This window comes from Sinorhizobium glycinis (assembly GCF_001651865.1).
In the GTDB taxonomy this organism is placed as follows: Bacteria; Pseudomonadota; Alphaproteobacteria; order Rhizobiales; family Rhizobiaceae; genus Sinorhizobium; species Sinorhizobium glycinis.
Window position 1 is genome coordinate 1 of record NZ_LPUX01000050.1, and the last position, 227983, is coordinate 227983.

At 62.3% G+C, this 227983-nt stretch carries 207 protein-coding genes, 6 tRNA genes, 4 pseudogenes and 1 riboswitch (1 of these 218 cut by a window edge); of the genes and pseudogenes, 115 read left to right on the forward strand and 102 right to left on the reverse strand.

What is annotated here, in order from left to right:
- Positions 1–490, forward strand: a 490-nt coding sequence (locus AU381_RS02635; protein ID WP_156528538.1) for a thioredoxin domain-containing protein, incomplete at both ends; no start/stop codon positions are given.
- Position 491: 1 nt separating this feature from the next.
- Here the strand turns inward: AU381_RS02635 and AU381_RS31190 are convergent.
- The 3 genes and pseudogenes from AU381_RS31190 to AU381_RS02645 all read right to left on the reverse strand — a co-directional run.
- A pseudogene (locus AU381_RS31190) lies at positions 492–958 on the reverse strand (Arm DNA-binding domain-containing protein); the annotation flags it as partial.
- A 461-nt stretch (positions 959–1419) separates the two neighbouring features.
- Complete coding sequence (gene chrA / locus AU381_RS02640) at positions 1420–2829, reverse strand: chromate efflux transporter (RefSeq protein WP_064240275.1); 1410 nt, start codon at positions 2827–2829, stop codon at positions 1420–1422.
- Positions 2830–3651, reverse strand: a complete 822-nt coding sequence (locus AU381_RS02645; protein WP_064240276.1) for a chromate resistance protein ChrB domain-containing protein — start codon at positions 3649–3651, stop codon at positions 2830–2832.
- A 304-nt stretch (positions 3652–3955) separates the two neighbouring features.
- On the opposite strand from AU381_RS02645, the gene AU381_RS02650 reads away from it, so the two are divergent.
- The gene (locus tag AU381_RS02650; protein ID WP_064240277.1) at positions 3956–5182 is read left to right on the forward strand and encodes an MFS transporter; all 1227 of its coding nucleotides are present in this window, start codon (positions 3956–3958) and stop codon (positions 5180–5182) included.
- 279 nt (positions 5183–5461) lie between these two features.
- Here AU381_RS02650 and AU381_RS02655 read toward each other — a convergent pair whose 3' ends face one another.
- Together AU381_RS02655 and AU381_RS02660 are read right to left on the reverse strand one after the other, a co-directional pair.
- Entirely contained in the window at positions 5462–6784 is a 1323-nt protein-coding gene (locus AU381_RS02655; protein WP_064240278.1) for an MFS transporter, read from the reverse strand.
- A gap of 300 nt (positions 6785–7084) precedes the next feature.
- The gene (locus AU381_RS02660; protein WP_064240279.1) at positions 7085–7897 is read right to left on the reverse strand and encodes an alpha/beta hydrolase; all 813 of its coding nucleotides are present in this window, start codon (positions 7895–7897) and stop codon (positions 7085–7087) included.
- Positions 7898–8038: 141 nt separating this feature from the next.
- On the opposite strand from AU381_RS02660, the gene AU381_RS02665 reads away from it, so the two are divergent.
- Both AU381_RS02665 and AU381_RS02670 read left to right on the forward strand, forming a co-directional pair.
- A complete protein-coding gene (locus AU381_RS02665) occupies positions 8039–8272 on the forward strand; it encodes a hypothetical protein (RefSeq protein WP_064240280.1) in 234 nt (77 codons plus the stop codon).
- Complete coding sequence (locus tag AU381_RS02670) at positions 8254–8454, forward strand: hypothetical protein (protein ID WP_064240281.1); 201 nt, start codon at positions 8254–8256, stop codon at positions 8452–8454. The genes AU381_RS02665 and AU381_RS02670 overlap by 19 nt, the downstream gene beginning before the upstream one ends.
- Before the next feature lie 134 nt (positions 8455–8588).
- Here the strand turns inward: AU381_RS02670 and AU381_RS02675 are convergent, their stop codons facing one another.
- The 3 genes from AU381_RS02675 to AU381_RS02685 all read right to left on the reverse strand — a co-directional run bounded on the left by AU381_RS02675 (position 8589) and on the right by AU381_RS02685 (position 9980).
- Complete coding sequence (locus tag AU381_RS02675) at positions 8589–8771, reverse strand: hypothetical protein (protein ID WP_064240282.1); 183 nt, start codon at positions 8769–8771, stop codon at positions 8589–8591.
- A 51-nt stretch (positions 8772–8822) separates the two neighbouring features.
- The gene (locus AU381_RS02680; RefSeq protein WP_064240283.1) at positions 8823–9098 is read right to left on the reverse strand and encodes a hypothetical protein; all 276 of its coding nucleotides are present in this window, start codon (positions 9096–9098) and stop codon (positions 8823–8825) included.
- A gap of 231 nt (positions 9099–9329) precedes the next feature.
- On the reverse strand, positions 9330–9980 hold the full coding sequence (locus AU381_RS02685; protein ID WP_064240284.1) for an outer membrane protein: 651 nt from the start codon (positions 9978–9980) through the stop codon (positions 9330–9332).
- Positions 9981–10230: 250 nt separating this feature from the next.
- Between AU381_RS02685 and AU381_RS02690 the strand changes: the two genes are divergently transcribed.
- On the forward strand, positions 10231–11247 hold the full coding sequence (locus tag AU381_RS02690) for a GlxA family transcriptional regulator (RefSeq protein ID WP_082909649.1): 1017 nt from the start codon (positions 10231–10233) through the stop codon (positions 11245–11247).
- On the opposite strand, the gene AU381_RS02695 is transcribed toward AU381_RS02690, so the two are convergent.
- Positions 11244–11549 (reverse strand): hypothetical protein, encoded by a 306-nt coding sequence (locus AU381_RS02695; protein WP_064240285.1) that lies wholly within the window; start codon positions 11547–11549, stop codon positions 11244–11246. The two genes, AU381_RS02690 and AU381_RS02695, sit on opposite strands and share 4 nt — an antisense overlap.
- Positions 11550–11776: 227 nt before the next feature.
- Positions 11777–12184 (reverse strand): DUF1236 domain-containing protein, encoded by a 408-nt coding sequence (locus AU381_RS02700; RefSeq protein ID WP_064240286.1) that lies wholly within the window; start codon positions 12182–12184, stop codon positions 11777–11779.
- Between the two features lie 376 nt (positions 12185–12560).
- Between AU381_RS02700 and AU381_RS02705 the strand changes: the two genes are divergently transcribed.
- A complete protein-coding gene (locus AU381_RS02705) occupies positions 12561–13808 on the forward strand; it encodes a coiled-coil domain-containing protein (RefSeq protein WP_244520014.1) in 1248 nt (415 codons plus the stop codon).
- A gap of 1024 nt (positions 13809–14832) precedes the next feature.
- Here AU381_RS02705 and AU381_RS02715 read toward each other — a convergent pair.
- Positions 14833–14908 (reverse strand) — tRNA-Lys (locus AU381_RS02715).
- A 261-nt stretch (positions 14909–15169) separates the two neighbouring features.
- On the opposite strand from AU381_RS02715, the gene AU381_RS02720 reads away from it, so the two are divergent.
- Positions 15170–15916: a cytochrome c biogenesis CcdA family protein gene (locus AU381_RS02720; protein WP_064240288.1), complete on the forward strand. Its 747-nt coding sequence runs from the start codon at positions 15170–15172 to the stop codon at positions 15914–15916.
- 144 nt (positions 15917–16060) lie between these two features.
- Here the strand turns inward: AU381_RS02720 and AU381_RS02725 are convergent, their stop codons facing one another.
- Entirely contained in the window at positions 16061–17287 is a 1227-nt protein-coding gene (locus AU381_RS02725; protein ID WP_064240289.1) for a UbiH/UbiF family hydroxylase, read from the reverse strand.
- A gap of 274 nt (positions 17288–17561) precedes the next feature.
- Here AU381_RS02725 and pcsA point away from each other — a divergent pair, with 274 nt between their 5' ends.
- From pcsA to AU381_RS02765, 8 genes are all read left to right on the forward strand, one after another.
- A complete protein-coding gene (pcsA, locus tag AU381_RS02730) occupies positions 17562–18287 on the forward strand; it encodes a phosphatidylcholine synthase (RefSeq protein ID WP_064240290.1) in 726 nt (241 codons plus the stop codon).
- 9 nt (positions 18288–18296) lie between these two features.
- The gene (locus AU381_RS02735) at positions 18297–19274 is read left to right on the forward strand and encodes a quinone oxidoreductase family protein (RefSeq protein WP_064240291.1); all 978 of its coding nucleotides are present in this window, start codon (positions 18297–18299) and stop codon (positions 19272–19274) included.
- 49 nt (positions 19275–19323) lie between these two features.
- Positions 19324–20898, forward strand: a complete 1575-nt coding sequence (locus AU381_RS02740; RefSeq protein WP_064240292.1) for an ABC transporter ATP-binding protein — start codon at positions 19324–19326, stop codon at positions 20896–20898.
- Positions 20888–21982 (forward strand): ABC transporter permease, encoded by a 1095-nt coding sequence (locus AU381_RS02745; protein ID WP_064240293.1) that lies wholly within the window; start codon positions 20888–20890, stop codon positions 21980–21982. The genes AU381_RS02740 and AU381_RS02745 overlap by 11 nt, the downstream gene beginning before the upstream one ends.
- Positions 21982–22902: an ABC transporter permease gene (locus AU381_RS02750; protein ID WP_064240294.1), complete on the forward strand. Its 921-nt coding sequence runs from the start codon at positions 21982–21984 to the stop codon at positions 22900–22902. The genes AU381_RS02745 and AU381_RS02750 overlap by 1 nt, the downstream gene beginning before the upstream one ends.
- Positions 22903–22946: 44 nt before the next feature.
- Complete coding sequence (locus AU381_RS02755) at positions 22947–24017, forward strand: BMP family ABC transporter substrate-binding protein (RefSeq protein WP_064240295.1); 1071 nt, start codon at positions 22947–22949, stop codon at positions 24015–24017.
- A gap of 241 nt (positions 24018–24258) precedes the next feature.
- The gene (locus tag AU381_RS02760; protein WP_064240296.1) at positions 24259–25014 is read left to right on the forward strand and encodes a FadR/GntR family transcriptional regulator; all 756 of its coding nucleotides are present in this window, start codon (positions 24259–24261) and stop codon (positions 25012–25014) included.
- Between the two features lie 144 nt (positions 25015–25158).
- Positions 25159–26454: a hemolysin family protein gene (locus AU381_RS02765; protein WP_064240297.1), complete on the forward strand. Its 1296-nt coding sequence runs from the start codon at positions 25159–25161 to the stop codon at positions 26452–26454.
- A gap of 109 nt (positions 26455–26563) precedes the next feature.
- Here the strand turns inward: AU381_RS02765 and AU381_RS02770 are convergent, their stop codons facing one another.
- From AU381_RS02770 to AU381_RS02790, 5 genes are read right to left on the reverse strand one after another with little or no spacing between them, the layout of a single operon-like run.
- Positions 26564–27784, reverse strand: coding sequence for a molybdopterin molybdotransferase MoeA (locus tag AU381_RS02770; RefSeq protein ID WP_064240298.1), 1221 nt, complete (start codon positions 27782–27784; stop codon positions 26564–26566).
- Positions 27784–28278 (reverse strand): cyclic pyranopterin monophosphate synthase MoaC, encoded by a 495-nt coding sequence (gene moaC, locus AU381_RS02775; RefSeq protein ID WP_064240299.1) that lies wholly within the window; start codon positions 28276–28278, stop codon positions 27784–27786. The genes AU381_RS02770 and moaC overlap by 1 nt, the downstream gene beginning before the upstream one ends.
- Positions 28278–29093 (reverse strand): indole-3-glycerol phosphate synthase TrpC, encoded by an 816-nt coding sequence (gene trpC, locus AU381_RS02780; RefSeq protein WP_064240300.1) that lies wholly within the window; start codon positions 29091–29093, stop codon positions 28278–28280. The genes moaC and trpC overlap by 1 nt, the downstream gene beginning before the upstream one ends.
- A 9-nt stretch (positions 29094–29102) precedes the next feature.
- Positions 29103–30116, reverse strand: a complete 1014-nt coding sequence (trpD, locus tag AU381_RS02785) for an anthranilate phosphoribosyltransferase (RefSeq protein WP_064240301.1) — start codon at positions 30114–30116, stop codon at positions 29103–29105.
- 18 nt (positions 30117–30134) lie between these two features.
- Positions 30135–32027 (reverse strand): peptidylprolyl isomerase, encoded by a 1893-nt coding sequence (locus AU381_RS02790; protein ID WP_064240302.1) that lies wholly within the window; start codon positions 32025–32027, stop codon positions 30135–30137.
- Between the two features lie 353 nt (positions 32028–32380).
- Here AU381_RS02790 and AU381_RS02795 point away from each other — a divergent pair, with 353 nt between their 5' ends.
- From AU381_RS02795 to AU381_RS02815, 5 genes are all read left to right on the forward strand, one after another.
- A complete protein-coding gene (locus tag AU381_RS02795; protein WP_064240303.1) occupies positions 32381–34027 on the forward strand; it encodes a Na/Pi cotransporter family protein in 1647 nt (548 codons plus the stop codon).
- 186 nt (positions 34028–34213) lie between these two features.
- Entirely contained in the window at positions 34214–35584 is a 1371-nt protein-coding gene (gene glmU, locus AU381_RS02800) for a bifunctional UDP-N-acetylglucosamine diphosphorylase/glucosamine-1-phosphate N-acetyltransferase GlmU (protein ID WP_064240304.1), read from the forward strand.
- A gap of 147 nt (positions 35585–35731) precedes the next feature.
- A complete protein-coding gene (glmS, locus tag AU381_RS02805; protein ID WP_064240305.1) occupies positions 35732–37558 on the forward strand; it encodes a glutamine--fructose-6-phosphate transaminase (isomerizing) in 1827 nt (608 codons plus the stop codon).
- Complete coding sequence (locus tag AU381_RS02810; protein ID WP_064240306.1) at positions 37555–38052, forward strand: GNAT family N-acetyltransferase; 498 nt, start codon at positions 37555–37557, stop codon at positions 38050–38052. Before glmS ends, AU381_RS02810 begins: the two co-directional genes overlap by 4 nt.
- A gap of 19 nt (positions 38053–38071) precedes the next feature.
- Positions 38072–38764 (forward strand): DUF502 domain-containing protein, encoded by a 693-nt coding sequence (locus tag AU381_RS02815; protein WP_064240307.1) that lies wholly within the window; start codon positions 38072–38074, stop codon positions 38762–38764.
- 18 nt (positions 38765–38782) lie between these two features.
- Here AU381_RS02815 and recG read toward each other — a convergent pair whose 3' ends face one another.
- Positions 38783–40888, reverse strand: coding sequence for an ATP-dependent DNA helicase RecG (gene recG / locus AU381_RS02820; protein ID WP_064240308.1), 2106 nt, complete (start codon positions 40886–40888; stop codon positions 38783–38785).
- Between the two features lie 117 nt (positions 40889–41005).
- Between recG and AU381_RS02825 the strand changes: the two genes are divergently transcribed.
- Together AU381_RS02825 and mfd are read left to right on the forward strand one after the other, a co-directional pair.
- Positions 41006–41311: an FAD assembly factor SdhE gene (locus tag AU381_RS02825; protein WP_064240309.1), complete on the forward strand. Its 306-nt coding sequence runs from the start codon at positions 41006–41008 to the stop codon at positions 41309–41311.
- Complete coding sequence (gene mfd / locus AU381_RS02830) at positions 41308–44832, forward strand: transcription-repair coupling factor (protein WP_244520015.1); 3525 nt, start codon at positions 41308–41310, stop codon at positions 44830–44832. The genes AU381_RS02825 and mfd overlap by 4 nt, the downstream gene beginning before the upstream one ends.
- A 45-nt stretch (positions 44833–44877) precedes the next feature.
- On the opposite strand, the gene AU381_RS02835 is transcribed toward mfd, so the two are convergent.
- Positions 44878–45543, reverse strand: coding sequence for a DsbA family oxidoreductase (locus AU381_RS02835; protein ID WP_064240310.1), 666 nt, complete (start codon positions 45541–45543; stop codon positions 44878–44880).
- Between the two features lie 88 nt (positions 45544–45631).
- Positions 45632–47419 (reverse strand): extracellular solute-binding protein, encoded by a 1788-nt coding sequence (locus tag AU381_RS02840; protein WP_064240611.1) that lies wholly within the window; start codon positions 47417–47419, stop codon positions 45632–45634.
- A 362-nt stretch (positions 47420–47781) separates the two neighbouring features.
- Between AU381_RS02840 and AU381_RS02845 the strand changes: the two genes are divergently transcribed.
- On the forward strand, positions 47782–48405 hold the full coding sequence (locus AU381_RS02845; RefSeq protein ID WP_064240311.1) for an invasion associated locus B family protein: 624 nt from the start codon (positions 47782–47784) through the stop codon (positions 48403–48405).
- Positions 48406–48565: 160 nt separating this feature from the next.
- Here the strand turns inward: AU381_RS02845 and hspQ are convergent, their stop codons facing one another.
- The 3 genes from hspQ to AU381_RS02860 form a co-directional block, all read right to left on the reverse strand.
- On the reverse strand, positions 48566–48895 hold the full coding sequence (hspQ, locus tag AU381_RS02850; RefSeq protein ID WP_064240312.1) for a heat shock protein HspQ: 330 nt from the start codon (positions 48893–48895) through the stop codon (positions 48566–48568).
- A gap of 183 nt (positions 48896–49078) precedes the next feature.
- Positions 49079–50488 (reverse strand): type I glutamate--ammonia ligase, encoded by a 1410-nt coding sequence (glnA, locus tag AU381_RS02855; RefSeq protein WP_037383628.1) that lies wholly within the window; start codon positions 50486–50488, stop codon positions 49079–49081.
- A 92-nt stretch (positions 50489–50580) separates the two neighbouring features.
- The gene (locus AU381_RS02860) at positions 50581–50919 is read right to left on the reverse strand and encodes a P-II family nitrogen regulator (RefSeq protein WP_003528058.1); all 339 of its coding nucleotides are present in this window, start codon (positions 50917–50919) and stop codon (positions 50581–50583) included.
- A 343-nt stretch (positions 50920–51262) separates the two neighbouring features.
- On the opposite strand from AU381_RS02860, the gene AU381_RS02865 reads away from it, so the two are divergent.
- The gene (locus tag AU381_RS02865; RefSeq protein ID WP_064240313.1) at positions 51263–52738 is read left to right on the forward strand and encodes a bifunctional ADP-dependent NAD(P)H-hydrate dehydratase/NAD(P)H-hydrate epimerase; all 1476 of its coding nucleotides are present in this window, start codon (positions 51263–51265) and stop codon (positions 52736–52738) included.
- Between the two features lie 14 nt (positions 52739–52752).
- Here AU381_RS02865 and gpt read toward each other — a convergent pair whose 3' ends face one another.
- Both gpt and AU381_RS02875 read right to left on the reverse strand, forming a co-directional pair.
- The gene (gpt, locus tag AU381_RS02870; protein ID WP_064240314.1) at positions 52753–53247 is read right to left on the reverse strand and encodes a xanthine phosphoribosyltransferase; all 495 of its coding nucleotides are present in this window, start codon (positions 53245–53247) and stop codon (positions 52753–52755) included.
- Positions 53248–53384: 137 nt separating this feature from the next.
- The gene (locus AU381_RS02875) at positions 53385–54140 is read right to left on the reverse strand and encodes a competence/damage-inducible protein A (protein ID WP_082909620.1); all 756 of its coding nucleotides are present in this window, start codon (positions 54138–54140) and stop codon (positions 53385–53387) included.
- A 166-nt stretch (positions 54141–54306) separates the two neighbouring features.
- Here AU381_RS02875 and wrbA point away from each other — a divergent pair, with 166 nt between their 5' ends.
- From wrbA to AU381_RS02890, 3 genes are all read left to right on the forward strand, one after another.
- A complete protein-coding gene (gene wrbA, locus AU381_RS02880; RefSeq protein WP_064240316.1) occupies positions 54307–54906 on the forward strand; it encodes an NAD(P)H:quinone oxidoreductase type IV in 600 nt (199 codons plus the stop codon).
- A 254-nt stretch (positions 54907–55160) separates the two neighbouring features.
- Positions 55161–55403 carry a DUF2188 domain-containing protein gene (locus AU381_RS02885; RefSeq protein WP_018239726.1) on the forward strand — a complete coding sequence of 81 codons (243 nt, stop codon included), beginning with the start codon at positions 55161–55163 and terminating at the stop codon, positions 55401–55403.
- An 87-nt stretch (positions 55404–55490) separates the two neighbouring features.
- A complete protein-coding gene (locus AU381_RS02890; RefSeq protein WP_064240317.1) occupies positions 55491–55709 on the forward strand; it encodes a hypothetical protein in 219 nt (72 codons plus the stop codon).
- 114 nt (positions 55710–55823) lie between these two features.
- Here the strand turns inward: AU381_RS02890 and AU381_RS30195 are convergent, their stop codons facing one another.
- From AU381_RS30195 to AU381_RS02905, 3 genes are all read right to left on the reverse strand, one after another.
- A complete protein-coding gene (locus tag AU381_RS30195; protein WP_164476158.1) occupies positions 55824–56000 on the reverse strand; it encodes a hypothetical protein in 177 nt (58 codons plus the stop codon).
- A complete protein-coding gene (locus AU381_RS02900) occupies positions 55997–56236 on the reverse strand; it encodes a hypothetical protein (protein ID WP_064240319.1) in 240 nt (79 codons plus the stop codon). Before AU381_RS02900 ends, AU381_RS30195 begins: the two co-directional genes overlap by 4 nt.
- A 279-nt stretch (positions 56237–56515) precedes the next feature.
- Positions 56516–56977: an SMI1/KNR4 family protein gene (locus AU381_RS02905; RefSeq protein ID WP_064240320.1), complete on the reverse strand. Its 462-nt coding sequence runs from the start codon at positions 56975–56977 to the stop codon at positions 56516–56518.
- A gap of 231 nt (positions 56978–57208) precedes the next feature.
- On the opposite strand from AU381_RS02905, the gene AU381_RS02910 reads away from it, so the two are divergent.
- Positions 57209–57293, forward strand: a tRNA-Leu gene (locus AU381_RS02910).
- 45 nt (positions 57294–57338) lie between these two features.
- Here AU381_RS02910 and AU381_RS02915 read toward each other — a convergent pair.
- On the reverse strand, positions 57339–57929 hold the full coding sequence (locus AU381_RS02915; RefSeq protein WP_064240321.1) for a hypothetical protein: 591 nt from the start codon (positions 57927–57929) through the stop codon (positions 57339–57341).
- A gap of 216 nt (positions 57930–58145) precedes the next feature.
- Here AU381_RS02915 and ilvA point away from each other — a divergent pair, with 216 nt between their 5' ends.
- From ilvA to AU381_RS02930, 3 genes are all read left to right on the forward strand, one after another.
- Positions 58146–59393 carry a threonine ammonia-lyase gene (ilvA, locus tag AU381_RS02920; protein ID WP_064240322.1) on the forward strand — a complete coding sequence of 416 codons (1248 nt, stop codon included), beginning with the start codon at positions 58146–58148 and terminating at the stop codon, positions 59391–59393.
- Positions 59394–59471: 78 nt separating this feature from the next.
- A complete protein-coding gene (locus AU381_RS02925) occupies positions 59472–59792 on the forward strand; it encodes an HlyU family transcriptional regulator (protein WP_064240323.1) in 321 nt (106 codons plus the stop codon).
- A 448-nt stretch (positions 59793–60240) separates the two neighbouring features.
- On the forward strand, positions 60241–61488 hold the full coding sequence (locus AU381_RS02930) for a GGDEF domain-containing protein (RefSeq protein WP_064240324.1): 1248 nt from the start codon (positions 60241–60243) through the stop codon (positions 61486–61488).
- A 13-nt stretch (positions 61489–61501) separates the two neighbouring features.
- On the opposite strand, the gene AU381_RS02935 is transcribed toward AU381_RS02930, so the two are convergent.
- Entirely contained in the window at positions 61502–61963 is a 462-nt protein-coding gene (locus AU381_RS02935; RefSeq protein WP_064240325.1) for an Lrp/AsnC family transcriptional regulator, read from the reverse strand.
- A 155-nt stretch (positions 61964–62118) separates the two neighbouring features.
- Here AU381_RS02935 and ald point away from each other — a divergent pair, with 155 nt between their 5' ends.
- Entirely contained in the window at positions 62119–63237 is a 1119-nt protein-coding gene (ald, locus tag AU381_RS02940) for an alanine dehydrogenase (RefSeq protein ID WP_064240326.1), read from the forward strand.
- 47 nt (positions 63238–63284) lie between these two features.
- Here ald and AU381_RS02945 read toward each other — a convergent pair whose 3' ends face one another.
- The 5 genes from AU381_RS02945 to AU381_RS02965 form a co-directional block, all read right to left on the reverse strand.
- Positions 63285–63752: a DUF1203 domain-containing protein gene (locus AU381_RS02945; RefSeq protein WP_064240327.1), complete on the reverse strand. Its 468-nt coding sequence runs from the start codon at positions 63750–63752 to the stop codon at positions 63285–63287.
- 87 nt (positions 63753–63839) lie between these two features.
- Positions 63840–64403 carry a GNAT family N-acetyltransferase gene (locus tag AU381_RS02950; protein ID WP_064240328.1) on the reverse strand — a complete coding sequence of 188 codons (564 nt, stop codon included), beginning with the start codon at positions 64401–64403 and terminating at the stop codon, positions 63840–63842.
- Between the two features lie 5 nt (positions 64404–64408).
- The gene (gene sseA, locus AU381_RS02955; protein ID WP_064240329.1) at positions 64409–65272 is read right to left on the reverse strand and encodes a 3-mercaptopyruvate sulfurtransferase; all 864 of its coding nucleotides are present in this window, start codon (positions 65270–65272) and stop codon (positions 64409–64411) included.
- Positions 65273–65289: 17 nt separating this feature from the next.
- Positions 65290–66039 (reverse strand): alanyl-tRNA editing protein, encoded by a 750-nt coding sequence (locus AU381_RS02960; protein ID WP_064240330.1) that lies wholly within the window; start codon positions 66037–66039, stop codon positions 65290–65292.
- Between the two features lie 8 nt (positions 66040–66047).
- Positions 66048–67088, reverse strand: coding sequence for a cysteine synthase A (locus AU381_RS02965; protein ID WP_064240331.1), 1041 nt, complete (start codon positions 67086–67088; stop codon positions 66048–66050).
- A 315-nt stretch (positions 67089–67403) separates the two neighbouring features.
- Here AU381_RS02965 and AU381_RS02970 point away from each other — a divergent pair, with 315 nt between their 5' ends.
- On the forward strand, positions 67404–68249 hold the full coding sequence (locus AU381_RS02970) for an SDR family NAD(P)-dependent oxidoreductase (protein ID WP_244520016.1): 846 nt from the start codon (positions 67404–67406) through the stop codon (positions 68247–68249).
- On the opposite strand, the gene AU381_RS02975 is transcribed toward AU381_RS02970, so the two are convergent.
- The 3 genes from AU381_RS02975 to AU381_RS02985 all read right to left on the reverse strand — a co-directional run bounded on the left by AU381_RS02975 (position 68237) and on the right by AU381_RS02985 (position 69075).
- Positions 68237–68563, reverse strand: coding sequence for an SMR family transporter (locus tag AU381_RS02975; protein ID WP_064240333.1), 327 nt, complete (start codon positions 68561–68563; stop codon positions 68237–68239). The two genes, AU381_RS02970 and AU381_RS02975, sit on opposite strands and share 13 nt — an antisense overlap.
- Complete coding sequence (locus AU381_RS02980; RefSeq protein ID WP_064240334.1) at positions 68560–68916, reverse strand: SMR family transporter; 357 nt, start codon at positions 68914–68916, stop codon at positions 68560–68562. Before AU381_RS02980 ends, AU381_RS02975 begins: the two co-directional genes overlap by 4 nt.
- An 84-nt stretch (positions 68917–69000) precedes the next feature.
- Positions 69001–69075: transfer RNA gene (locus AU381_RS02985), tRNA-Asn, on the reverse strand.
- 141 nt (positions 69076–69216) lie between these two features.
- Here AU381_RS02985 and AU381_RS02990 point away from each other — a divergent pair.
- On the forward strand, positions 69217–69507 hold the full coding sequence (locus AU381_RS02990; protein ID WP_064240612.1) for a hypothetical protein: 291 nt from the start codon (positions 69217–69219) through the stop codon (positions 69505–69507).
- A gap of 213 nt (positions 69508–69720) precedes the next feature.
- Positions 69721–70509, forward strand: coding sequence for a YrbL family protein (locus AU381_RS02995; protein ID WP_064240335.1), 789 nt, complete (start codon positions 69721–69723; stop codon positions 70507–70509).
- Between the two features lie 108 nt (positions 70510–70617).
- Here the strand turns inward: AU381_RS02995 and AU381_RS30065 are convergent, their stop codons facing one another.
- Positions 70618–70860: a hypothetical protein gene (locus AU381_RS30065; RefSeq protein WP_064240336.1), complete on the reverse strand. Its 243-nt coding sequence runs from the start codon at positions 70858–70860 to the stop codon at positions 70618–70620.
- Positions 70861–70909: 49 nt separating this feature from the next.
- Here AU381_RS30065 and AU381_RS03005 point away from each other — a divergent pair, with 49 nt between their 5' ends.
- Entirely contained in the window at positions 70910–71923 is a 1014-nt protein-coding gene (locus AU381_RS03005) for an acyltransferase family protein (RefSeq protein ID WP_064240337.1), read from the forward strand.
- Between the two features lie 1033 nt (positions 71924–72956).
- Here the strand turns inward: AU381_RS03005 and AU381_RS31075 are convergent.
- The 4 genes and pseudogenes from AU381_RS31075 to AU381_RS03025 form a co-directional block, all read right to left on the reverse strand.
- Positions 72957–73297, reverse strand: a pseudogene (locus AU381_RS31075) (site-specific integrase); the annotation flags it as partial.
- A gap of 81 nt (positions 73298–73378) precedes the next feature.
- A tRNA-Cys gene (locus AU381_RS03015) sits at positions 73379–73452 on the reverse strand.
- A gap of 264 nt (positions 73453–73716) precedes the next feature.
- Positions 73717–74430, reverse strand: a complete 714-nt coding sequence (gene lexA, locus AU381_RS03020; protein WP_064240339.1) for a transcriptional repressor LexA — start codon at positions 74428–74430, stop codon at positions 73717–73719.
- A 739-nt stretch (positions 74431–75169) separates the two neighbouring features.
- A tRNA-Ser gene (locus tag AU381_RS03025) sits at positions 75170–75259 on the reverse strand.
- A gap of 297 nt (positions 75260–75556) precedes the next feature.
- On the opposite strand from AU381_RS03025, the gene AU381_RS03030 reads away from it, so the two are divergent.
- From AU381_RS03030 to AU381_RS03045, 4 genes are all read left to right on the forward strand, one after another.
- Positions 75557–76591: a septal ring lytic transglycosylase RlpA family protein gene (locus AU381_RS03030; RefSeq protein WP_064240340.1), complete on the forward strand. Its 1035-nt coding sequence runs from the start codon at positions 75557–75559 to the stop codon at positions 76589–76591.
- A gap of 66 nt (positions 76592–76657) precedes the next feature.
- Complete coding sequence (locus tag AU381_RS03035) at positions 76658–77812, forward strand: D-alanyl-D-alanine carboxypeptidase family protein (RefSeq protein ID WP_064240341.1); 1155 nt, start codon at positions 76658–76660, stop codon at positions 77810–77812.
- A gap of 56 nt (positions 77813–77868) precedes the next feature.
- Entirely contained in the window at positions 77869–78570 is a 702-nt protein-coding gene (gene tmk, locus AU381_RS03040; RefSeq protein WP_064240613.1) for a dTMP kinase, read from the forward strand.
- Positions 78567–79598 (forward strand): DNA polymerase III subunit delta', encoded by a 1032-nt coding sequence (locus AU381_RS03045; RefSeq protein ID WP_064240342.1) that lies wholly within the window; start codon positions 78567–78569, stop codon positions 79596–79598. The genes tmk and AU381_RS03045 overlap by 4 nt, the downstream gene beginning before the upstream one ends.
- Here AU381_RS03045 and AU381_RS30660 read toward each other — a convergent pair.
- A pseudogene (locus tag AU381_RS30660) lies at positions 79593–79682 on the reverse strand (pyrophosphatase); the annotation flags it as partial. The gene AU381_RS03045 and the pseudogene AU381_RS30660 overlap by 6 nt on opposite strands.
- Positions 79683–79782: 100 nt before the next feature.
- Between AU381_RS30660 and metG the strand changes: the two are divergent.
- Genes metG through AU381_RS03060 form a run of 3 tightly spaced genes read left to right on the forward strand, consistent with a single transcriptional unit; the run spans position 79783 to position 82965 of the window.
- Positions 79783–81333 carry a methionine--tRNA ligase gene (gene metG / locus AU381_RS03050; protein WP_064240343.1) on the forward strand — a complete coding sequence of 517 codons (1551 nt, stop codon included), beginning with the start codon at positions 79783–79785 and terminating at the stop codon, positions 81331–81333.
- 14 nt (positions 81334–81347) lie between these two features.
- On the forward strand, positions 81348–82127 hold the full coding sequence (locus tag AU381_RS03055; protein WP_064240344.1) for a TatD family hydrolase: 780 nt from the start codon (positions 81348–81350) through the stop codon (positions 82125–82127).
- Between the two features lies 1 nt (position 82128).
- Positions 82129–82965 carry an MBL fold metallo-hydrolase gene (locus tag AU381_RS03060; protein WP_064240345.1) on the forward strand — a complete coding sequence of 279 codons (837 nt, stop codon included), beginning with the start codon at positions 82129–82131 and terminating at the stop codon, positions 82963–82965.
- A gap of 303 nt (positions 82966–83268) precedes the next feature.
- Here the strand turns inward: AU381_RS03060 and AU381_RS03065 are convergent, their stop codons facing one another.
- A complete protein-coding gene (locus tag AU381_RS03065) occupies positions 83269–84501 on the reverse strand; it encodes an MFS transporter (protein ID WP_064240346.1) in 1233 nt (410 codons plus the stop codon).
- Between the two features lie 219 nt (positions 84502–84720).
- Complete coding sequence (locus AU381_RS03070) at positions 84721–86238, reverse strand: winged helix-turn-helix domain-containing tetratricopeptide repeat protein (protein WP_174552516.1); 1518 nt, start codon at positions 86236–86238, stop codon at positions 84721–84723.
- Positions 86239–86562: 324 nt separating this feature from the next.
- On the opposite strand from AU381_RS03070, the gene AU381_RS03075 reads away from it, so the two are divergent.
- Positions 86563–87771 carry an MFS transporter gene (locus AU381_RS03075; protein ID WP_064240348.1) on the forward strand — a complete coding sequence of 403 codons (1209 nt, stop codon included), beginning with the start codon at positions 86563–86565 and terminating at the stop codon, positions 87769–87771.
- A gap of 161 nt (positions 87772–87932) precedes the next feature.
- Here the strand turns inward: AU381_RS03075 and AU381_RS03080 are convergent, their stop codons facing one another.
- Positions 87933–88688 (reverse strand): SDR family NAD(P)-dependent oxidoreductase, encoded by a 756-nt coding sequence (locus AU381_RS03080; RefSeq protein WP_064240614.1) that lies wholly within the window; start codon positions 88686–88688, stop codon positions 87933–87935.
- 311 nt (positions 88689–88999) lie between these two features.
- Here AU381_RS03080 and AU381_RS03085 point away from each other — a divergent pair, with 311 nt between their 5' ends.
- The 7 genes from AU381_RS03085 to AU381_RS03115 all read left to right on the forward strand — a co-directional run bounded on the left by AU381_RS03085 (position 89000) and on the right by AU381_RS03115 (position 93638).
- Positions 89000–89584 carry a L,D-transpeptidase gene (locus AU381_RS03085; protein WP_064240349.1) on the forward strand — a complete coding sequence of 195 codons (585 nt, stop codon included), beginning with the start codon at positions 89000–89002 and terminating at the stop codon, positions 89582–89584.
- 190 nt (positions 89585–89774) lie between these two features.
- Positions 89775–89918, forward strand: coding sequence for a hypothetical protein (locus tag AU381_RS03090; RefSeq protein WP_064240350.1), 144 nt, complete (start codon positions 89775–89777; stop codon positions 89916–89918).
- A 154-nt stretch (positions 89919–90072) separates the two neighbouring features.
- The gene (locus AU381_RS03095) at positions 90073–90660 is read left to right on the forward strand and encodes a hypothetical protein (protein ID WP_064240351.1); all 588 of its coding nucleotides are present in this window, start codon (positions 90073–90075) and stop codon (positions 90658–90660) included.
- Positions 90661–90737: 77 nt separating this feature from the next.
- The gene (locus AU381_RS03100) at positions 90738–91325 is read left to right on the forward strand and encodes a protein-S-isoprenylcysteine O-methyltransferase (RefSeq protein ID WP_064240352.1); all 588 of its coding nucleotides are present in this window, start codon (positions 90738–90740) and stop codon (positions 91323–91325) included.
- A 10-nt stretch (positions 91326–91335) separates the two neighbouring features.
- Positions 91336–92118: a 2-oxo acid dehydrogenase subunit E2 gene (locus AU381_RS03105; protein ID WP_064240353.1), complete on the forward strand. Its 783-nt coding sequence runs from the start codon at positions 91336–91338 to the stop codon at positions 92116–92118.
- A complete protein-coding gene (locus tag AU381_RS03110) occupies positions 92115–93002 on the forward strand; it encodes an SDR family NAD(P)-dependent oxidoreductase (RefSeq protein ID WP_064240354.1) in 888 nt (295 codons plus the stop codon). Before AU381_RS03105 ends, AU381_RS03110 begins: the two co-directional genes overlap by 4 nt.
- Before the next feature lie 219 nt (positions 93003–93221).
- A complete protein-coding gene (locus AU381_RS03115) occupies positions 93222–93638 on the forward strand; it encodes a DUF4864 domain-containing protein (RefSeq protein WP_082909625.1) in 417 nt (138 codons plus the stop codon).
- A gap of 20 nt (positions 93639–93658) precedes the next feature.
- Here the strand turns inward: AU381_RS03115 and tgt are convergent, their stop codons facing one another.
- From tgt to coaD, 5 genes are all read right to left on the reverse strand, one after another.
- Entirely contained in the window at positions 93659–94789 is a 1131-nt protein-coding gene (tgt, locus tag AU381_RS03120; RefSeq protein WP_064240356.1) for a tRNA guanosine(34) transglycosylase Tgt, read from the reverse strand.
- On the reverse strand, positions 94786–95871 hold the full coding sequence (gene queA / locus AU381_RS03125; RefSeq protein ID WP_064240357.1) for a tRNA preQ1(34) S-adenosylmethionine ribosyltransferase-isomerase QueA: 1086 nt from the start codon (positions 95869–95871) through the stop codon (positions 94786–94788). The genes tgt and queA overlap by 4 nt, the downstream gene beginning before the upstream one ends.
- Positions 95872–95945: 74 nt before the next feature.
- Positions 95946–96455, reverse strand: a complete 510-nt coding sequence (locus tag AU381_RS03130; protein ID WP_064240358.1) for a peptidylprolyl isomerase — start codon at positions 96453–96455, stop codon at positions 95946–95948.
- A 23-nt stretch (positions 96456–96478) separates the two neighbouring features.
- Positions 96479–97051 carry a peptidylprolyl isomerase gene (locus AU381_RS03135; protein WP_064240359.1) on the reverse strand — a complete coding sequence of 191 codons (573 nt, stop codon included), beginning with the start codon at positions 97049–97051 and terminating at the stop codon, positions 96479–96481.
- Positions 97052–97075: 24 nt separating this feature from the next.
- The gene (gene coaD / locus AU381_RS03140) at positions 97076–97570 is read right to left on the reverse strand and encodes a pantetheine-phosphate adenylyltransferase (protein WP_064240360.1); all 495 of its coding nucleotides are present in this window, start codon (positions 97568–97570) and stop codon (positions 97076–97078) included.
- Between the two features lie 228 nt (positions 97571–97798).
- Here coaD and AU381_RS31005 point away from each other — a divergent pair, with 228 nt between their 5' ends.
- Complete coding sequence (locus tag AU381_RS31005) at positions 97799–97930, forward strand: hypothetical protein (protein WP_280137772.1); 132 nt, start codon at positions 97799–97801, stop codon at positions 97928–97930.
- A 195-nt stretch (positions 97931–98125) separates the two neighbouring features.
- Here the strand turns inward: AU381_RS31005 and AU381_RS03145 are convergent, their stop codons facing one another.
- The 3 genes from AU381_RS03145 to ypfJ all read right to left on the reverse strand — a co-directional run bounded on the left by AU381_RS03145 (position 98126) and on the right by ypfJ (position 102203).
- Entirely contained in the window at positions 98126–99526 is a 1401-nt protein-coding gene (locus AU381_RS03145) for an MATE family efflux transporter (protein ID WP_064240615.1), read from the reverse strand.
- Between the two features lie 155 nt (positions 99527–99681).
- Entirely contained in the window at positions 99682–100965 is a 1284-nt protein-coding gene (locus AU381_RS03150) for a TCR/Tet family MFS transporter (protein WP_064240361.1), read from the reverse strand.
- A gap of 302 nt (positions 100966–101267) precedes the next feature.
- Positions 101268–102203 (reverse strand): KPN_02809 family neutral zinc metallopeptidase, encoded by a 936-nt coding sequence (ypfJ, locus tag AU381_RS03155; protein WP_064240362.1) that lies wholly within the window; start codon positions 102201–102203, stop codon positions 101268–101270.
- A 205-nt stretch (positions 102204–102408) separates the two neighbouring features.
- Here ypfJ and AU381_RS03160 point away from each other — a divergent pair, with 205 nt between their 5' ends.
- From AU381_RS03160 to AU381_RS03180, 5 genes are all read left to right on the forward strand, one after another.
- Positions 102409–103437: a zinc-dependent alcohol dehydrogenase family protein gene (locus tag AU381_RS03160; RefSeq protein ID WP_064240363.1), complete on the forward strand. Its 1029-nt coding sequence runs from the start codon at positions 102409–102411 to the stop codon at positions 103435–103437.
- 217 nt (positions 103438–103654) lie between these two features.
- Positions 103655–107146, forward strand: coding sequence for a carbamoyl-phosphate synthase large subunit (gene carB, locus AU381_RS03165; RefSeq protein ID WP_064240364.1), 3492 nt, complete (start codon positions 103655–103657; stop codon positions 107144–107146).
- Positions 107147–107317: 171 nt separating this feature from the next.
- Entirely contained in the window at positions 107318–107629 is a 312-nt protein-coding gene (locus AU381_RS28185) for a DUF6894 family protein (protein ID WP_082909653.1), read from the forward strand.
- A gap of 270 nt (positions 107630–107899) precedes the next feature.
- Positions 107900–108376: a transcription elongation factor GreA gene (greA, locus tag AU381_RS03175; protein WP_064240616.1), complete on the forward strand. Its 477-nt coding sequence runs from the start codon at positions 107900–107902 to the stop codon at positions 108374–108376.
- Between the two features lie 134 nt (positions 108377–108510).
- Positions 108511–109566, forward strand: a complete 1056-nt coding sequence (locus tag AU381_RS03180) for a glycosyltransferase family 4 protein (protein WP_064240366.1) — start codon at positions 108511–108513, stop codon at positions 109564–109566.
- A gap of 9 nt (positions 109567–109575) precedes the next feature.
- On the opposite strand, the gene AU381_RS03185 is transcribed toward AU381_RS03180, so the two are convergent.
- From AU381_RS03185 to AU381_RS03200, 4 genes are all read right to left on the reverse strand, one after another.
- A complete protein-coding gene (locus tag AU381_RS03185; protein ID WP_064240367.1) occupies positions 109576–110598 on the reverse strand; it encodes a glycosyltransferase in 1023 nt (340 codons plus the stop codon).
- Entirely contained in the window at positions 110595–111626 is a 1032-nt protein-coding gene (locus AU381_RS03190; RefSeq protein ID WP_064240368.1) for a glycosyltransferase, read from the reverse strand. The genes AU381_RS03185 and AU381_RS03190 overlap by 4 nt, the downstream gene beginning before the upstream one ends.
- 19 nt (positions 111627–111645) lie before the next feature.
- Complete coding sequence (locus tag AU381_RS03195; RefSeq protein WP_064240369.1) at positions 111646–112458, reverse strand: glycosyltransferase family 2 protein; 813 nt, start codon at positions 112456–112458, stop codon at positions 111646–111648.
- Positions 112459–112566: 108 nt separating this feature from the next.
- On the reverse strand, positions 112567–113037 hold the full coding sequence (locus tag AU381_RS03200; protein WP_012708105.1) for an Lrp/AsnC family transcriptional regulator: 471 nt from the start codon (positions 113035–113037) through the stop codon (positions 112567–112569).
- A 410-nt stretch (positions 113038–113447) separates the two neighbouring features.
- Here AU381_RS03200 and trxB point away from each other — a divergent pair, with 410 nt between their 5' ends.
- The 3 genes from trxB (at position 113448) to AU381_RS03215 (ending at position 117226) form a co-directional block, all read left to right on the forward strand.
- Positions 113448–114422, forward strand: a complete 975-nt coding sequence (trxB, locus tag AU381_RS03205; protein ID WP_064240370.1) for a thioredoxin-disulfide reductase — start codon at positions 113448–113450, stop codon at positions 114420–114422.
- A 217-nt stretch (positions 114423–114639) separates the two neighbouring features.
- The gene (locus AU381_RS03210; protein ID WP_064240617.1) at positions 114640–115536 is read left to right on the forward strand and encodes a LysR family transcriptional regulator VtlR; all 897 of its coding nucleotides are present in this window, start codon (positions 114640–114642) and stop codon (positions 115534–115536) included.
- Positions 115537–116299: 763 nt separating this feature from the next.
- On the forward strand, positions 116300–117226 hold the full coding sequence (locus AU381_RS03215; protein WP_082909627.1) for a transglycosylase SLT domain-containing protein: 927 nt from the start codon (positions 116300–116302) through the stop codon (positions 117224–117226).
- An 80-nt stretch (positions 117227–117306) separates the two neighbouring features.
- Here the strand turns inward: AU381_RS03215 and gyrA are convergent, their stop codons facing one another.
- A complete protein-coding gene (gyrA, locus tag AU381_RS03220; protein ID WP_064240372.1) occupies positions 117307–120090 on the reverse strand; it encodes a DNA gyrase subunit A in 2784 nt (927 codons plus the stop codon).
- Between the two features lie 300 nt (positions 120091–120390).
- On the opposite strand from gyrA, the gene AU381_RS03225 reads away from it, so the two are divergent.
- Positions 120391–121026, forward strand: coding sequence for a MarC family protein (locus tag AU381_RS03225; RefSeq protein WP_064240373.1), 636 nt, complete (start codon positions 120391–120393; stop codon positions 121024–121026).
- 59 nt (positions 121027–121085) lie between these two features.
- On the opposite strand, the gene AU381_RS03230 is transcribed toward AU381_RS03225, so the two are convergent.
- A complete protein-coding gene (locus AU381_RS03230; RefSeq protein WP_064240374.1) occupies positions 121086–121601 on the reverse strand; it encodes a single-stranded DNA-binding protein in 516 nt (171 codons plus the stop codon).
- A 284-nt stretch (positions 121602–121885) separates the two neighbouring features.
- Here AU381_RS03230 and uvrA point away from each other — a divergent pair, with 284 nt between their 5' ends.
- The 5 genes from uvrA (at position 121886) to AU381_RS03250 (ending at position 131089) form a co-directional block, all read left to right on the forward strand.
- A complete protein-coding gene (uvrA, locus tag AU381_RS03235) occupies positions 121886–124807 on the forward strand; it encodes an excinuclease ABC subunit UvrA (protein WP_064240375.1) in 2922 nt (973 codons plus the stop codon).
- Between the two features lie 106 nt (positions 124808–124913).
- On the forward strand, positions 124914–125717 hold the full coding sequence (locus AU381_RS03240; RefSeq protein WP_064240376.1) for a DUF72 domain-containing protein: 804 nt from the start codon (positions 124914–124916) through the stop codon (positions 125715–125717).
- A gap of 664 nt (positions 125718–126381) precedes the next feature.
- Complete coding sequence (locus tag AU381_RS03245) at positions 126382–130173, forward strand: vitamin B12-dependent ribonucleotide reductase (protein ID WP_064240377.1); 3792 nt, start codon at positions 126382–126384, stop codon at positions 130171–130173.
- A 248-nt stretch (positions 130174–130421) separates the two neighbouring features.
- Positions 130422–130586 carry a hypothetical protein gene (locus AU381_RS30205; protein WP_156528529.1) on the forward strand — a complete coding sequence of 55 codons (165 nt, stop codon included), beginning with the start codon at positions 130422–130424 and terminating at the stop codon, positions 130584–130586.
- Positions 130587–130660: 74 nt separating this feature from the next.
- Complete coding sequence (locus AU381_RS03250) at positions 130661–131089, forward strand: GNAT family N-acetyltransferase (protein WP_064240378.1); 429 nt, start codon at positions 130661–130663, stop codon at positions 131087–131089.
- A 223-nt stretch (positions 131090–131312) separates the two neighbouring features.
- Here the strand turns inward: AU381_RS03250 and AU381_RS31010 are convergent, their stop codons facing one another.
- Positions 131313–131423 carry a membrane lipoprotein lipid attachment site-containing protein gene (locus tag AU381_RS31010; RefSeq protein ID WP_174552517.1) on the reverse strand — a complete coding sequence of 37 codons (111 nt, stop codon included), beginning with the start codon at positions 131421–131423 and terminating at the stop codon, positions 131313–131315.
- Positions 131424–131549: 126 nt separating this feature from the next.
- Complete coding sequence (locus AU381_RS03255; RefSeq protein WP_064240379.1) at positions 131550–131981, reverse strand: CHRD domain-containing protein; 432 nt, start codon at positions 131979–131981, stop codon at positions 131550–131552.
- Between the two features lie 430 nt (positions 131982–132411).
- Between AU381_RS03255 and AU381_RS03260 the strand changes: the two genes are divergently transcribed.
- Positions 132412–132792: a hypothetical protein gene (locus AU381_RS03260; RefSeq protein ID WP_064240380.1), complete on the forward strand. Its 381-nt coding sequence runs from the start codon at positions 132412–132414 to the stop codon at positions 132790–132792.
- A 49-nt stretch (positions 132793–132841) separates the two neighbouring features.
- On the opposite strand, the gene AU381_RS03265 is transcribed toward AU381_RS03260, so the two are convergent.
- Complete coding sequence (locus AU381_RS03265; protein WP_064240381.1) at positions 132842–133819, reverse strand: DUF1775 domain-containing protein; 978 nt, start codon at positions 133817–133819, stop codon at positions 132842–132844.
- Between the two features lie 91 nt (positions 133820–133910).
- Positions 133911–134300: a hypothetical protein gene (locus AU381_RS03270; RefSeq protein ID WP_064240382.1), complete on the reverse strand. Its 390-nt coding sequence runs from the start codon at positions 134298–134300 to the stop codon at positions 133911–133913.
- A gap of 265 nt (positions 134301–134565) precedes the next feature.
- A riboswitch (glycine riboswitch) is annotated at positions 134566–134653 on the forward strand.
- Between the two features lie 141 nt (positions 134654–134794).
- Here AU381_RS03270 and gcvT point away from each other — a divergent pair.
- Genes gcvT through gcvP form a run of 3 tightly spaced genes read left to right on the forward strand, consistent with a single transcriptional unit; the run spans position 134795 to position 139177 of the window.
- Positions 134795–135934 (forward strand): glycine cleavage system aminomethyltransferase GcvT, encoded by a 1140-nt coding sequence (gcvT, locus tag AU381_RS03275; protein WP_064240383.1) that lies wholly within the window; start codon positions 134795–134797, stop codon positions 135932–135934.
- A 16-nt stretch (positions 135935–135950) separates the two neighbouring features.
- Positions 135951–136313 (forward strand): glycine cleavage system protein GcvH, encoded by a 363-nt coding sequence (gcvH, locus tag AU381_RS03280; RefSeq protein WP_064240384.1) that lies wholly within the window; start codon positions 135951–135953, stop codon positions 136311–136313.
- Positions 136313–139177, forward strand: a complete 2865-nt coding sequence (gene gcvP, locus AU381_RS03285) for an aminomethyl-transferring glycine dehydrogenase (RefSeq protein ID WP_064240385.1) — start codon at positions 136313–136315, stop codon at positions 139175–139177. Before gcvH ends, gcvP begins: the two co-directional genes overlap by 1 nt.
- 99 nt (positions 139178–139276) lie before the next feature.
- Here the strand turns inward: gcvP and sufA are convergent, their stop codons facing one another.
- The 7 genes and pseudogenes from sufA to AU381_RS03320 form a co-directional block, all read right to left on the reverse strand.
- Positions 139277–139669, reverse strand: a complete 393-nt coding sequence (gene sufA / locus AU381_RS03290; RefSeq protein WP_064240618.1) for a Fe-S cluster assembly scaffold SufA — start codon at positions 139667–139669, stop codon at positions 139277–139279.
- A gap of 256 nt (positions 139670–139925) precedes the next feature.
- Positions 139926–140306 (reverse strand): SUF system Fe-S cluster assembly protein, encoded by a 381-nt coding sequence (locus AU381_RS03295; RefSeq protein WP_018239791.1) that lies wholly within the window; start codon positions 140304–140306, stop codon positions 139926–139928.
- Positions 140307–140316: 10 nt separating this feature from the next.
- Positions 140317–141558 carry a cysteine desulfurase gene (locus tag AU381_RS03300; protein WP_064240386.1) on the reverse strand — a complete coding sequence of 414 codons (1242 nt, stop codon included), beginning with the start codon at positions 141556–141558 and terminating at the stop codon, positions 140317–140319.
- A 12-nt stretch (positions 141559–141570) separates the two neighbouring features.
- Positions 141571–142848: a Fe-S cluster assembly protein SufD gene (gene sufD / locus AU381_RS03305; protein WP_064240387.1), complete on the reverse strand. Its 1278-nt coding sequence runs from the start codon at positions 142846–142848 to the stop codon at positions 141571–141573.
- 22 nt (positions 142849–142870) lie between these two features.
- Positions 142871–143626 carry a Fe-S cluster assembly ATPase SufC gene (gene sufC, locus AU381_RS03310; RefSeq protein WP_064240388.1) on the reverse strand — a complete coding sequence of 252 codons (756 nt, stop codon included), beginning with the start codon at positions 143624–143626 and terminating at the stop codon, positions 142871–142873.
- Between the two features lie 77 nt (positions 143627–143703).
- Positions 143704–145173 carry a Fe-S cluster assembly protein SufB gene (sufB, locus tag AU381_RS03315; protein ID WP_064240389.1) on the reverse strand — a complete coding sequence of 490 codons (1470 nt, stop codon included), beginning with the start codon at positions 145171–145173 and terminating at the stop codon, positions 143704–143706.
- Between the two features lie 158 nt (positions 145174–145331).
- Positions 145332–146495, reverse strand: a pseudogene (locus AU381_RS03320) (cysteine desulfurase family protein); the annotation flags it as partial.
- Positions 146496–146719: 224 nt separating this feature from the next.
- On the opposite strand from AU381_RS03320, the gene AU381_RS03325 reads away from it, so the two are divergent.
- On the forward strand, positions 146720–147397 hold the full coding sequence (locus AU381_RS03325) for an alpha/beta hydrolase (RefSeq protein WP_064240390.1): 678 nt from the start codon (positions 146720–146722) through the stop codon (positions 147395–147397).
- 175 nt (positions 147398–147572) lie between these two features.
- Here AU381_RS03325 and AU381_RS03330 read toward each other — a convergent pair whose 3' ends face one another.
- Complete coding sequence (locus tag AU381_RS03330; RefSeq protein ID WP_064240391.1) at positions 147573–148769, reverse strand: GGDEF domain-containing protein; 1197 nt, start codon at positions 148767–148769, stop codon at positions 147573–147575.
- A gap of 80 nt (positions 148770–148849) precedes the next feature.
- The gene (locus AU381_RS03335) at positions 148850–150001 is read right to left on the reverse strand and encodes an anhydro-N-acetylmuramic acid kinase (RefSeq protein WP_064240392.1); all 1152 of its coding nucleotides are present in this window, start codon (positions 149999–150001) and stop codon (positions 148850–148852) included.
- Between the two features lie 128 nt (positions 150002–150129).
- Between AU381_RS03335 and tyrS the strand changes: the two genes are divergently transcribed.
- Positions 150130–151383, forward strand: coding sequence for a tyrosine--tRNA ligase (gene tyrS / locus AU381_RS03340; RefSeq protein ID WP_064240393.1), 1254 nt, complete (start codon positions 150130–150132; stop codon positions 151381–151383).
- 51 nt (positions 151384–151434) lie between these two features.
- Here the strand turns inward: tyrS and AU381_RS03345 are convergent, their stop codons facing one another.
- Positions 151435–154818 (reverse strand): YhdP family protein, encoded by a 3384-nt coding sequence (locus AU381_RS03345; protein WP_064240394.1) that lies wholly within the window; start codon positions 154816–154818, stop codon positions 151435–151437.
- A 349-nt stretch (positions 154819–155167) separates the two neighbouring features.
- Here AU381_RS03345 and AU381_RS03350 point away from each other — a divergent pair, with 349 nt between their 5' ends.
- The 5 genes from AU381_RS03350 to AU381_RS03370 all read left to right on the forward strand — a co-directional run bounded on the left by AU381_RS03350 (position 155168) and on the right by AU381_RS03370 (position 160020).
- Positions 155168–155644 (forward strand): peroxiredoxin, encoded by a 477-nt coding sequence (locus AU381_RS03350; protein WP_064240395.1) that lies wholly within the window; start codon positions 155168–155170, stop codon positions 155642–155644.
- A gap of 5 nt (positions 155645–155649) precedes the next feature.
- A complete protein-coding gene (locus tag AU381_RS03355) occupies positions 155650–156477 on the forward strand; it encodes a ferritin-like domain-containing protein (RefSeq protein WP_064240396.1) in 828 nt (275 codons plus the stop codon).
- A 95-nt stretch (positions 156478–156572) separates the two neighbouring features.
- The gene (locus AU381_RS03360) at positions 156573–157901 is read left to right on the forward strand and encodes a M23 family metallopeptidase (protein WP_064240619.1); all 1329 of its coding nucleotides are present in this window, start codon (positions 156573–156575) and stop codon (positions 157899–157901) included.
- Positions 157902–158096: 195 nt separating this feature from the next.
- Positions 158097–159602, forward strand: a complete 1506-nt coding sequence (locus AU381_RS03365; RefSeq protein WP_064240397.1) for a DEAD/DEAH box helicase — start codon at positions 158097–158099, stop codon at positions 159600–159602.
- Between the two features lie 10 nt (positions 159603–159612).
- On the forward strand, positions 159613–160020 hold the full coding sequence (locus AU381_RS03370; RefSeq protein ID WP_064240398.1) for an NUDIX hydrolase: 408 nt from the start codon (positions 159613–159615) through the stop codon (positions 160018–160020).
- Positions 160021–160041: 21 nt separating this feature from the next.
- Here the strand turns inward: AU381_RS03370 and AU381_RS03375 are convergent, their stop codons facing one another.
- Genes AU381_RS03375 through AU381_RS03405 form a run of 7 tightly spaced genes read right to left on the reverse strand, consistent with a single transcriptional unit; the run spans position 160042 to position 165820 of the window.
- Positions 160042–160359, reverse strand: coding sequence for a TfoX/Sxy family protein (locus AU381_RS03375; RefSeq protein ID WP_064240399.1), 318 nt, complete (start codon positions 160357–160359; stop codon positions 160042–160044).
- A 4-nt stretch (positions 160360–160363) separates the two neighbouring features.
- On the reverse strand, positions 160364–161980 hold the full coding sequence (locus AU381_RS03380; RefSeq protein ID WP_064240400.1) for an NTP transferase domain-containing protein: 1617 nt from the start codon (positions 161978–161980) through the stop codon (positions 160364–160366).
- The gene (locus AU381_RS03385) at positions 161977–162681 is read right to left on the reverse strand and encodes an XdhC family protein (RefSeq protein WP_064240401.1); all 705 of its coding nucleotides are present in this window, start codon (positions 162679–162681) and stop codon (positions 161977–161979) included. The genes AU381_RS03380 and AU381_RS03385 overlap by 4 nt, the downstream gene beginning before the upstream one ends.
- A 4-nt stretch (positions 162682–162685) precedes the next feature.
- Positions 162686–163018, reverse strand: a complete 333-nt coding sequence (locus tag AU381_RS03390) for an XdhC family protein (RefSeq protein ID WP_082909628.1) — start codon at positions 163016–163018, stop codon at positions 162686–162688.
- Between the two features lie 23 nt (positions 163019–163041).
- Positions 163042–164334, reverse strand: coding sequence for a vWA domain-containing protein (locus AU381_RS03395; protein ID WP_064240402.1), 1293 nt, complete (start codon positions 164332–164334; stop codon positions 163042–163044).
- Positions 164331–165269 carry an AAA family ATPase gene (locus AU381_RS03400; RefSeq protein ID WP_064240403.1) on the reverse strand — a complete coding sequence of 313 codons (939 nt, stop codon included), beginning with the start codon at positions 165267–165269 and terminating at the stop codon, positions 164331–164333. The genes AU381_RS03395 and AU381_RS03400 overlap by 4 nt, the downstream gene beginning before the upstream one ends.
- 23 nt (positions 165270–165292) lie before the next feature.
- A complete protein-coding gene (locus AU381_RS03405; protein WP_064240404.1) occupies positions 165293–165820 on the reverse strand; it encodes a flavin reductase family protein in 528 nt (175 codons plus the stop codon).
- 157 nt (positions 165821–165977) lie between these two features.
- Here AU381_RS03405 and AU381_RS03410 point away from each other — a divergent pair, with 157 nt between their 5' ends.
- From AU381_RS03410 to AU381_RS03440, 7 genes are all read left to right on the forward strand, one after another.
- Positions 165978–167066 (forward strand): branched-chain amino acid ABC transporter substrate-binding protein, encoded by a 1089-nt coding sequence (locus AU381_RS03410; protein WP_064240405.1) that lies wholly within the window; start codon positions 165978–165980, stop codon positions 167064–167066.
- Entirely contained in the window at positions 167063–168073 is a 1011-nt protein-coding gene (locus tag AU381_RS03415) for a P1 family peptidase (protein WP_064240406.1), read from the forward strand. The genes AU381_RS03410 and AU381_RS03415 overlap by 4 nt, the downstream gene beginning before the upstream one ends.
- Before the next feature lie 73 nt (positions 168074–168146).
- Positions 168147–168821, forward strand: a complete 675-nt coding sequence (gene rpe, locus AU381_RS03420) for a ribulose-phosphate 3-epimerase (protein ID WP_064240407.1) — start codon at positions 168147–168149, stop codon at positions 168819–168821.
- Positions 168821–169564 (forward strand): DUF2259 domain-containing protein, encoded by a 744-nt coding sequence (locus tag AU381_RS03425; RefSeq protein ID WP_064240408.1) that lies wholly within the window; start codon positions 168821–168823, stop codon positions 169562–169564. The genes rpe and AU381_RS03425 overlap by 1 nt, the downstream gene beginning before the upstream one ends.
- The gene (locus tag AU381_RS03430; RefSeq protein WP_064240409.1) at positions 169561–170100 is read left to right on the forward strand and encodes a hypothetical protein; all 540 of its coding nucleotides are present in this window, start codon (positions 169561–169563) and stop codon (positions 170098–170100) included. Before AU381_RS03425 ends, AU381_RS03430 begins: the two co-directional genes overlap by 4 nt.
- Positions 170101–170169: 69 nt before the next feature.
- Positions 170170–171477 (forward strand): adenylosuccinate lyase, encoded by a 1308-nt coding sequence (gene purB / locus AU381_RS03435; protein ID WP_064240410.1) that lies wholly within the window; start codon positions 170170–170172, stop codon positions 171475–171477.
- A gap of 146 nt (positions 171478–171623) precedes the next feature.
- Positions 171624–171929, forward strand: coding sequence for a PilZ domain-containing protein (locus AU381_RS03440; RefSeq protein WP_064240411.1), 306 nt, complete (start codon positions 171624–171626; stop codon positions 171927–171929).
- A 47-nt stretch (positions 171930–171976) separates the two neighbouring features.
- On the opposite strand, the gene AU381_RS03445 is transcribed toward AU381_RS03440, so the two are convergent.
- Positions 171977–172786: a DUF2189 domain-containing protein gene (locus tag AU381_RS03445; protein WP_064240412.1), complete on the reverse strand. Its 810-nt coding sequence runs from the start codon at positions 172784–172786 to the stop codon at positions 171977–171979.
- Between the two features lie 162 nt (positions 172787–172948).
- Between AU381_RS03445 and AU381_RS03450 the strand changes: the two genes are divergently transcribed.
- On the forward strand, positions 172949–173503 hold the full coding sequence (locus AU381_RS03450; protein WP_064240413.1) for an RBBP9/YdeN family alpha/beta hydrolase: 555 nt from the start codon (positions 172949–172951) through the stop codon (positions 173501–173503).
- 12 nt (positions 173504–173515) lie between these two features.
- Here the strand turns inward: AU381_RS03450 and AU381_RS03455 are convergent, their stop codons facing one another.
- Complete coding sequence (locus AU381_RS03455) at positions 173516–174802, reverse strand: ABC transporter substrate-binding protein (protein ID WP_064240414.1); 1287 nt, start codon at positions 174800–174802, stop codon at positions 173516–173518.
- Positions 174803–174946: 144 nt separating this feature from the next.
- Between AU381_RS03455 and AU381_RS03460 the strand changes: the two genes are divergently transcribed.
- The 6 genes from AU381_RS03460 to AU381_RS03485 all read left to right on the forward strand — a co-directional run bounded on the left by AU381_RS03460 (position 174947) and on the right by AU381_RS03485 (position 180895).
- Positions 174947–175975 carry a LacI family DNA-binding transcriptional regulator gene (locus tag AU381_RS03460; protein ID WP_064240415.1) on the forward strand — a complete coding sequence of 343 codons (1029 nt, stop codon included), beginning with the start codon at positions 174947–174949 and terminating at the stop codon, positions 175973–175975.
- Positions 175972–177825, forward strand: a complete 1854-nt coding sequence (locus tag AU381_RS03465; protein ID WP_064240416.1) for a DUF2264 domain-containing protein — start codon at positions 175972–175974, stop codon at positions 177823–177825. Before AU381_RS03460 ends, AU381_RS03465 begins: the two co-directional genes overlap by 4 nt.
- Positions 177822–178832, forward strand: a complete 1011-nt coding sequence (locus tag AU381_RS03470) for a hydroxyacid dehydrogenase (RefSeq protein WP_064240417.1) — start codon at positions 177822–177824, stop codon at positions 178830–178832. Before AU381_RS03465 ends, AU381_RS03470 begins: the two co-directional genes overlap by 4 nt.
- The gene (locus tag AU381_RS03475; protein WP_064240418.1) at positions 178829–179599 is read left to right on the forward strand and encodes a sugar phosphate isomerase/epimerase family protein; all 771 of its coding nucleotides are present in this window, start codon (positions 178829–178831) and stop codon (positions 179597–179599) included. Before AU381_RS03470 ends, AU381_RS03475 begins: the two co-directional genes overlap by 4 nt.
- Before the next feature lie 97 nt (positions 179600–179696).
- Positions 179697–179772: transfer RNA gene (locus tag AU381_RS03480), tRNA-Ala, on the forward strand.
- Positions 179773–180376: 604 nt separating this feature from the next.
- Positions 180377–180895 (forward strand): DUF1003 domain-containing protein, encoded by a 519-nt coding sequence (locus AU381_RS03485; protein ID WP_064240419.1) that lies wholly within the window; start codon positions 180377–180379, stop codon positions 180893–180895.
- A gap of 210 nt (positions 180896–181105) precedes the next feature.
- On the opposite strand, the gene AU381_RS03490 is transcribed toward AU381_RS03485, so the two are convergent.
- The gene (locus AU381_RS03490; protein ID WP_064240420.1) at positions 181106–181420 is read right to left on the reverse strand and encodes a DUF1476 domain-containing protein; all 315 of its coding nucleotides are present in this window, start codon (positions 181418–181420) and stop codon (positions 181106–181108) included.
- 224 nt (positions 181421–181644) lie between these two features.
- Here AU381_RS03490 and purC point away from each other — a divergent pair, with 224 nt between their 5' ends.
- From purC to AU381_RS03510, 4 genes are all read left to right on the forward strand, one after another.
- The gene (gene purC / locus AU381_RS03495; RefSeq protein WP_018239850.1) at positions 181645–182409 is read left to right on the forward strand and encodes a phosphoribosylaminoimidazolesuccinocarboxamide synthase; all 765 of its coding nucleotides are present in this window, start codon (positions 181645–181647) and stop codon (positions 182407–182409) included.
- 34 nt (positions 182410–182443) lie between these two features.
- A complete protein-coding gene (gene purS, locus AU381_RS03500; RefSeq protein WP_064240421.1) occupies positions 182444–182686 on the forward strand; it encodes a phosphoribosylformylglycinamidine synthase subunit PurS in 243 nt (80 codons plus the stop codon).
- A gap of 123 nt (positions 182687–182809) precedes the next feature.
- A complete protein-coding gene (purQ, locus tag AU381_RS03505) occupies positions 182810–183481 on the forward strand; it encodes a phosphoribosylformylglycinamidine synthase subunit PurQ (RefSeq protein ID WP_064240422.1) in 672 nt (223 codons plus the stop codon).
- A gap of 51 nt (positions 183482–183532) precedes the next feature.
- Complete coding sequence (locus tag AU381_RS03510) at positions 183533–183940, forward strand: hypothetical protein (RefSeq protein WP_064240423.1); 408 nt, start codon at positions 183533–183535, stop codon at positions 183938–183940.
- 68 nt (positions 183941–184008) lie between these two features.
- Here AU381_RS03510 and AU381_RS30665 read toward each other — a convergent pair whose 3' ends face one another.
- On the reverse strand, positions 184009–184257 hold the full coding sequence (locus tag AU381_RS30665; protein WP_064240424.1) for a DUF1127 domain-containing protein: 249 nt from the start codon (positions 184255–184257) through the stop codon (positions 184009–184011).
- Between the two features lie 82 nt (positions 184258–184339).
- On the opposite strand from AU381_RS30665, the gene AU381_RS03520 reads away from it, so the two are divergent.
- The 7 genes from AU381_RS03520 to AU381_RS03555 all read left to right on the forward strand — a co-directional run bounded on the left by AU381_RS03520 (position 184340) and on the right by AU381_RS03555 (position 191501).
- Positions 184340–185758 carry an aminotransferase-like domain-containing protein gene (locus AU381_RS03520; RefSeq protein WP_064240425.1) on the forward strand — a complete coding sequence of 473 codons (1419 nt, stop codon included), beginning with the start codon at positions 184340–184342 and terminating at the stop codon, positions 185756–185758.
- A 90-nt stretch (positions 185759–185848) separates the two neighbouring features.
- Positions 185849–186436 (forward strand): acyloxyacyl hydrolase, encoded by a 588-nt coding sequence (locus tag AU381_RS03525; protein WP_082909634.1) that lies wholly within the window; start codon positions 185849–185851, stop codon positions 186434–186436.
- A gap of 191 nt (positions 186437–186627) precedes the next feature.
- Positions 186628–188856 carry a phosphoribosylformylglycinamidine synthase subunit PurL gene (purL, locus tag AU381_RS03530; RefSeq protein WP_064240426.1) on the forward strand — a complete coding sequence of 743 codons (2229 nt, stop codon included), beginning with the start codon at positions 186628–186630 and terminating at the stop codon, positions 188854–188856.
- A gap of 130 nt (positions 188857–188986) precedes the next feature.
- Positions 188987–189220 (forward strand): BolA/IbaG family iron-sulfur metabolism protein, encoded by a 234-nt coding sequence (locus tag AU381_RS03535; RefSeq protein ID WP_014328481.1) that lies wholly within the window; start codon positions 188987–188989, stop codon positions 189218–189220.
- 6 nt (positions 189221–189226) lie between these two features.
- Positions 189227–189472 carry a hypothetical protein gene (locus tag AU381_RS03540; RefSeq protein WP_064240427.1) on the forward strand — a complete coding sequence of 82 codons (246 nt, stop codon included), beginning with the start codon at positions 189227–189229 and terminating at the stop codon, positions 189470–189472.
- 132 nt (positions 189473–189604) lie between these two features.
- Entirely contained in the window at positions 189605–189940 is a 336-nt protein-coding gene (gene grxD, locus AU381_RS03545) for a Grx4 family monothiol glutaredoxin (protein WP_064240428.1), read from the forward strand.
- Between the two features lie 247 nt (positions 189941–190187).
- On the forward strand, positions 190188–191501 hold the full coding sequence (locus tag AU381_RS03555; protein WP_082909635.1) for a multidrug effflux MFS transporter: 1314 nt from the start codon (positions 190188–190190) through the stop codon (positions 191499–191501).
- A gap of 57 nt (positions 191502–191558) precedes the next feature.
- Here AU381_RS03555 and AU381_RS03560 read toward each other — a convergent pair whose 3' ends face one another.
- From AU381_RS03560 to AU381_RS03580, 5 genes are all read right to left on the reverse strand, one after another.
- On the reverse strand, positions 191559–192383 hold the full coding sequence (locus tag AU381_RS03560; RefSeq protein WP_064240431.1) for an inositol monophosphatase family protein: 825 nt from the start codon (positions 192381–192383) through the stop codon (positions 191559–191561).
- Positions 192380–193267 (reverse strand): tRNA 2-thiocytidine(32) synthetase TtcA, encoded by an 888-nt coding sequence (gene ttcA, locus AU381_RS03565; protein WP_064240432.1) that lies wholly within the window; start codon positions 193265–193267, stop codon positions 192380–192382. Before ttcA ends, AU381_RS03560 begins: the two co-directional genes overlap by 4 nt.
- Before the next feature lie 280 nt (positions 193268–193547).
- A complete protein-coding gene (locus tag AU381_RS03570; RefSeq protein ID WP_064240433.1) occupies positions 193548–194495 on the reverse strand; it encodes a glutaminase in 948 nt (315 codons plus the stop codon).
- Positions 194496–194637: 142 nt separating this feature from the next.
- Positions 194638–195255 (reverse strand): 30S ribosomal protein S4, encoded by a 618-nt coding sequence (rpsD, locus tag AU381_RS03575; protein WP_012708170.1) that lies wholly within the window; start codon positions 195253–195255, stop codon positions 194638–194640.
- A gap of 241 nt (positions 195256–195496) precedes the next feature.
- Positions 195497–197011, reverse strand: a complete 1515-nt coding sequence (locus AU381_RS03580) for a helicase HerA domain-containing protein (RefSeq protein ID WP_064240434.1) — start codon at positions 197009–197011, stop codon at positions 195497–195499.
- Positions 197012–197251: 240 nt separating this feature from the next.
- Here AU381_RS03580 and AU381_RS29460 point away from each other — a divergent pair, with 240 nt between their 5' ends.
- A complete protein-coding gene (locus tag AU381_RS29460) occupies positions 197252–197428 on the forward strand; it encodes a hypothetical protein (RefSeq protein WP_156528530.1) in 177 nt (58 codons plus the stop codon).
- A 3-nt stretch (positions 197429–197431) separates the two neighbouring features.
- On the opposite strand, the gene murI is transcribed toward AU381_RS29460, so the two are convergent.
- Positions 197432–198235, reverse strand: coding sequence for a glutamate racemase (gene murI / locus AU381_RS03585; protein WP_064240435.1), 804 nt, complete (start codon positions 198233–198235; stop codon positions 197432–197434).
- Positions 198222–199049 (reverse strand): RNA methyltransferase, encoded by an 828-nt coding sequence (locus AU381_RS03590; RefSeq protein WP_064240436.1) that lies wholly within the window; start codon positions 199047–199049, stop codon positions 198222–198224. The genes murI and AU381_RS03590 overlap by 14 nt, the downstream gene beginning before the upstream one ends.
- A gap of 210 nt (positions 199050–199259) precedes the next feature.
- Here AU381_RS03590 and AU381_RS03595 point away from each other — a divergent pair, with 210 nt between their 5' ends.
- From AU381_RS03595 to AU381_RS03605, 3 genes are all read left to right on the forward strand, one after another.
- Positions 199260–200474, forward strand: a complete 1215-nt coding sequence (locus tag AU381_RS03595) for an NADP-dependent isocitrate dehydrogenase (protein ID WP_064240437.1) — start codon at positions 199260–199262, stop codon at positions 200472–200474.
- Positions 200475–200643: 169 nt separating this feature from the next.
- Positions 200644–201393, forward strand: a complete 750-nt coding sequence (locus tag AU381_RS03600; RefSeq protein ID WP_064240438.1) for an HAD-IIB family hydrolase — start codon at positions 200644–200646, stop codon at positions 201391–201393.
- A gap of 251 nt (positions 201394–201644) precedes the next feature.
- Positions 201645–203303 (forward strand): SulP family inorganic anion transporter, encoded by a 1659-nt coding sequence (locus tag AU381_RS03605; protein ID WP_064240439.1) that lies wholly within the window; start codon positions 201645–201647, stop codon positions 203301–203303.
- A gap of 46 nt (positions 203304–203349) precedes the next feature.
- On the opposite strand, the gene alaS is transcribed toward AU381_RS03605, so the two are convergent.
- Positions 203350–206013, reverse strand: a complete 2664-nt coding sequence (alaS, locus tag AU381_RS03610; RefSeq protein WP_064240440.1) for an alanine--tRNA ligase — start codon at positions 206011–206013, stop codon at positions 203350–203352.
- A 224-nt stretch (positions 206014–206237) separates the two neighbouring features.
- Positions 206238–207323, reverse strand: coding sequence for a recombinase RecA (recA, locus tag AU381_RS03615; RefSeq protein ID WP_012708181.1), 1086 nt, complete (start codon positions 207321–207323; stop codon positions 206238–206240).
- A 230-nt stretch (positions 207324–207553) separates the two neighbouring features.
- On the opposite strand from recA, the gene AU381_RS03620 reads away from it, so the two are divergent.
- Both AU381_RS03620 and AU381_RS03625 read left to right on the forward strand, forming a co-directional pair.
- Positions 207554–208501 carry a carbohydrate kinase family protein gene (locus AU381_RS03620; protein WP_064240441.1) on the forward strand — a complete coding sequence of 316 codons (948 nt, stop codon included), beginning with the start codon at positions 207554–207556 and terminating at the stop codon, positions 208499–208501.
- An 87-nt stretch (positions 208502–208588) separates the two neighbouring features.
- On the forward strand, positions 208589–209527 hold the full coding sequence (locus AU381_RS03625) for a pseudouridine-5'-phosphate glycosidase (RefSeq protein ID WP_064240442.1): 939 nt from the start codon (positions 208589–208591) through the stop codon (positions 209525–209527).
- Positions 209528–209586: 59 nt separating this feature from the next.
- Here the strand turns inward: AU381_RS03625 and cckA are convergent, their stop codons facing one another.
- Positions 209587–212205: a cell cycle histidine kinase CckA gene (gene cckA, locus AU381_RS03630; RefSeq protein WP_064240443.1), complete on the reverse strand. Its 2619-nt coding sequence runs from the start codon at positions 212203–212205 to the stop codon at positions 209587–209589.
- A 376-nt stretch (positions 212206–212581) separates the two neighbouring features.
- On the opposite strand from cckA, the gene AU381_RS03635 reads away from it, so the two are divergent.
- Positions 212582–213613 (forward strand): flagellar biosynthetic protein FliO, encoded by a 1032-nt coding sequence (locus AU381_RS03635; protein WP_064240444.1) that lies wholly within the window; start codon positions 212582–212584, stop codon positions 213611–213613.
- A gap of 103 nt (positions 213614–213716) precedes the next feature.
- Here the strand turns inward: AU381_RS03635 and dksA are convergent, their stop codons facing one another.
- Entirely contained in the window at positions 213717–214136 is a 420-nt protein-coding gene (gene dksA, locus AU381_RS03640; protein WP_012708186.1) for an RNA polymerase-binding protein DksA, read from the reverse strand.
- A gap of 414 nt (positions 214137–214550) precedes the next feature.
- Between dksA and AU381_RS03645 the strand changes: the two genes are divergently transcribed.
- The 4 genes from AU381_RS03645 to AU381_RS03660 all read left to right on the forward strand — a co-directional run bounded on the left by AU381_RS03645 (position 214551) and on the right by AU381_RS03660 (position 218468).
- Positions 214551–215084 (forward strand): SixA phosphatase family protein, encoded by a 534-nt coding sequence (locus tag AU381_RS03645; RefSeq protein ID WP_064240622.1) that lies wholly within the window; start codon positions 214551–214553, stop codon positions 215082–215084.
- Between the two features lie 170 nt (positions 215085–215254).
- Positions 215255–216745, forward strand: a complete 1491-nt coding sequence (locus AU381_RS03650; RefSeq protein WP_064240445.1) for a YcjX family GTP-binding protein — start codon at positions 215255–215257, stop codon at positions 216743–216745.
- Positions 216742–217821: a YcjF family protein gene (locus AU381_RS03655; RefSeq protein WP_064240446.1), complete on the forward strand. Its 1080-nt coding sequence runs from the start codon at positions 216742–216744 to the stop codon at positions 217819–217821. Before AU381_RS03650 ends, AU381_RS03655 begins: the two co-directional genes overlap by 4 nt.
- Before the next feature lie 95 nt (positions 217822–217916).
- The gene (locus AU381_RS03660) at positions 217917–218468 is read left to right on the forward strand and encodes a hypothetical protein (protein ID WP_064240447.1); all 552 of its coding nucleotides are present in this window, start codon (positions 217917–217919) and stop codon (positions 218466–218468) included.
- A 161-nt stretch (positions 218469–218629) separates the two neighbouring features.
- Here AU381_RS03660 and folK read toward each other — a convergent pair whose 3' ends face one another.
- From folK to folP, 3 genes are read right to left on the reverse strand one after another with little or no spacing between them, the layout of a single operon-like run.
- A complete protein-coding gene (gene folK / locus AU381_RS03665; RefSeq protein ID WP_064240448.1) occupies positions 218630–219151 on the reverse strand; it encodes a 2-amino-4-hydroxy-6-hydroxymethyldihydropteridine diphosphokinase in 522 nt (173 codons plus the stop codon).
- Complete coding sequence (folB, locus tag AU381_RS03670; protein ID WP_064240449.1) at positions 219138–219509, reverse strand: dihydroneopterin aldolase; 372 nt, start codon at positions 219507–219509, stop codon at positions 219138–219140. Before folB ends, folK begins: the two co-directional genes overlap by 14 nt.
- Entirely contained in the window at positions 219506–220375 is an 870-nt protein-coding gene (gene folP, locus AU381_RS03675; RefSeq protein ID WP_064240623.1) for a dihydropteroate synthase, read from the reverse strand. The genes folB and folP overlap by 4 nt, the downstream gene beginning before the upstream one ends.
- A 197-nt stretch (positions 220376–220572) precedes the next feature.
- Here folP and AU381_RS03680 point away from each other — a divergent pair, with 197 nt between their 5' ends.
- Positions 220573–221202, forward strand: coding sequence for a DUF922 domain-containing Zn-dependent protease (locus AU381_RS03680; protein WP_064240450.1), 630 nt, complete (start codon positions 220573–220575; stop codon positions 221200–221202).
- Between the two features lie 602 nt (positions 221203–221804).
- On the opposite strand, the gene AU381_RS03685 is transcribed toward AU381_RS03680, so the two are convergent.
- Positions 221805–222125, reverse strand: a complete 321-nt coding sequence (locus AU381_RS03685; RefSeq protein ID WP_018239892.1) for a 2Fe-2S iron-sulfur cluster-binding protein — start codon at positions 222123–222125, stop codon at positions 221805–221807.
- 284 nt (positions 222126–222409) lie between these two features.
- Positions 222410–222778: an Hpt domain-containing protein gene (locus tag AU381_RS03690; protein WP_064240451.1), complete on the reverse strand. Its 369-nt coding sequence runs from the start codon at positions 222776–222778 to the stop codon at positions 222410–222412.
- A gap of 526 nt (positions 222779–223304) precedes the next feature.
- On the opposite strand from AU381_RS03690, the gene AU381_RS03695 reads away from it, so the two are divergent.
- A protein-coding gene (locus AU381_RS03695) for an apolipoprotein A-IV repeat region-like domain-containing protein (RefSeq protein ID WP_064240452.1) crosses the window boundary here: on the forward strand, positions 223305–227983 show its 5' portion. 1603 nt of this gene lie beyond the right edge of the window; 4679 of the gene's 6282 nt are visible here — the first part of the coding sequence; its start codon is at positions 223305–223307; its stop codon lies off the right edge, out of view.

Below are 227983 nucleotides of genomic sequence, written 5' to 3' on the forward strand. Positions count from 1 at the left end.
GGTATTCGCCTCGATGAAGCGGTCGCTCGGTCTCGGCGAGCGTCTTCGCCAAGGCCTCGGTATCGCTGTGCTGGCGGGCGTGATGGCAATTGCGCTCGGCCTCGACACGGGGCTGCTTGCGCGCCTGTCCTATGCGGGCACGACGAGCCTTGAGCAGTCGCTCCTGAACCGGCTCCGCGTCGGCTCCTCCGAAGCGAAGGCGAGCCATCGTGCCGCACCAACCACGGATGTTCAGCATCAGACCTATCGTAGCAACCTACCGGTCGAAGGGGCCTTCCCGCCGCTGGAGGGCGCCGTAACGTGGCTCAACTCCGAGCCGCTAACGGTCGAGCAGCTGCGCGGCAAGGTCGTGCTCGTTGATTTCTGGACATACTCCTGCATCAACTGCATCCGAACGGTGCCCTATGTTCGAGCCTGGGCTGAGAAGTACCGGAATCAGGGGCTGGTGGTGATCGGTGTGCATGCACCTGAATTCGCCTTCGAAAAACGCNTTGCGGGGCCTGTGTTTGCCAAGCTCGCAGGCCTCCAGATAGAGCTGCGCAACCTCAGCAAGCATCAGCGATGCTCCGGTGCTCGCTTGCACCGGCGGTCTCACAGGGTATTCTAGAGGTACGAGCGGCTCGGATGATGGCGCCGCCGCTCTCGGCACCTCGGTGAAGGACGCCTCGGCGGCGCAAGGCCGGTGCCGAGGATCCCTTCCCAAAAGAACCAGCAGTGACGCTTCGGCGCATCGTTTGCGAGCGGCGGCGAGACCGACGAGACTAAACGGCCCCAAGTTCAAACGTTGTTCTTTCCCAAACAGACGATATCGCATCGTCCAGGTCTTTGAGCCCGCTTTGGAGACGCGAAGGGCCAGTCTGCTCTGCCCGTCATGGTACTCCTTCGTGGCTGCGGTCGGCTTGACGGAGACGCAGAATTGGTGGGTCAGAGCCGCTCGATTCGTTGACCTCTTTTGCATCTTCCGCTGCCTTCACAGTGGTCTCAGGAAGGTCGTATCGTCGCTGAACACAAGTAAACAAAAAAATTAGAGAATGTCAATAAGCAGTTGAAACTAAAAGGAAAATGAACATCTATAAACACCCATGAACCTAGTGTGATTGCCACGGAACCGGCTGTGGAAGCGCCTTCTAAGCAGGTTGTCGCAGGTTCGAGTCCTGCAGGGGTCGCCAAAAAATTCAAGTACTTAGCTGCCTTCGGGGGGCTGCAGGCGGCGAGGTCGCATAGGGGGCGCAACCGCTCCCGCCTGGGCCCGGATCGCTGAGACGAGGTCGTTGTCGATCCCATACCGGCGAGATCCTCGGGACCCGGAATGGATATGGGGCAGGGGACCGAGAACCTCGTTCCGTTCCGCTATCGGCTGCATTCTTCCTGGCTCTCGGCGACTGCTCGCAGACGCCTGACGTAAGACCTCCGCAACCGTCAGATCCCTGCGATTATCGTCCAAACGAGGCCAGCCACGGCGCAGGCCAGAAGGGTCGAGATGATTGACGCGCGAAACCGGAAGATCGCCAAGCCCGCGGCCACGCTGAGAACCAGCGACGGCAGGACGAGGGAGCTGAGTACCGGCACGTCGAGCGCAAACCATCCGAGCCTCCACGTCACCACCTCTGCAAACAGCGTGTGCAGTCCGAACCAGACGGCAAGGTTGAGGATCACGCCGACGACGGCGGCGGTGATCGCCGACATCGCGCCCGTGAGCGCCACATTGTTGCGCAGCCGTTCGATGAAGGGCGCTCCAAGGAAAATCCAAAGGAAGCAGGGAACGAAGGTCACCCAGGTCGTCAGGACCGCCGCAAGCGTCGCAGCCGTCATCGGGTTCAGCGATCCGGGATCACGGTAGGCCCCCATGAAACCGACGAACTGGACAACCATGATCAGCGGCCCCGGCGTCGTCTCCGCCATGCCCAGACCGTCGAGCATCTCGCCGGGTTTCAGCCAGCCGTAATGCTGGACTGCCTCCTGGGCGACATAGGCGAGCACGGCATAAGCTCCGCCGAAGGTGACGACGGCCATCTGGCTGAAGAATAGTCCGATCTGCGTGAAGACGTTATCCGCGCCTAGAAAGAAGATCAGCAGCGCCAGCGGTACGAGCCACAATGCGAGGAACACCGCGGAGACCCGGAGCGACCAAGCGAGATTCGGACGGGCATGGGCCGGGATTTCCTCTCCCAGCACCGAATCCTCGTCATTGAGGACGGGTCCTGTCCCCGCCTTGTGACCGCCACCGATCCGGAAGAGCGGCGAGCCGGAGCGGCCTCCGACATAGCCGATAATGCCCGCCGCCAGGATGATCAGCGGGAACGGCACCCGGAAGAAGAAGATCGCGATGAAGGCCGCCGCGGCGATGCCGATCATCAGTTGGTTCTTGAGCGCCCTGCCGCCGATCCGGAACACGGCATGGACGACGACGGCGAGCACTGCGGCTTTCAGGCCGAAGAACAGCCCTTCGACGACGGTGACATTGCCGAAAGCCGCGTAGATGTAGCTCAGGCCGAGAATGGCGAGGAAGCCCGGCAGCACGAACAGCGTGCCGGCGACGAGACCGCCGGCGGTGCGGTGCAGCAGCCAACCGATATAGACGGCAAGCTGCTGCGCTTCGGGTCCAGGCAGCAGCATGCAGTAATTCAAGGCATGCAGAAAGCGGTGCTCGCCGATCCAGCGCTTTTCGTCGACGAGGATACGGTGCATCACGGCAATCTGGCCGGCCGGACCGCCGAAGCTCAGGGCCGCAATCCTTGCCCAGACGCGTACCGCATCGCCGAAAGGAATTCCGTGAGCGTATTCTTGCCGCGCCGCAGCCGGCGCGGCCCTGTTTGCAATCTCGGACATTCACAAATCCTTCTTCGGCGACGGCCAGTTATGCGTTTCGTCGGTAGCATCCCGGCACCAGCGGTAAAAGGCGTCGTAGAGCAGCATCCCGGCCTCCAGCTGCTCGAGGTCGTCGGCATACATGCGCGACAGGCCGAGTGATGCCGCAAGCAGACCGGGCGCTTGCGGCGCAAGATCGAGGCGGGACGTATCCGCGCCGCGCACGATGGTTGCAAGCCGCAGCAACGGTTCGGTCGAAAGGCCGAATTCCTCGACCATGACGTCAAAGGTGCAAAGCTCGCCCTTGTGACTCCAGCGGACCGGGGCATCAATGTCGAAGGGAGTCGCTGCGAAGCGCTCGGCAACCGTCTCGACTTCCGACGGCGACACGTACAGGAAGACGGCCTGCGGATCGACGAAACGGCGGATCAGCCATGGGCAGGCGATGCGGTCGATTTTCGGCCGTGCCCTTGTCACCCAGACGGTGCGGCCGCTGGCGTCGCGCTCCGGTATCGCGGAAGCGGGTACGGCCGGATAGCCGCCCTTGCCCCAGGCTTCGAAGCCGCCCTCGAGAACGTCGGCGGCAATGCCATAGTTGCGAAGCCAGGCGGCAACGCCGTAGCTGAGTTTCTTGCCGCGATGGCAGATTACGACTGCGGAGTCTGAATCGAGTTCTGCGGCCCACCCCTGCACATTGCGATAGTCGCGCCGGACCGAACCGGGCAGCAAGCGCGGATCCTCGTCAAAGTCCTCGTCGATCCGGACATCGATGAGGGCGGGGCATTTCGGCGTGCCGATAAGGCGGACAAGTTTCTCGGGGGAGATTTCAAGAAGTGACGACATAACGCGTCCTCCCGTGTGAGCGGTTGAATGGACGCGATGCTTCGGCTGTCGCCTCGTGGGGCGATCGCAACCCCATGCAGGGTGTTTTCCGCTCTTTGTCCGGCGCTGTCAAGCGGCTCGGCCTGAAGCAAATGCAGAGACCGGCCGCCTTATATGAGCTGAGCTCATTCGCCAATTCGCCGGGATCGAGGAACGCGGTAGGGGGAGGAAGGCCTAAAGGCTTTACCGGCCAGTGGCAATCGACGCTCCGTTCCGGCATCATTTGTCGGCTTCAGTTGTGGAGCAGGAAAACGTCACACCACTGATGCAAATTACCAACGATCGAGAGACCAGATCGGTGCCGCGGATTCATCCTGCAACCTTCCTCTTCGCGGCGCGCGCCCTGCGCGATTTTGGCGACGCCTTCGTGGCGGTGCTGTTGCCAATTTATCTGCTCGCGCTTGGATTTACGCCCCTCGAGGTCGGTGTCATCGCGACCGCATCGCTCCTTGGCTCCGCGCTGCTGACGATAGGTGTCGGCTTCCTCGGGGCCAGGCACGATCACCGCCAGCTCCTGCTGGCTGGCGCGAGCTTGATGATCGCGACGGGTGTGGCCTTTGCCGTTGTCCACGACTACGCGCTGCTCCTGGTCATCGCGTTTGCCGGCACGATCAATCCCTCCGCCGGCAGTGTCAGCGTATTCGTGCCATTGGAGCACGCCGTGCTCACACGCGAAGTGACGGAGCAAGAGCGAACCAGGATGTTCGCGCGATACAGCCTCGTTGGCGCGTTCGCCGGAGCCATAGGTGGACTCGCTGCAGCGGTACCCGACGTTCTGGCCCCCATAGGTCTCGACCGGCTTGGCGGCATCAGGGCCATGTTTGTCGTTTACGCGCTTCTGGGGCTGCTCGGCGGCCTGTTCTACGCGCGCATTCCCCGCCGCCCGGCAGCCGATGCGAGCGCTGCAGCCGCGCTCGGCCCGTCGCGCCATATCGTATTCAAGCTGGCGGCCCTATTCAGTCTCGACGCCTTCGCCGGCGGCTTCGTCGTTCAATCGCTGCTCGCCCTTTGGCTCTTCGAGCGGTTTAGCCTGTCGCTTTCAGAGGCGGGTGTTTTTTTCTTCTGGTCGGGCCTGCTCTCGGCGCTGTCGTTTCCTGTGGCCGCATGGCTGTCGCGACGCATCGGCCTGATCAACACGATGGTGTTTACACATATTCCGTCCAGCATCGCCCTGATGCTGGCGGCGCTTGCGCCCACACTGCCCGTAGCGCTTGCCTTTCTGCTCGTCCGGGCCGCCCTGTCCCAGATGGACGTGCCGACGCGCTCGTCCTACGTGATGGCCGTCGTCACCGAGGCCGAGCGGGCCGCCGCAGCAAGCTTCACGTCGGTGCCGCGTAGTCTTGCCGCTGCAGCCAGTCCGGCACTGGCGGGCGCCCTCTTTGCCGCCTCGATGCGAGCATGGCCGCTGCTCATCTGCGGTGCATTGAAGATCGTCTACGATCTGCTGTTGCTGATGCAGTTTCGCCAGCTGAATCCGCCGGAGGAATGCTGATCCAACCGGCGACAAGGTCTCTTCAGCGGCAGCGGCGCCGAACCGTAGCTCTCAAGCATGCCGACACGAGCGGCAGCGAGAACAAGGCTATGCCCGCGGCCATCGTCACATGCGTGGCGGACAGTGCCAGGGAGACCATCAGCCCGCGCCGCATGCCGCCGACGCTCCGGTCAGGTAGGTGGCAAACACTGTCCTTCCGTGGCCCGGCGCATCGCATTGCACCGCACGATTCTAATCGGCAGGAAGGCGAGGAAACATACAACATAGACGGCGGCTCGCTCATCGTTCGGTCGGCCAATCGGGATGATGGCTGTCGATCACGAAGACATGGGTATGCCTGCGCCTGTTGCCGATACGTTCGGCACCGATCAGATGCGGATGATCCTCGTCAAGCCCATCATGGACGTGGTCGATCTCGTATGGATCGTGCGCTGGCCAGAGCCGTGTGGCGATCAAGATTGCGGCGGCGGCTATCACCCCGAGTGTGGCGAAAGTCGCCGGCAGACCGACGGTGGCTCCGAGCCAACCGGCGAGCGGATAGGTGATCAGCCAGCAGGCATGCGACAGCGCGAACTGTGCGGCAAAGAGCGCGGGCCTGTCCTCCGGATGCGCCGAACGGCGGAGCAGCCGGCCGGATGGCGTCTGCGCCAGCGAATAGCCGAGGCCGACCGCCAGCCACAGCGGCAAAAGCTTTGCGAAGCTCGTCACGAACACGCCGATGAACAGCGCCGCGACGAGAACGCTGGCACCCGTCAGCATGGCGGTGCGGTCAGGCGCCTTGTCGAGCAGCCGCGGCAGCAGCAGGGCCGCGATCATCGAGCCGCCGCCAAACGCCGCAAGCGCAAGGGCGGTGTCACGCTGCGTGAGGCCGAATTCTGCCTGGACGAGAACAACGGTGTTGACGATGACCATCGATCCGGCCGCGGCGACCGCCAGGTTGAGCGCAAGCAGTCCCCGCAGCCGTGGCGTGGCGAGATAGATGCGCAGGCCACGTGTCGTCCGATCGTAGATGCCGCGGCGTTCCGCCGGCTTCGGGCTCGGCAGCACGACCGACACAACCAGGGCGGCTGAAGCGAGAAAACCGATCACAGTGCCTGCGAATAGGTCGTGGAAGCTGACCACCGTCAGCAGCGCCGCCGCCAGCATCGGGCTCACGACGCTTTCGAGGTCGTAGGCTAGCCGCGAGAGCGAAAGGGCGCGCGTATATTCCTTCTCGTCGGGCAGCACATCCGGAATGGTTGCCTGGAAGGTCGGGGTGAAGGCGGCCGATGCCGATTGCAGCGCGAAGATCAGCACATAGACGTGCCAGACTTCGCTGACGAAAGGCAGCAAAAGCGCCACTGCGGCGCGGACGAGATCGAGACAGACCAGCATCGCGCGCCGGGGGAGCCGTTCGGCGACGGCGGCTGCGACGGGAGCGACGCCGACATAGGCGATCATCTTGATGGCGAGCGCCGTACCGAGCACCGCTCCGGCTTCGCGCCCCGCCAGCTCATAGGCGAGGAGGCCGAGCGCCACGGTGGCGAGGCCGGTTCCGATGAGGGCGATCACCTGAGCCAGGAAAAGGTGGCGGTATGTGCGGTTGCCCAGGACGTCAAGCACGAGACGCCTCCTGGAGATACTTGGTGATCGATTTGAACTCGTCGATCGACTGGCGCCGGTCGCGCGGAAGAGCGCCCACTAAAGTGAACAACGTCGTGCGGCTGCGCGCTGTCCGACCGATAGGCATAGGTAACGCCGTACCTCAGAAATGGGTGACAAGCTAGCGCCGAACTCACGATCGCCGCTGCCTGACGGCCTCTAGAGCATTTTGCAGTCAGGTGGAATCACCTGACGTCGCGCAAATGCGGCAAAAACAAAGGTTTAGAGCGGCGACGTGAACGTATGTGAGCGCATCCCGCTCTAGGTGTCGTCTTCTTCCAGCGCCTCCACAAAGCGGATCACGTCGCCAACCGTGCTGTCGTTCCAAATATCGTTGTGACCCGAGCCATCTTCGATCAGCATCTGCTTTGGTTCGGGAGCGATGCGGTACAGCGCCTCGCCCGAAGAGAGGGGGATGCTGTCGTCAAGCCGGCCGTGGATGAACAACTTTGGTTGTCTCACCTTCGCTATTTTGAGATCCGAGCGGAAGGGATCCTTGATAAGAAGCGCAACCGGATAGAACGGATAGCGCGTCTGCGCGACCGATAGAACCGACAAGTATGCGGACACGAGGACGACGCCAGCGGCCGGCCTTAGTACGGCTGTGTTCACGGCAACGCCAGTGCCGAGCGACCGGCCCAGCACGACGATATTGCTATTGGGGCGTGCCGAGAGCCAGTCGAACGCGGCGATACCGTCGGTCAGCAGTCCCGCCTCGCTCGGCGCGCCGGTCGATCCCGGATAGCCGCGATAGGAAATCGCCAGCAATCCAATGCCTCGGGCGGCCAGTGCGTGTGCGAGAAAATCGTAACTGTCGACGCGGTCACCGTTTCCGAAAAACAGCAGCACACACGGCCTGTCGGCTTCGCCCTGGCTGTAGAGTCCATGGAGCGTCTCTCCGTCGGGCGTGTTGATGTATGCGTTCTTGCCCCAGGTCGCGCGCTCGGGAGCATGTATCGCGCTGGTACCGGGATAGAGCAGGGTACGTTGCGAAAGAAACACCAGGCTTACAATCGACACATAGGCGAAGGCAGCGCCCAGCGGCATGATCAGCAGAAGTCTTGCAGCGCTCATGACAGCATCCCCCAGCGAAAGGCTATTCTCTGTCACTCTGAAGAAAAAAGTCGAGCATATAGGTGATCTCCTTTTACCTCGAGCGCGGCGGCCCGGAACTTCCAGGCCGCCGTCTTGTTTGGGACGTGAGAGGAGGATCGCATGCCGCCACCGAGAGAGATGGACGCCGTTTTGAGCAGCCCTCCCTTGAGGGTAGGGGCATACGTTCCCGATGATCTTTTGGAAGACTGGTTCGCTCCCGGCACAGGGATGAACCCGCCTTCGGAAGCAGCCCTCGAAGAAGCGGGCTCCTACGGCCGGCTGTTCGAGTGCGAATTCAAACATTATCCCGAACGCAAGGAAGGCGTTTTCTGGAAATGGGTACCAGCAATCTGAACGGCGACAAACTGGAGGCGAAGGCGATCGCGGCTCTCGTCGAGGAACTGGAACGCCAGTCGGCGGAGAATCCGTCGAAACTGCGAGTCGGCCGATCCGGGGACAAGATCACCATCAATGGCGAGATTGATGTCGATGCGCTGGTGATGGTGGTTGTCGGATCGATGGCAGGCGGCCCGTGAGGCTTTCCAACAGGTGGATACGCTACAGCGCCGCGCGTCTTATCAGACGCGCGAACGTCGCTGTAGCACTTTGAATTGCTGCATGTCTCCTTAAATCAAGGTCGATTAGGATGCATGCAGTAAGTTCCGTCGCCTTACATTGCCCCACCGGTCACCGGATTGACCTTCGGTTTTTCGCTGCTGTCCTTTGTGCCGGGAGGCTGTACGACCGGAGGAGCGATCGAAGCCTCGTCGACATTCTCCCGTCGTTCTGCCGGCGGATGGACATCTTCGGGCTTTTTCTGCCCGGGTTCGGCATTCGTGTTCTTCATGGCCATTCGGGTTCTCCTTCGCAGAGCGAAACGAAGAGAAGTCCACCAGGTTCCGGCCTACGTGTTGCCCTGCTCCTTCTTTGCCGGCGCGCGCCTATCGAGGAGTTGTTGAAAGATGTCCGCCTGCCGCTCGGCCGCGGCGCGGATCGCAACGAGGTGATCGAGCATGCCGCCAAATGCCACCAGGATCAGCCCGCCAGCGATCGTCGAAAAGGCCCAGGGAAGAACGGCAAGCAGGGTTCTGACATCGGGTGAGGGCATCAACATCGTAGCGAGCACGACGAGCGTGCCGATGACGATCGCGCCTCCGAGAAACTCGAGAAACTTTCCCATCCATAGCTCCCCCGTTTTGCTGCCCAGCCCGACTCGCTGCACCCTTTCTTGCTACATCCGCTGCATGATTCCTCAATCGCTCGACAATTCAAGGTGCTGCTGCGGTTAGTTTCCGCGCCGGAGTGGACGTGCTGCGCTTTGGGGGGCTTGGTTGCCGGCCTATTCCCCGCCACGCTTTCAGAAAAAACCCGGCGCGAGGCCGGGGTTCAGATCGGGACGGCATGGGCGAGTTCAGAATTTGACGCCGACGCCCACCGTGAATTGATGCTGGTCGAGATCGACATTGACACCGCCGGCGTCCTTGTCGCCGAAATCATTGTACCGATACTCGGCGCGGCCAAACATGCTGTTGGTAAAGGCGTAGTCGATGCCGCCGCCGATCGTCCAGCCGTTGAAGGTCTCCTTCTCCTTCGGCGCCCCGGCTACGTCGACGAATCCGCGTGTGACGGCCCAGCCGCCGGTGCCGTAAAGAAGAGCCTTCTCGCTGAGCGTATAGCCGACCCGGCCGCGTACGGATCCGGACACATCCGTCCCGACCTCAGTGCTCGCGCCGAAGACCGTGAAGTTCTTGTCGTTCCAATTGTAGCTGACGTCTCCCTCGACGCCGACGACCCAGTCGCCCATCTGATAATTGTACCCAGCGAAGGCGCCGAAAATTCCGCCGCTGAAATCTTCCGAGGTGCTGGCGCCCGGAACGCTGAGATCGCTGTTCAGCCATCCGCCGCCGCCTTGCAGGCCGACATAGCCGCCGGTCCAAACGAAGGCCGGCGTCGTTTCGACGACGGCCGGGGCCGGTTCCGGCGCTTCGGTGATGTCTGCCGCGTAGCCGGGGGCGGCGGCCACAGAGGCGCCGAACATTGCAACAAGCACATTTCTGATCATCACAGATGCCTCCTGTTGTCGGCGACGAGAGTAGCAACTAATCGGGAACAAGTCTGCGAAAAATGGCGCTTTTGGGAATCACTTGCGCGTGCGGCGAAAAAACAGGCCGGCGGATATGGCTCCAGCCGGCCCGCCCGGAAAAATCGCGGAAAGGGGAACGTCTCTGCGCGGGGCTTGAAGGCCGCGCGGAAGAGACCGATTGCTTCCTGATAATGCCGGAACATGAGTTTTGCGCGTTGACATGTTGCGCATGAATTTTGACATTATACGCATGACAGCGGCCTCCGAAAAACGTTCTCCGATCGAAGTGGTCGTGGTGGTTCTGCCCGAATCATCCATCATGTCGCTCGCCTCGGTGCTCGATCCGATGCGGGCTGCGAACCGCGTCGCCGGCCGGCCGGTCTTTCGCTGGCGCCTTCTCTCGGGCGACGGGCAGGCAGTGAAGCTGACCTGCAATATTCCGATACCGGTGGATGGCCGGTTTTCGCTGCCGCTTGCCGGCGACCTTCTCCTGGTGATCGGCGGCTTCAATCTCGACCGGCACGTCGGCAAACGATTTCTCGCGGGCCTGCAGGAGTGCGCCCGCCATTTCGACATCGTCGCCGGTATCGAATCGGGCTGCTGGCTGCTTGGCCGATCCGGATTGCTGAATGGCCGCAAGGCGACGGCGCATTGGGAAGAACTCGAAGACTTCAGCCAGGCGTTTCCTGCCCTGACGGTGATCGGCGACCGCTTCGTGACGGACGGCAAATACTGGACCTCGGGCGGCGCATCGCCGACCTTTGACATGATGCTGCATCTGATCACCGAGCGGCTGGGCTCGGCCCTGGCTCTCGATGTCGCGAGCATTTTTGTCTACGACCAGATGCACAGCCCGACCGATATTCAGCCCTTCGTCTCCCTCGGACGCATCGAGGCACGCGATCCCGAGCTTGCTGGAGCGATAAGGCTGATGGAACGCACCCTGGAGCGGCCGATCACGGTCGCGGCCCTGGCGCGGCGGCTCGCCATTTCGCCGCGCAAGCTCGAATTGCTTTTTTCAAGAGGGCTATCGATCAGCCCCGGCGCCTACTATCTGCGCCTGAGGTTACAGGTCGCCCATCGGCTCGTCCGCGACTCCGGCATCCCGATGCGCGATATCGCGCTGCGCTGCGGCTTCGACAGCTTGTCGACCTTCTCGCGTGCCTATCGGCGGGAATATGGGGAGAGCCCGTTGAAGATGCGCAGTGCCAATCGGCCGGCGAGCGGTCGAGCAGGCAGCGGTTAGTTTCGGGCGTGCGGACCGGCGGATCCGGAGAGGGCGCACGCCTCTTCGAATTCCTTGACGGTTTCCGGCGTGTTGTCCTCGGGCAGCACCGCGTCGGCAACTTCCTCCGCAGCCGCCGCCTCGCCCTCGTAGACAAAGGACTGGATGTAGTAGGCGATTTCTCCCTTCCACACCTTGCGGCCGTCAATTTGTCGGCAGGCGACGGCAGTCTCGAAATCCGCCTGCAGGTCATCCACGCTGGACGTGGCAGAAGCGCCACCGGAAGGTGCCACGAGCGAGGCAATCAGCAGGGCGGTGAACATGGCGGCAGGCCTCCGGATGGGTCCACAAGGAAACTGCCGGGTCGTTTCCTTGATCTCACCTGATAAAGTGCGAATCCGCTCCGAACGAAAGGGGAATTCTCGGCCTGATGATTTTTGTTGATCGGTCGATGTGTATGAGCCACAGTCGCGCCCTGCGGCATCAATCTCACCGCGGGCGCGCTCATGAGGGAGGCCCTCCGCTGCATTGAGCGAAAGGCCTTGGGCCGTTACCGCACGATCTGTACCACCGTGTAGGTCTTCGGATCGACAATAACGCGCTGCTGATTGACGACAGCATACGCATAGGCCGGGTTCTCCGGGATGGGCGTCAGGACAACCGTGCGCGGCAGCGGTCGGCCGACGGCGATCTGCTCCCTGATCATGACCGTGTCAGCCGGGATAGGCTGCTGCTGCACGTAGGTCGTAACCTGTCGCGGCGGCGGAGCGATCACCGCGCCGGCAACCAGACCAACGGCGCCACCGACGGCAGCACCGACGGGGCCGCCAATAATTGCACCAGTAACGGCGCCGCCTGCGGCACCTGTTACAGCGCCTTGATTGCTGTCATTTGCAATAGCGGGCGCGGCGAAGATGCCCGTGGCGATCGCAGAAACAATGATGATCTTGGCATTCATCTGTCGTACTCCCTTGCTATACGTGGGGTACAACGCCGAGTCATTTGATTTGTTCCTGAATTTGACTTGAATGTTTGAGGTATGCGTGCCAGTAACGCTATGTTACGTTTGTTAAATCTTGTGAATACTAACCGAAGCGCGTGATCGTTCATACGTCACAATCGCGTGGCCGCTGATAACGCCGCTGGCAAACGCGCCAGCCCCGTGTCCCTCTAGCGAGTTGCGAACCAAGGCAGTATGATCGCAAGGCGCCCGGCGGGACTTAGCTATGGCAACGCTCAGCCTCATTTCGTTCGGCCTCGTTTTGCTACTTGGATCCCCCGCGGGAGAGCAGGCAGCATCTGCCGACAGACTCGCTCCACAAGACATGCTCGAGATGCGCGCTTCGGGACGGCAAGCGTCGCTCGGCAGCATAGCCGATGCGGCGCGCCTGACAGACTTCATTCCTATTGAGACAATGGGAAAGCTCGACCTTCAGAGAACCGGAGCTCTGCTCGGTGCTGCGCAGGCCGAGCTCGAAGTCATGAAGGTCGGGCCGTCGGCGGATGCGGCGGCTCGAGACGGGGAAGCTGCGGACACCTCGATCTACGAGGCTCGTCAGTTGACCTCCCGTGAACGCGCCAAGGGCGCCGCACCGCAGGAACAGCGTCTCGCGGCGAGTGAGCAAGTCGATGCAACCAGGAACGACTTGCAATTGGCCGGTGGTAAGCTGGAGGAAATTCTCCGCCGCGCCTTGGCGGCGGCCAGAAGAGACCTGGATGCGATGCGGCGTGTCGCCGAAAGGCAGCGCCAAAGAGCCGAAACACTCGCGCGTGATCTGACGGTGGTGCTGCGGTTAGCCGAAGAGTTGGAGGCCAAAGCCGCTGGAGCAATGCGGTCAAAGGCTGCCGCGCTCAGGGCACGAGACGCCGCTGAAGCGGCCCTGGCCGATGAGAGACGAACGCTTGTTGAGGCGCGGCAAAAGCTTGGAGCTTACGAGCGCGATCTCGCCGCGGCCGGCCGATCGTCGGCTGCCCCGGAGCCCGATGCCGCCCATTTGGCAGCGGCGGAGATAGCCGCCGTCGTGCTGGCTCGCCAGATTGCCGAGGCTGCGGCCAGGCGGACTGGCGAAGAGCTCGCATTGGAACGGGAGAAGGCAAGATTGCTCGCTCGCGATCTCGACACTGCTCGCCAGGAACGCGACGCGGCGATACGGGCGGCGCAGCGGCGGGCGATAGCGGATGGGGGTGATCTCGCCCAGGCCCGCCAATCGGCCGCTTTTCCGGAGCCCGACGCGAATGTAGGAGCGGCAGAGACGGCTGCCGCTGTGCTGGCTCGCCACATGGCCGAGGCTGCAGTGAGGCGCGCTGGCGAAGAACTCGCACTGGAACGCAAGAAGGCAAGGTCGCTCGCTCGGGAGCTCGACACCGCTCGCCGGGAACGCGACGCAGCGGTACAAGCGGCGCGGCGGCGGGTGATAGCGGACGGGCGCGATCGGGGCGGTGGCCGCGAGCGTGTGGCGGTGCCGAAGGAAATCCATGACCGCAAGCCCGCTACCGCGCGCCAAAGGGCGGGTATCCAGCCTGCACCGAGTGCGTTGCCCGATGCGCTTCTCCCCAGGCGGCTGGTGCCTGGCCTTTGGTAAAAGGGAAGCCGAGGGTTGATATGTCTAGATGAGGACAATGGTGATGCGCACCTACCTGACTGCCACATTCTTGGTTGCAGTTGCAATGGGTCTGGCCCCAGCTCTTGACCTTAGCGGAGGCGCTAGCTTCAGCGGTCTCGGGATCGGCGCCGCCACGGCGGGTAGCAAAGGTGGCGGCGTGTCAGGGAGCAGCACCGGAGGCGGAGCGCAGGCCGGAGCCTCGGCCGGCGCGACGGCGGGACCAGGCAGCGGGGATATCGGCAAGAGCCATGCGACATCTTCCGGAAGTGGTGTGGCGGCCGGCAAGGGTGGCGGCTCTCCAGGGAACAGTGCAGGAGGCAGGGTAAAGGCCGGCGCGTACGCGGGACCAAACAGTGGGGCTAGCGGCAACGCCGGCTATCAGAGTGGCGGCAAACTGGCGAAATCCGGTGGGGGAGCCGCGTCTTCGAAAGGCAAGGGAGCGCCATCTGTTTCGATCGGTGCTTTGCCTGGTCTGGTCACTGGATCGCTAAAGGGTGGCGGCACTCCAAAGGGGGTCCGTGCAGGAGCGATAGCCGGCATTGCTCCCGCAACGGGCGCAGCGCCATCCATCGGCCTGCCATTTATCCTTTTGCCGTTAGGGAATGGGCTTGGCGACCGCGGCGAATACGAGCAAGGCGTTTTGGGCCGTCCCGTGACGGACCCGGTGACAACGGGCGCGATTTCGGATGACCCGGGCGCCGCGGTAAGCGTCTGTCTGCAGGCGATCACATCGGCTGCGTTGCCCCTTGGCGCCGTGCGTGTACGCGCGGCAAGCGCCGGTCCTCTCGTCTCGCAGCGCCGCGGCGAGCGCATGGCCCCGCTCACGGTGCGCATAGACTACGCAGGCCGGGGCGGCATAGAGGTCCGTCGGGCGCGAGTGAGCTGCCACCTTGACCCGAACGGCAGGGTGATCGGTGTGATCTAGGGCTGCTCTTGAGGGGGGTGAGCTCCCGCAAACGGTGCAAACCCGCACGCTTATGCAACTCGGCATTTAATTGTGCCGTGGTGAGCGCGCAGGGATTCGAACCCTGGACCTACTGATTAAAAGTCAGTTGCTCTACCGACTGAGCTACGCGCTCCCGTGCCGGCTCTGGGAGCCCGCGGAAGTGGCGGACATATGCACGCACGTTTCGTGCCGGTCAACCGAAAAATTGCGCGAAGCCAGCATTACGGGCCGCTTCCAAGCTAAGAGTCCTGCCAAGGCCGTGGTGCCAGGTCTAGATCCCGGCGAAGTCGTCCTCCGATAATCCAGTGCGGCAAAATGATCGCCGAAAGGTGATTGGTGTCGCTGTATACATGCAGGTAAGAAAGCCACGAGCCGAGTGCCGGAGTTCCGAATTTTGTCGATTGCCGATGTTTCCATCTGGACCGCCGTTCTTGCCGGCGCTCTGTCGTTTGTTTCGCCGTGCGTCCTGCCGCTCGTCCCGCCCTACCTCTGCTACATGGCCGGTGTATCGGTGGATCAGTTCCGCGGCGGAGATGCGGCGACCGTCGGCAGCACGCGACGGGCGGTCCTGCCGGCGGCGCTGTTTTTCACGCTGGGCTTTGCCACGGTTTTCGTGGCGCTCGGGGCAGGGGCTTCGTCGATCGGCCTCCTGCTCAGGCAATATATCGATCTCCTTTCACGCATCGGCGGCATCATCATCGTCGTCATGGGGCTGCACTTCCTCGGCGTCTTGCGCATCGGCCTGCTTGCCCGCGAGGCGCGGTTTCATGGCGGCGGCAAGCCGGCGACGCTGTCGGGCGCCTATATCATGGGGCTCGCCTTCGCCTTCGGCTGGACGCCGTGCATCGGCCCGGTCCTTGGCACCATCCTCGGCGTCGCCGCGGCGCGCGAGACGGTCGGCGACGGGGCGATGCTGCTTGCCATCTACTCGCTCGGCCTTGCCGTGCCGTTCTGGATCGCCGCCGGCTTTTCCGGGGCCTTCATGCGCTTCCTCATGCGGTTCCGCCGCCATCTCGGTCTCGTCGAGAAGCTGATGGGCGCGCTTCTCGTCCTGGCTGGCCTTGCCTTCCTCTTCGGCTTCATCAGCGCGGTCGCCATCTGGTTTCAGCAGACCTTCCCCATCCTGTCGCAAATCGGCTGAGCAAAGCGAGCCGGAGCGGGGGAGAGGGATGACAGTGCAGATCTAGAGCGGGATGCGCTCACATACGTTCGCGTCGCCGCTCTAAACCTTTGTTTTTGCCGCATTTGTGCGACGTCAGGTGATTCCACCTGACTGCAAAATGCTCTAGTGCTGCAATCCTTCGTCGCGCTTCCGACCGATCTTTTCCCATAGGCTATCCTTGATCGAGCGCAGAGCGCTGCCTGGATGAATCCCCTCGCGCATCAGGAGGCCGCGCAGCGGACCGGCAGAGGAGATGAACTGCAGGCCCATGGCCCGTAGTGCCTGGATGGGCAAGAAATCCGAGAGCAGCGACCGATTGAGCAGGTCGACGCTTGCCGTCCGGCTGACGATATCCATCCGGCGGCGGCCGTCGAATCGGTCTCCTATATCTGCTGCCAGCTGTCCGCCGGTCGGCCGGCCGATCAGGTCGACAAGCGTCATCACGTCACGGAGGCTGAGATTGAGCCCCTGCGCGCCAATCGGCGGGAAGGCATGCGCCGCTTCGCCGACCAGCGCGGCGCGTCCCTTGCCGAAGCGCCGGGCGGTCATGCCGGAGAGCGGAAAAGATTGCGGCGTCCCTTCGGCGCTCACCTTGCCGAGAATGGACTGCATCCGGTCCTCGATGGTGCGCGACAGAACGTCCGTCGGAAGCTTCAGCGTTGCCTCCGCGTCGCGCGGCTTTTGGACCCACACGAGGCTCGAGCGGTTGCCCGGCAGGGGCACCTGGGTGAACGGTCCGCTTTCCGTGTGGAACTCGGTCGAAACCTCCTGATGCGAAAGTTCGTGGCCGAAGTTCAGGACGACCGCCGTTTGCGGATAGGACCAGGTGAAAGCCTCGATCCCCGCGGCCTCGCGAACCGCAGAGCGGCGGCCGTCGGCGCCGACAATGAGATCCGCGGTGATCGTTCGCCCGTCCTCGAGGCCCACCCGCGCTTCGATTTCGCCGATGTCGAAGGTCATGGCCGGGGCGGCGATCCGCTCGAGCGCCGTCAGGCCTTCTTCGCGCTTTTCCAGGATTTCGAGGAAGGGTGCATTGGGGATGTTGTAGCCGAAGGCCTTGAGGCCCACCTCGGCGGCACGGAAATTGACGGGAGGCGCCCGCAAGAGCCGCTTGGTACCATCGATGATGTGAATGGCGACGAGCGGCGCCGTCAGAGGCTCGATCTCGTCCCAGAGACCGAGCCCCTTGAGGTACTCGATCGATTGGTCCATGAGGGCCGTGGTGCGCCCGTCGGCGACGGCCGGCCTCGGCCCGATGAGCGCGACGCGATGGCCGTCGCGGGCAAGCGCGATCGCCGCCAGCGAGCCGGCAAGTCCGGCGCCGATGATGGCAATGTCATAATGTTGCATGGCCGGTGCTTCCCGAGCGTTTGTCCGTCTCTAAGTCAATGTCTTGGTTTCGTTGTACCCGCTTAGCCCATTGAAATAAATGGGCTGAAACAGCGGAGGCGGGATCGGAGCGTGTCCACAGGACAATTGCGCTTGAAGGTTGACGCAAGTGAATTTTGCTGGCGATGCCTCGCAAAGGGTGCATATTAACCGCCGAAGTGCCGTCAATCGCGGGTCAGCGGCGGTCTGGCGATGGCGCGAAAAGACGAAACGAAGGGATAGGCGGCATTCGCAGATGAAATTCTTCAACTACAGACGCGTGCCCTACGCCGAAATCCGCGCCTTTTCCGTGCACATGCTAACGGCATCCGGCTCGTTCCTGGCCTTTCTCGGCGTGGTGGCGGCGGCCGAGAATCGTTTTGTCGACATGTTCTGGTGGCTGGGACTGGCGCTGCTCGTCGACGGTATCGACGGCCCGATCGCGCGCAAGGTGCAGGTCAAGGAAGTCCTGCCGAACTGGTCTGGCGATACGCTCGACAACGTCATCGACTATGTGACCTACGTGCTCTTACCGGCATTCGCGCTCTACCAGAGCGGCATGATCGGGGAACCCTGGTCCTTCGTGGCGGCCGGCGCCATCGTGGTGTCGAGCGCCATCTACTATGCCGATATGGGGATGAAGACGGATGAGTATTTCTTCTCCGGATTCCCGGTCGTCTGGAACATGATCGTTTTCACGCTCTTTGTCATCCAGGCGAGCGAAGTGACTGCATCGATTGCTGTTTTCCTTTCCGTCGTGCTGACCTTCCTGCCCATCAACTTCCTGCACCCGGTGCGCGTGAAAAGATTGAGGCCCCTCAATCTCGGCGTCTTCATGGTCTGGTCGGCGCTCGGCATGTATGCCTTGCTGCTGCATTTCGAGACGCCGCCGTGGGTGGTTGTCGGCGCGGTGGCGACGGGGATCTATCTCTACGTCATCGGTTTCGTTCTGCAGATTTTTCCCAATCTCGGGCGCGTCTAGGAGTTGCTCATGCCACAGGCGATCGTCGTTCGCGAACTCGGCGGACCGGAAGTTCTGAAGATGGAGGGCGTGACGCTCGCGGCACCCCGGCCCGGCGAAGTGCAGATCCGACAAGTCGCCATCGGCCTCAACTTCATCGACGTCTATTTCCGGACCGGGCTCTATAAATCGGCAACCGGTCTGCCCTTCGTCCCGGGCAAGGAGGGCGCCGGCATCGTGACCGCCGTCGGAGACGGGGTCAGCATGTTTTCCGTCGGGGACCGCGTCGCCTATGCTTCCGCCGACGGCGCCTATGCGAGCGAACGCAATGTCGATGCCTCCCAGCTGGTCAAGGTTCCGGACGGGATCAGCCTCGAGACTGCGGCGGCGATGATGCTGAAGGGTATGACCGCGCAATATCTGCTCAATCAGACCTTCAAGGTCGGCCCCGAGACCACCTTGCTTTTTCACGCGGCCGCCGGCGGTGTCGGGCTGATCGCCGGGCAGTGGGCCAAGGCGCTTGGCGCCACGGTTATCGGCACGGCCGGATCGCAGGAGAAGGTCGATCTGGCGCTCGCCCATGGCTACGACCATGTCATCAACTACCGGACGGAGAACTTCGTCTCACGCGTGAGGGAATTGACCGGCGGACGGGGCGTCGACGTCGTCTATGACTCGGTCGGCCGCGATACCTATCCCGCCTCGCTCGACTGCCTGAAGGCGCGCGGCCTCTGGGTCAGTTTCGGCAATTCTTCCGGACCGGTGGATGCGTTCAATATCGGCATCCTGGCGCAGAAAGGGGCGCTCTACGCGACCCGCCCGACGCTCTTCACCTATGTCGCGACGCGGCCGGCGCTGGAGGCATGTGCAAATTCCCTGTTTGATGTTGTGCAAAGCAACAAAGTGCGTATCAATATCAATCAGACCTATCCGCTCGCCGAGGCTGGCCGAGCGCATACGGATCTCGAAACAAGAAAAACGAGCGGAACGACTTTGTTGATTCCCTGACCGGGTTCCATAGGCGGCAGGGGTTCGAAAGAGGGGAAAAGAGGGCAGCGTGCCTGTTAAGGGACAAATTGCGAGCGGCCGGTTGCTGGCCGTGAGCAACCTGACGAAATTGTTCGGCTCGTTCGCGGCCTGCAATGCAATCAATCTGCAAATAGAATCGGGAGAAATTCACGCGCTCCTCGGCGAGAACGGGGCGGGGAAATCGACCCTGGTGAAGATGCTGTTCGGCGTGCTCGCGCCGACCGCCGGTGAGATCTCGTGGATGGGCGACAATGTCCGGATCACCAGCCCCGGCGAGGCGCGCAAGCTCGGCATAGGCATGGTCTTCCAGCACTTCTCCCTGTTCGAGGCGTTGACCGTCGCCGAAAACATCGCGCTTTCGATGGACCGCAGCATTTCCCTCGCCCGTGTTGCCGAGGAGGCCTCGCGGCTGTCGCGCGTCTACGGCCTGCCGCTGGATCCGAACGCGCATGTCGCCGATCTTTCCGTCGGTGAACGGCAGCGCATCGAGATCGTGCGCGCGCTTCTTCAAAATCCGCAGCTGATCATCCTCGACGAGCCGACCTCGGTATTGACCCCACAGGAGGCCGACAGGCTGTTCGAAACGCTGCTGAAACTGAAGGCGGAGGGACGCTCCGTCCTCTATATCAGCCACCGGCTCGAGGAGGTGCAGCGCCTGTGCGACCGCGCCACGGTGTTGAGGCATGGCAAGGTCACAGGCGCCTGCGACCCGCGCGCCGAGACGCCGGCTTCGCTGGCGCGCATGATGGTCGGCAACGACGTGGCAGTGGTGACGCCCGAGGGCACGAACACCAAAGGCGACGTGCAACTCGAGGCCCGCCATCTTTCCGTAGCGGCGCGCACGCCTTTCGCGGTTTCGCTGAAGGACGTCTCCCTCAAGGTGAGGGCCGGCGAGGTGCTGGCGATCGCGGGTGTTGCCGGCAACGGCCAGAGCGAGCTTTTCGACGCTCTCTCGGGCGAGTATCCGGTATCCGACGACAATGCCGTGCAAATCCGCCAGAAGCCGGTCGGAACGAGAAACATCAATGCACGACGTCTGATGGGGGCTGGCTTCGTGCCGGAGGAGCGGCATGGGCATGCGGCGGTCTCTTCCCTCTCCCTTTCCGACAATCTGGTCCTGGCGCGCAATCAGTCGGACCGGCGCGTCTTTCTCGGCGGCGGTTTCTTGAAGATCATCCGTCAGGGCGCGATCAAGGCCGCGGCAAAACGAATTTCCGAGGCGATGGACGTGCGCAAGAGCGGCGAGGACCCGCCGGCCGGTTCGCTTTCGGGCGGCAACCTGCAGAAGTTCATCGTCGGCCGGGAACTCGACCGGCAGCCGGCCGTGCTCGTCGTCAACCAGCCCACCTGGGGCGTCGACGCGGGGGCGGCGAGCCGCATCCGCCAGGCGCTCGTCGATCTCGCCAAGGCGGGCTCTGCCGTCCTGGTGATCAGCCAGGACCTCGACGAGATATTCGAGGTGGCGACCGAAATCGCGGTGATCAGCGAGGGCCGGCTTTCCGATCCCTATCCGGCCCGCGAACTCTCGCGCGAGAAGATCGGCCTGCTGATGGGCGGCATGCATGGCAAGACCGAAGGCGCGGGAGCGGAACATGCGCATTGAGCTCGAAAAGCGCGCCAAGGTCTCGGCGCTGTTTTCCATCCTGTCACCGTTCATCGCCTTCGCGCTGACGATCGTCTTCGGCGGCATCATGTTCGCGCTGCTCGGCAAGAACCCGGTGGCGGCGCTCTACAGCTTCTTCGTGGAGCCGCTGAGCGAGGTCTGGTCGCTGCACGAGCTGGCGATCAAGGCCGCGCCGCTGATCCTGATCGGCGTCGGGCTCTCCGTCTGCTTCCGCTCCAACAACTGGAACATCGGTGCGGAAGGCCAGTTCATCATGGGAGCGATCGCCGGCTCCATCCTGCCGGTCGTTTTCTACGACTGGCAGTCGCCGCTCGTACTGCCGCTGATGCTGGTGCTCGGCATGATCGGTGGTGCGCTGTTCGCGGCGATCCCGGCCTTCCTGAAGGCTCATATGAACACCAACGAGATCCTGACGAGCCTGATGCTGGTCTATGTCGCCCAGCTCTTTCTCGACTGGCTGGTGCGCGGCCCCTGGCGCAACCCGCAGGGGATGAACTTTCCGGAAACCCGGACCTTTGGGGCGGATGCGATTCTTCCCGAAATGATCGCCTCCGGGCGCACCCACTGGGGATTTGCCTTCGCGATCATTGCGGCGCTCGCGGTCTGGTTCATGATGCGCTACACGCTGCGGGGCTTCGAGATCACCGTCCTCGGCCAGTCCGAGCGGGCAGGGCGCTTCGCCGGGTTCTCGTCGCGCAAGATGATCTGGTTCTCGATGCTGTTTTCCGGCGCTCTTGCCGGGCTTGCCGGCATTTCGGAGGTCAGCGGCGCGATCCAGCAGCTCAGGCCGGTCATCTCACCCGGCTACGGTTTCACGGCGATCATCGTCGCTTTCCTCGGCCGCCTCAATCCGCTCGGCATCATCGCCGCCGGCCTCGTCCTGGCGCTCACCTATCTCGGCGGCGAGGCGGCGCAGCTTTCGATCGGCGTCTCCGACAAGGTGACGCGCGTCTTCCAGGGGCTGCTGTTGTTCTTCGTGCTGTCCTGCGACACGCTCATTCACTACCGCATCCGGCTTGTGAGAGAGAGGTTCGCGGCGCTCAAGGCGGATGAGGCGCACTGATGGGTATCGTCGAAGCAATCCTCCTGAGTGTCATCACGGCCGCGACACCCCTCGTCCTTGCCGCAGCCGGCGAGCTTGTCGCCGAGCGGTCCGGCGTGCTCAATCTCGGCGTCGAGGGCATGATGATCATGGGGGCGGTCTGTGCTTTCGCCGCCACGCAGCTCAGCGGCTCGCCCTATATCGGCGTGCTCGCCGGTGTCGCTGCCGGCGCGTTGTCCTCGCTGCTGTTCGGTTTCCTGACGCTGACGCTCGTCGCCAATCAGGTGGCGACCGGCCTCGCCCTGACGCTGCTCGGCCTTGGCGTGTCCGGCATGCTGGGCGAGAGTTTCCTGGGCATGCAGGGCATCAAGCTGCAACCGATCGCCATACCGGTGCTGTCGCAGATTCCATTTCTCGGCCCATTGCTCTTCCGGCAGGACGCAATCTTCTATCTCTCGATGGCGATTGTCGCGGGCATCCACTGGTTCCTCTTCAGGACGCGGTCAGGGCTGAAGCTACGCGCGGTGGGCGACAGCCACGGCTCCGCGCATGCCTTGGGTGTCGACGTCATCCGAACCCGCTACATGGCGGTGCTTTTCGGCGGGGCCTGCGCAGGGCTTGCCGGTGCGCAATTGTCGCTCGTCTATACGCCGCAATGGGTCGAGAACATGTCGGCGGGTCGCGGCTGGATCGCGCTTGCCCTCGTGGTTTTCGCCTCCTGGCGGCCCTGGCGGGTGGTTGCCGGCGGCTATTTGTTCGGCGCCGTGTCGATCAGCCAGCTTCATGCCCAGGCCTTCGGCATCGGCATTCCGTCGCAGTTTCTTTCCTCACTTCCCTATGTGGCGACAATTGTCGTACTCATTCTCATATCCCACAACCGGCGGATGACCCTGATCAATACGCCGGCATCGCTCGGCAAGCCGTTTGTGCCGGACCGGTGAACAACAACAACCAGACGGAACTCTCAAACCGACAGAGGTCAAAAATGAAAAAACTACTCCTCGCCCTCGCAACCACGACTGCGGTGCTCGGCTTTGCATCAGTCGCAAGCGCCCAGGAGAAGGCCAAGATCTGCTTCGTCTACGTGGGCTCGAAGACCGATGGCGGTTGGACGCAGGCCCACGACATCGGCCGCCAGCAGGTCGAAAAGGAACTGGGAGACAAGGTCGAGACGCAGTTCCTCGAAAACGTCCCGGAAGGCCCTGACGCGGAACGCGCAATCGAGCGCCTGGCGCGGTCCGGCTGCGGACTGATCTTCACCACGTCCTTCGGCTTCATGGACGCGACGATCAAGATTGCCCAGAAATTCCCGGACGTGAAGTTCGAGCACGCGACCGGCTACAAGACCGCACCGAACGTTGCGACTTATAACAGCCGCTTCTATGAAGGTCGCTACATCCAGGGCCAGATCGCCGCCAAGATGTCGCAGAAGGGTGTTGCAGGCTACATCGCCTCCTTCCCGATTCCGGAAGTGGTGATGGGCATCAACTCCTTCGTCATCGGCGCCCGCTCGGTCAATCCGGAGTTCAAGATCAAGGTCGTATGGGCGAACACCTGGTTCGATCCGGGCAAGGAAGCGGATGCCGCCAAGGCGCTCATCGACCAGGGCGTCGACATCCTCACCCAGCACACCGACACGACCGCTCCGATGCAGGTCGCCGCCGAACGCGGCATCAAGGCCTTCGGCCAGGCCTCCGACATGATCGCAGCAGGCCCGCAGACACAGCTGACGGCGATCGTCGATACCTGGGGCGCCTATTACGTCAAGCGCACCCAGGCCTTCCTCGATGGGAAGTGGGAGACGACGTCGAGCTGGGACGGCCTGAAGGACGGCATCCTGACGATGGCGCCTTACACGAACATGCCCGATGACGTGAAGGCCATGGCCGAGGCGACGGAAGCCAAGATCAAGTCCGGCGAACTGAAGCCGTTCACCGGTCCGCTCAACAAGCAGGACGGCACGGCGTGGCTCAAGGAAGGCGAAAGCTCCGATGACGCTACGCTCCTCGGCATGAATTTCTATGTCGAGGGCGTCGACGACAAGCTGCCGCAATAACTGCGGCAAGGGCATACGCCTTCGAGGTCACCTGCAAACCCCGCGCCAAGGCGCGGGGTTTGTTCTTTGCGGTGACCAATCTGCGGCAGCGGATTGCGCCGGCGGCTCTTCGTCGGGCTTTCGGGAATCGTATATTCGATCTACTGTTATACGGACCTCTGCGCTCATAACGAGAAGCAGCGACGACACCAAAAAAACAGCGCCTGCCCGCAGCAAGGAGGGCACTCTTGGAGGGGACGGGTTGAACAAGAGCCTGCTTGATACGGTGATATCCAGAACGCCGAAGCGAACGAGCCATGCGCAGGTCGTGGATCAACTCGGCAAGGCGATCGTTTCGGGTGAATTTCCGGTCGGCAGCATCCTGCCCGGCGACCCTGAACTGGCACTTCGGTTCCGTGTGTCGCGCACCGTCTTGCGCGAAGCCATGAAAACGCTTGCGGCAAAGGGCATGGTTGTGCCTCGCGCCCGCATCGGGACGCGCGTGACGCCCAGGAAAGAGTGGAATCTCTTCGACGCCGATATCCTGACTTGGCATTTCGCATGCGGGGTGGATGAGGATTTCCTCTACCATCTGAGCGAGGTGCGGCTCGCGTTCGAGACGCATGCCGCTGCCTTGGCAGCGCGGAACGCGACCGATGCGGAAATCGCCACGATGATGCGGCTGGCGGTTGCCATGGGTGACGCCAGCCACACTGCTGAAACGCTCGCCGTGGCCGATCTGAAGTTTCATCTCGCCGTTCTCGAGGCGTCCGGCAATCCGTTCCTCAGAACAGTCGGCGGCCTGATCGAGGCAGCCCTCGTCGGCGTGTTCAAATTGAGTTCGCCGACGGACGAGAAGGGCGGCATAGACGAGGTTGCCCGCAACCACATCCGTATCGTCGAGGAGATCGGCAGAAGGGACGAGCTCGGAGCGCGGCAGGCGATGGAATACGTCATCACATACGGTCGCAATCGAATCCAGAAAGCCTTCAATCCGGACCAGAGCGCAAAAATCTGAGATGGACCGGCGGTGGTATACAACCGCCGCTATGCCCTCGGACGACACGGATCGCCAGACTGGCCTTGCCCGCGCAGTCGCCGTGGCCTATCTGAGAGCAGTCGTTCCTCATCTGACGACCCTTCTGAGCGGTGAACGGAGCCTATGTCCGAACTTTTTGTCATTTTTCTTCTGCTTTTGATCAATGCCTTCTTTGCGCTCTCGGAAATGGCAATCGTCTCGGCCAGCAAACCCTTGCTGCGTCAGATGGTGAAGCAGGGAAATCATGGCGCGGAAGTCGCCCTGCGGCTTGCCGAAGATCCTGGAAAGTTCCTGTCCACGGTTCAGGTGGGCATCACCCTCGTGGGCATCCTGGCGGGTGCCTATGGCGGCGCGACCATTGCAGCGAAGTTCGCACCCGTCCTTGACGAGATTGCCTGGATCAACCCCTATGGCAACACCGTTGCCGTCGCTCTCGTCGTCACGCTCATCACCTTCCTGTCGGTCGTCATCGGCGAACTCATCCCAAAGCAGCTCGCGCTCAGGAATTCGGAAGGCGTGGCGATCTTCGTGGCGAGGCCCATGACCGTGCTTTCGCGGATAGCCGCGCCGGTCGTCTATCTGTTCGAGACTGCCGCGCGCCTGGCGATGCGGCTGATGGGCATGAAGGCCGAGGACCCCGATCATGTCACGGAAGAGGAAGTGCATGCGATCATGGCCGAAGGCGTGGAGAGCGGCGCGATCGAGAAAAGCGAACACGAGATGCTGCGGCGCATCATTCGCCTCGGCGACAGGAACGTCAAATCGATCATGACGCACCGAACCGAGGTCAGCTTCATCGACGTGAATGACAGCCTGGAAGCGATCGGCCGCAAGATTCGGCAGTTCGGCCACTCGCGCTATCCGGTGATAGATGGTCCGGCGGGCGATGTGATCGGAGCAGTGCTGGCAAAGGAGATACTCAACGCTCCGATCGCGGCGCCGTTCGACATCCGCACCTATGTCCGCGAAATTTTGACGCTTCCGGAGACAGCCTCGTGCCTGAAGGCCCTCGAAGCCTTCAAGGCGTCCAGCGTCAACATGGCAATGATTGTCGACGAGTACGGCAGCACGGAAGGCATCATCACGACAGCCGACATCCTGGAGGCGATCGTCGGCGTCATCCCGTCGAATTACGACGATATCGAGCACGCCCATATCCGGGCCCGCGAGGATGGCAGCTATCTTGTCGACGGCCGAACGCCGATCGACGAGATCCACCTGCAGATCGGCATTGAGGGCATAGATAGCGACGGTGATTTCGAAACCATAGCCGGTTTCCTGGTGCAGCAGTTGCGCAAGACGCCGGAGGAAGGCGACTGCGCCGAGGCGCATGGATACCGCTTCGAGGTTCTCGACATGGACGGTCGCCGAATCGACAAGATTCTCGTCAGCCGGCGCGCCGAGGAACATTCGGCCTGATAGAGAGCAAGAAGGCCGGGCGACGACCGACCTTAACGCCTTAGAGCGTTATCCCTTTAGGCGGAATCGGAAAAGGAATTCCCTTTCGGGCGCAAATCAGATTCACGCTCTAGGCAGGATCCCGGAGCTTGAGAACGACGCAGGAGTCGCCAGGCGCCGCGGCCGGTGTTTGCGGCGGGCGAACGATCAGGCCATCCGACTGCGCGAAGACCTTTGTCATCGACGAGTCCTGGCGTTGGAAGGGATGCGCCAGCAGCGAGCCATCCGGTTCGCGGGAGAGCCGCGCCCGAACATAGTCCTGGCGGCGGTCGTTGGCTGGCAAAGGTGCGGCGAGCTTTGCCGCGATGAGCCGTGAGCGGTCGGGAAGATGTGCGAGTTTGCGCGTCAACGGCTCCAGGAAGAGCAGGGCGCAGACAAGGCTCGAGACCGGATTGCCGGGCAGTCCGAGCACCGGCATTCCGGCGAGATCACCGACCATCAGCGGTTTTCCCGGCCGCATGGCGATGCGCCAGAAGTCGAGCGTCATGCCGCAACCAACAAGCGTCGACTGGACCAGATCATGGTCGCCGACCGAGGCTCCGCCGAGCGTGACCAGCACGTCGGCATGTGCGGCCTGTGCCCTTGCGACTGCAGCGGCAATCGCGGACCGGTCGTCAAGGACGATGCCGAGATCCAAAATTTCCGCCCCATTTTCACGAGCGATCGCCGCGACGCCGAAACTGTTCGAGGCGATGATCTGATCGGCCCCGGGCGAACTGCCGGGCGGCAGCAGTTCATCGCCGGTTGCGAGGATCGCGATCTTCGGGCGCAGGAAGACCGGCAGGTTCGCATGGTTCATAGTGGCGGCAAGCGTCAACCGTCCGGCATCAAGGACGCTTCCGGCAAAGAGCGCAATATCACCCTTCTCGAAATCCTGGCCGGCCAATCGGATATGACGGCCTTTTGCCGGCGCGAACAGGCTGCGAATCCGATTGCCCTCGAGCTTCTCGGTGTCCTCCTGCAGAATGACCGTATCCGCGCCGGCGGCGAGCGGCGCGCCGGTGAAGATGCGCACGGCCTCGCCCGGTCCAACCCGGCCCTGAAATCCGCGTCCCGCCGCGGATTGCCCTATCACGGTCAGTTCGGCGCCGACCTCGGCAATGTCCTCGTGACGGACGGCGTAACCATCCATGGCGGAATTGTCGAAGGGAGGATGCGTGAGCAGCGCGCCGGTGTTCTCGGCAAGCACGCGGCCGAGGCAATCATGGAGCGCAAGCCGCTCGGTCTGCTGGCGCGGCCGGGCTTGGGCAAGGACCCTTTTGAGCGCCTCTTCGACAGACAGCAGCGACATCAGCCCTGGTCTCCGCTCCGGCGATAGTCGCCGGACCGCCCGCCCGATTTGCTGACGAGGCGAATGCCGCCGATTTCCATCTCGCGGTCCACAGCCTTCGCCATGTCGTATATTGTCAGGCAGGCAATGCTGACCGCCGTCAGCGCTTCCATCTCGACACCAGTCCGTCCGGTGAGCTTCGCCATCGCTTCGACCCGCAAACCCGGCAAGGTATCGTCCGGCGCGATATCCACGGAGACTTTGGTCAGCATCAGCGGGTGGCAGAGGGGAACGAGGCTCGACGTCTGCTTGGCGGCCATGATGCCGGCGAGACGGGCCGTGCCGATCACGTCGCCCTTCTTGGCGTTGCCTTCGAGGATCAGGGCCAGCGTGTCCGGCTGCATCCGCACGAAGCCTTCGGCGACGGCGACACGCACAGTCTCCGCTTTCTCACCGACATCGACCATATGGGCTTTGCCGGCGCTGTCGATATGGGTGAGGCGCGGGCCGCTCATCACTCTGCGGCCACGGCGCTTGCCGAGCCGGTCAAAAGCGCGCGCGTTGCCGCCTCCACGTCGTCTTTCCTCATCAGGCTTTCGCCGACGAGGAATGTGGTGATGCCGCTCTTTTCGAGGCGCTTGCAGTCCTCATACGTGAAGATGCCGCTTTCGCCGACCAGCAGCCGATCGGCCGGCACCATTGGCGCTAGCTGTTCGGAAACGGCAAGATCAACCTCGAACGTCCTCAAGTTGCGGTTGTTGATACCGATGAGCGGTGACGAGAGCCGCAGGGCCCGCTCCACTTCCTCGGCGTCATGCACTTCGACGAGCACGTCCATGCCAAGCGCGAACGCCGCGTCTTCGAGCCGGTGCGCATCGTCGTCGGTAAGCGACGCCATGATCAGCAGGATGCAGTCCGCCCCCCAGGCCCGGGCTTCGAAGACCTGGTAGGTGTCGAACATGAAGTCCTTGCGCAGCGCCGGCACCGAACAGGCGGCCCGCGCCCCGGTCAGAAATTCGGGGGCACCCTGAAAACTCGGCGCATCCGTCAACACCGAGAGACAGGCAGCCCCGCCCGCCGCATAGGCTTTCGCCAGCGCCGGCGGATCGAAGTTCGGGCGAATCATTCCTTTCGACGGACTGGCCTTCTTGATTTCGGCGATCAGGCCGAACTCGCCCTTCTGGCGGCGCGCCGCAAGTGCGGCGTGAAAGCCGCGCGGCGACGACTGGTCGGCGATCCGCGCCCTCAGCTCGTCGAGCGGCACGCGCGCTTTCGCGGCAGCGATCTCTTCACGCTTGTAAGCCTCGATCTTGCGCAGAATATCCGTCATGTCCTCTCCTCAAGCGGCGTTGGAGACGGTGATCAGCCGCTGCAGGGCGGTCTTGGCCGCACCGCTTGAAAGCGCTTGGCGTGCGACAGCCATGCCTTCGGCGAGATCCTTGGCGCGCCCCGCTATCATCAACGATGCAGCGGCGTTCGCAAGGGAAATGTCCCTATAGGCATTCTCCTCGCCATCGAGTACCGCCTGCAAGGCCGTCGCATTATGCGCTCCGTCGCCTCCCTTCAACGCATCGAGGGTGGTGCGTGCCAGTCCGAAGTCGTCCGGCGTCAGCTCGAAGCTGCGGATCTTGCCGTCCTTCAACTCGGCGACCTTGGTGGTCCCCGTCGTGGTGATCTCGTCCAGGCCTTCACCATGCACGACCCAGACGCTCTCGGAGCCGAGATCGCGCAGGACTTCGGCGAGCGGGTCGACCCATTGCGGCGCATAGACGCCGACGAGCTGCCGTTTGACGCCGGCCGGATTGGAGAGCGGGCCGAGCAGGTTGAAGATCGTTCTCGTGCCGAGCTCGACCCGGGTCGGACCGACATGGCGCATGGCCGAATGGTGCTGCTGGGCGAACATGAAGCCGACGCTAGCCTCGCGGATGCAGCGGGCAATCGCCTCCGGTCCGATGTCGAGTTTGACGCCGAGGCAGGAGAGCGCATCGGCGGTGCCGGATTTCGAGCTCAGGGCGCGATTGCCGTGCTTGGCGACCGGCACTCCTGACCCGGCGACGATCAGCGATGCTAGCGTCGAGATGTTGTAGGTGCCGGCACCGTCGCCGCCGGTTCCGACGATGTCGATCGCGTCCTCAGGCGCCTCCACCGGCAACATCCGTGCCCGCATCGCGCCGACAGCCCCGACAATCTCGTCGACAGTTTCGCCGCGCACCCGGAGCGCCATGAGGAAACCACCGATCTGCGATGGCGTGGCGGCTCCGGACATGATGATTTCGAAGGCCGCTCGCGCTTCTTCGCGGCTGAGTGCCTCGCGGGCTGCGACTTTTGCGACGAACGGCTTCAAATCACTCATGCTTCGTTTCCTCGTCCGTCAGCGCTGCGCCAATGCCTGCTCGGCAAGCGTCTGGTTGATCGATACGCCATAGACCGACTGCAGCGTCGCGACCATCTGATCGAGTATGTCGTCGCCGCTGGCCCGGGCGATCGCTTCGATCTGCCGGCTGTCGTTGTCGAGAGCGTTGGCGGGAGCGCTGTCGTCGACCGACGTGACCTGCATGAGGATCTGGCCTTCGCCGCCCTGACCGGCTGCATTGGCGACATGTCCGTTCGGCCCGCCAAAGGCGGCCGCGATTGCCGCTTGGCTCAAGGCGGCGTCCTGGGTGGAGCGGCTCAATCCTGTCTTTGTTTCGACGACAAGGCCGAGTTCGCTCGCAATGTCCGCGAGCTTCGCGCCGTTCTTGACCCGATCCTTCAATTCGGCCGCCTTTGCGGCCAGCGCCACCCGCTGCTGCTCGGCCGTCCAGTCGGCAGCCACTTCGTCGCGAACCTCGTCGAGCGTGCGGTCGCGGGCAGGGATCACTTCTTCGAGGTCGAACCAGGCATAGCCGTCGCGACCGATATGGACGGCCAGCGTCTCGAGACCGACATCAGCCTTGAACACTTCCTGGATAAGGGCGCGTTGCTCCGGCAGCCCCGTCACGTCGTCGCCATTCTGGTCCTTGCCGGTGGCATCGATCGCATCGACTGTGGCGAGCTTGAGCTTGAGCTGGTCGGCGACCTCCTTGACGGTGGCACCGGCGGCCCTTTCGTCCTCGACCTTGTCATGCAGGCCGACGAGCTGATCGCGCGCCACCGAGAGGGCGATCTCTTTCCGCAATTCCTCCTTGACCTCATCGAAGCTGCGAACGGCTTCCTGGCGAATATTGGTTACGCGCAGGACGACGGGGCCGAAGGCGCCTTCAACGACGGGCGTCACGCCGCCCTCCTCGGCGACGGCGAATGCCGCTTCAGCGACTTTCTGATCGGGCATCCGCTCCTTGGTGAAATCACCGAGGAGCACATCCGCCGCACTCTTGCCCTCGGCCTTGACGAGATCGTCGAAGGAAGTGCCGGCAGCGAGCTTGGCGGCAGCGGCGTCGGCCGCTTCGCGAGACGGGAATGCGAGCTGCTCGATCGTTCTCGTGGCCGGGGTGCGGAAGCTCTCCTTGCGCTTGTCATAGTCGGCGCGCAGCTCTTCCTCGGTGACCGTGTCGGTCGCCACCAGATCCTCGGGTTCGAGCTTGATGTAGCTGAACTTCCGATACTCGGGGGCGCGGTAGTTCGCCTTGTGTTTTTCGAACCACGGAGCCAACACTTCATCGCCCGGCGCCTTGACCGGATCGATATTGGCGTTCGAGAGCAGCAGGTAATCGACTGTGCGAGTCTCATGGCGGTACTTGCCGATCGCGTCGGCGAGAACCTTGGGTGCCGCGAACCCGTCCGAGAGCGCATCGACGATCTGCGACCGAACGGCCACCTGGCTGCGGTTCCTGATGTAGTCATGCTCGGTCAGCCCGGCATTGCGCAGCACGGTCGAGAAGGTCAACCGATCGAACTGGCCGTTCGCGCCGTGGAAGGCGGGATCCTCGCCGATGAGTCTGGCGAGCCGGTCTTCGGAGAGGCCGAGATTCATCTCCTCGGCGAGCTGGTCGAGAGCGGCGCCCGCAACGAGCTGCGAATAGACCTGGGCCTCGACACCGAATGCGCGGGCCTGCTGTCGTGTGAGCGGCGTTCCGAGCTGCCGCGAAAGCAGGCTCAACTGGCGCTCATAGGCAAGCCGATAATCGCTGGAGGATACCTTTACGTCGCCGACCGTCACCACTGCGTCGGGCGCGCCGGTAACCATCAAGGTCTGACCGCCCCACACCATGAAGGAGATGATGAGAATGGCCATGAGGCCTTTGACGATCCGCGTCTGGGCGGCGTTTCTCAGGGAGTCGAGCATGGGGGGCAGAAACCTCGTTGCAGTACAGCGGCATTACGCCGAATGATTTCGTTCCTTAGAACAATCCAAATGGGAATTGAAGGCCGATCCGTCGTAAATCGCGATGCCGCGGAAAGCACGGCCGGAAGACACGCGGGCGGACGCATTGCAAGGTGCCGTTGATCGCCTTGGGGGCAACAAGGAGTACGGATCGACGCGAACAAGAAAGCGGATGTCGGTTTCGTTAGCCGGCGATTAAAATCGATCTGCAAAATTATCGGCTTCGCACTGATCTCCCTGTGGCCAACGTGAGGGATTCGTGTCTTCGATACTGATAGAATGAAGCCTTGCGGCCATTGCGGAAACCCGATGCCATGCAATCCACTATCGTAATGGTCAATCTCTTCGGTGCCGTCGCACTGCTCCTGTTCGGTCTCTCGCTGGTGAAGGAGGGGGTGACGCGCGCCTTCGGCTCGAGGTTGCGCGCCGGCCTGGCGCGGGGGACGAGCGGCTCGCTGCGCGCATTCGCGACGGGCCTCGTTGCCACGCTGGCGCTGCAGAGTTCCACGGCCACGGCCCTGATGACGGCATCCTTCGTGGAGAAGGGTCTTGTACGGTCTAGAATGGCGCAGATCGTGCTGCTCGGTGCCAACATAGGCACGGCCATGACGGCCTGGATCGTTGCAATCGGCATCGCGTGGCTGGCGCCGTTGTTCATTCTCGCCGGTGTCATGATGCACCGAATGAGCCAGTCGAGTGCGCGCCAAGGCGGTGGCTTTGCCCTGGTCGGCATCGGCCTGATGCTTCTGTCGCTCGAACTGCTCGGAACCGCGACGCAGCCAATGCGCGAGTCCGAGGCTTTGGCGGCCTTTCTGGGTATGCTCGACGACGCCTGGCCGGTCGCCATGCTCATTTCGGCTGGTCTCGCTTTCGCCTCGTCTTCGAGCCTCGCCATCGTCATGCTGGTCCTGTCGTTGTCATCCGCCGGCGTGCTCTCGACCGGACTGACAGTCGCCCTCGTGCTCGGCGCAAATCTGGGCGGTGCGATCCCGCCGGTGATCGCCACGCTGGCCGCGGCGCCCGGCGCCCGCCGTGTGACGATCGGCAATCTGGTCGTGCGCGGCATCGGATGCCTGGTCGCGCTTCCGCTGGCTGGCATCAACGCGGACATGCTGCAAAGCCTGCCGCTGCCGCGACAGAACCTACCGGTCGATGTCCATCTTTTCTTCAACTTGGTCGTCGCGCTGATCGCCTGGCCTTTCGCGGGCCTGCTGTCGCGGATGATGAGCCGCCTGGTTCCGGACGAAGAGGTGAGCGAGACCGGCCCGCGCTATCTTGATGACGCGGCGCTCGATACACCCGTCATGGCGCTTTCCGGTGCGACACGGGAGGTGCTGAGGGTAGGAGACCTCATCGAGGCGATGCTCATCCGCGCATCGGCCGCCTTCAACAAGAATGACCTGAGCGAACTCAGCGACATCGGAAAGATGGAGAGACAGGTCGACCTTCTGCAGCAGGAAGTGAAGATCTTCCTGTCGAGGCTGGGTCGGCACGGGCTGAACGAGGAGGATGGGCGTCGCTCGATCGTGATCATCGACTATGCGATCAATCTTGAGCACATGGGCGACATCATCGAAAAGGGCCTTTGCGAGCAGATCCGCAAGAAGGTTTCCAACGGTCTGGAGTTTTCTGCCGACGGCTATCAGGAACTGAAGAACCTCTTCGATCTGACCCTCGACAACTTGCGTATCGCTCAGACGATTTTCGTCTCGCGCAATGCGGACCTCGCCCGTCACCTCATCGAGGTCAAAGTCGATGTGCGCCATATGGAAAAACGTTCCGCGGAACGGCATTTGGAGCGTCTTCGCGACGGCCTGCTTGAAAGCCTGCAGACGAGCTCACTGCATCTCGACATGCTGCGAGACCTGAAGCGCGTCAACGCTCACATCGCTTCTGTCGCTTATCCAATCGTCGAAGAGAGCGGCCTATTGACGGAGAGCAGGTTACGGCCGCAGGCATGAGGTCGACGCTTCCCGACGTCCGGTTGATGGTACATTCCGAATAGAGGGATCGCCATCGCCCTTTAAACGGGTTAACGCGAGGTGATTGTGCGATATATGCATTTCGCAATATTTAGCTGACGGCACGCGTCGAATCGGGCGACCGGCAGGCGTAGGATACCCGAAGAATACCAAGGAGATCAGAGTATGGAACGGACTTGCCTGGCGATCATCCTGGCGGCGGGTGAAAGCACGCGGATGAAATCGGCCATGTCGAAGGTGCTGCATCCGGTGGCAGGTCGGCCGATGATTGCCCATGTCGTCGGCGCCCTGGCAAGTGCGTCCATTTCCGACGTCGCCCTCGTCGTCGGTCGTGACGCCGAGGCCGTTTCGGCGGCCGCGAGCACGGCTACGGCAAAAGTTTCCTCCTTCCTGCAAAAGGAACGGCTGGGGACGGCGCACGCCGTCCTTGCGGCGCGTGAGGCGATCGAAAAGGGCTATGACGACGTTCTGGTCGTCTTCGGCGATACGCCGCTCATCACCGCCGCGCCGCTCAAGGCGGCGCGCGACCGGTTGGCCGAAGGCAATGACGTGGTCGTCATCGGCTTCGAGACGGCTGATCCGACCGGCTACGGCCGCCTGATCGTCGAAGACGGGGAACTGCTTGCGATCCGGGAACACAAGGATGCCTCCGACGAGGAGCGCCGCATCACCTATTGCAACGGTGGCCTGATGGCGATCAACGGCAGCAAGGCGCTCGACCTCCTCGGACGCATTGGCAATGCCAATGCCAAGGGCGAATATTACCTGACCGACCTCGTCGAGATCGTCCGCTCTATCGGCGGCCGGGCGATCACCGTCGAGGCGCCGGAAGAGGAACTCACCGGTTGCAATACGCGGGCCGAACTCGCCTATATCGAACGGCTCTGGCAGCAACGCCGCCGCCAGGAGCTGATGCTCGCCGGCGTCTCGATGATCGCGCCGGAGACGGTCTTCCTCGCCTGGGACACCGAGCTTGCACAGGATGTCCTGGTCGAGCCGAACGTGGTCTTCGGCCCCGGGGTGCGGGTCGAGAGCGGCGCCGTCATCCATGCTTTCTCGCACGTCGAAGGCGCCCATGTCCGTGCGGGCGCGACGGTCGGCCCCTTCGCCCGTCTTCGTCCGGGCGCCGATCTCGGTCCCAAGTCGAAGGTCGGCAACTTCTGCGAGGTGAAGAAGGCGGAAATCGGCGCGGGTGCCAAGGTGAACCACCTGACATATATCGGCGATGCTTATGTCGGTGCCGGATCGAACATCGGCGCCGGCACCATCACATGCAACTATGATGGCGTGAACAAGCACGTCACGCGAATCGGCGAAAATACCTTCATCGGCTCGAACTCGTCGCTCGTCGCTCCCGTGGCGATCGGCGACGGGGCGCTCGTCGCCTCCGGCAGCGTGATTACCGAGGACGTGCCGGCCGATGCAGTTGCTTTCGGCCGGGCCAGGCAGGAGATCAAGCCTGGCCGGTCGCCGATACTGCGGGCGCGCTACGAGGCGGAAAGAGCGGCCAGAAAGAAGGTCAAAGTTACCGAATAGTCTCGTTAATCATTGAAACTGAAAGTGAAATCGAACCAGATTGCTTCGCGCGATAATTTCGCTACCAAGGCTGCGACATTGGCGGCGGCGTCGCTGCATTTGAGCTGACACGCCGCAACTGGCGTGCGAGGGAACGCGGAGAGTAATATGTGCGGGATTGTGGGTATCGTCGGACATCAGCCGGTCTCGGAGCGGCTGGTCGATGCGCTGAAACGCCTGGAGTACCGGGGCTACGATTCGGCCGGCGTTGCGACAATCGATGGTGGAGCGCTGGATCGCCGGCGCGCCGAGGGAAAGCTCGTCAATCTCGAGGCGAGGCTGAAAGAAGAGCCGCTCGCCGGTAGCATCGGCATCGCCCATACGCGCTGGGCAACCCATGGGGCACCGACCGAACGCAATGCCCATCCGCACTTCACCGACGGCGTCGCCGTCGTTCACAACGGCATCATCGAGAATTTTGCCGAGCTGAAGGACGAACTGTCCGAGGCCGGGGCCGAATTCCAGACGGAGACCGATACGGAAGTCGTCGCGCAACTGCTGGCAAAGTTTCGCCGGGACGGTTTGGGGCGGCGCGAGGCGATGCATGCGATGCTGAAGCGGGTAAGGGGCGCCTATGCCCTTGCCGTGCTTTTCGAAGACGATCCGTCGGCGATCATGGCGGCCCGCAATGGCCCGCCGCTGGCGGTCGGCCATGGCAATGGCGAGATGTTCCTGGGCTCCGATGCCATCGCGCTCGCCCCCTTCACCAATGAAATCACCTATCTGATCGACGGCGACTGGGCGGTGATCGGCAAGACCGGCGTCCATATCTTCGACATGGACGGCCAAGTCGTCACTCGCCCGCGCCAGATATCCACGGCTGCGGCCTATATGGTCGACAAGGGAAACCATCGCCATTTCATGGAGAAGGAAATTTACGAGCAGCCGGAGGTCATCTCCCACGCGCTCAGTCATTATATCAACTTCATCGACCATCGGGCGCTGACGGTTTCGGATGGTATCGACTTCGCCAAGGTGCCTAGCCTTGCTATCTCAGCTTGCGGCACCGCTTATCTTGCCGGGCTGATCGGCAAATACTGGTTCGAGCGCTATGCCCGCCTGCCGGTCGAAATCGATGTCGCTTCCGAATTCCGCTACCGCGAAATCCCGCTCTCGCCGCAGTCCGCCGCCCTGTTCATCTCGCAATCGGGCGAGACCGCCGATACGCTTGCCTCTCTGCGTTACTGCAAGGACCACGGCCTGAAGATCGGCGCCGTCGTCAACACGCGCGAGTCGACGATTGCGCGGGAGTCCGACGCCGTCTTCCCGATCCTCGCCGGGCCGGAGATTGGCGTCGCGTCGACCAAGGCCTTTACCTGCCAGCTTGCGGTCCTGGCTGCGCTCGCGGTCAGTGCGGGCAGGGCACGCGGTACCGTCAGCGAGCAGGAAGAAGCGGCGCTGGTGAAAAGCCTCGCCGAGATGCCGCGCCTCATGGGACAGGTGCTCAACAGCATCCAGCCGAAGATCGAATTCCTGTCGCGCGAATTGTCGAAGTGCCGCGACGTGCTCTATCTCGGCCGTGGCACGAGCTTCCCGCTCGCCATGGAAGGCGCTTTGAAACTCAAGGAGATTTCCTACATCCACGCGGAAGGCTATGCGGCCGGCGAACTGAAACACGGTCCGATCGCGCTGATCGACGAGAACATGCCGGTCATCGTGATTGCGCCGCATGACCGCTTCTTCGACAAGACCGTGTCTAACATGCAGGAGGTCGCTGCCCGTGGCGGACGGATCATCCTGATCACCGACGAGAGGGGCGCCGCCGCGTCGAAACTCGACACCATGCACACGATCGTGCTGCCGAATGTCGACGAGATTATCGCGCCGATGATCTTCGCATTGCCGGTGCAGCTGCTCGCCTATCATACGGCAGTCTTCATGGGCACCGATGTCGATCAGCCGCGCAACCTCGCCAAATCGGTCACGGTCGAATGATCATCCGGCCGGAAACGGAGGGGGACAGGGAGACGATCCGGCAGATTACGGAGGCGGCTTTCGCCGGTCAGCCCTACAGCGATCAGACCGAGGTACGCATCATCGAACGCCTGCGCGCCGAGGGCGCCTTGACGCTGTCGCTCGTCGCCGTGGAAGACGCTGAGGTGATCGGCCACATCGCCTTTTCGCCCGTGACGATCACGCCGGTTGCGGCCGGTTGGTACGGGCTCGGTCCCGTATCCGTGCGGCCGGATCGGCAAGGGCGTGGCACGGGTAGTTCGCTCGTCCGACAAGGACTTGATAGGCTGCGGAATATAGGCGCGTCCGGCTGCGTTTTGGCCGGCAATCCTGCCTTCTATCGAAGATTCGGTTTCCGCAACGATCCCGCTCTTGTCTTTGCCGGTTGTGCGCCGCAATATTTCATGGTTCTGCCCTTGTCGAGAACGCTGGTTTCCGGCACGGTCAGCTATCATCCGGCCTTCGGGCCGGTTTGACGGGATCGATGGCAACAGCATGACGGACGGCTCCAAAAGCGGCATGATCGCAGCCCGGCTGCGCAACTACTTTCTCACGGGCCTGATTATCTGCGCGCCCGTGGCCATCACGGTTTGGCTGGTTCGCTCTTTCATCGAATGGGCGGATAGCTGGGTGAAGCCCTATCTGCCGAGCTTCTACAATCCGGACAACTACCTGCCTGTGGCGATTCCGGGCTTCGGCCTTCTCGTCGCCATCGTCGTGATTACCCTGGTTGGCTTCCTGACCGCGAACCTCGTTGGGCGCTCGATCATCAATTTCGGCGAGTCGCTGTTCAATCGCACACCGCTCGTCCGGACGATCTACAAGTCACTGAAGCAGATCTTCCAGACGGTGCTGCAGGAACAATCCTCGTCCTTCAAGAAGGCCGGGCTGATCGAATATCCAAGTCCGGGGCTGTGGTCGCTGGTCTTTATCGCGACGGACGCGAAGGGCGAGATCGCCGCCAAGTTCGACGAACGCGGCATGGATATGGTGGCCGTGTTCCTGCCGCCGACGCCGCTGCCGACCGCCGGGTTCCTGCTGTTCGTGCCGCGCGACAAGATCGTTCCGCTGCAGATGAGCGCCGAGGATGCGGCCAAGCTGTTGATTTCCGGCGGCCTTGTGACGCCGGATCACAAGCCGCTCGCCAATGCACCGCCCCGCACGATCACGCAGCAGAAGACCGCATGACGCTCCATCGCCCAAGTATTATCCGGCGCGCAGGAAGCGTATCGCTTCGTCGCGCCGGTGGAGATAGAGCAGCGTCCTTAGAGCCTGGCCACGCTCCGTCGCCAGTTCCGGATCGCGCTCGATCAGGTAGGCGGCGTCCTTCCGGGCAATCTCCAGAAGGTCCCCATGCGCCTCGAGGCTGGCGATGCGAAATCCGGGCGTGCCGGATTGCCGCGTGCCGAGCAGTTCGCCTTCACCGCGCAGCTTTAGATCCTCTTCGGCAATCACGAAGCCGTCTTCGGTCTGGCGCAGGATCGAAAGACGCGCCCGACCGGCCTCGCTCAGCGGCGCCTTGTAGAGCAGGATGCAGGTCGAAGCCTCTTGGCCGCGCCCGACCCGGCCGCGCAGCTGGTGCAGCTGCGCAAGCCCGAAGCGCTCGGCATGCTCGATCACCATGATGGTCGCGTCGGGAACGTCAACACCGACCTCCACCACCGTCGTCGCCACAAGCACGCGTAGTTCGCCGTTCTTGAAGGCGAGCATGACGGCGTCCTTTTCCGGCCCTGCCATGCGGCCATGAACGAGGCCGACGTCCTTGCCGAAACGTTGCACAAGGCCCTGGTACCGCTCGTCGGCGGACATGGTGTCGGTTTCTTCGGCTTCCTCGACCAGCGGGCAGATCCAGTAGGCCTTCTTGCCCTGGCGAAGTGCCGATTCGAGCCGCTCGATGATTTCGTCGGTGCGCTCGGTCGGGATGGTGACGGTCTGGATCGGCTTTCGCCCGGCGGGCTTCTCCGTCAGCTTGGAGACGTCCATGTCGCCGAACGCCGCCAAAACCAGCGTGCGCGGGATAGGCGTTGCCGTCATGACCAGCATGTGTGGGGAAATGCCCTTGGCGGTGAGCCGCAGCCGCTGGTGAACGCCGAAGCGATGCTGCTCGTCGACGACCGCGAGCACAAGTTGCCGGTAGTTGACCGCATCCTGGAAGAGGGCGTGCGTGCCGACGATCAACTGCGTCTCGCCGGAGGCGATGCGTTCAAGGATTGCGTCGCGCTCCTTGCCTTTCGTCCTGCCGGTCAGGACGTCGATCGTGACGCCGGCCGGCGCCGCCATTTTCGCAAGCGTCGCATGGTGCTGCCGTGCGAGGATCTCCGTGGGCGCCATCAGCACGGCCTGGCCGCCGGATTCGACGGCCGCAAGCATCGCCATCAGCGCAACGGCCGTCTTCCCGGAGCCGACATCGCCCTGCAGCAGGCGCAGCATGCGCTCGCTGCCGGCCATATCGGCAAGGATGTCGCCGACGGCGGCCGACTGGCTGGCCGTGAGGGAGAAGGGCAGGGCGGCGATGACCGGCCCGCTCAGATTGCCTGTTGGGTGTACCGGAGTTCCGGCAACCTTGCGTAAGCGCTGGCGCACCAAGGACAGCGACAGCTGTCCCGCGAGAAACTCATCATAGGCGAGCCGCCGGCGGGCCGGTGCCTGAGGAGTGATATCGGTTTCGTCGCGTGGCTCGTGAAGGCGATGAAAACACTCCTTCGCGCTCTCGAAGCCCTGTTGACGCAGCAAGGTCTCGTCTATCCACTCGGGTAGATCGGGAACACGCGCCACCGCCGCTTCGATTGATTTGCGCAGGGGCCGCGGCGAGAGGCCCGCGGTTAGCCCGTAGACGGGTTCCACGAGCGGCAGGCTTTCGGCTTCAGCCGCATGAACCATGTAGTCGGGATGCACCATCGAGGCGCGCCCGTTGAACCAGTCCACCTTGCCGCTGACGATAACCGTCTCATCGATCGGCAGGGCCTTTTCCAGCCAGTTGCCCTTGACCCGGAAGAAGGTAAGCGCCAACTCGCCCGTATCGTCGTGCAGGAAGACTCGATAGGGCACGTTCGGGCGGCCGCGCGGCGACGGCTGGTGCCGGTCCACGCGGCCGGTGATGGTGACGATCGACCCCTGCGGCGCATAGGCGATGCCGGGCTGCCGGCGCCGGTCGATGAGCGAATGGGGGGCGTGAAACAGAAGATCGAGCACGCGGCAGTCATCGATCGACTCGCGTCCGAGCAGGCGCGCGTAAAGTTCGCCCGTCCTGGGGCCGATGCCGGGCAGGCTATCGAGCGAAGAAAAGAGCGGGTCGAGCAGGGCAGGGCGCATGGCTATGAAATTGCGACGAGAAATCCGGCATTGGCAAGGCTGACAAGCCGCTTTCCAGCGTTTATAGAGCCCGTGAACACGTTCCGCCGTGGAGGCGGACGGCAGGAAGGACGTTCCATGACCGGCATTTCGCGCACGAGCGCCGATCTCGATCCGCGTCGGCGCAGGATCCTCTTCCGCGCCTGGCACCGCGGCATTCGTGAGATGGACCTGATTCTCGGGCAATTCGCGGAAGCGGAGCTCTCCACACTTTCCGAGGCTGAGCTGGACGAGCTTGAAACGATCATGCGCGAGGAAGACAACGACCTCGTTCGCTGGATCACCGGGGAACAGCCGCTGCCGGAGCATTACGCGACGGCGTTGTTTGCGCGCATAGCCGCCTACCGCCCGGATTTCGACCCGGTTCAGCACGAGGCGGAATGAGTTCGACGATGATCCCTGGTCTTGACTCAAAGAGAATTCTTGCTGCAACGCGGGAAGTGACGATCGGGCCGGTTCCTTCGGGTGCCGAAGCGCTGATCCTCGCCGACTTGGCGCGGTCTGGCGCACCGGTTGCCTATTTCCTTTCCGACGGCCAGCGGATCGGCGATCTCGAGCAGGTGCTCGGTTTCGTGGCGCCTGACATTCCGGTCCTGACCTTGCCGGGTTGGGACTGTCTGCCCTATGACCGCGTTTCCCCGAGCGCCGACACGTCGGCGCGAAGACTGGCCGCGCTGAGCGCCTTGCTCGCGCATCGGCACAAGCCGCACCCGGCCATCGTGCTGGTGACCGTCAATGCGGCCCTGCAGAAGATTTCGCCCCAGGACGTGATCGGGAGTCTCGCCTTCTCGGCGCGGCCGGGCAACCAGATACGCATGGATGATCTCGCCGCCCGGCTGGAGCAAAACGGTTTCGAGCGCGTGCCCACCGTGCGGGAAGTCGGCGAGTTTGCCGTGCGTGGCGGTATTCTCGATGTCTATGTACCGGGCAGCGGCGAGCCGCTCAGGCTTGATTTCTTCGGCGATACGCTGGAGACGATCCGCTCCTTCGACCCGGCAAGCCAGCGCACGACCGGGCAGGTGCGGTCCCTCGATCTCAATCCCATGAGCGAAGTGTCGCTGACTCCGGAGACGATCAGCCATTTCCGCAAGCAATATCTTTCGCTCTTCGGGGCGACGACACGCGACGACGCGCTTTATCAAGCCGTCTCCGAAGGGCGCCGCTATGCCGGCATGGAGCACTGGCTGCCACTGTTCTACGATCGGCTGGAAACGGTCTTCGACTATCTCGAAGGTTTCCGTATCGTCACGGATCATCTGGCACGCGAAGCGGCGGCGGAACGCGCGAAGCTCATTCTGGACTATTACGAGGCCCGCCACGCCTCCGCATCTCCCGGCAAATCACAGATATCCCAGGCCACGCCCTACAAGCCGGTGCCGCCGGAGCTGCTTTATCTGAGTGCGAAAGGTTTTGCCGCGGCGCTGACCGAGCGCAATGCCGTCCGCCTGTCACCGTTTTCCGAACATGAGGGCGAAGCCCGTCAGGTCGTGGCCCTCGAGGCTCGGCAGGGAGTCCGCTGGGCGAAGACTGCGGGCGAAGCCGAGAGTGAGAGCGACGGCGCGCGCGCCAATGTCTTCGACCTGGCTGTGAAACACATAGCCGAGCGGCGGGCGAAGGGCGCGAAGGTCGTCATTTCCGGCTGGACGGAGGGCTCGCTCGACCGCCTGCTTCAGGTGCTCGCCGAGCATGGCCTGGCGAATGTCCGCCCGGTAAAGGCTCTCGCCGATCTGCGCTTGCTGAAGCCGGGCGAGGCAGCTTCCGCGGTTCTAAGCCTCGAATCCGGCTTCGAGACCGGCGATCTCGTGGTCATCGGCGAGCAGGACATCCTCGGCGACCGCATGGTACGCCGTTCGAAGCGCCGCAAGCGCGGTGCCGATTTCATTGCCGAAGTGACCGGCCTCGACGAGGGCAGCTACGTCGTGCATGCCGAACACGGCATCGGCCGCTTCGTCGGCCTGCGCACGATCGAGGCCGCCGGCGCGCCGCATGATTGCCTGGAACTCGTCTATGCCGATGACGCGAAGCTGTTCCTGCCGGTGGAAAATATCGAGCTTCTGTCGCGCTACGGGTCGGAGGGAACCGATGCGATCCTCGACAAGCTCGGCGGTGTCGCCTGGCAGGCGCGCAAGGCCAAGCTCAAGAAGCGGCTGCTCGACATGGCGGGCGGGCTCATTCGCATCGCTGCCGAGCGGCACACGCGGCACGCGCCGGTCCTTGTCGCGCATGACGGCGTCTATGACGAATTCGCCGCGCGTTTCCCCTATGACGAGACCGAGGATCAATTGACCTCGATCGAGGCGGTCCGGGACGATCTCGGCGGCGGCAGGCCGATGGATCGCCTTGTCTGCGGCGACGTCGGCTTCGGCAAGACCGAGGTGGCGCTGCGTGCCGCCTTCATAGCGGCGATGAACGGCGTGCAGGTCGCCGTCGTCGTGCCGACGACCTTGCTGGCACGGCAGCATTTCAAGACCTTTTCGGACCGCTTCCGCGGGCTGCCTGTCCGTATCCAGCAAGCGTCCCGCCTCGTCGGCTCGAAGGACCTGGCGCTGACGAAGAAGGAAGTGGCGGACGGCAAGACGGACATCGTCGTCGGCACCCATGCGCTTCTCGGTTCCTCGATCAAGTTCGCCAATCTCGGTCTGCTGATCATCGACGAGGAGCAGCATTTCGGCGTCAAGCACAAGGAGCGCCTGAAGGAGTTGAAGACCGATGTCCATGTGCTGACGCTATCGGCGACGCCCATTCCGCGTACGCTGCAGCTGGCGCTCACCGGCGTTCGCGAATTGTCGCTGATCACCACGCCGCCGGTCGACCGCATGGCGGTGCGCACTTTCATCTCGCCTTTCGACGCATTGGTGATCCGCGAGACGCTGATGCGCGAGCACTATCGCGGTGGCCAGAGCTTCTATGTCTGCCCGCGGTTGAGCGACCTTTCCGAGATCCACGATTTTCTGAAATCCGACGTGCCGGAACTGAAGGTCGCAGTTGCGCACGGCCAGATGCCGGCAACCGAACTCGAAGACACCATGAACGCCTTCTACGAAGGTCGTTATGACGTGCTTCTGTCGACGACGATCGTCGAGTCGGGGCTCGACGTGCCGACTGCCAATACGCTGATCGTGCACCGCGCCGACATGTTCGGCCTCGCGCAGCTCTATCAGCTTCGCGGCCGGGTAGGGCGCTCGAAGGTGCGCGCTTTCGCGCTCTTCACGCTCCCGGTGAACAAGACGCTGACGGGTCCGGCGGAGCGGCGCCTCAAGGTGCTGCAGTCGCTCGACACGCTCGGCGCCGGCTTCCAGCTCGCCAGCCACGACCTCGACATTCGCGGCGCCGGCAACCTGCTCGGCGAGGAGCAGTCCGGCCACATCAAGGAGGTCGGTTTCGAGCTCTACCAGCAGATGCTGGAGGAGGCGGTCGCCGAGCTCAAGGGTGAAGAGGAAATCCACGAGTCGGGCTGGTCGCCGCAGATTTCGGTCGGCACGCCGGTGATGATTCCGGAAGACTATGTGCCCGATCTCAATCTGCGGCTCGGCCTCTACCGTCGCCTCGGCGAACTGACCGACCTCGAGGAGATCGACGGCTTCGGCGCCGAGCTGATCGACCGCTTCGGGCCGCTGCCGATCGAGGTCCAGCATCTTTTGAAGATCGTCTATATCAAGGCGCTGTGTCGCACGGCCAATGTCGAGAAACTCGATGCCGGACCGAAGGGTGTCGTCGTGCAGTTCCGCAACAGGGAGTTTCCGAACCCTGCCGCCCTTGTCGGCCATATCGCCAAGCAGGGGACGCTCGCCAAGATCAGGCCCGACCAGAGCATCTTCTTCCAGCGGGAACTCGCCACGCCGGACAAGCGCCTCTCCGGCGCGGCCATGGTGATGACCCAGCTTGCGACGCTCGCCAAAGCGTGAAACGGCGCTGGTGTGCCGGCGCCATCACCCTCTCGATTGAGCGGATCAGTGCGCCGGGCGGCCCGCCTTCATCTGCGCGATCTCGCGCAGCGCATTCGTCAGCACTTCGACCGATTGCGCTCCCATCACCGCATATTGCTGTTCGATGATGAAGCAGGGAACGCCGGTCACGCCGATCTCCCGGGCCATTTCGATTTCCTGCTTGACGGCGTCCTTGTCGGCATCGGAGGAAAAAAGTGCGGCGATGACGGGTCGGTCCAGGCCCGCCTGTTCGGCGATGTCGAGCAGAACGGCGTGATCGCCGACGTTTTTACCTTCTTCGAAATTCGCTTTGAAAAGCAGCCTTACGGTCTCGGCCTGGACAGCCGTGCCGCTGGTGGACGCCCAGCGGATGAGGCGATGGGCGTCGAGCGTGTTCGGGCTGATTTCCACGGCATCGAAATCAAAGGCGATGCCGGCCTCCCGCCCTAGGTCCTCGAGCATATGATGCGCCCGGTCGACGGCATCTTGACCGCCGAGCTTTGCCGCAAGGTGGCGTTTGTGATCGACGCCCTCCGGCGGCAGGTCGGGATTGAGTTGAAAGGGGCGCCACTGGATCGCCACATCAACCTCCCCGGCGACATTGGCGATTGCCTGGTCGAGCCGGCTCTTGCCGAGATAGCACCACGGGCAGACGACGTCCGAGACGATATCGATGTTGACGGTTTCCATGGCGGCGGCCTTTCCTGTTTCGCTAAAGCAGCGACATAGGCCGGCAGGCCACTTCTTTCAATGCGTTACCAAAAGGGAACCAGGGCACCTACTGTACACGCTCGTCCCACCAGGTCGGCAGTTGATAGCCATAGAGCGGTACCGAAGACGGCCGGCCGATATGCTTCCAACGGGCAATCCATTGGGCATCCAGGTGATAAAGCGGCACGACATAGGCGTTGTTGATCAGCAGCCGGTCGTGTGCGCGGACCGCGGCGGTGAAATCCTCGGGTGTGCGCGCTTGCAGGATGTTGTTGATCAGCTTGTCGACGTCCTTGTCGGCAACGCCAGCGAAGTTTTCGCTGCCCTGCCTGTCCCGCGCCTGGGAGCCCCAGCGGCCGACCTGCTCCACGCCGGGCGAGAGCGAGGACGGATAGGACTTGATAATCACGTCGTAGTCGAACGATTGGCTACGCAGCTGGTATTGCGAATCGTCGACCGTTCGGACCGTCGCCACGATGCCGAGCGGCGCGAGGAAGCGCTGGTAGGCGAGCGCGATCTTCTCCTGGCCGGCGTTCTGGCTCATGATCTCGAAGGCAAGCGGCGTGCCCTTGGCATCGACCATCTTCCCGTCCTTGATCGAATATCCGGCCTCGCGAAGCAGCGTCACCGCTTCGCGCAGCACGTTGCGGTCACGGCCGGAGCCGTCGGTGACCGGCAGGCGATAGGTTCCGTCGAGAATCGCTGGATTGATTTTCTCCCTCACGTCTCCCATCAGCCCGAGCTCACGATCGTCGGCGGCGACGCCCAGGAAGGAGAGCGACGAGTTCTGCCAGTAGCTCTGCGTCCGCGTATAGGCGCCGTCGAACAGGTTCTTGTTGACCCACTCGAAGTCGAAGACGAGCGCGAGGCCCTGCCGAAGCTTGATGTTGTTGAACATCGGCCGTCGGGTGTTGAAGACGAACCCCAGCATCCCGGAGGGGGTTTTCGGCTTGAAGCTCTCCTTGATGACGTCGCCTGAGCGAACGGCGGGGAAATCGTAGGCCCGGGCCCATTTGGTGGCGCTTCCTTCCGGATAGAGGTCGACCTCGCCCTTCTTGAAAGCTTCGAAAAGGGTGTTCTCCTGAAGGAAATACTCGACGGAGATCTCGTCGTAATTGTCGACGCCGATCTTCGACGGCAGGTCCTTGCCCCAATAGTCGGGGTTGCGGCGATAGACGATCCGCTCGCCCGGCTTCACCTCGGCGACGCGATAGGGGCCGGAACCGAGCGGCGGCTCGAGCGTCGTCCTGTCGAACGCCTCGACATTGATGGCGTGCTTCGGCAGCACCGGTGAAAGCGCCAGCAGCAGCGGGAACTCGCGGTCTGCGTCTTCCTTGAGAGTGAAGCGAACGCTGCGATCGCCGACCTTCTCCATCTTCGCGACTTTCGACAACCGGTTGCTGAAGGGCGCGCGTCCCTTGTCGCGCAGCAATTCGAAGGTGAAGATCACGTCCTCGACGGTCACGGGCTGGCCGTCGGCCCAGCGTGCCTTGGGATTGAGATTGAATTGAATGAACGTGCGGTCGTCGTCCCACTCGACCGAGTCCGCGAGCAGCCCGTACATGGTGAAGGGTTCGTCCTGAGAGCGCTGCATCAGCGATTCATAGACCAGGTTTCCGAAGGCCGGGTCCCACATTCCCCGCGCGGTCGTGCGCATGCTTTTCAGGATGAAGGGGTTGAGGCTGTCGAATGTGCCGACCACACCATAGGAGACCTTTCCGCCCTTCTTGACGTCCGGATTGACGTAGGGGAAGTGCTTGAAATCAGCCGGCAGGGCCGGCTCGCCGTGCATGGAGATGGCGTGCACCGGTGCGGCGGCGGCTTCATTGGCCGATATGCTGGCAGCCAGAAGCATGACCAGGCCGGAAAGAACTGCGCGCAACTTCACCTCCCGTAGGATTGGATGGTCCGATTCCCGGCACGTTACCAATGCGCAGGGATATTTCCAACAAGGCAGCGGCGGAGACGTGTGCGCGCGGCCGCCGTGCCGTCTACACAGATTTGCGGCGCCAGAAGCGCCGCGCAGCAAAAAACCGCCGTCGCCAAGTTGCAAAAAATATAAGGAAACACTGGATAAACGGCACGAGCCAATGTAACAGGTGTTTCCGGAATCGGGGCCATTCAAATGCCTCATTTGGCCAACAGGACAACGGCGGCTGACGATACTCACCCACGGAACAGCCGTTCCGTGGCCGGTTTTCAGGAGACGGAATCACAATGATCTTCAAGTCGAACTTCACCAAACGGGCGGGAATGGCAGCGCTGGCGCTCTCCGTAGCAGCAGCCGGCGCGCCGGGTATCGCCTCTGCGCAGCAGGGCAAGCCCCCGCAGGGTTGGTTCAAGGTTTGCACGAAGCAGGAAGACAACGACGTTTGTATCGTTCAGAACCTGCTCACCGCCAACAATGGTCAGCTTATCACCGCCGTCGGCCTCATCACCGTCTCCGGCAAGGTCAACCGGAAGGTCCTGCAGGTTTCCGTTCCCTCCGCGCGCATGATCCCGCCGGGTGTTCAGATGCAGATCGACGGCGCCAAGGGCGTCAAGCTCGACTACGCCATCTGCATGCCTGACAAGTGCGTTGCCGAGGCACCGCTCTCCGACGCGCTGATCGCCAACCTGAAGAAGGGCAATGAAGTCGTCTTCACGTCGGTCAATTTCCAGCGCGCGCCAAACCCGATCAAGATGACGCTGGAAGGCTTCACCGGTGTTTTCGACGGCGAGCCGATCGAGCAGTCGCAGCTCGAAGAACGTCAGCGCCTGCTGCAGGAAGAAATGCAGAAGAAGGCGGAAGACGCTCGCAAGAAGCTCGAAGAGGCGCAGAAGGCTGCCAAGCAGCAGTAACTGTTTCGCTTCTGAGAATGAAGAAGCGCCCGGTTGCCTGCCGGGCGTTTTTTTATGGGGTCTCGAGGGGGTAAGAAAAGGTGCGAAAGGTTGGCCGTCCGCACCTTGCGCATCGATGGGCCTGTCTGACTTCGGCTCGGTACCGCCTGACCACGATCGCCTAGTGGCGATAATTGGCCCTCGGCCTGTAATGCCCCACATCCGCCTTCTCGAAGAGGGCGTCTACCTGAGCGTGGCGGATCGGCTGGCCGCTTTCGTCGGAGACGAGGTTCTGTTCCGAGACATAGGCGACATATTCGCTTTCGTCGTTCTCGGCGAACAGATGGTAGAAGGGCTGGTCCTTGCTCGGCCGGATCTCCTGGGGAATGGAGTTCCACCATTCCTCGGTATTCGCATATTCCGGATCGACGTCGAAGATGACGCCTCGAAACGGAAAGAACCGGTGGCGAACGATCTGCCCGATCTCGAATTTCGCGTTTCTTTGTTTCATGACGCAACACATCCTTTCAGACCATATCTGGGTTGTCGCATGTGGAACATCAATAGGCGCGCAATCCTCCAGAATAAGCTTCTCTGCTGTCGCATTTGAGAAAAGGCGGGCTCCGATCGAAACCCGCCTTTCTCTCTCATCTCGATCGGACCAGCCGCATCTAAAGCGCCGATAGTCCCGTCATCAGACGGAATAGTACATGTCGTACTCGACCGGATGCGGGGTCATCTCGAAGCGCATGACTTCCTGCATCTTGAGCTCGATGAACGAGTCGATCTGGTCGTCGTCGAAGACGCCGCCGGCGGTCAGGAACTTGCGGTCCTTGTCGAGGCTTTCGAGGGCTTCGCGCAGGCTGCCGCAAACCGTCGGGATCTTCTTCAGTTCCTTCGGCGGCAGGTCGTAGAGGTCCTTGTCCATCGCCTTGCCGGGATGCAGCTTGTTCTTGATCCCGTCGAGGCCGGCCATCAGCATGGCGGCGAAGGCGAGGTAGGGGTTGGCGGCCGGATCCGGGAAGCGGACTTCGACGCGCTTTGCCTTCGGGTTGCTGCCGAACGGAATGCGGCAGGACGCCGAGCGGTTGCGGGCCGAATAGGCAAGCAGAACCGGCGCCTCGTAGCCCGGGACGAGACGCTTGTAGGAGTTCGTCGACGGGTTGGTGAAGGCGTTCAGCGCCTTGGCATGCTTGATGATGCCGCCGATGAAATAGAGGCAGGTCTCGGAGAGGCCGGCATATTCGTCACCGGCGAAGGTCGGCTTGCCGTCCTTCCAGATCGACAGGTGAACGTGCATGCCCGAGCCGTTGTCGCCGAAAACCGGCTTGGGCATGAAGGTTGCGGTCTTGCCATAGGCGTTGGCAACCTGGTGCACGACATATTTGTAGATCTGCATCTTGTCGGCGTTGCGGACGAGGGCGTCGAACTTGACGCCAAGCTCGTGCTGGGCGGCGGCCACCTCGTGGTGATGCTTCTCGACCGTGACGCCCATTTCGGCGAGCACCGTCAGCATTTCGGAGCGCATGTCCTGGCAGCTGTCGACCGGCGGAACCGGGAAATAGCCGCCCTTGATGCGCGGACGGTGACCGAGGTTGCCGGTCTCGTAGTCCGTGTCGTCGTTGGAAGGCAGTTCGGAGCTGTCGAGCTTGAAGCCGGTGTTGTACGGGTCGGCCTTGTACTTGACGTCGTCGAAGACGAAGAATTCGGCTTCCGGGCCGACGAAGACAGTGTCGCCGATGCCCGATGCCTTGAGATAGGCCTCGGCCTTCTTCGCCGTGCCGCGCGGGTCGCGGTTGTAGGCCTCGCCGGAAACCGGGTCGAGAATATCGCAAACAATGACCATGGTGGACTGCGCAAAAAACGGATCCATGTGGGCCGTTTCCGGATCAGGCATCAGCACCATGTCGGACTCGTTGATAGCCTTCCAGCCGGCGATCGAAGAACCGTCGAACATCACGCCGTCGGCGAACATGTCCTCGTCGACCACTGCAACGTCCATCGTCACGTGCTGCAGCTTGCCCTTGGGGTCGGTAAAGCGCAGGTCGACGAACTTGATGTCGTTATCCTTGATCTGCTTCAGAATTTCACTGGCAGTCGTCATTGTTTGCAATTCCCTGTGTGAGATGACGCAGTTGGAAAATCGGGGCCGGGCGGTCCCCGGGATCGGATGGGGGTATCGGACGGGTCAGTCAATCAGATGGCGTCGAGGCCGGTTTCGCCGGTGCGGATTCGGATGACTTCCTCCACATTGGACACGAAAATCTTGCCATCGCCGATGCGGCCGGTTTGCGCGGCGTTGCGGATGGCCTCGATGACGGCTTCCGCGTTCTCGTCCGCCAGCACGACTTCCACCTTCACCTTCGGCAGGAAATCGACGACATATTCGGCGCCCCGGTAGAGCTCCGTGTGTCCCTTCTGCCGCCCGAAACCCTTGGCCTCGGTGACGGTAATGCCCTGCAGGCCGACTTCTTGAAGGGCTTCCTTCACTTCGTCGAGCTTGAAGGGCTTAATGATCGCTTCGATCTTTTTCATGAGAAAATTTCTCTCCGCTTCTCCCTGAAAAGCCGGGTCTCACCCGCTCGCCTTCCAGTATGCATGTAGTGTGCCAATTTTATAGAGGAATGATGCAAGGAGAGGGAAATTTCACCCGCTCAAGTCGAGTCGGCCCGGCACTGGCTTCCCGTCCTGCATGTTCTGCCTATTTTTTATGAAGATTCACCGATCGAAACGCGTTATCCCCAGGCGATCGCCGCAGTTTGATGCGTAACGCCCGTTATTTAAGCGCCAATAATAGGCAAATGCCTAATAAATGATCCGTGCTGCATTGTTTCGGCGTGCTCTTGTCTGGCGGGCTCGGGCGCGCTTAGATCGGGCCATGCGGTACGCGCTCGAAGACATGCTGGTGACACCGGCCGAGATGGCGGCGATCGATAAGGACGCGGCCGATTCCGGCATCGATAGCTTCTCGTTGATGCGCTCGGCGGGAATGGCGGTGTCGGCTGCCGCGCTCCGGCTGTTTCCGGCTGCTTCACGCTTTGTCGTGCTCTGTGGCCCGGGCAACAACGGCGGGGATGGCTATGTTGCGGCAGAAGCCCTGGCGGGGAGTGGCGCACAGGTTGCGGTATACGCGCTGGGAGATCCCAACAAGCTGCGGGGCGATGCCGCCAAGGCCCGCAGCGCCTGCCGGCTTGGCGTCATAGACCTGGAGGCTTACCAACCCCAATCGGGCGACATCGTCGTCGACGCGCTGTTCGGGGCAGGGCTCGCTCGCGACCTGCCGGACGCGGTGCAGAAGATCATCGAACGGGTCAACGCGAGCAGAGTACCGGTAGTTGCGGTCGATCTGCCTTCCGGCATTGACGGGCGCACCGGCGAGGTGCGCGGCGCAAGTTTTGCTGCCGCTCATACGGTGACTTTCATGGCAGCGAAGCCCGGGCATGTCTTGATGCCGGGGCGCGAATTGAGCGGTACGCTCGAGGTCTTCGACATCGGCATTCCTGCCCGGCTTGTGGCCGCAAGGGCAAGCGACCTGCGGATCAACGGACCGGCCGTCTGGCGGCAATATTCCGGCGGTCTCCGGCCGGGCACGCATAAATATAAGCGCGGCCACCTGGCCGTGCTTTCGGGAGGGCTCACCTCTACCGGTGCAGCGCGGCTCTCCGCCGCCGCAGGTCTCGTTGCCGGAGCGGGGCTCGTGACGCTCGGTTCCCCACTGGAAGCGGCAGCCGTCAATGCTTCGCACCTCACGGCGGTCATGCTCAAGGAAATCGGCACTGCCGCCGATCTCGCAGAATGGCTGCGGGACAAACGCCTCAATACATTTGTGCTTGGCCCGGGATTCGGCGTCGGCAAGAAGGCGAGGGACTTTGCCCTGATGCTCTGCGATCGCGCCCTGGTGCTTGACGCCGACGGCATGAGTTCCTTTCAACAGGGAAGGGAAGAGCTGTTTCAAAAAATCGCGGAAAGCGGCGGCCAGGTCGTCATGACGCCTCACGAAGGCGAGTTCGCGCGCCTTTTCCCGGAGGTTGGCGCCGATACCTCGCTCTCCAAGATCGAAAGGGCGCAAGTCGCGGCAAGGCTCAGCCATGCGGTGATCGTCTACAAGGGGCCGGATACGGTGGTGGCGGCGCCTTCAGGCAGAGCGGTGGTGAATGTGGATGCGCCAGCCTGGCTTGCCACTGCGGGATCGGGCGACGTGCTGGCGGGAATCATTGGCGCGCATCTGGCTCAGGGCATGCCGGCCTTCGAAGCGGCCGCCGCCGCGGTCTGGCGCCACGGCGAGGCAGGTATCCGCGCCGGCCGCACCGCGACGGCCGAGACGCTCGTCGAAAACATTTCTCCGCTCCCGTAAAGGAGCGATGGCGGTCAGCCGCGCGTTCCCTTGGCGATCGGCTCCTGATAGGTGAAGCCCATGTCCCAGGGGAAATAGATCCAGGTATGCTGGCTCACTTCGGTGACGAAGGTGTCGACCAGCGGCCGGCCCTTCGGCTTGGCGTAGACGGCGGCGAAATGCGCCTTGGGCAGCATGGCGCGAACTTCGGCGGCGGTCTTGCCGGTGTCGGTCAGGTCGTCGACAATCAGCACACCTTCGCCGCCGTTCTTAGTGATTTCCGGCGAGATGCCCTTGAGCACCTTCATCTGCCCCTGCGTGTCGTAGTCGTGATAGGAGGCGATGCAGACGGTTTCGATCATGCGGATGTTGAGCTCCCGGCTGATGATTGCCGCCGGCACGAGGCCGCCGCGGGTGATGCAGACCATGGCGCGCCATTCCTGCCCGTCTGCGAGCCGCCAGGCGAGCGCTCTCGCGTCGCGGTGGAATTGGTCCCAGGATACGGGAAAGGCTTTTTCGGGAAGAGACATATGGGCGCTCCGATATCTGATCGAACAGGTTGGGGAGCGTCCTGTGGCGCTTCCCCGTTGGCGAATGCAATACCGGCAAGGAAGCCCGTAGCGCAAGGGCTTGAATAAGCCAGGTCTGACCGGGACGAGGACCGAGCCTAATCGCCCTTTCGCGAGCGCGCGATCGCCTCGATCATCGCGATCACATCGGTCTCGGCAGCAGCCAGCGCCGCCTCGTCCCTGCCGCGGATGACGATGTCGGTCGAGAAGCTCTTGCCGTCGAATTTCGGATAGGAGCCGATGTTCGTTTCGGGATGGTGTCTTTGGACATCGGTCAGGGGCGTGCCGATGTCCCCTTCGCCAAAGGGGGAGCGGACCGTTCGAGACAGAACCGGCGTACCGGTCTGAAGGCTGGGCAGCAGGCCATCGAGCATTGCCTGGAACACCTGCGGCACCCCGGCCATGACGTAGACATTGCCCACCTTGAAGCCCGGTGCCGTCGATACCGGATTGGCGATGTGGTCTGCCCCGAGCGGCATGCGCGCCATCCGCTTGCGGGCATCCGTGAACTCCATGCCGCGCCGCTCATACATCGCGCCGAGCAGTTCCATCGCCTTCGGATCGTGGACGCATGCAAGCCCGAACGCCTTCGAGATCGCGTCGGCGGTGATGTCGTCATGCGTCGGGCCGATGCCGCCGGATGTGAAGACGTGGTCGTATCGGGCCCTTAGCGCATTGATCGCTTCGACGATCGCCTCCTCGTCGTCGGCGACGATCCGAACTTCGCGCAGATCGATGCCGATCATCGTCAGCATGTCGGCGAGGTGACCGATGTTCTTGTCCTTGGTCCGACCGGAGAGGAGCTCGTCGCCGATGGCGAGCATGGCAGCGGTGACTACACTGGCACTGTTCATTTGCGCTCCGGTTTGGTTTCGGATCGTTCAACACGATCTGCTTATTGTTGAAAAAGACTGAACAGTCTGTCGCCCGGCCCCGTTCTGGCAATCGCATGCGATTTGATAAATCTTGCCGGCCGCGGCGATCAAGAGGAATTGCCGGACATCGAAGGAGTATTTTTCTTTGGCTAAGGTGTTGGTTCTTTACTACTCGGCCTACGGACATATCGAGAAGATGGCCTATGCGGTTGCGGAGGGCGCGAAGTCGGCCGGGGCCGAGGTGTCGGTGAAGCGTGTGCCGGAACTCGTCTCGGAAGAGGTGGCGAAGGCTTCCCACTACAAGGTCGACCAGCCGGCTCCCGTCGCGACGGTCGAGGAATTGGGCGAGTACGACGCGATCATCTTCGGCGCCGGCACGCGCTATGGCACGGTTGCCTCGCAGCTGCGCAATTTCATCGACCAGACCGGCAGCCTTTGGGCGAAGGGCAAGCTGGTCGGCAAGGTCGGTTCGGCCTTCACCTCGTCGGCAACCCAGCATGGCGGCCAGGAATCGACGATCCTTGGCCTGATCCCCACCATGCTGCATCATGGCATGGTCGTGGTCGGCCTGCCTTACGCCTTCCAGGGGCAAATGGGTGTAGACGAAATCAAGGGCGGCTCGCCCTATGGCGCATCGACGATCACCGGCGGCGACGGCTCGCGCCAGCCGTCCGAGGTGGAACTCGACGCTGCTCGCTTCCAGGGCGCGCACGTCGCGAGGATAGCCGCCAAGCTCGCAGACTGATCAGATCGAACGAGCTAGTTCCATGCGAGCGCGGTCTCATCTCGGGGCCGCGTTTGTCATTGGAATCGTAGAGCAATTGCGGCGATGGGCGGGGGCCGCGGAGCGACCTTCAAAAATGGCTCAACTCTAGCCGTTTTGTGTTAACATCGCCCGTCCGGTATGGACATGCCACAGGCAAGGAGGAGCAGAACGGCCGTGCGGCACGGCCCAATCGGGGGCAGCGATTGTCCCTGGAAAATCCACGGGAGTGAAGAATGGCGCGGATTATCTATTCGATCGTTCAACACGACGGAGGCTGGGCGTACAAGGCAGCCGACGCGTATTCAGAGTCCTTCCCCAGTCGCGAGATGGCGCTGGCGGCCGCAAAGGCTGCGGCGGCCGAACAGCAGGTCGGCGGCGACGATGAGGAAATCAGCTTCCAGGATGAGCAGGGAAACTGGCATTTCGAACACGCCGATGGAGGAGATCGACCTGAAGCGACCGTCGAGGATGGCTGAGGTTTAGGGGCGATTAGCCTGCGGACATATGTGTCGCCCCTGAGGTGCCGTCCACGGACGCGAGCGACAGCGCGACGGAGGATATCCATGCACTACAACGTTCAGATCTTCACCTGGACCGCTCGGGAGGGCGTTCACCAGGTCGGGTCGGTCATCGAAGTCGATGCCCCCAACCCGAAGGCGGCCGCAGTATCGCTGCTCGGGTTACGGCTCGAAGACAGGGGCGAGTCGTCAAAACTGGCAGTCCGGGTCTGGCGCGGCGAAGACGCCCAGAAGGCCGATTGCGATTGTTTCTTTTATCACTGACGGTTTCGCACGGCTCTGTTTGCGTGAAATGAAAAGCCCAGCCTCGGCATCCCGCGTGTGGTGCGAATGCCGGAAGCGACGCGTCGCGGGTTTCATGTCAAGAAGGATTGTGTCTCAACGCGGTTTCCGCACAAGCATGCCTATCCAACCCGTCCGCTGTCCCGGCACGTCGCGGACCCGGAGTTCCGCCTGGCGCGCCTCGATGGCGCTCGCGAAGTCATCCTTCATTGCGTCGATGGCGCGACGCTTCTCGGCGAGTTCATCGCCGTCGACCGTAACCTCCTGCGTCATGCCGGCCTCCTCTGATCAAGCGAACGGTCGACATGCGAGCGCCCGGCGACGAGAAGCAGGAACGCGTCCCTCGTGCCGGCCTGATACTCTTCGATCAGCATCCGGCCATATCGCTGCGCCTGTGCGCTCTTGCGCGACCAGCCATACTCGTCACACAGCCGGTCGTAGACGCGTTGAAGCGTCTTGAGGTCTTCCGGCCCCAAAGGTGTGCTGCTGGACGCTCGCAACGGACGCACGCCGATCCCCTCTGCCGTCGATGCCAGGACAGTCTTGAGGTCAGCACATTGCCAGCAACACGCAAGGATTGAACCCCTGGCGAATCAGGGGTTTGTGCGAATTTTTTATGAGAGGCTTGGCGCAAGAGCTCAAAGCGGCACGGGCGCGAAGGTGTACCGCAAAATTCGGCGGCTGCCCGTGCATCGCTGCTGTCTGAGAGGACGTATATTTGAAGCTGCGCTATGCGACTTTCAAGGGGATACTAGAATGGGAAGATGAGGGGGCAGACTCTGATGGACTCACTTCAAGCCGTTGAGGAGCACGGTATCCGCGACAAACGAGAGGAAGCTCTCCGACACCGTTTCAAATGTTGGTCCGGCCATATCAAGACAGAAGACCGCCTCCCCAAAAGAGGGGCAAAGGCAGTATCGCCAGGAGGCACCGGTATCCGCAATCGTAATCGCATCGGCAGGGATAACATCCCCGTCAGGCCGTCGGCCAAACAGTTTTCGGTGAAAGTCTGACTGATAAATTTGAAACGATGAATGCTGTTCAATCAGGCGTGCGGGCTCAGGTTCGTAGATATTGAACCCGCGTGTCGTTGATCCCGTCCCGACTTCGCGAATGAACTCCAAGTACCGCTTGGAAATACCGGGATAGAGTGCAGCAATGGTTACGACATCACTGTCTGAGGCCGGCTTCAGCGAAGACAATTCGCCTTCGTGGTCAAGATCGATCAACTGCTCTAATTCTTTGATCATGGAACTCGGCCGTACTTTCCGCTTGTGTTGCATTGCAGCTAACACTGGGGGCGCCATGTTGACAATCGGGTCCCCGTGTATTCTGGACTACTTCTGGAGCCGCCTGCCGCAACGAGATTCAGCTTCAGCCGTTAAACGCCGGAATTCCAGTGAACTCGGCTTGGAAAACCCAGGAGTGGTTGCGAAACATTCCCTTGACTGAATCGCCTAAGTGCTTGATCTAGGCTGCGAGCGGACGTGGCGAAACTGGTAGACGCAAGGGACTTAAAATCCCTCGGTTAACACCGTACGGGTTCGATCCCCGTCGTCCGCACCATATTCATACGCGCGACCGATCGGTAGAGGTCCTTCTGCGCTCGCTCTACTCCCCCGCAATCTTGAACGGCTGGTCGACCGTCGCGCTTTTGCCGCTGTTGATGTCGTTGAAGCGGAAGCGCAGGACATAGTCGCCGGCCGGAGCCCCGGTGACGTCGACGGTCAGGGTTGCATAGATCTCCTGGTTGCGGAGATATCCGGTAAAGGTGAAGTCGCCGAACGCCTTGCGGGTGGCGAGCACCTCGCCCTTCGGGCTGACAATGTCAAGATCGACGGTGAAGCGCGTCTCAACCTTGCCCTTGGCGCTTGCCTCCTTCCAGGTGAGGCCGACCGGTTCGACATAGGACACGAGTGTCTCGCCGGCCTTGAATACCGGCTCTTGCTTCGGCTCATACATGGCGTAACCGGCCGGTTCGGCCGCCACGAAAACAGCCTTGCCGATCGCGAAGGGAAGGGTCTGCGAGAACGCGCTGATAGCCTGGCGCAGCGTTTCCCGCGCGCCTGCCGCATCGCCCGAGCCTGCCTGCTCTTCCGCCTTCGCTGCCGCTTCGGCAAGCGGCCCCGCTTGGGCTTCGGAAATGGTCAGCGGTTGCGCCGCCAGAGTCAGTATCGCAAGCATGGGCAGGTAGTTCGACATCGCACTTCCCCAGGCGTCCCGACTGTTCAGAACTGTCGGCATTTGGCAGCGCAAGTCAAGACGAGAGAGACTGAGGCGACCACGACAGATCGGCGTAGAGTGACGGTTCCCGAATGCCGCCAAGGTTGGGGAAACGCAGCGTCTCAAATCGATGGTTTCAGCCCCGACAATGTGCGATAGCGACAGCGATCAAGAACGAACGAATGATGGCACGAGATGAAGCAGGAAGTTGAACAAGCGGCTGCGGCGATGCGCGAGATCTTTCCGGCGCCGCCGTTGCAGCTCAACGATCATCTGAGCGCACGTTACGGCGCCACGGTCTATCTGAAGCGCGAGGATCTTTCGCCGGTGCGCTCCTACAAGATCCGCGGCGCCTTCAACTTTTTCCGCAAGGCGCTTGCGGCCGGTGCTTCGGGCAAGACCTTCGTCTGCGCTTCGGCCGGGAACCATGCGCAGGGTTTTGCCTTCGTCTGCCGGCACTTCGGCGTTCCGGGTATCGTCTTCATGCCGGTGACGACGCCGCAGCAGAAGATCGACAAGACCCGCATCTTCGGCGGCGAATACATAACGATCCGCCTCGTCGGCGATATCTTCGACCAGTGCTACCAGGCAGCGCGCGACCACGTCAAGGCGATCGCCGGCATCATGGTGCCGCCATTCGATCATGCCGACATCATAGAGGGGCAGGCGACCGTGGCGGCGGAAATCGCCGAGCAACTGCCGGAAGGTTCGGTTCCTGATCTCGTCGTGCTGCCCGTCGGTGGCGGCGGGTTGGCGGCCGGCGTGACCGGTTATTTCCATGATGCTCTGACGACCGATCGGTTCATCTTTTGCGAACCGGAGGGCGCGCCGAGCCTGAGGCGCAGCCTCGAGGCGGGCAGCGTCGTCACGCTCGACCAGGTGGACAATTTCGTCGACGGAGCGGCAGTCGGGCGGATTGGTGACCTGAATTTCTCGGCGCTCCAAGGCTTTGCGCCGGACCAGGTGATGCTTCTCGCCGAAAACGCGATATGCCTGACGATCACCGAGATGCTGAACGTCGAGGGCGTGGTTCTCGAGCCGGCCGGCGCCTTGTCCATCACCGCGCTGGAAGCGCTCGGCAGGGCGGGGCTGGAAGGCAAGACGTTGGTTGCCGTCGTTTCCGGCGGCAATTTCGATTTCGAGCGCCTCCCCGACGTGAAGGAACGCGCCATGCGCCACGCGGGGTTGAAGAAATACTTCATCCTGCGCATGGCGCAGCGGCCGGGTGCCTTGCGCGATTTCCTCAATCTGCTGGGCGAGGAGGATGACATCGCCCGGTTCGAATATCTCAAGAAATCGGCGCGCAACTTCGGCTCCGTCCTGATCGGCATCGAGACCAAGCATGCGGAGAACTTTCCGCTGCTGAAGCAACGTTTCGATGCGGCGGGGCTCCGGTACCAGGACATCACCGAGAACGAGATTCTGGCCAATCTGGTCATCTGACGGGCCGCTGCTGCCGGGCTACCGAGTTCGGCCAACTTTGGCTTTGACAGAGGCGGCAGCCACGGCTAACCATGAGGCATGGCATCGTTTTTCTCGAAATTGTTCGGCTTCTCCAGCGGCTCCGAAAAGCAGCCTGAGCCTGCTCCGGGCAAGACCGAAACCTATGCGGATTGCCTGATCCGTGCCACGCCGATGCGCGAGGGCGCGCAATTCCGGCTCGCCGGCAGCATTGAAAAGCCGATGCCGGACGGCGGCACGAAAGTGCGCAATTTCATTCGCGCCGATCTCTTCACCTCCGAGCAGGACGCCATCGATTCGGCGCTCCGCAAGGGACGGCAAATCATCGATGAGCAGCGCGCGGCGCTCTTCTCCGACGAAGCCCAGTCCCGGTCCGTGTAAGCAGAACGATCTGTTCTGCATCAATCGGTTGCAGAATTTTCCTAATGTAAGTCGAGGTTGGTTCTTGGGGCGCGCTAACCCCCTTGGCCTGCCGCCATCTCCCCCACAAGGACCCACAAGGGGGGAGAACATGTGCGGCGCGCATTGCGCCTCGACCGGAGCGCTTCACTTGCAGAGGCAGTTGGCAGGAGCGAGGGCCAGCCACGGGTCTTCTCCCCCTTGTGGCCCCTTGTGGGGAGATGGCCGGCAGGCCAGCGGGGGTTGCCATTTGCCGCCGCCAATGCGCGGCCGGCTCTGCAACCTTCCCGCGCGACCATGACCGACTGCGGGCGATCTGCAAGGCGGCGGAATCTTGCCCCTTTCTTGCCAGCATCCGTCGCCCGGTAAAGCTTTATTCAATTTCTAGCTTTAAGGACCGGACAAGTGAAAACGAAAGTCTCCTACGCGCATGCCAAACGCCAATCTCATGCTCTTGCTTGCCGAGGCCTTGGTTTATGTCGCGTCGATGATCGGACTTCTGCACCTGCGCGCCCGCCTTGGGCTCGGCGTCTTCGTGGCAGCCCTCGGCGTCATGCATTTCATCGAGACCTATCTTGCCGCCGTCTTCTATGTTCAACTGCCATTCGGGGTGATCTCTCCGGGCTCGGCCGTTTTCTTTTCCGGCAAGCTCATGATGATCCTTCTTCTGTATGTGAAGGAGGACGCGGCAACGGTCCGCCAGCCAATCTACGGATTGCTCGCCGGTAACTTTCTGACGGTCGCGCTCAGCCTGCTCTTGAGGCGGCATGAGACGGTGTCGATCGTGCCCGGCCGTTTCGCCGATATAGCCTTCATCGATGAAATGGGCTGGCTTATGGTCTGGGGCACGACGCTTCTCTATTTCGACTCCCTGATCATCATCCTGCTCTACGAGAAGCTCGGTCGATGGTTTCAGCGCTTCGTGACGATCCGCTTCCTGATCTGCGGCGTGGTCGTGCTGACATTCGACCAACTCGGCTTCTATGCCGCGCTCCGCTTCGTGAACGGTGCGCCCTCGGACGTGTTCTGGGGAGGGTGGATGGCAAAGATGCTCGCGGCGCCCTTCTATGCCGTTGCCATCGGCTTTTATCTCAACGCCTCGCGCCATACCTTCCTGGCGATCTCGAACCGGCCGCTCGGCGACATCTTCAACGACCTCACCTTCCGCGAGCGTTACGAGGATCTGCTGTCGCGTTCGGGTCACGATACGCTGACGGGTGCGCTGGACCGCGGCCGCTTCGAAGCGGAGGGGCAGCGGATGATCCGTGAGGCAGTGGCCCAAAGTGCTCCGGTCAGCCTGATGATCATCGACGTCGACGGTTTCAAGAGCGTCAACGATCGGTTCGGTCAGATGGAAGGCGATCGCGTGCTGCAGAAACTCGCCGAAACCGTAAAGGCCAAGCTTGGGCCCGAGGATCGCCTGTTTCGCTATGGTGGCGAAGAGTTTGTCGTGCTCTGCCCGGGTCTCCCCTATGCCGGCGTTCAGTCACGGGCCGAGGACATACGGAATGCCGTCTCCGCCGACGTCAAGACACCGAACGGTTATCCTGTGACCGCCAGCATCGGCGTTTCATCCACGCTTGCCGATGGCGCCGGCATCCAGGAACTGCTGGCGCAGGCCGATATTCGGCTCTATGCCGCAAAAAACACCGGCCGCAACCGCGTCGTCGGGCGCTGATCCGCGCAGCGCCTCAAATCCCGACATTCGGTCGGTCGATGATCTCGCGCAGCGAAAAGCTCGAATTGATCTTCACGACATGCGGAAGCGCCGACAGCCAGTCGCGGTGAATTCGCTCGTAATCTTCGAGGTCCCTCGCCGCGACACGCAGGATGTAGTCGTATTCCCCGGACATCAGATAACAGACGAGGACATTGGGGCAGAGCTTTACGGCCGCTTCGAACTCGGCGAGCGTCTTGGCGAATTGGCCGGAGAGCGAAATGTGCACGATGACCATGATCTTGTAGTCGAGCGCCTTGTGCGCGATGCGGGCATGATAGCCGGCGATCGTGCCGGATTTCTCGAGGATGTCGACGCGTCGGGAGCAGGCGGAGGGCGACAGGCCGACCTTGGCCGCGAGATCGGCGTTCGAGATCCTGCCATCCTGCTGCAGGACTCGCAGAATCGAACGATCAATGGCGTCCAGCTTGCTCACTCGTGATTTCTCCCAAGATTTCATGTTTCTTGCAATGATCCACGAAAGCAATGCGCCGCGGGACACATCTTTGCAAGGACATTCTCGGTGCCATCTGTTTTGCTTGTCTCACCATCAATGCCGCGAAAGCACACAGACAGGAGAGGAACGCAAGGATGCGTGTCGGTTGCCCGAAGGAAATCAAAAATCACGAATACCGGGTCGGCCTGACGCCCGGATCGGTGCGGGAATACGTCGCCCATGGCCACGAGGCCATCGTGGAAACCAAGGCCGGTGCGGGCATCGGGGCAGACGACGACGCCTATCGAGCCGCGGGCGCGAGGATCGTCCCGACGGCCAGGGACGTGTTCGAGAAATCGGACATGGTCGTCAAGGTCAAGGAGCCGCAGCCTTCCGAATGGGCGCAGCTGCGCGAAGGCCAAATTCTCTACACCTATCTTCATCTGGCGCCGGATCCCGAGCAGACGAGGGGACTGTTGAACTCGGGCGTCACCGCGGTTGCCTATGAGACGGTAACGGATGAGCGCGGCGGCCTGCCGTTGCTTGCCCCGATGTCCGAAGTGGCCGGCCGGCTTGCCATCCAGGCTGGCGCCACCTCGCTTCAAAAGGCCAATGGCGGTCGTGGCATCCTGCTCGGCGGCGTGCCCGGCGTGCTTCCCGCCAAGGTGGCGGTCATCGGCGGCGGCGTTGTCGGCCTGCACGCCGCCAAGATGGCTGTCGGCCTCGGTGCCGAGGTTTCGATCCTCGACCGCTCGATCCCGCGCCTGCGCCAGCTCGACGACATCTTCAACGGACGCGTCCACACCCGCTATTCGACGATCGATGCCCTGGAGGAGGAAGTGTTTTCCGCCGACCTGGTGATCGGCGCCGTGCTGATCCCGGGCGCCGCCGCGCCCAAGCTCGTCACGCGCGAAATGCTGTCGGGCATGAAGAAGGGCGCGGTGATCGTGGACGTCGCGATCGACCAGGGCGGCTGCTTCGAGACTTCGCATGCGACGACCCATTCCGAGCCGACCTACGTGGTGGACGGAATCGTGCATTATTGCGTCGCCAACATGCCGGGCGCCGTGCCGATCACCTCGACCCATGCGCTCAACAATGCGACGCTCAATTACGGACTGCAGCTTGCTGACCGCGGCCTCAAGGCGATCGCCGAGGACCGGCACTTGCGGGCTGGACTCAACGTCCACCGGGGCCGGGTGACGAATGCGCCTGTCGCCGAGGCGCTCGGCTATGATACTCACGCGCCGGAGAGCGTGCTCAACGTCGCCTGAGCGAATTGCATCAAACCGGCCTGCGTCCTCGGACGCCGGGCCGGCTCTCAGGCTGCTTCGATGCGGCACTGATAGCAATTGTTCTTGGCGGAGCGCACATGCACAGAGGAGACGGCCGACCGCGCCAGCAACTCTTCCGCTCGCTGCTCGAGCATGTCCGCAGGGACCACGCCGCCGGTTCCGTAGACTATGCGCTCGTTGGCATCGTATCCGCGAAGCAGGTAATCCTTGCTGGATGTGAGGATCGGCGGAAGCAAGGACTCGTCCGGCGCCCGGCATGCTTCGGCATGCATGAAGATCGGCCCGGTTTCCGCGTAAGGCTGGACTGACGAAAAGGGCCTATAGGCAAGAATCAGGTAAGCTCGGCCTTGCTCGACATTGCGCAGACAGTGCCGGCACGGAACGCCCATGCCGTCAGAGATGTGCTTTTCCGGCAGGTTGCCATAGGCATCCCGGCCACCCTGCCGCAACCTTTCCGCATCCATGTCAGGCATCGCGATGTAACGCAGCGTCATTGGGCGTCTCCTCTTCGTTTCGAAGCTTGGAGAAGATTGGCCCATTGCGTTTGGTAGCGACACCCGAAACTTGCCGGAGGGGATGGTTCAGAGATTCTTCGCGAAGGTGAGCAACTCGTCGTCGCTCAAAGGCCGAACGATCGCTTCCCGCGTTGCGACTGGGGAAAAGCCGAACTGCTGGTAGAGTTGCAGGGCGCGGGGATGGTCGAGGCTGTTGGTGGTCACCTTTACTTTGCGTGGGTCCATCGCCCAGGCAGCAAACAGGGTCTGCAGTAGGAACCATTTCCCGAGGCCGAGGCCGAGGGCATGTTCCATCAGCCCGAAATGGGTAAGTTCGATAACATCGCCGTCGCGCTGCTGCAGTTCGAAAAATCCGGCGGGAGCACCGTTGACGTAGAGGACCGTCAGGTTCGTCCGCTTGTCGTGGAGCACCGCCGCCAGATCCTCGTCGCTCATCCGCAGTCGCTCGGCCCAGTGCCAACGCTTGCCGACGCGGAGATAGAGGAAGCGATAATAGGGAAGCGGAATGTCGGACACACGCAGGATCGCCGTGTGTATATTGACGGGCACCGGCAGGCTTTGTTTCGGCGGCGACGTCATCTCGAGTTCAGTCACGTGTGCCGTGATCGCAGCAGGCTTCGATCCTTGCATGTCCTTCACTCTCTACCGATTGCGACCGGGGTATCGGACCGGCCGCCCCATTCCGACCAGGAACCATCATAGAGCGTATTGTTCGTATGTCCCAATGATTGAAGCGCAAGGGAAATGATTGCGGCCGTCACGCCGGATCCGCAGGTCGAGACGACCGGCTTCGTCAGATCGATGCCGGCGTTCGCGAAGGTTTGGCGCAAGCCATCGAGATCCTTGAGCTTGCCCGCCTCTGAAAAGACACCGGAGGGAAGGCTTCTCGCGCCGGGCATGTGTCCCGATCGCATTCCGGCTCGCGGCTCCGCCTCCTCGCCGGCAAAGCGGCCGGCGCTGCGTGCATCCGCGACTTGGGCGAGGCGGTTTTCGACGATGTCCTTCATGCGCTCGAAGGACGTGACGGCCTCCGCATCGAAGTTTGCATGGAAGCTGCGCGGAGCGGGGCTCGGGACCTCGGCACTCGTCGGTCTTCCCTCCGCCTTCCAGCCGTCCATGCCGCCGTCAAGAACGAAGGCATTCTTCGCGCCCATGATGCGGAACATCCACCAGACCCGGGGTGCCGTGAAGATGCCCGGCCCGTCATATACGACGATCGTGTCGTGCTCGCTGATACCCATGGCCCCGACGGCATCGGCAAAGGCTTCCGGGGAGGGCAGGGTATGCGGCAACCCGCTTGCCTGGTCGGCGATCGCATCCTGATCGAAAAAGACCGCTCCGGGGATATGCGCGGCCTGGTATTCCGCCGTGGGGTCGCGCTTTTGCGCCGGCAGGTACCAGGCGGCATCGACGATCTTGACCTCGGGATCGTCAAGGTGCTGCTCGAGCCAGTCCGGGGAGACGACGAAGGCGCTTCTCTTGTTGTTCTCGTTGTTCATGGTCGTTCTCCACGGACTTAAAGGGCAGCACGGTCTTCGGCGGTTCCGAAACGGATCCGGAAACGCCGGTTCTCCTTACCCTTCTTCTCGATCTTGGCGATGTGAATGGCGCCGACTTCCTGCGTCTCCGAGACATGGGTGCCGCCGCAGGGCTGGCTGTCGACCGAGGAGTCTTCGCCGATGCAGACGAGGCTCACGCGCCCCATGCCGACGGGCGGGCGGACATTCTTGGATTTGACAATGCCCGGATTGGCCGCGAGCTCCTCGTCGGTGATCCATTGCACGTAGACCGGATGATTCGCCTCGACGAGTTCCATCAGTGCCGCCGTCACCTCATCCTTGTCGATCGTGTGGCTCATGTCGAAATCGACACGGCTCTCCTCCTCGCCGACGGCGGCGCCGGTGACGGGGTAGGGGCAGACGACGGAGAGCAGGTGGCATGCCGTATGCATCCGCATCAGCCGGTAACGGCGCGGCCAGTCGATGTGGAGGACGAGCTTCTCGCCGAATTTCAGCGGTGCTTGGCCATCGGCGGGGACATGCACGATGACATCCTTCGTCGCGCCATGCCGCGTGTCCACGATGGGAATCCGACTGCCGTCCTCGCGCTCGAAGAAACCGGTGTCGCCTGGCTGGCCGCCGGACGTGGCATAAAAACAGGTCTGGTCGAGTTCGATCCCGCCGTCTTCCAGTATGGCCGTGACGCTTGCTTCACAGGTCGAAAGGTAGAAATCCTCGCGGAAGAGAGCGGTCACGGTCCTGGACATTGCAGAGATTATCCTACGGGTTCGTATGGAACGGTGATGTTCGAACTTCTGTTCAGCCAGGCCGGGACCGGCAGGCCTTTCGAGGCAAGGAAGTCCGGATTGAAGAGTTTCGACTGATAGCGATTACCATAGTCGCAAAGGATCGTCACGATCGTATGTCCGGGGCCGAGTTCGCGCGCAAGTCGAACCGCACCGGCGATATTGATCCCGGTGGAACCGCCGACGCAGAGGCCCTCCTTTTCGATGAGATCGAAGACATAGGGTACCGCCTCTGAATCGGGAATCTGGTAGGCGAAATCGGGCGTGAAGCCCTCGAGGTTGGCGGTGACGCGGCCCTGACCGATGCCCTCGGTGATCGAGCTTCCGCTCGCCTTCAGTTCGCCATGGGCGTAGTAGTTGTATAGTGCTGCGCCTTCCGGATCGGCAATGCCGATCTTGACAGCGGGGTTCCTGGCGCGCAATCCCTGCGCCACGCCGGCGAGCGTCCCGCCGGAACCGACGGCGCAGATGAAGCCGTCGACCTTGCCGTCGGTGTCTCGCCAGATCTCCGGCGCCGTCGTCTGGACATGCGCCTCGCGGTTCGCGACGTTGTCGAACTGATTTGCCCAGATGGCGCCGTTCGGATCGGTCTTGGCCAGCTCGGCTGCCAGCCGCCCGGAGATCTTCACGTAGTTGTTGGGGTTCCTGTATGGCACGGCCGGAACCTCGACCAGCTCGGCGCCGAGGAGCCGCAACGCGTCCTTCTTTTCCTGGCTCTGCGTTTCCGGGATCACGATGACGGTGCGATATCCGAGCGCGCTGCCGACGACCGCGAGCCCGATGCCGGTATTGCCGGCCGTTCCCTCGACGATCACGCCGCCGGGGCGCAACTGGCCGGCCTTCTCGGCCTCGCGGATGATCCAGAGCGCTGCCCGGTCCTTCACCGATTGCCCGGGATTGAGGAATTCCGCCTTGCCAAGGATGGTGCAGCCGGTGGCTTCGGAAACGGCGTTGAGCCGGATCAACGGCGTATTGCCGATCGCTTCGAGCACGGACGGATAGACACTCATCTTAGAAAACCTCACGCTGGACGGAACGAACGCCTGGCGTCAGCCAAGCATTTACCTCGACGAACGGCAAGCGATAAACATTTGGTTTAAGAGCAGGATCGCCGAAATATTGGCGTGTTTTCGGCTCAGGCTGTTCAACAGGCAAGAAATAGCGTTTCGCCGCTTTCCTGTCCCGGGCAAAAATCGTCTCCGCTGTCAACTGACGGGCGGGAAGCGGAGAATGGGCAGGATTTGCCGTCGGAGAGGCAACGGGTTCGGGCGTGCCGAGCCTTGCGGGAAGGGGAACCTTCCTGAACGACGTGCGAGGACGAGATGATGAATGCATTTACCGCCCGCCCCGAGCATGGATTGGCGTGGGTAACCGGGGCAAGTTCCGGCATAGGGCGCGCTCTTGCGCTGCGACTTGTGGAGGAAGGCTACGCGGTCGTCGTCACGGCGCGCAGCCATGAGAAGCTGGTCGCGCTTCACCATGAGGCCGAAGGGCCAGGCAAGATCATCGTGCTTGACGGAGATGTCACAGATCCGCGTGATATGGAGCGGTTGCTGACGGCGATCGAATACGAGCACGGCCGGGTGGCGCTCGCGATCCTCAATGCGGGCGTCGCGATCCCTGTGCGCGGCGACGACCTTCATCTTGAAGCATTCGACAGGAGCATCGCGGTCAATCTGCACGGCGTCGTCAATTGTCTCGTTCCGCTGGTCGAACATATGAGGGCGAACGGAGATGGGCAGATCGCCATCATGTCGTCGGTGGCGGGCTATGGCGGCCTGCCCATGGGCGCGGCCTACGGCGCTACCAAGGCGGCACTCATCAACATGACCGAAAGCCTGAAATTCGACCTTGACCGGATCGGCATCCGGCTTCAACTGATCTGTCCCGGCTTCGTCGAAACGCGCGGCGCGGTGAAGGGCAACTTTCCGCGTCCGGCCCTTGTCAGCGCCGACGAAGCGGCGGAGTGGATATGCCGGGGGCTGAAGTCGAGAAGCTTCGAGATCACCTTCCCGAAACGCTTCACCTACGCCGTCAAGCTATTGCGGCTTCTGCCTTACGGCGCGTATTTCGCGCTTCTCGACTGGCTCGTGTCCGGGCCGGGCCCGCATGGTGCGGCTCCGAAGCGCAAGCAGTCTCCGTCCGACAAGCGGCCGCGTCAGGCGGTATGAAGCACCAGCACTGCGCTGAAGACGAGCATGAGGCCGATCCAGCCGATCGGCTTCAGCTTATGTCCGAAGAAGAGCCGGCCGCAGATCGCCGTGCCGAAGATTCCGGTGCCGCCAAGTACGGCATAGGCGATCGCCAGTTCCATGCCCTTGATGGCTTCGGCGAGCAAGGCGAAGGCGGCGAGCACCAGTAGAATGGAAAGCACGCCCCAGCCGCGCTTTGCGAAACCGTTCGACTTCGTGGAAGCAAGATTGGCCGCGACGTCGAGAACGCCGGCCATGACCGCGAAGGCGAAGGAGACACCGGACGCACTCATGCTGTTGCTTGCTCCACGGTCTCCTGGTCCTGGGCCTTGCCGGCGTTGACGAGCAGTATGCCCACCACGGCCATCGAAAGGCCGAGCATCTCGCGGCCGCTCAGCACATGACCGAATATGACCACGGAGACGAGGGTGATGAGCGCGACGCCCGAACCCTCCCAGATCGCATAGGCGACGCCGACCGGGATAGTTTTCACGGCCCTTGCAAGGAACATGTAGGAGAGGGCGATCGAGGCATACATGACGGCGTGGCCGGTATAGACGCTCGATGTCGAGGCCGCCTTCATGACGGTGAGACCGACCACTTCGGTCGCAATCGCGAGCACCAGGAAAAGCCATGCCAAGCGCATGAGGAACCTTCATGAAAAATGGGTGAGGCCTTAGAAAATGAAAAGAGCCACTCGGGCACTCGCCGCGAATGGCTCTTTCGAAACTGGCTCCCCGGGCCGGATTCGAACCGGCGACCTATCGATTAACAGTCGAGTGCTCTACCGCTGAGCTACCAGGGAACATCTGCGCCGCAGAAGTGAGGCTGCTAATACAAATGCTTTGTCGATTTGCCAAGCGGTTTTTCAAAAAAAATCACGGGGGCAGGTTGCGGGCCTGTGGAGAAAGCACCAACTGTTGAGTGGTTGATTGAAAGAGGCATGATGACGAACGGCGGCAGGAAGAGGTATTTCGGCATCGATCCGCAAACGCGTCAAATCGTGCTCGGCAAATGGCGAATCCGGCTGCCCGAGTCGCCGGCCTTGCGCATTGCGATCGGCTCGCTTCTTGTTGTTTGTGGCTTGCTCGGTTTTCTGCCGGTCCTCGGCTTCTGGATGGTCCCTCTGGGCTTGCTCGTCCTCTCGCATGACATTCCTGCCGTGCGCCGCGCCCGCCGCAGGCTCGCCGTCTGGTGGGCCCGCCGACGTGGGACGGAGAATTCATCGGGCAAGTAGAGCGGGCATTCTCGCCGAGCGTGTCCTGGAGACGCGCATGGACCGAAACCAATCAGGTCGCCGGTGATGATCGCAACACTGCTCAACGCCGTGGCAAAACTGCAACTGCCGAATACTATGCACGGTAGAAGTAGGGCCATGAAGCACGCTGCTCTTGAACTCTTCCCCGGACACTGTTTCGTAATAAAACTGTCACAATCCGGGGAGCAAAGAATGTTCGACGACAAGATCGAACTTTCCGGTTGGCGCCAATGCGCCGCCGGCCATCAGCGCAGCGTCTTCGAGAATCGGCTCCATCCGAATTTACTCATCAAGGTTCTGAAGCCGGAATCCAGAGGAGCGAGCGGCACGCGCCGGTCGAGGCGAACATTTGCTTTCCTCCACCGGTTCAAGCGCTTCGGGGCCTATCGAACGTTTCGACGTGAAGTCGACGAATTCCTCGAGCAGGCGAGAAAGTTCTCCCTCGCGGACGGCATCGAGCTGCCAATACCGAGGATATTCGGCTTCGCCCATACCGATCACGGCCTGGGCCTGGTGGTGGAAAAGATAACGAGACGCGACGGGGAACTGGCGCCGACCCTTGCTCAGTTGGCGTTTTCGGGCCAGCTGACCGCTAGGCATCTCATGATGATCGACGAAATCTTTGAAAGGTTTCGCCGCTTGCACATCGTCATGATGGATGTAAATCCCGGCAATTTCGTCGTGACCGACCGCCGCGGTTGTGATGAACTCATCTGCGTCGATGGAACCGGCGAAAAGAGTTTTTTGCGCATTTTCGCTTTCAGTCGCCGCGCCAACGACGTGAAGCTCCAACGGATGCGCTCGAAACTGCTTATCAAGCTTGCAGGAATATTGGAACATCCCGCCGCGTTGCGCGGAGACAAAACTGTCCGCGCCGCGCTAGGACGCCACCCAAGTCAGGCAAGCCGGTATCTGCGCTTGACAAGCGCCTCGCCGAATTCCGCCCTCTTGGCCGTGATCTTGTCGAGCGTACCGGTTTGACTGCCTTACAAGATGACGGTCCGCGCGAGTCTTCGCTGGCTCCTGCAGGCAGCAGATATCGAGATCTGACCTTGCGTCGCACCTGGATAGTCCCTACTGCATGTTTCCCTAAATCGGGAACAGCCGAAGCTTGGACACGTCCCTTGCGGCGGTTCTGAGGGCAGGGGCACGAAGGTCGGAGACGCGCAAGCCGGTGAACATCTGGATCGCCAGATAGAGGATCGCCTTTCTGTGAGCGCGCTGACAGGTGCGAGGAACATAGATGCGCTGCTCCGCGTGGATCGAACATCCGGCACGAATAATGACACCTACATCGACGACGTGTCGCTGGTGCTTTACAGTCGCTAGCATAGGTGGCAGTCTCGATCGTCCGGTTGCATTGGGGTTGAGGGGGGCGTCGATGCAGTATAATCCCGCACTTGATGGACTCCGCGCTGTCGCCGTCATAGCCGTGGTGGCATTCCATTGTCGCTTGCCGTTGACGGGGGGCGGCTCCATCGGCGTCGATCTCTTCTTCGTATTGAGCGGCTATCTGATCACTTCGATCCTGCGCTCCGAGATAACGGAAACCGGAACCGTATCGCTCGCTCGCTTCTACTGGCGTCGCGCGCTCCGGCTCTGGCCGCCATTGTTGCTGATGCTCGCGGCTTATGTCGCCGTCGCTCCCACGCTGTTCCCGGCTCGCGACGCAATAATCGATACGGCAATCGCTGCCACTTACCTGACCGATTACGCCATGGCCTTCTGGCACGAGCCGTTGATGATCGGACACACCTGGTCCCTTTCCGTGGAAGAGCATTTCTATCTGCTGTGGCCACTCGTCATCCTGGCGACGCGCGCACTTTCGCAGCTGGCGCTCGCCCGATTTTTGATCGTGGCATTCGTGGCGGCAACGGCATGGCGCATTGCCGATTCGCTGATCTGGCAAGACTGGTATCGGACATACTACCGTTTCGACACGAGAATGAGCGGGCTGATGCTTGGCGGGCTGATCGCGGTTATGCCGTGGCGACCGAAACCGGAAACGGCGGCGATGATAGGCAGGCTTGCCGCGTATGTCCTCATCATCGGTCTTCTGATGGCCCCCTTCAGGTCTCCTGCATTCATCGGCTGGGGCGGTATGGTCGTCGATCTCGCGGCAGGCGGGCTGATCCTGTCGGTGTTTTCCGCCGAAGCAACAAAGTTGCACCGTTTTTTGACGCTGCGTCCGCTCGTCTATCTCGGCGTAATCTCGTACAGCGTCTATCTCTGGCATTACCCTATGGCGCGGCTCCTCAGATACGATCTTCCTTCCGGCGTCGCTTTCCTTCTCGTCGCCGGCTGCTCGATCGCCGTTGCGGCATTGTCCTATGAGCTTGTCGAAAAACCGCTGAAGTCCATGCGCCGCCGCATCGCGCCGGAGGGCGCGATCTAAACCTCACCGAGGACTTCCCATGCAAATCGCTGAACTGAAGCGCCGCGCGCCGGCCGCGAAGCATACGATCCGGTCCGGACTGATGCAGACCTGACCGGTAGCGGAGGCCGCGGGCATCGTGACGCCGCTCCGGATCTGCCATTTCCTCTCGCAGTGCTTTGTCGCGAGGAAGGGTTTAGGAGGATCTCTCCTATCCGGCGAGGCGGCTCTACCAAGTTTGGCCGAAGCGCTTTCCGACAATCGAGAGCGCAGTTCCTATGAGCGCAATCCGGAGGCGTTTGCAAACAATGTCTGGCGGCCGGAAGGCAACACCGAGCCGGGCGACGGCTGCAAGTTCAGCGGGCTAGAGTCGGAAGCAGATCACCGGCAAGGACAATCACCGCGAATCTGGTAGGGCGCTTGGCAGCGGCGCGATTCTATCCGACGGTCAGGGCGTGCGCGGCGATCTGGTATGGCAGATGGCCGGCGGCAACAGCTTCGAACCGATGCCGGCGAGCGACGGCCCGAGGATCGCCGCCCTGCCGGTATTGCTCGAGGCTTGCCGCCGATCTCGGCCACCTCGCCTTCGCCCCAGATCGCCCTAGTGAGACGGCGGATCGTTCTGGTCGGTGAAGCGTACGAAGCGGCGTCAAGAGCGGCCGCGCGATCTCAGAGGCTTCAGCGTTTCGATCACGCGTCCCGGGCTGGGCGCATTCCCATCGTTGATCGCGTGCCGCTCATCCGCGAATTCATTGCCGGCCGCGTCAAGCGCGAGTCTGCGAAAGCCGCGCAGCAATAATCCCCTCCGATCAAAAGCCGAAAAGCATGTCGCGCAGCGCGACGGCAGTGACGGCGGCGATCAACGGGACTGCAATGATGATGACGGCTTCGAGCATTTCCGCTTCTCCTCCGGTCTCGGGATGGCCAGTCTTTTCGGTGGATGCCCGGCCACGTTCGTTGCAACGATGGCGAGCATCTTGGCAGATATTCCCTGCTCGTACGTTAATGGCGGGAGGCGAAGGCTGGGCGAGACTAGGTGATCACTTTGCCGCCGTCAGCTGCGCCAGTCGAACATGATGGCCTCGAGGAACTTCTGCCGACGCCTCATCCGGGACCATCGCCATAGCCTGGTCGGCGCCGAATTCGTGCCCCATCAGGTCTGCCTGCATGCGGTCGGCGCGACCCGCGTTCACAATGCGGTCATTGGAAGCTGTGCTGCAACGAGTAGTTCGTATGCTCATCGGAGGGCATCAGGCCGTTGTTGCGCATGACCTTGTTAATCAGCGCCGAGGCTGAATCCGACTTGTCCTGGTATTTCTCGAAGCCCCTCGGCCGCTGGCATATCGCCCAGCGCGAGACTCCGACCAGCGGCACGCGACGAATCGAATAGGATGAACCGGGAACGTTCTGCCACACCTGGCCAAAAGCTGTGGCAATAGGGGGAAATTCCACGCCTGAATTCGCTAAGTGTGGCAATGGAGGCCTCGCCCGGAATTGAACCGGGGTACAAGGATTTGCAGTCCTCTGCGTCACCACTCCGCCACGAGGCCTCTCATGCTCGGAAAATCGAGCGATGGCGGGCGTTTAAAACGAATCCATGTGGAGCGCAAGAGGGAGAGGTCTAAAAAGGACGTCCGCGAATAGCTTTGAACAGCCTACGATACCGTTTGGTGTCGGTGCCTTGGTCCGAAGGCCCGCTTGGCCGCTGAAAGACCGCGCCACTCCTAGGACGCGAGCGTTCCTACGGCTAACAAGGAATATAGTTCGACGGCGACCTTCTCTTCGGCAGTCGGAAGAGATAATGCGAGCCGCGTCTAATGATAACGCCGGATCAGGCCGACGAGCTTGCCCTGAATCTTCACCCGGTCGGGTCCGAATATCCGCGTTTCGTAAGCCGGATTCGCGGCCTCCAGCGCGATCGATGCACCCTTGCGACGGAAGCGTTTCAACGTAGCCTCCTCATCGTCGATTAGGGCCACGACTATGTCTCCCGGACTGGCGGTGCTCGCATTTCGGATGATCACCGTATCGCCATCGAGAATGCCCGCCTCGATCATCGAATCGCCCTTGATTTCGAGCGCATAGTGCTCGCCGCTGCCGATCATCTCCACCGGCACGGAGATTTCGTGCGTATTGTTCTGGATGGCCGAGATCGGCACGCCCGCGGCGATCCGCCCCATGACCGGCACCGTCATGGATGTGTTCTCGACCGGTGGCGTCGCCGCTGGCTTCGGCGCAGCCGGGGGCTTGCCCAGGCTGCCCTCGATGACACTCGGCGAGAAGCCGCGTCGCGGCTGGGAAACGCCCGAATAGGCTTCCGGCAGCTTGATGACTTCAAGCGCACGGGCCCGATTGGGAAGCCGGCGAATGAAGCCACGCTCCTCGAGCGCCGTGATCAACCGGTGGATGCCGGACTTCGACGCGAGATCGAGCGCATCTTTCATCTCGTCGAAGGACGGCGGGACCCCGGATTCCTTCATCCGTTCATGGATGAACAGAAGCAATTCCTGTTGCTTGCGGGTCAGCATGCGCGTCACTCCAGAATCGCGAAACAAATCAAGAACAGAAACTATCCGTTCCATATGTGTTCCGCAAGCATTTAATATTCGGTGAATTCCGGTCGCGCGCCGAAGTCCGCCTCGGCTGCAGTGGGACGCAACTGAATAGATTCGCCGTAAAGGGAGCGTGCGCTGTGCCGTCCGCGCAGCGTCGCACATCCGGCGAACGTCCTGCTCGCCCCGGCGGAGTTTGCTTGCTGGCCTGACGAGCGCTCCTAGTAGGCGAGGCGCAGCCCGCCGGGACTAAGAACGTCGAAGTCGGGTTCAGGATAGGGGCCGTACCACTGGGTGTAGGTTGTGTTGCCCGTCGCGCCCGTCGTGGCACATCCTGAAAGCGTGAGAAGCGAAATTAAAGTGGCGGCGATCAGAGATTTCAGAGGCATGATGTTCCCCACTTGCGGGAGTTGCCGGTAGCAATGATGCCAGGAGCTAAGTCTCTCTCAAATCACGCACTTTGGCAAGCGAGAGCCCAGCTGAGAAGCTGCCTTCGCTTCGTGTGAAACACCGAGCCCTCAGCGCTCCGGCTTCGGCCGACGTCCCTGCTTTTTCCGAATGAGAGATCACGGCAGGTCAGCCGCGAATGCAGTTTCTGGTCGTATTCCGAACGAAGGGCGCAGCAAGGCCCCCAAGTGCGTCTCTTTGCACAAGATTGGCACCCATGTCTCCGGAACGATCTGTCACCTATGTCTCCGGGTCGGACAAAGTTCAGTGGCGGAGGAGGTGGGATTCGAACCCACGGTGCGCTTTCACGCACGCCGGTTTTCAAGACCGGTGCCTTAAACCGCTCGGCCACTCCTCCGGGCAGCGCGTTATTGCCCGAAGCATGGGGCCTTTGCAAGATTTAGCATGCGCGGCGCCATGATTTTGTTGGAGTGAGCGGGCGAGGGCATTCCCGCGCCCCGGCTTTGTCGCTTCCGAAATTTACCATTCATAAACCATGACGCGAGATTTCCGTCGCTCCTTCGCCATCTGGTTCGCAATTTCGCCTTGTTGTTGTCATGATCTCTCGATTGTTCCGTTTCGGAACGGCGAAATGTCCGCGGGGGCTAGAGCGGATAGTTTCGAGTGCGGCATTGCGAATGATCTAGTGGGACAGATGACATCCGATAGAAAAGCGGCATTCCTTGCGAGCGGAATTAGGCTCGCTGCAGTTCCGTTGCTGTGCGCGGCGCTTGCCGCCTGCGGATCGACGACAGCCAGTGTCAAGAAGAGCAAGTCGCGAAGCAAGGAATACTTCGCCGAATCCGTCTATGGCGTCAAAGCCAGCCCGCGGGTCGCCACCGGACGCAATATTCCAAAGGGCGGCGGCCGCTATCAGGTGGGCAAGGCCTATCAGGTCAAGGGCAAATGGTATCAGCCGAAAGAGGATTTCGGTTACAACAAGACCGGAGTGGCGTCGTGGTATGGGTCGGCCTTTCACGGTCGCCTCACGGCAAACGGCGAAGTCTACGACAAGTATCACCTGTCGGCCGCGCACCCGACCTTTCCGCTCCCGAGCTATGCACGCGTCACAAATATCGAGAACGGCACCTCGGTCATCGTCCGCGTCAACGATCGCGGTCCCTATGAATATGGCCGGATCATCGATGTGTCCTCGAAGACGGCGGACATGCTGGACATCAAGCGCAAGGGGAGTGCCAAGGTTCGGGTCCAATATGTCGGCCGGGCTCCGCTCGAGGGCAACGACATGCCCTATCTCATGGCGTCCTACATCACCAAAGGCGATCGCAGCCCGGGCGTGATGCCGGAGGGGCAGATTGCGACGGGCGTCATGGTCGCGTCGAACGAGCCGCTGCGCAATCAGGTGCAGGACCTTGGGACCGTAACGGTGCCAGCCAAATCGATGCTCGACACGGGCGTCCCGGTAAATGCCCTTGCTGCGCCGGCGCAAGCCTTCCCGACGCCGCGCGCCATGACCGAATTCGTGCTGCTGCCGGAGATCGGGCCCATTCCGACCGAGCGGCCTGAACTGATTCCGCTGCCGGACGGCAACATGGCCTATGCCGCTGCCTACGTGGAAGTGCGGGTCAGCGACAGGGCCTCGCCCTTCGAAGCGATCATGGTTGATTCCAATCCGCTCACGCCGGAATCGATCCTTGCCTATGCAAAGCGGCAGCAGGGCGCCATTTGATCCTATCGACGCCGGTTGAACGGGGGTTTCTGCACTGCTATGCCCGTGTAGACACCGGAGTTTCACATGCGCATGAAGTGGTTCGCGATCGTGGGCATCCTGGCGGCGATCGCTCAGGGGCAGGCGGCGGCGCAAACGCCGGCCTTCGATACGAAGGCGAAGCAAATCTATCTCATCGATGCCGAAACCGGGACCGTTCTCTTTGCGCGCGGCGAAAATGAGCCCGTACCGCCCGCCTCGCTTGCCAAGCTGATGGCGATGGAAGTGGTCTTCGAGGCGCTGGAGAAAGGCGAACTGACCCCGGAGACCACCTTCGCGGTTTCTGAACATGCCTGGCGAACGGGCGGTGCGCCCTCCGGCACGGCCACGATGTTCGCGGCGATCAAATCCCAGATCCGCGTTGCAGACCTCATTCAAGGTGCGATCGTCCAGTTGGCGAACGACGCCTGCATCGTTCTCGCCGAAGGCCTGGCTGGCAGCGAGGCGGCCTTCGCCGATCGCATGACGGCACGGGCCCGCGAGCTTGGCTTGCCCGTTGCAACTTTCAAAAACGCAACGGGCCTTCCGGATCCGGGAAACAGGGTCACGATGCGCGAGCTTGTCGCGCTATCGCGTCATCTGCGTGAGGCGCATCCAGAATTCTATCGCCTCTACGCGCAGCCGGAGTTCGAGTGGAACAAGATCCTGCAGCGCAACAAGAACCCGCTGATTGCCGCCAATGTCGGTGTTGACGGGTTGGCAACCGGGTTTGCGGAGGGCTTCGGCTTCTCGCTTGCCGCCTCCATGCAGCGCGGCGATCGTCGGGTCTATCTGGCGATGGGAGGCCTCGAAACCGACAAGGAGCGGACCGAGGAAAGCCGTCGCGTGCTCGACTGGGCGATGACGAACTTCGAGAAAAGGCGCATCTTCGCCGATGGCGAAACGATCGGCGAAGCGAGCGTCTACGGCGGCGCCGCCTCTCGTGTGTCGCTGGTCGCAGGCAGCCCGGTCGACGTGCTGCTTCCGGTCAACAATCCGGAACGGCTGACGGCGAGGATCGTCTACAAATGGCCGCTGACGGCGCCGGTGGCGGCCGGTCAGCAAGTGGGCGTCGTCAAGCTCTGGAACGGCGACAAGCTTTTGAGGGAAGTGCCGGTCAAGACGGCCGGGGCGGTCGGCTCCGGTACGCTTACCAGCCGGGCGCTCGATGCCCTGCAGGAACTTCTGTTCTTCTGGCTGTGACAAATGCGGCGCTTGGCGGTTCCTTCCGCCAGACCAATCGGCTAAACAGAACCGATATGCACGCCGATCTGGAAGAACTTGTGTCGCTGGCAAAGGGTTTGTTCGTAACATTCGAGGGTGGAGAAGGGGCGGGAAAGTCGACCCAGATGCGCCTTCTTGCCGATTCGCTCAGCGCCCGAGGCTATGACGTGCTGACCACCCGTGAGCCGGGAGGTTCCATAGGCGCGGAGGCGGTTCGGCATGTCTTGCTGTCAGGCGCGGCGGAACCCTTCGGCGTCCGCATGGAGGCGATTCTGTTCGCGGCGGCGCGCAGCGACCATGTCGAGGAAGTGATCCGTCCCGCCTTGCAGCAAGGGCGGATCGTTCTCTGCGATCGCTTCCTGGATTCCTCCCGCGTCTACCAGGGCGTCACCGGTAATCTTGAGCCGGGATTCGTCGAAACGCTCGAGCGCGTCTCCGTCAACGGCGTCATTCCCGATCGAACGATCATCTTCGACCTGCCTGCAGAGGTCGGGCTCGAACGCGCCCGCCGCCGCTCTGCCAATGAGGGACCCGATCGCTTCGAGAAGGAGCAACTGGAGACGCACGAGAAACGCCGCGAGGCCTTCCTCGATATTGCCGAGGCCGATCCCGAGCGTTGCCGTGTCGTCGACGCCACCCGCCCGCCGGAGGTGATTGCGGCAGAAGTGCTGAGGCTTGTGGAAGCGCTGCTGCCGGGCGGCGAGCCTCAATCGTCCCGGGTGGAAGCGGCGTCATGACGATGGAACGTCCAGGCGTGCTGGAGGGAGCCGTCGCTCCCGTGGAAAACAACAAGCTCTTCGGCCATCGTGAAGCAGAGGCCTTTCTGGCCCAGAGCTACAGGTCGGGCAAAGGCCATCATGCGATTCTCATCGAAGGTCCGGAGGGCATCGGCAAGGCGACGCTCGCCTTCCGATTCGCCAATCATGTGCTCAGCCATCCGGAGCCCGCGCAGGCGCCGGAGCACCTCGTCGATCCCGATCCGACTTCGATTGTGACCCGCCAGCTTGCCTCCGGCGCATCGCACAACCTGTTGCATCTCACCCGCCCCGTGGACGAGAAGACGGGCAGGGCGAAGGGCGCAATCACGGTGGATGAGGTCCGGCGCGCCGGGAAATTCTTCGGGCAGACGTCGGGAACGGGGAACTGGCGCATCGTCATCATCGATCCTGCCGACGACCTCAACCGCAATGCGGCCAACGCCATCCTGAAGATTCTGGAGGAGCCGCCGCGCCGCTCGCTGTTCCTCGTGCTGACGCACGCGCCGGGAAAACTGCTGCCGACGATCCGCTCGCGCTGCCTGCCGCTGCGGCTGAAGCCGCTGGAGCCGGAGCCCATGCGCCTGGCGCTCGCCCATCTGGGATTCGACCTGACCGGCCCAAATGCCGAGGGGATCGTTGCGGCGGCAAGCGGCAGCGTTTCGGAGGCGCTGAAGCTGATCAACTACGGCGGCCTCGATATCGCCGCCGCCTTCGAGGACGTCCTTGCGGGGCAGGGGCCGGCCATCCGCAAGCAGATACACAAACTCGCCGATATCCTCTCGACGAAGGATAGCGAGACGATCTACGACTTCTTCTCGTCGCTGCTTGCGGGGCGTGTGATGCGGCTGGCGCGCGAGGCCGCCATTGCCGGCGATATCGTCCGAGCCGAGCGCTTCGCAAGGCTCTCCAGCAGCTTCGCCGAGCGCCTGACCTTGAGCGAGGCGTACAATCTCGATCGCAAGCAGACGATCCTGTCGCTGCTCGACGATCTGAAGGATGCCTTATAAGCCTGGCCTGAATTTCCACTTCCGCTCGATCGCCGCGGCAAGGTCGATCTTGCTGTTGTGGGCGAACAGCAGGACATGACCTACAGCCTCAGTCGGGCTTTTTCTGAGGGTGGCGGTTCCCTACCTAAAGGCGATGCGCTAATAGCTGCCGTAGTTTCCGATCCGAGGTAAATCGAAGCCCGCCATGAGAGACACGTCCCCGTTCTATATCACCACCGCGATTTCCTACCCCAACGGCAAGCCGCATATCGGCCATGCCTATGAGTTGATCGCGACGGATGCGATGGCGCGCTATCAGAGGCTGGACGGGCGTGAGGTCTTCTTCCTGACCGGTACGGACGAACACGGCCAGAAGATGCAGCAGACGGCGAGGAAGGAAGGCATCTCGCCGCAGGAGCTTGCCGACCGCAACTCGGCCGAGTTCGAAAAGATGGCCGAGGTGCTTAACGCGTCGAACGACGATTTCATTCGCACGACCGAGAAGCGCCACCACGAGGCGTCGCAGGCGATCTGGATCCGCATGGGCGAGGCGGGCGATCTGTACAAGGACTCCTATGCCGGCTGGTATTCCGTTCGCGACGAGGCCTACTACCAGGAAAACGAAACGGAACTGCGCGACGACAGCGTGCGCTACGGGCCGCAGGGAACGCCGGTAGAGTGGGTGGAGGAGGAAAGCTACTTCTTCCGACTGTCGGCCTATCAGGACAAGCTCCTGAAGCACTACGAGGACAACCCGGACTTCATCGGGCCGGCCGAGCGGCGAAATGAGGTGATCTCCTTCGTGAAGTCCGGCCTGAAGGATCTGTCGGTGTCGCGCACGACGTTCGACTGGGGCATCCGAGTTCCAAACGATCCTGCCCACGTCATGTATGTCTGGGTGGACGCCCTGACGAACTATCTCACCGCAACGGGCTATCTGACGGATCCCTCAGGCCCGCGGGCAAAGTTCTGGCCGGCGAATATCCACATCATCGGCAAGGACATCATCCGCTTCCATGCCGTCTATTGGCCCGCCTTCCTGATGTCGGCCGGCCTGCCGCTGCCGAAGCGCGTCTTCGCTCACGGCTTCCTGCTCAACAAGGGCGAGAAGATGTCGAAGTCGCTCGGCAACGTGGTTGACCCGTTTAACCTCGTCGAGCATTTCGGCCTGGATCAAATCCGCTATTTCTTCCTGCGTGAAGTCTCCTTCGGCCAGGACGGCAGTTATAGCGAGGAGGGGATCGCGACCCGGATCAATTCCGACCTCGCGAACGGGATCGGCAATCTCGCCAGCCGCTCGCTGTCGATGATCGTCAAGAACTGCGACGGCCAGATTCCGGCATGCGGACCGCTGACGGAAGAGGACAGGGCGATGCTCGCCGCCGCCGACGCGCTCCTCGAGACGACGCGCGAGGAAATGGGCAAGCAGCTCATCCACCGCGCTCTCGCTGCCATCATCGCCGTCGTTTCAGAGACGGACCGCTATTTCGCCGGCCAGGAGCCGTGGGCGTTGAAGAAGACCGATCCGGAACGCATGGCGACCGTGCTTTATGTGACGGCGGAGGTCGTGCGCCAGATCGCGATCCTGCTGCAGCCCTTCATGCCAGAATCGGCCGGCAAGCTGTTGGATCTGGTGGCGGTCCCCGCAGAAGAACGCAATTTCGCCGATCTCGGCGAGGCAGGCCGCCTTGTGCCCGGGACGCCGCTCGAGGCGCCGAAACCGGTCTTCCCGCGTTACGTTGCGCCGGAAGCGTAAGCGAGAGCAAACTGATGCTGATCGACACGCACTGCCATCTGGATTTTCCGGACTTCGACGCCGAGCGCGATGCGATCATCGAGCGCGCCCGGCAGGCCGGCGTGACCCAGATGGTGACAATCTCGACCCGCGTGAAGCGCTTCGAGACCATTTTGGCGATTGCCGAGAAATATGAAAACGTCTTCTGCTCGGTCGGCACCCATCCCCACAACGCCGACGAAGAGCTGGACATCACGACGGAGGATCTCGTCCGCCTTTCGACGCATCCCAAGGTGGTCGCGATCGGCGAGGCGGGGCTCGACTATTTCTACGACAACGCGCCGCGCGAGGCCCAGGCGGAAGGCTTGCGCCGCCACATAGCGGCGGCGCGCGAAACCGGCTTGCCGCTCGTCATCCACAGCCGCTCGGCGGACGAGGACATGGCCGCGATCCTGACGGAAGAAGCCGGGAAGGGCGCCTTCCCGTTCCTCCTCCATTGCTTTTCATCGGGAGCCGAACTGGCGCGGATCGGTGTCGAGCTCGGGGGCTATGTCTCCTTTTCCGGAATTCTCACCTTTCCGAAGTCGCAGGAACTGAGGGATATCGCCAAGACGGTTCGCCACGATCGCTTGATTGTAGAGACGGACGCGCCCTATCTGGCACCAAAGCCCTTCCGCGGCAAGCGCAACGAGCCGGCCTATGTTGCGCACACCGCCGACGTGCTCGCCGAGACAATCGGTGTGTCGAAGGAGGAAATTGCGGAGATCACGACGGAAAACGCCTGGCGCGTCTTCTCCAAGATGCCGAGGCTTTGACATGGCGTTCCGGCGGGTCTTCACCATCCTGGGCTGCGGCTCTTCGCCCGGGGTGCCGCGCATCACCGGCGACTGGGGTGCCTGCGATCCGTCAAATCCGCGCAATCGGCGATTGAGGGCCGCACTGCTCGTGGAGCAAATTGCGCCGGGCGGCGGCAAGACGACCGTGGTCATCGACACGGGGCCCGATTTTCGCATTCAGATGGTGGCAGCCAGTGTTCGTCACATCGACGCCGTGTTTTACAGCCACGCCCATGCGGACCATCTGCACGGAATCGACGATCTGCGCGGCTTCGTCATCGAAAATCGAAAGCGCGTGCCAATCTGGGCTGACGCCTTCACCATGGGGCGAATTCGCGAGGGGTTCCGGTACTGCATGGAATCGCCGCCCGGAAGCGGATACCCGCCGATCGTCGATCCGCACGTCATCCCGGAGGATCTTCCGCCGGTCGTCATCCAAGGCGCCGGCGGGCCGGTCGCATTCCAGCCGTTGATGCAGTTCCACGGCAATATCCATTCGCTGGGCTTCCGCATCGGCAACGTTGCTTATTGCAGCGACGTCAGTGACTTTCCGGCCGATACCGTCGGCAAACTCAAGGGCCTCGATCTGCTTGTTCTTGACACGTTGCAATACAGGTTTCACCCGAGCCATCTGTCACTGGTGCAGTCGCTCGGCTGGATCGAACGGCTGCAGCCGAAACGCGCCGTATTGACGCATATGCATGTGCCGCTCGATTACAATGTCGTGCGCGACGAGACGCCGGATCATGTCGAACCGGCTTACGACATGATGCGGCTGGAGTTCGAGATCGATATGCCGGCGGCGGAAGAGGCGTAAAGTCGGCTGCTAGAATATGCCTGCAAGCCATTGATTCAAGCTATTATCTTGTTCTTTGCATGCACATAAGTTCCATAATCTATCTTATGCGATTTTTATATGTAGCGGCAGTTTAGAGATGCGACATATGAGCCAGCTAGAGATGTGACAGTCGTCGCCTCTTGGTGAGAATCGCTCTGCCCCGCATTGAGCGCGCGGGGTCCCCGGTGCATCTTGCAGATCGGACGACCCTGGTCAGGGGCGCCCGTGATCGGCGGCAAGTCGGCAGATTGTATTGCGGACCCGCAGAGATGCCTGCGTGATTTAAGCGGCCGCGAAGGCTGGTTTATCCTTGGGGAAAGGCTTGAAGGCCAAGGCGATCAGGAAAGCCCCGATGCCGATGCCCCAGGCGCCGATGTAGAGCCAGCTGTAGCTCGCGAAGGTGTCGTAGATCATTCCTCCGGCGACCGGACCGATCGCCATGCCGAGGCTGCCGGCCATTGCCGTTCCGCCGATGACCGTACCCATCATCCGCAGCGGGAAATTCTCGCGCGCGATGACGGCATAGAGCGGCATGATACCGGCATAGACAAACCCGACCAGTGCCGCCACCGCGTAGAACGCGTTCAGTTGACTGACGAAGGCATAGCACAGCACGGCGCAGGCCTGCAGAAACAGGCCGGCGACGAGAATGCGTTTGGCTCCATAGCGATCGCCGAGGAGTCCGAAGGCGACACGACCGCCCATGCCCGCCAGGCCCTCCACGCTGTAAATGGAAACGGCTGCGATCATCGGGATGCCGCAGCTTATTGCGTAGCTCACGGTATGGAAGATAGGTCCTGAATGCGTGGCGCAGCAGAAGAAGTTCGTCAAAAGCAGGACGATGAATTGTGGTGATCTGATCGCCTCCCCTACGGACATGGCGGAATCCGCCTCCGCGGCCGGAGACATTGTGGCATTTTCGTTCTCGAGCGCCGGTGGGCGGCGTACGAGCAGCGAGACGGGGATCATCGCGCCCGCAGTAAAGACGGCGATGATCAGGAGGGATGTTCTCCAATCGTAGACTGTCACGAGCCAGGCCGCGAATGGCGACATGGTCATTGGCGCCATCCCCATGCCAGCAGATACGAGCGACACTGCGAGACTGCGATGCGTATCGAACCACCCGGTCACGCAAGCCATCATCGGCGCGAAAATCGCGGCGGTCGCTCCTCCCACGGCCACCCCAAAGATCAATTGAAACTCGACGAGCGATGTCGCTCGACTGGCTAGAGCCAGGGCAGCTGCAAGAACAGTTGAGCCCGTCAACACGACCAATCGGGGACCGAAGCGGTCTGACAGAGGACCCCAGATCATGCTTGCGATTGCCAGCGCGACAAAACCGATCGTCATGGCGCTGGATACGCCTGTAACTGACCAGCCGGTGTCTTTGGAGATGGGCAAGAGAAAAACAGGCAGGGAAAACATGGCGCCTATTGCGACGCAGCCGAGAATTCCGCCTGCCGCAACGATTACCCAACGGTAGATGCTCTGCGTCTCAATCTGCCGGTCCAACATGAAGATACCCCGTGTTTTGGTTTGCCATCCCTCTAGGACGAACTGACGGCTTCAAAATCGACACGCTGCCGAAAAAAACCGGCGGCTGCATCATGAACAACTGTCCAATGATCTGTTTTCCGCTTGCATTATGCAAGCAGTATCAGGAAACGGATCTGGTTGCAATATGCAAGTCGTTACAGGGTGCGCCTCATGGTCGCTTGACATAGGACCGCCGGGTCACTCCGGAAGACCGGCCTTGCGGTAGCCATCAACGAAGTGCTCAAGCGTCGCGGCGTCGCGGAATGGCTCCGTCTTGGCCCAGTGGCGGGTTGTGAAATGCGGGTTGCCGACGAGGAACAGTTCGACCTCTGCGCGCGCCTCGTCGAGCCGGCCCAGTTGCGCCAGGCTCGCCGCCAGGAAACGGCGGGAGCTTGTACGATAAGTCTCGTCCCTGCGCAGTGTCTCGACGGCTGCTTCGTATTCGCCGGACGCATATTGCGCCTGACCGAGCGTCAGATAGTACCAGCTTGGCGGAAACGGATTCAGCCGAAACGCTTTGCGAATGTGCTCAAGGCCCTCCTCGATCCGCCCGGCCAAGACCGCGATGTCGGATAATGCCGCCCAGGCGTCGGCCTCGTTCGGGTCGAGCTCGATCGCCTTGGCGAATTCCGCATCCGCCTCGGCGAAGCTGCGCTCATAGGCAAGCAGGTAAGCCAGGACCCAGCGGCAGCCGGCATCGTTGGCGTCGATCGCTACGGCTTTGCGCGCCAGTTCCAAAGCAAGGCTACGCGAAGATTGAGTTGGCCCGCCGGAATGCACCCATCCCATCCAGTGGTTTATGGCAAGCCAGCGATAGGCCTCGGCGTATTGCGGATCGAGCGAAACCGCGCGCGTGAGCATCAGATGGGCTTCGCGCGCCGTCTGCGGTGAGTCATCCATCAGCTTGCGCGCCCGCACGCAGAGATCATAAGCCTCGAGACTCTTGGGCCGATTTCGCGGCGGCGGTGCGCCGAGCCGGCCGAGTAACGCCTCCACGATCTTTCCGGTGACCTCGTCCTGAACCGCAAAGATATCTTCCAGGCTGCGGTCGAAGCGCTCCGCCCATAGCTGTTCGCCGCTCACCGCATCGACCAGCTGGGCGTTGATGCGCACGCGCCCAGCGGCGCGCCGTGCGCTACCCTCCAGCAGGTAGCGCACGCCAAGCTCCTCAGCGATCAGGCGCACGTCCATCGCCTTTCCTTTGTAGGCAAATGCGGAGTTGCGTGCGATGACGAACAGGCCGGCGGTCCTCGACAGGTCGGTGATCAGGTCTTCCGTCAAGCCGTCCGCGAAAGATTCCTGCTCGGGGCCGCTGCTGTAATTAACGAAGGGCAGCACGGCTATCGATGCTTTGTCGGGCAGGGGCAAGGGTTTTCGCTTCATGCCCCCGAGCTGCTCGATGGCCCCCGTGAAGCGGTAACCGACGCGTGGAACCGTGGCGATCCATTCACCGCCGTCGGCGGCCGGACCAAGCAGCTTCCTGAGCTGCGCTATCTGGACGGTGAGGTTGCCTTCCTCGACCGCCCTGCCCGGCCACGCTGCGTCCATCAACTCGGCCTTCCCCAGGACCTCGCCGGGCTGTCCGACGAGCGCCGCAAGCAGCTTTAGACCGCGGTAGCCAACGGCAACAGGGACACCGTTCCGAAGCAGCGTTCCCGCACCCGGATCAAGCACGAACGGACCGAAGGCAAAGCGCGGACCCTGCATAGGGCGCATCAATAGTCCGTTTGGAAGTTTTTGAGAACTCTTTGGAAGGGCTTAATTACGACGCTGTTCGTCTCCTGCAGAATTCAACCTCTTTCGGGTCGAGGGCCTCGGCCCGTCAAGCCGCATGGAGGTTGCAATGAACGATACTCCCATCCTCGCATCGACCCCGCATCAGGCAGTGGCGCCGGGAACGCTCGCGGCGCTGGGTCGGCAAGACAGCCCGGCGAGCCTGCGAAGCACTATCGCGGAAGGCCAATTCCCATTTGATCGTCGATATCGGTCTGACGAGACGGCGGGCCGAGCCCTTCCGGCAAGCATACGGCGAATGCTGCAATGACACGGGATCGCCAGCTCCCGCGTGCCGCAGTGATAAGCCGGCACTTGCACAGCACGACATCACCGCGAGAGGAGCGGATCCCTTGGGCCGCGATAGCGGGCATCATCGCGACCGTCACGGTGTTCGCCCTGGCACAGGGGCTGACCTATCCGCTCCTCAGCTTCATCCTGGATCGGCAGGGGACGACGGCCGGCCTCATCGGCTTCTCGGCGGCGATGACGCCGCTGGGTTTCATTGTTTCCGCGCCCTTCATTCCGGCGCTGGCGCGGCGCGTGGGCGCGGCGCGGCTTGCAGTCCTGTGTTCGATAATGGCCGCCCTCACCCTGACCGCGATTGCCTGGGCACAAGACATCTGGGCCTGGATGGCGCTGCGCTTCCTGCTCGGCTTCTTCGCCAATCCGCTTTCCGTGGTCAGCGAAACCTGGCTGATCACGATCACGCCCGCGCCGCGCCGGGGCCGCATCATGGGCCTCTATTCATCGATCGTTTCGGGTGGCTTCGCCATCGGCCCGCTGTCGCTCGGTCTGGTCGGCACGCAGGGTTGGCCGCCCTTCATGATCGGCATCGTGGCCTTCCTTCTCTGCGGTCTGATCCTGTTTGTGGTCGTGCCGCGCCTGCCGAAGATGCCGCTTGAAGGTGAGGCCACATCGGTCGGCGGCTTCGTCGCCATGGCGCCGCTTCTATTGTTCGCGGTTTTCGCCGCAGCCGCATTCGAGCAGACCCTGCTTTCCTTGTTCGCAGTCTATGGCGCCGCGCTCGGCAGCGCCGAGGAGCGCATCGCTTCGCTCATTACCTGTTTCGTCGCAGGCAATGCCGTGCTGCAGATTTTGCTCGGGCGCGTGGCCGAACGGTTCGGCTCGACGCGGACCATGTCATTCTGCGCCCTGGCTTCGCTGGCCGGCTGCCTCGTGCTGTCGTCGATCTTCAACTCGTGGCTCATCTGGCCGCTCGTTTTCGTCTGGGGCGGGGTCTCGTTCGGGCTCTACACCATGGCACTGATCCAGCTCGGCGAGCGGTTCACCGGCCAAGCCTTGATCGCCGGCAACGCGGCCTTCGCTTTCGTATGGGGCGTCGGAGGCGTCATGGGCTCGCCCGCGACAGGACTGGCGATGCAACTGATCGGGAATCACGGGCTGCCATCGTCCCTTGGCCTGCTGTGCTGTTTACTGGCGGTGTTTCTGACGGCCGAGAGACGGCGGGTCTGATCGGGGCACTTATCTCATGCCGCGTCCGCCGCATGCTGGGTCATTTTTGGCGGCGCGGCTAGCAACGTGTGAGTTTCGAATTTCTCGCTCACCGATATCCCCGGAAGATGCCAGCGCCCGGATCTGGCGTCACGGGATCCAAACTGAGACGCTGCCCGCCTTCAGTGGGCCGTGTAGGCGCCGTCCACGAGATGGTAGCTGCCGGTGATGAAGCTGGCCCGGTCGGATAAGAGAAAACATACAAGAGCCGCCACCTCTTCCGGCGTGCCGCGTCGGCCCATCGGCTGAAGGGCCTCCAGCCGCCGGGTTTTCGCCAGCTCGGCATGTTCCGACAGAAGCGGCGTTTCGATCCAGCCGGGCCCGACAGCGTTGATACGTATGCCCATTCGCGCATATTCGATCGCTGCGGCCTTGGTCAGCCCGATAACCCCATGCTTGGCCGCGGTGTACGCCGGTGCGGTAGGCAAGGCGACGGAAGCAAGAATCGATGTGACGTTGACGATCGCGCCTCCTCCCCTTCCGAGCATGGCCGCGATCTCGTGTTTCATGCAATGGAAGGTGCCGTTCAGGTTGACGTTGATGACGCGCTCCCAGTTTTCGAGCGGATAGTCCGCGGTCGGCTTGCGGACGCCTTCGATGCCGGCGTTGTTGACCGCGAGATTCAGGCCCCCGCATTCCTGGATTGCGAAGTCGACCAATTGCCCTACAGCGCGAGCGTCGGCGATATCGACCGTGAAATGGCGGGCTAGGCCTCCATTGGCGCGGATCTCGTCGGCGATCTGCTGGGCGGCCTCGGTATTGAGATCGGCAACGACAACTTCGGCCCCCTCGCCGCTCAATTGGCGGCAGATGGCGGCTCCGATTCCGGAACCGCCACCGGTGACGATCGCGACCTTCCCTTCGAAGCCAAGCTTCATGCTGTCCATCCTCCTTGTCTGCTCCACCCCAGTCGAGCAGACGCAGACGCTTGCCGCAAGCCGCTTAATCTATCCATCGAGCTTGTGGTGCCCGATGGCGAACAGGTCGCCATGGGTAACCGGACGCGAACCGGCGCCGCCGATCCGATGCAGGTGACCCTTCGTGGCGTCTCGAATCGGGCCTCAACGCCCCTGATTCGGAACGTCGAATTCACCTCGTTGTGCCCGCCTGAGATGCGAGGCTTGGCCAGCGCCCGCAGCGGTGTTAAACACGCAGGGCGGGGACTCACGAATTTTCTCAGCAGGTGAAGATGGACAAGAACCACGTTACGCGTCGCATGCTCGTGTTGGGCAGTCTGGCTCTGGTGGCCACCGGATGTAGTTCGACCTGGCGACCAATGGAACGCCCAATCGCGTCCAGGACGCGTATCGACCCGCGCTATCGCAGGCAGGAAGTGGCCTATGACGGGGGCGAGGCGCCGGGAACGATCGTCGTCGATACCGAGCAACGGTATCTCTACTACGTCCAAGGGGGCGGCTCGGCGATTCGCTATGGCATCGGCGTCGGAGAGGAAGGGCGCACCCTCAAGGGCAAGGCGACGATCGGCCGAAAGGCGGAGTGGCCGTCATGGACACCCACCGAAAACATGATGCGCCGCAAACCGCACCTGCGTCAGTATGCGGGGGGCGTTACGGGCGGGTTACACAATCCGCTTGGTGCATCCGCCCTCTACCTCTATCGTGGCGGGAACGACACGATGTTCCGCCTCCACGGCACGAACGAACCGTGGACGATCGGTCAGGCAGTATCGAGCGGTTGCATCCGCTTGACGAACGACGACATCGTTGATCTCTACAGCCGGACCCCCGTGGGGACCACGGTATTGATCATCTGATGGTGTTTGCGCGCGTATTTGGTATAAATAATTAAGCCATGTGTTTTGAAGTACCCGTTGAACAGTTCCGCACCGACAAAGCTGATGCCAACTGTGTCCTTCTTGCACTAGGCCTAGGCGCAAATCGCCACTATTACTTGGAGTGTTGCCTTCGATAAACCATTCCGACTATTGAGGAAAGGACTACTTGATGAGCAGAATTCTAATCGTGATGATTGCGTTGCTTTCTGTCGCCGGCCTGACCGCTTGTGACACGATCGGCAAGGGCAAAGGAAAGGCTCCGCCGCCGGTCGCAGCAGAGCCGGCAGCCGAACCTGCTCCTGTTTTCAAATAAACAGGTAAATTTGCCCCGTGGGAGGCTCCAAGCTCTCCCGCGGGGCGCCTTCAGACCGAATCAGCCCCAGGCAGACGGTCAAAAACGCCACTGGTTGACACGAGCCGGCCCAAATTTTGTTAGAATAAGTTCGGCGACATAGCGAAGTGACGTGATGACATTTGCAGTAAGCCGTATCCTCCCTGTGTTCTTGCTCGCATTCGCTGCAACAGCGTGCCAGACGCAAGACAAGAAGCCTCAGCCGGCATTCGTGTCGAGCAGCCACACGGGTGGGCCAGCCAAGCTACTATCCCAGACCCGAGAGCAAGGGTACTTCATCGAATTCCGCTCACGCTACGCGCTGAGCTACGGCCACACTTACGCAGTTTTCGGCCGCACCAATGCGGCGGGCGCGATGATCAACCCCGAGGTCGCCGGTCTTGCTCCGGCTACCAACGATGCCGCGCCCTATGTTCTTGGTCATTTTTTTCCGGTGCCGGCAGAGACTGGAGCGAGCGATGGCGACCTCGAAGAGGAATACAGGTCGGCAAGCTGGCGCGTCATGCTGACCGAGGCAGAATACAACAAGGTCGTCGTCTTCATACGCAAGCTGAAGGAAAAGTCGCGCGTCTGGCATGCGTCGGTCTACAACTGCAATGCCTTCGTGGCAGAGATTGCGCGCTCCATGGGGTATAAGACCCCGGGCATCTGGCTAAGGCCGCAAGAATTCATTACAAGGCTTCGTGAGATGAATGGCGGTTAACGCGGTCGGCTAAAGCCCTCTCCGCTCGCCATTGGCGCAATCGCAATTCGCAAAAAGCCTTGCAAGCTAGGGTGAGCATGTCGATAGCTTCCGTCGGCCAGACTATTTGGGTGCTCGGCATCGTCGCCTGGTACTTCATTCGCCGTCCCTATGAGCGCCGTGCGAAGCGCGTCGAGATCGTCAGCAACCGTCGCTCGCGCTCCGAGACGATCGGGCTTTCTGCGGCTCTGCTTGGCCTCGGAATCATACCCGGGTTCTATGTGGTAACAGGCATCCCCGAGGCGGCAGATTATCCTGCACGGGCGTGGGCCGTGGCCGTCGGCGCCATCGTCTTCGCCGCTGCAATGTGGGTGTTTCGCAAGACCCATAAGGAACTTGGTCGCAACTGGTCCATCACCCTGGAGATTCGCGACAGACATGAGCTGATCAGCGGCGGGCCCTACGCGCTCGTGCGCCATCCGATGTACACTTCCTTCATGCTCATGGGCGTTGGACAGGCCTTCCTGCTGGCGAATTGGATCATGGGCCTCGCCGGGCTGGTGGGCTTCGCAATTCTGTTTTTTCTGAGGGTGGACGAGGAGGAGCGAATGATGCTGGAGACATTCGGCCCGCAATACCGCGCCTACATGGAAAAGACCAAGCGGATCATCCCCTATCTTTACTAGAGGTGCCCCGATGCGTGGCCGAGCTCTCAAGCTTTCGGCGCCGCGGCGCCTCGTCGGCGATCTGATGCGCTTTTCGATTCGTGTGCCGCGGGTAACCGTGCAGCGGCAAATGAACCTCGGTCCTTTGCTGGAAGCCCGAGCGGCACAGCAAAGCAAGCCTTCCTGGACGGTGCTGTTCCTCAAGGGCTATGCGCTTCTGTCTCTCGAAACTCCCGAGTTGCGGCGGGCTTACGTCAAGCTGCCGAGACCACAGCTCTACGAATACCCGGAAAGCGTCGCGTCGATCGCCCACGAGCGCGACTTCGATGGCGAGCGGGCCGTGCTGCTAAGCCTGATCAAGAACCCGGAGCGTCGTCCGATCGCCGAAATCGCCGCCTTGATCGAGGCGGCCCGGACACGCCCCGTCATGGAGGTCAAGGAGTTCCGGCGCGCCCTGAAGATCGCCAAGCTGCCGGCGCCGATCCGCTGGCTGCTCATGTGGTTGGGGCTCAATCTCGGTCGCCCCCGCGGCCGTCATTTCGGAACCTTCCAGCTGTCGGTCTATTCGGGGCTCGGCGCCGAGTCCCTCAATCCGCTGACACCTCTGACGACGATCTTCAACTATGGCCCGATCGACGATCGGGGCATGGTGACTGTCCGCATCCACTACGATCACCGGGTCATGGATGGCGCCAATGTGGCGCGCGCGTTGGAGCGATTCGAAAGAATTCTGAACGACGAAGTTGCCGCCGAGGTAACCGCGCTAGCGAAAACCGCTGCGCTTGCAGCAGCTGCCGCCCCAGGTGCGGCATGACGGCGCAAACGGAGCTCCGGCCGGCCGTCGTCGTTGTGGGCGGTTCACGCGGCATCGGCAAGGCGATTGCCGAGGTTGCCGTCAGGGACGGCGCAGCCATTGTTCTGGTAGCCCGTTCGCCCGACGGCCTCGCGGCCGCCGCCGCCGATATGCTGAAGGCCGGTGGCGAGGCCTTCAGCGTCGCCTTGGATCTCTTGGCGGGCGATGCAGCGCGCCAGCTCGAGTCATTCCTGTCCGCCAACGGGCTGTTCTGCGATGTCCTGGTCAACAGCGCCGGCTATGGCCTTCGCGGCAGTGCAACGCTGCTGCCCGTCGCTGACCAGCTCGGCATCGTCGATCTGAACATGCGTGCCCTCACCGATCTTACGCTTCGCTTTCTGCCCGGCATGGTGGCGCGCGGCCGCGGCGGCGTCATCAATCTCGGTTCCGTCGCGAGCTTTACGCCGGGCCCGTATATGGCTCTGTACTATGCCAGCAAGGGCTTCGTTCGTTCGTTTTCGGAGGCTCTTCACCAGGAACTTCATCGCACCGGCGTGACCGTGACCTGCGTCGCCCCGGGACCGGTATCGACCGAGTTCCTCGAACGATCGGGCGCAAACAGGGCGGCGCTCTTCAAGGTCCTGCCGAAAGTCGATTCCCACTATGTCGCCGAATGCGCCTGGCGCGGTTTCAAATCCGGTCGTCGGCTCGTCATCCCGGGTGTCTCGGCCAAGCTCGCGATCCTTGTCGCTGCCCTGTTGCCTTCGGCGGTCTTGCTGCCATTGATCGGCCGCCTGCAGCGCCGGAGCAATGATCCCTGTCCTTGTGGATCCGGCAAGACATACAAGACATGCCACGGCGCGCGCCAGCGCAACATGGACCGGGTGGTCTCCAAGCGCGGCTAGCTTGCGCTCAATAGGGGCAAGTACCGCGCCGAAGGCGGCCACCCAAAGTCACGAGATTGTGACTGTTTCGCAATAAAGTTGCAAAAGCGGGCGCAAATTCCTGAATTTATTGAATAGTGCTCTGGGAATCCCTCCAAGCTGCCCCTTGTAAGCCGAAGGTGGTGCTTATCAAAGCCATCAGGCCTATGCTTTCGTGAAGAAAAGCTCATGGAGGCTCCCATGACACGAGTGGTCTCCGTCGCTCTTTGCCTGGTGCTCGCGCTTGGCGTGGACCGAGCGCTGGCAGACCCTGTCGATATCGCGAGGTCGGTCATTCGGGCCCAGATCCAGGCTTTTCTGGAAGACGACGCGGAAACTGCCTACTCCTTCGCCTCCCCCGGAATCAGGGAAAAATTTCCGGACCAAGGGGTGTTTTTCGAGATGGTCAAGAAGAGCTACCAGCACCTGTATCGCCCGGGCAATTTCGCCTTCGGGCGGTCGAAGCTGGTGGGCGACGAAGTGATCCAGGAGGTGCTGATCTCCGGATCGGACGGCAAGGACTGGACGGCGATCTATGAACTCGTGCCGCAGCCGGATGGCAGCTACAAGATCAATGGCGTGGTGATGGTGCAGACCGCGCCTGGTCCCGCCCTCTGACGATGTTCGGCTCGTCCGACTTACACGGGCGGAAGATCGCCGCGCTGCCAGCCGTCCTGGGTTTCTGCCATGAAGTCGGCGTAGCGCCCCTTCTCGATCGCGTTGCGGATGCCGGCCATCAGTTCCTGGTAATAGGCGAGATTGTTCCAGCTCAGGAGCATGCCGCCGAGCGATTCGTTGGAACGAATCAGATGGTGCAGGTAGGCGCGCGAGTAATCCCGCGCCGCCGGGCACGAGGACTGTTCATCGAGCGGCCGCATGTCTTCGGCATGACGCGCATTGCGCAGATTGATCCGGCCATAGCGCGTGAAGGCCAGGCCATGGCGGCCGGAGCGCGTCGGCATGACGCAATCGAACATGTCGATCCCGTGCGCGACCGACTTCAGGATATCGTCCGGCGTTCCGACCCCCATCAGGTAGCGCGGCTTCTCCGCAGGCAGGACGGGGCAAGTGACGTCGAGCATGTCAAGCATCACCTCCTGTGGCTCGCCGACGGCGAGACCGCCGACCGCATAGCCCTTGAGGTCGAGCTCCTTGAGCGCGAGGGCGGAACGTTCGCGCAGTTTCGGAATGTCGCCGCCCTGCACGATCCCGAACATCGCCTTGCCTGGCTGATTGCCGAACGCGACCTTGCAGCGCTCCGCCCAGCGTATCGACATTTCCATTGCGCGCTCGATTTCGCCCGGCTCGGCCGGCAATGCGACGCATTCGTCGAGCTGCATCTGTATGTCGCTGTCGAGCAGTCCCTGGATCTCGATCGAGCGTTCCGGCGACATGTGATAAAGCGCGCCGTCGACATGGCTCTTGAAGGTCACGCCCTGTTCGTTGAGCTTGCGCAGGCTCGAGAGCGACATGACCTGGAAGCCGCCGCTGTCCGTCAGGATCGGCCGCTCCCAGCGGATGAAATTGTGCAAGCCGCCGAGGCGAGCGACGCGCTCCGGACCGGGACGCAGCATCAGGTGATAGGTGTTGCCGAGGATGATGTCGGCGCCCAGATCCCGTACCTGGTCGAGATACATTGCCTTGACCGTGCCGACCGTTCCGACAGGCATGAACGCCGGCGTGCGGATCGTTCCGCGCGGGGTCGAGACCTCGCCGCGGCGCGCCTTGCCGTCAGTCGCAAGCAGCTTGAATTGAAACGTTTCGGTCATTGTTCTTTCCGGAAGAGCAGGCTTGCATCGCCATAGGAATAGAAGCGGTAGCCGGCTGCGATCGCATGGGCATAGGCGGCACGCATCGTTTCCAACCCGGCAAAGGCAGACACCAGCATGAACAAAGTCGATTTCGGCAGGTGGAAATTGGTCATCAGCATGTCCACGGCGCGGAAGCGGTAGCCTGGGGTGATGAAAATCCCAGTCGGTCCCGACCAGGGACGGACCTTGCCCTCCTCCGTCGCAGCGCTTTCGATCAGCCGCAGCGACGTCGTACCGACGCAGACGATGCGTCCGCCGCGCGCCCGAACCGCATTGAGCCTTTCGGCGGTCGCGGCGTCCACATGACCGATTTCCTCGTGCATCACATGATCGTTGGTATCGTCGGCCTTGACTGGCAGGAAGGTTCCCGCCCCGACATGAAGCGTAACGAAGTGGCGCTCGATACCGGCCTCGTCAAGCTTGCCAAACAGGCGATCGGTGAAGTGCAGGCCCGCCGTCGGCGCCGCGACCGCCCCTTCCTCGCGCGCATAGACCGTTTGATAGTCGGTCCGATCGCGCGCATCCTCAGGGCGCTTGGAAGCGATATAGGGCGGCAGCGGAATGTGGCCCACTGACATGATCGCCTCGTCGAGCACCGGGCCTGAAAGATCGAAGCGAAGAGTGACCTCGCCTGCCTCGCCCTTGTCTTCAACGGTCGCATCGAGAGCGCCGAGCAGGCAGGCATTTTCGCCGTGGCCGAAGCTGATCCTGTCACCTGGCTTCAGCCGCCGAGCCGGCCGGGCGAACGCCTTCCAGCGGTCGGAGGCGACGCGCATGTGCAGCGTCAGCGAAACCTGTGTCGAAACATCCTCGCCGCGCCGGCGAATGCCCTCGAGCTGGGCCGGAATGACCTTCGTATCGTTGAAGACGAGCGCGTCTCCAGGTTTCAGGAACGAAGGCAGGTCGAGCACGCCGTAATCGCCGAGGACCCGTTCCGCTTCGGGCTGGACGACGAGCATGCGGGCACTGTCGCGGGGGCTCGCTGGCCTCAGCGCAATGGAACTCTCCGGCAGGTCGAAATCGAACAGGTCTACGCGCATCAGGTGTCGGACAAAGGCAAACCCGACCCGGTGGCTTACGCGCGACCCGGGGCGGGTCTGTGCATTAGCGCAAATCAGTCGTCGGCGGCAACCCGCATGGAGACGATCGAGTCGGGATCGCGCACTGGCTCGCCCCGCTTGATCTTGTCGATGTTTTCCATGCCCTCGATGACCTGACCCCAGACGGAATACTGCTTGTTGAGCCAAGGAGCGTCGGTAAAGCAGATGAAGAACTGCGAATTCGCCGAATTCGGCATCTGGCTGCGGGCCATCGAGCAGGTGCCGCGCACATGGGCGATCTCGGAGAACTCGGCCTTGAGGTCCGGTTTGGATGACCCGCCCATGCCGGCGCGCGCCGGATTGAAGTGCTCGCCGCCGGTCTTGCCGTACTGGACGTCGCCGGTCTGTGCCATGAAGTCCTCGATCACGCGATGGAAGACAACGCCGTCATAAGCGCCTTCGCGTGAGAGTTCCTTGATGCGGGCGACATGGCCCGGAGCCGCGTCCGGCAGAAGCTCGATCACCACCCTGCCCTTGGTGGTTTCCATGATGATCGTGTTTTCCGGATCCTTGATCTCGGCCATGATTTTTCTCCTTCTGTCTGATCCTATTTGCCGACCTTGACGCTGATCATGCGGTCAGGGTCCGTGACGGCGCCGTTGTTGGCGTCGTCGCCAAGCTTGATCTTGTCGATATTCTCCATGCCTTCGACGACCTTGCCGACAACCGTATATTGTCCGTTGAGGAAGTCGCCTGGAGCGAACATGATGAAGAACTGCGAGTTGGCGCTGTTCGGGTCCTGCGAGCGTGCCATGCCGACGGTGCCGCGCTCGAAGGGAACCTCCGAGAACTCGGCCGGCAGATCAGGCTTCGATGACCCGCCCGTGCCGGCAAGCTCCGGCTGAAAGCCCTGTTTCATGTCGCCATACTGCACGTCGCCGGTCTGTGCCATGAAGCCCTTGATCACCCGATGGAAGGCAACATTGTCATACTCGCCTGCGGCAGCCAGTTCCTTGATCTGCTGGACGTGCTTCGGCGCGATGTCCGGACGCAGCTCGACGACGACCGGGCCGTCCTTGAGTTCGATCGTCAAGGTGTTGTCGCTCGACTGCGCCTGGGCGCCTCCCGTGAAGGTGGCGAGCGCGAGGGACCCTGCAAGGGCCAGTTGGAGGATTTTCATGCGTTCTCCTTGCGTGGTGAAAGCTCAGGCCTTGTGCTTCGCCTGCAGCGCCTGAAAGACCGCCCTGGGAACAAAGGCGCTGACATCGCCGCCCATGGCTGCGATCTGCCGGACCAATGTGGCCGTAATGGGCCGCGAGGCGGTTCCCGCCGGCAGAAACAGGGTCTGGATATCCGGCGCCATTTGCCGGTTCATGCCGGCCATCTGCATCTCGTAATCGAGGTCCGTGCCGTCCCGCAATCCGCGCACAAGTAGGCTCGCACCATGCCGACGGGCCGCATCCACGACCAGATTGTCGAAAGAGACCACGGCGATATCCCCTGCCCTTTCCGGCAGGAATTCACTGAGCGAGCGGCGGATCAGGTCTGCGCGCTCGTCGAATGAAAAGAGCGGCGTCTTTCCCGGATGAATGCCGATCGCGACGATCACCTTCGAGGCTATGTTGAGCGCCTGAACGAGAACATCAAGGTGCCCGTTTGTCATCGGATCGAAGGAGCCGGGATAGAAAGCCGTGGTCATCGCACCTGTTTCCGTTGGGTGATGCCTTTTGTCACGGACCGCGGCGGACCGCAAGGGTAAGGCGATCCGCCGGGCCCTGTTCCACCGGAAACAGCAGCGCCGAGAGAATGAATGCTAAATGAATGCAACGTTCAAACTGGTTTCACACCGGAAGTTGTAGCCTGAAACAACAAGTGAATGGAACTTTTCTAGATAGCGTGCCGTTGTAGCAGCTGAAAGGAGACGGCCATGGGACTTGCTCTGTTTTCGATGGCAATGTTTTTCGCGATGATTTTTGCGACGATCCATGCGCTTCGCAGCGAGGCTCGTGACCGCGTCACCGTCCTGTCGGCAGCAACGGATGGGCTGAGGAGAAAATGACGGCGGCTGCAGCAGTGATTGCGTCGCCGTCGCTTTTGAAATGAATGCCTCCAGGAAACTTCTGCGAGGAAGTTTCACCAGCGGTCTCATTTCTTCCCCTGGTGGGGCCGCTCATTACGAGCCGGACGGCATCCCCTGCCCGTCCGGCTATTCTTTTGGCGGGCCTGTTCGCGTATTGCATCGATCGCCGCGCAATCAAACTACGGTCGGAGCGCGGATCGAATGAATGAGGCGGAAGAAGCGCCAGTTGAGCAGCACGGCAGCGGCCGCCAGCCCCAACACGAAGCCGAACCACACGCCGATGCCGCCGAACTTCAGCGGAAAGGCGAAGGCCCAGGCGCAGACGAAGCCGATCGGCCAATAGGAAATCATCGCCAGGATCATCGGCACGGTCGTGTCCTTCAGTCCGCGCAGCATGCCGGCGGCGATCGCCTGAAGCCCATCCACGAGCTGGAACGCCCCTGCAATAACGATCAGCGGGCCGGCAAAGGCAAGCACCTCGGCAGCATCGGGCCGGCTGGTGTCTAGATAGAGCGCCGCAAGCTGATGCGGAAGCAGCGCGAAGATCGTGCTGCCGATGGCTGCGAACCCGGAGCCGAGGGCGAGCACGGCGATGGCGGCGCGCCGGACACCGATGAGATCGCCGCTGCCATAGGCGAGGCCGACGCGCACGGTGCCAGCCTGTGCTAGGCCGAGCGGAATCATGAAGGCGATCGACGCGAACTGAAGCGCAATGCCGTGGGCGGCAAGCTCGATCGTGCCGATCGTTCCCATGAGCAGCGAAGCGACGGTGAAGAGGCTCACCTCCGCAAGGATTGTCAGCGAAATCGGAACACCGAGATAAATGACCTCGCGGAAGGCCGGCCAGTCCGGGCGCCAGAAGCGCACGAACAACTCGTAGCGATCGAGTTCAGGCTGCCCGCGTATGTAACCGATCGTCAGCGCCGCACCCAGCAGCGCCACGCCGAGAGCCGCGACCGCAGCACCAAAAATGCCGAGCGCCGGAAATCCGTAATGGCCATAAATCAGCACATAGCAGAGCACGGCATTCAGGACCAAGGTCGCGAGCGTCACGTAGAGAATGATCCCAGCGCGCTCCAGGCCGCTCAGAAACGCCCGCAACACCATAAAGATGAGGCTCGGAAAGACCGCCCATTGCGCGATATGGAGATACTCTGCAGCAAGGGCCGAAACCTCCGGCTTCTGGCCGGCGAGAAGCAGGATCGGCTCGGCCATCCAGAGGATCGGCGCGGTGACGAGGCCGTAGAGCAATACCACCCACATGCCCATCCGCACGGAGCGGCGAACCGAGATCCGGTCTCCTCGCCCCTGTGCCTGCGCGACCATCGGCACCACGGCATTTGCGAAGCCGCTGCCGAAGATGAACACGGTGAAGAAGACCTGGGTGGCAATGATGATCGCCGCAAGCTCAACCGCCCCGAGCCTGCCGACCATCAGCACGTCGGTGGTGTTGATCGCAAGCTGTGCGAGCTGCGCACCGATGAAGGGGACGCCGAGAGAGATGCTGGCGCGAAAGTGGGTGCCCCACGAATTCTCGGTTTGTGCAGGCACAAGCTCTTGTGTCGCGGTCAGCATGGAATAATCCTCGCTCTGCGGCGCATCGGGCACAGATCAATTCTAGGAGCAATTCGAATTACAGCACCACTGGGACGAGCGCTAGCGACAAGGGCGGAGCTGCTTAATTTTTCATCGGACTATCAAGAAAATTGATCGTTCCGCAGGTGCCTCTCCTATCGCGGCGCAAACTGTTCCCGCGGCGCGTCGACCGGACTCAGTGCTGCGTTCTCGAACGCACCGCTCCGGACCGGCCGCACCCGCAACAGGAAAACAGAGAGGCTTGCGATTATCAGGCACGCCGCCAGCGCATAAGGCGCACCGGAGAACGAATAGCCCGTTGTCGGGCCGGTGAAGAGCGCAAAGATCTGCGTGAAGAGCAGCGGCCCGAGAATCGTCGTTATGCTGGATATGCTGGTGAGAGCGCCTTGCAGCTCGCCTTGCGCCGAGGGCGGCACGTGGACCGATGCGATGCTGCGCAAGGGCGGATCGGCAACGCTTTCGAGCGCCGTCGCGACAATCACGACATAAACCATCCAGCCCTCCCAGGCGGCCGCGTAGCCGGCCATGCCAAGCGCAGTAAAGGCGAGGCCGAGCGTCGCCGTCCTTCGCTCGCCCAACCTCGCCACCATGCGCGGCAGGACGACGGCCGTCACCACCGCCCCGCCGACGCCGAATATGCCGAGCGACAGCCCGATCTGCCCCTCGCTCCAGCCGTAGCGGTAGGACGAAACGAAGGACCAGACCGCCGGATAGACGGCATGAGCGAGCCAGTAGAGAAAGAAGACGAGGCCCACCCAGCCGATCCCCGGATAGTTGCGCATCTGCTTCAGCGCGCCGAGCGGATTTGCCCGGCGCCATTCGAAGCGGCGCCGATTTGCGGGATCGAGCGTCTCGGGAAGAAGGAACAGGCCGATGGCGAAGTTGATGAAGGATAACGCGGCCGCGCCATAGAAAGGAACACGCGGTCCCAGTTCGCCGAGGAAGCCGCCGATCACCGGACCGAGCGCAAATCCGGTGCCGAAGGCGATGCCGATCAATCCGAAATTCCGTGCGCGATTCGTATCGTCGCTGACGTCCGCGATGAAGGCGGACGCCGTTCCAAAGCTCGCGCCGCTGATACCGGCGAGAATGCGACCGACAAAGAGCATCCAGTAGCTCGTTGCCAGCGCGCAGATCAGGTTGTCGATCGCAAAAGTCAACACCGAGGCCAGCAGGATCGGCCGACGCCCAAATCGGTCGCTCAAATTGCCGATCAGCGGCGCAAATAGAAACTGCATCCCCGAATAGGCGAGCAGCAGCCAACCGCCCTCGATGGCTGCCTCGCCGACATTCGCTCCAGTCAGTTCCTGGAGATAGCTGGGCAGCACCGGCACGATGATCGCGATGCCCATGATATCGAGAAGCAGAATCAAGAAGACGAGGTACAGGCCGCGTCGTACGAATTTCTTGTCGAGCATGGAAGCTCCTCCCCGCGTCCGCCGAAACGGAGACAGAACGTGAACGACGTCACCAAATAAGGTGTATCGCATCGCCTGGACCGAAACAATCCATGAACATTTCAACGGCTCTTATCGAAATGATCACAATAGCAAATGATTGTTCGCGCCTCGCGTGTATTCATCGCGACAAAAGCCGCCGGGCAGTCGCCGGGGGTCGGAATATATCGAACGCCGTTTCGAGGCGCATTGGGCGGATGGGAAGGAGCGGCTCCAGTGGTGTTACGCTTCCGGACGCCGGGCTTCCGGACCGGCGAAAGCCGTCAGACGGAGCCCGAGAAGGTGTCGCAGTCCGACATCCTGCCGCTGTCGAAGCCGCGCTTGAACCACTTCATCCTTTGCTCCGAGGTGCCATGGTTGAAGCTCTCCGGCACGACATAGCCCTGCATGCGTTTCTGCAGGGTGTCATCGCCGATCTGGGTCGCGGCATTGAGTGCCTCTTCGAGGTCGCCGCGCTGCAGCAGGCCCTTTTGCTCCGTGTATTTGCCCCAGATCCCGGCAAAGCAATCCGCCTGCAGCTCGACGCGGATCGACATCTGGTTCGCCTCGACCTCGCTCATGCGCTGCCGCATCTGGGCGAACTTCGGAAGAACGCCGATGAGGTTCTGGACGTGATGCCCAACCTCATGGGCCAGAACATAGGCCTGGGCGAAATCTCCGGATGCATCGAACTTCTGTTCAAGCTCCTCGAAGAAACTCATGTCGAGGTAGACCTTGCGGTCGCCCGGGCAATAGAAGGGCCCTGATGCGGAGGAGGCGAACCCGCAGGTTGACTGGACGGCGCCGCTGAAAAGCACGAGCTTCGGCTCCTCATACTGTTCACCGCCGGCCTGGAAGATGCCGTTCCAGGTATCTTCCGTCTCGCCGAGCACCGTCGCCATGAACGCCTTCATTTCCTCCTCTTCGGCCGAGCCGCGCGGCACCTGAGAACCGTCGCTGTGTTCGAAGCCCGGCATATTCACCGGACCACCTTCGAGAACCTGGAGCATGTCGATGCCCATGGCTTTCAGCAGGAAATAGAGAATGACGAGGAAGATGATCGTACCGAAGCTCAAGCCGCCGCCGGCGCGACGCACGCCGCCACCTGTCGGAATGCGGAACCCGCCGCCGCGGCCGAAGGGGCCGCCTCCAAGGCCGCCTGGGCTTGCGCCCCGCTGATCCTCGACATTGCTGGACTGGCGGCGGCCCTTCCATTCCATGATCTATCCTCCGGAGACGTCGCTTCTACCTTGGCGCGTTGAGTCTTTATATGCTTGCGCGACGATCCATGTAAAACGCAATCGCCGCAGGGCGGTTTCATCCAACCGGTCTTTTTCTCTGTGGTTCGCGGGCTCGCTTCCCGGGCGGATTGACGATCCTTCACTTTCGAGTTCCTATGACGCGGAGGCGGTCGGAGGAGCATGCATGAAGGCAGTGCGTCTTGAAGCGGTCGGCGACATCTCCGTTCGGCACGTCGAGGTACCCGAACCCGGTCCCGACGACCTGCTTGTCAAAGTGGAGGCCTGCGGCATTTGCGGGACCGACCGGCATCTCCTTCATGGGGATTTTCCGTCCACGCCTCCGGTCACTCTCGGCCACGAATTCTGCGGCATAGTCGTGAAGGCCGGGAGCGCGGTTCACGCGATCAAGCCGGGGGCGAGAATTACCGGCGATCCGAATATTTCCTGCGGGCGCTGCCCGCAGTGCCAGTCGGGCCGCGTGAATCTCTGCCGCAATCTACGCGCCATCGGCATCCACCGTGACGGCGGATTTGCCGAGTACGTGCTGGTTCCTCAGAAGCAGGCCTTCGAAATCCCACTTGCCCTCGATCCTATCCACGGTGCGTTCTGCGAACCCCTCGCCTGCTGCCTGCACGGCATTGATGGGGCAGGTATCCGAGCCGGCTCCTCGGTAGCGGTGCTCGGGGGCGGCGTGATTGGTCTGCTGACCGTTCAACTCGCAAGACTGGCGGGTGCCACGACTGTCATTCTTTCGACGCGCCAGGCTTCGAAGCGCCTTCTGGCGGAGGAAGTCGGGGCGACGGCTACGGTCGATCCGACCGCCGGCGACGTGATCGAGGCGATCTCTGGACCGCACGGGCTCGTCCCCGGAGGCGTCGACGTAGTGATCGAATGCGCAGGCGTCGCAGAAACAGTGAAGCAGTCGACACGACTTGCCAAAGCGGGCGGGACAGTCGTCATCCTCGGCGTGCTGCCGCAGGGCGAAAAGGTCGAGATCGAGCCTTTCGATATTCTGTTCCGTGAACTGCGCCTGCAAGGTTCCTTCATCAATCCCTTTGTGCATCGCCGGGCAGCCGACCTCGTGGCCTCCGGTGCGATCGAAATCGACCGGCTCATTTCGCGCCGCGTGACGCTCGACGAGGCCCCAGCCGTCATTGCCAGTCCAGCCCCTCCGGGAGAGGTAAAAGTGCTGGTGATTCCTTCTTCCGAATAGGTCGAGGACTTTGGCGCATTCGGGTTGGTAAAGCGGGCATTGGTCGGGCGCACAAATATCTGCGCTTTATTGTCGATTCCGGAATTTTCGGGGTTCCGCTGGTAAAAACATTTGCCTATAAGCCGCTTCTAGCCTGAAAACACCATTCATTGCGCGCCCGGCCGGTGATCTCCCACCTCGGCCGGTTTTTCGCGCAACCAGAAAACGGATGAGACCCATGCCGAAGCGCCAAGATATCAAATCGATCCTCATCATCGGCGCGGGGCCGATCGTGATCGGCCAGGCATGCGAATTCGATTACTCCGGCACCCAGGCCTGCAAGGCTCTGAAAGAGGAAGGCTATCGCGTCGTCCTCGTCAACTCCAACCCGGCCACGATCATGACCGATCCGGGACTTGCGGACGCGACCTATGTCGAACCGATCACACCCGAGGTCGTCGCCAAGATCATTGCCAAGGAACGTCCCGACGCACTGCTGCCCACCATGGGCGGCCAGACGGCGCTGAACACGGCGCTTTCCCTGCGGCGGATGGGCGTCCTCGACCGCTACAATGTCGAGATGATCGGCGCCAAGCCAGAGGCAATCGACAAGGCCGAAGACCGGGCCCTTTTCCGCGAGGCGATGGCCAAGATCGGGCTCGAGACGCCGAAGTCGCGGCTGGCCAACGCCACCGATATCAAGGACCAGGACCGCAAGGCGCATGAGGCAGAACGCGCTGCCCTCAAGGCGAAATTTTCGGCTGCCGAACTCGACAGCGCGCTCGACGAACTCGAGAACAGATGGAACCTCGGCGAAGGCGACCGAAAGCAGCGCTACGTCAACCATGCAATGGCGATCGCCGCGCAGGCGCTCGACGATGTCGGGCTTCCGGCAATCATCCGGCCTTCCTTCACTCTCGGCGGTACGGGCGGTGGCATCGCCTACAACCGCTCGGAATTTTTCGAAATCGTCGGCAGCGGTCTCGATGCGTCACCGACGACGGAAGTCCTGATCGAGGAGTCGGTCCTCGGCTGGAAGGAATATGAAATGGAAGTCGTCCGCGACAAGGCGGACAATTGCATCATTATCTGCTCGATCGAGAACATCGATCCGATGGGCGTCCACACGGGCGATTCCATCACCGTCGCGCCGGCGCTGACCCTGACCGACAAGGAATATCAGATCATGCGCAACGCCTCGATCGCGGTGCTGCGCGAGATCGGCGTCGAGACCGGCGGGTCGAATGTCCAATTCGCGGTCAATCCGGAAACCGGCCGCCTTGTGGTCATCGAGATGAATCCGCGCGTATCGCGCTCTTCGGCACTGGCCTCCAAGGCGACGGGCTTCCCGATTGCCAAGATCGCCGCCAAGCTTGCCATCGGCTATACGCTCGACGAGTTGGAGAACGACATCACCGGAGGAGCAACGCCGGCCTCCTTCGAACCGTCGATCGACTATGTCGTTACCAAGATCCCGCGCTTTGCCTTCGAGAAGTTCCCCGGCGCCGAACCGACGCTGACCACCGCGATGAAGTCGGTCGGCGAAGTCATGGCGATCGGCCGCACCTTCGCGGAATCGCTGCAGAAGGCGCTTCGCGGCCTTGAAACCGGGCTGACCGGTCTCGACGAGATCGACATTCCGGATTTCGACGAGAACGGCGATGGCCGCAATGCCATCCGCGCGGCGATCGGCACGCCGACCCCCGACCGCCTGCGCATGGTCGCCCAGGCGCTGCGCCTTGGAATGACCGAGACGGAAGTTCACGAGGCCTGCAAGATCGATCCCTGGTTCATTGCCCAGTTCAAGGCGATCGTCGACATGGAGGTCCGCATCCGCGAACACGGCCTGCCGCAGGATGCCGAAAACCTCCGGATGCTGAAGGCGATGGGCTTCTCCGACGCGCGGCTCGCGACACTCACCGGCAAGCGCCCGAAGGAAGTGGCGGAACTGCGCAACGCGCTGAACGTCCGCCCGGTCTACAAGCGCATCGATACCTGCGCGGCCGAGTTCGCCTCGCCGACCGCCTACATGTATTCGACCTACGAAACGCCCTTCGTCGGGGCAGCCCGGTCGGAGGCGCAGGTCTCCGATCGCAAGAAAGTGGTCATTCTTGGCGGTGGTCCCAACCGGATCGGCCAGGGCATCGAGTTCGACTATTGCTGCTGCCATGCCGCCTTTGCGCTCAAGGACGCCGGCTATGAAGCGATCATGGTCAACTGCAATCCGGAAACCGTCTCCACCGACTATGACACTTCCGACCGGCTCTATTTCGAGCCGCTGACGGCGGAAGACGTGATCGAGATCATGCGGGCCGAACAGGAAAACGGCACGCTGCACGGCGTGATCGTGCAGTTCGGCGGCCAGACGCCGCTGAAGCTTGCCGAGGCGCTCGAAAAGAACGGCATCCCGATCCTCGGTACCGCACCCGATGCGATCGACCTCGCCGAGGACCGCGACCGCTTCCAGAAGCTCTTGATGAAGCTCGACCTGAACCAACCGCGCAACGGCATCGCCTACTCCGTCGAGCAGGCGCGCCTCCTCGCCGCCGAAATCGGCTTCCCGCTGGTCGTGCGCCCGTCCTACGTTCTCGGCGGCCGCGCCATGCAGATCATCCATTCGGAAAGCATGCTACAGACCTACCTTCTCGACACGGTCCCGGGGCTCGTGCCGGAAGACATCAAGCAGCGCTATCCGAACGACAAGACCGGCCAGATCAACACGCTGCTCGGCAAGAACCCGCTGCTCTTCGACAGCTATCTGACCAATGCGATCGAAGTGGACGTCGATTGCCTGTGCGACGGCAAGGATGTCTTCGTTTCCGGTATCATGGAGCATATCGAGGAAGCAGGCATTCACTCCGGCGACTCCGCCTGCTCGCTGCCGGTACACTCCCTCGACAAGGACCTCGTCGACGAACTCGAGCGTCAGACGGCGGCGCTTGCCAAGGCGCTGAACGTCGGCGGTCTGATGAACGTGCAGTTCGCCATCAAGGACGACACGATCTACGTGCTCGAAGTCAATCCGCGCGCGTCCCGCACGGTTCCCTTCGTTGCCAAGACAATCGGCACGCCGATTGCGAAGATCGCAGCGCGGGTGATGGCCGGGGAAAACCTGGACGATGCGATCGCCGCCTACGGCAAGAAGCCGGATCCGCGCAATCTGCAGCACATTGCCGTCAAGGAAGCCGTGTTCCCATTCGCCCGTTTCCCGGGCGTCGACACGCTGCTCGGTCCGGAAATGCGCTCGACCGGCGAAGTGATCGGTCTCGACACCGACTATGCGCTGGCTTTCGCCAAGTCCCAGCTCGGCGCCGGCGTCGATCTGCCGCGCGACGGAACTGTCTTCGTTTCGGTTCGCGACGAGGACAAGGCACGGGTGCTGCCGGCCATCCGCGTTCTTGCAGATATCGGCTTCAAGGTCATGGCGACCAGCGGCACGGCGCGCTTCCTCGGCGAACACGGCATCGCGGCAACCAAGATCAACAAGGTGCTCGAAGGGCGCCCTCACGTCGAAGATGCCATCCGCAACCGGCAGATCCAGCTCGTCATCAACACCACGGACGGCAACAAAGCGATCTCCGACTCGAAGTCGCTCCGTCGCGCGACCCTGATGCAGAAGGTGCCCTATTACACGACCATGGCCGGAGCCGAGGCCGCGGCACATGCCATCAAGGCGCTGAAGGCAGGCAACCTCGAAGTGCGTCCGCTGCAGAGCTATTTCGAGGCCTGACAGATGTCCAATGGCGCACCCCGGTTTCAGGTGCGCCATTGCGTGTCGATCCTCACTGGACGCCTGAATGCAACCTGAACGTCTGGTTCAGGCTTCATTCGGGCGCCACGTGGTTCTTTGATCCCAAGCGAAGCCTCATTCAACGGCGACGCGCAGGCCGGGGGCAACGACGTGCGGCACTATTTCTTCGACCTTCACTGGGGTGATGAACATTTCCTCGATGAGGAGGGGATCGCCCATTTCGACGACGGTTCGGCCCTTTATTACGCCCAGCGCATTGCCGACAGGATCGGCCGTGACGCGGATTACGGTTCGCTGAAGGTGCAGGTGCGTTCGGGCGAGGGCAAGCCGTTGGCGACCGTTGCGCCATCCGAGGGCCGCGGCCGCGAGCAGTTTGCCTTGATTGGCAGACGTTCTCCGGGGGTGTATCGCCACCACCCTGAAAGTGCTGTTTCCTCGTCGGGGACTGGAGCGATCACTTGAGCGCCGCGGAAGCACTGATACGACCTCCAAGTGCAGTTGAGGTAAAGAGGCTTTGCGTAGGTGACGGTCTATTCTGGAGATTTTCGCGTGGGACGCGGCCTTGGTCCCCGCCTTGGAGCGTCGCGAAAAATCTGGCTTTCGCGCTTCCGTTTCTGTTATAAGAACGGTTCGGATGTTTCGAACGGTTCCGGTGCTTTGGCTCCGGGGACCGTTTTCTTTTGCGTGGCGCCGCCGAGAGGTGGCGCCGCGCGCTTGATAAAGGACGATGAAATGGTCGACAAAGTTCCGATGACCCAGGGTGGATTCACCAATCTGCAGGAGGAGCTGCGCTGGCGCCAGCAGGAAGAACGCCCTCGAATCATCGAGGCGATCGCCGAAGCGCGCGCCCATGGGGATCTGTCGGAAAATGCCGAGTACCATGCCGCCAAGGAGGCGCAGAGCCACAATGAGGGCCGGATTTCGGAGCTCGAGGATCTGATCGCCCGGGCGGAGGTCATCGACCTTTCGAAAATGTCCGGCTCGAAGATCAAGTTCGGCGCCAGGGTGAAACTCGTCGACGAGGACACCGAGGAAGAAAAGACCTATCAGATCGTTGGCGACCAGGAAGCCGACGTCAAGGCCGGCCGGATCTCGATCTCCTCGCCGATCGCCCGTGCGCTGATCGGTAAGGAAGTCGGAGATTCGATCGAAGTGAATGCGCCGGGCGGCTCCAAGGCCTACGAAATCCTCGCCGTTCAGTGGGGCTGATCGCCCGAGTCCGACAGCCGAAACACGGAAACGCGGCGGGGTAATCGGTCCTCGCCCATTCCCTCCAGGGCGCGGCATTCGTTCCGCCCTCTTCCCCAAAAGACTGAAGCTAGAGGCGCAAGGAGCGCGCTCACGTGGCCGATATCCGGGACATCGAGGTTATTGCGCCCAATTTCAAGCGACGTCTCTCCGGCGTCACCTCGACGATCATCCAGCTTGTTCCTGTCCAGCGCAACCTTGGGCAGAAGATCGCGGTGCTCGGGCCCGGGCTTCCCAAGAGTTTGCCGTCCGTCCGGTTTCGCGATCTGATCCACCTGTGGCGGAGCCCGGCAGGCCGCCGCTGCCGCATCTGGCATGCGCGCCGCAACGTCGAGATGCTGCCGGCAATCCTGCTGCGCGACCTGCTGCGGATGAATATCCGGATTGTCTTCACCTCCGCCTCGCAGCGGCGGCATACCGGGTGGAGCAAGTTCCTCATACGCCGGATGGATGCGGTGATCGCCACAAGCGCGAAAACTGCCGCGTATCTGGAGGTTCCAAGCACGGTGATCCTGCACGGCATCGACACGAAGCGCTTTCACCCGCCGGTCGACAAGGCGGCGGCGAAACGCGCACTCAATCTCGACCCGTCCAGGAAATATGTGGGCTGCTTCGGCCGTGTCCGCCATCAAAAGGGGACCGACCTTTTTGTCGACAGCATGATCGCGCTTTTGCCCGGCCGACCGGGATGGGCGGCGATCGTGGCCGGGCGCGCCACGGGCCCTCACCTCGCCTTCGAGGCTGAATTGAAAGACCGCGTTGCCAAAGCCGGGCTCACCGACCGCATATTGTTCGTCGGCGAACACACGAATATTCCCGACTGGTACCGCGCCCTCGATCTGTTTATCGCCCCGCAACGCTGGGAAGGCTTCGGCCTGACGCCGCTGGAGGCGATGGCGAGCGGCGTGCCGGTCGTGGCAAACGACGTCGGCGCCTTTTCCGAATTAATTGCGGATGGGCCAGACGAAACCGGGCTGATCATTCCGGCCGGGAGTATCGAGGCGATGGTCGATGGCGCCGCGGCCTTTATGGACGACCTGCCCCGGCTTGCGGCTGCCGGCGCAAACGGTCTGGCGCGCACTACCAAGGAGTTCGCGATTGAGGGCGAAGCTCGGGCAATCGGCGCGATCTACGACAGCCTGATGCGCTGACGCCGGGCTTCACCGCCTGGAGGCGAACAGCCTCAGATACGCGTCGGTGATCGCCTCCTTGGAGAACTGGCTGACCAGCGTCTCGTGACCTCGTTCGGCGAGTGCGGCGCCCAAGCTGCGGTCATTGGCGATTCGCTCGATCGCGCGCCCAAAACTATCGGCATCGCCGATGTCGACCAGCAGACCGTTTTCATTGTCACGCATGAACCACTGCGGCCCCTCCGATCGGCTCGAAACGACCGGCGTTCCCTGCGCCCAGGCTTCCAGAATGACGTTGCCGAGCGGCTCGTGGCTCGAAGCCATGACGAAGATGTCGGCTGCCGCGAGGAAGGGTCTCGTGTCCTTCTGCCAACCGGCGAAGCGGACCCTCTGACTGATGCCAAGGTCGGATGCAAGCTTGTGGAGGCTGTCCCCTTCCTCCCCGTCTCCCAGCAGCCAGAGGTAAACGCCAGGAACCTTGGCCACCGCCTCGATAAGCGTGTGGAAGCCCTTGCGCTCCACGAAACGGCCCATCGACATGACGACGGGCGCGTCCTCTGGCGTGTCGAGCGTCGCCCGGCTGATCGGCTTGGCTCGTTCAGTGCTGGTGAAATTCGAGATGATCTCGACGTCCCGCTTCCAGCCGAGCTGGCGGACATGCTCGGCTATTCCCGGCGTATTGCAGACGAGGCAGTCCGTGTTGCGGAAATAGTCCAGGCGTGGCGGATAGTCGCCGAGCCGGGAAATCTTGATGCATCCGTTGTAGGCCGGCATCAGTTGGCTGGCGCGCGGTGCCCAGGCCATCAGCGCGTCCGGCCTGTCACGCCGCGCCATATGCATCACCTTGCGCGGCAGAAGCAGGCGATCCAGCGACAGGTTGCGGAAATTGCTTTCCGTGATCTTGGTCGCGCCTTCTATTTCGGAGCGCCACTGGCGGTGGGGCCGAATGACCGATGTCTGCTCGACGCCACGTTCGGCCAAGGCGTTGACGAGGTGGACGAAAAACCGCTCGGCGCCGCCATCCTTGCCGAAGTGAAAGTGCATGACTTTCATCGCTGAGCCGCACCCTTTGCGAAGAGCTCGAGATAGGCGTCGGTGATCGCCCTCTCGGAAAAGCGCGTCTGCAGCGTTTCGCGGCCGCCGGCACTCAGCTTTTCGCGAAGCCTCGGATCGTCGCGCAGCCTGCGGATCGCGTCTGCAAGGCCCTCGTCGTCGCCGCAGTCCACCATCAGGGCGTCGCGCTCATGGGTCATCACCCAGGAAGGACCTTCGGCCCGCGCCGCAATCGTCGGCTTGCCGGCACCCCAGCCCTCGAAGCACACATTGCCGAGTGGCTCATGCGACGAATTGATCGCGAAGACGTCGCCAGCGGCGAGGTATCCATAGGCATTGGTCTGCCACCCCGGAAAGCGGACACGATCGCGTATGCCGAGTGTGTCGGTCAACCGCTCCAACTCCTCCCGTTCAGGGCCGTCTCCGAGCAGCCAAAGATAGACACCCTCGACCTTCTGGATGGCACGAAGCAGCCCGTCGAAACCCTTGCGCTTGACGAAACGTCCCATGCCGACGACGACGAAGGCTTCCGCGGGCGTCTCCATCTCAGAACGCCGAACCGGCTCAACCGGTGTGGCACGCGTGAAATTCGCGATCACCTCCACGCCGCGGCGCCACCCGAAGTCTTGCACCTTGGCGGCGATGTCCGGCGTGATGCAGACCAATGTCTCGACATTGGTGTAATAGCCAAGATGCTCCGGATAATCGCCGAGACGAGAAATGCGGAAGGCGTTCTTGTAGGAAGGCATGAAGCGGCTGGCGCGCAACTGCCAGGCCATGATGACATCAGGCTGGAACTCCCGGAGGATGCGTGACATCCGCCACTGCAGGAAAAATCGCGACAATGAAATCCGCCGGAAGACGCCTTCGTGGATCTTGGCGCTGCCTTCGATTTCGCCGCGCCAGCTGCGGCCGGGGCGGATCAGCACGCGCTGCTCGACGCCCCGGTCATGCAGGGCGTTGACGAGATTCACGAAGAACCGTTCAGCGCCGCCTTCCTTGCCGAAATGAATGTGCATGACTTTCATAGGTCACCTTTTCCGGGCATTAGCGGGAAAGCGCGTCGTCGACATTTGGCCGGGTTTTCAACGCATACCGCTGATAGACCTTGGCCGCGGTCAGAAACGCGTAGACCGCCCCGGTCATTGCTTCGATGAAGCCTGGAAAGCCGCAGCGCCACAGGCCGTTGCGGAAATAGAGCCGATAGAAATAAAGCGGCGGGCCAAAGAGCATCTTGTACGGCCGCAGCGCCCTGCCCTCCGCGAACTGCTGGTCCGCTTTCAGTGTCGAATACTTGTTTTCCTTGAGGATCTGTTCGTCGAGGATCAGCGGCCGATAGTGCAGCAGGCTGCCGGAACGGGCCGCTCCCACCTTGCCGTCCGGGACGATCCCTTCATGCACCTTCTGCCCGAGGTCGTAGCGGCCGCGGCCGTTGCGGATCAGGCGAAGATTGCGCCGTTCGTGCACCTTTTCGGGCGTGTAGCCGTAGCCGATCAGATAAGGCCGACGCGCCACCCGCCAACCGACGACGTCATCGGAGGCGTTCAAGAGCGAAGGCAGCAGAGCCTTCAGCGCCTCGTCGAACCGCTCGTCCGCGTCGATGTTGAAACACCAGGGCTGACCGCATTGCTCCAGGGCGAATTGCTTCTGCCCGGCATAGCCCCGCCATGGTTCGTACATGAACCGGATGGGCCAGCCCCTGTCGATATAGGATTGCACCAGCGCCGCCGTTCCGTCGGTCGAGCCGGAATCGACGATCACGATCTCCGCGCATTGATCGAGGGTCTCGATGCAGTTGCCGAGATAGGCCTCCTCGTTCAAGCAGATGATGAAGGCGGAGAGCGGGAGCTTTGGCGTCATGGAGATCTTCTGACCGGCCGCGTGCGTGGTGCGATGGGGGCTCGTCTCGCGCGAGTCAGGTTTCTGCTGCCCAGTTCGCCCCGATTGAATGGCAACGGCGATGCTTCGCTAGATCTCCACCTGGCAGGCGTCCTTCACTTGGCGGATCGTCAGCATCGTCCGTACTGTATCGACATTGTCGGTCGCAGTGAGCTCTTCAATAACGAAATCCTGAAAGGCCGCAAGGTTCTCGGCGACGCACTGAAGCAGAAAGTCCGATTCACCCGAGACCATCCAGGCCTCGCGAACGAGCGGCCATGAGGCGGTGCGCGCGGCAAAGGCCTTGAGATTGGCGTCCGATTGGTGCTTCAAGCCGACCATGCAGAAGGCGACGAGGTCGTAGCCCAGCGCGGAGGCATTCAGAAGCGCGCGGTAGCCACGGATGACGCCCGCCTCCTCGAGCTTGCGGACCCGGCGCAGACATGGCGGCGCCGAGATTCCGACGCGTTCGGCCAATTCCACATTCGTCATGCGGCCATTGCCCTGCAGCTCGCGCAGGATTTTCATGTCGATTGCATCGAGGTCGACGCGTAAGACCATCTGCCAATCCCCGTTTCCATCGGCCCCTCTGATCGAGGCCCTTCTTTCCCGCCGCCCCCTGACGTGGAGAGAGCGGTCTCGCCGAGGCGATATCCTTCATGCTGTGGGTAGCACGTAACTGCGCCCCTGAACGAGAGTGCTGCGGCTTGCATGCACAAAAACCTTCTTGGCCGTTCCCGGCTGCCATGCACCCGTCGGGATGCCGGCGCCTCGAAAATCCCCGCACAAACGATGCAAAAATGCCCGATCTGGTGTCAAATTCATGGTGCGGACGCAAGCACTTGTGTGTATCAGCAGCAGTGCCCTTGAAAGAGCGCGTTGTGAATACCTAAACTAAGGCGATATTTTTCCAGCATCGAACCCAGCCGGACATCGACGAGCAGTCCGTCCGGCAAAGCAAGGACCAAAGCATGACCGCCCGCCACACCAAAGTGCTGATCATCGGCTCCGGCCCTGCCGGCTACACCGCTGCGATCTATACGGCCCGCGCCATGCTTTCGCCCGTGCTCATTGCCGGCATGGAGCAAGGCGGCCAGCTGATGATCACCACGGATGTGGAGAACTATCCGGGCTATGCGGATCCGGTCCAGGGCCCCTGGATGATGGAGCAGATGCTGAAGCAGGCGATGCATGTCGGCGCGGAGATCGTCAACGACATCGTCACCGACGTCGACCTTTCCGTGCGGCCGTTCCGCCTCAAGACGGACAGCGGCACGGAATGGACGACCGACGCGCTCATCATCGCGACCGGCGCGAAGGCCAAGTGGCTTGGGATCGAGACCGAGCCGACTTTCATGGGCTTCGGCGTTTCCGCCTGCGCCACCTGCGACGGCTTCTTCTATCGCAACAAGGACGTCATCGTCGTCGGCGGCGGCAATTCTGCCGTCGAGGAGGCGCTTTATCTCTCGAACCTCGCCAAGACGGTCACGGTCGTCCATCGGCGCGACGCCTTTCGGGCGGAAAAGATTCTGCAGGAACGCCTGTTCGCCAAGCCGAACGTCAAGATCGTCTGGGACCATGAAGTCGTCGAATACCTCGGCGCACCGGCAAAGCCGCCGATGCCCGCCTCGGTCAACGGCGTGAAGCTCCGCAATACCAAGACCGGGGCCATTTCGGATATGGCAACGGACGGTGTCTTTGTAGCCATTGGCCATGCGCCGGCCGTGGAACTCTTCAAGGGCAAGCTGCGCCAGAAGCCCAACGGCTATCTCTGGACGGCGCCGGACTCGACCGCGACCGATGTCGCCGGAGTCTTTGCTGCCGGGGACGTGACCGACGACATCTATCGTCAGGCTGTCACCGCCGCCGGCATGGGCTGCATGGCGGCGCTCGAGGCGGAGAAATATCTGGCGGGTCATATGCCCGTCGCAATTGCAGCCGAATAGAAGCTGCAAAACGGGGCTGCTGCATGTCTCCTTAAATCGAACTCGATTTAAGGACAAAGACATGCAGCAATTCAAAGTGCTACAGCGACCTTTGCGCGTCTGATGAGACGCGCGGCGCTGTAGTGTCGGGAGGCCGGCCCCGTGTGGGAACAGACGCATCGGTGACGCGCGGAGGACTCTGCCCTGTTCCTCCGAACGGTCCTTTATGGGGGATTTCATGTCGCTAGACTGGGACAAACTGCGCATATTTCATGCGGCGGCAGAGGCCGGCTCGTTCACGCATGCGGCAGACAAGCTCCACCTCTCGCAATCCGCCATCAGCCGGCAGGTCAGCGCGCTCGAACAGGATGTCGGCATCAAGCTCTTTCATCGCCACGCGCGCGGTCTGATTCTGACCGAACAGGGCGAGATGCTCTATCGGACGGCGCACGAAGTGCTGATGAAGCTCGAGAGCGTCAAGGCGCAGCTCAGCGAGACGACCGACAAGCCGAGCGGCAAGCTGCGCATCACCACGACCGTCGGACTGGGCCAGGGTTGGCTGACCGACAAGGTCCAGGAATTCATGGCACTCTACCCGGACGTCCAGGTGCAGCTCATTCTGGACAATGAAGAACTCGACGTGAACATGCGGCACGCCGACTGCGCCATCCGCTTGCGCCAGCCGCAGCAATCGGACCTCATCCAGCGCAAGCTTTTCACCGTGCATATGCACATCTATGCCGCGCCCTCTTACATCAACAAGCACGGCGAGCCGCAGTCGATCGGGGATCTCGACAATCACCGCATCATCACTTTCGGCGAACCGGCGCCCAATTATCTGCTTGACGTCAACTGGCTTGAGATCGCCGGACGGGATCCGGACAATCCGCGCGTCTCGCACCTGCAGATCAACAGCCAGACCTCCATCAAGCGTGCGTGCCTGCTCGGCATCGGCATCGCCATGCTCCCGGATTACATCGTCGGTCGGGATCCCGGGTTGATCCAGCTGCCGATCAGCGCGGATATCCCCTCATTCGATACCTATTTCTGCTATCCCGACGAAATGAAGAACGCCGCGAAGCTTAAGGTCTTCCGTGACTATATTGTCGCCAAGGCCCGGAACTGGAATTTTTGACGCCCGGCGCGATTGCTCGATTTATGAGCAGTTTCCAATGCTGATACTAATCTTTTGTTTTCTTTACGAAATTCTCATATCGGTAGAATTCGCGCCCCGCCACGCAACCGCATTGTGCGATGCAATAATATGCAGGAATGCGCAGACGGCATGGCAGTCATGCATATTAAATGATTGCTCCTCGCCCAAAAAAACAGCATACCAAACCCAGCTGATGCATCTTTGGTGGCTTCTCCTCCCAGTGCCACCGCAGCAGCTGTTCCCCTCTGGAGGTTCTAATTACCTTCACAACTACAAGGGCCCAAGTTTTCTTGTGGCCCTCTTTTTTTGCCCGTTGGCGCGCACATCCTTCAGTTGCGAAAATCTCCGCGGAGCCATTGAATGCGGCCGCGACGCTCCCCATATACCTTTCAGTTGGTGCATTTGGCGGCTTTCTCCTCCCCGGCTGCCGCATCAACTGTTCCCCTCTGGAGGTTTTTGAAACCTTCACAACTGACAGGGCCCAAGTTCGCTTGCGGCCCTCTTTTTTTGCCAGGCGTCACCGAATGAGGTCCTTGACGCAAAGGACATGCTGCCGGGGGAAATGAACGCCTCGCCCATTCTCCGTCAGGAGCACCCGCCAAGCCGGACGCTCCTGCGAGTTTCCTACATCCCCAGTTTCTCGTCGGCAGCGAAGATGCTATTCATGATCACTCGTTCACCGCCGAGGAGCCGTATGGTCAAACCGAGCAGAGCGGGCCGATGCCACGTCTGGGGCAACCGAATGGGACATGTGGCGCGGGCTGCCGGGGCCGGACTGCTCGTCGCAATAGCCTTTGCCGGTGTCGCCGAGGCCCGGACCGACGCTGCGGTCGCGGCGCGGAAATGTCTTTACTCCGGTGTCTCCGCGTCAAGCCCGTCGCTCCCGCTCTGCATCAGCCGAGAGAATTTCGCTCGGGATGTGTGCGGCATTATCGAGCATTATGCCGGGGCAAACGGACTGCCGGCACCTTTCTTCGCACGGCTGATCTGGCGCGAAAGTCTGTTCCAACCGGACGCCGTCAGCCCCAAGGGCGCCGAAGGGATTGCCCAGTTCATGCCTGGGACGGCAAAGCTGCGCGGCCTGTCCAACAGCTTCGACGCCGTGGCCGCCCTTGGCAAGTCAGCCGAATATTTGAGCGAACTCAAGCTCCGCTACGGCAATCTCGGTTTCGCAGCGGCCGCCTACAATGCCGGAGAGGCCGGGCTCGAACGGTTTCTCGAGATTGATTGGCTGCCCTATGAGACGCGCGAATACGTCCTGGCGATCACAGCCCACCCGGTGGAGGACTGGCGCGATAACCCGCCGAAGTCACTTGACCTTGCACTCGACAAGAACAAGAGCTTCCTGGATGGCTGTGTCGCGCTCGCCAACACCCGCCGCCTGCGGGAGATCGTCGTCGTAGACGAAGCGCCCTGGGCACCCTGGGGCGTTCAACTGGCGGCCCACTCCCGGAAAACCATCGCGCATCGCCTGTTCCTGAATGCCGTAAAACGACTGCCGGCACCTATCAATGCCGAAAGGGCGCTCGTGGTACGCGAGCGCAATGGCAGCTTCGGAGGCAGAACGCGTTATGCCGCCCGCATCGGCCGCCAGACGCGAACCGAGGCGGACAAACTCTGCGCCACCATCCGCCGAAGCGGCGGCGCCTGCATTGTCTTCAAGAATTGACTGGCACGCGCCGCATCCCGACCATGATCACCGACAAAAAAGCCCGCCGTTAGGCGGGCTCTCTTGTTCAGCGAAATGGCTCAATCCTCGGGGTCGGCTGGCGGTTCGGCGACGATGGCTTCACCGGCCGTGACGATCTCCTCGATCTCGTCCTCGCCTTCCGGCTCGCTGATCCGTTCGACCGAGACGACCTTCTCGTCCTTGGCCGTCGAGAAGATCGTGACGCCCTTGGTGGCGCGGCTTGCCAGGCGAATGCCGTCAACCGGGACGCGGATGAGCTGGCCACCATCGGAAACCAGCATGATCTGGTCATTGTGCTCGACCGGGAAGGCAGCGACGAGTTCGCCGATTTCGGTCGTTTTCGAGGTATCCGTGGCACGAATGCCCTTGCCGCCACGCCCCGATGTCCGGAAGTCGTAGGACGAGGAGCGCTTGCCGAAGCCCTTCTCGGAGACCGTCAGCACGAACTGTTCGCGTGCCTTCAGCTCCTCATAGCGCTCGTTCGTGAGTTCGCCACCATTGGTGACCTCCTCGCCGACAAGCACGATCTCTTCATCCTCGCCGGTGGTGGCGCGGCGTTCGGCTGCCGACCGCCGCAGATAGGCAGCCCGCTCCCACGGTTCGGCCTCGACATGGCCGAGGATCGCCATCGAAATGATGCGGTCGCCGTCGGCCAGCGAAATACCGCGCACGCCGATCGAATTACGGCCCGCAAAGACGCGAACATCGGATACCGGGAAGCGGATGCACTGCCCGCACGCGGTCGTCAGCACCACGTCGTCGAACTCCGTACAGGTATCGACCGAGAGAATCTCGTCGCCCTCTTCCTCGAGCTTCATCGCGATCTTGCCGTTGCGGTTGACCTGGACGAAGTCCGAGAGCTTGTTGCGGCGCACCGTGCCGCGCGTCGTCGAGAACATGACGTCCAGGTTTTCCCAAGTCGTCTCGTCCTCAGGCAACGGCATGATCGTCGTGATGCGTTCGCCGGGCTCGAGCGGCAACATGTTGATCAGCGCCTTGCCGCGCGATTGCGGCGTGCCGATCGGCAGCCGCCAGACCTTCTCCTTGTAGACAATTCCGCGTGAGGAGAAGAACAGAACCGGCGTGTGGGTGTTGGCGACGAATAGCCGGATAACAAAATCCTCGTCCCGCGTCGCCATGCCGGAGCGACCCTTGCCGCCGCGGCGCTGCGCCCGGTAGGTCGTCAGCGGCACGCGCTTGATATAGCCGAGGTGGGAGACGGTAACGACCATGTCCTCGCGGGCAATGAGGTCCTCGTCGTCCATATCCGGACCACCGTCGGCAATCTCGGTGCGGCGCGGCGTGCCGAACTCGTCGCGCACGGCCGCAAGTTCGTCCTTGACGATCTGCATGATGCGCAGCCGTGAGGAGAGGATTTCCAGATAATCGCGGATCTCCTCGCCGATCTTGTTGAGTTCGTCGCCGATTTCATCACGGCCGAGCGCCGTCAGGCGCTGCAGGCGCAGGTCGAGAATGGCGCGGGCCTGCTCTTCCGAGAGATTGTAGGTGCCGTCCTCGTTGATCCGATGGCGCGGATCGTCGATCAGCCGGATCAGCGCATCGACGTCATGGGCCGGCCAGCGGCGCTCCATCAGCTGTTCGCGGGCGGTCTGCGGATCGGGCGCATGGCGGATGAGCTTGATGACTTCGTCGATATTGGCGACCGCGATAGCGAGACCGACCAGGACGTGGGCCCGTTCACGCGCCTTGCGCAGCAGGTATTTCGTTCTCCGGCTAACTACTTCTTCACGGAAGGAGACGAAGGCGCGCAGCATGTCGAGCAGCGTGAGCTGCTCGGGCTTGCCGCCGTTGAGCGCCACCATGTTGCAGCCGAAGGAGGTCTGCAGCGGCGTGTAGCGGTAGAGCTGGTTGAGGATGACCTCGGCATTGGCATCGCGCTTCAGCTCGATGACGACGCGATAGCCCTGCCGGTCGGACTCGTCGCGCAGGTCCGAGATGCCCTCGATGCGCTTGTCACGCACCAGTTCGGCCATCTTCTCGATCATCGTCGCCTTGTTCACCTGATAAGGGATCTCGGTGATGATGATCTGCTCGCGATCGCCGCGCATCGGCTCGACATGGGCGCGGCCTCGCATGATGACGGAGCCCCTGCCCGTCTCATAGGCCTGGCGAATTCCGGCGCGGCCGAGGATCAATGCGCCGGTCGGGAAGTCGGGTCCCGGAATGATCTGCATCAGCTCCGGCAGTTCGAATGCCGGATCGTCGATCAGTGCGATGCAACCGTTGATGACTTCGCCGAGATTGTGCGGCGGGATATTGGTCGCCATGCCGACGGCGATGCCGCCCGCGCCGTTGACCAGCAGGTTCGGGAACTTCGCCGGAACGACGACCGGCTCCTGCAGAGTGCCGTCGTAGTTGTCGCGAAAATCGACCGTTTCCTTGTCGAGATCGTCGAGCAGCGAATGCGCCGCTTTCTGCAGCCGGCATTCGGTATAGCGCTCGGCCGCCGGCGGATCGCCATCGACGGAGCCGAAATTGCCCTGGCCATCGATCAGCGGCAGCCTGAGTGACCAGTCCTGCGCCATGCGCGCCAGCGCGTCATAGATCGCCATGTTGCCGTGCGGATGGTATTTACCCATCACGTCACCGGTGACGCGGGCGCATTTGACGTATTTCTTGTTCCAATCGATGCCGAGTTCGCTCATCCCGTAGAGGATGCGGCGGTGAACGGGTTTGAGACCGTCACGCACATCGGGAAGCGCGCGGGAAACGATCACGCTCATGGCGTAATCGAGATAGGACCGCTGCATTTCCTCGATGATGGAAATCGGCTCTATGCCTGGCGGAGTTTTTCCGCCGCCGGGAGTGCTTTGCTCAGTCAATGTCGATCACGATCTTTGTTCAGAATCAGTCAGTTCTTATAGCCGAATGCCGCTTCAAGCGCCAATTTTGGCCGATGGTTTTGAACAGTCTTTTGCCGCCGGAACGGGCTTTTCTAGGGCAGGCCCGGGTGAATCCGCAGGGGCTTCGGAAACGCCGGCTCCTCCTGTCGTGCCCCGCGCCCAAACCCGGTTTAGGACATTGCGCGGCGCTTGGCTAGCGCCCCTTTCCAAGCCCGCATGGCTTGCCTAACAATGCGGCTCTGCCAATGGAAATGCCGGGGCCATTCCGAGGGGGAACGGATGTTCGATTTGGATTTCTTGATCAACGCGCTGACGACGCTGCTCGTCACGCTAGACCCGCCAGGTCTTGCGCCGATTTTCCTGAGCCTCACGGTCGGCCTCAATCGGCAGGAGCGCTTTCAGGTCGCGACCCGCGGCTCCCTCATCGCCTTTTTCATCCTCGCCGCCTTTGCCCTTTTCGGTGACGGCATTCTCGGCCTGCTCGGCATCTCGATCGGTGCATTCCGCATCGCCGGCGGCCTGCTGCTCTTCTGGATTTCCTTCGAGATGATCTTCGAGCGACGCCAGGAGAGAAAGGAAAAGACTGGAGAAACGGCGGTGACCAAGGACCACATCCACAATATCGCGGTCTTCCCACTCGCCTTGCCGCTTATCGCCGGGCCCGGAGCGATCTCGGCGACCATCCTGCTCGGCAGTTCCTTCCCCTCGGCCATCGAACGCGTGCAACTCCTCGTCGTGATCGCCGCATCGATGGCGCTGCTCTTTCTGGCGCTTGTGATCGCTGATCGGATCGACCGCTTTCTCGGCGTCACCGGTCGGGCGATCCTGACCCGCCTTCTCGGCGTGATCCTCGCAGCGCTGGCCGTGCAATTTGTCGTCGACGGGGTACGCTCGGCATTTCAAATCCAGGTCTAGAACGCAACGGGCCGCTCAAACGCGGGCCGAATGCTTTTGGAGGCTGCAAATCCTGTCGGTCAGAACGGGATATCGTCATCCAGGTCGCGCGAGAAATTGCCGCCCTGGTTCGACTGACCGCCGGAACGTCCGCCACCGGAGGATTGCCGCGGCTGGTCGTAGTCCTCGTAACCGCCGCCACCACCGTAATCACTGCCGCCGCGACCTGCTCCGCCGCCTTCGCCGCGGCCGTCGAGCATCGTCAGGGTAGAATTGAAGCCCTGCAGCACGACCTCGGTCGTATAGCGATCATTGCCGTTCTGGTCCTGCCACTTGCGGGTCTGCAATTGGCCCTCGACATAGAGCTTGGCGCCCTTCTTCACATATTGCTCGACGACCTTGCAGAGACCTTCGTTGAAGACCACGACATTGTGCCATTCCGTCTTCTCGCGCCGCTCGCCGCTGTTGCGGTCGCGCCAGGTCTCCGAAGTGGCAATCCTGAGGTTGGCGATCGGCCTGCCGTCCTGCGTGCGCCGGATTTCCGGGTCGGCCCCGACATTCCCGATCAAGATCACCTTGTTGACGCTACCAGCCATATCGCTTTTCCCGTGTTTCCGCCGAACCGCCGGTTCGGCATTCGAATGCCTCAAGTGCCGCGCATCTTAACGATCCGCCGCCGACGTTACGCCCTACGTCGCGCATAATCCACAGCTCATTTGAAGGAGGATACAGGCGACATTTGTTCTTTTTTTGTTCTAGTATTTGTCTATTATCCTGTCAACCGAATCGCAATTGAGCCGCCTCTTTGCCGATTGCGCCTCGACATGGGCGTCGTCGTGATTACATAGGAGGCTTTCAACGGCATAAGAACTGGCTTCCGATGAGCGAACTCAAGACCCTCTCCATTCGCGGTGCGCGCGAGCATAACCTCAAGGGCATCGACCTTGACCTGCCGCGCAACAAGCTGATCGTGATGACCGGCCTTTCGGGCTCCGGTAAGTCCTCGCTCGCCTTCGACACGATCTATGCCGAAGGCCAGCGCCGCTATGTCGAGAGCCTGTCGGCCTATGCCCGGCAGTTCCTGGAAATGATGCAGAAGCCGGATGTCGACCAGATCGACGGGCTGTCTCCGGCGATCTCGATCGAACAGAAGACGACGTCGCGCAATCCGCGTTCGACGGTCGGCACGGTCACCGAGATCTACGACTATCTGCGCCTGCTTTTCGCGCGCGTCGGCGTGCCCTACTCGCCGGCGACGGGGTTGCCGATCGAGAGCCAGACCGTCAGCCAGATGGTCGATCGTATTCTGGAATTCGGCGAAGGTACGCGGCTCTATATCCTGGCGCCGCTCGTGCGCGGCCGCAAGGGCGAGTACAAGAAGGAACTCGCCGAGCTGATGAAGAAAGGCTTCCAGCGCGTCAAGGTCGACGGCCAGTTCTATGAGATTTCCGACGTGCCGGCGCTCGACAAGAAATACAAGCACGATATCGATGTCGTTGTCGACCGCGTCGTCGTGCGAGCTGACATCGCTACTCGCCTGGCTGACAGCCTCGAGACATGCCTGACGCTCGCCGAAGGGCTGGCGATAGCCGAATTCGCCGACCGGCCGCTGCCGGCGGAAGAGACAGCCGCCGGCGGCTCGGCCAACAAGTCGCTCAACGAGACGCATGAGCGCGTGCTGTTCTCGGAGAAATTCGCCTGCCCGGTCTCCGGCTTCACCATTCCGGAAATCGAACCGCGGCTCTTTTCCTTCAACAATCCCTTCGGCGCCTGCACGACCTGCGACGGTCTCGGCAGCCAGCAGAAGATCGACGAGGCGCTGATCGTCCCCGAGCCGAACCGGACCCTGCGGGACGGCGCCATTTCACCCTGGGCGAAATCCACCTCGCCCTATTACAACCAGACGCTCGAGGCGCTCGGCAAGGTCTTCGGATTCAAGCTCGGCAGTCGCTGGAGCGAGCTGTCCGAGGTGGCGCAGAAGGCGATCCTGCATGGCACTGACGAGAAGATCACCTTCCATTATCAGGACGGTGCCCGCTCCTACAACACGACGAAGACTTTCGAAGGCATCGTGCCCAATCTCGAGCGGCGATGGAAGGAGACCGACAGCGCCTGGGCGCGCGAGGAGATCGAGCGCTTCATGTCGGCCGCACCCTGCCCCGCCTGCGCCGGCTATCGGCTGAAACCGGAGGCGCTCGCCGTCAAGATCGACAAGATGCATATCGGCGAACTCACCGATATGTCGATCCGCGCCGCCCGGGACTGGTTCGAAACGCTTCCCGAGCGGCTCAGCACCAAACAGAACGAGATCGCCGTACGCATCCTCAAGGAGATTCGCGAACGGCTGCGATTCCTGAACGACGTCGGCCTCGAATATCTGAGCCTTTCGCGCAATTCCGGCACGCTTTCCGGCGGCGAGAGCCAGCGGATCCGGCTTGCCTCGCAGATCGGCTCCGGATTGACCGGCGTGCTATACGTCCTCGACGAGCCGTCGATCGGCCTGCACCAGCGCGACAATGCCCGCTTGCTCGACACGCTTCGGCATCTGCGCGACATCGGCAACACGGTCATCGTCGTCGAGCACGACGAGGATGCGATCCTGACGGCGGATCATGTGGTCGACATCGGCCCGGCCGCCGGCATTCACGGCGGCGAGATCGTCGCCGAGGGCACGCCATCCGACATCATGGCCAATCCCAAGTCGCTGACCGGAAAATATCTCTCCGGCGAACTGTCCGTCGCCGTTCCAGGCGAACGGCGGAAACCGAAAAAGAAGAAGGAAATCACCGTCGTAGGGGCGCGGGCTAACAATCTGAAGAATGTCACGGCGTCGATCCCGCTGGGCGTGTTTACCGCCGTCACCGGCGTTTCGGGCGGCGGCAAGTCCACCTTCCTCGTCGAGACGCTCTACAAGGCGGCGGCACGTCGCGTCATGGGTGCGCGCGAAAACCCCGCCGATCACGACCGCATCGATGGCTTCGAGCATATCGACAAGGTGATCGACATCGACCAGTCGCCGATCGGCCGGACGCCGCGCTCGAACCCGGCGACCTATACCGGCGCCTTCACGCCGATCCGCGACTGGTTCGCGGGACTGCCGGAAGCGAAGGCACGCGGCTACCAGCCGGGCCGCTTTTCCTTCAACGTCAAGGGCGGACGCTGCGAGGCCTGCCAGGGCGATGGCGTCATCAAGATCGAGATGCACTTCCTGCCGGATGTCTACGTCACCTGTGACGTCTGCCACGGCAAGCGCTACAATCGCGAGACGCTCGACGTGCATTTCAAGGGCAAGTCGATCGCCGACGTTCTCGACATGACCGTGGAGGAAGGCGTCGAATTCTTCTCGGCCGTCCCGGCCGTCCGCGACAAGCTGGTGACGCTGAACCAGGTCGGGCTCGGCTATATCAAGATCGGCCAGCAGGCGAATACGCTGTCGGGCGGCGAAGCGCAGCGCGTCAAGCTCGCCAAGGAACTATCGAAGCGCTCGACCGGGCGCACGCTCTATATCCTCGACGAGCCGACAACCGGCTTGCATTTCCATGATGTAGCCAAACTTCTTGAAGTTCTGCATGAGCTCGTCAACCAGGGTAATTCCGTGGTTGTGATCGAGCACAATCTCGAGGTCATCAAGACGGCCGACTGGGTCATCGACTTCGGGCCGGAAGGCGGCGACGGGGGGGGCGAAGTCATTGCGAAAGGAACGCCGGAAGACGTCGTGAAGGAACCGCGCTCCTATACCGGGCAATTCCTGAAAGAGCTTCTGGGACGGCGATCGGTAACGAAGGTGGTGGCGGCCGAGTGATCGGCAGCGCGCATTAAGGCGGGGCACCGACGCTTCCCGCAAGGCTTGCGTGTCGTATCGGTTCGTCTTGCGGATGAGAGGCACGGGCGGCCTTGAGGAGGAAGTGATGGCAGAAACCGGAAAGATTCGCGTCGGCATCGGCGGCTGGAATTTCGAGCCTTGGGAAGGCAGCTTTTATCCCTCCGACCTTCCTAGAAAGCGGCAGCTCGAATTCGCCGGCAAGGAGCTACGCGCGATCGAGGTCAACGGCACCTACTACAGTTCGCAGAAGCCGGAGACTTTCGCCAAATGGGCCGCGGAGGTGCCGGATGGCTTCATCTTCTCTTTGAAAGCCAGCCGCTACGTGACGAATCGCAAGGTGCTGGCGGAAGCCGGCGAATCCATGGTGCGATTCCTGACGCAAGGTTTGACGGAGCTCGGCGACCGGCTTGGCCCCATACTCTGGCAGTTCGCGCCAACCAAGAAATTCGAGCCGGAAGACTTCGAGGGCTTCTTGAAGCTGCTGCCTGAAAAGCAGGACGGTCTGAGGCTCCGCCACGTCGTCGAAGTCCGCCATCCTTCCTTCCAGGTGTCGGAGTTCGTCGAGCTCCTTGATAAATACAAGGCGGCTGTGGTGCTCGCGGAGCACGAGGACTACCCGATGATCGCCGACGTGACCGCGGACTTCGTCTATGCGCGGCTGCAGAAGGGCAGCGACGAAGTCAAGACCTGCTATCCCCCGGCGGGCCTCGACCTCTGGGCCGAAAGGCTCAAGACCTTTGCCGCCGGCGGCGAGCCGGAGGGGCTGGAAAAGAGCGCGCCTGATCGGAAAGCGGAGAAGGCGCCGCGCGACGTCTTTGCCTTTTTCATCAGCTCGGGCAAGGTCAATGCGCCGAACGGCGCGCGGGAATTGCAGAAGCGGGTGGGCTAACGCGCCCGCAGAGAGCCGATCGGGTCCCGGATTGCGGGGGGGCCGCGCTGGCACCAAATGTAGTCCGCCGAATCGCGAACAGAGCGCTTCACACTCCGGCGTTCTCCGCAATCGCGGGCAGCGCTGCGGAATGTCCCTTACCTGTTTTTTTACCCATGAAAACTCTGATTTTCCCCGCGTGGTCTCCGCCTGTTGCAAGACCGCCACCGGAAGTCCCTGATTTTCAACGGCTTGGTTGATGTCCCCGTTTTCCACAATCCATCCACACAAGATATAGCGCTCAAAATTCCGTCACAAACCACCCCTTGACGCCCAAAGCCGATTCACAGTTAATGGATTGCACGTTGCGACGGCGGCGAACCGGGAAGTTGAGAGGCCGGTTCATCCCCCAAATCGTCGGTTCTGGCATGTGGCTGAAGCGGATGCTCCCGCGTCGCCGCAGCGGCGGAATTTTTGCGCGATTTAGAGGACGCCGAAGCGACAATCAGGCTGGCATAAAGAATCTGTTAATACTATATTTAGTGTTTGCAGGCAGCTTCACCACAAGATACTGGATGCCCGGGTTTGGGTTTCCTCACGGAACGGACGCTGAAGCTGGCTGCGACTACCTCGCGGCCGGGCGAGATTAACTGCGCCTTGGCGCATGGCAACAAAGGACGGGACAATGAAGATCGAACGTCGTTTCACGAAGGCAGGGCAATCGGCCTATGCCGAGATAGAGTTCCGCAAGGCGACGAGCGAGATCAAGAATCCGGACGGGTCGATCGTCTTCCGTCTCGCGGATATCGACGTGCCGGCGCAGTTCTCCCAGGTCGCCGCCGACATTCTCGCGCAGAAATATTTCCGCAAGGCGGGCGTGCCGGCCAAGCTGAAGCGTGTCGAGGAAAACGACGTGCCCTCCTTCCTGTGGCGCGCGATTCCCGACACGGAAGCGCTGAAGGCGCTGCCGAAGGACGAGCAATACGGTTCCGAAACCGACGCCCGGCAGGTTTTCGATCGGCTGGCCGGCACCTGGGCCTATTGGGGCTGGAAGGGCGGCTATTTCGAAACGGAAGAGGACGCCAGCGCCTTCCGCGACGAGCTCGCCTATATGCTTGCCACCCAGCGCGTCGCGCCGAACTCGCCGCAATGGTTCAACACCGGCCTGCACTGGGCCTATGGCATCGACGGTCCCGGTCAGGGTCATTTCTATGTCGACCCCTTCACCGGCAAGCTCACCAAGTCGAAGTCGGCCTACGAACACCCGCAGCCGCATGCCTGCTTCATCCAGTCGGTCGGCGACGACCTCGTCAACGAGGGCGGCATCATGGACCTCTGGGTGCGCGAGGCGCGCCTCTTCAAATACGGCTCGGGCACCGGCTCCAACTTCTCGCATCTGCGCGCCGAGGGCGAAAAGCTCTCGGGCGGCGGCAAGTCCTCCGGGCTCATGAGTTTCCTGAAGATCGGCGACCGCGCCGCCGGCGCCATCAAATCGGGCGGCACGACGCGGCGCGCCGCCAAGATGGTGGTCGTCGACATCGACCATCCGGATATCGAGGATTACATCAACTGGAAGGTCAAGGAAGAGCAGAAGGTCGCGGCTCTCGTCACCGGTTCCAAGATCGTCGCCAAGCACCTGAAGGCGATCATGAAGGCCTGCGTCAATTGCGACGGCAGCGACGATGCCTGCTTCGACCCGAAGCAGAACCCGGCGCTGAAGCGCGAGATCCGCGCCGCCAAGCAGGCGCTGGTGCCGGAGAACTACGTCAAGCGCGTCATCCAGTTCGCCCGCCAGGGCTACAGGGACATTGAGTTCAAAACCTACGACACGGACTGGGATTCGGAAGCCTACCTGACCGTCTCCGGCCAGAACTCCAACAACTCCGTTTCGATCAAGGACGACTTCCTGCGCGCCGTCGAAGCGGATGGCGAATGGAACCTGACGGCCCGCAAGGACGGTCGCGTCATGAAGACGTTGAAGGCCCGCGACCTCTGGGAATCGATTTCCTATGCCGCCTGGGCGTCAGCCGATCCGGGCCTGCACTTCAACACGACGATGAACGACTGGCACACCTGCCCGGCGGCCGGCCCGATCCGCGCCTCGAACCCGTGCTCGGAATACATGTTCCTCGACGACACGGCCTGCAACCTCGCATCGCTCAACCTGATGCAGTTCAAGGATGCCGCCACCAAGCGGATCAACATCGCCGATTACGAACATGCCGTCCGTCTCTGGACGGTCGTTCTCGAAGTCTCGGTGATGATGGCGCAGTTCCCGTCGCGCGAGATCGCCGAGCTTTCCTATGAATACCGCACGCTCGGCCTCGGCTATGCCAATATCGGCGGCCTGCTGATGTCGTCCGGCATCCCCTATGACTCGACCGAGGGCCGCGCCATCGCCGGCGCGCTGACGGCGATCATGACCGGTGTCGCCTACGCGACCTCGGCCGAGATCTCGGCTAAGCTCGGCCCCTTCCCCGGCTTTGCGCCGAACCGCGACAGCATGCTGCGGGTCATGCGCAACCACCGCCGCGCCGCCCATGGCGAGATCGCCGGCTATGAGGGCCTGTCGGTCAACCCGGTCGCGCTCATCCATGCCGATTGCCCGGATCAGGAGCTGATCGCCCACGCCACGAGCGCCTGGGACAAGGCCGTCGAACTTGGCGAGAAGCATGGCTACCGCAACGCCCAGGCCACCGTGATCGCGCCGACCGGCACGATCGGCCTCGTCATGGATTGCGACACCACCGGCATCGAGCCTGATTTCGCGCTGGTGAAGTTCAAGAAGCTCGCCGGCGGCGGCTACTTCAAGATCATCAACCGCGCCGTGCCGGAGGCGCTGCGCACGCTCGGCTATTCGGAGAGCCAGATCGCCGAAATCGAGGCCTATGCGGTCGGCCACGGCAACCTCAACCAGGCGCCGGCCATCAACCCGACGACGCTGAAGGCAAAGGGCTTCACGGACGAGAAGGTCGATGCCGTCAATGCGGCGCTGAAATCCGCCTTCGACATCAAGTTTGTCTTCAACCAGTGGACGCTCGGCGCCGACTTCCTCAAGGGCGCGCTTAAGGTCACCGACGAGCAGCTTGCCTCGATGGAGTTCAATCTGCTCGAGCACCTCGGCTTCTCGAGGAAGGATATCGAAGCGGCGAACATCCATGTCTGCGGCGCGATGACGCTCGAAGGCGCTCCGTTCCTGAAGGCCGAGCACCTGCCGGTCTTCGACTGCGCCAATCCCTGCGGCAAGATCGGTAAGCGCTACCTGTCGGTCGAAAGCCATATCCGCATGATGGCGGCCGCCCAGCCGTTCATCTCGGGTGCGATCTCCAAGACGATCAACATGCCGAACGAGGCGACCGTCGAGGATTGCAAGAACGCCTATATGTTGTCCTGGAAGCTGGCACTGAAAGCCAACGCCCTCTATCGCGACGGCTCCAAGCTGTCGCAGCCGCTGAACGCCTCGCTGATCGAGGACGAGGAGGACGATGAGGCGATCGAGGAACTGCTTCAGGCGCCGGCCGCCGCGCAAGCGGTCGCCGTTAGCGAGAAGATCGTCGAGCGCATCATCGAGAAAGTGGTACGGGCTCGCGAAAAACTGCCGAACCGCCGCCAGGGCTATACCCAGAAGGCGATCGTCGGCGGCCACAAGGTCTACTTGCGCACCGGCGAATTCGGCGACGGCCGCCTCGGCGAGATCTTCATCGACATGCACAAGGAAGGCGCCGCGTTCCGTGCGATGATGAACAACTTCGCCATCGCCATCTCGCTCGGCCTGCAATATGGCGTCCCGCTCGAGGAATATGTGGAGGCCTTCACCTTCACCAAGTTCGAGCCGGCCGGCATGGTCCAGGGCAACGACGCGATCAAGAACGCCACGTCGATCCTCGACTATGTGTTCCGCGAACTCGCCGTCTCCTATCTCGGGCGCCACGACCTTGCCCATGTCGACACCTCCGACTTCAGCAACACGGCGCTCGGCCGCGGCATTCAGGAAGGCAAGACCAACCTCGTGTCGACCGGCTGGACTCGCGGCTACAAGCCGACGATCGTCGGCGGCACGGGCGACCGCTCGGAGCCGAAAGGTGCCTCCACCGGCACGCCGGCCCGCGCCTCCGGCGGCGCCACGGTGACCTCGATCGCCGGCAATGCGGTCCGCAAGCTGGAGCCGGCAACCGCCGCCGCCACCTCGGAAGTCGTCGCCTTCAAACGCGACTACGAGGAGCGCGCCGCCGAACTTGCCGAGGAGATCGCCGGCGAAGTGGAACAGGAGGTGACCGCCCTCTTCTCCGACAAGGCCGCAGCGGAAGCCGCTTCCGCCAAATCCGAGGCCAAGAAGGTCGAAGCCGAGCGCCGCGCCCGCTCGATCATGCAGGGCTACACCGGCAACATGTGCTCCGAGTGCCAGAACTTCACGATGGTGAGGAACGGCACGTGCGAGAAGTGCGATACCTGTGGTGCGACGAGCGGGTGCAGCTGAGCATCGGTACGGGCAGCAGCAGCCGCAGCAGGCGGCAGCCAGCAAACAATAACTCAACTGCCGGAAGGGGTCCCGCACAAATGTCGCGGGGCCTCTTGGGAGACGGAGGTAGAGCCAGGCCTCAAGGAGCCCATTTGAGTCTTCAACAGTTCGGCGGATCAACGCTGCGTCCACGTGAATTCCGATGGACTGACGGTTGCGGATACCCCAATTTATCTCTCGCTAGACGAATCAGAATCGGAGACTCCATGCCCCTCAAACGTCTGATCGCCACTGCTCTCGCAGTGGCGGCCCTCTCCGCCTGCGCAAGCACTGGCGGCGCCGGCAACACGACCTACGCGCAATGGTACGGACCAAACCCTGTTCCCGATTTCAGCGCCGCGACACCCGGCGGTGTGCGCATGGCCTACTGACCGGCTGATCTTGTCATCGGACACCCGCGTGGTGTCTGGTGATCACCGGATCGGCCGAAAGACGGATTTAAGCCTTGTCAGCTCCCATCCTCGACATCATTCCAGACACCCCAAACCCCGACGACATTCGCGCCATCGTCGCGACGCTCGACGCCTACAACAGTGCCAATAGCGGCATGGTCGACCTGCCCGGCTTTGCCGTCATCATCCGCGATCCGAAAACGCGCACTGCAACCGGCGGCCTCTATGCGACCGACGGCTACGGCTGGGCCTTCATCAGATATCTCGCTGTTCCGGACGAATATCGCGGCCAGGGGCTCGGGCGGCGGCTGATGGAAGAGGCAGAAAAGATCGCCAGGGACCGTGGCTATATCGGCCTGTGGCTGGACACATTCGAATTCCAGGCGCGTCCCTTCTATGAGAAGCTCGGCTTCGAGCTCTTCGGCGAACTCGAGGGCGGCAAGAACGCCATTCCACGCTATTTTCTCAAGAAGCGTTTTTGAGCAGCTTGCGCCCGGACGCTGCCGGGATGATCACTTGAATTCCGGCTGATCGTCCCCATCTATCCGTCACCACCCGTATCGAGGACCGCTGCGCCGACATCCGTCGAGCGCCTTCGCGTCTTCCGGGTTAGAAGGGCGCTCCCCGCACGGGTTGAGCGCCCTTCTTGTTTTGCCGCGCCGGAATCACTCCAACACCGGACCTCGACCGTTCCGGGCTTCGCGGTCACCGCGGCGGGACGATGCCCTGGTAATACTCGCCTTCGCCGCCGACATGCACCGTTTGCGAGCATGCCGTGAGCGTTGCGAGTGCCACCAACAATATGATCCTGCGCATGAGCCTCGTCCCTTTCTAACGGATTGACGAGCATTGATATTCCGGGTTTCGCGCGGGATCAATTCTCTTGCCTGTGATCCTTCACCACCGGCCCCATTTCACCGATCGTAGCGGCCTCAACTCGGTCTACTGAGCCTTCATGACCTGTCCGCGGATTTCGCCGTCCGGGTTGGCGGCGGTATGCAGGTTCACGTAGAGGCGCCCTTCGGTCAGCGCCGACGCTTGCGCCTCGTCCAAGGTCGCCGAGCCCTTTGCGAGTGCCGACACGTCGATCGGCACGATGGGTGGCGCGTTCTCTCCCGGGCCGGCAGGTCCATGGAAATGCGCCGCGCTCACGTCACCGCTCAAGCCGGAGTGCTCGATCGTCCAGGACAGATTCTTGCTTTCGGAATCATAGGTAATGTTGGCCATCCCCGTCGCACTGGTTTGAACCGGCGGCACCTCCTCGCTTCCCTTGAGCTCCGCCATGAACTTCATCTGCTCTGCGTAGCCGCCTGATGCGGCGGCGAGAAAACTCACCACTGCAATGACACCGATTTTCAAAGCTCTCGGCTGCATAATTCGCTCCTCCAAATTTTTAGATGGTCCGGTTCTGCGATGCGCTTCGCCTGCCAGGTGTACTTACATATGGCGCGCACAACCGGCGACCAGAGGGAGCGAACGGGAGAAGTTTCGACTGCTGGCTCCAGACGTCTTCCCAAGCTCTTTTTTTCTCTTATTTCCCCTCCACCTCCTCTGCCCAGCTTTCGCGCCGCTCTCGCCGTTGAGGAAGAGCAACACGGTTTCGAGAAGCTTCGGCAAAACGAAGATGTCGTTATGGGTGAGACCGGGCAGGATCGCCAGCCGGCAGCCTGGCCGAAATTATCTCGCAGGGCCCGCAAGTCCTGCAAGACGCTAGGATTTGGTTCAAATCCGACCACCGGATTTCACCGGGCCTCAAGCGAAGTCTGGCACAGAGAAAGGAGGACTGTGGTAACAGGCGAATAGATTGACCCAGGTCGTTACAGTTTCCGCAACGACAGCGGCCTATGCGGCGGACGCCGTCAAGCCGTCCGCGCGTGTGCGCGGTGACGGTCCGGCCGATGAAGCCATTACTTTGCTTGCTGCACGGCCGCAGGCGCAGTCGGTCCTTGCGCCGGCGACCCGCAGGGCGAAAGGCGCCCTGCCCCTGGGGCTGATGCTGATCAGTGCCGGAATGCGTTCGCCCCAGGAGAGCGAGGCCGAGACTTTGCGCCGCTACCTCGAATTCATGCAGGACGAGGAAAGCGGCGATCGCGGGGAAGACCAGCGGGGCGAACCGGCAGCCGATGAAGAGGAGAAAGGCGACGAAATCGCCGCCATGCTCGACCAGCTCATTCAAGGGGACTGATGTTGGAGCGGGTCAACCACCCGCTCCCCGAAGTCGCAAATCGGAAAACTTACTTGTGCTTGTGGCCGGCCGCTTCGCCGCCCGCAGCCCCCACGGGCAGCACATAATCTATTTTTCCGGCCTTTTCGAAGGTGAGCGTGACGGGCACTGCATCGCCCGCGACGAACGGTTTACGCACCTCCATGAACATCAGGTGCAGAGCGCCGCCCTTCAATTCGACGGTTTCGCCCGCCGGAATGGCGATGCCGTCGCCCAGCTTGCGCATCTTCATGACGTCGTTTTCCATCGCCATCTCGTGCAGTTCGACGCGGCCGGCCGCCGGGCTTTCGACAGCGACCAGCCGGTCATCGGCGCTGCCCGTATTTTTGATGACGAAGCCGCCGCCGCCGACCTTGGCACCCGGCAGCATCGCCTTGGCCGAACCGCCCGAGATTTCGAGATCGCCGGTTTCGACCGAACCGGTCGCGGCGTGATGAGCGCCATGCCCGCCATGGGCATCCTCTGTCGTCGAAAGCGTCACGGTTAGCGTCGGGGCCGGATGTTCGAGCGCATGGGCGTCCTGTCCCTCGGCCGGCACTTCGTCCCATACGACCTTTGCCGCAGAGCCGCAAAGCTGCGTCGCCGGGAAGGCGAGCACCGTTTCCTTGTCGAAGCCCGAGACTTTGCCGCGGATAACGAAGGTGTCGTAATGCTCGTCCGGCAGATTGCCGCCCTTCCAGCGGATTTCGACCGGACCGGAGGAAACCTTCGTTCCGTGATTGTCATAGGTCTTCTGGTAGTCGCCCTTGATGATTTCAAGCTCCCAGCCGCGCTTCGGCTGCGGCTTGGCGAACACGAAGCCTTCCGGCAACTTCACCTGCACTTCGGTGGTCGGCTTGCCGTCGCAGCCATGCGGCACCTGCAGAATTGCCTTGAACGTCTTCTCAGTGGGCGTGCTGTCGACTTCGAACGTCGCATGCGCGTGGGCCATGCTGGCGGCGGCGAGCGTCAAGCCGGCCGTCAGGAGGGTGAATCTGGTCTTGGTCATGTCGTAATCTCCGAACCACGCGCCGCGGGACACGGGCGTCGTGGTCAATGCCGCTGGGCGGCGTGATGAAATCCGAATTCTCAGGAGAGCGTTACGACAGGATTGGCGGCCCACGCGGGGGCGGCAGGAGGCGCAGGGGCGCCAGCGCAACCTGAATGTCCATGACAGGTGGCTTCACGAGCCGGTTGCCTGTGTCGGCCGGCACGCTTGTCTGCGGCGGCTCGGGCAGAAGCACCGACGCTGCGAGCCGGCAGGCTTCGCAAATCGGAGAGATCAGAGGCGATTTTTCGCCATCGTGGCCGACACCGTCGGTGCCGAAGCAAATATCCGCGAAAGAGCCGTCGGGAAGACGATATTCGGCCGCCAGCGCCCGGTCTGCCGCGATCGCGAGAACGGGCCTATGGGCGAATGACAGGAATACGAGCGCGATCGCGGCAAGCAGCCGCACCGCAGTTCGCCATCTGTCCAGTTGCCCGATCATCGTCGCCTCCTACAGCGCCACGCGTCTTATCAGACGCGCAAAGATCGCTGTAGCACTTTGAATTGCTGCATGGCTTTGTCCTTACATCGAGGTCGATTTAAGAAGACATGCACTAGTCGTCTTTTCGTTAGTCACAACCGGCGGCAAATGCAAATGCCGATTTGCCGCAGGCCGGTCGAGGCCGACGATGAAGTCACGACGACAAAAATATGTTTCATCGCGACATTCACCCTTGCCAAAATCCGGGCTTCGCCGTTATCTGGAGACGATCTTGTTGGGAGAAACCGGTTCGATCCGGTGCCGAAGGAGCAACCGCCCCGGAAACTCTCAGGCCAAAGGACCAGCAAGGTGCCGGTAGGACTCTGGAGAGAAGCGGTTACGCTCGCCGAAGGGATAACAATCTCAGGCAAACGGACAGAGGGGGCTCGAATTTGTCGGCGTTTGGCGCCGGTAGTGTGAGCCGGCGCGCCATGCGCCAGACCTGGAGGCCGGATTTGGAAACTATCTCCCGCTTGAGTCATACGCCGTTGCATGCCCTGCACCTGTCGCGCGGTGCGCGCATGGTGCCTTTCGCCGGTTATGAGATGCCGGTGCAGTATCCCGAGGGCGTGCTCAAGGAACATCTGCATACCCGTGCCGCCGCCGGCCTCTTCGATGTGTCGCACATGGGCCAGGTGACGATCCGCCCGAGGTCCGGCCGGATTGCCGATGCGGCTTTGGCGCTCGAAAAGCTGGTGCCGGTCGATGTGCTGGGGCTTGCGGAGGGTCGCCAGCGCTACGCGCTCTTCACCAATCCGGAAGGCGGGATCCTCGACGACCTGATGATCGCCAATCGCGGCGACCATCTGTTCCTCGTCGTCAACGCGGCCTGCAAGGACGCCGATTTCGCGCATTTGAAAGAAGGGCTTGGCGACAGCTGCGACGTCAGGCTGCTCGACGACCGCGCCCTCATCGCGCTTCAGGGCCCCCGCGCCGAAGCCGTGCTTTGCGAACTCTGGGCGGATGTCGCCTCGATGCGCTTCATGGACGTGGCCGAGGCGGATCTCCACGACGTCGCCTGCATCATTTCCCGCTCCGGCTATACGGGCGAGGACGGTTTCGAAATATCGATTCCCACCGCTTCGGCGGTCGACGTGACGCAGCGCCTGCTAGAGCATCCGGACGTGCTGGCGATCGGTCTCGGAGCCCGTGATTCGCTTCGCCTCGAAGCCGGCCTCTGTCTGTATGGCAGCGATATCGACACCGGCACGACGCCGGTCGAGGCGGCGCTCGAATGGGCAATCCAGAAGAGCCGCCGGGCCGGCGGCGAGCGGGCCGGCGGCTTCCCCGGAGCCGACCGTATCCTTGCGGAACTTGCGAACGGAACCAGCCGGCGCCGCGTCGGCCTGAGGCCCGAAGGACGCGCGCCCGTCCGTGGCGGCGCCAAGCTTTTCGCCGATGCGGACGGCGCGGTGCCTGTCGGTTCGGTTACCTCCGGCGGCTTCGGACCGAGCGTCGACTGCCCGGTCGCCATGGGCTACGTCGAAACCGCCCATGCCGAGAACGGCACACAGCTTTTTGCGGAGGTGCGCGGCAAATACCTGCCTGTCACGGTTTCCGCCCTGCCTTTCGTCAAACAAACCTACAAACGCTGACCAGGAGAAAGCGCGCATGCTGAAATTTACCGAAGAACACGAGTGGCTGAAGGTCGAAGGCGGCGTTGCGACGGTCGGCATCACCGAACACGCAGCCGGTCAGCTCGGCGATCTCGTCTTCGTGGAACTGCCGGAAACCGGCGCGACCTTCTCCAAGGGCGATTCGGCTGCCACCGTCGAATCGGTGAAGGCGGCCTCCGACGTCTATTGTCCGCTCGATGGAGAGATCGTCGAGGTCAATCAGGCGATCGTCGACGACCCGGCACTCGTCAACAGCGATCCTCAAGGGGCGGCCTGGTTCTTCAAGCTGAAGCTTGCCGATCCGCGCTCCGCCGATGCTCTTCTCGATGAAGCAGCCTACAAGGAGCTCGTCGGCTGATGAGCATGCCCAAGGACTTCACCTTTACCGACTACAAGCCTTACGATTTCGCCAATCGACGCCATATCGGCCCCTCGCCGGCCGAAATGGAGGAGATGCTGAAGACCGTCGGTTATCCGAGCCTCGATGCGTTGATCGACGACACCGTTCCACCTTCGATCCGGCAGAAGGCGCCGCTTTCATGGGGCGTGGCGATGACCGAGCGCGAGGCGCTCGACAAGCTGCGCGAAACCGCCAATCGCAACGAAAAGCTCGTTTCGCTGATCGGCCAGGGTTATCACGGCACGATCACGCCGCCGGTGATCCAGCGCAACATCCTGGAAAATCCGGCCTGGTACACGGCCTATACGCCCTACCAGCCGGAAATCAGCCAGGGCCGGCTCGAAGCGCTGCTCAACTACCAGACGATGGTCTGCGATCTGACCGGTCTCGATGTCGCAAACGCCTCGCTGCTCGACGAGGCAACGGCCGCGGCTGAAGCCATGGCGATGGCCGAGCGCGTCGCCAAGTCCAGGGCGAAAGCCTTCTTCGTTGACGAGAACTGCCACCCCCAGACCATTGCGCTCTTGAAAACCCGCGCCGAGCCGCTCGGCTGGCAGCTCGTGATTGGCGATCCCTTCAGCGATCTGGACGCTTCGGCCGTCTTCGGCGCGATCTTCCAGTATCCGGGCACCTACGGCCATGTTGGCGATTTCTCGGAGCTGATCGTCAAGCTGCATGAACAGGGCGCGATCGCGGCCGTCGCTGCCGATCCGCTGGCGCTGGCTCTCCTGAAATCACCCGGCGAGATGGGCGCCGACATTGCCGTCGGTTCGACGCAACGCTTCGGCGTTCCGGTCGGCTATGGCGGGCCGCACGCCGCCTACATGGCCGTCAAAGACGCTCATAAGCGTTCGATGCCCGGCCGTCTTGTCGGCGTGTCCGTCGATGCGCGCGGCAATCGCGCCTATCGCCTGTCGCTGCAGACGCGCGAGCAGCATATCCGCCGCGAAAAGGCCACCTCGAACATCTGCACCGCGCAGGTGCTGCTTGCCGTCATGGCCTCGATGTATGCCGTCTTTCACGGCCCAAAAGGTATCAAGGCAATTGCCCAGAGCGTCCACCAGAAGACGGTGCGTCTCGCAATGGGTCTCGAAAAGCTCGGCTATACGGTCGAACCGGATGTGTTCTTCGACACGATCACGGTCGACGTAGGCAAGTTGCAGGGCATCATCCTGAAGACCGCGGTCGCCGAGGAAGTGAACCTTCGCAAGATCGGTTCGACGAAGATCGGCATCAGCCTCGACGAGCGTTCGCGGCCGGTTACGCTCGAGGCCGTCTGGCGGGCCTTCGGCGGCGATTTCAAGGTCGAGGAGTTCGAGCCGGACTACCGGCTGCCGGAGGAGCTTCTGCGCACCAGCGATTACCTCACGCATCCGATCTTCCACATGAACCGCGCCGAAAGCGAGATGACGCGCTACATCCGCCGGCTCGCCGACCGCGATCTGGCGCTCGATCGGGCCATGATCCCGCTCGGCTCCTGCACGATGAAGCTCAATGCGACCGCGGAAATGCTGCCGATCTCCTGGCCGGAATTTTCCGAGATCCATCCCTTCGTGCCGTCCGACCAGGCGCGCGGTTACCAGCACCTGATCGAGGATCTTTCGGAAAAACTCTGCGCCATTACCGGCTATGACGCGATCTCGATGCAGCCGAACTCGGGCGCGCAGGGCGAATATGCCGGGCTTCTGGTGATCCGCGCCTATCATATTGCCAACGGCAACGGTCATCGCGACGTCTGCCTTATCCCGACCTCCGCGCATGGAACCAATCCCGCCTCGGCGCACATGGCGGGGATGAAGGTGGTCGTCGTCAAGGTGAGCGACATCGGCGAGATCGACATGGACGATTTCCGCGCCAAGGCCGAGCAATATGCCGACACCCTCTCCTGCTGCATGATCACCTACCCCTCGACGCATGGAGTGTTCGAAGAGAACGTGCGCGAGGTATGCGAGATCGTCCACAAGCATGGCGGCCAGGTCTATCTGGACGGCGCCAACATGAACGCCATGGTCGGGCTTGCCCGCCCCGGCGACATAGGCTCGGACGTCAGCCACCTCAATCTGCACAAGACCTTCTGCATTCCGCATGGCGGCGGCGGGCCCGGCATGGGGCCGATCGGCGTCAAGGCGCATCTCGCGCCGTTCCTGCCCGGCCATCCGGAAACGACCAGGCAGGACGGCGCCGTCTCCGCGGCGCCCTTCGGCTCGGCCTCGATCCTGCCGATTTCCTGGAGCTACTGCCTGATGATGGGCGGCGAGGGCCTGACCCAGGCGACCAAGGTGGCGATCCTCAACGCCAACTACATCGCCGCGCGGCTGAAGGGTGCCTACGACGTGCTCTACAAGTCGGCCAAGGGGCGTGTTGCGCACGAGTGCATCATCGATACGCGGCCGCTCGCCGAAACTGCCGGCGTGACAGTGGATGACATCGCGAAGCGGCTGATCGACTGCGGTTTCCACGCGCCGACGATGAGCTGGCCGGTGGCCGGCACGCTGATGATCGAGCCGACCGAATCGGAAACCAAGGCCGAACTCGACCGCTTCTGCGATGCGATGCTGGCGATCCGCGAGGAAGCCCGCGCCATCGAGGAAGGCCGGATGGACAAGGTCAACAATCCGCTGAAGAACGCGCCGCACACGGTCGAAGACCTCGTCGGCGATTGGGACCGGCCCTATTCACGCGAGCAGGCCTGCTTCCCGCCCGGCGCGTTCCGGGTCGACAAGTACTGGTCGCCGGTCAACCGGGTCGACAATGTCTATGGCGACCGCAATCTCATCTGCACCTGCCCGCCGATCGAAAGCTACGCGGAAGCGGCGGAGTGAATACCTGGGCGCGCCTTGGGTGCGCCCCTTTTGCTCAAAAGCAAAGGCCCGGTGGAGAACCGGGCCTTTGTTGCGTCTCGTACGCTGAAAAGTAACCGGTCAGTTCGCGCGCACCACCGGATCACCCTGGGCTGCAAGTGCCGCCAGGTCGGCGGGTTTCAACTCGACGGATTCGCCGCAGCCGCAGGCGGAGGTCTGGTTCGGGTTCTTGAAGGTAAAGCCGGAGCGCAAGGCGGTTACTTCGAAATCCATCTGGGTGCCGAGCAGATAGAGCACCGCCTCCGGCGCCACCCAGACCTTGGCGCCCTGATGTTCGATCAGATCGTCCTTTGGGTTGGCTTCGGTCACGAGATCGACGGCATATTCCATGCCGGCGCAGCCACCCTTCTTGATGCTCAGGCGAATGCCCTTGGCATCGCTTCCGGCATTCTCGACGATCGACCGTACGCGGCCGGCAGCGGCATCGGTCAGGCTCATTACGGCAAAGCCCATCGGCTCCATCTCCTTCATATCGCCGGGTTAAAGGCCCGGCGCTTTCCAGAATTGAATGTAGTGCCCGTATGTTAACGGATCAATATGCGGCCCTCACCTGGTTTGATCGAGCGGAATGCGGGCGGAAAACCGCGCACACTTTTCCTCATCCCGCTCTAGAGCATTTGCAGTCAGGTGGAATCACCTGACGTCGCACAAATGCGGCAAAAACAAAGGCTTAGAGCGGCGGCGCGAACGTATGTGAGCGCATCCCGCTCTAATACCAGCCGAGCGCCACCTGCGCCTCTTCCGACATGCGGTCCGGCGTCCATGGCGGATCGAAGGTCATCGTCACCTCGACGCCCGAAACGCCCTCGACGGCGCCGACGGCGTTTTCGACCCAGCCCGGCATCTCGCCAGCAACCGGGCAACCCGGCGCCGTCAGCGTCATGTCGATCTTCACCATGCGGTCGTCCTCGATGTCGATCTTGTAGATGAGACCGAGTTCGAAGATATCGGCAGGAATTTCCGGGTCATAGACCGTCTTCAGCGCGGCGATGATGTCGTCGCTGAGGCGAGCCAGTTCCTCGGCGGGAATGGCCGAGTGTACGATGCCTTCGCGGACATCGACCTTTTCTTGAGCTTCCCCGAGACTCATGTCTGCCTCCTTAGGCAAAGAACTTGCGCGCGTGTTCCAGCGCGTCCGCCAGCGCATCGACTTCGGCCCGGGTGTTGTAGAGGCCGAAGGACGCGCGGCATGTGGAGGTGACGCCGAAACGTTTCAAGAGCGGTTGCGCACAATGGGTGCCGGCCCGGACGGCGATACCGGCACGGTCGATCACCATCGAAACGTCATGGGCATGAATGCCGGCTATTTCGAATGCGAAGATGCTGCCCTTGCCGGGCGCATCGCCGAAGACTCGGAGAGAGTTTACGCTCGACAGGCGCTCCCGGGCATAGGTCGTCAAGTCCGCCTCGTGCGCCCTGATCGCCTCGCGGCCGACCTTCTCCATGTAGTCCAGTGCGTAGCCGAGCCCGATCGCCTGGACGATCGGCGGCGTGCCGGCCTCGAACCGGTGCGGCGGATCGTTATAGGTGACGCGATCCTCGGTCACCTCCTCGATCATCTCGCCGCCGCCCATGAAGGGCCGCATCTCCTTGAGCCGCTCAGTTTTACCGTAGAGCACCCCGACGCCGGACGGACCGTAGAGCTTGTGGCCGGTCATCACGTACCAGTCGCAGCCGATATCCTGGACGTCGACGGGCATATGCACCGCGCCCTGGCTGCCATCGACGAGCACCGGAATGCCGCGCTCGCGGGCGATGCGGCAGATTTCCTTGACGGGAACGACCGTGCCAAGCGCATTCGACATATGGGTGATTGCGATGAGCTTCGTCCGCTCGGTCAGGCACTTGACGAAATCCTCGATGTGGAACGCGCCGTCGTCGTCGACCGGTGCCCAGACGAGCTTGGCACCCTGCCGTTCACGGATGAAGTGCCAGGGCACGATGTTGGAGTGGTGCTCCATAATGGAGATGACGATCTCGTCGCCCTCCCCGAGATGCGGCATGCCGTAGCCATAGGCGACCGTGTTGATCGCCTCCGTCGAGGACTTGGTGAAGACGATGTTGTCCACCGATGGCGCATTCAGGAAGCGGCGCACCTTTTCGCGCGCCCCCTCATAGGCATCCGTGGCGGCATTCGAGAGGAAGTGCAGGCCTCGATGCACATTGGCATATTCATTGGAATAGGCATGCGCAATCGCATCGATGACGACCTGCGGCTTCTGCGCCGATGCGCCGTTGTCGAGATAAACAAGCGGCTTGCCATAGACCGTCCGCGAAAGGATCGGGAAATCCTGTCGGATCGTTTCGACGTCGTAGGCCGGCACCGGCACAGTGTGTTCCATGGTCCTGTCCAATCAGGCGTGTTTTTCGAGCCAGGCCGAGATCACGCCTTCGAGCGCCTCGACCAGCGCCTCGTCATCTTCGAGCTCCTCGACAATCTCGGCAACGAAGGCGTTGACGAGCATCGCGCGCGCCTTCTTCTCCGGAATGCCGCGCGAGAGCAGGTAGAACAGCTGCGTATGATCGATATCGATGACCGTTGCACCGTGACCGCACTGCACGTCGTCGGCGAAGATCTCGAGTTCAGGCTTTGCCGAGAAGTCCGCGTCATCGGACAAGAGCAACGTATTGCACGACATCTTCGCGTCGGTCTTCTGAGCGTCCTGGGCGACAAGGATCTTGCCCTGGAAGACACCTTTGGCCCGGTCGAAAACGACGTTGCGGATAATCTCGCTCGAGGTCGTGTGCGGCACGTCGTGGCTGAGCGTGAAGGTCACGTCCGTGTGGCTTTCGCCGCCGAGCAGGTTGATGCCGCGCAGCGTCAGATCCGCACCCTCGCCGCTCGCCCTGCCGTGCAGTTCCTGGCGCACCAGCCTGCCGCCGGCATTGATGACGAACACGTGCAGCTTGGCGTTCTTGCCGAGAACGAAACGAATCTGGCCGAGATGGGTGTCGGCCGGCCCCTGCTGCTGCAGGATGATCCAGATCACGTCGGCGCCTTCGGCGAGCGTCACGTCGCTGACCGAGGAGACGAAGCTCGCATCTCCGTTGGTTGACAGATGCCGCTCGAGCACGGTCGCCTTGGAGCCCGCACCGAAAGACACGGGGAAGCGCGTATGGGCCTGGCCGTGGCTTTGCGCCACCTGGATTTCCAGCGGCGCTTCCAGCTCGACGCCCTCCCCAACGGCGATTTCCAGGCCGCCGCGGACCAGGCCGCCATTGATGCGGCCGATGGCGTCGTCGGAGCCGAGTACCGCAAGTCCGGCAGCTGCCGAACCGTCAAGGAGGCTCTCGGTGTAGGAGCGGGACGTTATGCCTTCGGGAAGGCTCTTGAGATCGGCCTCGCCATTGCGCACCGAAAGCACGGTGGAGCCTGCGACGATCGGATCAACGCGGTCGGCAAAGGCGGACGGATCGGCGGAGGGCACTGCGCGCAGCAGGGTCCGGAGGTCCGTATAGTGCCAGGACTCGACCCGCCGCGTCGGCAGCCCGGCCGTCTTCAGCTCGTGAACCAGCGTATCGCGGAGCGACAGCACCGCCCCGTCGCCCGGCAGGTCGCCGATCTGGGCGGTGTAGGCATCGACGAGCGCCGTTTCGGCTGCCGTCATCTTGATGGCCTGTTGCATATTCATTCGAACACTCCTTCAACAGGCGTCAGGCTGCCGCCTCGATGATGTCGGCATAGCCCTTGGCTTCAAGCTCATGCGCCAGCGTCTTGTCGCCTGACTTGACGATCTGGCCCTTGTAAAGAACGTGGACCGTATCCGGGACGATGTAGTCGAGCAGGCGCTGGTAGTGCGTGATGACGACGACGGCCCGATCCGGCGAGCGCAGCGCGTTGACGCCGTCGGCGACGACCTTCAGCGCGTCGATGTCGAGGCCCGAGTCGGTTTCGTCGAGCACGCAGAGCTTCGGCTCGAGAAGCGCCATCTGCAGGATTTCCGCGCGCTTCTTTTCGCCGCCGGAGAAGCCGACATTCAGCGGACGGCGCAGCATTTCCGGCGCGATCTTGAGCTCGGCCGCCGCTTCCTTGACGCGGCGCATGAATTCCGGCGTGGTCAGTTCGTCTTCGCCGCGATACTTGCGCTGTTCGTTCATCGCCACCTTGAGGAACTGCATGGTGGCAACGCCGGGGATTTCGACCGGGTACTGGAAGGCGAGGAAGATGCCTTTCGCCGCACGCTCCGAAGGGTCGAGCTCGAGGATGCTCTCGCCGTTGTAAAGGATATCGCCCTCGGTCACTTCGTAGTCTTCGCGCCCCGAAAGGATGTAGGAGAGCGTCGACTTTCCGGAGCCGTTCGGTCCCATGATGGCGGCGACTTCGCCGGCCTTAACCGTCAGGTCCAGGCCGCGGATGATCTCGGTGCCGTCCTCGGCGATACGCGCATGCAGGTTCTTGATTTCAAGCATATCAAATCGTCCTCTTGGGAAACGAATAGTTTTCGCGCGCAGGTCCAGCGCGCCGGTTCAACAAAAAGTCCAAGGCGTCAGCCGACGGAGCCTTCCAGCGAGATGCCGATCAGCTTTTGCGCCTCGACGGCGAATTCCATCGGCAGTTCCTGGATGACTTCCTTGACGAAGCCGTTGACGATCAGCGCGATCGCCTGTTCTTCAGGGATGCCGCGCTGCAGGCAATAGAACAGCTGGTCCTCGGAGATCTTCGAAGTCGTCGCCTCGTGCTCGAACTGCGCTGTCGAGTTCTTCGCCTCGATATAGGGGACCGTATGGGCGCCGCACTTGTCGCCGATCAGGAGCGAGTCGCACTGCGTGAAATTGCGGGCGTTCTCCGCCTTGCGGTGCGCCGACACTTGGCCGCGATAGGTGTTGTCCGAAACGCCGGCCGCGATGCCCTTTGAGATGATGCGGCTCGACGTGTTCTTGCCGAGGTGGATCATCTTCGTGCCCGAGTCGACCTGCTGGTGGCCGTTGGAAACGGCGATCGAGTAGAACTCGCCGCGCGAACCGTCGCCGCGCAGGATGCAGGACGGATATTTCCAGGTGATCGCCGAGCCGGTCTCGACCTGCGTCCAGGAAATCTTCGAGTTCTTGCCGCGGCAATCGCCACGCTTGGTCACGAAATTGTAGATGCCGCCCTTCCCGTGCTTGTCGCCCGGATACCAGTTCTGCACCGTCGAATACTTGATCTCGGCGTCATCGAGCGCGATCAGCTCGACGACTGCGGCGTGAAGCTGGTTCTCGTCGCGCTGCGGCGCCGTGCAGCCTTCGAGGTAGGAGACATAGGCACCCTCGTCGGCGATGATCAGCGTGCGCTCGAACTGTCCGGTATTGCGCTCGTTGATTCGGAAATAGGTCGAAAGCTCCATCGGGCAACGCACCCCCTTCGGTACGTAGACGAAGGAACCATCGGTGAAGACGGCGGAGTTCAGCGTCGCGTAGAAGTTGTCCGACTGCGGCACGACGGTGCCGAGATACTTCCGCACGAGATCCGGATGTTCCCGCATCGCTTCCGAGATCGACATGAAGATCACGCCGGCCTTCTTCAACTCTTCCTTGAAGGTGGTGACGACGGAGACGGAATCGAACACCGCATCGACGGCGATCTTCGTCTTCTCGACGCCAGCCAGAATCTCCTGCTCCTTCAGCGGAATGCCGAGCTTCTCATAGACCTTGAGCAGCTCCGGATCGACCTCGTCGAGCGACTTCGGCCCGGTCGTGCCCTTCGGCGCGGCGTAGTAGTGGATCTCGTTGAAATCGATCTTCGGATAGCGGACACGCGCCCAGCTCGGCTCGTCCATGGTCAGCCAGCGGCGATAGGCCTCGAGGCGCCATTCGAGCATCCATTCCGGCTCGTTCTTCTTCTCGGAGATCAAGCGGATGATATCCTCGGACAGGCCCTTCGGCGCCTTGTCCATCTCGATCGTCGTCTCGAAGCCGTATTTGTACTGGTCCACGTCGATCTGGCGGACCTGATCAATGGTCTCCTGCACGGCAGGCATGTCGCTCTCCAATCTCGCCGGATCCAAGGTCCGGCGGCTTGTCAATGCGGTGCAATATGCGCGCACCGCTTATGTAATGGCTAAAAGGCGGTTTTCACCCCATTTGCCAAGCGGAAAATTGCTTTTCCGCAATTTCGTTCAAGGCTTTCCGCATTCAACGCGGCCTGCCCCGTCGAGCGCCGCCGCGCCGCCACTTTCGCGAAGACTGCGGCACAGCGTTCGATCTCCGCTTGCGTCGTCGATGCGCCGATCGAAAGACGCAGGGCGCCCTGTCGCGGATCATAACCCATTGCCGTCAGCACATGACTCTGTCCGACCTTGCCGGAAGAGCACGCAGAACCTGCCGAGAGGGCCACGCCTTCGAGATCGAAGGCAATCTGGCCCGTCTCCGCCTTCAGGCCCGGAAGCGTGAAGAAAGACGTATTGGCGATCCGCGGCGCATTCCGACCATGGATCACTACATCCGGTGCGCTTTCCAGCATCTGCGCCTCGAGCCAATCGCGCATCGCGGCGATCGCGGCCGTCCGAGCCGCGAGGTTATCGGCAGCCACCCGGGCAGCTGCCCCGAAGCCCACGAGGGCCGGGGCATTCTCGGTACCCGAGCGATGACCCTTTTCCTGGCCACCGCCGCGGATGAGCGGCGCCGGCATCATGACTTCACCGCGGGCGACGAGCGCCCCGGCGCCTTTCGGTCCGCCGATCTTGTGCGACGAGACGATGAGGAAATCGGCCCCCAGATTCTCGATCGACAACGGCAGGCGGCCGGCGGCCTGCACGGCATCGACGACCAGGAGCCCCCCGTGGGCACGCACGATCGCGGACACTTCGGCGATCGGCTGGACGATACCCGTCTCGTTGTTGGCGAGCATCACCGCCACCATCGGCAGACCGGACTGGCGATCATGTGCCGAAAGCAATGCCTCGAGCGCGATGCAGTCGATAACGCCGCCATTTGTGACGGGCACTTCGCAAACATTCTCTCGCCCGAAACGTCCGCCCTCGCGCACCGCCGGATGCTCGATCGCGGAAACATAGAGCCTGCCGAGCTTGAGCGGCGTGCGGCCCATGCGAAAATCCGGCGTCAGCACCATATTGGCCGCTTCAGTGGCGCCGCTGGTGAATATCACCGAGGAGGACTGGGCGCCGCAAAGCGCCGCAACATCACGCCGCGCGCTTTCAACAACGGTTCGAACTGCACGGCCCTCGCCGTGTACAGAGGAAGGATTGCCGACCGCATCAAGCGCCGACAGGAAAGCGTCACGCGCTTCGGGCAGAAGCGGCGCTGTCGCGTTCCAGTCCATATAGATGCGCGGTTCCGCCATTGGTTCCTTCGCTAGAGTTGACGGTTCAATCCCTGCAATCGACGCCGTTGCATTTTTCTTGAATTTTCCGCGCCGCTTGTCCTATGAGACGACAAACGCGGCGGAGTGCCCTGCATCGAAGTTTTGAACGGTTCTAAAGTGCGTTCTAGAAAAGCTGACTGCTTTCGTCAAGACATATCGGCGTCAAGAACCACGATTTGAACCAGAACGCTCCCGGAGAACCAATGCCCGAAATCATCTTCAACGGACCGGCCGGTCGTCTCGAAGGCCGCTATCAGCCTTCGAAGCAGAAGAGCGCACCGATCGCGATCATCCTGCATCCGCATCCGCAGTTCGGCGGGACTATGAACAACCAGATCGTCTACCAGCTCTTCTACATGTTCCAGAAGCGCGGCTTCACGACCTTGCGGTTCAATTTCCGCGGCATCGGCCGCAGCCAGGGCGAGTTCGACCATGGTGCCGGCGAGCTTTCCGACGCTGCCTCGGCGCTCGACTGGGTGCAGAGCCTGCATCCCGACTCGAAGAGCTGTTGGGTCGCCGGCTATTCGTTCGGGGCGTGGATCGGCATGCAGCTTCTGATGCGCCGTCCGGAAATCGAGGGCTTCATGGCCGTTGCGCCGCAGCCGAATATCTATGACTTTTCGTTCCTGGCGCCCTGCCCGTCGTCGGGCCTGATCATCAATGGCGATGCCGACAAGGTCGCGCCGGAGAAGGACGTGAACGGCCTGGTCGACAAGCTCAAGGCGCAGAAGGGCATCCTGATTACGCACAAGACAGTTCCTGGCGCGAACCACTTCTTCAACAGTCAGATAGAAACCCTGATGACGGAATGCGAGGACTATCTCGACCGTCGCCTCAATGGCGAGCTGGTGCCGGAGCCTGCGGCGAAGCGCATCCGTTAAAGAGCGCCACTAGAGCGGGATGCGCTCACATAAGTTCGCGCCGCCGCTCTAAACCTTTATTTTTGCCGCATTTGTGCGACGTCAGGTGATTCCACCTGACTGCAAAATGCTCTAGACCATCAGTTTCAAACGGCCCGGAGATCGCCAGCGGTCTCCGGGCCGTTGTGTAGCGTAGCTAGGACCGCCCCAACCGCCGGGACGTCGCGGGCAGCACGAGCACCGGCGGTTCGGCGCATTCCACGCGATTCCTGCCTCCGGCCTTGGCGGCATAGAGCGCCTTGTCGGCGCGCTGCATGGCCGCCTCCATCGGCTCTCCCGAAACAATGGCGGCGACCCCGAAGCTCGCCGTGATCCTGACGCTTTCAGGCAATCCGTCGACCCGTGTCGACGCCATCGCCGCGCGCATCCCCTGGGCGAGCACGCGCGCTTCCGCCAGACCGACACGCGGCAGAAACACGACGAACTCTTCGCCGCCGAGCCGCGCCGCCACGGCCCTCATGGGCATAAGCTCCACGAGCACCCGTGAAAACTGCCGGATAACGCCATCTCCGGCATGATGGCCGTAGGTATCGTTGACCAGCTTGAAGCGATCGAGGTCGGCAAGGATCAGCGTCCCGGGACCCTCGATGCCGTCGGCCTGCAATAGAGGTGCGACGCGATCCATAAAGCCGCGGCGGTTGAACAGGCCGGAAAGCGCATCGAGCTCGGAGCTGGCGCGGGCCTCGTCGATTATTTCCTTGACCATCACCCCCAGGATCGCAATGCCCGTCGCGACGATCAGCATCGCGCCAAGCGCTTGCGAAATGAGAGCGAATGGGCTGGCGAGGTAATCCGCCGCCGTAGTGCCCGATCCGGCTGCAATGGCGGCGTAGATTTTCAGGAGATAGTAGGCAGAGGTCAGGACCAGTAGGCCGAACAGAATCCAGTCCGCGCGGGACCGACGCGCCGACCTCAGGACGGTCGATGCCGACCAGGCCTGGATGATGAAGAACGGCAGCTGATAGAAGAAGGCGTGCTTGAGCGTCCCGCGCGGCAGGTCGTAGATCAGCAGATCGAGGATCACCGATCCGAGGAAGAAGACTGCCAGGACAGGCATTCGCGCCGGCACTCGATAGAAGAGCCCCAGCCCAAGGCGAAGCAGGATGAAGCCGGCAAGAACGCTGGCAAATGCTCCGACCGCAAAGAGCTTTGGCACGGGCGTGAACGGCAGCACGGTTTCGAAAACGGCCGAGAGCGAAGCGACGGCAAAGCCAGCCGCGCACCAGATCGCGGGACCTCTTGCCCGGCTTTTTGCAGCAATGACGACGAAGGCCACCACGAAGATCTGGGCAATGATGAAATTCACCGCCAGCAGGGAAATCGCACCACCCATCGATAGAATCCGAAACTCCCAGACGCAGATGAAAGCCCCGCGGACCTCAAGCAATGTAGCAATTGCCCACGAAGAATTCATTAATCAATGGCTTCGGCATCCATCGGCCTTGCCGCCAACCGTCCTCCGCTGACCGGCCTGCCGACACCGGTCGTGCCGGGATAGCTCAACGGCAGGCCGCGCAGTGACCTGACGGCCAGGTAGGCCCAGGCTTCGGCTTCCATCGAATCACCGTTCAGACCCAGCGCCTCAGCGGCAAGCACCCGTCCGCCTGCCGCTTTCGCAAGCGAGACCAGGTCCCGCATGATGACCGGATTGAGGCGGCCGCCGCCGCAGACGATGTAAGTTGACGGCATTTCCGGGAGATGACGTGCGGATCGGAGTATGGCCGCCGCCGTCACATGCGCCAGGGTGCGGGCGCCGTCTTCGAGGCTGGCATCCGCAGCAGCCGGCGGCGCAAAGTCGTTGCGGTCGAGCGAACGGCGCTTTTCCGATGAGAAGAAGGGATGCGCCAAGTAGCGGTCGGCAAGCTGAGGCAGCACCGAGCCTTCGCTCGCAACCATGCCGCCCTGGTCATAGGGGATACCGGCATGAGCCTCCACCCACTGATCGATCAATGTGTTTCCCGGTCCGCTGTCATAGGCAATGATTGCCTCGCCAGCCCCGATGTAGGTGATGTTGGAAATGCCGCCGATATTGACGAAGGCGACGGGGGCGTCGATTCCCGAGCTTTCCGAGAAACCGCGCGCCAACGCAGCGTGATAGGCCGGGATCAGAGGCGCTCCCTGGCCGCCATGGGCCATGTCATTCGCCCGCATGTCATAGACCACGTCGATCAGCGTTTCCCGCGCCAGCAGGCCCCCATCGCCGATCTGCACGGTCAGGGCCTCGTCGGGTCGGTGGAGGACCGTCTGCCCATGGAAACCTATTACATCAACAGTGTCCATCAACAGGTTGTTTTCACGAAGAAATGACTTGATCGCTTCCGCGTGCCGCAATGTCAGGTCTCGCTCGAGTTCCGCCAGAGTTCCGGGCCGCTCGTCCCTTTTACGGATCGACTTGGCTTCCTCAAGTCCCTGCTTCAGACGATCCCGGAAGCGCGGCTCATAGGCATATCCGGCTGACGGTCCTCTTCGAACGATCGTCTCGCCGTCGGTCTCGAGGAGGGCGACGTCTATGCCATCCATGCTCGTGCCACTCATCAGGCCGATCGCCGTCAACACCTTGCCCATGGATGTCCTCCCGCCTTACCATTTTCCACCGGTCATAGCAAAACGCTGCCCAAGCAAAAACGTGCACTTTCGACAAAACAGTGATAAACGCCGGCCGCACACATCCCAAAAGCCGAAAGAGACAGCTTATGTCCGAGTTCAAGTCCGATTTTCTCCGCACCCTTCACGAACGCGGTTTCATCCAACAGACATCGGATGATACCGGCCTCGACGAACTGTTCCGGAAGGAAATCGTGACTGCCTATATCGGCTTCGATCCGACGGCGCCTAGCCTGCATGCGGGTGGTCTCATTCAGATCATGATGCTGCATTGGCTGCAGGCGACGGGGCATCGCCCGATCTCGCTCATGGGTGGCGGCACCGGTATGGTGGGCGATCCGTCCTTCAAGGACGAGGCGCGGCAGTTGATGACACCTGAAACGATCGCCGCCAACATCGCGAGCATCAAGACGGTCTTCTCGAACTACCTGCGCTATAGCGACGGCCCGACGGATGCGCTGATGATCAACAACGCCGATTGGCTGCTGGGTATCAACTATCTCGAATTCCTGCGCGACGTCGGCCGTCACTTTTCGGTCAATCGCATGCTTTCCTTCGACAGCGTCAAGATGCGCCTCGATCGCGAGCAGTCGCTGTCGTTCCTCGAGTTCAACTACATGATCCTGCAGGCCTACGATTTCGTCGAACTCAACAAACGTTACGACTGCCGACTGCAGATGGGCGGGTCGGATCAGTGGGGCAACATCATCAACGGCATCGATCTCGGCCACCGGATGGGAACGCCGCAACTTTATGCGCTGACCTCGCCGCTGCTGACGACGGCCTCCGGCGCCAAGATGGGCAAGTCGGTCAACGGCGCCATCTGGCTCAACCCGGATATGCTCGGTCCCTATGATTTCTGGCAGTACTGGCGCAACACCGAGGACGCGGACGTCACACGCTTCCTCAAGCTCTACACAACATTGCCGATGCCGGAAATCGAGCGGCTGTCCAAGCTCGGCGGCTCCGAGATCAATGAGGTGAAGAAAATCCTGGCGACGGAAATCACCGCCATGCTGCACGGCAGGGCGGCTGCCGAACAGGCAGCCGAAACAGCCCGCAAGACCTTCGAAGAAGGTGCGCTTGCCGAAAACCTACCGTCGATCGAGGTCCCTGCCCCCGAACTCGAGTCCGGCCTGGGTCTGCTGACGCTGGTCGTGCGGGCGGGCCTCGCGGCATCGAACGGCGAGGCTCGCCGCCATGTCCAGGGTGGCGCCGTTCGCATCAATGACGAGCAGGTCAACGACGAGCGCCGTGTCATCGGCAGCGGAGATGTCACCGGCGATGGCGTTATCAAGCTGTCGCTCGGCAAGAAGAAGCACATGCTGGTGCGACCCGTCTGACCGGCAGCGTTTCGCGCGATCAGCTGAGGGCCGGCCGCTGCGCCGGCCTTTTCATTGGAACTCGAAAATGCTGCGGAAAACGCCCGGGGCGATGAGCGACAGCGGATTGATCGTCAGGCTCGGGTGGTTGAAGGGGCCGGTCAGCTTGAACGTAATGCCGAGCAGGCCGCGGTCGCGACCATTGCCGAGCAGGACGCCGATCAGCGGCAACTCGCCGAACAGCCGATTGATGCCATAGGCCGGCATGAAGGTTCCCGTCATGTCCATGCGGCCGCTGCTGTCGCGGATCGTGCCCTGGAAGGTGGCGCCGACGTCAATGCCGCGCAACACGCCGCTGTCGACTCGGACAGTGCCGCGATCCAGGAGGAGTTGGGCGAAGCCCCGGTCGAAACGGGCGGTGCTCACGTCGATATCGCGCCGCACGGCCTGATTGAGGCTGCGGCCGTCCCGGCCAGCCGTCGAGACCATCGACTGCAGCTTCTGTTCGCCGACAAGGGAGAATTTCCGCAGGTCCACGGTGCCGCGCCAGGATCTCGCGCCTCGATCGCGAAGGCGCAGGTTCAAGAGGCCGCCGCGCATATTGCGGTAGATGTCGGTGAAGCGGGCCAGAGCGCCCGCGTCGCCCGTCGTCAGTTCCAGCGTATTGTCCGGCCCCTCCTGCAGCAGCCTGGCGACCACCGCCTGCCCGCTCGCCGTTATCGCCGACAGGTCGATGCCATCGATGTCTTGACCGCGGGTAGAATAGGCGAAGCTCACATTGGACAAGACCTCGCCGTTGAAGCCGACGACACGGTCGAGGCGGGCGTTGATCTTCACCTTCCCATCGTCGCCTGTACCGGCTTGGCCCTTCGCACGCGCCAGCGGCAGCCGTATGTCTGCCGAGGAACCGGTGAGTGAAACGACATGACCGCCCTTGGCCCGCTCGACCGTCACCGCGAAATCATCACCGTTCGCAAGGCGCACGTCATGCAATCGGGCCAATGCGAGTCCCGCGTCGTCGACCCGCAACTCGCCGGCCGCACCAAATCCGTCGCCCTGTATGCGGAAGTCGTTTATCTCCGTCAGGTACCCGTTTTTCTTCACGGTGAATTCGGCATTGGCCGCAATGCCGGCGCCTTTGCTCCAGCCGATCCACGGCAGCGACAGGGTCGCCTTTCCGAGATCGGCCTTAACGGACTGGCTGCCGTCATCCGAAAGCGACACCTCTACACCGGCCGGCCCGCTGACGATGCCCGACAAAGCCGGAGCGATCTTGCGGCGCGCCGCCTCGTCGAGTGTTCCGGAGATCTCGCGCGTCCGCTTCACATTGGCGTTGGCATCCACCGGTTCCGTCAGTGCGATGCGCATCTCTGCGCCGTCGATTAGAGCATCGGCATCGAGAATCGCCTGGGTGTTGTCGATCCGCATCGTACCCGACAGATCGGCAATCTCGCGGCCCGAAACCGGCCGGTTTATCGATACCTTCTGCAACTGCATCTCCGCTTGCCACAAGGGCGGCGGCGGCTTCTGGTTGGAGATCAGTCCGAATCGGGCGCCTACCAATGCGGTCATCGGTCCGGTGAAGTCCTCCGGCGCGAAGGGAGTCTTCTGCAGGGCCCGGATCGGCTTGTAGCTGACAAGCTCGGCAATGGAGTCGGCCTCGCCGTCAACCTCGATCTTCATTTCCGCCATCAGCGGCTTGCTGTAGACATCCGGAATGACGAAGTCCCCGCCGTTCAGAGCGACGGACCGGCCGGACGGGAAGAAGGCCGCGCCCCGGCCAACCTCGACCGTCATGCGTTCGCCACTCAACTCTAAATGCCCCGCCGTATCGCGGAGCGGTGGAATTTCCCCGGCGATGTTGATGCGCGTGTCTTCGATGGAAAAATTGATGTTGAGCTCATTCTCGTTGAGCTTCAATTCCCCGCCGCTGTTGGCAATTCGTCCCTCCGGTATCGAGACCTCGATGCTTGCATCCCTCACCGTACCGCCGAAAAGATTGCCGATCGCCCATCGGCGGGCGCCCTTGGCCACCCACCAGGGCCACAATTGCTTGACGGCAGTTGCCTGCATGTGGTCACTCACCGCAGCGAAATTGATCTGGGGCGATGTCTTCCCGAAGGCGACCGCGAGCGAACCCGCCATGGACCCAAGCGGGCTCGATACGGTCAGCTCGTCGAAGATCAGCCGGTGGCTACCGGTCTCGAACCGGCCGTTCGCCTTGGCGTCGAAAGACAGCGGACGCTCCTGCATGTCTTCCGGATCGGAACTCGCGTCTTTCAGCAGCAGGTCGACGGCAAAGCCCTTCTGGCCACTCCCGGAGACCTTGTCGAGGTCGACCAAGGCACCTGTAAAGGGGAAGATCGAGCGCCCGATCTTGATCGATGAGGGCAGTATCTCCACCGAGTCTCGGTCAAAATCATAGGAGACGTTCAGCTCCGACTGTTTGAGCGCGGAGGCGAGCCCTCCGGCGTGAAATGCCCCTTCAGACGTCCTGATGCCGACGACCAAAGCCGGCGTCGCGCCTTCCGCAGCGCGGGTCGCCCTCAGACTAACCTCGGCCGCAGCATCGACTCCGAAGGCCTCCTCGCTGCCAGACTTGCCGTGGTACAGGAATGGCGAGAGCGGCAGGGAAGTAAAGACTGCCTCAATGCCGGCGACCTTCTCGCCATGGCCGAAGGCCCTCGCCTCGAGCTTCGCCTCCCTGCCATCTATGGCAATCGAGCCATCGACGCGGATAGAACCGTCGGGGTCGCGGCTGAATGCTAGCATCCTTACCTCGACCGGAACGATCCGACCGCGCGACCCGGTCACCGACAGCGTGAGATCCGAAAGCTGAACGGTCCTTGTGGCGCTTCTCGCCGTCAGCCGCGACATCCCATCGATGTGCGTGAACAATTTTTCGAGCGCTGTGCCGGTGTCCGCGACACGTATCGTCGTCAGGTCTATGGGCTCGCCGCGCGGCAAAAGCCCGGTATCGAGCTCGCCGCCTTCCGCCTCCAGCCGCGACACGGCGATGCGGCCGGTCATCAGGGCAATGGGATCGAGCGCAATCGAGACGGCCGCCAGCTTGGCGACGGGGCGCCCGGAGGCATTGTCGTTCAACGTGACGCCACGCGCCTTGAGCGCGAGCGCCCCACGGCCCGTGACCCGGACGACCGTGCTCTCCACGTCGGCATTGTAGTTGGCGCCAAGGGCGGCGTTGAGGGCGGTTCGCGCGCGGGCGTTCAGGGGACCGTCGGCGAGCCCGCTTTCGATGACGGCGACGAGCGCGGCGATCATGACGAAGCCCACAAGCGAGCAGCAGATCAGGAACTTGCCGAAAAGACGCAACAAGCCGCCGGACAAGGGCGTATGCACGATGACCGGGTCATGGGCCTGGGCCGAAGGCAGCGCGTCCAGCGCGACGATGTCTTCCTTGCGAAAGCAAACCCTTTCGCCGCGGATGTCACTCATCGGCGCGGGTTTCCTCCACCTGCTTGCTGCATTGCACTTGTTCCTGTCCGGACGGGCACCCGCCCGGGTCGTTCCTATTTCCTGTAGATCACAAATCGCCGGACCAAGTCACCACGCTTCGCTGTGGTTGCTGTGGAAAGCGCGCGACGGCTATCCTTGTGCGTCCGAAAGGATGCACAGTGCAGGAGCGGCCTTTGTCTTGCGACGTCGCATTCATTATGGCTCGTAGCCATAAGAGCCGTCGGGCGGCTGTCAAAGCAGTCACAATCTTGCTGGACGGACCGCGACGATCTTAGGTATCCCCTATGTGCGAAATGTCGATAAAACTTGGCGTAAGAAAGGCTTAATCATGGCACCTTTGCGGCGCGGCGATCCTGCCCCGGATTTCGAACTGGCTCGCGACGGCGGCGGCTCGATTTCATTGTCTGCTCTTCGAGGCAAGCCGGTCGTGTTGTTCTTCTATCCCAAGGACGACACCCGGAGCTGCACCGTGGAAGCGATTTCCTTCTCCGGCCTTTCGCAAGAATTCGCATCGGCCGGCGTGGCGCTGATCGGCATCTCGCCCGATTCGGTCAAAAGCCATGACCGCTTTACCAAGAAGCACGACCTCACTGTCGCCCTTGCCGCAGACGTGGAGAAGACAGTCGTCAATGCGTACGGCGTCTGGACGGAAAAAAGCATGTATGGCCGCAAATATATGGGCGTCGAACGCACCACCTTCCTAGTAGACCCGTCAGGCATCATCAATCGGGTCTGGGAGAAGGTCAGGGTGGCGGGGCACGCCGACGAGGTTCTCGCCGCGGCGAAAGCTCTCCGTACCGACTGAGCGAAATGCCCGCGCTCCCGCGATTTCACAGTCTGCGCGGCGCTGCCGTTGAAGCGATCCGCGCAAGTGACCTGACCGTCAAGACCGAGCTCGCGCAGGTGGCTGCACGCCGCTGGCAAGCGCGAACGCTTTCCTTGCGCTCACCGCTCGATCGGCCGGTTCCGGTACGGCCGGGCAGGCCGGAAAAGCCCATTCTCACGCCGCCGACCCAGGTCAAGCGGCGTTCCCTCGGCTCATTGAAGGGCCGAATCGCCCTGCTCCATGCGATTGCCCATATCGAATTGAATGCCGTCGATCTCGCGCTCGACATCGTCGCCCGCTTCGCCACGGAGCCGGTGCCGCAATCTTTCTTCGATGGATGGATGCAGGTCGCCTTCGAGGAGGCCAAACATTTCCGGCTGGTGCGGCAAAGGCTCAACGATCTAGGTGCCGACTATGGCGACCTGCCGGCCCATGACGGCCTTTGGCAGGCGGCCCACGACACGCGCAACGATCTGACCGCCCGACTCGCCGTCGTGCCGCTCATCCTTGAGGCGCGCGGCCTCGACGTTACTCCCGCCCTGCAGGCGAAGATGCGTGAAACCGGCGACCATGAAAGCGCCGCCGTCCTCGATGTGATCTATGAGGACGAGAAGGGTCACGTGGCCGTCGGGGCAAAATGGTTCCGCTTCCTGTGCGCCCGGCAGAGGAAGGACCCGGCTGCGACCTTCCAGGCGCTGGTGCGGGCCAACTTCCGCGGACCGCTGAAGGCGCCCTTCAACGACGTCGCTCGCGCCGAGGCCGGCTTGACGCCGTCGTTCTACCGGTCGATGACGGCCTCCACCAACATCTGACGTCCGCCGCGCCACACACGCTTTGTTAACCCTAATAAAGTGTAATGACCCTCGGGGCAAACGCGAGTTGGGTCGCATCTGGCGGGGGTGACGTGGTGTCTATTCGTCCGGAAAATGGGGGTTTCGGCAAACGCCGGCAAAACCACGTCCTGATTCTCGCAACCGGAGACAGGATTCGTCACATGACGGTCCGCCCCTGGATGGCGGCCGCTGCGACCTCGCTCATCGGCATCTTCGGCATCGGTTATCTCGCCGCAACCACCTATCTCGTCCTTCGTGACGATCTGATCGGCGGCACGATCGCCCGCCAGGCGCGCATGCAGCATGAATACGAGGACCGAATCACGGCGCTTCGCGCTCAGGTCGATCGGGTGACAAGCCGACAGTTGCTCGATCAGCAGATCGTCGAAGAAAAAGTCGACAAGCTCCTGCAGCAGCAATTGGAGCTTGCCTCACGCAGCGGCAGGCTCGGCACGCGGGCCGAGAACGCCGAGCCGCTCGCGACTGATGGACAAGCGGCTGCGCTGCCGAATGCCGAACCCCTCGCCTACGGAAAACGCGCCGGCGCCCAGGATGGCATCCATGCGATCGAAGAGATCATGGGTATCGCAGGAGGGAAAGCCGGGGCGTCTGCGCTCGGCTATGCGCCGCAAGCGCAGTCGAGCGGCCCAGCGGAAACTGTTTCCGATCGGACGGATCGCATCTTTTCAAAAGTGACCCTTTCGCTGAAGGGCATTGAGCGTGATCAGATGGCTCATATTCGGCAATTGACGAGCAACGCGCAGAGGACATCGGAAGCGATCAGGACGATCGTCGGGCGTACAGGATTTGAGCTTGCGGATGCGAAGAGCGCTGACGCTTCCGCCACTGCGAACGTTCCGGCTGACGAAACGGCAATCGGCGGACCCTACCTCGAACCGCAGAAGCAGGGCGAGTTCGAACGGTCTCTCGCCGCACTCGACAACGCCCTTGTCGACTTGGAAGCGACCCGCGACGCAGCACGAAAACTCCCTCTCGAAAGTCCTGCGCCCACAAGCGACGTGACGAGCAGTTTCGGAAATCGGCTGGACCCCTTTCTGGGGCGACTGGCCCTCCATGCCGGCATCGACTTCCGCGCCGCGACCGGCACGCACATCCGCTCGGCCGCAGTTGGAACCGTGACGGCGGCGGGGTCGGCGGGCGGATACGGCAACATGATCGAGATCGACCACGGAAACGGTGTCTCGACGCGCTATGCGCACCTCGCGGCTATTCTCGTGCATGTCGGCGACCGCGTCGACGCCGAGCAGGTGATCGCCCAATCAGGCAGCACGGGCCGGTCGACGGGTCCGCATCTGCATTACGAAGTTCGGTTGAACGGCCTCGCAGTGGATCCGATGCGGTTCCTGCGCGCCGGTACAAAGCTCGCCGGCTACCTGAACTGACGCGACAAAATCCTCTGCGACGCACGCCCGCGGATTGACAAGAAAAGTGATAGATTCGCCTCCATTTACCGTCCCAAGCGTCAACGTGCTGGATTTCTTGACTTTCGGCGCCTTTCGTCTTAAGAGCGCCGCCACAGGATGGTGATTTTCCATCGATCAGAGTTCTATTGAACCGGAACGGAAACAGTTTCCCCTTTGACCAATTTTGCTGACCTTGGCCTGAGCCAGAAAGTTCTCTCCGCAGTTGCCGACGCGGGCTATGCAACGCCGACACCGATCCAGGCGGGCGCCATTCCGCCGGCCCTGCAGCGTCGTGACATCCTGGGCATCGCGCAAACCGGTACCGGCAAGACGGCATCCTTCGTTCTGCCGATGTTGACGCTCCTCGAAAAGGGCCGCGCGCGTGCACGCATGCCGCGCACGCTGATCCTGGAGCCGACCCGTGAGCTTGCCGCGCAGGTGGCAGAAAACTTCGACAAATACGGCAAGAATCACAAGCTCAACATCGCGCTACTGATCGGCGGCGTCTCCTTCGAGGATCAGGACCGCAAGCTCGAGCGCGGCGCCGACGTTCTGATCTGCACGCCCGGTCGTCTGCTCGATCATTTCGAACGCGGCAAGCTCCTGATGACGGGGGTAGAGATCCTCGTCATCGACGAGGCGGATCGCATGCTCGACATGGGCTTCATCCCGGATATCGAACGGATTGCGAAGCTCATCCCCTTCACCCGGCAGACGCTGTTCTTCTCGGCCACGATGCCGCCGGAAATCCAGAAGCTCGCCGACCGGTTCCTGCAGAACCCCGAGCGGGTCGAAGTCGCCCGCCCCGCTTCGACGGCGAACACCGTGACGCAGCGCTTCGTTGCCTCTCACGCCAAGGACTACGAGAAGCGCGCCGTATTGCGGGACCTGATCCGCGCCCAGGACGAGCTCAAGAACGCAATCATCTTCTGCAACCGCAAGAAGGACGTCGCCGATCTCTTCCGCTCGCTCGACCGCCATGGCTTTTCGGTTGGCGCCCTGCATGGCGACATGGACCAGCGCTCGCGCATGACCATGCTGGCCAACTTCAAGGACGGCAACATCAAGCTGCTCGTTGCTTCGGACGTAGCGGCGCGCGGGCTCGACATTCCGGATGTCAGCCATGTCTTCAATTTCGATGTGCCGATCCACGCGGAAGACTATGTTCACCGCATTGGCCGTACGGGCCGGGCCGGCCGCTCCGGCGCTTCCTTCACGATCGTAACGAAGCGCGACACGAAGTTCTCCGATGCCATCGAGAAGCTGATCGCCCAGAAGGTCGAGTGGCTGAACGGAGACCTTTCCGAACTGCCCGAGCCCATGGAGAGCCATGACAGCCGGCGCGAGCGTGGCCGCGATGGCCGCAAGGATCGCAAAAAAGATGTGGAACGCTCTGGCCGGCCGCGTGGCGATCATAAATCCGATGCTGCCCGTACGGATAATGTGGCCGAATTCGAACCAGTCGCAGAAAGGGCGGAAGCGGTGAAACCGGAACGCAGTGCCGACAGCAAACAGGGCCATGCGGGCCGCAACGAACGTCCAGGCCGGGCGCAGAACGCCGCCAACGACGACAATCGCGACCGTCGGAACCGCAATCGCCGCGATTATGACGATGGCCCGACGCCGATCGGCTTTGGCGACGAGATCCCGGCCTTCATGCTGATTGTCGGCAAGGCTTGACAGCCTCCCCATGGCTTTCCCCGGCGTCGATTTTCCCGGCCTCGGCTGCGGCCTTGCGATCCTGCGCGACGGCAAGATCCTTCTCTGCCGGCGCCTGAAGGCGCCGGAGGCGGGCCACTGGAGCATTGTCGGCGGCAAGGTCGACCACATGGAGCGTGCCGAGGACGCCGCACGCCGGGAAGCCGAAGAGGAAAGCGGCCTTTCGATCCATTCGACACGGTTTCTCTGCATCAGCGAGCAGATGATCGAGGCCGATCGCCAGCACTGGATCTCGCTGATCTACGCGACTGATGATTTTTCAGGCGAACCGCGCCTCACCGAACCGGACAAGCTTTCCGACATAGGTTGGTTCGATCTTTCCGCTTTGCCCCAGCCATTGTCCCGCTTCGCCGCGGATGCGGTGCGCGCGCTCGGTTAGATTACCCCAGGCAGTCGGCCTTTATTTCTTCGCTCTTAGCGCCGCCGCGTAGGCTAGTTTAACCCAGCGGGCCATTTCCTCCGGATCGTCATAGGCGGCCTCGGGAATGCTCCAGTAGGGCATTTTCACTGGCTTGCCCTTGCCGTCGTAGGCCCATTGTCGGGCGCCCGCTGCCTCAAGCTCCGGCGCAGTTTCGGCATCGCCCTTCAGAAGGATTTCCCCGTCGACCTCGACGGCGAGAATGACGCCTTCGCAATAAATGCCCTTGCCGCCGAACATGCGGCGAATGCTGATCGGCCCCAATGTCTCGAACATTTCCTCGATCGCAGCATTGTCCATCGCCCTACTCCTTCAATATGCCGCCGGCGGCCAAGATCGCCTCGGGCGTATCGACATCGAGGCGCGCGGCGGCTCCCAGTTCTACATCTATCACCGGAAGACCGCAGCGCTCGACGATGTGTCGCGCGCCCACGTCGCCTACGAGCTGCCGAACCGCGGCAAAGGTTTGTCGCGGCAGGATGACCGGATTGCCGCGCTGGCCCTCGGTAACTGCGCGAACGACCGCGTGGCCAGACTCAGCGTCGAAAGCTGCCATCATCCTTGACAGATGCTCCGACGTGACGCCCGGCATGTCTGCCAGCATCACCAGCATGCCGCCCGCCTCTCCTTCCACGACGGATAGGCCTGCGATGAGTGATGACGCCATGCCGCTCTCGTAATCTGGGTTTGAAATCAGCGTGACCGGCAGACCGTTTAAGGCGGTCCGAATCTCCTCCTCGCGATATCCGGTAACCACGGTGACCTTGCCTTTGCCGGCAGCAAGGGCCGTCTCGACGGAGCGGCGAACCAGAGGGACGCCATCGAACTCGGCAAGAAGCTTGTGCTTCCCCGCGGGGCCCATCCGCCTTGCCCGGCCAGCCGCCAGCACAATGATCGCTACCGGGCCGGGCTGCGGCCTGACTGCCGCTTCGCGTGGTTGCGGCCGTGTGGGGATTTCCTTCAGCAGGCCTCCGACGCCAAGCCCGGAAATGTCGGACGGGCTCGGCCACTCGCCGGCGAGCAACCGGTCGAGGATCCAGTCGAATCCATTCTCCCGCGGGCTGCGCGCACAACCCGGCGCGCCAATGACGGGGATTTCGCCCAGGCGGCCCAGAACGAGCAGATTGCCTGGGTCAACCGGCATGCCGACGTGCTCGACGGTGCCGCCCGCGCGCCGGATGGCGGCCGGCACGACGTCATCAGGATCGGCGACGGCAGACGCGCCGAAGACAATCAGCAGGTCGTGGGCCGCCCGGAGCTCGGCGATCGCCCCGGCAACGGCCGCCTCGCTGTGATCGACGCGACGCTCCGTCTCCAGGCTGCTGCCGGATCGAGCGAGCCGCGCCGCCAGCACAGCACGCGTCTTGTCCATCACCTGGCGCTTCAGCGACGGCAATTCGGTTGCGATCAAGGCCGCGCATCGCGGCACGAAGGGCTTCACCTCAAAGGCGGGCTCCGCGCGAAGCATTGCAGCCGCTTGCTCGACGAACTGTCGCGGCACCGCCAACGGGATGATCTTGATCGTCGCCACCATGTCACCCGCATCGACGGCGACATGGTCGGCAAGACAGGCAAGCGTGATTGCCGGATCGATGCGGTTCACCCGGTCGACCGCCGCGCGATTGGCAGCGAAAAGACCCGTCACCGTCGCATGGATATTGACGCGGCCGGTTGCGGCTGGCGAGAAACGCAGATGGTCCGGAGCGATGGCGGCTGCGATCCGAGCCGCGGCCTCGTCTTCCGGCAGATCGTCCGAATCGAGCCGGGCGACGATGGCCTCCCGAATGCCGGCATCGGCAAGAATCGCCAGATCATTCGCGCCCAAACGATGACCTTTCGACAGCTTGCCTTCCGCAGTCTTCACCGCGTGGGCCAGAATGGCGCCTTCCGCTTCGGCAAGCGGCACGGGACCAAACCTCATGCTGCACGCCCCTGTTCTCCGCGATCGCGGTGACGGAGCGCGTCGATGATTTCCGCAAGGACGGCGACCGCGATTTCAGCCGGGCTCGCGGCGCCGATATCCAGGCCGATCGGCGCCCTGATCCGGTCGATCGCCTCTTCCGACACGCCCGCCGACCGCAATCTCTCCACGCGGGTCGCATGGGTCTTGCGGCTGCCGAGCGCGCCCACATAGAAACAGCCCGCGTCGAGGGCGACCCGGATCGGATAATCGTCGATCTTCGGGTCATGGGTGACGGCAGCCAGAGCCGTGTAGCGGTCGAGCGGTCGCGTGGGCAGGACATCTTCCGGCCAATCCGCGAGAAGTTCGATGTTTTGGAATCGCTCGACCGTCGCGAAGGCGGTGCGCGGGTCTATGACGGTCATATCGAACCCGGCGACCGGCGCCAGCCGCGCCAGGGCCTGTGAGATATGGACGGCACCGATGACGACCAATCGCGGTGGCGGTAGATAGACGTTGAGGAAGAGCGGTCGCTCATCGATCGTCGCAAGAGCGGCCCGGCCCGAACGGAGGGCTTCAGTGATTGCGGCATCCCATTCAGCCGGGAAGCGCTCTCCTTCCATGAAGGCCTGCGCGCGGCCGCTCGAAAGATCGCTGACGACCACGGCTGCCCGCCGCGCCGTGCGCGCCGTATTCAGCTTCTCAAGGGTAGACAGTTGCATGGTCTTAGCCGTCAATTCGCTCGAGAAAGACACGGATGCGACCGCCGCAGGAAAGGCCGACACGCCATGCCGTTTCGTCGGCCACGCCGAATTCGAGAACTCTGGGAACGCTCGACGCGATCACGTCCGCCGCTTCCGTGACAACGGCGCCTTCGACGCAACCGCCCGAAACAGAACCTTCAAAGTTGCCCTCGCCGTCAATCACCAGATGACTGCCGACCGGGCGTGGCGCAGAACCCCAGGTCTCGATGACCGTCGCCAGCGCCACGGCGCGGCCTTGCCTGTGCCATGCCTCGGCAATCTCCAACGGGTCCAGCATCTTCGCGTCGTTCGTCATATCGTGGCCTCCGCCTCGCCCTCTTAGATCATGACGATCCAGCCGTGTTTCAACCCTGCATCAAGTGCCGTGCGCCGCGCGCGAAGAAAGCGTCGCGGGTCGGCGTCGCGGCTCCTTTCACCCGCCAGGGATTTCACCAGTTCGGCGACGGATTCCAGATTGTGCACCGTCCGAAATTCGTCGACATGCGGCAGCATCGCCCGGACGCCGCGCGCCCGCGCCTCGAAGCCCGCGAAGCGGAGCAGCGGATTGAGCCAGATCAATCGGCGGCAGGAGCGATGCAGCCGATCCATCTCGGCCTCGAGCTGCACCGTGTCGTCGCGCTCGAGGCCGTCGGTGATCAACAGGACGATGGCGCCCTGCCCCAGGACGCGTCGAGACCAACGACGATTGAACTCATGCAGCGTTTCGCCGATGCGGGTGCCGCCCGACCAGTCCTTGACCGCCGCCACGCATTCATCGAGCGCCTCGTCGGGATCGCGGTTGCGCATCTGGCGGGTGACGTTCGTCAGCCTCGTGCCGAACAGAAAGGTCTGGACGCGGTGCCGCTGCTCTGTCAGCGCGTGCAGGAAATGCAGGAACACGCGCGTATACTGCGTCATCGAGCCCGAAATATCCGCAAGCACGACCAGCGGCGGGTGAATGAGACGCGGTTCCCGGAAACGCGGCAGGATGAGCTCGCCGCCGAAGCGCATAGCATCGCGCATGGTGGCGCGCGGGTCGATCCGAATGGGTCGATGGGATGGTCGAAAGCGCCGCGTCTTGACCCGGTCGAGCGGCAAGAGCAGCGATGACATCGCGCTCCGCGCCTCCGCGATTTCTGCGGCCGTCATCTGGGCGAAATCAGCCTTGCGAAAGAGCTCCCGGCCCGACGCGGTGTAGCGCGCGTCGATTTCTATTTCCTGCTCCTCACGAGACGGCCGAGTGTCGTCCCGTCCGCTGAGGAGCGCTTCGGCGAGACGCGCCTCGCCTGCACGGCGCGGCCGATCTTCTCTTGCGCGTGCCGGCGCGACGGGTGACAGCAGCGCGATCATCCTGCGGACGAGATCGCGCTTGCGCCAGAACAGTCGAAACGCTTCATCAAAGAGCGGCTGGTCCTCGTGCCTCTTCACCAGCGTGCATTGAAGTGCGGCGTAGAACTCACGGCGGGACCCGATGCCGATTGCGCCGACGGCTTGAATGGCATCCGCGATCGCACCGGGGCCGATCCTCATGCCTGCCCTGCGCAGCGCCCGGGCGAAGAAGACGATGTTGTCCGAAAACCGCCCGCTCTCCGGCTGCTGGTTGACGCTGTCGGCATCAGGCTCGCCGGTCATGGCGTCAGCCCTGCGCCCGTAAGCTCGCGCTTGACCTCTTCAAGCAACCTGCGCCCCTCGATACCCTCTATCCGGGCAATGTCATCCTGGTATTTGAGGAGCGTGCCGAGCGTATCCGCCAGCGTCTCGGGATCGAGCGCGAGCGCATCGAGCTCGGTCAGAGCCGTCGCCCAGTCGATCGTCTCGGCGACACCGGGGTTCTTGAAGAGATCGACCGTCCGGAGTTTCTGGACATAGGCGACGATCTCCCGAGAGAGGGTCGCGTTGCATCCCGGCACCTTGCGCCGGATGATCTCGAGCTCCTGCGCCGCATTCGGGTAGTCGACCCAATGATAGAGGCAGCGGCGCTTCAAGGCGTCGTGAATCTCGCGCGTACGATTGGTGGTGATAATGACGATCGGCGGTTCGTCCGCCCGGATCGTCCCAAGTTCGGGAATGGTCACCTGGAAATCGGAAAGAACCTCGAGGAGAAAGGCCTCGAAGGCCTCGTCGGTCCGGTCGAGCTCGTCGATCAGAAACACCGGCGCACGGCCGACACTCGCCGAAATCGCCTGAAGCACCGGGCGGCGGATGAGGAACCGCTCGGAGAAGATATCGCTTTCGATCCTTTGCCGGTCGACCATGCCGGCTGCCTCCGAAAGGCGGATCTCCAGCATTTGCGCCGGGTAGTTCCATTCATAGACCGCAGATGCGACGTCAAGGCCCTCGTAGCATTGCAGGCGGATCAGCGGCCGATCGAGCGAGCGTGCGAGCACCTTGGCGATCTCGGTCTTGCCGACACCCGCCTCTCCTTCGAGGAAGAGTGGGCGCTTCATCCTGAGGGCAAGGAAAAGAACCGTCGCGAGGGCGGTACCGGCGAGATAGTTCTCCGCCTCCAGCAGTGCCATCGTCTCGTCGATGGACTGCGGCATCCTGCCTGTCTCATGACTCGCCATATTCACTCCTCTGTCGAGGAAAATTATAGCGTGCGGTATCCCCGGTCCACATAAATGAGCGGTGGTGCCTTTTCACCGATTCGCACGTCGACCACTTCGCCGAAGAGGACCGCGTGGGTGGCCATGATCTTCACTTCGATCAGACGGCAGTCGAAGGCGGCGATGGCGTCAACGAGAATCGGCGCCCCGGTCGCAAGCTGCGTCCAACGGCCGAGCGAAAACCGGTGTTCCATATCGAGCTGGTCGCGTCCGGAAAAGGCGTGCGCCAGCGCGATATGCTGACGACCGAGGACGTTCAGCCCGAAGCTGTCGCCTCGCAAAAAGATATCGTTGCGGGGATTTGCGGCATTGAGGCAGGCGAGAATTGTCGGAGGTTCGTCCGACACCGAACAAGAGGCAGTGATGGTGACCCCGCGCCGCTCGGCACTATCCGCCGCGGTGATCAACTGCACGTGATGAGACAAGCGGCTCATCGTATCGCGATAGCTTATCGGGTCCAGCCGGGTCTTCTCCAACACATCACGCTCCGGATCGGTATCTCGCACATACATAGACTGTCGCGAAAAATATGAAACTGGGCCGACCGAGATTCTTGCCGATGCGCGAACGCCCATGGCGCAGATCGGGGGATGGCCGTTCCTGCCCTATCTTTTCCTTTGACGAGTTGTGCCACTTCCTTAAAACATGCATGCGATAGCGGGTAAAAACATGCTTAAATCAATTGGTACGACCCTTATTGTCGCCGCACTGACGCTGCCCTCCCCAGCGCTGGCGGCCGGCCTGAAGGTTGCGGTTGTCGCTCCCGCGGATGGTCCCTTCGCCGTGCTCGGGAAACAGATCACCGATGGCGCCGCCTTTCAGGCAGCCGATCGGGGAAGCGAAATCATTCCCGTTGCAGAAAGCTGCGATCCGGCCGGCGGTGAGGCCCTGACGAAGGCTCTGCTCGCCAGCGGCGCCGAGGCTGCAATCGGCTTTCTCTGCACCGAGAGCCTGGAAGCGGCGCTGCCTGCCCTCGCCGAAGCGGAAATCCCCGCCATCACGCTCAGCGTGCGCTCGGATATCCTGATGGAGGATGCCCTCAAGAAGAAATGGCCGCTCTTTCGCCTGGCGCCGAGCGGCAAGGCCGAGGCCGCCGCGATCACCGACGCCATCGTGACGCATTGGAGGGACAAGCCGCTGGCGCTCATCGACGACGGAACGATCCATAGCCGTGAACTTGTCGAAAGCGTCCGCAACGCCCTGGCCGAGATCGGCATCACCCCGGTCTTCACCGACACCTACCGCCCGGCGCAGGAACAGCAGGTGAGCCTCGTTCGACGCCTCGCAAAAAGCGGGGCGACACATGTGTTCACCGGCGGCGACCGCAACGATACCGCCGTCATCGCCCGCGACGCCAAAGCGGAGAATGTTCCGCTAACACTGCTTGGCGGCGATACGCTTAACGCCGCGGATCTTGACGTGCCGCTCGAGAACGGCGTGCTTGCCGTCACTGTCGCCAATGCGGCCCGGTCGAGCGAGGCAGCGCCGACCGTCACGGCGATGCGCTCCGCCGGCATTGAACCGGATGGTTACGTACTCCCGGCCTTTGCAGCGATGTCGCTTCTCGAGCAGGCGAAGGATCAAGCGGAAAAGGATGACGAAGCCATCCTGGACGCTCTGCTGAAGGGCCCTTACGCGACCGTCCTCGGGCCGATCCGCTTCAACAGCGCACATGAACGGACCGAGAGCCCCTATAGGCTGATGCAATGGCAGGATGGCCGTTTCGCTGCCGCCACGGAAATAGGCAAGTCCGAGTGATGCGCAAGGGACCGACCAACCTGATCACCGATGTGGCCGGGATCCTGGTCGGAAACGCCGAGGATCACCGGCTGAAATCCGGCGTCACGGCGGTGCTCTGCGATCCGCCGGCCACTGCCTCGGTTCAGGTTCTCGGCGGCGCACCGGGGACCCGCGAGACCGACCTGCTCGCCCCGCACAATACGGTCCAGGCCGTCGACGCGATCGTGCTCTCCGGCGGCTCCGCCTTCGGCCTGGACGCGGCCGCTGGCGTGCAGGCGGCGCTGCGCGAGATGGGCCGCGGCTTTCCCGTCGGTCCCCATCGGATTCCGATCGTTCCGGCGGCGATCCTCTTCGACCTCATGAATGGCGGCGACAAGGCCTGGGGGCAATTTTCACCCTACCGCGAACTCGGCTATGCCGCGGCACGTGCCGCGGCCAAGACTTTCACGACCGGCAGCGCCGGAGCCGGAACAGGAGCACTCACGGCTACGCTCAAGGGCGGCCTCGGTTCCGCATCGACGGTCCTTGCAAACGGCGTCACAGTCGGCGCCCTTGTCGCTGTGAACGCGCTCGGCTCTGCAACCATCGGCGACACGCGCCATTTCTGGGCCGCCCCCTTCGAACTGGATGGCGAGTTCGGCGGGCTTGGGATGCCGTCTCCCTGGCCGCAGGATGCGGCGCGGCCGCGGGTCAAATTCCGCGAGCCTCAGGCGGCAAACGCCAACACGACCATTGCCGTCATCGCCACCGACGCGGTTCTCCCGAAGGCCGAGGCGAAACGCCTGGCAATTGCCGCCCATGACGGCTTCTCCCGAGCGCTATGGCCATCCCATACGCCGCTCGACGGCGATCTGGTGTTTGCGCTCTCGACGGGCGCCAGCGGCAAGAAACTGCTCCTTGAGGATTTCATCGATCTCAGCGCCGCGGCGGCGGCAACAATGGCACGGGCGATCGCCCGGGGCGTGCATGATGCCGTGGCGGCCGCGGGCGATCCCAGGCCGGCCTGGTCGGCATTGCCAGGTTAGCCGAGGCCCGCCATCGCATGTTGTTCGCGCGGTCGCGGGATGCTATGGGCGCGGCAAAGACCGGAGGCTGTTCATGACCCACCCCATTCGCATTGCCCCATCGATCCTGGCGGCCAACTTCTCCAAGCTCGGCCAGGAGGTCCGCGATGTCGTGGACGCCGGCGCGGATTGGATCCACCTCGACGTCATGGACGGGCATTTCGTGCCGAACATCACCTTCGGGCCGGACGTCATCAAGTCGCTGCGCTCCTACACGGACGCGACGTTCGATTGCCACCTGATGATCGCGCCGGCCGATCCCTTTCTCGAAGCCTTTGCCAAGGCCGGCTGCGATATCCTCACCGTCCATGCCGAAGCTGGCCCGCATCTGCACCGTTCCCTGCAGAGCGTGAAGGCACTCGGCAAGAAGGCCGGCGTCTCGCTCAATCCTGCGACGCCCGAAAGCGCGCTCGAATACGTCCTCGACACCGTAGATCTCATTCTGGTGATGACCGTCAATCCGGGCTTCGGCGGCCAGAAGTTCATCGCGGCAATGGAAGAGAAGATCCGCCGCATCAAGGCAATGGTCGGCGACCGGCCGATCGAGATCGAGGTGGACGGCGGAATCACGCCCGAAACCGCTGGCATCGTCGCCGGGGCTGGGGCCAATGTGCTGGTCGCCGGCTCGGCCATTTTCAAGGGCGGCTCCGTCGAGGCCTACCGCACCGCCATCGAGGCGATCCGCACGCCGGCCGAGAAAGGGCGCTGATGAACGCGTGGGCGGCGATCGCGACTGCAGTCCTGATCGCAACGGCGATTGCCGCGCCGCCTGCGATCGCCGGCGATTATGCCAGTTTTCAGCCGATCGGCTTTTCTTCGGACGGCAAGGTCTTCGCCTTCGAGGAATATGGCATTCAGGACGGCTCCGGCTTTCCCTATTCAACTATATACGTCCTTGACACTCAGGCCGACACGTTCCTGCCAGGTGCGCCTGTGCGGGCGCGCGTCGAGGAGGATGGCGGCGCCTTGGCGAAAGCCCGCCATGATGCGCGTCGGCGGGCGGCACCGCTGATCGACGCCTACCGGCTTCTCGACACCCCGGGACTGCTCGCCGCCTACAATCCCGTGACGGAGCCGGACGCAGCTGATCACAGGCTGAAATACGATGCATTTCCCGCCGACGCGGCGTTTCGAAAGACTTACGAGCTCGAACTCGAGGAGAAGAGTTTCGAACCCGAGGGGATCTGCAAGGATCTCCTGAAAGAGGTCAAAGGCTTCCGCCTCGTGATGACCGAGAAAGCCGGACAGCCCGTGTCCGACGTACTGCAGGATGATGACCGCATTCCGGAAAGCCGCCACTGCCCGACCGGCTATCGCATCGGCGGCGTGGTGACTCACGTCAACGATGACGGCTCGCAAGTCCATGTCGTCATGGTCTTGGTCAAATCGCTCGGCTTCGAGTGTACGACTGACGGCCGCTGGATCGCGGTGCCAACCTGGCCTGGACGATGAAGAAACAGCCGGCCTCGCGCAGGCGCGTCGTCGATCCCACCAGCTCTCCGAGACGCGGGCGCCTCCTTCGTGCCATACCGTCGTGGCGGGAAACATTGCTCGGTGGTCCTGCCTGGGCTCTGACGATGGCCTCTTCCGCCTGGTACGCGCTCTGGCTGCGCGAGCATGACGCGACTTTCCACCTGGAAAGCATCCTGCTTCTCTTCGCCTCGGGCGGCCTCATCGCCTGGCCCCTTTCGCTTTTCGCGGGCCGCTGCATGGCGCAGGATCGCGCCGTTGAAACACGCTTTGCCGCCTATCTCCTGTGCCTGATTGCCGGAACCGTCGGGGTAACGGCGCTGCTCTTTGCCCTCGATTATCGTATCTTCTATTCGCAGTGGCATGCCGCGACCGGCTCGCGCATCTGGTTCTACCAGGCGCTGTTCACTTCCCTCTCCGCGTACTATCAGTTCCTGGTGCTGGGGGTCAGGCTATACCTGCCCATCGGGGCTGTCGCCCTCCTGTTGGCAACCCTGGGGCTGGTGCGTCCGCAATAACGTTGAGCTTCCGTCCCATCTTTGCTAGAGGCACAGCCATCCTCCACTGACGATGAAAGCATAGAGCCCATGATCCCCCGCTACTCCCGGCCGGAAATGGTGGCCATCTGGTCGCCGGAAACGAAGTTCCGCATCTGGTTCGAGATCGAGGCACACGCCTGCGACGCGCTGGCCGAAATCGGTGTGATCCCCAAGGAAGCGGCCAAGACCATCTGGGAAAAGGGCGGCGCGGCTGAGTTCGATGTGGCACGCATCGACGAAATCGAAGCGGTCACCAAGCACGACGTCATCGCCTTCCTCACCCATCTTGCCGAATTCGTCGGCCCTGACAGCCGCTTCGTGCATCAGGGCATGACCTCGTCCGACGTGCTCGACACCTGCTTCAACGTGCAGCTCGTGCGTGCCACGGATCTCCTGCTCGCCGATCTCGACAGGCTGCTCGAGGCGCTGAAGCGCCGCGCCTTCGAACACAAGGACACGGTGACCATCGGCCGCTCGCACGGCATCCATGCGGAGCCGACGACATTCGGCGTCAAGCTGGCGCTTGCCTATGCGGAATTCGATCGCTGCAAAGAGCGTCTTCTCGCCGCCCGCGAAGAGATCGCGACCTGCGCGATTTCCGGTGCCGTCGGCACCTTCGCCAATATCGATCCGCGCGTCGAGGAACATGTTGCCCAGGCCCTCGGCCTGAAGCCTGAGCCGGTCTCCACGCAGGTGATCCCGCGCGACCGCCATGCCATGTACTTCGCCACGCTCGGGGTCATCGCCTCTTCAATCGAACGTCTTGCGACGGAAATTCGCCACCTGCAGCGAACCGAGGTGCTTGAAGCAGAGGAATATTTCTCGCCCGGCCAGAAGGGCTCCTCCGCGATGCCCCACAAGCGCAATCCGGTGCTGACGGAAAACCTGACGGGCCTTGCCCGCATGGTCCGCGCTTTCGTCGTTCCGGCGATGGAAAACGTTGCCCTCTGGCATGAACGCGACATTTCGCATTCCTCAGTCGAAAGGATGATCGGACCGGATGCGACGGTGACGCTCGATTTCGCCCTGGCGCGGCTGACCGGCGTCGTCGACAAGCTCCTCGTCTACCCGGACAACATGATGAAGAACCTGAACAAGTTCCGCGGACTGGTTCATTCGCAGCGCGTATTGCTCGCCCTCACCCAGGCCGGCGTCTCTCGCGAGGACGCCTATCGGCTCGTTCAGCGCAACGCCATGAAGGTGTGGGAAGAAGGCAAGGATTTCCTGGAGGAACTGCTGGCGGACCGGGAAGTCCGCGTGGCGCTCTCCGAAGAGGATATCCGCGAGAAGTTCGATCTCGGCTATCACACCAAGCACGTCGACACGATTTTCCGCCGGGTTTTCGGCAGGGTCTGAGCCGCACTCTTCGAGTGCCAATCGAACGCCAAGAATGGAATCGAGCCGTATTTGAGCGCTTGCTTCAAATACCGGCGATTTCATTAAAAGCTCCTTCAGCGCCCTCATGGAATCTGAGCCTGTAACAATCAGGTGTCGAGGAAGCCATGGCGATTAGGGAGAGCGTTCAGCGCGCATCCGCGCGTGACGAGACGAAGATTACCGGCACGGTCACCTGCAAGACCGGGTCCAGCAACGGCGTCGTGAAGGATCTTTCCGACGAGAGAATCTGTTTTCAGCTGCTGTTCGACATCGGTGCCCGCATGGGCCAGGAAGTGACGATCCGCAGCGAGGAGCTCGGCTTTCTTACCGGGATGGTGCGCTGGAGCCGCGGCGACAGGATCGGCATCAGACTCAATCTGTCATCGAATACGGCGGCGCAAATCTCGTCCTACTACAAATTTTTCCGATAGCCGAAGCACGACGGCCGGCCGAATGGCTGGCCGTCGTGCTTTGTCGTCTACCGGATCGGCTGGGCCGGCTCCACCAGCTTGCGATAAAGATGCCACGTGGCGTGGCCGAAGATCGGCATGATCACCGCCAGGCCGACAAAGACCGGGATCGACCCGATCACCAGGCCAGCCGCGATGATGAGCCCCCACAAGGCAACCGGCACCGGGTTCGCAAGGGTCGCCCGTATCGAGGTCTCGATCGCCGTCAAGGCGCCGACATCCCGGTCGAGCAGCAGCGGAAAGGTGATGACGCTGATCGACAGCACGATCACCGCGAAGACGAACCCGACCGCGTTGCCGAGGAGGATCAGGTTCCAGCCCTGCTCGGTGCTGATGATGCCATTCCAGAACTCGGTGATCGAATTCGGCGCCGTTGCGCCGAACATCGTTATGTAAAGACCGTGGGCGACCAGGAGCCAGACAACGAAAATGACGAACAACAGGGCCGCCACCGCCAGGATCGACGGAATTGCCGGGTTGCGGTGCAGCCGTAGGGCGTGCGGCCAGGACGCGTCCACGCCGAGTTCGCGGCGCCGGCTTATCTCATAGAGCCCGATGGCCGCGACAGGCCCGATGAGGGCAAAGCCGGATGCGAGCGGATAGAGCAAGGGCAGCATGTTCGCCCCCGCGCTCCAGGTCATCAGCACGACGCCGGCAACAGGATAGATGAGACACAGAAAAACATAATGCGACGGCTTCTCGCGGAAATCATCAAACCCGCGACGCAGCGCATCGAACACATCCGCAATGCCAATCTTTCGTATCTCGGGTTGAACGACGCTTTCGTTCGCCCCCGAGAGGACATGGAAGGTTGTCATGGCTCACACTCCTAAACAAACCAGAGCAGCCATGGATCCGCAGCGGCGGCGAAAAAAATGGCCGTTGCGAACCGCGACCGCCACCTCGGATTATACAGAAAATGCAACCCTTGTCGCCTGTGCCTTGACTTCGGCTCTTTTCGTCGCCAAATCGCGGCGATTATGAAGATTTCAGAAGCGCATATCCTGATCGTTCCCGGATATACCAATTCAGGTCCGGACCATTGGCAGAGCCGCTGGGAGCGGAAGCTCTCGACCGCGCGTCGCGTCGTGCAGGCGGAGTGGTCGAAACCGGTGCGCGAGGATTGGGTGGCACGGATGATCGAAGAGGTCAATGCCGCAACCAAGCCTGTCGTGATCGTCGCCCATTCGCTGGGCGTCGCCACTGCCGTTCACGCGCTTCCGCATTGCAGGACGAAGATCGCGGGCGGCTTTCTCGTCGCCCCGCCCGACGTCGCCAACCCGAATATCCGCCCGAAGCATCTGATGACCTTCGGGCCCTATCCGCGCGACCCGCTGCCTTTTCCATCACTGGTGATCGCCAGCCGCAACGATCCCTTCGGCTCCTACGAACAGGCGGGCGACATTGCCAATGCCTGGGGATCGCTTCTCGTCGACGCCGGCGAGGCCGGCCACATCAATGCCGAGTCCGGCCACGGGCCATGGCCTGAAGGGACGATGGTGTTCGCCCAGTTCCTCAGCCGCCTGCAGCCCTGATCGCTCCTGGGGTCAGCCGGCGCGAACCGTAGACTTGCCCTCCTCGACCAGGCGTGCCGCTGCATCGGCGATCGAAATGCGTTCGAAGGCCAGTTCGTCGGCAATCGGGCGAAGCACCCGCTGGTCGAATTCCGTCGAGCCGAGCGGTGCGGGAGCGGGATAGCCGCCCACCTGGTCCTTGAGCGCGTTGATGTATTTCACCGTTTCGGCTTCCGTCGGGTTGAGCGATGGGAGTATCGCCTCGCGCACCTTGGGCGACATCGGCACGCCGCGCTCGACGCCGAGGATCCTGCCGGCTTCCGGGTCGTTGACAAAGAAATCGATGAACTTCGCGGCTTCTTCGCCATGCTTGCTCGTCGCACCGATGCTCCAGATCAAGGCCGGGCGATAATAATGACCTGACGGGCCGCCCTTCTCCGCACGCGGCAACATGCCGATGCCGAGCTTGCTTTTCATGACGAGCTGATAGCCTACCAGTTGGTTCGAATAGGCCATGCCCATGGCCGAATAGCCGAGCGCCAGGCAGTTCGTGTCGATGGTGTTCTGGTCGAGGGTCTGGACATCGGCGCCGACAGTGCCACCGCGCTTGCGCAGATCCTCCCAATAGGCATACCACTCCTTGGCTTCATCGACGCCGAAGCCAAGGCCGCTCTCCGTATAGAGGCTGCTTCCACGCTGCCTGAGCCAAGCGTCGAAGACATAGGCATAGCGGGCCCCGTATGGTCCGCCCCAGACGTTCTTCTTACCGGCGGCCTTGGTCATCTCGATCGCGATGTCGGCATATTCCTTCCAGGTTGTTTCGATCCCGGGAGGCGTAATGCCGGCCTTCGCGAAGGCGTCGGCGTCATAGAACAATGCGAAGGAGTTCAATCCGAGCCCGACGCCCCAGAGTTTTCCATCCACCGTCGTCAGCTTCAGCACATCCTTGCCGAAGGCGTGCACGTCCAATGTCGATGGGATGAAGGGATCGAGGGCGAGGCAGGCGCCGCGCTTGGAATAATCGGAAATGGTGCTCGGTTCGAGCTGGAAGACGTCGGCGATCGCGCGGCCGGCCATCTGGGTCGCGAGTTTCGTCCAGTATCCGTCGCCGCTCAGGCTCTCGCCGACGACCGATATGTCCGGGTTCTTCTCCTGGAAGAGTTTGGCAACACTCAAGGTCCGCTTCGAGCGGTCGTTGGATCCCCACCACATGGCGCGGAGCTGCACGCTTTCGGCCGCGAAGGGCGAGCTTGCGCCGAGCGCAACGCCGGCGGCCGTGCCTGCCGAGCCGAGCAGGAATGTACGTCGATTGAGTAGCATGCCGTTCCTCCTGTCGTGTCTGCCTCGCGCTCTCCTCCAGCGTGAGGCGGGTCCAAGTCGCCGCAAAGTTTATGCAAGAAACTAGCTTTTGCAAGATTTTGTTTATCTATTGCAAATTTGCATTAGTTGCGTAATGTTTGCGCCATGACTGACACAAATTCCAAACGGCTGCGCCAAGCCGATATCGCCGCCCATGCCGGGGTTTCCATTTCGACCGTCTCGCGCGTTCTTGCGAACGAACCGGGCATCAGCGAGGACGTGCGCAGACAGATCTTTAAGGTTGCGAGCGACCTCGGCTATCCGATTAAGGCTTCCTCGATCGCACTCCCTGGCACTTTGGCTCTGATCGCAAGCCATGGCATGACAGGGGGGCTGAGCGTCTTCTACGAGGGCATTGTCGAGGGCCTGCGTTCCGAGGCGGCCAGATTGGGGATGCCGTTCGACATCCGCCTTGTCAGGGAGGCAAAGGGGACGCCGGAAACCGTCCGCGAGCACATGAAGTCCGCCGGCGCAGAAGGGCTCTTCCTGGTGGGCATCGATCCCGCCGCTGCCCTTTGCAATTGGCTGGACGAAAGCGGCACGCCAGTGATTCTGGTTAACGGCACCGATCCGCACATGCGTTTCGACGGCGTCTCGCCCGCGAACTTCTCCGGCGCCTATGCCGCGACTCAACGGTTGCTCGATGCCGGACATCGCCGCGTTCTTCATCTGACCGGATCGCATCGGCACACGATCCGCGAACGCATCCGCGGCTTCGAGGCGGCCGTCGCTTCGGCGGACGGCGGCGAAGGGCGCGTCATCCGCCTGCCCTTCGAGGGCAATTCCAGCGTCGAGGCGCATGCGGCGACGCTCGCCGCCCTCGCCGACGACAGCGGCTTCTCCGCGGCATTCTGCATGAACGACTTTATCGCCGTCGGCGTGCTCGAAGCGGTCGCGGAGATGGGCCCGCGCGTGCCCGAGGATTTTGCCATTATCGGATTCGACGACCTCCCTTGCGCGGAGATGGCCAATCCGCGGCTTGCGACGATGCGTGTCGATCGCGTGGCGCTCGGTCGCGAGGCGATCGGCATGATGCACTTCCGTCTCCAAAATCGGGACTCACCCGCCCGGCACGTGTCTCACGCGGTAATCCCCGTGCCCGGCGGAACCCTGGATGAGAGACGGCGCCCATGACCTATGATCCAGCCAGCGCCAACCCGCTTGCCGCCAATCCGCTGGAAACGCGCAGCGACATGCAGCACGCTCTGCTAGACCTCTTCGATCCGCTGTTGCCTTACTTTTCCGAGGGAAATGCGCGCGTCCGCCTCGACGCCGCCGCCGCCCACTTCGACCGGGCCGCAGCTGATCTCGAAGGTTTCGCGAGGCCTCTTTGGGGCCTCGCGCCGTTTACGGCCGGCGGCGGCGAGTTCTCTCATTGGCGCCGTTACGCCGAGGGCATCGCCAATGGCACCGATCCGAACCATCCGGAATTCTGGGGCAAGGTCGGCAGCCGAGATCAGCGCATGGTCGAGCTCGCCGCCCTCGCCTTCGCGCTCGCCCTGGTTCCGGAGAAACTGTGGGACCCGCTGAATGGCCGGGCGCGCGATAATCTTGTCACCTATCTGCTCCATGCGCGCAAGTTCGACTATGCCGACAACAATTGGAAGTTCTTCCGCATTCTCGTCGATATCGCCCTCGATCGCCTCGGCATCGAATACGACCGCAGCCTGACGCAGGCTTATCTTTCACAGCTCGATGGCTTTTACATCGCGGATGGCTGGTATCGGGATGGCGATGTGCGGCGTGTCGACCACTACATTCCCTTTGCGATGCACTTCTATGGCCTCATCTATTCGCGCCTCGTCGAGGATGGCTACGCCAAAAGCTATCGCGAGCGTGCCCTCGCCTTTGCTCAGGATTTTCGTCACTGGTTCGCTGAGGACGGAGCAACCGTCCCCTTTGGCCGCAGTCTCACCTACCGCTTTGCCTGCGCCGGTTTTTGGTCGGCGCTTGCCTTTGCCGATCTCGAGGCGCTGCCCTGGGGCGAGATCAAGAGTCTCTGCCTTCGCCACCTCAGATGGTGGGCGGACAAGCCGATTACGGACCGGGACGGCGTGCTGTCGGTCGGCTACGGCTATCCGAATCTCTTGATGTCGGAAAACTACAATTCGGCGGGCTCGCCCTACTGGGCGTTCAAGGCCTTCCTGCCGCTGGCGGTCGGTCAAGACCATCCATTCTGGACTTCCACGGAAACGCCCCCATCGCCGCCCTCCGACACGGTTGCGTTTCCCCATCCGGGCATGGTGACGATGCCTTGCAAGGGTGATGTCGTGGCGCTTTCCTCGGGCCAGGAGAACCGGCAGATGCGGTTCGGCTCGGAAAAATACGCGAAGTTCGCCTATTCGACGCGCTATGGCTTCAGCGTCGAGAGCGACGAACGGGCCTTCAGCGGAGGCGCCTTCGATTCCATGCTGGCCTTCAGTGACGACGGCATTCACTACCGTGTCCGCGAGGCCAATGACGAGGCCCGATTGGCGGGCCATGCGCTGTTTTCCAGGTGGTCGCCTTGGCCCGACGTCATGGTCGAGACGTGGCTGCTGCCGATCTCGCCGTGGCATGTGAGGGTGCATCGAATCACGACTCCAAGGCCGCTTGAAACCGCCGAGGGCGGCTTTGCTATCGCCAGGCGAGACTTTGAAGCGGACACGCTTTCCTCAGAAGCGGGATCGGCCTATGTCATCGGAGAAGAGGATTTCAGCGGAATCCGCGATCTGAGCTCGACGGTCGCGCGCCAGGGTGTGGCGCAGAAGGCGCCGCCAAATACCAATCTCATCACCGCAAAAACCCTCGTGCCGCAATTGCGCGCCACGATTCCTGCCGGAGAGACCATTCTTCGCTGTGCCGTGCTGGCGCTTCGCGACACCGCCGCCGCGTCGGGTGACTGGAACATTGCGCCGTCAGCCCCCGACATCAGCGACTTGCGCGCTGTCGCGGAGCAAGGCGTGACCGTCAGCGCCATGCAAGCGCCGAGGCGTATGCCATGACCCGGCCGGCGATTGCCTTTGCGATGCAGCCCGGGAAAACAGAGCACGTGCTGACGCCGGAACTTCTCATGCGGATCGACGGCCTCGCTCGCATACTGGATCCGCGACCGATGACCACGTTCGGCGACAGCCGGGCAAATCGGCTGCTCGCCGAAGCGGAAATCCTGATGACCGGCTGGGGCGCCCCGCAGTTCGATGCGGACGCCCTTCGATCGGCGTCCCATCTTCGCCTCATTGTCCACGCGGCCGGAACGGTCAAGGGCCTGACCGATACGAACGTGTTTGATGCAGGAATCACTGTCAGCCATGCAGCCGAGGCCAACGCCGTACCGGTCGCGGAGTTCACGCTGGCGGCAATCATTTTTGCGGGCAAGCAAGTCTTTCGCTTCCGGGATCTGTATGCCGCCGACAGAGGGCGCGAGCGGACCCAGCTACTGCAGGGGCAGGCGATCGGAAACTATCGGCGCACGGTCGGTATAGTTGGCGCATCGCGGATCGGAAGACGGGTGATCGAGCTTCTTCGCCATTTCGACTATCGCGTGCTGCTCTACGATCCGCTGGTCGGGCAGGAGAGCGCTTCGGGCCTCGGTGTGGAAAAAGTAGATCTCGATACGCTGATGGCAAACTCGGACGTTGTCTCGCTGCATGCGCCTGCCCTGCCTGAGACCAGCCACATGATCGACGCACGGCGGTTGTCCTTGATGAAGGACGGCGCCACCCTGATCAACACGGCGCGCGGCGTGCTCATCGACGAGGTCGCCCTCATCAACAGGCTCAGGACGGGCGCAATCAACGCGGTCATCGACGTCACGCATCCCGAGGTACCGGAAGAAGCGTCGCCGCTTTACGATTTGCCGAACGTCTTCCTGACTCCGCACATTGCCGGCGCCATCGGGCTTGAAAGGACGCGCCTCGGTGAGATGGCCGTCGATGAGATCGAACGTTTTATCGAGGGCCGGCCGTTGCTTTTCGAGATCCGCAAGGGCGACCTGGAGCGTATGGCATGAGCAATTTCGAGCCAGGGCTTTGCACCGTGACGTTCAGGAAAATGCCCGCCGCTCGAATTGTGGACCTGGCCGCGGAGGCCCGGCTTGTGGCGATCGAATGGGCAGGCGACGTCCATGTTCCTCCCGGAGATATGGCGGCAGCCCGCAGCACCGCGCGCCTGTGCGAAAGGAACCACCTGACCATCTCCTATGGCTCATACGTCGCACCGCCAACCGACGAGCTTTCCGTCTTTATGGGCGCGCTGGAGACCGCGATCGCCCTCGGCGCCTCCAATATCCGTATCTGGCCCGGCACACGCGGGCGAGATTCCAGGGACTACGGTGCCGGCGAAAGACGCGCCGTGGCAGATGCCATCCGCGACATGGGCGCCGAGGCCGCCCGGCATGATGTGACCGTATCGCTGGAATATCACCCGCAATCCCTGACGGACACGACCGAGTCCGCACGCCGGCTGATCGAGGCGATCGCCGAAGACAATGTCTACCTCTATTGGCAGCCGCGGCCCGGTCTGAAGCTCGATGAAGCGCTCACCGAAGTCGCCCACATCGGTCAGCATGTGTCCCATGTCCATGTCTTTGCCTGGGACCGGAACCGCAACCGCTTCCCCCTGGCGTCGGCCGCCGACTACTGGCGAACCATCCTCGCCACATTTCCCGTCTCCCGCTGGACCAGACGGAGATTTGCAATGCTGGAGTTCGTCACCAATGATGACCCGGCGGCCTTGCTCGAGGATGCCGCAACGCTCGAGCGTATCCTCAATAGGTGAAAATCCATGCTGGCGGCCCTCCGCCGACACGTCGGATAGTGCCGTTCAGGGATAGACTGGCGCAGGCCGTCAAATCCGCCTATATACGTGGACTGCTGGGGTCGTAGCTCAGTTGGGAGAGCGCCGCAATCGCACTGCGGAGGTCGAGGGTTCGACTCCCTTCGACTCCACCAGCAATTCCTTGTCCGACCCGGAGACATAGATAACAGAAGTACCTAAGATATGGGTGACAACCCGTTCGGCACGAGGTTGTCACCCAGTCTCCGGTACAAAACGGCACCCATCTCTCAGGTCGGGCACTATACAGCTCTTATCCGTACTCATGCGGCCTTGATTTGCCGCGTTCTTTGTTGCGCCTGTTTCCCCATTGGTAATGCCGCAGACGAGCCGAGGATGCTCCCTCATTCAGGTATGTTTCGCACGCGGCAAGCGATGGCAGCAACCGGACGCCGCGGAGCGCTGCCTGCGGGGCATTTTTAGCTGAAAGCCAATGGCGCGAATTTCCTCAACCAGAACGGCGGTTCAAGTTTAGCGATGCCAGCGTTAAGGGCGGTAAAGGCGGTGTAAAGTCGGGTAGATCTTGGCGTAGGGACCCGCCGCCTGCGCGAGTTGACCGGGACCGGCCGAGGGGTCCGCGACGTCGTGGCCCCCAGATCCTTAGTTTCGTGACCGGAACTTTGTTTTGGCAGCGGGGTTGCAGGCGAAGTGGGAGCAAGATCAATCAGTGAAGTTGCCAAGCGCATGCCAATCTCGAGAAAGCCACAGGATGAAGAAGCGATGGCTCGGCCGCTTGCAGGCTCGCGCAGACTCGATCGCAACATCAACGCGATCGTGAAGCGGCGCCAGGAGGCGGAACTTGAAAAAACGCTTCAAGACAAGATCGCAGATACCATTACGCGCTTTGCCGGATCGATGACCTTCATCTACCTTCATCTCGCGGCGTGCGGCTTCTGGATCGCCGCAAACATGAGATGGCTGCCTGGCGTGCCTGTCTTCGACCCCAGCTTTGTAATCCTCGCCATGGTCGCCTCTGTGGAGGCGATCTTCATCTCCACCTTCGTTCTCATCAGCCAGAACCGAATGGCGGCGGATGACGACAAGCGCGCAGATCTCAACCTGCAAATATCGCTGCTGGCCGAACAGGAAGCGACTCAGTTGCTGACCTTGGTCTCGGCGATTGCTGCTCGGCTTGACGTGAAGACAGCGGTCGATGCCGAGGTCGGCGAACTCGCAACCGAAGTGACACCCGAAGACGTGCTCGACCGGCTGGAAAAGCGGCAAGCGGACGACAATTGAAACCGCCTTTTTCGAACCGGAGGCCGAGCGACCAACCTTCCTCCCGAGGCGATTGCGCAGAGTGACGGGCTAGAAAACTAAAGGCCACGAGTGATCGTAGCTGCTAACTCCGCGTCTGTTAGTATTGCCGCCGGCGGAGGCAGCCGCCACACCTGTAGTCGCCGCACCGCGGCCGCAATGAAGCAGACGTAGCTTAAACGCCGAGTCAGACTAGCTGCTCTGAACCTGCTCGACCGCTTGCGCCAGGAACTCCAGCATGCGAAGGCGGATGTCGGCTTCCGATTGAGTCACTCCGGCCGCATTGAAGTCGGCCAAGATCTTGCGCACCACGTCGTCGTGGCCAGCTTCTTCGATGTCAGCGACAATGACGTCCCGGGCGTAGGCTTCCGGATCCGCCTTTTTCAGGAGACCGGCCGCCCAGAGGCCGAGCAGCCTGTTGCGGCGCGCCAAGGCCTTGAACCTCAACTCTTCGTCGAGCGCAAACTTCGCCTCGAAGGCCTTCTCGCGATCCTGCATCGTCGTCATCAATCGATCTCCCTCAAGTTGCCAGCCGGCATTCTCGCATAATCCAGTGCGCCGGTGGAAGAGCACCGTGCCTTTTCGTCTTTGGCGACTTTCATGATACCCTAATCTAAATCGGGGGACGGAAAGATACGCCGATTGTGAAATGCGTTCTTTTCAGATATGGACCCGCTGAGAAAATTCCAAATGCGCGACCCAAGAGCGCCAACAACCACAGAGAAAAGTCCATGAATCGTCGCCGCCGTATCTACGAGGGCAAGGCCAAGATCCTTTATGAGGGCCCGGAACCGGGCACGCTGATCCAGTTCTTCAAGGATGATGCGACCGCCTTCAACAAGAAGAAACATGACGTCATCGACGGCAAGGGCGTGCTCAACAACCGCATTTCCGAGTACATCTTCACGCACCTCAACAAGATCGGCATTCCGACGCATTTCATCCGCCGCCTCAACATGCGCGAGCAGCTGATCAAGGAAGTGGAGATCATCCCGCTCGAGATCGTCGTGCGCAATGTTGCCGCCGGTTCGCTTGCAAAGCGCCTCGGCATCGAGGAAGGCACTGTGCTGCCGCGCTCGATCATCGAGTTCTACTACAAGGCCGACGCGCTCGACGATCCGATGGTCTCGGAAGAGCATATCACCGCCTTCGGCTGGGCAAGCCCGCAGGAACTCGACGACATCATGGCGCTTGCCATCCGCATCAACGACTTCCTGTCCGGCCTTTTCCTCGGCGTCGGCATCCAGCTCGTCGATTTCAAGATCGAGTGCGGCCGCCTTTACGAAGGCGACATGATGCGCATCGTTCTGGCCGACGAGATTTCCCCCGACAGCTGCCGTCTGTGGGACGTCGAAACCAAGGAAAAGATGGACAAAGATCGGTTCCGCCGCGACATGGGCGGACTGGTCGAGGCCTATCAGGAAGTGGCCCGCCGTCTCGGCATCATCAACGAGAACGAGCCGCCGCGCGGTTCCGGCCCCGTGCTGGTCAAATGATGACGCTGGTCAAGTAGATTTCGGGGATAAGCAAGTGATCAAGGCACGCGTAACCGTGACGCTGAAGAACGGTGTTCTGGACCCGCAGGGCAAGGCGATTGAAGGCGCGCTCGGCGCGCTCGGCTTCGACGGCATCGGCCAGGTCCGTCAGGGCAAGGTCTTCGATCTGCAGCTCGAGACCGCAGACAAGGCCAGGGCCGAAGCCGAACTCAAGGCCATGTGCGAGAAGCTGCTCGCCAACACCGTGATTGAAAACTACAGCATTTCCCTCGCCTAAGGGCGGGGCATCAAGCGCCGGCGGCCTCGCACGGACCCGAGCCGATCGGTCCTCCGGCGTTCCATGACTGAAAATCGCCTCACGCCGCAGAGGCCGCGGGGCCAAGGCAAGGTATCTACGCCCATGAAGTCAGCCGTCGTTCAGCTTCCAGGCCTCAATCGCGATCGCGACATGATTGCGGCGCTCACGAAGATTTCCGGCAGGGCCCCGGTCACCGTGTGGCAGACCGAGACGGAAATTCCGGATGTCGACCTGATCGTCATCCCTGGCGGCTTTTCCTATGGTGACTATTTGCGCTGCGGCGCGATTGCGGCACGCATGCCGGTGATGCAGGCAATCAAGGCCAAGGCGGAGCAAGGCGTGCGGGTCCTCGGCGTCTGCAATGGTTTCCAGATTCTCGTAGAAGCAGGCCTTCTGCCCGGCGCGCTCATGCGCAATGCATCGCTGAAATTCGTCTGCCGCGAGGTGAAGCTCGAAGTCGTCAACGCCGAGACCGACTTCACCCGTGCCTATGCCAAGGGCCAGGTGATCCGCAGCCCCGTTGCGCACCATGACGGCAACTATTTCGCCGACGCCGAAACGTTGAAGGCCGTCGAAGGCAACGGACAGGTCGTCTTCCGCTACGCCGAGGGCACCAATCCGAACGGTTCGATCAACGACATTGCCGGCGTGATGAACGGCAAGGGCAATGTTCTCGGCATGATGCCGCATCCGGAAAACCTGATCGAGGTAGCCCATGGCGGCTCGGATGGTCGCGGCATCTTCGCCTCGGCGCTCGACGTAATCGCTGCTTAACCTTATCGCTGCTAGAAGGCGGCATCGAACGTCACCCGTGCGAGGCCGCCTATGTCATCCATGAACCGCAGACAGTTCGCAGCGCTTGGCTGCGTCGCCGCAAATCTCCTGCTCGTCGCCGGCTGCCAATCCGATCGCCCGGCCTCCCCGCCCGCGAGCTCCGCCGCCTTGCCGACAATGGAGCGCATCGCGCTCGGCGCCAATGGCTGCTGGTTCAAGTCGGGCGACCCGGCGTTCAAGGCCTATCGTCTGGCGCCGGAACTCAACTCCTTCTCCGGGCGGCCGCGCATCCTTCTGGTGCCACGCAAATCTCCCGAGGCGCGCCCCCTCGCCGTCATCCAGGCCGAAGGGCATCCTGCTCGCCTTCAGGCGTTCGGCCCCCTCCTCAGCGAGCCGGTCGGTACGCGCATGACTTCCGATGTGCGGCGCTGGGCCGCCGGCGACGAGGGCTGCAGCTGACGTTCGGGGCGTTAGGCGCTCGATTCCTCTCGCGCGACCATGGTGATCCTTCTCAGAAGCTGGGGCGGCTACCGCCAGAATGGGACGGATGCCTCGCGCTGCGCCTCCACCTCAGTCAGTCCGATATCCTTGAGCAGGTGCATGCTCATCTCCTGAAGAGCCAGACGGCTGCGCCTTTTCGCCGCCAGCGCGCAATAGAGGTGCCAGAGCCGCAAGATCGGATTCCCTTCCGCGCACTGGAATTCATATGCGAAGCGGGACTCATCACCTGTGACGTTTCGCAGCAGCGAGGGCCGGATTGTCTCAATTGCATCCATTGCTTCCACCATTGTATCGCTTAGCTCTCTTTGGTTAGAGATAATTGACACCCTCGGTGAGGCAATATAGATAATTGTCACTATGACAACTTGGCTTCCCGACATACAGCAGGGGCACGGTCCGCTCTACGCGCGGATCGCCGATCAGATCGAACGGGCGATCGGCAACGGGGCGCTGCCCGTCGGCACCAAGCTGCCGCCGCAACGCAATCTTGCCTACGATATCGGGGTGACGATCGGCACGATCGGCCGTGCGTACAATATCGTGCGGGAGCGCGGTCTTGTAAGCGGCGAGGTCGGCCGCGGCACCTATGTGCTCGACCGTCCGGAGAGCAGACCGCCGGAACAGGCCGATCCGCTCACCACCTCGCTTGCCGGCACCCGCCCGATCGTCGCACCGCCGGGCAAGCTCCGCTTTGACAGCACGGCCGCGCCCGACATCGGCCAAGGCGACATTTTGGCAAGATTGCTCGGCGACATTAGCCGGGAGCACCACGCGGACATTGCAAGCTACGCGCGCAATTTTCCGGACCATTGGTTCGAAGCGGGCGCTCAATGGCTGGCGAGCGGCAGTTTTCGGCCTGCACCGGAATGCATCGTGCCGACCCTGGGTGCGCATGCGGCTGTCATTGCAGTGATTTCGGCTGTCACCTCGCCGGGGGACCGCATCGCCTTCGAGACGCTGACCTATTCGCAGGTGAGCCGCAGCGCCGGGTTGATCGGACGGCGGATCGCGCTGATGGCTAGCGACGGCTTCGGCTTGATACCGGAAGATTTCGAGCGCGTCTGTGCCCAACAACATCCGAAGCTCGCATTCCTGATGCCCAGTGCGCAGAACCCGACGGTGGCAATCATGCCACTCGACCGGCGCCAGGCCGTGGCTGAGATCGCCCGCAAATACGGCGTGTGGTTGGTTGAGGACAATCTCTACGGGTCGATGACGGGTGACCCCATTCCGCTGCTCGCCGATCTCGCGCCCGAGCGCACCTTCCTCGTCGGCGGCCTGTCGAAGTCGGTGGCCGCCGGCGTGCGCGGCGGCTGGGTGGCTTGCCCGCCGCATTTCAGCCAGCGCATCCGCATCGCACACAAGATGATCAGCGGCGGCCTCCCCTTTCTGCTCGCCGAGCTTTGCGCGCGCCTCGTCCTTTCAGGATCTGCTTCCGCATTGCGCAGCCGCGGCGTCGAGGAAATCGGCGAGCGCGTTGCGTTGGCGCGCGAAATCTTCGCCGGCTTCGAGTTCAACTCCCACCCGAAGGTGCCCTTCCTCTGGCTGAAGCTCCCGGAGCCCTGGTTGTCGGGAACCTTCAAGCAGGCAGCACTGCAGGAAGGCGTGCTGATCGATGACGAGGACGAATTCAAGGCAGGCCGCGCCGACCACGTCTTCCACCGCATCCGCATCGGCTTCTCCTCGCCGGCCAGACGCGCCGATGTCGAAACCGGTTTCCAGGTGTTGCGCCGTCTGCTCGATAGCGGCCGGACCGGCTACGACAGCTTCGACTAGTTCCCTGCCAGACGACTTTCGCGCAAGCGACGACGATTTATAGTTGTTCGCGTACTGCTTGAGTCGATTCGTCTTTCCAAAGGATCTGGCATGCTCTCTTCAACTTGGCTTGGTGCCCGGCGCCTGATGCTCGGTTCCGTCGGCGCCTTGACGCTGCTGGCATGTGTTGGGGCCAAACCTGTCCACGCGGAACAGCCTATCTTTGACGAACTGCGTTTCGGTGCCACGACCTCCATCGGCGACGGCGACAATCGGGAGGACGGCGTCTTCCCGTCCGTGACCGTCTTTTTCGACCCGTTCGGTGCAGACAGTGCCACCGGCTTTGTCGAGAAGGTCGTGCGGCCACGGGTGCATGCCGGAGCCTCGATCGCCACCGCGTCGAACGGCGTCAACCAGGTGTATGGCGGGTTCAGTTGGAACTTCGACATCACCGAGCGTTTCTTTGTCGAAGTTGGCGCCGGTGGTACGGTTCATGACGGCGATCTGAACGATGACGGGACGAGCGGGCCCAAGCTTGGCTGTCGCCTGATGTTTCGAGAGCATGCCGCCGCCGGGTTTCGCTTCGACGATCGCTGGAACCTTTCGGCAACGGTGGAACATTCCTCCAACGCCAATCTTTGCAACGGTCCCAACGACGGTTTGACGCGTGCCGGCCTTATGCTCGGCTACAAATTCTAACGGCTTCAAAGCGGAATTTCCGGCCAGGAGGGCGTCGACCGGCTCCTGTTGATCTGCGGTATTTTTCTGTCGCGCCGCGGCGCGGCATAGGCTAAAGAAGCCGCAAAGCGCCCCCTGTTTGTGTTGCGGTTCGCACGCGCCGTGTCCCTGTCGGAAGGGGTGCGCGCCGCCCGAAGGATTGACGGTCGACGATGACGATTTCCAACACCCGCCCCATCACCCCGGACCTCATTGCCTCGCACGGGCTGAAGCCCGACGAATACGAGCGCATCCTGAACCTCATCGGGCGCGACCCGACCTTCACCGAACTCGGCATCTTCTCGGCGATGTGGAATGAGCACTGCTCCTACAAGTCCTCGAAGAAATGGCTCCGCACGCTTCCGACCAAGGGGCCGCGCGTCATCCAGGGACCCGGCGAGAACGCCGGCGTCGTCGATATCGATGACGGCGACTGCGTCGTCTTCAAGATGGAGAGCCATAACCATCCCTCCTACATCGAGCCCTACCAGGGCGCGGCGACCGGCGTCGGCGGCATACTGCGCGACGTCTTTACCATGGGCGCGCGTCCGATCGCCGCGATGAACGCGCTGCGCTTCGGCGCGCCGGATCACCCGAAGACCAAGCACCTCGTTTCCGGCGTCGTCGCCGGCGTCGGCGGCTACGGCAATTCCTTCGGCGTGCCGACCGTCGGCGGCGAGGTCGAGTTCGACGCGCGCTACAACGGCAATATCCTCGTCAACGCCTTTGCGGCGGGCCTCGCGAAGAGCGACGCGATCTTCTACTCGAAGGCGGAGGGCGTCGGCCTCCCCGTCGTCTATCTCGGTGCCAAGACCGGGCGCGACGGCGTCGGCGGCGCGACGATGGCCTCGGCCGAATTCGACGAGTCGATCGAGGAGAAGCGCCCGACCGTGCAAGTCGGCGACCCCTTCACCGAAAAGTGCCTGCTCGAAGCCTGCCTCGAACTGATGCAGACCGGCGCCGTCATCGCGATCCAGGACATGGGTGCGGCGGGTCTCACCTGCTCCGCCGTCGAGATGGGCGCCAAGGGCGATCTCGGCATCGAGCTTGACCTTGACAAGGTACCGGTGCGCGAGGAGCGCATGACCGCCTACGAGATGATGCTTTCCGAAAGCCAGGAGCGCATGCTGATGGTGCTGCGTCCGGAAAAGGAAGAGGAAGCCAAGGCGATCTTCGTCAAGTGGGGTCTCGATTTCGCCGTCGTCGGCAAGACGACCGACGACCTGCGGTTCCGCATCCTCCATCAGGGCGAGGAAGTGGCGAACCTGCCGATCAAGGAGCTCGGCGACGAGGCACCGGAATATGACCGCCCCTGGACCCCGGCCAAGACCCCCTTGCCGCTTGCCACCAACGACATTCCGCAGGCCGATGTCGCCGACGCGCTTCTGAAGTTGGTGGGCTCCGCCAATAACTCCTCGCGTCGGTGGGTCTACGAGCAATACGACACGCTGATCCAGGGCAATTCGCTGCAACTGCCGGGCGGCGACGCCGGCGTGGTGCGCGTCGAGGGCCACGAGACGAAGGCGCTGGCCTTCTCCTCCGACGTGACCCCGCGTTACGTCGAGGCCGATCCGTACGAAGGCGGCAAGCAGGCCGTCGCCGAATGCTGGCGCAATCTCACGGCGACCGGTGCGCTGCCGCTTGCCGCGACGGACAACCTGAACTTCGGCAACCCTGAACGTCCGGAGATCATGAGCCAGTTCGTTCATGCGATCAAAGGCATCGGCGAAGCCTGCCGCGCGCTCGATTTCCCGATCGTCTCCGGCAACGTCTCGCTCTATAACGAGACCAACGGCCAGGCGATCCTGCCGACCCCCACCATTGGCGGCGTCGGTCTCGTCAAGGACTGGTCGAAGATGGCTCGCATCCGTTTCGCCGCTGCCGGCGAGACGATCCTGCTCGCCGGAGCACCGGAAGGCTGGGGCACGCATATCGCCCAGTCGGTCTACTTGCGCGACATTCACGGCCGCACCGACGGCCCTGCGCCGTACGTGGATCTCGCGCATGAGCGCAAAATGGGCGATTTCGTTCGCGGTCTGATCGAGGATGGGCTGGTCACCGCCGCGCACGACTGCTCCTCGGGCGGGCTCGCGCTCGCCGTCGCGGAAATGGCGATCGCCTCCGGAATCGGCGCGACGATCGCGGCTCCGGAGAATGATCCGATTGCGGCGTTCTATGGCGAGGATCAGGGCCGCTATGTCGTGACGGTCACTGCCGACAAGCTCGATGCGGTCGCCGCTCGGGCGGCGGTCGCCGGCATCGACCTGCCGGTGATCGGCGCGACCGGCGGCGACACGCTGAAACTCGGCGATGCAAAGGCAATCTTGGTCGAGGAGTTGCGTTCCGCCCACGAAGCCTGGTTCCCCACCTATATGGGCGGCGATCTCGCTCCGGACAATTGACGGTAGACCGGCGGAAAAACGGTTAAATCATCATTTGCCTTCCGCCCCTGAATCGTGGTTCCCTTGAAGTCACGAGCGGTGGCAGCCCCGCTGCCACTGCAGAAAAAATAACAAAGGGAGTTGGCATATCATGCCCATGACACCAGGCGATATCGAAGACATGATCAAGGCCGGAATCCCCGGCGCGAAGGTCACGATCCGCGATTTGGCCGGTGACGGCGACCACTATGCCGCCGAAGTCGTGGCCGAAGCGTTTCGTGGCAAGACCCGCGTGCAGCAGCACCAGATGGTCTACAACGCTCTAAAAGGAAACATGGGCGGCATCCTCCATGCGCTGGCCCTGCAGACCAGCGCGCCGGAGTAAGCCCGTATGGCGGACCTGATCAAGGAGCTTGTCAGCGGCGTCGTCGACAGCGCGCTGAAGGAGATCCTGAAGAAGACCGGCGTCAGGAAAGCCGCGACGCGGCGGACTAAGCGGCGGACCCGAGAGCCCTCAACGGGCGGCGGTCTCCTGGCGGAGATCATCGAGGCCGCGCTCCGCAAGCCGGCAAAGAAACAGGTCAGCCGTCGCCGCACCGCCGCATCCCGGAACAAGCTGCGCCGCCGCTCCGCCTGAGGTGGTTTGAAAGCCACATCTTGAGGACCATCAATATTTTTGCGATTGGGTGGGTGAAAACCGCGACCATGCATGCTATTTAAGCGGCAAAGCGACATCCGGTCCTTGAAGCCGGCCAGGAAGGAAGACGACATGAGCGGAATTCACGATTTCATCGACAACGAGGTCAAGACGAACGACGTCGTTCTCTTCATGAAGGGCACGCCGCAGTTTCCGCAGTGTGGTTTCTCCGGCCAGGTGGTGCAGATCCTCGACTACATCGGCGTCGACTACAAGGGCATCAACGTGCTCGCCGATGCGGATCTGCGCCAGGGCATCAAGGACTACTCCAACTGGCCGACCATTCCGCAACTCTATGTGAAGGGCGAATTCATCGGCGGTTGCGACATCGTGCGCGAGATGTTCCAGGCAGGCGAGTTGCAGGAGCATCTGCAGGGACAGGGCATTTCCGTAAAGGGCGCCGCGTAAGATCGGCGACAGCGAAGAGGTCTCGAAAAAGGCGGCCTGACCGCCTTTTTGATTCCGGGCCTATATGCCGTTCGGCTAAATTTTGATGCGCTTCTTGAGCAGGCGGCGAAATTCGTCCGCTCGGGATAGTTCTTCGACGGTGACTCTCGACTTCCCCTTCATGGGGCGATCGGCCGTATTGCCCCTGGGCGTGCGTTCTAGACGGCCGGATTGTCCCTCCCAAATCTGCCTATTGTGGATATTTGCGATGACTTCCATCTCAGAAGACACCCTCAATGCCGGACAACAATCGGAACCTGTCAGCCCGGTTTCAGGCGCGGCACGTATCGGCATGGGCCTCGTCGAATTCATCGTGACCATTGCCGTGATGACGGCGAGCGTCGCCCTTGCGATCGACAGCATGCTGCCGGCGCTTTCAAGCATCGGGCACTCGTTCAATGTCGCCAATGCCAATGACGCACAGCTCGTCATCGGGATCTTCTTCCTCGGATTTGGCTTTTCGCAGATCTTCTTCGGCAGTCTTTCGGACGCATTCGGCCGACGTGTCGTGTTGCTCGGCGGATTGGCCTTCTTCACCCTTTCGAGCTTTGCCGCCTCGCAGGCGGCGAGCTTCGAAGCGCTGCTTGTGCTGCGTTTCATCCAGGGTATCGGTGCCGCGGCCGTGCGCATAACGACCATGGCGATCGTGCGCGACTGTTTCGGCGGTCGCGAAATGGCGCGCGTCATGTCCTATGTGATGATCGTCTTTATGATCGTACCGATCGTCGCTCCGTCGCTTGGACAGCTTGTCATCGTCTACGCCGATTGGCACTGGATCTTCATCCTGATCGGCCTGATCGGCCTCGCCCTGTTCCTTTTGGCCCTGACGCGCATGTCGGAGTCGCTCCCGGCTGAAGAGCGCCTGCCGCTCTCGGTCGGCGCTATCCTTTCAGGCTTCCGCACAGTTCTGACGAACCGCGTCACCTGCGGTTACATGATCGGCCTGACGCTGTTCACGGCGGTCATCTGCGCCTACATCGTCAGCGTGCAGCAAGTCTTCGGCGAGATTTACGGCCTTGCCGATTGGCTGCCGATCGCCTTTGCCGGAACCGCCGGCGGCATCGCGGTCGCAAACTTTGCCAATGGCTTCTTCGTCCGCAGCTTCGGCATGCGCCGCATCTCCCACGCCGCGTTGGTGCTGTTCACGCTGCTTGCGGCCGTGGGCTTTGCTTTGTCGCTGGCCGGGACCCCGGCCTTCGTCGTCAGCTATCTGCTTTTCTCTGTGCTGCTGATGTTCTTCGCGGTTATCGCCACCAACTTCACCGCCATCAGCCTCGAGCCGATGGGCCATCTCGCCGGAACGGCCACCGCGATCACCGGCTTCATCTCGACGACTGCCGGCGCTCTCATCGGCAGCGCCGTCGGCCAGCTTTTCAACGGAACGCTGCAGCCCCTGTTCGGCGGCTACGCGCTCTTCGGCCTTCTGACCATTGGCGCAACGCTCTGGGCGGAAGAAGGAAAGCTCTTCACCCATCCGGGCGACAAGGACGCGGCAGGCGATCACGGCAGTGGCCACCTGTGAGAGAAAGCCCGCCCGGCGTGCGGGCGGGCTTCTCATAACGACGCTGTCTCGTCCTGATCAGACCGTGAAGACCTCGCGCCTGAGCGCCTCCCAACTTTCCCTGTCCGTGGCAAGCAGCAGCCCGCCATCGGTGTGCGCCGGCAGGTAGCGCGATCCGTCGAAGCGCGCCGCATAGGCGCCGGCCTCTTCGGCGATCAGCGTGCCGGCGAGGTGATCCCACGGCATGAGCTTCTGGTACATCAGGAAATGCAGGTGGCCGGCGGCGAAGATGCGATATTCATGCGCGGCACAGCGGTAGCTGGTGGCGATCCTTACCTTGGCCAAATTGCCCATGACGATCCGGCGGTTATCTTCCTTGTAGAAGCCCGTAGATGCGCCGCCGACCATGTTTCCGAGCGGTACGCCGGCAGTGACCGACAGCTTCTCCTGCGATCCGTTCGGCCGGCACATCCAGGCGCCGGAACCCTTCTCGGCAATCACCCAATCGTTGCCGAGCGGATCGTAGATGATGCCGGCAACGGTTTCGCCCTTGGCGACGACGCTCGCCATCACGCCGAAGAGCGGCAGGCCGGCGGCAAAGTTGAAGGTGCCGTCGATCGGATCGACGACAACGGCAAGTTCGGCGTCCGCCAGTTTGTCGAGGAGGGCGGGGTCGGCCGCGGCCGACTCTTCGCCGATGAAGACCGCTCCGGGTGCAACTGCATCGATCTTCGATTTGATGAGCCTTTCGGCCGCTTCGTCGCCTTCGGTCACGAGATCGATCGCCTCGGACTTCATCCGCACAGCGCCCGATTCCAGGTTCCGGAAGCGAGGCAGGATCTCCTTCACCGCCGCCTCCTGCAAAAGATTGGCAAGGGCGGCGATGTCGACGGACTGGCTCATTCTTTGGGCTCCGGAGAAAGGGACTGGAAATCGAAAAGATTCGGGTCGAGGAGATGCGACGGATTCACATGCCCGAGCGCACGCAGCATCGTGTCCTTGCGGCCGGGCATGCGCCGCTCGATATCGGCAAGCATCGCTTTCATCGCGTTGCGCTCGAGACCGTCCTGCGAGCCGCAAAGATCGCAGGGGATGATCGGAAACTCCATCGCCGCGGCGAATTTCGCGAGGTCGTCCTCGGCGGCATAGGTGAGCGGCCGCAGCACCGTCAGATCGCCTTCGTCATTGAGAAGTTTCGCCGGCATGGACGCGAGCCGGCCGCCATGGAAGAAATTCATGAAGAAGGTTTCGAGAATATCTTCGCGATGATGCCCGAGCACCAGCGCGTCGCACCCCTCCTCCCGAGCGATCCGGTAAAGGTTGCCGCGTCTCAGCCGGGAACAGAGCGAACAATAGGTGGCGCCCGTCGGCACCTTCTCCTTCACGATCGAATAGGTGTCGCGGTATTCGATCCGGTGCTTGACGCCGATCGAGGCGAGATAGTCCGGCAGGATATGTTTCGGGAAGTTCGGCTGGCCCTGATCGAGATTGCAGGCAATGAGCTCGACCGGCAGAAGCCCGCGCCATTTGAGGTCCATCAGCAGCGCCAGCAGGCTGTAGCTGTCCTTGCCGCCCGAAACGCCGACGAGCCAACGCTTCGATCCCTTCAGCATGCCGAAATCGTCAAAAGCCTGACGCACCTGGCGCAGCAGGCGTTTCCTCAACTTGTTGAAGGAGACGGAGGACGGCATCCGTGCGAATAGCGGATGGTCGCCGGTGTCTACGGCATCTTCCGCATCGACAGCGGCGTCCATCATCTCGCGCTGGGACGATCGTGAGAGTTCCATGGCGGTAGCCCCGGATTCTGCGGGCGAAATAGGTCCGCCCAAAGGCCTGAACCACTTGCCCGGTCTGGTGTCGAATATCAAGGGGAAAGGGCTGGCGACGCCATGAACTATAGGAATCAAGCCCTCAACCTTAGCGAAATTGCCCCTCTCCTCGGGTTTAACCCGAGGACTAGCCCTCTCCCCGCACGGGGGAGAGGGGACTGAGAGGGCGCGGCTTGCCCCTTCGCCCCGCCTGCGGGGAGAAGGTGCCGGCAGGCGGATGAGGGGCGCCCTCAGACGCTCACGGACCGAACACAGACCAGCCGGTGCGGGCCGCGAGCATCTCGAGCGCCAGCGATCCCAAGAGCGAATTGCCGTTCTCGTTGAGGCCCGGCGACCAGACGGCAATGGAGGCCTTGCCGGGCGCTACCGCCATGATGCCGCCGCCGACGCCGCTCTTGCCGGGCAAGCCGACGCGATAGGCGAAATCGCCGGAGCCGTCGTAGTGACCGCAGGTGAGCATCAGCGCATTGATGCGCCGGGCTCGCTGGCGCGATACGACCGAGTGGCCGGTCAGCGGATTGGTGCCGCCGGCGGCGAGGAAAAGCCCGGCCTTGGCGAGCTGGCTGCAGGTCATGGCGAGCGCGCAATGGTGGAAATAGACGCCGAGAACGTGCTCGACCGGATGATCGAGGCGTCCGAAGGAGCGCATGAAACTCGCGAGCGCGAAATTGCGGAAGCCGGTGACGGTCTCGGAGCGGGCCACCTCATGGTCGATGACGATATTCTCGTCGTCGGCAAGGTAGCGGACGAAGCGCACGATTTCGCCGATCAACTCCTTCGGCGTATGGCCGGCGAGGATGAGATCGCTGATCGTGATCGCCCCGGCATTGATGAACGGATTGCGCGGCTTGCCGCCTTCATGCTCGAGTTGCACGATCGAGTTGAAGGCCGAGCCGGACGGCTCGCGCCCGACACGGTGCCAGATATTCTCGCCATGCTTGCCGAGCGCCAGCGTCAGCGTGAATACCTTGGAAATGCTCTGGATCGAGAACGGCACCTCCGCATCGCCGACGCGATGCACCTCGCCGTCCGTCGTGACGATCGCCATGCCGAAATGCCGGGGATTAACGCGGGCAAGCTGGGGAATATAGTCGGCAACCTTGCCCTCGCCCAACCGCGGCGTCAGCTCGCGATAGATGTCGTCGAGGATCAGTTGCAGATCCTGTGGCGCTTTCTGCTCCGGCATACGGCACTCCTCGATCTCGATCGGGAAAGGATGGGTGGCTCAACGCGCCCCAGCCCAACCCCGGTGGGTTCGTTCCGACATTTCCGTATAAAAAAACCGCCCGTCTCCGGGCGGTTTTCGAAAAGTGGCAGGCAAGCCCGGATTAACGCGAATAGAATTCGACGACAAGGTGCGGCTCCATGACGACCGGGTACGGAACGTCGGTCAGAGCCGGGACGCGCACGAAGGTCGCGACCATCTTGTTGTGATCGGCTTCGATGTAGTCCGGAACGTCGCGCTCTGCGAGCTGAACCGATTCGAGGACCGAAACGAGCTGCTTGGACTTTTCCTTGACTTCGATGACGTCGCCCGCCTTGCAACGGTAGGAACCGATGTTGACGCGAACGCCGTTGACCTTGACGTGGCCATGGTTGACGAACTGGCGGGCGGCAAAGACGGTCGGAACGAACTTGGCGCGGTAGACGATCGCGTCGAGGCGCGATTCGAGCAGGCCGATCAGGTTCTCCGGGGTGTCGCCCTTGCGACGGGAAGCTTCGGCGAAGATTGCGCGGAACTGCTTTTCACGGATGTCGCCGTAGTAGCCCTTCAGCTTCTGCTTGGCGCGCAACTGCACACCGAAGTCGGAAAGCTTGGACTTGCGGCGCTGGCCGTGCTGGCCGGGGCCGTATTCACGACGGTTAACCGGGGACTTCGGACGGCCCCAGATGTTTTCGCCCATACGGCGGTCAATTTTGTACTTGGACGATTCGCGCTTGCTCATCGTATTTCCTTTCAAATAGTTGCACCGGTTTGTCGCCAAACCGGATCAAGGAAACACGCCCTCCTCTGAACCCATTTTCGGGGTTCTGACAGGCTTCTCACGAGCACGCTGCCGGAGAAACCACGGGACATGTCAAATGAAACACCGGGCATCGCTGCCCGGCGTTGGGCGGGTGTTTACGCACTGGGCGGTGAATTGTCAAACGTATTTACGCGAAAAACGCAGAGATTTCCGGCACTCGTCACTCCGCGGCGGCGCGGCCGGACATACCGGTATCCTGCGCGTTCGCATCACCCGGCGCGGTCTCGGCGCCGAGATCGGGGAAGGCGACGATGCGCTTGCCCGAAAAATCCGCATGCACGACAATCAGGCCCTGCTCTTCGAAATAGCCGAGCAAACGGCGCGCACGCCGCGCCGAGTGGGTGCCGTAGGCGCGGGCGATCATGGTGTCTGATGGGCATGGCAGGCCACGCACAGCCGCCTGCGCCATCATCAGGAAGACTCCCTGCAGATCCTCCGTCACCCGATCGGCGAGCCGGAGAGCAGATGCCCAGGTCTCGGTCGCCGCCGTCTCGGCATCGACGCCCGAGCGAGCGACGGCCATTTTGCGCCGAAAGACGCTCAGCGACGGTGCGGACCCGGGCACACGGCGAATGCGGCAGCGGACGAGAAAATCCTGATACAATTCCGCGTCCGGCCGGAGCGCCGCCTCGGGGTTGGCAAGAATCTCGGCGAAAAGCCCGTCCAACATGGCCTCGCGCTCTTCCGCGGAAATCTCCGGCTGTGCGGGCTTTGCTTCGACCAGCGCGCCGGCCTCCGGACGTGGACGCGACAATTCCGCGAGGATATCGCTTGCTGGCCGCGGCTGCGGTGCCGGCCGGCGCACGACCGGTCGGCTCAGTTCCTCCGGATCGGGCGTGAAGATCAGGTCCTCGACGTCCTGGGGCGCTTCCGGCAGGGGCATCAGCTTCGGGCTCGTCGAGCGGGCCGACGTCTCGACCGATCCGATCGTCACCTTCAGCGGCCGGCGGGACAGCGCCGGGCCGAGCGCCACGAAGGAGCCACGCTTCAGGTCGCGGAACATTTCGGCCGTGCGCCGGTCCATGCCGAGCAGATCCGCAGCGCGCTGCATGTCGATATCGAGGAAGGTGCGCCCCATCAGGAAGTTGGAGGCTTCCGCCGCGACGTTTTTTGCAAGCTTCGCAAGGCGCTGCGTGGCGATCACGCCGGCGAGCCCGCGCTTGCGGCCGCGGCACATCAGGTTGGTCATCGCACCGAGCGACACCTTGCGCGCTTCTTCCGAGACGTCGCCACCGACAGACGGCGCGAACATTTGCGCCTCGTCGACGACGACCAGGACGGGATACCAGTATTCGCGGTCGGCATCGAACATCGCGTTCAGGAACACGCCGGCGCTGCGCATCTGCTGCTCGATATCAAGCCCTTCGAGCGAAAGCACGCAGGAGACGCGGTGCTGGCGTATACGCGTGGCGATACCGATCAGTTCCGCGTCCGTACGCTCTCCCTCGACGACCACATGGCCGAACTTGTCGGCAAGCGTCACGAAATCGCCTTCGGGATCGATAATGCACTGCTGCACCCAGGGTGCGGACTGCTCGAGCAGCCGGCGCAACAGATGCGACTTCCCGGAGCCGGAATTGCCCTGCACCAGGAGACGCGTCGCCAGAAGCTCTTCGATATCGAGCGAGGCCGAAGTCCCTTCGGACGTCGTTCCCATGTCGATGCCGACTTTCATTCCCACCTCTTCACCACGGATTGATTCGCGATCCGCCGGGATCGTCAAACGAGCGACACCTAGCACGGTTTTGCTCGCGGTCAGGACTGCTATTCTGACAACTCACAGGAATGCGCTGGTCGCTCAGAGACAGCAAAGCTGCTTTGCAGGAGAAGCTCGCAAAAGTTGAAAACGGGCGGAACTGCTCCTATCTGCTTAGGATCGCCTATGACAGGCCTACATAGGATTGCAACTACTCTGATGTCCCAACGCGAAACCGAGAACCACTTTCAATTTGACAAGCAAATGCGCGAGGCGGGCAAGGACGCTTACCGCGTCATCTCGCGGGCCGAAGCGCGTCGCTCATGGCTTAGCCTGGCCCTTGCGATCGCCATTGTGCTTGCGCTTGCCGCCTTCATCCTGCCTACGGCCTTTTGACGATCAGGCCGAACGAACGGTGAGCCCAAAGCCCTGCATCAATCGTCGCGTGGCGAAGTCCGGCTTGCCTGAGGTGAATATCGCCGGGTCCTCCCCGTTCAATGGCTCGAAACCGTTCGGCAGCGGCACGAGCGAACGCGCCCGCCGCGCGATCGCTTCGGCCGGATCCAGCCAATCGACCGGCCAGGGCGCGAGCCGGCGGAAGACATTGGCCATGAAGGGATAGTGCGTGCAGGCGAGCACGACGATATCGGTTTTCTTTCCATCCGCCTCGACAAAACAAGGCGCGATCTCGGCCAGGACTGCATCATCGGCCAACGTTTCGCCGCGGATATAGGCTTCCGCCATGCGCGCCAGGCTTTCCGAACCGACCAGCCGGACGTGGCATTGCGTCGCGAAGGACTGGATGAGGTCGCGCGTATAGGCGCGCTTGACCGTACCGGGCGTCGCCAGAACCGAAACCAGCCCCGAGCGCGTGCGCTCCGCGGCAGGCTTGATTGCCGGTACCGTGCCGACGAAGGTCATCTGCGGATAGGCGGCGCGCAAGTCTGCTCCAACCAGCGTGAAGGCAGTGTTGCAGGCGATGATGCAGATTTCCGGATCGTGGCCAGCCAGCAAGTCGCCGAATAGCGCGATCACCCGCTCCTTCAGGGCGCCCTCCTCCCAGCCGCCATAGGGAAAGCCGGCATCGTCGGCGACATAGATGAAGTGCCGTTCAGGCATCAGCACGCGTGCCTCGCGCAGCACCGTCAGGCCGCCGATGCCGCTGTCGAAGACGAGAATGGGCTTGAAGTCAGTCGTCGTCACCGCCGCCTTGCACTTTCCTGCTGCGCACGGGCGCGCCAGAGCCACGCGGGTTTTCGCGCGTGAACCGATCGAGCGATGAGATGACGCCGCGCAGCACCTGGATTTCGGATTCGCTGAAGGATGGCCTGGTCAGAACAGCGCGGAGATTTTCCACCAATTTCGGCCTTTTGTCGGCGGAGCGAAAATAATTGCGCGCATCGAGCGCCTCTTCGAGATGATCGAACAGGCCCTGGAGATGTTCCTTGGTGGCCGGCCGCTGCTCGATTGCCTGGAAAGAAGTTTCATCCTCCGAATCCATGCCGGTCTTCATCCACTCATAGGACATCAGCAGCACGGCCTGGGCGAGATTGAGCGAAGCGAAGGCGGGATTGACCGGGAACGTCACGATCTCGTCGGCCAACGCCACTTCCTCATTCGTCAATCCGGTGCGCTCGCGGCCGAAGATGATGCCGACCGCCTCTCCGACCTTGAAGCGCTGCCGCAGCGTGCGGGCGGCGACGATCGGCGAACGCACCGGCTTGTAGCCGTCGCGGTCGCGCGCCGTGGTGGCGTAGACGAAGTTGAGGTCGGCGATCGCCTCCTCCAGCGAATTGTAGAGCTTGGCGCCGTCGATCACGTGATCGGCGCGGCTCGCGGCCGAGCGCGCCTTTTCGCTCGGCCATCCATCACGCGGATTGACGAGGCGCAGTTCCGACAAGCCGAAATTCGCCATGGCGCGCGCCACCATGCCGATATTTTCCCCAAGCTGGGGGTAAGCGAGAATGATCGCCGGACCTTCGGTCAAAAGTTCGCGCTCGCTGTTGGTTCCTGCCATCGTGTCGTTACCTTCACCTTCTTTCGGCGCTTCCCTCGCATAAAAGCCTTGGAAGTTAAAGCCGGGACGCTAAAGTCGGCAACGCCCCTGCTTCACCCAAAGTTTCGGCCGAGCATGCTTTGCCTTGCGGGATCACAGTGCTATAGGGCTCTGGATTTTCCCACCGTCGGAATGCTGCACGCGGTGTTCCGCAAGCTACGAGGCATATCAATGGCAAAGATCAAGGTCGCCAATCCGGTCGTCGAGCTCGACGGCGACGAGATGACCCGCATCATCTGGCAGTTCATCAAGGACAAGCTGATCCATCCCTATCTCGACCTCGATCTCGAATATTACGATCTCAGCGTCGAGAACCGCGATGCGACCGAAGACCGGGTGACGATCGATGCCGCGAACGCCATCAAGAAGCACGGCGTCGGCGTCAAGTGCGCGACGATCACGCCGGACGAAGCCCGCGTTGAGGAATTCAACCTGAAGAAGATGTGGAAGTCGCCGAACGGCACGATCCGCAACATTTTGGGCGGGGTCATCTTCCGCGAGCCGATCATCTGCAAGAACGTGCCGCGCCTCGTTCCCGGCTGGACCAAGCCGATCATCGTCGGCCGCCACGCCTTCGGCGACCAGTACCGCGCCACCGACTTCAAGTTCCCGGGCAAGGGCAAGCTCACGATCAAGTTCGTCGGCGAAGACGGCCAGACGATCGAGCACGACGTCTATGACGCACCGGGCGCCGGCGTTGCGCTCGCCATGTACAACCTCGACGAATCGATCACCGAATTCGCCCGCGCCTCCTTCAACTACGGCCTGCAGCGCAAGGTACCGGTCTATCTGTCGACCAAGAACACGATCCTGAAAGCCTATGACGGCCGCTTCAAGGACATCTTCCAGAAGGTGTTCGACGAGGAATTCGCCGAAGAGTTCAAAGCCGCCAAGCTCTGGTACGAGCACCGCCTGATCGACGACATGGTCGCCTCCGCACTGAAGTGGTCCGGCGGCTATGTCTGGGCCTGCAAGAACTACGACGGCGACGTACAGTCGGATATCGTCGCCCAGGGCTTCGGCTCGCTCGGCCTGATGACCTCGGTGCTGATGACGCCGGACGGCAAGACGGTCGAAGCGGAGGCGGCGCACGGCACGGTTACCCGCCATTACCGTCAGCACCAGAAGGGCGAGGAAACGTCGACCAACTCGATCGCGTCGATCTTCGCCTGGACCCGCGGTCTTGCGCACCGCGCCAAGCTCGACGGCAATGCCGAACTCGCGAAGTTCTCCGAAACTCTGGAACGCGTCTGCGTCGAGACGGTCGAGGCCGGCTTCATGACCAAGGACCTGGCCCTGCTGATCGGTCCCGATCAGCCGTGGCTCTCGACCACTGGCTTCCTCGACAAGATCGACGAGAACCTCAAGAAGGCAATGGCCGCGTAAGCTGGCCACGACAATTGAAGCGTTTCGGAAACCCGGCCTCGCGCCGGGTTTCTTTTTGATTGGAGCCCCGCTTGGAGCGATAGTTGGAGGACCCGCCAGGGCGGTACACCGCGGGACCGCAGGATGGGTCCTCGACCATTCCTAATGCAAGGCGAGTGAGGATCGAGCGATGCGATTCAGACCGGTAAAGCTCGTCGCCTCGGATATAGACGGCACGCTGCTTGGCGATGCCGCGGCTGCCGAACGCTTTCGGGCCGCCTGGGAGGCGCTTTCCGGGCACGAGCGCCCGCTTCTGGTCTACAACAGCGGCCGGACGTCCGAAGACATCCTGTCATTGGTCGATGAAAATCTGTTGCCGGCGCCGGACTACGCTATCGGTGGCGTCGGCACGATGATTGCGGAAGGCCGGGTACGCACGCGAATGGAGGCCTTCGCCAAGGAGCTTGGTCCCACGTTCGATGCCACCGCCATCGATGCGATCATGGCCGCCATCGAGGGCGCAGTGCTTCAGGCGGTCGCGGACCAACATCCGCACAAGGCAAGTTGGCACCTGCCCGACGCCGAGGAACAACGAATTAGCGAGATCGCAGCCAGGCTGGCGGCCGCCGGCGTGGATGTGAAGCTGATCTATTCGAGCAGCCGCGACCTTGACATCCTGCCCCGCTCCGGCGGCAAGGGTAGCGCGCTCGCCTGGATTTGCCGGGAGCTTGCCGTCGACCCGGGTGAAGTGGTCGTCGCCGGCGACACTGGCAACGACCTTGAGATGTTCGAGATGCCGCATGTCCGCGGCATCGTCGTTGCCAACGCGCTTGCCGAGCTTCGCCGGGCCGTCGCCGGGGATCCCCGACACTATATGGCCCGCACCTCCCACGCCGACGGCGTGATCGAGGGCCTTCGCCACTGGGGTGTCATCCGATAGGTTCGGCCGGACGCGGCGCGACCACATCATTGCAACGGAAGATAGATTTCCGTCAGCAGCTCGATCGGGGCGATTTCTCGCGGCCCCCCATATCGCAATTCGCTCGAACACCATCAAACCAGTCTCTATTTGACAAATCCTGCTGACCCGCGGATCGGCTGCGCCGCTTGTGCGTCATGGCGACTCAGATAGGCTGGGAATGCCCGGCACGTAGGTTCCCGCCAACGTGGCCGATCCGGAAAGTCCCGCCGATGCCCGATTCCCTCGTTCCGAAAACCGCCAGCGTCCTCGCAGAAGGATATAATGTTGCCCGGCTGAAGGCGGATGCTTTCGCCGGCCTGACCGTCGCCATTGTCGCGCTTCCGCTTTCGATGGCGATCGCCATCGCCTCCGGCGTCACGCCCGACCGCGGGCTCTACACGGCAATCGTCGGCGGCTTCCTGGTCTCGCTCCTCGGCGGCAGCCGGGTGCAGATCGGCGGCCCTGCCGGCGCCTTCATCATTCTTGTCGCCGCCACCGGAGCCCGACATGGTATCGACGGCCTGCTGCTGGCAACCGCCATGGCCGGCGTCATGCTCGTTGCCGCGGGCTATCTGCGGCTCGGGCAATATATCAAGTTCATCCCCTACCCCGTCACGGTCGGCTTCACGGCGGGCATCGCCGTGATCATCTTTGCCAGCCAGTTGCGCGACCTTTTCGGCCTGACGCTTCCGGCCGGCGAACCGGGGCCGATCATTGAGAAGATCGTGGCACTTGGCGGATCCGCCGATACGGTCAATTCGGCTGCGGTTCTAACGGCGGTCCTGACGATCGGCACCATTCTGGCGCTGCGGCGACTTAGGCCGCATTGGCCTGGAATGCTGATTGCAGTTGCCGCCGCATCGGTGCTCGTCGCTATCCTGCACCTACCGGCGGAAACGATCGGGACGCGCTTCGGTGGCATTCCGCGCGGACTGCCGTTTCCGACTTTGCCGCCGCTCTCCTTCGAAAAGGCGGTCGCGGTCTTCCCGGATGCCGTATCCTTTGCCCTGCTTGGTGCCATTGAATCACTGCTTTCGGCCGTGGTCGCCGACGGCATGACCGGACGCAAGCACCGCTCGAGCATGGAACTGATCGCCCAAGGAGTCGCGAATTTCTGTTCGGCGCTATTCGGCGGCATTTGCGTAACGGGCACGATCGCGCGCACGGCCACGAATGTGCGCGCCGGCGCCACGAGCCCGGTCTCGGGCATGCTGCATGCCGCCTTCCTGCTCCTCTTCATGATGTTTGCAGCGCCGCTTGCGAGCTATATCCCGCTCGCGTCGCTTGCCGGCGTACTCGCCATTGTCGCCTGGAATATGATCGAGAAACCCGCCTTCATGGCACTCTTGCGTTCCTCCTACGGCGATGCCGTCGTGCTGCTCGCCACCTTCCTGATTGTCGTCTTCCGCGAACTGACCGAAGGCATCGTGGTCGGCGTCGCGCTGGGCGCCATGCTGTTCATCACTCGAATGGCGAAAAGCATCTCTGTTGGTGAAGCGAAGCCCCTCCTGATGCTGCAATCGGAGAACGGCGAGGAGGAGCATCCGGTCATTGCCGATGATCCGGATACGGTCATCTATAGGATATCGGGCATCTTCTTCTTCGGATCGGCGGCCACCGTTGCCTCGGTGCTCGACCGGATCGCCGACCAGCGCCGAAACTTCATTCTGGACTGCTCCGAAGTTCTCTTCATGGATTCGACCGCCGCCAACGTCATCGAGGGTACGCTACGCAAAGCGGAGAGGATCGGCGTGCGGTTCATTATCGTGGGTGCCAATACGCAGGTTCGCCGCGCGCTCTACCAGCACCACGTCCGTCCGCCGCGCGTCTTGATGCGCGCCTCGATCCAGGCAGCGCTCGAAACGATCCGCGGCGCAAAGGGCGCATGAAAAAGGGCGCTGTAGCGCCCCTTTTCTCATTCTCGCATAATGCGGTTCAACCGGCGAGTGCGACGGCGACCGCTTCGATCGCCTCGGCGGCGCGCCCGCCGTCCGGGCCGCCGGCCTGGGCCATGTCGGGCCGCCCGCCGCCGCCCTTGCCGCCGAGCGCGGCTGAGGCGACGCGCACAAGATCGACAGCGCTGACCTTGGAGGTGAGATCGTCGGTCACGGCCACCACGGCGCTCGCCTTGCCGTCGCCGGAGACGCCGACGAAGGCGACTACGCCGGAACCGAGCGTCTTCTTGCCGTCGTCGGCAAGGCTCTTCAAGTCCTTCGGCTCGACGCCGGATACCACCTTGCCGAGGAACCGGAACCCGCCGATCTCCCGTGCCGCATCGCTCGAACCGTTCTGGCCGTCACCGACGAGCGCGAGCTTCTTCTTGGCTTCGGTGAGTTCCCGTTCAAGCTTGCGCCGTTCCTCGAGCAGCGCCTCGACCCGTCCGAGCACGTCCGCCGGCTGGACCTTCAGGGCAGACGCCAGCGTCTTGACGCGCTCGTCCTGTTCGTTGAGGTAGGCACGGGCCGCTTCGCCGGTCAGCGCCTCGAGGCGACGCACGCCAGCGCCGACCGCGCTTTCCGAGACGACGCGCACCAGGCCGATGTCGCCGGTTGCGGAGACATGCGTGCCGCCGCAGAGTTCGACCGAATAGGGTCTGCCGGCCTTCGAACCGCGAATACCCTGGCCCATCGACACGACGCGGACCTCGTCGCCGTACTTCTCGCCGAACAGCGCCATCGCACCCTCGGCGATCGCATCGTCCACGCTCATCAACCGCGTCGTGACGGGCGTGTTCTGAACGATGATCTCGTTCGCCATTTCCTCGACGACCCTCAGTTCTTCAGCCGACATCGGCTTCGGATGCGAAACGTCGAAACGCAGCCGCTCGGGCGCGACGAGCGAACCCTTCTGTGCCACATGCGTACCAAGCACCTCGCGCAACGCCTCGTGCAACAGGTGGGTCGCCGAATGATTGGCGCGCAGCCGCGAACGGCGGGCATGGTCGACGGTAAGCGCGGCCGCCTCGCCCGTCGTGACGATGCCTTCCGTGACAGTGCCGTAATGGACGAATAGCCCTTCGCCGCGCTTCTGGGTATCGGTGACCGACAGCTTCCCGGTCTCGGTTGCGATCACACCGGTATCGCCCATCTGACCGCCGGATTCCCCGTAGAAGGGCGTCTGGTTGAGGATCAACTGGACACTCTCGCCCTTGCTGGCGGACTCGACGACCGCGCCATCACGGACGATCGCCTGGATCACGCCCTCAGCCGATTCCGTGTCATAGCCGAGGAAATCGGTGGCGCCGTGCTTTTCCTTGAGCTCGAACCAGATCGTCTCGGTGGCGGCTTCCCCGGAACCCGCCCAATTGGCGCGCGCTTCAGCCTTCTGTCGCGCCATCGCAGTCGAAAACGCATCCGTGTCGACGGTGATACCCTTGGCGCGCAGCGCGTCCTGCGTGAGGTCGAGCGGGAAACCGTAGGTATCGTAGAGCTTGAAAGCCGTTTCGCCGTCGAACTGGTCGCCTTCCGAAAGTCCGGCCGAAGCGTCGGCAAGCAGACTCAGGCCGCGCTCCAGGGTCTTGCGGAAACGAGTTTCCTCGAGCTTCAGCGTCTCGGAGATCAGCGCTTCGGCACGAACCAGTTCCGGATAGGCGCGGCCCATCTGGCCGACAAGGGCCGGCAGCAGCTTCCACATCAGCGGCTCCTGCGCGCCAAGGAGCTGCGCATGGCGCATGGCGCGACGCATGATGCGGCGCAGCACATACCCTCGTCCCTCATTGGAAGGCAGCACCCCGTCGGCGATCAGGAAGGCCGAGGAACGCAGATGGTCGGCGATGACGCGATGGCTCGCACGACGGTCGCCCTCCGCCTTGACGCCGGTCGCTTCCTCCGAGGCTGCGATCAGAGCGCGGAAGAGGTCGATATCATAGTTGTCGTGCTGGCCCTGCAGCACGGCGGCGAGCCGCTCCAGACCCATGCCGGTGTCGATCGACGGGCGCGGCAGGTTAACTCGCTCTTCCTTGGTGATCTGCTCGTACTGCATGAAGACGAGGTTCCAGATCTCGATGAAGCGGTCGCCGTCTTCGTCGGCAGAGCCGGGCGGTCCGCCCCAGATCTGCTCGCCGTGATCGTAGAAGATTTCCGAGCACGGACCGCAGGGACCGGTATCGCCCATCGCCCAGAAGTTGTCGCTGGTCGGAATCCGGATGATCCGGTCGTCGCTGAAGCCGGCGATCTTCTTCCAGAGGCCGAAGGCTTCATCGTCGGTGTGATAGACGGTGACGAGCAGGCGCTTCGCATCCAGCCCGTATTCCTTGGTGATCAGATTCCAGGCGAGCTCGATGGCGCGCTCCTTGAAATAGTCGCCGAAGGAGAAGTTGCCGAGCATCTCGAAGAACGTGTGGTGCCGGGCCGTATAGCCGACATTGTCGAGGTCGTTGTGCTTGCCGCCGGCGCGCACGCATTTCTGCGCCGTTGCCGCCGTCGAATAGGGGCGCTGTTCGAGGCCGGTGAAGACGTTTTTGAACTGCACCATGCCGGCATTGGTGAACATCAATGTCGGGTCGTTGCGGGGCACAAGAGGGCTGGACGGTACAATCTCGTGACCGTTCTTGCGGAAATAGTCGAGAAACATCGACCGGATTTCATTCACGCCGCTCATCTTGCGTCCTATCTGTCACATACCGGCTGCAACCTACGCGTTTCCCGCGCTTTGCGCCGTTATCCTTCAACCCCGCGTCTATCACGCATAGCCGCCTCCCCCGATGACGCCGTCATCGGAACCACAGGCTTTTATCTTCCGCATATCATGCTGTCCAGACGGCAGCAAAAACCGGCCAATCTGAGCGACGGCCGGTTGATGCGGCATCCAACTGAGGGCGGCTTTTACATGTCGGCCGCTTCGTCGCCTTCGCTCTCCGGCCCGCCATTCTCCAAGAACTTGTCAGCGATCAGCCCGGCATTCTGCCGCAGAGCCATCTCGATCTCGCGCAGAAGATCGGGATTGTCACGCAAGAAAAGCTTCGCGTTCTCGCGGCCTTGGCCGAGGCGCTGGCTGTTATAGGAAAACCAGGCGCCGGATTTTTCGACGATGCCGGCCTTGACACCAAGATCGATGAGCTCGCCGGTCTTGGAAACGCCCTCGCCATACATGATGTCGAATTCCACCTGTTTGAAGGGCGGTGCCATCTTGTTCTTGACGACCTTGACGCGCGTCTGGTTGCCAACGACTTCCTCGCGCTCCTTTACCGAGCCGATGCGGCGAATGTCGAGACGGACTGATGCGTAGAATTTCAGCGCGTTGCCGCCCGTCGTCGTTTCCGGCGAACCGAACATGACGCCGATCTTCATGCGGATCTGGTTGATGAAGATCACCATGCAGTTGGACTTGGAGATCGATGCCGTCAGCTTGCGCAGCGCCTGGCTCATCAGGCGGGCCTGCATGCCCGGCAGGCTGTCGCCCATTTCGCCTTCGATTTCAGCGCGCGGAACGAGGGCCGCAACCGAATCTACGACAAGCACGTCGATCGCGCCGGAGCGAACCAGCGTGTCGGTGATTTCGAGCGCCTGCTCACCCGTATCGGGCTGCGAGATCAGGAGGTTTTCGAGATCGACGCCCAGCTTGCGCGCATAGACCGGATCAAGTGCATGTTCGGCGTCGACGAAGCCGCAGATGCCGCCCTTCTTCTGCGCCTCGGCAATTGTCTGCAGCGCCAGCGTCGTCTTGCCCGAACTTTCCGGCCCGTAAATCTCAATGATGCGCCCCTTCGGCAGGCCGCCGATGCCGAGCGCGATATCGAGGCCGAGCGAGCCAGTCGAGACGGTTTCGATCTCGATTACGCTGTCCTTCGAACCGAGCTTCATGATCGATCCCTTGCCGAACGAACGTTCGATCTGGGAAAGAGCCGCTTCAAGTGCCTTGCTTTTATCCACCGATTTGTCCTCTACGAGCCGCAAAGAGTTTTGTGCCATGGGTCCACCTTTAGGTTATTGGAGCTATCGAGGCAATGAAGCCGCCGCAGGAGATTTTGTACATGTTTTGTTCCACATTGGCAATGGCACTTCAACCGATTGAATAATAATGTTTATCGCGAGAGTGTTCGATTCCTGTTCACGGGATATTGTACTCCATTTCCACATGTTGCGCGGCAATTCAGTCCGGCTTCTCGCCATGGCGCCGATTCGCCGACAGAGGTGTTCAAATGACGAAGCGGGAAATCACCGTTCTGGGCGGCGCCCATATCGACCGGCGCGGCCGCATCAGCGACACGACAGTGCCTGGAGCGAGCAACCCCGGAACATGGTTCGAGGAAGCAGGCGGCGGCGGCTTCAACGCCGCCAGGAACCTCGCGCGTCTCGGCCATCGGGTGCGGATGATCAGCCCGCGCGGGGGCGATCCGGCTGGCGAGATAGTGGCAGCCGCAGCAGCCGCCGCGGGCGTTATCGATTGCCCGTTCACCTTTCTCGACCGCAAGACCCCGAGCTATACCGCGATCCTCGAAAGGGACGGCAACCTGGTGATCGCGCTTGCCGACATGGATCTCTATGGGTTGTTCTCGCCGCGCCGGCTGCAGCAGCGCGCGACGCGCGAGCTTCTTGCGGCGAGTGATCTCGTGCTCATGGACGCCAACCTGCCGCCAGAGACGCTGACGGCGCTAGTCGGCGCGGCGGCCGGAACGAGCCGCATTCTTGCCGGCATCGCTGTTTCTCCGGCCAAGGTTGTCCGCTACAGCCAAAGCCTTTCCGGGCTCGACTTCCTCTTCATGAACGAGGCGGAGGCGCGGGCGCTGACTGGCGCAGAGGCTGGCGCCGTCGAAAAATGGCCCTCGCTGCTGCGTTCCGCGGGTCTGTCCGGCGGCGTGGTCACCCGCGGCGGTAAGGCCGCGATTGCCTTCGACCGCGAAAACGCATGTCTCGCCGTGCCGCCTGCCCTGCCCGCCCTTGCCGACGTGACCGGTGCCGGTGACGCGCTGGCGTCGGGCTTTCTCGCCGCCCGGCTGGACGGCATCGGCCTCGCCGGGTGCCTCCGACACGGCATCGCCGCCGCCGTCCTAGCCCTCCACTCGCCGTTTGCCGCCGCCGAAGAAATGTCGGCGGAGAATCTGGAACAGGTGCTGGCTCTTGTGCCGGAGCCGCAAATGCTGTCATGAAATCGGCAACCGAATTCCAGGCGGATGCGAAAAATGCCTGGCAATTTTTCGCCCGCCTCACGCTCCCCTCATCAGAAGCGAAAGACCATGACAAAACCCTCCTCGCCCCTCCTGCCGATCGAATATTCCGTTGAAGTCGCGGCCGCCAAGGCGCGCGGCGCACCCGTCGTCGCACTGGAATCGACGATCATCACGCATGGCATGCCTTATCCGGGCAATCTCGACATGGCACGCAGCGTCGAGGCGATCATTCGCGACCAGGGGGCGGTCCCCGCCACCATCGCGGTGATCCACGGCGTTCTTCATATCGGCCTCGATGACACGACGCTGGAAGCGCTTGCGAGGACTCAGGGAGCAATGAAGCTGTCGCGCGCCGATCTTGCCTTCGCGCTTGCCGAACGCCGCACAGGGGCCACGACGGTCGCCGCAACAATGATCGCTGCCGCCCGCGCCGGCATCAGCGTTTTTGCGACCGGCGGCATCGGCGGCGTCCACCGCGGCGCCGAACAGAGTTTCGACATCTCCGCCGATCTTGACGAACTCGCCCGAACCGGGGTGATCGTCGTTTGCGCCGGCGCCAAGGCCATTCTCGATATTCCAAAGACGCTTGAGGTCCTGGAAACCAGAGGCGTCCCGGTCGTCACCTATGACAGCGAGGACTTCCCCGCCTTCTGGTCGCGCGATTCGGGCATCAAGAGCCCGCTTATGCTGAACAGCCCGGCGGCTATCGCCAATTTCCAGCGGATGCGCGAATTGCTCGGCGTCGACGGCGGCATGCTGGTCGCCAATCCGGTTCCGGAAGAAAGCGAAATTCCACGGGAGGAAATGGAGATCTACATCGCGCGTGCGCTGGACAATGCGGCGAGCGACGGGATCTCCGGCAAGGCGGTGACACCCTATCTGCTCGACAACCTCTACCACATGACCGAGGGGCGAAGCCTCGACACCAATATCGCCCTTGTCGAAAACAACGCGCGCCTTGCAGCCGAAATCGCCGTCGCGTTGGCGGCAAGCAAGGCGAAATAGGAGAAGTCTAGCGCCCGGCGCCAAACGCGTCGGGCCATCTTCCGGGCTACTGCACGGCCTCACGAATCCAGCATTTCACGGACGGCCACTGCCAGTTGCTTCAGCGAGAACGGCTTCGGCAGGAAGCCGAACTTGGCATCGGCCGGCAGGTTGCGGGCAAAGGCATCCTCCGCATAGCCCGACACGAAGATGAACTTCAGGTCCGGGTACTTTTTCCGCAATTCGCGCAACAGCGTCGGCCCGTCCATCTCCGGCATCACCACGTCCGACACGACGATATCGACCGCACCGTCGAGCTCGTCCATGATCTCCAGCGCCTCGATGCCCGATCCCGCCTCATGAACCGTATAGCCGCGTGTCTCGAGCATCCGCTTGCCGCCGCGACGCACTGCTTCCTCGTCCTCGACGAGGAGTACCACGGCAGAATCGCCGGTGAGATCCGTAGGCTCGGTCTGCGCAGCCGGCGCCGCGCTTGGCTCGCTTGCCGGTCCCGAAGCGCTCGCAGCAGCCGCCTCGCTCGGAGTGGTCTCTTCCCGCGCCTCGGCGCTTTCCACATAACGCGGCAGCAGGATGCGGAAGGTCGTGCCTTTGCCGACCTCCGAATCCGGATAGATATAGCCGCCCGACTGCTTGACGATGCCATAGACCATCGACAACCCGAGGCCCGTACCCTTGCCGACCTCCTTCGTCGTGAAGAACGGCTCGAAGATCTTGTCCATGATCTCGGCCGGAATCCCCGTTCCCTGGTCGGAGACTTCCACCAGGACGAAGTCGTCTTCCGGCAGTTCTCGACGCCCGATTGCGGCAATTTCGCTTGCCGGCAGGTTTCGCGTCCTGAGCGTAATCGTTCCGCCCCCGGGCATGGCGTCGCGGGCATTTACAGCCAGATTGAGCAGCACCTGTTCGAACTGGCCGAGATCGGTCCTCACCGGCCAGAGGTCGCGGCCATAGTCGACGTCCACCTTGACATTGGTGCCGGTCATCCGATCGACAAGCATCCTGAGGTCGCCGATGACATCGGTGAGATTGAGGACGGTCGGCCGCATGGTCTGCTTGCGCGAGAATGCGAGCAATTGCCGCACCAGGACGGCGGCGCGGTTGGCATTCCGCTTGATTTCCATCAGATCGGCGAAGGTCGCATCCGCCGGGCGCGCCGAAAGCAGCAGATGATCGGCGGAAAGCAATATCGCCGTCAGCACGTTGTTGAAGTCGTGCGCGATGCCGCCGGCGAGCGTTCCCACCGCATTCATCTTCTGCGTCTGTGCCATCTGGTTCTCGAGCGCCTTCTGCTCGGTGATCTCCAGTGCATAGACGATCGCCGCTTCCTCCGGCGCCTGATCGCTCTGGTCGATGACGGCATTCACATAGAAGCGGAAGTGGCGACCTTCATCGGCCGGGTGCAGCGAATCGATCGGCGCTATGTCGCCTTGCCGGTCCTTCGCCGCGGCGAGCGCCTCTTCAAGTTGGATCCGCTCGGCTTCGTGCATGACCGCGTCGATCCTTATGCCGCGCTCGACGTCGTCCTGCGAAACGAGGCCGGCGAAGAGCTTCAGGAACGGAGCGTTGGTTCTGAGGATCCGTCCGTCGCCGTCCACCGAGGCGATGGCCATCGGCGTGTTGTTGAAGAAGCGCGTGAACCGCATCGCCGCGCTCGACGCCGACTGATCGCCGTCTTCGCCCTCACGAGACATGACGATCGTCCTGCTTTCCCCAGGCGCGCCGTCGCGGGTCGAGGAAACGCGATGGATCAGTCTTACCGGCAGACTCCGGCCGTTCCCCTTGCGCAGATCGAGGTCCAGCACCTTCGTCTTCTTGAGGCCGGGTTCGGCCTGCACGGACTGTATGAGCGCCAGTCCCTCGCCGGCGACGAGATCGGCAATGCTGATCGATCCCGGCTGGAACTTGGTGAGATCGATCCCGAGCCAATCGGCAAGCGTGGCGTTGACGTAGAAGATTTCGCCCTTGCGTCCGGCGGAGAAGAAGCCGGCCGGCGCATGGTCGAGATAGTCGATGGCGTTCTGCAGTTCCTTGAAAAAGCGCTCCTGGTCATCGCGCTCGGCCGTTATATCGGCAATTTGCCAGAGATAGAGCGGATTGCTGTTGGCGTCCTCCAGCGGCAGCACGCGCGCCTTCAGGCGAAACCAATGCGCTCCCGAACCCGTCATTGCGCCATTTGCCAAAGGTTTCAGAAGACGGAATTCCTCGTGCCCCTGCTTGCCCTCGTGCAGGCCGTTGGTCAGCCGGTAGATCGCCTCGGTCGCCTCGCGGTTTCGCGACAGGATGGTTTCCAGCGATTGGATGCCGGCGGCGCCCTTCGCGCCGGTCAACGCGCCGTAGGCGGCGTTCGCATAGACGATGCGTCCCTTGCGGTCGGTGACCACGGTGCCGTCCTCATGGGCATCGAGAAAGGCGCGCGCCAGTTCATCCGGCCGGGACTGCGGCATCACCTCGATGAACCCGATTACCGACGAAACGAGGAAGAATATCCCGACCATCGCCAGCACGCCGAGAATACCGAGGACGATTTCGTTCTCGAGCTGGTTCTTGAAGACGACGAAGGCGGCGGCGGAAGCCGTCAACACCACCGCCAGCACGATGATCCTGAACACGGTACCCGGCCGCACGCCCCGGTCCACAACCGGCATCTGGTAATCACCTGACTGCCGCAATTTCGTCATCGGGTCCTCACCTGCTGGCGGGTTCGTCCGCCGCTACACCGGCACCCCGCTGACTTGCCGCGCCGCGCACCCCGCGGACGCACAAGGGCCACCGTAATGCTTTGAATTGCCGCATAATTTATCCCCAAAACCGGTCCGGTTTAAGGTCCTATGCAGTCGCCGGCATTCGACAAGGCTTCGCGAGATCCGAGTGTACCCATCCGCTTCATCGAACTGGAATCATCTTTAACAATCAGAGATAACAGCAGAAAGCGTCTCGGCGGAAGCGCAACAGTCAATTCACAGGGAATGTCGGGCGCAACCTTGTCCCGGCCCGAAAAAAGCCGTCAAATGTTGCAATGCGAACGACAAGAACGACAAGAAGGGAGTTCAGCCCATGATGGAAACGTTGGTCGGGGACAACGGTAGCCGATTCATCATCGCCGCCGGAGCCGTCGCCATCGGCCTGCTGTGCCTCGTGGCGGTGCTCTGGATCATGCGAAACAGACCCTCGTCTCCCTTCGTACGCGGCGGCAAGAACCGACAGCCGCGGCTCGCCGTGCTCGATGCCGCCGCGGTCGATACGCGTCGCCGGCTCGTGCTCGTCCGCCGCGACGACGTAGAGCATCTCATCATGATCGGCGGGCCCACAGACATCGTCATCGAAAGCCGCATCGTGCCTGACGATGCGGCGGCAGCCGCCGCTCCCGTCGCCGCGACGGCGGAACGGCAGGTTACCAAATCGCCAGCCGCGCCGGAGCATTCCGCCCCGGCACCTCAACCGGTCTCGGCGCACGCACCTGCGGAAACCGCAAAAATAGAACCGATCCGGCCGGTGGGATCCGATGAGCCGCCGCGCGCGGTACCCGTCCGGGAGCCGGAGCCCGCACCGAAGCCCGAGGCAACCGTGCAACGGCGTCCCATGCCGGTCGAACCGCCGCCTCGGCCGGAGCCCGTCGTCAGGACATCGCCCTCCGCCCCTGCAGTCCTTCCTGTGTCCGCCGCCGTATCGCCTCAGGATGCTCTGAGGGCGGCGCGCGAACGGATTCTTCCCATGACGCAACCCTCTCGCGACGAGCGGTTCCCGCAACCGGTATCAGAGACGCCGGAACCTCCGCGGCCCGTCCAGCTTCCGCCCGTTTCCCGGCCGGCCGAACCGGTCGCCGTCGAAAGTCCGGCCACTATTGAGAGACCGGTCGCCGTCGACAAGGCGGCGGACTTCGAACGGTTCCTCGACGCGGAAATCAGCGGCGATCTCCAGCGGCTCTCATCCACGGTGGCGCCGAAGCCGGAGGCCCGCCCAACGGCCGCCGCCGCGCGCCAGGAACCGGTCCTCGGCCCGCCACTGGAGGACGACCGCAAGGAAGAATCGATCGAGGAAGAGATGAGCCGCATGCTGGCCGACATTTCCGCGGGTCGCAAACCTTGACCAGTGGAGCGCCGCTACCGGCTGTTCTCGGAATTCTCCCAAAAAGGCAAAGAAAAACGGCGCGACTACGCCGCGCCGTCTTTGCAAGTCTGAAAAACCGAGCCTACTCGTCGCGATAGACCTTCTCCCGACGCTCGTGACGCTCCTGGGCTTCGATCGAAAGCGTTGCAATCGGCCTGGCGTCCAGGCGCTTCAAGCCGATCGGTTCACCCGTTTCTTCACAATAGCCATAGGTACCCTCGTCCAAGCGCTGCAATGCGGCGTCGATCTTGGCAATGAGCTTCCGCTGGCGGTCCCGTGCGCGCAATTCGATGGCGCGGTCTGTTTCTGAGGAGGCTCGGTCGGCGAGATCCGGATGGTTGGCGCTCTCCTCAGCCAGGTGATCCAGCGTCTCGCGGGCTTCGCGAAGGATATCGTTTTTCCAGGCATTCAGCTTTGCACGAAAATATGCCCGGTGGTTGGCATTCATGAAATCCTCGTCCTCGGAGAGGACATAGGTACTAAGATCGATCTTCTCACTCAACGCGATTCTCCTGAAGAACATCTCATTGCGGCGGTGTATAGACCTATGAAGGGCTTGATTCAAGCCTCGCGGAGGACACCTACGCTTATTTTAACAATGCTTGCATTCCAGGCTAACTGGCGAATATTTCATCAAAATTACACATGAAACGGTCTCCATAATATTCCCGCCGGCGCTCGACAGCAAGCTTTCGCCATCACCTTGAGCGCGCAGGGTGCAGCGGTTCACTCACATTGCCAATTGCGACATCCGGTGACCGCATGCGCCATTTCAGTGGCCGTGAGATTGCCGAACGAAAACCGTGGAGAACGGCTTGATCTTTGTGCTCGCAGGGAGACAAGTTACCGATGCGACGGTATCCCGCCAAAGACAGAGGTTCGCCCTATGCCGGCCGCGTCAGATTCGGATGGATATATGCAAGACAGCGCTCCGGCATTCCGCCTCATCCTCCTGCGACACGCCCGGTCGGGCTGGGCCCTGCCCAGACAGAGGGATTTCGACCGCACGCTTGATGACGTCGGCTATGCCGAGGCGGAACTGATTGCACAGAGCGCGTCAGATCATGGGATCTGCCCGGATCTCGTCCTGTGTTCGACCGCGGTGCGCTGCCGCCAGACCGCCGAACCATTCCGCCGGGCGCTTGGCGAAGACCTGGATGTCCGCTACGTCGACCAACTATACGCCGGCCCTGCCGGCGTATACACCGATCTTGTCGAAGCGCATGCTGACCGGACTTCGCTTATGCTGATCGGACACAATCCGATGATCGAGGACGTTTTGCGGAAGTATCTTGGCGAGGAGCAATCGGCTGCGGCATTGGCGAACGGCTATCCGCCCGCCGGATTGGCAGTCGTCGATTTCTCGGCACCTCCCAGCGCCGGCCGCATCCCGGCCGCGGTGCTTTCGACATTGCTGATCCCCGAGCCCGAGGAAGTCGCAGGGCAGTGACCCGGTCCTTCATCACGTACGAATATGGTCCGGATGGGAGTCAAATCGCGGTGCGTCATTGCGCAGACGGAAACATTTCCTATATCGCAAAACACGTGGATGCCCGTAATCCGTTGGGATACCGGCAGTAGCGCTGGATCGATGGAACAATCCCCAAGGGGCGGAGACATTTGGCGTCCTTACTGACCAGCTTCAAAGACGGCGCACTGATCGCCTTGGACAACCTCGCCGATCGCACGGCCGGGCTCGTCAGTCCTTCCCTCCGGCTAGGTGTGACCGGCCTGTCGCGGGCAGGCAAAACCGTCTTCATCTCTTCACTGGTCCACAACCTGCTGAACGGCGGACGCCTGCCGCTTTTCGAGCCGGTCCGCTCCGGGCGGGTGTCGAAGGTACGGCTGGAGCCACAGCCCGACGATGCCGTCCCGCGTTTTCAGTACGAAGACCACATTGCCGCACTCGTGCGCGACCGGGTCTGGCCGGATTCGACAAGGGCGATCTCGCAATTGCGCATCACTCTTGATTACGAAAGTGCAAGCGGTTGGAACCGGATGTTTTCGGCCGGGCGCCTGTCGATCGATATCGTCGATTATCCGGGCGAATGGCTGCTGGACCTGCCCCTCCTCGCCCAGGATTTCCGGCAGTTCAGCGAGACGACTGTGAAGCGGGCTCGTTTCGGGGCGCGCGCTGCTTTGTCTCGCGAATGGCTGGCACTTGCCTCCGCGAGCGGGGCGGAAACGGCGGCCGACGAGGGCAGCGCCCGCCGTCTCGCGGAGAGCTTCACCGCCTATCTCAAGGCGTGCAAGGAGGACGACCATTCGCTCTCCACCCTGCCCCCCGGCCGCTTCCTGATGCCCGGCGACCTCGAGGGGTCGCCCGCCCTCACCTTCTCGCCGCTCCCGAACCTGCCTCCAGGACGGGCACCCAAGGGTTCGCTCTGGGCGATGATGGAACGGCGATACGAAGCCTACAAGACGCATGTAGTCAGCCCATTTTTCCGCGAGCACTTTGCCCGGCTCGACCGCCAGATCGTCCTCGTCGATGCGCTCCAGGCGATCAATCGCGGCCCGGAGGCGTTGAGAGACCTGGAGCAGGCGCTGGCAGACGTGCTCGCCTGCTTTCGACCGGGGACCAATTCGTGGCTCTCCACCTTTCTGACACGACGCATCGATCGTGTGCTCATCGCCGCCACGAAGGCCGATCACCTCCACCATGAGAGCCATGATCGGCTTGAACGGATCGCGGCGCGCCTCGTCGGCCGTGCCGCCGATCGTATCGGCATGAGCGGCGCCGGCCTCGAAGTCATGGCGCTCGCCTCCGTCCGGGCGACGCGCGAGGCAACCGTCAATCATGACGGTCACGCCCTGCCCGTCATCGTCGGCACGCCGATCGCCGGAGAGAGGATCAACGGCGATGTTTTTGACGGTGAGAGAAAAACAGCCATATTTCCCGGTGATTTACCGGAAGCTCCTGAAGTCCTGTTCCAGGATTTTGGCGGCTCCGCGTCGATCCCGGCCGAATCGGAGCACGCGATGCCAGAGCTTAATTTCGTGCGTTTCCGTCCCCCCCATCTCGAGGAGACGCGCGGCGGACTGAAGCTCTCCGTCCCGCACATCCGGCTCGACCGGGCCATGCAGTTCCTGCTTGGAGATCGTTTGGCATGAGTGACGATCCGAAGCATCGCCCCCGCAAGCCTGCCGTTTTCCCGATGGAACCGGAAACGCGTGCGGTAGAGCGCTCGCAAGCGCCAGGTCGTCCCCCTGCGAGCTTCAGCGACAAGGTCATATTGACGCCCGATGCGGAAGACCCGTTCATGGCGACGACCGCTGCCATCGAGGCGCTCGATCCGCCCGAGGCTCGACCCCGCCGCCGCCGCCTCTCCTTCGGCAAGGTGGCCGCCGGCGCGTTCGCCATTGTCCTTTCGCTCGCCGCGGGACTGTGGATCGACCACCTCGTGCGCGATCTCTTCTCGCGTGCCGATTGGCTCGGCTATGCGGCGGTGGGGGTCGTGGCGATCGGCACCCTCGCTTTCCTGGTCGTCGTCGGGCGCGAACTCGCCGGCATGATGCAACTGACGGCGATCCAGAAACTGAAATCGGAGGTCACCGAGGTAACGGCGCTCGGCAACAGCAAGGCCGCACGAGCCACGACAGCGCGACTGGTCCGCCTGCTTGCCGCCAATCCACGCACCGCCAAGGGGCGGGCGCGGCTTGCGGAAACCGAGGGCGAGATCATCGACGCTCCCCATCTTCTCGAACTGACGGAGCGGGAGCTCCTTGCCCCGCTCGATCGCGACGCCCGCCGAATCATCCTGGCCGGTTCGAAACGCGTCTCGATCGTCACCGCTGTCAGTCCCCGTGCGCTCGTCGACCTCGGCTACGTCCTTTACGAGTCGGCGCGGATGATCCGGGCAATGGCGGAACTTTATGGAGGGCGGCCCGGCACGCTCGGCCTGCTGCGGCTGATGCGCGATGTGATCGCCCATCTGGCGGTCACCGGCTCCATCGCCGCGGGCGACAGCCTGATTCAGCAGGTCCTCGGCCACGGCCTGGCTTCCAAGCTCTCCGCCCGACTCGGCGAGGGCGTGATCAACGGCCTCATGACCGCGCGTATTGGCATTGCCGCCATGGATCTCTGCCGGCCGATGCCGTTTCGAGCGCTGAAGCGCCCGGGCATAGGGGATTTCTTGGCTGACCTGACGCCGGGCGCTTCGAGATCCGAGGGCTCGAACGGCGCCTGAAGAATGCTTTCCAGAGCGGCACGGAAACCCTCCATTAACCATTTTAACGCAAATGTGGTTGCCAGATTTCGACGTTGACCCATCAAGGATCGATCATGTTCTCGCGCCCTTCTTTGATTGTTCGCGGCGTTGCCGCCATCGCGCTTGCAGCCATTGCAGCTATTGCGACGCCGGCATCTTCCGGCACCCGTGACAAGGCCTTCTTCGAGAAGGTCGCCGGGCAATGGAAAGGTCCCGGCGAGATCGTCGCGGGCAAATACAAGGGTACCAAATTCACCTGCGACCTGACCGGCGAGCCGAGTTCAGGCAAGGAAGCCGGCATAAAGCTCGACGGCTTCTGCCGCGTCGGCGTGTTCAAGCAGCCGATGTCGGCGACGATCACGCAGAAGGGTGGCAGCTACACCGGCAAGTTCCTCGATGGCGCCGACGGCAAGGGCCTGGACATCGTTTCCGGCAACGTCGCCAGCGACAAGGTGGTCGTTGGGATCAACCGTAAAAAATTGAATGGTGCGATGATTGCCCGCCTGCAGAACGCAGAGACGATGAACATCACGATCTCCGTCAAGGTTGAGGAGACGATGGTGCCGGTCATCGGCGTCAGCCTCAACAGGCAGATGGACAACATTGCCGTCGGCTCGATCGAGTAGCTCCATCGGTCGGCTCCGGCCATTGCCGGAGCTCTACCGCAGCTTGAGGAAGCCTTCGATCCTCGCAAGACACAGCCTGAGCGTTTGTCCTTCGATGGCATAGAAATCATGACCGGCGCCAGGCACTGTATAACTCTGCACGGCCGAGCCCCGCACTGCCATCAATTGCCGGCCCGCCACCAGTCCCCCTCCTCGGCGACCTCGATCCCGGTCACGTCTGCGTCCGCCAGCCACTCGCCGACCGTTCTGCCCGCTACTTCAAGGTCGGCGGCAAAATCGGCAAGCGGCATCAACACGAAGCCACGCTCGATCATGCGCGGATGCGGCAATTGCAGCCTGTCGGCCGTCAAGCTCGCTCCTTCGAAGGTCAGGAGATCGATATCGATCGTGCGTGGCCCCCAGCGCTCCTTGCGGACGCGTTTCATCACCCGCTCGATCTCGAGGCAGATTTCAAGCAGCGCTTCGGGGTCGCGCGTGGTTTCGACCGCTGCGCAGGCATTGAAAAACCAGTCCTGGTCGGTCTTTCCCCAGGGCGGCGTCCGGTAGAGCCGCGAAACCGCCGTGACCCGGCAGTCCGGCCGCTCGTCGAGCGCCCGCAGCGCGTCCGCCATCGCGCGACGCGGATCGCCGATATTGCCCCCCAGGCCCAATGTAGCGTACCGCCATTTCTTACCCTGCAACATGCTCGACCGTGACTTCCACGTAGTCCAGGACCCCTGGGACCGGAGCATTGGGCTTGCGGATGGACACTTTCGCCCGGCGTATCTGCCGAAAACGAGCGCACAAAGTCTTGGCGACTTCGAGCGCCAGAGACTCGATCAGGTAGCGCCTGCGCCCCGTCACGATCCTTTCGATCTCGGCAAAGGCGATTCCATAATGCACGGTATCGTCGATGCAGTCTTCGGCAAGCGCCGTGCCCTGCTCCACCTCGAGTTCGGCGTCCACGAAGAAACGCTGGCCGAGGAACTCCTCCTCGTCGAGCACGCCATGGCGCGCAAAGAAGGCGCAGTTCTTCAGGGTAATCGTGTAGGTCGCAGTCATGGCTTCGTGTCCCGTCGGCTGTTCTTTGCGCTGAGCATAGCATCCGCTACCGCCAGTGCATCCCTGTTGATTGCGACATCATGCACCCGAAAGATTGCAGCCCCGGCGCTACGGAGGAGCGCAGTCGTCGCCGCGGTACCGGCGTCGCGGTCTCTCGCCTCGCGGCCGGTAACCGCGCCAATGAAGCGCTTGCGCGAGGTGCCGACCAGGAACGGCAGGCCAAACCGATGCAATTCCGCAAATCGGGCCATGAGTTCGAGGTTCTCATCCGCGTCCTTCGCGAAGCCATAACCGGGGTCAAGGACGATTCGGTCGCGCGTGACACCTGCCTCGGAGGCTATCTCCAGCGAGCGGTTCAGAAATTGGAACTGATCCTCGACGACGTCGCCGAGCTTCCGCCGATCACGCCCCGTATGCATGATGCAAAGTCCGGCGCCCGACTCGGCAGCGACTTGCGCGATCGCCGGTTCTCGCTGCAGACCATGCACGTCGTTGACAATATGAGCGCCCGCTTTGACGGCCAAACGCGCCGTTTCGGCGCGATAGGTATCGACCGAGATGATCGCATCCGTCTGGCTGGCCAGCGCCTGGATCACCGGGAGAATCCGCGCCTGTTCCTCGGCGGCATCGACCGGATCCGCGTCGGGGCGGGTCGACTCGCCGCCAATGTCCAGGATCGCCGCGCCATCATCGAGCGCACGCGTCGCCGCCGCGACGGCAGCCGTGGCATCGGCAAAGCGGCCGCCATCGGAAAAGGAGTCCGGCGTCACATTGATGATCGCCATCAGCACACCGCGCGGCCCCAGTTCCAGACTGCGCCCATGCGCCAGTTGCCAATGAAATCTCTGGAATGGATTGTAGGTCATCTTCGGGCGGTCCGCGGCTCTGGTCGGCGCCATCCTCGTCGGCAATGCGGAAGAGCAGGCGCCTTTGAAAGCAAAGGGTTAGTACGATTCTTTCACGCAGCTATCGATTTGTCGACTTCGGAATGGGCCGATTTCTGTTGCGCTCGTCCCGGCTATGCCGCAAGCTTGCGTCAACTTCAATCCACGAGTGCCGACCTATGTTCCGAGTTCGTAATCCGCTGAGAGCCGCCCTGATCGCACTTCTCGTCGGCCTTCCGCTTGGCAGTGCCTCGGGCGAGACCTTGATCAGTAAGAGCGTCACCTATTTCTCGATCGGCGGACGTACGGCGGCGGAGCTTGACAAGGCCCTTGCCTCCAGCGGCCCGCTGATGAAGAACACCGGCACGCGCCACCCCGGCGCCACCCGAATCAAATTCGGCGGCACCATAAGCTATGTCAGCCGCGGCGGGCGTTGTGCTGTCGGCACGGCACGCGTGACGCTGAGCACGCGTATCATCTTGCCGCGCTGGAAGTATCGCCGGCAGGCAGGCCGGGATCTCGCTCTCGTCTGGGATACGCTCGCGGCCGACATCAAGCGCCATGAGGAGCGCCATGCCGAGATTGCGCGAAATCACGCCCGTCAGATGGAAAGGGCGTTTCTTGGACTGAAGCCGGAGGAAGATTGTGAGCTTATGCAGGCACGGGTGGCCGAAGTCAGTGCCGCCGAAGTCGCAAGCCACGACAAGGACCAGGCGCGCTTCGACCGCACGGAAGCGGCGAACTTCGACCGCCGAATGATACGGCTGCTGCAACATCGCCTGGAATCTCTGAAGAAAGCCGAGCGCTAGCGACGCCGGTGCTGACCACCGGCTGCGCCCGGACAGTTTCGCCAAACGCCACCACCCTGAAGAACAATGTGACTTCGCCCGCAATCCTTTTGGCAACGGAGCGGAAACCCACAGTATTTTATTGGCGGAATCTAACGATAGCCGCCGATAAACGACTCAGCTATATTGACACCATGAAACGAGTGGCGGAGCGAAAGTTCAACCGCTCTGTGGTTTGGTCATTTATCTTGCGAGGTCGACAGTAAAAACGTCGCATTTGGATCGTCGACTTGTACTTGATGCGGTTCGCTTCATTGCTTGTGGGTGCTCGATAAGGCCGCGCGCGATGAGGCAAAACAGGTTCTCCTGGCGTGTCTTGGTGCAGCAGGTGTTCCCTCCCTCATCTGTATGCGATACGCCCCCCTTGCCTCGCTCGTCGCCATGACCAGCGAGGCATTTTTTTGCGCGGTGTGTCCAAGGTGTGGATAGACCGAACGGGGCGGACGCTACCGGATAGGCCTAAAGCGCGACGCGCTCGAACGTATTCACGCGGCGCGCTTTAGGTCTTTGTTTCTGTGCATGTCGTCGTCCCAAAACCGCTGCACGCTTTCGGGCGACATGCATTAGGCTTGGCGCTCGGGCACATGCACCACCAGGCCATCCAGGGCCTCGCTTATCTTGATCTGACAGGAGAGCCGCGACGTCGGCCGTACGTCATAGGCAAAGTCCAGCATGTCCTCCTCCATCGCTTCCGGGGCGCCGACTGCCGCCGCCCAAGCGTCGTCGACATAGACATGACAGGTTGCGCAGGCACAGGCACCGCCGCATTCGGCCTCGATTCCCGGCACGGAATTGCGAACCGCATTCTCCATGACCGTGGAGCCGTTCTCGACATCGAGGTCGTGGCGCGTGCCGTCAAAGGCTACGATCGTAAGTTTTGTCATTTCTCTTTCCGGAATGAATGGATGGGATCCGCTGCAGCGCCGTGCGTCTTTCTTGAACGCACAAGGGTCGCTGCAGCACTTTGAATTGCTGCAAGTTTTATCCTCAAATCGGCTCCGATTTAAGGAAACATGCAGTAGCGAGCGCCGACCGCCGGCGGCAGGCACGGCCAGCCTGAATTCAGGGCAGTTTCTTCCAACAATTCGGATGGCCAGTCAACACGAGCCGTCCCGGCTTGCGGAGCGCCCCCCGCAAAACGGCCACGATCGGCCGCTCGCCCGGGGGCTCAGCGGCACAGCTTGAGGATGAAAAGCTCGGTTTCGAGCACGGCTGCGCCGAGTGCCGAGCGCAGGGTCCAGTCGGTGGGCCGCTGCTCTATGGCGGCGGCGGCCTCGGCAACACGGGTAGCCCCGACCGCGAGCGCCGCCCCCCTCAAGCGGTGGGCCGACTGGCCGCACCCGACTGCATCCGCGTCGCCGATGTCGGCTATTATTTGGCGCGCCTGGCGCGCAAAGAGCTGAAGAACCTCGATTTCGAGGTCCTTGTCTCCCATGGTTTGCTTGGAAAGCTCCACAAAGTCGATAGGCTGTCTCCCGGCAGGAGATGAATTTGCCGGATGGTCCGGTGTTTCGAAGGCTATTCTCAGCGCCGCCATGAGCCCATTTCCCTAATTGACGATACATCAGGTCCTGATCGACAATGCATCGGGCAAACGCACCGTTTTCAGACATGTATCCTCGGGGAGCTTCGCTGCGATCGGCTTAAAGGCGTCGCGATGGCGTCCGAAATCTGATGGCATGGTTAACGTTTGCCAAACAGGCTGTTTCCCTTGGTTTTTCGGAGCTCGGCATCACCGCCCCATTAAGAATTCATTAGGATTCTAACGAATGCGGATTGCGCTTAATTGTAAGAACCAGGCTAATGTGTCACTACGATACGATTAGGAACAGGTCTGCATATGAAAGTGGCAACTGTTCTGGTGGATAAGCTGCGCGCCCGGTGTCCTGAGACGAGAGCTGCGGCTATTCCACCGAGGCGATGCAGTGGTGACCAGTGGGAGTATTGCGCGAATGTCTTGCGCGTAGCTTGCGGGTCACCGTCCTGGTTGAGGGAGTCTCATGGTCCGGAAGCGGCGCCAACGAGACGGCCATGAGCGGGCAATAGTAGTGAGGCGTATCCCTATGGCGACGAAGAAGAGCAACGAATCGATCGACGAAAAGGCATTCCAGGCCCTGGAAGCTGCCTTGAAGATCGACTTTGACGACCTGAAGTCGGCCTTGAACGACAAGAATTCCTTGGATGATCCGGAGGAAAAGGTGTCCGAGCCCAGCACGAAGGCGGCCACATCCGAGCACAAGCGCGCCATGAAGGAACAGCCGGAAGCGCAAAGGGCCCGGACGAGCGAAACGCCTCGAACGCTTGCCCCGGAGCCCGCCCCGAAGCAGCCGGCCCTTTCCCCGGCCAATGACGATACGCGCAGATCGCCTGCGGCAATGCTCCGCTCCCTCGAAATTCGATCCAGCCGGGCGGCGATCCGCGTCGCGGCGCTGATATCGCTGGTGTGGGCACTTGCCGGCATTGCGATCGGCCACCTCCTCTATGCGCCGCAGATCTGGCAGATACGCTCTCTCGGCGATCTTGCGGCCACGCCCGGAGCGATCGGCATACTGATCGGCATCGCCTTGCCGATCATGCTCTTTTTCTCCTTTGCGATCATGATTGCGCGGGCCCAGGAACTGCGCAACGCGGCCCGCTCGATGGCCGAGGTCGCCCTGCGGTTGGCCGAACCTGAAACCGCTGCAGCGGAGCGTGTCATGACCGTCGGCCAGGCGGTTCGCCGCGAAGTCTCGGCCATGAACGAGGGCATCGAACGCACCATCGCACGGGCGACCGAACTCGAAGCCCTTGTCCACTCCGAAGTCAGTGCCCTTGAACGCAGCTACAGCGAGAACGAATTGCGCGTTCGCACCCTGGTTCAGGAACTGGGGCTGGAGCGAGAAGCGATCATCGGCCATTCCGAGCGGATCCGCTCGGCGATCGCCGGCGCGCACGGCAAGCTGAAGGATGACCTGGAACTCGCAAGCGAAGATATCGCGTCGCGCATCGCGGTCTCCGGCGAAGCCTTCGCATCGCTGATCGACACGCGCGCCGCGGCCCTCAGCGAGAAATCCGACCATGCGCTGCAGACCCTCGGCACCATGCTGGAGAGCCGCACCGACGCTCTGCTTTCCGGCCTGACGAACGCCGGCGTGACGCTCAGCCAAGAATTCGACGTGCGGCTCGACGCCCTCAGCGAGAACCTGACGAAGCGCGGCGAGCAGCTGCTCAGCCAGTTCGAAACCCGCGCCTCGACGCTCGATGCAAGCACCGAGAAGCTGAACACCGCTCTTAACGAGCGCGCCCGCCAGCTGAACGAAACCTTGATCGCGCGAACCCGCGACCTCAACGAAAGCCTGAGCGTCGGCCAACAGGCGATCACCGGCGGCCTTGAAGACATGCTTTCGTCGCTCAATGCGGCACTGGACGAAAAGGGCGCAAGCTTCCGCCAGAGCCTCAAATCGAGCGCCGACGACGCGATCATGGACCTGGATCTGCGCGGCGGCTTCTTCGAAGAGAAGCTGCAGACGACCGTCGGACACCTGGCGACCGCCTTCGACGAGCGCTTCCACGAGTTCGCCAGCGCCTTCGACAAGCGGGCGAGCCTGCTCGACACCAAGCTGATGGAGAGCCTGCACAGGATCAACGAAACCGTGTCCGGCGGTTCGGATGCGATCGGCACTGCCTTGGACAGCAGTGTCGAGAAAATCGGTTCTGCGCTCTCCGACCAGTCTCTGACACTCGCGACGGCGCTTGGAGCAACACAGGATTTCATCGAAGAGACGATCGGCAATCGCACCACGGAACTCAGCAACCTGATCGGCAATGCTCACAGCCGCATCGAGGGCGTGCTTTCCGACAAGACCAGTTCGCTGATGGGCGCTCTGACGGAAGCGCAGGAAAGGATCGAAGGCGGCTTCGGCCAGCGCGCCGATGCGCTCGCCAATGCGCTGACGACGAGCGAACAGCGCCTGACGGAAGGTCTTGATTCCCGGACATCCGCCTTCATCGACGGCTTGCAATCCGCCCATGCCCGCATCGAGCAGACGCTCATGGGTTCCACCGACGAGATCACCAGCGCGATCGCTGCCAGCCAGCATCGGCTGGACAATACGCTTTCGGAGCGCACCGCCGCGCTGTCAGCCGCCCTCACCTCCGGCGCAAGCGCGCTCGAGGACGCGGTCGGCGGCACGGCCGATCGCCTGGAGCGCGTTCTCTCCGAACGTGGCCAGACGATCTCCGCGGCCCTGACCGGCCAGACGACGACACTCGAAGGAGTTCTGTCGGAGCGCAGCCAGGCGATAACCGACACGCTCGCCAGCCAGACGGCAGCCCTCGACGGCGTGCTCTCCGAGCGCGCCGCTCAAATCAATACGACCATGTCGGCACGCGCCACTGAGATGGCGGACTCGCTCAGCCGCCACGCCGAAGATGTCGCCGACAGCCTGACCTTCCGCGCTATGGCCGTGGCCGAGACGATGACCGACCGCGTCGGCGAGATAGAGAACAAGCTTTCGCAGAGTGTCTCCGAGGTCGCCGAGAACCTTGGCGGCCGCGTCGGCCAGATCGCCGACACCCTCACCGACACAAGCGCGCGCATCGCCGAGGATCTCAGCAGCCGCGTCGGCAGGATTTCCGACTCGCTGGCGGGAACCAGCGCTCAGATCGCCGAGGCGCTGACTGCACGCACCTCGGAGGCGACGGCGTCGCTCGCCGGCAAGGCGGTCGAGATCGAGCAGACGCTCTCCGGCAAAGCCGACCACCTGCGGGAGACGCTGACGACGACGCACGACCAGATCCGCTCGACGCTCGACGATCGCATAAAGGCGATCGATCTCGCCGTCGGCCAGGGCCGCGAACAATTGGAAGAGCTGTTGTCCGACCAGTCGATGGCAATGGCGACGACGCTCGCGACCAGCGCCAGCATGCTCGAAATGTCGCTCGAGGAGCGGCAGGCTTCGATCGCCGGCGCGATCGAGCGCAGTACCGAAGCACTCGCCGCACGTGCCTCGGAAGCGGCCGCGTCGCTTGCCAGCAACGCGGCCGAGATCGACCAGACGCTTTCCGGCAAGGCCGAACACCTGCGGGATACCCTGACGACGACGCGTGACCAGATCCGCTCGACGCTCGACGACCGCATAAAGGCGATCGATCTCGCCGTCGGCCAGGGCCGCGAGCGATTGGAAGAGCTGCTGTCCGGCCAGTCGGTGGCGATGGCGACGACGCTGGCGACCAGCGCCAGCATGCTTGAAATGTCGCTCGAGGAGCGGCAGGCCTCGATGGCCGGCGCGATCGACCGCGGCACGGAAGCGCTCGATGCACGCATGCGCTCGACAACCGGCAACATCGCCGAACGCCTCGCCGAGACGGCCGACCAGATCAGTCTCGCAGCCGACACTCTGACCAATCGCGTCGACATTTCGCTTAACGGCATCAACAGCCGTCTCGAGGAAACCGGCGCCAGGGTCGAATCGAGCTTCGCTTCGCTGGAAGACCGCATTCGCGGCGGCGTCAGCAACGTCAGCGCCATCGTCGACGACACCGGCGGCCGCATTGAAACGACCCTCGGCTCTCTCGAAGATCGGATCCGCGATAGCGTCGGCAGCGTGAACGCCATCGTCGATAATGCCGGACAACGGATCGCCGAAAGCCTCGGAGAGCGCGCCGGCGAAATCGACCGGATCAGCGAGACCGCGGCAGCCCGCATCAATTCCGCCATGGACGCCGGTGCAGGCCGCATCGCTTCCGCGATGGAGGCCGGTGCAGGTCGCATCGAAGAGCGGCTCGGCACGATGGACCGCGCCCTCAACATCGGTCTCGAAAACGTCAACCGAACGATTGAAGGAAAGGCAGCAACACTCGTCACCAGCCTGCGCGGAGCCGTCAGCGATGCCGCCCAGGAGATCGACGCGGAAGCCGCACGTTCGGCCGAGCTGCTCTCCAAGGCCGGTGCTGATTTCGCCAGTGCCTTGGCTGCCCGCAATGCCGAGTTCGCGAATTCGATCGAAGAGACCGCCTCGGCGACGGCGGCACGCCATGCCAACCTCGCCCGCACGGTCACGGACGCTGCGGATTCCGCAGCGGCGCGCCTGGCCTCGACCCAGGATCAGATCGCCAGCCACACCCAGAGCATCCGGCAAAGCCTGACGGAAGCGGAAAAGGCGCTTGATGCGCGTGGCCAGTCGATCCGCAGTGCACTCGACGAAAGCACCCGTGAGCTGAATTCGATGCTTGCCGGCCGCTCGCTCGAACTCACCCGTCTTCTCGACGAGCAGGCGCGCCCGGTCATCGAACAATATGCAGCAACGGGCAAGGAGGCGGCCGCGCGCATCGCCGCCCTGACCCAGGAAAGCGCAGACCGGCTGCGGGCCGAAAACGCGGCGCTTGTCAACGCCATCACCGAGCGGACCAGCGAAACGCTCGATGCGATCTCGATGCGGGCTGAAGAGACCGCCAAGGCGATGAAGATGGTCGAGAACCGGCTGCAGTCGACCGCTATGGGGCTGATCGACCAGCTCGCGACCAACAATTCCGCCATCGCATCGGTCATCGAACAGGCGACCGGCAGTCTCGGCGACATGGACCAGCGTCTGGAGGCGGCCGCGGCGAAGGTTTCCGAGCAGACGCGGCATGCATCCGACATGCTGTCGAGCTCCACCCGCCTCATCGAAGGCCGTGTCGACAAGCTGTCCGACATCGCCGCATCGACACTCTCGCAGATCGGCGGCATCGTCGGCCGCTTCGAGGATCACTCCAAGGTTCT

Bases quoted from the DNA above. Each gene is read 5' to 3' on its own strand.
- chrA (WP_064240275.1), bottom strand. From the start codon at position 2,829: ATGTCCGAGATTGCAAACAGGGCCGCGCCGGCTGCGGCGCGGCAAGAA.
- AU381_RS02645 (WP_064240276.1), bottom strand. From the start codon at position 3,651: ATGTCGTCACTTCTTGAAATCTCCCCCGAGAAACTTGTCCGCCTTATC.
- AU381_RS02650 (WP_064240277.1), top strand. From the start codon at position 3,956: ATGCAAATTACCAACGATCGAGAGACCAGATCGGTGCCGCGGATTCAT.
- AU381_RS02660 (WP_064240279.1), bottom strand. From the start codon at position 7,897: ATGAGCGCTGCAAGACTTCTGCTGATCATGCCGCTGGGCGCTGCCTTC.
- AU381_RS02665 (WP_064240280.1), top strand. From the start codon at position 8,039: ATGCCGCCACCGAGAGAGATGGACGCCGTTTTGAGCAGCCCTCCCTTG.
- AU381_RS02670 (WP_064240281.1), top strand. From the start codon at position 8,254: ATGGGTACCAGCAATCTGAACGGCGACAAACTGGAGGCGAAGGCGATC.
- AU381_RS02675 (WP_064240282.1), bottom strand. From the start codon at position 8,771: ATGGCCATGAAGAACACGAATGCCGAACCCGGGCAGAAAAAGCCCGAA.
- AU381_RS02680 (WP_064240283.1), bottom strand. From the start codon at position 9,098: ATGGGAAAGTTTCTCGAGTTTCTCGGAGGCGCGATCGTCATCGGCACG.
- AU381_RS02685 (WP_064240284.1), bottom strand. From the start codon at position 9,980: ATGATCAGAAATGTGCTTGTTGCAATGTTCGGCGCCTCTGTGGCCGCC.
- AU381_RS02690 (WP_082909649.1), top strand. From the start codon at position 10,231: ATGAATTTTGACATTATACGCATGACAGCGGCCTCCGAAAAACGTTCT.
- AU381_RS02695 (WP_064240285.1), bottom strand. From the start codon at position 11,549: ATGTTCACCGCCCTGCTGATTGCCTCGCTCGTGGCACCTTCCGGTGGC.
- AU381_RS02700 (WP_064240286.1), bottom strand. From the start codon at position 12,184: ATGAATGCCAAGATCATCATTGTTTCTGCGATCGCCACGGGCATCTTC.
- AU381_RS02705 (WP_244520014.1), top strand. From the start codon at position 12,561: ATGCGCGCTTCGGGACGGCAAGCGTCGCTCGGCAGCATAGCCGATGCG.
- AU381_RS02725 (WP_064240289.1), bottom strand. From the start codon at position 17,287: ATGCAACATTATGACATTGCCATCATCGGCGCCGGACTTGCCGGCTCG.
- pcsA (WP_064240290.1), top strand. From the start codon at position 17,562: ATGAAATTCTTCAACTACAGACGCGTGCCCTACGCCGAAATCCGCGCC.
- AU381_RS02735 (WP_064240291.1), top strand. From the start codon at position 18,297: ATGCCACAGGCGATCGTCGTTCGCGAACTCGGCGGACCGGAAGTTCTG.
- AU381_RS02745 (WP_064240293.1), top strand. From the start codon at position 20,888: ATGCGCATTGAGCTCGAAAAGCGCGCCAAGGTCTCGGCGCTGTTTTCC.
- AU381_RS02750 (WP_064240294.1), top strand. From the start codon at position 21,982: ATGGGTATCGTCGAAGCAATCCTCCTGAGTGTCATCACGGCCGCGACA.
- AU381_RS02755 (WP_064240295.1), top strand. From the start codon at position 22,947: ATGAAAAAACTACTCCTCGCCCTCGCAACCACGACTGCGGTGCTCGGC.
- AU381_RS02765 (WP_064240297.1), top strand. From the start codon at position 25,159: ATGTCCGAACTTTTTGTCATTTTTCTTCTGCTTTTGATCAATGCCTTC.
- AU381_RS02770 (WP_064240298.1), bottom strand. From the start codon at position 27,784: ATGTCGCTGCTGTCTGTCGAAGAGGCGCTCAAAAGGGTCCTTGCCCAA.
- moaC (WP_064240299.1), bottom strand. From the start codon at position 28,278: ATGAGCGGCCCGCGCCTCACCCATATCGACAGCGCCGGCAAAGCCCAT.
- trpC (WP_064240300.1), bottom strand. From the start codon at position 29,093: ATGACGGATATTCTGCGCAAGATCGAGGCTTACAAGCGTGAAGAGATC.
- trpD (WP_064240301.1), bottom strand. From the start codon at position 30,116: ATGAGTGATTTGAAGCCGTTCGTCGCAAAAGTCGCAGCCCGCGAGGCA.
- AU381_RS02790 (WP_064240302.1), bottom strand. From the start codon at position 32,027: ATGCTCGACTCCCTGAGAAACGCCGCCCAGACGCGGATCGTCAAAGGC.
- AU381_RS02795 (WP_064240303.1), top strand. From the start codon at position 32,381: ATGCAATCCACTATCGTAATGGTCAATCTCTTCGGTGCCGTCGCACTG.
- glmU (WP_064240304.1), top strand. From the start codon at position 34,214: ATGGAACGGACTTGCCTGGCGATCATCCTGGCGGCGGGTGAAAGCACG.
- glmS (WP_064240305.1), top strand. From the start codon at position 35,732: ATGTGCGGGATTGTGGGTATCGTCGGACATCAGCCGGTCTCGGAGCGG.
- AU381_RS02810 (WP_064240306.1), top strand. From the start codon at position 37,555: ATGATCATCCGGCCGGAAACGGAGGGGGACAGGGAGACGATCCGGCAG.
- AU381_RS02815 (WP_064240307.1), top strand. From the start codon at position 38,072: ATGACGGACGGCTCCAAAAGCGGCATGATCGCAGCCCGGCTGCGCAAC.
- recG (WP_064240308.1), bottom strand. From the start codon at position 40,888: ATGCGCCCTGCCCTGCTCGACCCGCTCTTTTCTTCGCTCGATAGCCTG.
- AU381_RS02825 (WP_064240309.1), top strand. From the start codon at position 41,006: ATGACCGGCATTTCGCGCACGAGCGCCGATCTCGATCCGCGTCGGCGC.
- mfd (WP_244520015.1), top strand. From the start codon at position 41,308: ATGAGTTCGACGATGATCCCTGGTCTTGACTCAAAGAGAATTCTTGCT.
- AU381_RS02835 (WP_064240310.1), bottom strand. From the start codon at position 45,543: ATGGAAACCGTCAACATCGATATCGTCTCGGACGTCGTCTGCCCGTGG.
- AU381_RS02840 (WP_064240611.1), bottom strand. From the start codon at position 47,419: ATGCTTCTGGCTGCCAGCATATCGGCCAATGAAGCCGCCGCCGCACCG.
- AU381_RS02845 (WP_064240311.1), top strand. From the start codon at position 47,782: ATGATCTTCAAGTCGAACTTCACCAAACGGGCGGGAATGGCAGCGCTG.
- hspQ (WP_064240312.1), bottom strand. From the start codon at position 48,895: ATGAAACAAAGAAACGCGAAATTCGAGATCGGGCAGATCGTTCGCCAC.
- glnA (WP_037383628.1), bottom strand. From the start codon at position 50,488: ATGACGACTGCCAGTGAAATTCTGAAGCAGATCAAGGATAACGACATC.
- AU381_RS02860 (WP_003528058.1), bottom strand. From the start codon at position 50,919: ATGAAAAAGATCGAAGCGATCATTAAGCCCTTCAAGCTCGACGAAGTG.
- AU381_RS02865 (WP_064240313.1), top strand. From the start codon at position 51,263: ATGCGGTACGCGCTCGAAGACATGCTGGTGACACCGGCCGAGATGGCG.
- gpt (WP_064240314.1), bottom strand. From the start codon at position 53,247: ATGTCTCTTCCCGAAAAAGCCTTTCCCGTATCCTGGGACCAATTCCAC.
- AU381_RS02875 (WP_082909620.1), bottom strand. From the start codon at position 54,140: ATGAACAGTGCCAGTGTAGTCACCGCTGCCATGCTCGCCATCGGCGAC.
- AU381_RS02885 (WP_018239726.1), top strand. From the start codon at position 55,161: ATGGCGCGGATTATCTATTCGATCGTTCAACACGACGGAGGCTGGGCG.
- AU381_RS02890 (WP_064240317.1), top strand. From the start codon at position 55,491: ATGCACTACAACGTTCAGATCTTCACCTGGACCGCTCGGGAGGGCGTT.
- AU381_RS30195 (WP_164476158.1), bottom strand. From the start codon at position 56,000: ATGACGCAGGAGGTTACGGTCGACGGCGATGAACTCGCCGAGAAGCGT.
- AU381_RS02905 (WP_064240320.1), bottom strand. From the start codon at position 56,977: ATGATCAAAGAATTAGAGCAGTTGATCGATCTTGACCACGAAGGCGAA.
- AU381_RS02915 (WP_064240321.1), bottom strand. From the start codon at position 57,929: ATGTCGAACTACCTGCCCATGCTTGCGATACTGACTCTGGCGGCGCAA.
- ilvA (WP_064240322.1), top strand. From the start codon at position 58,146: ATGAAGCAGGAAGTTGAACAAGCGGCTGCGGCGATGCGCGAGATCTTT.
- AU381_RS02925 (WP_064240323.1), top strand. From the start codon at position 59,472: ATGGCATCGTTTTTCTCGAAATTGTTCGGCTTCTCCAGCGGCTCCGAA.
- AU381_RS02930 (WP_064240324.1), top strand. From the start codon at position 60,241: ATGCCAAACGCCAATCTCATGCTCTTGCTTGCCGAGGCCTTGGTTTAT.
- ald (WP_064240326.1), top strand. From the start codon at position 62,119: ATGCGTGTCGGTTGCCCGAAGGAAATCAAAAATCACGAATACCGGGTC.
- AU381_RS02945 (WP_064240327.1), bottom strand. From the start codon at position 63,752: ATGACGCTGCGTTACATCGCGATGCCTGACATGGATGCGGAAAGGTTG.
- AU381_RS02950 (WP_064240328.1), bottom strand. From the start codon at position 64,403: ATGCAAGGATCGAAGCCTGCTGCGATCACGGCACACGTGACTGAACTC.
- sseA (WP_064240329.1), bottom strand. From the start codon at position 65,272: ATGAACAACGAGAACAACAAGAGAAGCGCCTTCGTCGTCTCCCCGGAC.
- AU381_RS02960 (WP_064240330.1), bottom strand. From the start codon at position 66,039: ATGTCCAGGACCGTGACCGCTCTCTTCCGCGAGGATTTCTACCTTTCG.
- AU381_RS02965 (WP_064240331.1), bottom strand. From the start codon at position 67,088: ATGAGTGTCTATCCGTCCGTGCTCGAAGCGATCGGCAATACGCCGTTG.
- AU381_RS02970 (WP_244520016.1), top strand. From the start codon at position 67,404: ATGAATGCATTTACCGCCCGCCCCGAGCATGGATTGGCGTGGGTAACC.
- AU381_RS02975 (WP_064240333.1), bottom strand. From the start codon at position 68,563: ATGAGTGCGTCCGGTGTCTCCTTCGCCTTCGCGGTCATGGCCGGCGTT.
- AU381_RS02980 (WP_064240334.1), bottom strand. From the start codon at position 68,916: ATGCGCTTGGCATGGCTTTTCCTGGTGCTCGCGATTGCGACCGAAGTG.
- AU381_RS02990 (WP_064240612.1), top strand. From the start codon at position 69,217: ATGACGAACGGCGGCAGGAAGAGGTATTTCGGCATCGATCCGCAAACG.
- AU381_RS02995 (WP_064240335.1), top strand. From the start codon at position 69,721: ATGTTCGACGACAAGATCGAACTTTCCGGTTGGCGCCAATGCGCCGCC.
- AU381_RS30065 (WP_064240336.1), bottom strand. From the start codon at position 70,860: ATGCTAGCGACTGTAAAGCACCAGCGACACGTCGTCGATGTAGGTGTC.
- AU381_RS03005 (WP_064240337.1), top strand. From the start codon at position 70,910: ATGCAGTATAATCCCGCACTTGATGGACTCCGCGCTGTCGCCGTCATA.
- lexA (WP_064240339.1), bottom strand. From the start codon at position 74,430: ATGCTGACCCGCAAGCAACAGGAATTGCTTCTGTTCATCCATGAACGG.
- AU381_RS03030 (WP_064240340.1), top strand. From the start codon at position 75,557: ATGACATCCGATAGAAAAGCGGCATTCCTTGCGAGCGGAATTAGGCTC.
- AU381_RS03035 (WP_064240341.1), top strand. From the start codon at position 76,658: ATGCGCATGAAGTGGTTCGCGATCGTGGGCATCCTGGCGGCGATCGCT.
- tmk (WP_064240613.1), top strand. From the start codon at position 77,869: ATGCACGCCGATCTGGAAGAACTTGTGTCGCTGGCAAAGGGTTTGTTC.
- AU381_RS03045 (WP_064240342.1), top strand. From the start codon at position 78,567: ATGACGATGGAACGTCCAGGCGTGCTGGAGGGAGCCGTCGCTCCCGTG.
- metG (WP_064240343.1), top strand. From the start codon at position 79,783: ATGAGAGACACGTCCCCGTTCTATATCACCACCGCGATTTCCTACCCC.
- AU381_RS03055 (WP_064240344.1), top strand. From the start codon at position 81,348: ATGCTGATCGACACGCACTGCCATCTGGATTTTCCGGACTTCGACGCC.
- AU381_RS03060 (WP_064240345.1), top strand. From the start codon at position 82,129: ATGGCGTTCCGGCGGGTCTTCACCATCCTGGGCTGCGGCTCTTCGCCC.
- AU381_RS03065 (WP_064240346.1), bottom strand. From the start codon at position 84,501: ATGTTGGACCGGCAGATTGAGACGCAGAGCATCTACCGTTGGGTAATC.
- AU381_RS03070 (WP_174552516.1), bottom strand. From the start codon at position 86,238: ATGCGCCCTATGCAGGGTCCGCGCTTTGCCTTCGGTCCGTTCGTGCTT.
- AU381_RS03075 (WP_064240348.1), top strand. From the start codon at position 86,563: ATGACACGGGATCGCCAGCTCCCGCGTGCCGCAGTGATAAGCCGGCAC.
- AU381_RS03080 (WP_064240614.1), bottom strand. From the start codon at position 88,688: ATGAAGCTTGGCTTCGAAGGGAAGGTCGCGATCGTCACCGGTGGCGGT.
- AU381_RS03085 (WP_064240349.1), top strand. From the start codon at position 89,000: ATGGACAAGAACCACGTTACGCGTCGCATGCTCGTGTTGGGCAGTCTG.
- AU381_RS03090 (WP_064240350.1), top strand. From the start codon at position 89,775: ATGAGCAGAATTCTAATCGTGATGATTGCGTTGCTTTCTGTCGCCGGC.
- AU381_RS03095 (WP_064240351.1), top strand. From the start codon at position 90,073: ATGACATTTGCAGTAAGCCGTATCCTCCCTGTGTTCTTGCTCGCATTC.
- AU381_RS03100 (WP_064240352.1), top strand. From the start codon at position 90,738: ATGTCGATAGCTTCCGTCGGCCAGACTATTTGGGTGCTCGGCATCGTC.
- AU381_RS03105 (WP_064240353.1), top strand. From the start codon at position 91,336: ATGCGTGGCCGAGCTCTCAAGCTTTCGGCGCCGCGGCGCCTCGTCGGC.
- AU381_RS03110 (WP_064240354.1), top strand. From the start codon at position 92,115: ATGACGGCGCAAACGGAGCTCCGGCCGGCCGTCGTCGTTGTGGGCGGT.
- AU381_RS03115 (WP_082909625.1), top strand. From the start codon at position 93,222: ATGACACGAGTGGTCTCCGTCGCTCTTTGCCTGGTGCTCGCGCTTGGC.
- tgt (WP_064240356.1), bottom strand. From the start codon at position 94,789: ATGACCGAAACGTTTCAATTCAAGCTGCTTGCGACTGACGGCAAGGCG.
- queA (WP_064240357.1), bottom strand. From the start codon at position 95,871: ATGCGCGTAGACCTGTTCGATTTCGACCTGCCGGAGAGTTCCATTGCG.
- AU381_RS03130 (WP_064240358.1), bottom strand. From the start codon at position 96,455: ATGGCCGAGATCAAGGATCCGGAAAACACGATCATCATGGAAACCACC.
- AU381_RS03135 (WP_064240359.1), bottom strand. From the start codon at position 97,051: ATGAAAATCCTCCAACTGGCCCTTGCAGGGTCCCTCGCGCTCGCCACC.
- coaD (WP_064240360.1), bottom strand. From the start codon at position 97,570: ATGACCACGGCTTTCTATCCCGGCTCCTTCGATCCGATGACAAACGGG.
- AU381_RS31005 (WP_280137772.1), top strand. From the start codon at position 97,799: ATGGGACTTGCTCTGTTTTCGATGGCAATGTTTTTCGCGATGATTTTT.
- AU381_RS03145 (WP_064240615.1), bottom strand. From the start codon at position 99,526: ATGCTGACCGCGACACAAGAGCTTGTGCCTGCACAAACCGAGAATTCG.
- AU381_RS03150 (WP_064240361.1), bottom strand. From the start codon at position 100,965: ATGCTCGACAAGAAATTCGTACGACGCGGCCTGTACCTCGTCTTCTTG.
- ypfJ (WP_064240362.1), bottom strand. From the start codon at position 102,203: ATGGAATGGAAGGGCCGCCGCCAGTCCAGCAATGTCGAGGATCAGCGG.
- AU381_RS03160 (WP_064240363.1), top strand. From the start codon at position 102,409: ATGAAGGCAGTGCGTCTTGAAGCGGTCGGCGACATCTCCGTTCGGCAC.
- carB (WP_064240364.1), top strand. From the start codon at position 103,655: ATGCCGAAGCGCCAAGATATCAAATCGATCCTCATCATCGGCGCGGGG.
- greA (WP_064240616.1), top strand. From the start codon at position 107,900: ATGGTCGACAAAGTTCCGATGACCCAGGGTGGATTCACCAATCTGCAG.
- AU381_RS03185 (WP_064240367.1), bottom strand. From the start codon at position 110,598: ATGAAAGTCATGCACTTTCACTTCGGCAAGGATGGCGGCGCCGAGCGG.
- AU381_RS03190 (WP_064240368.1), bottom strand. From the start codon at position 111,626: ATGAAAGTCATGCACATTCATTTCGGCAAGGAAGGCGGCGCTGAACGG.
- AU381_RS03195 (WP_064240369.1), bottom strand. From the start codon at position 112,458: ATGACGCCAAAGCTCCCGCTCTCCGCCTTCATCATCTGCTTGAACGAG.
- AU381_RS03200 (WP_012708105.1), bottom strand. From the start codon at position 113,037: ATGGTCTTACGCGTCGACCTCGATGCAATCGACATGAAAATCCTGCGC.
- trxB (WP_064240370.1), top strand. From the start codon at position 113,448: ATGACCGCCCGCCACACCAAAGTGCTGATCATCGGCTCCGGCCCTGCC.
- AU381_RS03210 (WP_064240617.1), top strand. From the start codon at position 114,640: ATGTCGCTAGACTGGGACAAACTGCGCATATTTCATGCGGCGGCAGAG.
- AU381_RS03215 (WP_082909627.1), top strand. From the start codon at position 116,300: ATGGGACATGTGGCGCGGGCTGCCGGGGCCGGACTGCTCGTCGCAATA.
- AU381_RS03225 (WP_064240373.1), top strand. From the start codon at position 120,391: ATGTTCGATTTGGATTTCTTGATCAACGCGCTGACGACGCTGCTCGTC.
- AU381_RS03230 (WP_064240374.1), bottom strand. From the start codon at position 121,601: ATGGCTGGTAGCGTCAACAAGGTGATCTTGATCGGGAATGTCGGGGCC.
- uvrA (WP_064240375.1), top strand. From the start codon at position 121,886: ATGAGCGAACTCAAGACCCTCTCCATTCGCGGTGCGCGCGAGCATAAC.
- AU381_RS03240 (WP_064240376.1), top strand. From the start codon at position 124,914: ATGGCAGAAACCGGAAAGATTCGCGTCGGCATCGGCGGCTGGAATTTC.
- AU381_RS03245 (WP_064240377.1), top strand. From the start codon at position 126,382: ATGAAGATCGAACGTCGTTTCACGAAGGCAGGGCAATCGGCCTATGCC.
- AU381_RS30205 (WP_156528529.1), top strand. From the start codon at position 130,422: ATGCCCCTCAAACGTCTGATCGCCACTGCTCTCGCAGTGGCGGCCCTC.
- AU381_RS31010 (WP_174552517.1), bottom strand. From the start codon at position 131,423: ATGCGCAGGATCATATTGTTGGTGGCACTCGCAACGCTCACGGCATGC.
- AU381_RS03255 (WP_064240379.1), bottom strand. From the start codon at position 131,981: ATGCAGCCGAGAGCTTTGAAAATCGGTGTCATTGCAGTGGTGAGTTTT.
- AU381_RS03265 (WP_064240381.1), bottom strand. From the start codon at position 133,819: ATGACCAAGACCAGATTCACCCTCCTGACGGCCGGCTTGACGCTCGCC.
- AU381_RS03270 (WP_064240382.1), bottom strand. From the start codon at position 134,300: ATGATCGGGCAACTGGACAGATGGCGAACTGCGGTGCGGCTGCTTGCC.
- gcvH (WP_064240384.1), top strand. From the start codon at position 135,951: ATGCTGAAATTTACCGAAGAACACGAGTGGCTGAAGGTCGAAGGCGGC.
- gcvP (WP_064240385.1), top strand. From the start codon at position 136,313: ATGAGCATGCCCAAGGACTTCACCTTTACCGACTACAAGCCTTACGAT.
- sufA (WP_064240618.1), bottom strand. From the start codon at position 139,669: ATGGGCTTTGCCGTAATGAGCCTGACCGATGCCGCTGCCGGCCGCGTA.
- AU381_RS03295 (WP_018239791.1), bottom strand. From the start codon at position 140,306: ATGAGTCTCGGGGAAGCTCAAGAAAAGGTCGATGTCCGCGAAGGCATC.
- AU381_RS03300 (WP_064240386.1), bottom strand. From the start codon at position 141,558: ATGGAACACACTGTGCCGGTGCCGGCCTACGACGTCGAAACGATCCGA.
- sufD (WP_064240387.1), bottom strand. From the start codon at position 142,848: ATGAATATGCAACAGGCCATCAAGATGACGGCAGCCGAAACGGCGCTC.
- sufC (WP_064240388.1), bottom strand. From the start codon at position 143,626: ATGCTTGAAATCAAGAACCTGCATGCGCGTATCGCCGAGGACGGCACC.
- sufB (WP_064240389.1), bottom strand. From the start codon at position 145,173: ATGCCTGCCGTGCAGGAGACCATTGATCAGGTCCGCCAGATCGACGTG.
- AU381_RS03325 (WP_064240390.1), top strand. From the start codon at position 146,720: ATGCCCGAAATCATCTTCAACGGACCGGCCGGTCGTCTCGAAGGCCGC.
- AU381_RS03330 (WP_064240391.1), bottom strand. From the start codon at position 148,769: ATGGGTGGTGCGATTTCCCTGCTGGCGGTGAATTTCATCATTGCCCAG.
- AU381_RS03335 (WP_064240392.1), bottom strand. From the start codon at position 150,001: ATGGGCAAGGTGTTGACGGCGATCGGCCTGATGAGTGGCACGAGCATG.
- tyrS (WP_064240393.1), top strand. From the start codon at position 150,130: ATGTCCGAGTTCAAGTCCGATTTTCTCCGCACCCTTCACGAACGCGGT.
- AU381_RS03345 (WP_064240394.1), bottom strand. From the start codon at position 154,818: ATGAGTGACATCCGCGGCGAAAGGGTTTGCTTTCGCAAGGAAGACATC.
- AU381_RS03350 (WP_064240395.1), top strand. From the start codon at position 155,168: ATGGCACCTTTGCGGCGCGGCGATCCTGCCCCGGATTTCGAACTGGCT.
- AU381_RS03355 (WP_064240396.1), top strand. From the start codon at position 155,650: ATGCCCGCGCTCCCGCGATTTCACAGTCTGCGCGGCGCTGCCGTTGAA.
- AU381_RS03370 (WP_064240398.1), top strand. From the start codon at position 159,613: ATGGCTTTCCCCGGCGTCGATTTTCCCGGCCTCGGCTGCGGCCTTGCG.
- AU381_RS03375 (WP_064240399.1), bottom strand. From the start codon at position 160,359: ATGGACAATGCTGCGATCGAGGAAATGTTCGAGACATTGGGGCCGATC.
- AU381_RS03380 (WP_064240400.1), bottom strand. From the start codon at position 161,980: ATGAGGTTTGGTCCCGTGCCGCTTGCCGAAGCGGAAGGCGCCATTCTG.
- AU381_RS03385 (WP_064240401.1), bottom strand. From the start codon at position 162,681: ATGCAACTGTCTACCCTTGAGAAGCTGAATACGGCGCGCACGGCGCGG.
- AU381_RS03390 (WP_082909628.1), bottom strand. From the start codon at position 163,018: ATGACGAACGACGCGAAGATGCTGGACCCGTTGGAGATTGCCGAGGCA.
- AU381_RS03395 (WP_064240402.1), bottom strand. From the start codon at position 164,334: ATGACCGGCGAGCCTGATGCCGACAGCGTCAACCAGCAGCCGGAGAGC.
- AU381_RS03400 (WP_064240403.1), bottom strand. From the start codon at position 165,269: ATGGCGAGTCATGAGACAGGCAGGATGCCGCAGTCCATCGACGAGACG.
- AU381_RS03405 (WP_064240404.1), bottom strand. From the start codon at position 165,820: ATGTATGTGCGAGATACCGATCCGGAGCGTGATGTGTTGGAGAAGACC.
- AU381_RS03410 (WP_064240405.1), top strand. From the start codon at position 165,978: ATGCTTAAATCAATTGGTACGACCCTTATTGTCGCCGCACTGACGCTG.
- rpe (WP_064240407.1), top strand. From the start codon at position 168,147: ATGACCCACCCCATTCGCATTGCCCCATCGATCCTGGCGGCCAACTTC.
- AU381_RS03425 (WP_064240408.1), top strand. From the start codon at position 168,821: ATGAACGCGTGGGCGGCGATCGCGACTGCAGTCCTGATCGCAACGGCG.
- AU381_RS03430 (WP_064240409.1), top strand. From the start codon at position 169,561: ATGAAGAAACAGCCGGCCTCGCGCAGGCGCGTCGTCGATCCCACCAGC.
- purB (WP_064240410.1), top strand. From the start codon at position 170,170: ATGATCCCCCGCTACTCCCGGCCGGAAATGGTGGCCATCTGGTCGCCG.
- AU381_RS03440 (WP_064240411.1), top strand. From the start codon at position 171,624: ATGGCGATTAGGGAGAGCGTTCAGCGCGCATCCGCGCGTGACGAGACG.
- AU381_RS03445 (WP_064240412.1), bottom strand. From the start codon at position 172,786: ATGACAACCTTCCATGTCCTCTCGGGGGCGAACGAAAGCGTCGTTCAA.
- AU381_RS03450 (WP_064240413.1), top strand. From the start codon at position 172,949: ATGAAGATTTCAGAAGCGCATATCCTGATCGTTCCCGGATATACCAAT.
- AU381_RS03455 (WP_064240414.1), bottom strand. From the start codon at position 174,802: ATGCTACTCAATCGACGTACATTCCTGCTCGGCTCGGCAGGCACGGCC.
- AU381_RS03460 (WP_064240415.1), top strand. From the start codon at position 174,947: ATGACTGACACAAATTCCAAACGGCTGCGCCAAGCCGATATCGCCGCC.
- AU381_RS03465 (WP_064240416.1), top strand. From the start codon at position 175,972: ATGACCTATGATCCAGCCAGCGCCAACCCGCTTGCCGCCAATCCGCTG.
- AU381_RS03470 (WP_064240417.1), top strand. From the start codon at position 177,822: ATGACCCGGCCGGCGATTGCCTTTGCGATGCAGCCCGGGAAAACAGAG.
- AU381_RS03475 (WP_064240418.1), top strand. From the start codon at position 178,829: ATGAGCAATTTCGAGCCAGGGCTTTGCACCGTGACGTTCAGGAAAATG.
- AU381_RS03485 (WP_064240419.1), top strand. From the start codon at position 180,377: ATGGCTCGGCCGCTTGCAGGCTCGCGCAGACTCGATCGCAACATCAAC.
- AU381_RS03490 (WP_064240420.1), bottom strand. From the start codon at position 181,420: ATGACGACGATGCAGGATCGCGAGAAGGCCTTCGAGGCGAAGTTTGCG.
- purC (WP_018239850.1), top strand. From the start codon at position 181,645: ATGAATCGTCGCCGCCGTATCTACGAGGGCAAGGCCAAGATCCTTTAT.
- purQ (WP_064240422.1), top strand. From the start codon at position 182,810: ATGAAGTCAGCCGTCGTTCAGCTTCCAGGCCTCAATCGCGATCGCGAC.
- AU381_RS03510 (WP_064240423.1), top strand. From the start codon at position 183,533: ATGTCATCCATGAACCGCAGACAGTTCGCAGCGCTTGGCTGCGTCGCC.
- AU381_RS30665 (WP_064240424.1), bottom strand. From the start codon at position 184,257: ATGGATGCAATTGAGACAATCCGGCCCTCGCTGCTGCGAAACGTCACA.
- AU381_RS03520 (WP_064240425.1), top strand. From the start codon at position 184,340: ATGACAACTTGGCTTCCCGACATACAGCAGGGGCACGGTCCGCTCTAC.
- AU381_RS03525 (WP_082909634.1), top strand. From the start codon at position 185,849: ATGCTCTCTTCAACTTGGCTTGGTGCCCGGCGCCTGATGCTCGGTTCC.
- purL (WP_064240426.1), top strand. From the start codon at position 186,628: ATGACGATTTCCAACACCCGCCCCATCACCCCGGACCTCATTGCCTCG.
- AU381_RS03535 (WP_014328481.1), top strand. From the start codon at position 188,987: ATGCCCATGACACCAGGCGATATCGAAGACATGATCAAGGCCGGAATC.
- AU381_RS03540 (WP_064240427.1), top strand. From the start codon at position 189,227: ATGGCGGACCTGATCAAGGAGCTTGTCAGCGGCGTCGTCGACAGCGCG.
- grxD (WP_064240428.1), top strand. From the start codon at position 189,605: ATGAGCGGAATTCACGATTTCATCGACAACGAGGTCAAGACGAACGAC.
- AU381_RS03555 (WP_082909635.1), top strand. From the start codon at position 190,188: ATGACTTCCATCTCAGAAGACACCCTCAATGCCGGACAACAATCGGAA.
- AU381_RS03560 (WP_064240431.1), bottom strand. From the start codon at position 192,383: ATGAGCCAGTCCGTCGACATCGCCGCCCTTGCCAATCTTTTGCAGGAG.
- ttcA (WP_064240432.1), bottom strand. From the start codon at position 193,267: ATGGAACTCTCACGATCGTCCCAGCGCGAGATGATGGACGCCGCTGTC.
- AU381_RS03570 (WP_064240433.1), bottom strand. From the start codon at position 194,495: ATGCCGGAGCAGAAAGCGCCACAGGATCTGCAACTGATCCTCGACGAC.
- rpsD (WP_012708170.1), bottom strand. From the start codon at position 195,255: ATGAGCAAGCGCGAATCGTCCAAGTACAAAATTGACCGCCGTATGGGC.
- AU381_RS03580 (WP_064240434.1), bottom strand. From the start codon at position 197,011: ATGAAAGTCGGCATCGACATGGGAACGACGTCCGAAGGGACTTCGGCC.
- AU381_RS29460 (WP_156528530.1), top strand. From the start codon at position 197,252: ATGTCCCAACGCGAAACCGAGAACCACTTTCAATTTGACAAGCAAATG.
- AU381_RS03590 (WP_064240436.1), bottom strand. From the start codon at position 199,049: ATGGCAGGAACCAACAGCGAGCGCGAACTTTTGACCGAAGGTCCGGCG.
- AU381_RS03595 (WP_064240437.1), top strand. From the start codon at position 199,260: ATGGCAAAGATCAAGGTCGCCAATCCGGTCGTCGAGCTCGACGGCGAC.
- AU381_RS03600 (WP_064240438.1), top strand. From the start codon at position 200,644: ATGCGATTCAGACCGGTAAAGCTCGTCGCCTCGGATATAGACGGCACG.
- AU381_RS03605 (WP_064240439.1), top strand. From the start codon at position 201,645: ATGCCCGATTCCCTCGTTCCGAAAACCGCCAGCGTCCTCGCAGAAGGA.
- alaS (WP_064240440.1), bottom strand. From the start codon at position 206,013: ATGAGCGGCGTGAATGAAATCCGGTCGATGTTTCTCGACTATTTCCGC.
- recA (WP_012708181.1), bottom strand. From the start codon at position 207,323: ATGGCACAAAACTCTTTGCGGCTCGTAGAGGACAAATCGGTGGATAAA.
- AU381_RS03620 (WP_064240441.1), top strand. From the start codon at position 207,554: ATGACGAAGCGGGAAATCACCGTTCTGGGCGGCGCCCATATCGACCGG.
- AU381_RS03625 (WP_064240442.1), top strand. From the start codon at position 208,589: ATGACAAAACCCTCCTCGCCCCTCCTGCCGATCGAATATTCCGTTGAA.
- cckA (WP_064240443.1), bottom strand. From the start codon at position 212,205: ATGACGAAATTGCGGCAGTCAGGTGATTACCAGATGCCGGTTGTGGAC.
- AU381_RS03635 (WP_064240444.1), top strand. From the start codon at position 212,582: ATGATGGAAACGTTGGTCGGGGACAACGGTAGCCGATTCATCATCGCC.
- AU381_RS03645 (WP_064240622.1), top strand. From the start codon at position 214,551: ATGCAAGACAGCGCTCCGGCATTCCGCCTCATCCTCCTGCGACACGCC.
- AU381_RS03655 (WP_064240446.1), top strand. From the start codon at position 216,742: ATGAGTGACGATCCGAAGCATCGCCCCCGCAAGCCTGCCGTTTTCCCG.
- AU381_RS03660 (WP_064240447.1), top strand. From the start codon at position 217,917: ATGTTCTCGCGCCCTTCTTTGATTGTTCGCGGCGTTGCCGCCATCGCG.
- folK (WP_064240448.1), bottom strand. From the start codon at position 219,151: ATGTTGCAGGGTAAGAAATGGCGGTACGCTACATTGGGCCTGGGGGGC.
- folB (WP_064240449.1), bottom strand. From the start codon at position 219,509: ATGACTGCGACCTACACGATTACCCTGAAGAACTGCGCCTTCTTTGCG.
- folP (WP_064240623.1), bottom strand. From the start codon at position 220,375: ATGACCTACAATCCATTCCAGAGATTTCATTGGCAACTGGCGCATGGG.
- AU381_RS03680 (WP_064240450.1), top strand. From the start codon at position 220,573: ATGTTCCGAGTTCGTAATCCGCTGAGAGCCGCCCTGATCGCACTTCTC.
- AU381_RS03685 (WP_018239892.1), bottom strand. From the start codon at position 222,125: ATGACAAAACTTACGATCGTAGCCTTTGACGGCACGCGCCACGACCTC.
- AU381_RS03690 (WP_064240451.1), bottom strand. From the start codon at position 222,778: ATGGCGGCGCTGAGAATAGCCTTCGAAACACCGGACCATCCGGCAAAT.